We start from the raw sequence: 230,686 nt of genomic DNA, 5'->3' as shown, positions 1-230,686 counted from the left end.
CATCACAAACAAAGATAACTTCGTTTCCAAAAATCTTTGCTTCCTGAGCCCTTTGTTTTGTGATAAATTTTGCAATATAACCAATTTGTCCTTGCTTTAAATTGCTCGGCTTTGATAATTCAACTGGTACACAACTTTGTACGGAACCTTTGACGAATTCAAGCTGTTCATCTCTCAAAACAACGAAAACAGGTTGTTCAACCTCGACTGGGTTGGAAGATACTTTTACATCGATCGTTTCTTGCGTTAAATATTCTTCAAGGATTTTCGCAACATTTGAATCGCTCTGAAAGATTTTGAACCTAGATGGCTCGGGAACTATTTCAAGTATTTGGTAAACATCCTTTGGTAAAGCAATATCGCCAAAAAGTTCAACCGCAACGAATTGATCTGCGGATAACTTGATAAACTCCAAAAGAATAGACTTTTTCAACTCGCAAACTTTTTCATACTTCAGCGGGTAACGTGCATCCCTTGAATCGAACAATTTCAAATTCAAAAGGTAAGCTTTTACCACTCTTTACACCACCTACGAGAAAATTATATGACAAAGCTTATAGCCAAAAGAAGGCATTTTCAAATCGATCCGATCACTTGCCTCAAGATCTTGCCAATCCTTGCCATCCCATACCATTACTCGCTTTACCTTACCAGGCAGCTCTATCGTTTTATCCACCAAGATGGATACTTCTCTAGATTCATCACTCAAATTCGCCAAAACAACGATTCCTTCTTTTTTCTCCCAATACGACGCGTTGACGAACTTTCCATCCTGCCAACTCAGATAAACTGGTTTGTATTGACCAAAGACGATCAAATTCAAGAAATCCTTTCTAACCTTTGCAAGTTCGGATAGAAAGTTCATCAAATCGGTTTCTTTCCAATGAAGAACAAAGTGGTCAAAAAATGCCAATTTTCCGTTGAATTCATCCTCACACGGTAGCATGTACCTTCCGCAGAAATCGTTGTCAAGTCCAAGGTTCATCGGCTGTTTTTCTTCAATTTCTTGACCAGAGTTTACGGTGTAGATACCATTTGGAGCAAAGGCACACAAAAACGGCAAAAGGTATTTGAGTTTTTCACCGTTGTTCCTAGCCACAACCCTTGGTGTATCAGGCGTTTCACAGGCAGCTATGTAAGGCAAATCAACCTCCAAAGCTATCTTTTGGAAAAATTCGTAAGTTTTGTCTGGAACTCTAGGAAGCATCCACCAGCTGTTGCCAATTATTGCATCATACCCCGCCTCTTTTGCTTCACGTGCCCTGTGCATCTCCAATTCCTCGGCTATGAAAACAAACCCTGGATCGTAATCTCTGGCGTTTTTAATGATCATCTGTTCAAGTTCATCTGGCAAAGCATGTCCCATGTCAAGTCTCATTCCATCGATGCCAAATTTCTTTTGAAAGTACGGGATAATCGATGCGATGTAGTTCCAAAGCTCCACGTTGGGCTCTTTTCCAGGAAATCTACTCGCTTTGATCACGTCGAACAAAACATACGGTGGATGATCTTTTGAAACCTTCCCTGCAGCCGTTTGTGGATGATCTAGATAAAGTCTAAGGAAAGTCACATCGTCCCAAGTTGGCTGAGGATCGTTGAGCCAATCTGAAAAGCCAGGCGCCGTCACTATACCATATTCTTTTGCTATTTCAAAAATGAAATTGTCTTCGTTGATTACTTTTAAAAGTTTTTCCCATTTATTTGGATCAATCGTTTTTGGATCAAAGGTGAATTTTCTCAAATGTTCTTGAACTTGGGGTTTATCGTACAAGCTCTTCATGACCTCAAAAGATGGTTGACAAAACCCAAGCTCTGGCACGGCTGGGGGCTTGTAGTTTGAAAGCTCATCTAGCTTTATCCAATAGAACCATTCGGGGTGGCTCAATATCAAGTTGCAATCTCTTGCTGCTGTTCTTGGTATGAAATCCAACAGAACCCTTATTCCAAGTATGTGACAAGCTTCAACGAAAGCCGCAAATTCGTCCTCGACCTTCCAACCTTCAAGCAGTGGATCGTGGTAAAGATCGTCCAGCTTTAAGAAGTCTTTCACGGAGTAAGGAGAACCGATCTCACCTTTTTTGAACAAATTGCTGCTTTTCGTGATGGGCAAAAGGTATATGGCGTTCACTCCGAGTCTTACAAGGTGTGGTAGCAAAGCTATCATCTTCAAAAAAGTTCCAGATTCTCTGTATCCGAGAATATCGTCCTGTTCAAATCTTCCAAAACCTTTGTGATTGAAGGCGGCAGTGGTTCTTGCAAGACAGCTGTAAATAACGGATTTTCTTATCCAACTTCTGTCGTTTTCGCCATTCAAAAGTGCTATCGATTTGTTGTAATCGACGTTTTCCTTCTTAAAGGAAAGTATCCAATCGCAAACGCTTTGAAAATAACTCGCAGGTTCAACGTAAACCTTCTCACCTTCAAATCGTGCAGACCCTTTGTAACCTTCAAAAAACCATGCCTTTGGGATACAATAATTTGGACTTTTGGATTGTCTGATCGATTTTTTTATTTCTTCAACCATATCTTCACCCCTTCAAAAGCTTTCAAGATAGCTTTTTTGTTCAAAAGTCAGATGATCTATTTTCACACCAAGGGTATCAAGCTTTGTTCTTGCAACCCACTCGTCTATTTCCTTCGGAACAGGATGAACACCAACTTCAAGCTTGTTATTCGCAAGGTAAATCAAAGACAAGGCTTGAATTGCAAAGGAAAGGTCCATTATCTCAACTGGGTGACCATCGGCGGCAGCCAAATTCACCAATCTTCCTTCGGCAAGCAAAAACAAGGTGTTGCCGTTTTCAAGTACGTATCCTGTGACGTTTGGACGAGCCTCGTACTTTTCAACTGCAAGCTCTTCCAAAGCTTTAATATCTATCTCGACGTTGAAGTGACCTGCGTTTGCGAGTATGGCGTTGTTTTTCATCACCAAAAATTCTTCAACTGATATCACATTCTTGTTACCCGTTGCAGTTATGAATATATCGCCAACCTTTGCAGCTTCTTTGATAGGCATAACCTGAAAACCTTCCATAACCGCTTCAAGTGCTTTGATAGGATCAACTTCTGTTACAATCACCCTCGCACCAAGCCCTTTTGCGCGTTGCGCAATACCCTTTCCACACCAACCGTATCCGCAAACTACCACCGTTTTCCCACATATCGAAAGATTGGTGTTTCTCATGATGCTTTCAAGCGTGGATTGCCCAGTACCATAGCGATTGTCAAAAAGATATTTCGTGTAAGCATCGTTGACGGCTATAACTGGAACTTTTAGCATACCACTCTTATGAAGCGCTCTAAGTCTTCTAAGACCCGTGGTGGTTTCCTCGGTGACGCCTTTTAAACCTTCCAAAACCTCTGGCATTTGAGTGTGAGCTGTAACAGTTAAATCTGCACCATCATCCAAAATCAAATTTGGCCTTGTCTCCAAAACTTTACGAATGTTTGCCATGTAGACGCTCTCGTCGCTGGTTCTTTTTGCGTACACCGTCAAACCATATTCCTTCAAAGCTTCTGCAACGTCATCTTGAGTGCTGAGCGGATTGCTTCCGGTTACAACAACGTCTGCACCGAGTTTTTTCAAAATGATCGCAAGATATGCCGTTTTGGCTTCAAGGTGAATCGACATGCCTATCCTAAAACCCTTCAAAGGTTGCTTTGGGGAATACTCCTCTTCAATTCGATTCAACAACGACATAAAGCGTGAAACCCAATCGATCTTTTTCCTTCCCAAATTCATAACTTATCACTCCTAAATAAAAATTCTCCTTACAAGCTCAATGGCTCCCCTTGGACAAACCTCGTGACACACATAACAACGTATACACTTTTTGTAATCAATATCGCTTCTCGAAAGATCTATGGCTTTGGCTGGGCACTTCTCCTCACATATTTTACAACGAATACACTCTTTCTTTGATATCTTTGGAACTCTCACTATCATTCGCGCAATTTGTCGAAGGGGTCCTTTCACAGGTAAACTTGGCACAGTCACAGGCAATTCAATTGAACTGCTCCAATCGCCGTCGATTGAATAATCTTTTACCAAACCTCGAGCGATGGATTCTCTCACCGTGTAAACCAAAAACGGATCAACGTTCAGCCTCAAACAAATCGCGTGATCTAAAGCAAAAGGATTCGATGATACAACTATTACTCCAAACTTTTTCTTTTTCCCATTTGCAGGGCCATTCCCCTCCATTCCCTCCACACCGTCAACTATCGAAAGAACCGGATTTACGATTAAACAGATATCCACAAGCAACGCGGCAAAATTTTCATTTGTTTCACACCTTATGTGCCAGCCTGATTTTTCAATGCCAGGAACGCATCCAAACAAGTTTTTTACCGCCAGTGTGAGAACCATTTGAGAATGAGTCTTTAACTTTGCAACGTTCACAACTTTATCAAAATCGAAAACCTTTGAGCTTATCCTTATCTTCTTGTATCTTTGACCATCGACTTCAACAGGTTCATTCAGCTCAACCGCTGGAACGGATAACTTTTGACAAACCTCCCAGATTCCTGAAACTTGCAAAACTTTCTGCAAACTTCCATAAGCTGGGCTGTCACCGACGTACGGAAAGATCCCAAGATCTTTCAAAAACCTCAGAACAACTTCGACGACTTTTGGATGTGTTGCAACAGCTTCTTCGGGTTTTCTTGCGGAAAGAAGGTTTGGCTTGACCAAAACTTTTTCACCAGGTGAAAATAAGGATGAATAACCTTCAAGAACAGGTAGAAGCTTTTTCTCAACGGCTTGGTAATCCTCACACTTTATGAAATGAACGATCATAAAATTCCTCCTTTTACAGAAGATTCTACAACGCAATAATACTTACTTCAAGAAGAAAACTGTTAGCAAATAGAATTATCGAATTAAAAATTCTTGTATATGATCAAAGTTGAGGTGATACAGTTGACGGGAGCTGTCGCAAACCAAATTCTTGTTATTTTTATACTCATAGGTTTTGGCTTTTTTCTCAAGAAAATAAAGATGATGGAAGAAGGTTTCACGAAAACAGCTTCTGATTTAATCGTTCACGTGACATTGCCATTGCTGGTTGTTGCTTCGATGGATAGGGAGTTCTCCTTAGAATATGCGAAAAATGCCATTCTCCTTTTCTTGATCGGTGGTATAATGTACCTTACCCACTTTCTAGTCGGCAAATTCCTCGCAATTTTTGTTGAAGAACACAGCAAAAACATCTACACGTACATGGTTGTTTTCGGCAACGTTGGATTTTTAGGGTATCCTGTCGCGAGAATAGCTTTTGGAGAAATTGGCGTTTTCTACGCAGCTTTTTTCAACCTTTGGTTTCAGCTCTTGAATTGGACGCTAGGTATCAAGCTCATGTCGAAAGAAAAGGTGAGTTTGAAAAGACTTTTGACCACACCGGGTTTGCTCGCCATTTTGTTTGGTTTGCTTTTATTCTTCACGCCATTAAAACTTCCTTTGGTTTTAAAAACCGCTTTTTCCATGGTGGGAGAAGTTTCCACACCTCTTTCGATGTTTCTCATAGGAGCGTTCATCGCTGAGGCAAAGTTTTCCGATTTTGTAGGAAATCTAAACCTATACTTGACAGCCCTTTTAAAACTAGCCGTTTGTCCTTTCATCATGTTTTTGATACTCTTACCGTTTGATCTTGAACACATAACAAAAGTCTTGCCGATAATGATGAGCGGAATGCCATCGGGGATAAACGCCGCAATTTTTGCCAAAAAATTTGGGAGCAACTACAAACTGGCTTCTCAAGGTGTGATAATATCCACTGCCTTTTCGCTTGTAACCTTACCAATTCTTATGTCCATACTTTTGAAGTGAGGTGAGAGTGTGAAAACTTACCGAAAAGAACTTTGGTTTCACACGAAAAAGCGAAGAGAGTTTATCAATATCACTCACTTACTTGAACAGTGCGTGAAAGAAAGCGGAATCAAGGAAGGACTGCTTTTGTGTAATGCCATGCATATAACGGCGAGTGTTTTCATAAACGACGATGAACCAGGGCTTCACCACGATTTCGAAGTTTGGCTTGAAAAGCTGGCACCTGAAAAGCCATATGAACAGTACAGACACAACGATTCTTTTGAAAACAACGCAGATGCCCATCTGAAAAGAACCATAATGGGTCGGGAAGTTGTTATCGCCATAACCGACGGTAAACTAGATCTTGGACCTTGGGAGCAAGTCTTCTACGGTGAATTCGATGGAATGAGACCGAAAAGGGTGTTGGTTAAAATAATCGGTGAGTGATCAACAGATTACCTGGAGGGATATATAAATGTTGGGGGTCAGCGTAATTTTTTTGATAATTCTCGTATGGTTCGTCTCAGTTTTGCTACATATAACGAATTTGAGATATTCCTTTAAAGCCGTTCTTCCCGATGTGCTGAAAGATGTCATCGACGAAGAAACCTTTAAAAAATCGAAGTTCTACTTGAAGGACAGAACTATTCTATCGATTCTAAATCTAACAGTTATCGCAATCTGTCAGGTTGTCATTTTGATGTGGCTTTTGCCTTTGATAGACGAAGCTTTCAGTTATTCAAATCTCAACGTGCTCTTCAAAGCCTTCCTTTGTTGGATGGTTGTACAGCTTGTCTTCATCTTGGTGCAGCTACCAATCAGGATTTACAAAACCATGTATTTGGACAAGAAATACGATTTGAGCAACGTCAAATGGGGTAAATTCTGGGGTGATTTTTTCAAAAGTCTCTTCCTTCGAAGTGTACTGACTCTATTTGCAAGTGTTCTTTATGTAGCCGTTTTCAAGATATCCAATTTGACATCAAACTGGTGGATTTTACTTGCAGTTGTTCTGTCTGCAGTTATGGTTTTCATCGAATGGATTTATCCGATTTTGATTTCACCACTTTTCAACAAGTTCACTCCCGTTCAAGGCGAGATAAGGGAGAAAATAGCAAACCTTGCAGAAAAAGCCGGTTTTAAGGTCAAAAGTGTCTACATCATGGATGCATCAACAAGAACCAAGGCAGCGAATGCTTATTTGACGGGTGTTGGAAGCTCAAGAAGAGTCGTTCTCTACGACACGATAATGAATTACCCAGAAGAAGAAATCCTTGCAGTCCTTGCGCATGAGCTTGGGCATCATAAACACAAACATATATTCAAAATGCTTGCGATATCCCTTGCTGGGATGTGGATTTTGTCGTATCTTTGCCACGTTGTTCTTGAAACTGGATTTATCCAAAAATTGTTTTCCCTAAAAAGCACTTTCAGTTCACTTGCTGCTTTTGTGATAGTCCTTAACCTTGTTGGATTCTTTGTCATGCCAGTTTTCAACTGGATGTCCAGAAAATTCGAATATCAATCTGACGAATACTCTGCAAAGCTTATGGGAAGTTCAAAACCTTTGATAAACTCTTTGAAAAGACTGATAAAACAAAATCTTTCCAATCCTCTGCCTTCGCTGGTTTATGCGACGTGGTACTACACGCATCCGGCGCCGGTGGATAGAATAATGCATCTTGAGCTTTATCAAAAAAGGGCGCAGCCCAGTTGATGAGCTGCGCAGAAAAATAAGCAGCTTGGTTATCGGGTCAGAAGCTAATCCTTAGACCCGCAAAGAAGACAATTTTACCTTCAAAGATATATCTGACACCTGCAAGAACTGAAAAATTCTCTGAGACTTTGAACGCACCATCTGCCCAAAGTCCCAGTTTTCCCTCGTCGAATGTTCCAAGGCTCATGGAAAATTTCTCATAGTCTATCGACAATCCCGCCCTCCAAGATGGCGAAACGAACTTCAGCTCTGAGATATCTATCCTGAAAGGATAAAGTTCCGCAAAAGCGGTCAAAATCTCACTTAACCTTGCATGGTCGGATACTCCAAAGCCTATCACCATTCCATTGTCATAGTAAAACTTCGCACCAACTCTTAGTCCAAGCTTATCAACCAAACCTTCCACACCACCGACGAAGGTTAATGGGTTGAAGGTTACTTTGGCTTGGATAACCGCATCGTTGACCCATATCAAAATGTTTGCTTCACCATCGTACGAAGAAAAATCGGTAACGACTACTGCATATACCGAGTTTTCCTTCTTCACAAACTCATCTTTCATGAAAACTTTCGCAAGTTCATCTAAACTTCCTACGCTGTAAACGTTTGTTTCTGGAAGTTTTTCAGCAACCGTAGCCTTTGCGTAGATTGCAAAGTAATCAAATCCGTTCTCACTTTTAGAGGAAATCAACGCAATAGGTTTAAAGTCCTTCAAATCCACGTACTGTTCGTTGTCATATGTTGTCGGTCCGTATGGGTCTGCCAAAGTCAATTTGGTCAATACACCTTCCTTTGCTATCGAAATCGGTGTGATTTCCAATCTGATTCCCTGACCTTTTCTAACACCTGTCTGCAAGACGATTTCTTCTCTTCCAACAAAAACAGTCGCCTTTTGTCCAAGCACAGTTGAAACCCATGGTCTTGATGAGAGTTTTGTCTTTTCTTCTTTTTCACCGAGACCAAATTTTACTGTGACGAGTGGAAACTGCGCCAATAACTGCATGGCAGAAGCACTGTAGAAGATTCCCATCGATGCGTTAGGAGAACTTGGCACTTCAATCTTCAATTCGTCCAAGCCAGCTTTTGCAACAACCTGTTGAGACAGTTGAACAACTTCGAATTGGTAGATTACAACACTTTGTGCGCCCACTAAGATTGCAGAAAGTACGAAAAATATTACAAGATATCTCATTTTAAACACCCCAATCACAGAACTTCAGCGCTTACAAAGATCAACATTTCCCTCTTGCCCTCAGCCTCCGATTTGACACCAAAAAGGTATCTCAGCAAAGGTATACTCTTGAACAAAGGCAATCCAACATAACTATCACTGCTACTTTCAACTGTCATGCCACTTATCACCAAGGTTTGTCCACTTTGCATCCTCAAGGTTGTTGAAAGTTCGCTTCTCTTTGTGGACAAAGCGGTTGTCGTTCTTGCCTGTGCAAAGTGGCTTACACTCGGTGCAACGGTTAGCTCTATCTCGTCTTCGTTGACAACCCGTGCGCTGATGTCTATCCCAACTCCAACATCAACCGTCTGTGTTGTTACTGCAGCAGCTGCAGTTTCAATGAGTATTATCTCCCTTTGACCTATGAAAAGCTTTGCGGGTCTGTTTTCCTGAACGATTATCCATGGATCTGCCTTGATCTTTGCTTTTTGCTCTTCTTCAAAAGCCTTTATCGTTGCAACAATGGTTCCAAACATGTCAGTTCTGAAAGAAAGGGTTCCCGAAACAAGGCCAAGGGATGCTGTCCAGTCTTCGTTGAACTGCTGATTTGCGCCAAATTGATAGCCAATCTGATCAAATCCAAGGTCTTTGACAACTGATTCGGACACTTCGGTCACAAGGACGCTAATTTTTATCTGTTTCGGCGGCAAATCAATTCTCTCAAGATCTTCCTTGAATCTCTCGACGATCTCCCTTGGTGCTGAGATTGTAATCAAGTTGTTCACTGCGTCAAATTTTACAAATGGTTCATAGAAGGCAGGTAGCAAATTTTTAACAGAATCCACCTTCACGTACTTTGGCTTGAACGAAACAGTGTCCGCAAGGTATCTGAAAGCTGGGTTCTTTGGATCTGGTGAACCGACGAAGTAAAAACCGTCGACTTTTATAAAAACATATCCCCCTGGCATCAAAAGCATCTTCAGAGCCTTCTCCAAAGGCACATTGTCAAACTCCGCTGTTATAAAGCCGCTGACAGTTTGATCAACGATTATTGGAACCCCGGTTTGTGCCGAGATGTCAGCCAGCGCATCGAGTATGTAGGTGTCGAAGAATATGTTCGTGACAAGCGGTTCTTCTTGTGCGAACATCAAAATTCCAAGCATACAAACAAGAACTATCGTCAACCTTTTCATTGTTCTTCACCTCCAGCCAGTTTGAATCTCTTTCGGACCTCAAGAGATTTCTCAGTTCCATAGGTAATCCTTGCAACAACCTCGTATTCACCTGGTGAAGCAGGAAATGGAATCTGAACACCGAAAATTCTCTCTTCACCTGGAAGAATCGGAACTTCACCTGAATAAGTTGCGGTGGCGATTGTCTGTGTTGTTGATGGTATGATCATGCCGTTTTCTTCACGTTCTGGAATGATTCTCAGGATTCCGAGAGTTACAGATGGAATTGCATGGTAATTGCCTGTGTTCTTCAAGTACACGTCCACGTCCAAGCTGCTTTCGGTAATCTCTGTAACCGCAAGATCGCCAACAAGTTCTTGATTTATCTTATCCTCTGAGCCAACGTAAACAAGCAGGTTCAAACCATACTCTGATTTTACGGCCTCGGTTTTTGCTGTAAAAATAACATCGTAGTAATATCCACCTTCTCGAATGTCCTTCGGCGGACTTACCATTACTCGTATTCTTCTTGACTGGCCAGGTTTCAATTGAAAAGAACCTGGTGAAACGCTGATCCAATCTGGGGCCTTTGATCTTTCTTCCAGTGGTAGCAAATCGCCCAAAATGTCGTATTTAAGTGTGTAAATATCCGCAGTTACATCCAAAGACACTTTGCTGTTGTTTACAACCTCGACTGTTGCGCTTCTTGTTGAACCACCTATTGATTTTATTTCAACGTTCCCTGGTTCTACGTAGAGCAAAACAACCTCGGCTGGAGATATTTCCTTTACTTGTAGTTCTTCACCTGAGACGGTCATAGTTGTTTCAAGAATAGTTGGTCTGTGACCTCCATAGCTTAAGATAATTCTCACGTTGTAATTGCCAGGTTGAAGTTGCCTACCAGTTATAGTCGGAAGTTTGACGGTCGTACCAGGTAAAACTGTACCCGTTGCAATAGGATATTTTGCAACGACTCTGCCGGTTTGAGATTTTATGTTTATCTCGCCCGACACGTTGACATAGATGTTGCCATTGTTTAAGACACTTACCATGTAAAGGGTTGCATTTGTACCAACAACTTCTTTATATGCATGAAATTCTGGAATATCCGCGATTTTTGCCACCTCAAAGTTGATAACGTGTGCTTCTAGTTTCTTTCTAATTCCCTCGATCGTCAGTTCTAAAAAACTTGGTATCTGATATTTGAACTGATACGCAAACCTGGTAGCATCTTCCTGTGAAGTCGTGCCTTCTTGATAAGGTGGTAAAAGTGTTAGAACTATGGAAGCATATCTTCCACCTTGCACACCTCGGGGTATAGAAACTTCGACTGTGATTTTTCTTGTAGAAGATGGTGGTATCCTCAACTTATTTGGTTCAACTTTTATCCACTTTGCGGCTGAATAACTTGTTGAACCTGCTGGAGCTATTTGGTATGATCCATAAGTGCTTTGTATCACATCTTGTACTGAAACTTCAACATCTATTGGGTTCAACGGATCAGCATTTTCGATGAACAGATCGTAACTGATTTTATCCCCAGCAAAAGCAGTTTTTCTTACAATAATTGGATCAAACCTCACATTGAAAGTTCCCTGACCCAAATAAACCAAAGCTGCCAAAATAAAAATGATTAAAAACAACTTTTTCATCTGACTCGCTCCTTTCTCTAACAACAGCGGGGGATATAGCCCCCCGCTGTTATTCATACTTTTAGTTCACCAAAGCGCTAAGGTGTCAAAAAGTTTCTTAGTCTTATTGACCAAGGTAGGAATAATCAGACTTGAAGTTTCCAGTCTCTGGATCGATCCATGGCTTAATTGTCTGCAGCGTAAGAGTAATTGTTCCAGTTGCACTATACTCGCACGCGGAGTTACATTCTACAACATTGATTTTGTTCCACAGTTTTATTGCATATCCCGCATGTAAAGTATTGCTATCTGGCACTGTGAATTCATAGTCAATTGGCGCAGGCAACCAATATGCTACATTGCCTGGGCTTTGAGCAGCAAAATCTGCTCCGTACCAAGATTCAATTGTACTGTTTGTGTTAGGATTTCCACCTGTGATATTTCCCATCACTACTTTTACCTTAACAGGTCCGTTGCTCTTAAGGTTTGCTGTGATGCAGTCGGCAACATACATGCCAGGTTTTCTCACATACCATTTCCACTTAGAAGCGGTTAGTGACCACTCAATCCACTGGGCAACGCTGACATCCACACCGACGTTGATATTCCAAGTTTGTTTGTTGCACTCACCACTTTGCATACCTGTGCTAAATGCCCAAGCATCTGCGTCAGTTCCAAATCCCAAGAAGTCCCACTCGTTGTTTTCTCCATCCCACTTCCAAACTTCTAGTTGGTTCGGCAATCCTTGAGCTACAGCAAGTGCTGCAACTGCTAATGTTACCGCGATGACGATAAGCAATTTCCTCATAAAAAGACCCTCCTTTTTCACCCCATCTAGGGGCGAGATTGTGGTTCAAATTACTTGATAATTTGTGATTTCACCATAACAACTGCGAAAGATATTGTTCCAACGCTGAAATAAATGCATGCCGGTTGACCTTGAAGAATCACCCTGTGGTACATGCTGAACGTTGAAGTTCCTGGTTCAAGAGTTTTCGTAATGCTGTTTAAATCTGACGGTGTAATCCAGTTCCCAAGACCGTCGAATGCAAAGTACGTCCGCAAAGAAACTCCTGCTGCGTTGATAGGGTTATCAAAATCTTTGAAGGTAATCACAACTGGATAGTTGCTGATAACATTTACGTCGAACGCTTTTGTTGCGTAATCTCCTGGTTTTCTCAAAAACCAAGCAAGATTCGTTGCAGAGATGCTTACAGAGAAACAGCCTGTGATTTCCGATCCAGCCCATGCAGTTTCGTTTTGGTTACCCTTCTTAACGCTCAGATGAAGAAGAATGTAGATTGGCTCTCCTTGCTGAGGTGAAAAACTGCATTTGCTTTGAACCTCTGCAAGCGGAATTTGATAAGTGTACGTGGTGACGTTTGGTGAATGGTTTGTCTTGAACGGAAACTGTCCCGGGACTGGATTGTACGAGTCATCTGGCTCGTTTTGAAGAAAATTCAGATGTGATTGATTTGCAAGCCAGCCGTTGGTAAGCTCAAACTTAATGTAGATCCTTGCTGTGTCATTCCAGACCATAACTGTACCAATGTTGATGTTCTGACCCGCAAGAATTTGGTAACTACGTTCCTGTGAACTGTCAGTCACGGTGTAGGTCATGTAGTAGTACCAACGTGCCTTTGTCGTCAAAGAAATCGATTTGGTTTCCAAGACTGAAGACGGTTCGATGGCAACGGTTCCCTGAAGTGGAATTACCGTTGATGCAGCCGAAGACGAACCTTGTAATGGTTGCGTCACCAGATTAAGCGACGCATCTTCCCCATCCACCATTTTCCAAAGACCCGTTGTTGAATCGTATCTGTAAACAGTTTGAGCATTTGATACATTGAAAACGGTTATGAGGACGAAAGTAACGAGAAGCTTTATTAACAACCTTTTACATGTTTTTCTATCTGACAACATCCCCACAACCTCCTGGTTAATACAATACGAATGACAATGAAAATTCGTTGAAAAAGCATCAGAGAATTTGCTGATAATCCGCTGAAAATCTGCTGAAATTCCGTGGTGGTTACGGGAGAATGCACAAAAAAAGTTTGTCTCGGTGAACTCATATAGCCGGTGTGAACTATACCCATCCCCATAACCTCCTGGCTTTAGGATATCTATGCAAATGAAAATTCCCTGGAAAATCACTATGGAATTTGCTCAAAACTCTCTGAAAATTCTTTGGGGTTTCCAGACGAAGGGATTTATAAAGATGGGAAAAGTGACCGGGCAAAATGCCCGATCACACGTATGCAGAAAGATCAAACAATCCGTGACCACTAAGGTTGAAGACTATGACTTTTTCAACTTTTTCTTCCTTTGCTTTCTTTGCTTCCCTTATTGCACCTGCTATCGCATAGGAACTTTCAGGGGCTGGAACTATTCCCTCAAATTTTGCGAAAGTCTTTGCGGCTTCAAAAGCCTCATCTTGATCAAACGCGATCGCTTCGATCAAGCCTTCGTGTAAAAGCTTTGAAACAATTGGTGCTGCTCCGTGGTACCTTAGTCCACCTGCGTGGATCTTCGGTGGGATAAAGTCTTTTCCAAGGGTGTACATCTTAAGCAAAGGAGTCATACCTGCAGTATCACCATAGTCGTAATCGTATCTTCCCTTGGTCAAAGATGGACAAGCGGTCGGTTCACAAGCAACGATTTTTATTGGTTTTCCCGAAAGTTTGTCTGGTATGAAAGGAAGAACCGTTCCACCGAAGTTCGATCCTCCACCGTGACAACCAAGGATTACGTCCGGTTCTTCACCAAGGATTTTCAACTGTTTTTTGATCTCAAGACCAATAACCGTTTGATGCAAAAGCACATGGTTCAAAACACTTCCAAGAGAATACTTTGCTTTTGGATCAGACAATACAGTTTCGATTGCTTCGCTTATGGCTATTCCCAGGCTTCCTGGCATTTCTCCATTTTTTTCCAAAAGAGATCTTCCAAAGCTAGTTCTGTCGCTGGGACTTGGAACAACATCCCCACCGTAAAGCTTCATCAAATACTTTCTCATAGGCTTTTGCTCGTAGCTTATCCTGACCATGAAAACATCGACTTTCAAACCAAATTTTGCGCCCGCATAACACAAAGCACTTCCCCACTGACCAGCACCTGTTTCAGTAACAAGTCTTTCAGTACCGCAGATTTTGTTGTAGTAAGCTTGAGCTAAGGCAGTGTTGGTTTTGTGACTCCCAGTTGGACTTACTCCTTCGTACTTGTAATAGATTCTTGCAGGAGTTTGAAGGTACTCTTCTAAGTAGGTTGCACGATAAAGTGGAGTTGGCCTGTAAACTGCATATTCCTTCAGCACTGGTTCTGGAATAGGTATTTCCCTTTTGTCAGAGATTTCCTGTTCTACCAGCGCAGGCGGGAAGATAGCTGTCAAAGCCTCTGGAGGCATAGGTTTCCTTGTCTTTGGATCGAGCGGTGGATCGAGTTTGAACGGAAGATCTGCAAGAACATTGTACCAGCACCTTGGAATCTCCTCACACTTCAAATCAACCCTAATTCTCACAAATACCCCTCCTTTTTGTAATAAAAAAAGGGGCTCTCTTTTTCAAGAGAGCCCCAATTCGGCGTAAAATCAACAGTAAGTGGTCACTACCCCGCCGAATTGGGGCAGCACCACCACCATTGAATTTTCGTGAATAACAAAGCATCGAGTGACATTACCGTCAGGTTGAGCAAGCCAAAACACCTCTTTGAGATAACCATACTCCTGTTAACATTTTTTGTCAAGTACCACTGGGAGTCTGTTCGAAAAATCAGGAATACACTTATTGTCCTGGCATTCAAAGTGCTTCAAGCTTCTCTCGACAAAAATATACCCTCCTAATAAACAACAACAAAAATATTACCTTTACCCAGTTGTACAGTATCATCTTCACCCATATCCTCTTCTTCGCCATCTGCATGCTCTTTGTACCTTCACATCTGCCATACGCATTCTTTATCTTCCCTATCACTTGCTCAACTACATACCTCTCCTTGTACTTCTCCCTGTTGGTTTCGTACATCTCTTTCACCTTACCCCTCAAAGGATTCCTAACCTTCGTGTGCAATGTATCCCTCACCGGAACCAGCACAAGTTCCGCCCGCTCAAGTAATCTCCCCAGTAGCTCCACACTCATCCTGTAAAGTGCATCCCCTATCACACATCCAGCCTTTACCCACGTCCTCTCCATCAATCCCAACAAAAGTTTCCTCTCGTCACTGTATGCTGGTCCCATCCTTACCCCTACAAGTATTGCTTCCCCTTTTTCTTCCTTCCCCTCATCCAACTCAGCCTTTGCTTGTCATCGTATCCAAAGCCTGTTCCATCTACTACTATCTGCTCAAGCTTTTCACCTATCAATAATGAAGCGTTGAAATCGCAGGCATCTTAATAAGTTGCAGTAAACTCTTAATCATCTTCACGGATAATCTTTTCAGTGAATATTTTCTCCTCATACAGAGTCTTCCTTCCTTCGGTGAAGTGTTTTTAAGGATTATATCTCATCTTCGGAATATTCAAGCCCTTTTTTCGAACACACTCAATCAGGGAAAGCGAATTAAAATAATGCGACTTCTTCAAATTTTGAACTTAGAAATCAGTTTGTTCATACTTTCAACACATCTCTGAAGTTCAAGGCTTGATTTCGCCAAAGTTTCTGCGGATTTCTCAATGCCATTAAGCTCATCCTTTATCCTTTCAATTTTTTCAACTTGGTTTACAAGTGTTTTGGATGAAGAATCGACAGCTGAGGCTATCTCCTCCGTAGCTGCACTTTGCTCTTCTGCTGCCGCCGTAGTTGTCTCTATCATCTGGGCCACTTTTTGAATAAGGCCTGTTATGTTTTTCAAATATTCACTTATTCTTGTCGCAGCTTCCCCACTTTCTTTTATCGAAACAACAGTTTTCTCCGTACTTGTGCTAACTTCTCTTGTTTGGTCTTGAATTTGCTTCAAGATATTCGCTATTCTTCCGGTTGCCTGCTTGCTTTCTTCAGCGAGTTTTCTTATTTCATCGGCGACAACTGCAAATCCTCTTCCAGCCTCTCCTGCTCTTGCAGCTTCTATAGCCGCATTGAGAGCTAAAAGATTTGTCTGCTCTGCTATGCTATTTATGGCTTCAACTATCTCCCCAATGTTTTGGGCGTTCTCAGCAAGCTTCTTGACTGTTTCAAAAGCTTTCTGAACCTCTTGATATGTTCTTTCGAAGCTCTTTGAGACTTCTTCAATCATACTTACACTCGTCTCAGCAGAGTTTTTCATATTCCCTGCCGCTGCCGAAAGTTCTTGAGTTGCCTTCGAAACATTCTGAGCCGAGGCGGCAATTTCTTCCACACTTGAATTGACTTGCTCCAAAGAAGCTGATATGTTTTGAATATCACCTGCGGTTAGTTCAAACTGTTTATTTACGGTTCCAATTGCAGCCTTCACTTTCTCAGAAAAAGCCGAAAGCTCAGATGAGTTCTTGCTGACAGTCATATTCACTGCGGAAATTTCAGACAACGTATTCCTCAGTTTTTCAACCATAGAGTTCAAAGCTGAAGATATCCTCCCAAATTCATCTTTCCTCTTTACATTAACTCTAACACTTAAATCGCCTTCAGCTATCTTCTCGGTTGCAAGCATAACTTTGCTTGCTACTTTTCCTATGCCTCGAGAAATTAGAAATGTGAGAGCCATCATGACTAAAAGAACAATTAAAAATGATATTATAACTGGTATCATCGCTTTGAGGACAGCTTGGTTTACATCGGGCAGATAAACCCCTGTACCAACCATTAGATTTAGGGGCGCAAACCATTTTGCATACGAGTATTTCGGCTCAACCTTTCCATTCTTTGCTGGATTAGGCCACATGTAGGTGTAGAAAATTTCACCCTTAGCCTTTGAACCGTCAACCAGATCCCTTATGACATATTTACCGTTTGGATCCTGTAAATCCCTCAAATCTTTTCCTATATTCGCAGAATTTGGGGTGTAAATCTGTACATAGTTCTCGTACAAGAAAATATAATTTCCACCGTCATATCGCATCTTGTCCAAAGATTTCTGAAGTTGCGCAAAAAGTTCCTTTCTCTCTATCTCTCCGTTTTGCAGTTTCGAATACAGAAACTCAATGTATCCGTAAGCTTGTTCAACTAAACTCTTGACTCCCCAGAGTCTGTTTTCCAAAATGCTATTTTTTGTGTTAAAGTAAGTAACTATCATGAAGGCTGAAGTCATGGCTAGCACGAGGATTAACGCAATCATGAAAATAAGTCTTGAAAGGCTTTTAAAACCCATAAACCAAACCTCCTTTTGATGATAAATGTGAATTTGTGTGAAACTATTAACATTGTGTAACTAATTATACTTTGTCGCTTTCTCTTTGTCAATATTTTGTGAGTCTGTTCGAAAAATCAGGAATACACTTATTGTCCTGGCATTCAAAGTGCTTCAAGCTTCTCTCGACAAAAATATACCCTCCTAATAAACAACAACAAAAATATTACCTTTACCCAGTTGTACAGTATCATCTTCACCCATATCCTCTTCTTCGCCATCTGCATGCTCTTTGTACCTTCACATCTGCCATACGCATTCTTTATCTTCCCTATCACTTGCTCAACTACATACCTCTCCTTGTACTTCTCCCTGTTGGTTTCGTACATCTCTTTCACCTTACCCCTCAAAGGATTCCTAACCTTCGTGTGCAATGTATCCCTCACCGGAACCAGCACAAGTTCCGCCCGCTCAAGTAATCTCCCCAGTAGCTCCACACTCATCCTGTAAAGTGCATCCCCTATCACACATCCAGCCTTTACCCACGTCCTCTCCATCAATCCCAACAAAAGTTTCCTCTCGTCACTGTATGCTGGTCCCATCCTTACCCCTACAAGTATTGCTTCCCCTTTTTCTTCCTTCCCCTCATCCAACTCAGCCTTTGCTTGTCATCGTATCCAAAGCCTGTTCCATCTACTACTATCTGCTCAAGCTTTTCACCTATCAATAATGAAGCGTTGAAATCGCAGGCATCTTAATAAGTTGCAGTAAACTCTTAATCATCTTCACGGATAATCTTTTCAGTGAATATTTTCTCCTCATACAGAGTCTTCCTTCCTTCGGTGAAGTGTTTTTAAGGATTATATCTCATCTTCGGAATATTCAAGCCCTTTTTTCGAACACACTCAGTTAATTTTGCCAAATGGTGAATTTTGCACTTTACATCTTCACATACGTGTGATATCATTTGTTTCAAACAACCTTCTCGAATGGGGTGGGGAAGATGGAAAAAGTCTACATTTTCGACACAACTTTGCGGGATGGTGAACAAACGCCTGGTGTAAGTTTGAACGTCGAAGAAAAATTGGAAATAGCAAAACAATTGGCAAAGTTAAACGTGGACGTCATTGAAGCGGGTTTTCCCATTTCTTCACCCGGAGAATTTCAAGCTGTAAAGACTATAGCAGAAAACGTGAAAGGTCCAGTCATTGCGGCGCTTGCCAGGGCTGTTTTCAAAGATATCGACGCGGCTTGGGAAGCTTTAAAAAATGCAGAATCTCCACGAATTCACACTTTTATTGCCACTTCAAACATCCATATGGAAAAAAAGCTTAAAAAAAGCAAAGAAGAAGTGATTGAACAAGCCGTTCAAGCCGTAAAATACGCGAAAAGATACTGTTCTGATGTTGAATTCTCCGCCGAAGATGCGACAAGAAGTGATTTTGAATTTCTGTGCAAAGTTTTTTCGGCTGTCATTGAAGCGGGCGCCACAGTTATAAACGTTCCTGACACCGTTGGATATGCTCTCCCATGGGAATTCGGTGAGCTAATTCGAAAGTTGAAAGAGAATGTGAAAGGTATGGATAAGGTGATTCTAAGCGTTCACTGCCACAACGATCTTGGTCTTGCTGTTGCAAATTCACTTTTTGCTGTGATGAACGGGGCAGATCAAGTTGAATGCACGATAAACGGACTTGGCGAAAGGGCAGGAAACGCTGCGTTGGAAGAAATCGTAATGGCTTTAAAAGTGAGAAAAATCGGCAAAGACACTAATGTAAACACCAAAGAAATATACAAAACAAGTAAGTTGGTAAGTTCTTTAACCGGTGTGCCCGTTCAACCAAACAAAGCTATTGTTGGAGCAAATGCATTTGCCCATGAATCTGGGATTCACCAGCATGGTGTTATCGAAGATCCATCCACCTATGAAATAATGTCCCCAGAATGGATAGGATTGACTGGAAGCAGAATAGTTTTAGGAAAGCACTCAGGTAGACACGCTTTTGAAAAAAGGCTTAGAGAGCTTGGATACGAACTTTCAAAGGAAGAACTTGAGAAGGCGTTCGCCAAATTCAAGGAACTTGCTGACAAGAAAAAGGAAATTACCGACAAAGACCTTGAAGCCATTTTGACCAACGCTTTCACTCAAAGGGAAGAATATTTGAAGTTAAAGCACATGCAAGTTTTCAGCGGAGCAGGCTTGATTCCTGTGGCCACCGTGATTGTTCAAATAAAAGGTGAAGAAGTGATGAGCACATCAACGGGAAATGGGCCAGTTGATGCCGTTTACAAGGCGATAGCAAGAGCAGTTAAGGTACCACACACACTTTTGGATTTTTCATTGCATTCGGTTGGGTCTGGAACTGATGCACTTGGAGAATCCATCGTCAAAATCGCAGATAATCAAGGAAATGTTGTGATAGGAAGAGCGATAAGTACCGATGTGGTTGAAGCCAGTGCTTTGGCTTACATAAGAGGTTTGAACAATTTGCTCAGCCACCAGCAGGGAGGTTGAAAATCAAAATGGGTTACACAATAACCGAAAAGATTTTGCTAAAGCATTCTGACAAAAAAGAAATATTCCCAGGCGATTTGATCTTCGTAAAAGTTGACCTTGTTCTTGCAAACGATATAACTGCTCCGCTTGCCATAAAAGAGTTCAAAAAAATTGGTGTTGAAAAAGTTTTTGATCCAGAGAAAATAGCTTTGGTTCCAGATCACTCGACGCCAAACAAAGATATCAAATCGGCAGAACAGGCAAAGATTACAAGACTTTTTGCAAAAGAGCAAAACATAAGGTATTACTACGAGGTTGGCAGAGCTGGGATAGCGCATGTTCTTTTGCCAGACGAAGGTTTGATAGCTCCTGGTGATTGTGTTGTTGGGGCAGATTCGCACACCTGCACTTATGGTGCCTTAGGAGCCTTTTCAACTGGGATTGGAAGCACGGATGCCGCGTATGCCATGGCTTTTGGTGAAGTGTGGTTGAAAGTACCAGAAACTGTAAAGTTCATCTACTATGGAAAGTTACCAAAGTGGGTAGGGGGAAAAGATTTAATCCTTTACACAATAGGAAAAATCGGTGTAGATGGTGCACGATACATGGCAATGGAATTTGCTGGTGAAGCCATCAAAAACCTTGGTATGGCAGATAGATTCACAATGTGCAACATGGCTGTGGAAGCTGGTGCAAAAAACGGGATAATCGAACCTGATGAAATAACACTGGAGTACCTCAAGAAAAGGGTTAAAAGGAAATACGAACTGATTTTTAGCGACAAAGATGCAAATTACAAAGAAGTTTACGAGTGGGACGTCTCGAAACTCGAACCGATGGTTGCATTTCCACATTTACCCAGCAACGTTTATCCAGTTTCGGAAGCTGCAAGCAAAAACATAACGCTAGATCAAGTTTACATAGGCTCTTGCACCAACGGAAGACTTGAGGATTTGAGAATCGCGGCAAAAATTTTAAAGGGTCACAAGGTCAATCCCAACTTGAGGCTCATAATAACCCCAGCCACACCCGAGATCTACCTTCAAGCTTTGAAAGAGGGTTTGATAGAAATCTTTCTGGAAGCCGGTGCCACAATCACACCACCCAGCTGTGGACCATGTCTTGGAGGACACCTTGGAGTGCTTGCCGAAGGAGAAAAAGCTTTAAGCACAACCAACAGAAACTTCGTCGGAAGAATGGGGCATCCCAAAAGCGAAGTATACCTTGCAAACCCTGCTGTTGCAGCAGCCTCAGCAATCCTTGGAAGAATCGCTGCGCCGTGGGAAGTGGAGGTGAAAGAATGACGATCTACGAAGGAAAAACTTTGAAGTATGGCGACAACATAGACACCGACGTGATAATTCCCGCCAGGTATTTAAACACAACTGATCCAACTGAGCTTGCCCGCCATTGTATGGAGGATCTTGATCCAGATTTCAAAGTCAAAGTTAAAGAAAAAACAATACTCGTGGTTGGTGAAAATTTCGGGTGCGGTTCATCAAGGGAACATGCTCCAATAGCCATCAAAGCTTCCGGCGTAAAGTGCATAATAGCAAAATCCTTTGCAAGGATATTCTACAGAAATGCCATAAACATAGGGCTTGCGATAGTTGAACTTCCTGAAGCAGTTGAAAAAATAAACGAAGGAGATTGGGTGAAAGTTGATCTATCAAATGGACTAGTGGAAAATGCAACAACCGGTGAGGTCTTTAAGATTAAACCTTTCCCTCTTTTGATCCAGGAAATCATAAAAAGGGGAGGACTTTTGAACTTCGCCATGGCAAAGGCTAGAGGTGAGATAAAATGAGTGGTTTCAAAATAGCGGTTTTGCCTGGGGATGGAATAGGACCGGAAGTTGTGAAACAAGGTGTGAAGGTGTTAGAGACAATTGGAAAGCTTTTCCATCACGGTTTTGAAATACAATTTGGTTTGATCGGAGGAGCAGCTTTGGATGAAAAGGGGGTACCGCTACCGGACGAAACTTGGGAATTGTGCCAAAAGGCAGATGCAATTTTGCTTGGGGCAGTTGGAGGACCAAAGTGGGATGATTTACCCTCTCATATGAGACCTGAAAAAGCTCTTTTGAAACTTCGAGAAGGTTTGAAGCTGTTTGCAAACATTCGACCGGTGAAGTTTTATCCGAACTTGGCTTTCAGTTCACCATTGAAAGAAAATTTACTAAAAGGAGTTGATTTGGTCATCGTTCGCGAATTGACAGGGGGACTTTACTTTGGAAAACCAAAAGGAAGGTTTGAAGAAAACGGCAAAGTCTACGCCGTCGACACGATGTATTACACGTACGAAGAAATAGAAAGAATAGCAAAGGTTGCCTTTGAACTTGCAAGAAACAGAAAGAAAAAGGTCACATCCGTTGACAAAGCAAATGTTTTGGAAACTTCTAGGCTTTGGCGAGAAGTTGTTCAAAAAGTTGCAAGCCGTTATCCAGATATAACTTTGGAACACATGTACGTGGATAACTGTGCGATGCAGCTTGTGAAAAATCCTGCTCAGTTTGACGTGATACTCACCGAAAACACCTTTGGAGACATTCTGAGCGACGAAGCAGCGGTTATAACAGGCTCAATTGGGATGTTACCTTCCGCAAGCCTTGGTGAAGGCTTAAAAGGTTTGTACGAACCAATACACGGTTCTGCGCCGGATATAGCGGGGATGAACATTGCAAATCCGCTTGGTACTATTCTTTCTGTGGCATTGCTTTTGAGATATTCTTTAAGACTTGAAAAAGAAGCGAATGCTATAGAAGATGCCGTCGAAAAAGTCATAGCAGATGGATTCATGACAAAGGATCTTTATCTGAACAACCCATCCGCCAAGAAATTGGTTTCAACCGAGGAAATGGGAGATATCGTTGTAGAGTATGTGAAACGTGAATATCACCGTGAAGAGTGAGAGAAAAGATCAACGGCTTGCATGCATTATTTCAAGTTTGAGACCGCAGTCTTTTTATTTATTTAAGGATATAGTATTCCTGCAAAACGGCACGGCAAAACCGACCAAAGGATCCTTTGGTCTATCTTCCATTGACTGCAGTCCGTCAATACAGTATACAGAGTGGAAAAATTTAACATCTGAGGATTGACAGGATGAATTGCCGAGTTCGAGTTGATCGAATAAAGCCAACTCAAGGCAAATGCCAAGATTTGAACGTTGCCGTAGGTCTTTACGCTTTGTTAAGAAGAAAGCAACATAGGATGTACTCGCCTTGCTGAATTGGCAATTGCAGAGCGTTGGTTGATCTGAAGAAAGATCAGGCCTAACCGTTTATGGTAAAATTAATTTGGGCGATGGAGTCCGCCTTTAATAGCCATGAGGCTGATGACTCCTACAGGTTGCGCTCAGCGCACACTTGTAGGAGTTTTTTCTTTTATAAAGCATTTTCACCAAGGTGGTGAAACGATGTTTTACAGCATACTTTTTCAAAATAAAGAACAGGAGATGCTTGTAAATAAGACAGAACCAGAGTGTTTTAAAGATTTGAACTTGGACAAGATCTTCGAACCGATCATAAGAAGAAAAAGGGAGTTTGATTTGCAACGGTTTTTCTACACGAATTTGCAAGATCCAAGTTTGATTGTTTACAGACAGGAGATCATGCGGGAACTTGAAGACAATCAGCTGCGTAAGGTTTTGGGAAGCTTTTCCGAAGAAATGTACAGATTGGATAAGCGGATGGCAGAGATCAGAAAAGCTCTTAGTTCAGAAGAAAGCTACGAAAACAATTATTTGACCCCGTGGATATATGCTTGATTGCGCTGAAACTTACTGCAAGGAAGTGTTGAACCTAACCGATTACCTGACAAAAAGAAGCTTGAAATCACAGGGACTTAAAGCTTTTGCGGAATATTTGTTTTGCTACACCAACTCTGAGCTTTTCAATGGACTCTTAGAATATGTCCAGAAGCTTCGAAAGGATTTTTCAAAGGTAGAATACTGTATGTTCATAAAAAACGGAACGATTCGGGTTAGAAAGTATGAAGGCGAATCAGACTTATCGAATCAGATTCTAGCGCTTTTTGAGAGGTTCAGACAAGGGGATGTGAAGGATTACCGGCAAAAGCTGACTGAGAATCCGGCTGCTGCACACGTTGAAGCTGCGGTGTTAGAGATGCTGTCAAAGCTCTACAAAGAAGTCTTTTCAAGCCTATACGATTTCTGTGAAAAGTATCTAAACTTTCCAGATCCTGCTATCACAAGATTTGCAAGGGAAATTCAGTTCTACCTTTCCTGGCTTGATCTCATTCAGCCTTTAAAAGACGCTGGCTTGCCGTTTTGTTATCCAAAGGTTTCTGAATCAACAGAACATCTGTACGGTTATGACGTTTTTGATCTTGCACTCGCATTTTCAAAGGTTGATAGCACTGTTCCTAACGATTTTGTCTTGAATTATCCTGAAAGAATAATAGTGATCACTGGACCAAACCAGGGAGGCAAAACAACCTTTGCCAGAGCCTTTGGGCAAATACACTGGCTTATGTCAATCGGCGTTTGTGTGCCCGGAACGGATGCGAAGTTGTATCTTTTTGACAACCTATTCACACATTTTCCAAGGGAAGAGGATGTTTCAAATCTCACCGGAAGGTTGCAAGATGAACTTTTGAGATTGCGTGAAATTCTTGAAAAAGCTACAAGCAAAAGCATCGTGGTGATCAATGAAATATTCACTTCGACAACACTTTCGGATGCATTAGCCTTGGGTGAATTGATGATGGATCATATTCTATATATAGGATCAATCGCCGTTGTTGTTACCTTTCTCGACGAACTTGCAACACGTTCTTCTGAAGTCGTCAGCATGGTTGCAACCGTCAGAGATGATGATCCTTCTCAAAGAACCTACAAAATTCTCAGAAAACCACCGGATGGTCTTGCCTATGCCATCCACATAGCGGAAAAATACGGACTGACTTATGAGAAGCTCTCCAGGAGGTTGAAGAGACATGAAAGTTCACCTCATGTTTCCTGACAAAGATTTCGATGCAGAATCTAAGCCTTGTTATGGTAAAGAAATTCTCATCTCAGATCTTGGGTTGGAACAAATCCTTTCAACCATGGCTCAAGGAGATGAAATAATCTACAAAGTCTGTTCCACAGCTTTTTTCAATCCGTTGTCCTGTAAGGAAGAAATACTCTACAGACAGGAAAACCTCAAAGATGCTTTGAAAAACTCTGATTCGGTCAGGGAACTATACAGGATAACCGTAGAAACGGAGCAACGGCGAAGAGAGTCGTGGTACTGGCTTGGATCGGTTTATCTGTCTGCAGTTTATTCGAATGCAGTTGGACTTTTGAAAATATACATCGACATGCTGATGAGATTGAGAAAAATCGCCGACAGCACAATACAAACTTTTCAATCTGATGGATTTCGAAATCTGTTGACAATGATTCAGAAAGAGTTGGATGACGATTACTTTCACAAAGTTCGTTCACTCTTGGATGAACTCAGTGAAGAAGGTATTTTGGTAAGTGCAAAACTTGGCAACTATCTACAAGGTGTCCAATATGTGATGCGAAGGAAAAAGAAAGACAGAGGTTATCTTTTGAAATGGATGTTTGCACCATCTTATACAATAGCACCACGGGACGATGCCGGTGCTATGGATTTGGAAAAACGACGTGCAAGGGCTATAAACCAGCCTGCCAATGCACTGGCTCAAGCTGCGGAACACTTGCAGGCTTTTTTCAACGTGCTTAGGCACGAACTGGCGTTCTACGTTGGCTGTTTAAACATAGCTGATAAACTGAAAGCATTGAACATGCCGATTTGTTTTCCTGAAATACTTCCGATGGATAGCTGGGATCGCTCGTGGAAAGGTCTTTACGATGTCGGTCTTGCGTTGGTTAAAAACAGCAAAGTTGTCGGAAACGATTTTGAAGCAAGAAATAAGAAACTCTATATAATTTCTGGTGCAAACCAAGGCGGTAAAACGACCTTTCTAAGAAGCATTGGACAAGCACAATTGATGGCTCAGTGCGGCATGTTTGTTGGAGCTGAGTCTTTTGCGGTTCCAATTCGAAAGGGTATATACACTCATTTCAAGAAAGAGGAAGATAGAACGATGAAGAGCGGAAGACTCGATGAGGAACTATCCAGGATGAACGAAATCGCAAACCGTATAGAACCTTTCTCGGTTGTTTTGTTCAATGAATCCTTCTTGGCAACGAACGAACGGGAAGGTTCAGAGATTTGCCGACAAATCACAAAGGCTTTGATCGACAACGATGTCGAAGCTTTCTCTGTCACACTTCTTTATCCATTTGTCAAAGCGTTCATTGATGATGAGAGTGCTCAATTTCTGATGGCAGAACGCCTTGATTCCGGCGAAAGAACCTTTAGAATGATTTCTGGAAAACCTGCCGAAACTGCCCATGGTATGAATTTATATCGAAAGATATTTTCCAGCAAGGTGCTAATTAATTCAAGGTGACTCAGAAAAGCAAAGCCAAAGATGAAGCAACTATCGTCACCAAAACGACTGGCAAGGTGTTTTTCACGAAGGTCTTGTTGTCCATTTTTATCCCATAATAGGCTAAGATTCTGGACCACATAAGACCAGCCAAAGCTCCCATCAAAGTTATGTTCCCACCGAGGTTTGAACCTATCACCAAAGCGTATGCGTATTTCAAATTCTCTATGCCCGCAACCTTCATGGCGTTTGCGAAAAGAATCGTCATCGGTTGGTTGATCATCAAATTTGCGGCAAAAGAAGTTATCAAAGCCATTAAAACTGTACCAAGCGCTTGATTTTTGAAATTGATCAAATTTCCAACGTACCTCGTAAGTCCGTACAAATTGAAGATGTACACAAAGACGAAGAATACCAAAACCAATGGGAGTATTTTCCAAGGAACACGTTTGAAAGTTTCAAAGAAGAAAGAAAAGTTTGCAGTGAACTTATCTTTCGAATCACTTGCAAAGCTGCTGGAAAAGATCAAGTTCAACACGGCGTATATCCCGCAGAACACCAGAATCGTTTTCCAAAGTTCAAGGTTGAAAAGATCTCCAAAGGCTAAGAAGCCGAAGAAGATCGCAAAAACAACTACGTTTAGGATCGAGTAATATTTGTTCACAATGTCTTCTTTTGGATCTTCTAACTGTGCGAGGGAAACTGCTTGAGGTATTTGCTTTCTGTAAATCAGAAAGAACATCAAGGTTGAAACGATTCCAGCAACAAGAGTTGGGAGAAGCATGTATTTTGCGTATTCAAAGAATCTCAACGAATAGGCTTGGGCTACTATCACATTTGTTGGATTGCCGATGTAAAAGATCATACTCCACGTGTTCGATGCGAAGAATATGGATATCAAAAAAGGTATTGGGTTTATACCGGAATACCTTGCTATGTAGGCAACGATCGGAGTCAAAGTGAGAGTAACTATGTCATTCGATGTGAATATCGTCATGATCGCTGTGAGAAAGACAAGGTTGAAATAAAGCCTTACGCCGTTCTCTTTACTTGCTAAGACAAGTTTGTAGGCAAAGTACTTTAGAACACCGGACATATCAAGAGAAGTACAAACATAGGCTGAGCCGAAGAAGATGATGAGTATTTGCCATGGCACTATGTTAAACTGAGGCATCAACGCATTTTTCACGGTTGAAATGGAGGCTATGCCAGATATAATGAGCAAAATTAGCACGAGGATTGAAACTCTGGCATAGTCAAGGACGATTTCTTTATTGCGAAACCTTAGCTTCGTTTCCCTCGTCACGAGAAAGATCGTTGCAAAAAACAGATTCAGCGCTATGATCAGTGACACAGCTGTTCCTCCTAGGATGGACGTGTTTACAGTATATGTATATCAGCAATGCGAAACAAGCTCATAAAGAATGGTTTTCATCATGATCATTTGAAAATGAAAAAAGTGTTTCAAAGTGCCACATTCATTTTTCGATTTGAACAAAACCACTGTGTTCTCCAAAAAAAGCATTCGCTTGAAGACACAATTTCAAACTGAGTGTGTTCGAAAAAAGTGCTTGCTTGTTCCAAAAATAAGATATAATCCTTAAAAACACTTCACCGAAGAAGACTCTGTATGAGGAGAAGATATTCACTCAAAAGATTATCCGTGAAGATGATTAAGAATTTGCTGCGACTTATTGAGGATATGGGTGAAGTAATATTTTTGTTGGCGTTTATTAGAAGAGCGTTTCTTTGTCGAGGCTTGTTTGAAACACTTTGATTGATGGGACAATAAGTGTATTCCTGATTTTTCGAACACACTCCTTACAAACTTGACAAATCAAATATTATTTGGTATTTTTTATAAAAATCAACCATCGAAAGGTTGATGATGTTGAAAAGTATAATAGGTTTAATCGTTAATCAAACGAAGAAATTCTTCTACGCCTATTGGTTTAGGGGAATGCCCTCTTCCGGGGTTCCCCTAAAACCTGTTGCCAAATAGGCGTAGGGGAATCCAAGTAAAAGGAAGAGGGCATCCAAAAAAGGATGCCCTCTTTTTTTTAAGCAATTAAACAAACTGGCAAAGGAGGGGTTCGATTGGTCATAGTGATGCGAAAGGACGCAAGTGAAGAGAGTATCAAAAAAGTTTGCAAAACGGTTGAAGAAGCGGGGCTAAAAGTTCATCTTTCAGAAGGAGAGGAGGTGATCATCATAGGTGTAATAGGTGATCGGCGCAAGCTGAACGGTAAAGCTATCGAAGTGATGGAAGGGGTAGAAAAGGTAGTTTATGTGACTGACCCTTACAAGCTTTCAAGCAGACTTTTCAACCCAAAGCCTACAGTGGTCAAAGTTGGAGATGTTGAAATAGGTAAAGAAGAATTCGTTGTGATGGCAGGACCATGTGCCGTGGAAAGCAGAGAACAAACTTTCAAAACAGCGGAATTTGTAAAAAGCTGTGGCATAAAAATCTTCAGAGGCGGTGCGTTCAAACCAAGAACGTCACCGTATTCCTTCCAAGGGTTAGGTTTAGAAGGGCTCAAAATCTTGGCTGAGGTACGTGAGAAATACGGTTTGCTCATCGTCACAGAAGTGATGAGCCCAGAACACGTGAACTTGGTTTCCGAATATGCCGATATCCTTCAAATCGGAGCCAGAAACATGCAGAACTTTGAACTGCTTAAAGCTGTAGGTAGATCGGGGAAACCTGTACTTTTAAAAAGAGGTGTCGCTGCAACGATCGATGAATGGCTTGCTGCTGCTGATTACATAATGAACGAGGGAAACTTTCAAGTTATCCTCTGCGAAAGAGGCATAAGAACTTTTGAGCAAAAAACCAGAAATACCTTGGATCTGAGCGCAGTTGCCCTTGTCAAACAAATAAGTCATCTTCCGGTTATAGTTGATCCAAGCCATGGGACAGGGAGTTCGAAACTTGTGCCGCCGATGAGCAAAGCTGCCCTTGCCGCTGGTGCCGATGGGATTTTGATCGAGGTTCACCCTGAGCCTGAAAAAGCTTTGTCCGACGGCCCGCAGTCCTTGAATTTTGAACAGTTCGCAAAGCTCTGTGAAGATCTCAAAAAAATTGCACCTGCAGTTGGTAGGAAATTCTAGGGAGGGTTCGAAGGTGGATATCTTCGTAGAGGGAAAAGTAAGAGTTGATGGTCAAATAATTCCGCCACCGGATAAGTCTATATCGCACCGAAGTATCATGATCGGTTCTATAGCGGAAGGTACAACTGTTGTAAGGAAGTTTCTTTTTGCGGATGATTGCTTGAGAACGGTGGATTGCTTTAGGAAAATGGGAGTGGAAATCGAGTTCAAAGATCAAGATACAGTTATCGTGAAAGGAAAAGGTTTGAGAGGTTTGAAAAAACCCGAAACAGAGCTTTACGCAGGAAATTCTGGCACCACGATGAGATTACTTTTAGGTATCCTTGCGGGACAAAATTTTGAAGCGGTGTTGACTGGGGACGAATCTCTTTCAAAAAGACCAATGAAAAGGGTTGTTCAACCGCTGAGAATGATGGGAGCGAAAATCGAAGGAAAAGACGACGGAAATTACGCACCACTGATTGTTCGAGGTGGTCAGCTCAAAGGGATTTCTTATAGCTTACCCGTTGCCAGTGCTCAGGTGAAATCGGCTTTGCTCTTTGCCGGTTTGTATGCAGATGGAGAGACTGTAATTTATGAAAAACCAAAAACACGTGATCACACCGAAATCATGCTCAAACATTTTGGAGCAAACGTAGTTATGGGTGATGGTTTTGTAAAAATCACACCGGCTGAAAAACTTTCGGCTTCACAAATAACAGTTCCTGGAGATATCTCATCAGCTGCCTTCTTTATGGTTGCTGCAGCGATAAACGAAGGGTCACAACTGCTTATACGCGACGTTGGGATAAATCCAACAAGAACTGGAATCATAGACATACTAAAGCAAATGGGATGTGACATAAAGATAATGGATGAAAGAATCTGGGGTGGAGAAAAAGTTGCAGACATATTGATTAAAGGTGGAAGACTTAGGGGAATAACCATCGAAAGAGAGATTGTTCCAAGACTTATAGATGAAATCCCCATAATTGCCGTGGCTTGTACGTTTGCCGAAGGCCAAAGTGTGGTAAAAGATGCGAAAGAACTTCGTGTAAAAGAAAGCGACAGGATAAAGGCTATAGTTTACAATTTGAGAAATCTTGGAGCAGAAGTTGAAGAACTTGAAGATGGTTTTGTGATAACAGGTGGCAAACCGCTGAAACCGGCGGAATTGGACAGTTTTAACGATCACAGAATAGCCATGGCGATGGCGGTAGCCGCGATCTCAATCGATGGTAGGTCAAAGATCAAAAATGCAGACTGTGTGGCCATCTCTTTCCCAAACTTCTTTCAAATGCTCAAAAGTGTTTGCAAGCAAATTTGAAGGTGATCTAACATGAAAAGCAAAAAATTACCAGAATTAGCCGTAATAGGTTGGCCTTTGGAAAAAACTTTTTCTCCGATAATTCAAAACGCAGCTTTGAAAACCATTGGATTTGATTGGAAATACGAAGCCATCCCTGTTCCCCCAGAGTGTTTGAGCGAATTTTTCAAAGAAGCAGCTGGACAAATGGTGGGATTCAATGTCACCATTCCCCACAAAAACAAAGTTTTTGAGCTTTGCGATGTGAAAAGTCCTTTTGCTAAAATTTGTCAAGCTGTCAACACTGTTGTGTTCAAAAAAATGGTTTCAATCAAAGCTTTTGGTTACAACACCGATGGGCCAGCTTTGATAAAAGCGCTTAGGATTCGTAAAAGAAATTCAATTAATTCTGCTCTGATTCTTGGAGCCGGTGGTGCGGCTTCAGCTGCGGTTGCATCGATTTTACTCCTTGGGGCAAAACACATCTTTGTGGCAAACAGAACCTTACAAAGAGCACAGGAACTTGTTGATCACTTCGCCAAACTTTTTCCAAAATCGAATTTTGAGATCTTGAATCTTGATGAGAAACAAATAATCGATATTTTAAAGCAAGTCGAAATTGTGATCAACTGTTTGCCCGAAGGAGCGGCGGCTTTGCTTGAAGGTTGCTTTTCAGAAAATGGCAGAGGGAAAGTTTTTTGTGATTATTCCTACAGTGAAAAACCAACACTATTGTATTCAAGAGCAAAAGGGCTTGGTTATACAACGATAAGCGGGATTGAGATACTTGTGTGGCAAGGTGCTTACGCTTTTGAGATTTTCACAAACCGCAAATGTCCTGTTGAGGAAATGATAGATTCTTTGAAAGAAAGAATAGGAAGTTGGTGGTTGGAATGTTGAGGTTTTTGACCGCGGGTGAATCACATGGCCAAGGATTGGTCGTCATCCTGGAAGGTATGCCAGCTGGTATTGAAGTAAACGAAGAAGAACTTTCAAAGGAACTTTCTCGAAGAAGAAAAGGATACGGAAGAGGAGCGAGGGCAAACATAGAGAAAGATGATTTTTCAATTGTTTCAGGTGTTCTGAACGGTAAAACCACGGGCGCCCCGATATGCGTTTTAATCCCAAACAAGGATTACGAAAACTGGAAGGGTAAATACGTCCCCATATACGCACCAAGACCGGGACATGCCGATTTTCCTGGCATGATCAAATATGGTTTTGAAGATTGCCGCCCGATTGCAGAAAGAGCAAGCGCTAGAGAAACTGCAGCGAGAGTCGCATGCGGATACTTTGCCAAAAAACTTCTTCAAAAAGAAGGGATAAAAATTTTCAGCTGGGTTGTGAGTATAGGAGAAATAGAGGCAAACCTTCCACCAATTGAAGAACGCATGAGCAAAGTAGACGTTGTTGAAAAACTTTTTCAACTTGCAGAACTTTCGGAGGTTCGATGCCCAAATTTGGAAGATTCAGAAAGGATGAAAAAACTGATTGATCAAGCAAAAGAAAAGGGAGATACCTTGGGAGGAATTTTTGAAGTTGCAGTTGTTGGAGTACCTGTAGGATTGGGGAGCCATGTTCACTGGGACAGAAGGTTGGATGCACGTCTGGCCGCATCCATAATGAGTATACCCGGGGTGAAGGGAGTCGAAATTGGGCTTGGATTTCAACTTGCAAAACTTTTTGGAAGTGAAGCACACGACCCAATTCAAAAGCCAAAACGACCAACCAACAAGGCTGGAGGAATTGAGGGGGGAATCAGCAATGGAGAAATCATTTTCATCAGAGCAGCTATGAAACCCATACCGACGTTGGCAAATCCTTTACCGTCGATAGACGTTAGAAACGATCAACCATGCCCTGCACATGTTGAACGATCCGACGTTTGCGCAGTTGGATCGGCAGCGGTTGTAGCAGAAGCTATGGTTGCTCTTGTTCTTGCCGATGCACTTTTGGAAGTTAAAGGAGGAGATAGGTGGTGAAAAAAAGCGTAGTTTTGTGCGGTTTATCCGGTAGCGGAAAGACAACTGTTGGAAAAATTCTTGCGGAAAAACTGGGATGGTTTTTCATCGATACAGATCAACTAGTTGAAGATACAACCTCTATGGATATTCCAAAGATATTCCAAATTTACGGTGAGGAAGGTTTTAGGCAATTTGAGAAACAGATGGTGGAAAAAGTTTGCAAGCTTCAAAATGTCGTGATATCCATTGGGGCAGGTGCCGTCACGAAGAATGAAAACGTTGATCTTTTGAAAAAGAATTGTGTAGTGGTTTTCCTCAATGCTCCGATAGACATTCTTGTGGCACGACTTGAGAATGATTCATCAAGACCTCTTCTCAATTCTGCAAATACATCTGAAAAGAGGAACAAACTTGAAGTTCTTCAAAAACAACGAGAACCGATTTACAGACAAATAGCCGATATCACTGTGGATGCGAGCTTGCAACCCGAGAAAATAGCACGGGAAATTGCTAGAAAACTGGAAAGCTACGGATTGGAGGAAAGAAATTTAGACATTGAAGGGGAAATCATAACTGTAAAAACTCAAACCACAAGTTATAACGTTAGAATAGGATACAACATAACAAAAGATTCCGTGATCGACTTTTTGAAAAAAAGAATGCCTTCAAAAGTTGCGGTTGTAACCAACCCTCTTTTGAACCAAATCATTGCAAAGAAAATGGTAGAAGAATTGAACAAAGAAGGGATCGAGTCATACGTGATATTGATAGAGGACAGTGAAGAGAGAAAATCACCGGAAACTTTGTTTAAGATAATAGATGAATTTGCAAAATTTGGCTTGGATCGAGAGTCGTTTGTTGTCGCCGTTGGCGGTGGAGTAATAGGGGATGTGACAGGCTTTGCGGCTGCCATATACATGAGAGGGATAAAATGGATTTATGTCCCCACGACAATGCTTGCCCAAGTTGATTCGAGCATAGGAGGAAAGGTTGCAGTTAACTATGGAGAGAAAAAGAATTTTCTTGGGTCCTTCCATCAACCGAGTTTTGTGGTGACAGACACAAAGTTTTTGGAAATATTACCCAATGAAATTTTCACCGAAGGGTTGGCGGAAGTCGTTAAATCAGCCGTAATCGATGGAAAAAAGTTTTTCAACTATTTGGCTCAAAACGTTTCAAAAATCCTTGAAAGAGATCCAAAAGTGGTTTTTGACGTGGTTTCTTTCTGCGTAAAATTGAAAGGGAAAATCGTAGAACAGGATGAAAAGGACTTAGGACTTAGAATGGTGTTGAACTTAGGACATACCTTTGGTCATGCAATAGAAGCTTGTTTGAATTACCAAATAAGCCACGCAAAGGCAGTCTCAGTTGGCCTTGTTTTAGAAACAATGCTTTCACACTTGATGGGGTATGCCGATCTTTCAACAAAAGATCGTATAGAGAATGTTTTGAACTCCCTTGGGCTTCCGACCTCTCCAAGACAAATAGAGCTATCGAGCGTAAGAGATCTTTTGAAATACATGAAATTCGACAAAAAAGCTGCTCGTGGGAAATTGAGATTTACCATACCTTTTAAAATAGGGGATGTCAGGGTAATTGAATGTGACCCTTCTGAAGTAAAGAATTTGATCGAGCAAATGGAGGGAGTTTTATCATGAACATATTGGTGATCCATGGACCGAATTTGAACTTGTTGGGCATCAGGGAACCTCATGTTTATGGAAGAACAACTCTTGAAGAGATCAACCAAATGATACAAGAAAGGGCAAGACAAAGAAATGTAACTGTGAAGATTGTTCAATATTCTTCAGAAGGCGATATCATCGACGAAATTCATCGCGCGAGGGAATGGGCTGACGGTATAGTCATAAATCCAGGCGCTTATACCCATTACAGCATAGCGATAAGGGATGCTTTGAGTGCCGTTAACCTTCCCACGGTTGAAGTCCACATTTCAAACATATTCAAAAGAGAAAAATTTCGACACAAGTCGGTGATAAGCCCGGTTGTGGATGGAGTTATAAGTGGCCTTGGATATCTTGGATACCTTTATGCCATCGATTATCTTGTGGATCGGAAAAAGCTTGGCTAAATCAAAAGCCTCCAGGAGGTTTGTTGCATGAAAATCTTGATCTACGGTGTTGGAAAAATGGGATCTTTTTTCAAAGATTTTTTTATCCAACGTCAGTACTTTGTGAAAGGTTTTGACGTTGATCCTTCAAAAAACGAAGTTGAAGATATCTCAGATTTCGATGTGATTTTTGTTTGTACACCGATGGGACAAATAAAAAAAGCGCTTGAACACATCAAAAAGGATACGAGAAAGAACCCGCTCTTGGTGGATGTTGCCTCGGTGAAAGGCTTTTCCGTGCCTTTGTTCAAAGAAAGCGGTTTTGATTTTCTCAGTGTTCATCCTTTGTTTGGTGATGAGGCCAATGTATCTCTATCGCACTTGATAATCGTAGAAGAATCGCAGAGAGAGGAAGCATGGCAAATAATTGAAGAGTTTAAAAAAGAAGGAGCTTTGATAACCAAGCTTTCCTGCGAGGAACATGACAAGCAGATGGCGAAGATACAGGGAATAAGTCATTTCCTTTTGCTTTGTTTTGCCAGCGTTTACGAGGATATGGGTTTTTCGACCAGAATTTACAAAGCTTTGGCAAAACTGGCTGCAAGAGTTTTGAAAGAAAATTGGGAAATGTACCATCTGATTCAGAAAAACGCGGAAGAACACAGAAAGCAGTTTGTGGAAAAAATACTTGAATTCAACAAAGCCTTTGAGGACAAGACAATGTTTGAAAAGATATTTCTCGATTTAAGAAACAAATTGAATGATTCCGCTTTTAGCGGTTTAATGCTTGAACTTTCAAAACTGAACGAGGATTATTCAAATTTGCAGGAGATGAGGTATGCGATAAGCGTTATAGACGAAGTTATTCTAAGGTTGATTGAGAAAAGAGTTGAAATTGCAAAAAAGATAGCTATTAAGAAAATGGAACTACAGGAAACAATAGAAAATACAGAGGTAGAAGAAGAAAAACTTGCAAAAATTGCTCGCAAAACCAAGTTGAACTCTTGGGAAGTTGAGAAAATATTTCGTCAGATAATGGATGTCACAAAGGCTGAGGAATATTCTCTGTTTGGTATAAAAAAGACAATTGCTTTGATTGGACCGAAAGGTAGCTTTAGCGATGAAGTTGCGGTGAAACTTGTTGGATCAAGACTGCCGCTCAAATACTACACAAACGTTGAAGAAGTGATGAAAGCCGTTGAAAATAAAGAAGCAGATTATGGAATTGTACCGATAGAAAACACGATTGGTGGAACGGTTATTCCAACCCTCGATGCGCTGATGCTTCACGATGTTGAAGTATTTGGTGAAACAAAACTTGAGGTGAATCACTGTCTTGTAGCAAAGAAACCAATTGATTTTAAAAACATAAAGTACATATATTCACATCCACAGGCGGTGAGTCAGTGCATGAATTTCATAACCAACTACCTTCCTCACGCTGAGATAAGGTATACTTCTTCCACAAGCGATGCGGCAAAAGTGCTTGACGATTTTTCGGCAGCCATCATGTCGGAGAATGCAGCCAAACTCAACAAATTGCAAGTGTTGAGAAAGGGCATTCAAGACCTTCAGGAAAGAAACATCACCCGATTTTATTTGATAAGAAAAAGAACAGGAAACACTGTAGGAAAGATAACTTCACTCTTTTTCGCAGTTGAAAACAAGCCAGGTGCTTTGAAGAAAGTTCTCGATATCTTTTACGCTAAAGGATTTAACTTGAGAAAACTTGAATCACGGCCCTCAAAGATACTTCCAGGTGATTACGTGTTCTTCACCGAGGTAGAAGCCAACTTGAGCGACGAAGATATTAAAGAGTTGAGGCAGCTAACTACTTTCTATAGAATCGTTGGAAGATTTGATGAGATTTCCAAACTTGATGCTTTCTCGCTTGAAGGATGAAGAAGGGGGGACTTTAACTCCCCCTGTCAATTTTTCAAAACATACCTAATTTCCTTTAAGAAATTCTCAAGCTGTTCTTTACCCTCATCCATTTTCGCAATTATTGCGCTTCCGATGACAACTCCGTCAACAAGGTCTTTGATCTTCAAAACATCGTTTGTATTTTTAATACCAAAACCAACCACCAACGGAGTGGTTGTAACTTTCCTGAGCTCCTTAAGAAAAATGTGAAGTTTGTCATCCATCTCTCCTTTAAAGCCTGTTACACCTTTTCTCGATACGCAGTAAAGAAAACCTTGACTTTTGATTGCTATCGTTTTTGCCCTTTCAAGAGAAGATACAGAAACAAGATCTATGTAAACTACATGATGCTTGTCAGCAGCTTGCCTGAATTGAAAACTCTCCTCATAAGGTACATCCGGAATTATTATTCCATCAACTCCGTTCAACTCACAAAGTTTGTAAAAGTTATCCTCGCCCATTCTGTGAACAAGGTTGGCATACAACATCAACACGATCGGTTTATCTTTCTTGATGTGACCTAAGCTTCTGAAAAGGTCGTTCAACTTGACACCTTCTGAAAGAGCTTTAACCGATGCTTTTTGAATTATCTCGCCATCTGCTATTGGATCTGAGAATGGAAAACCTATTTCCAAAATGTCAACGTAAGAATAAACAATGTTTATGAAATCCAACGTTTCAACGAACGATGGATAGCCAAACGTGACATAACCGATGAACGCTTTTTCGCCTTTTTCTTTAAGTTGGTCAAATTTTTCCTCTATCAAGTTCATACTTCATCACCTTTCCACTTAAGTACAGTGTTAATATCTTTATCCCCTCTTCCAGACAAATTGACAATCACAACATCTGAAGGTTTAAAAAATCCCGCCTTAGCTCTTTTTATGACTTCCGCTAAAGCATGACTACTTTCAAGTGCAGGAATTATTCCCTCCAACCTTGTTAAAAGCAGGAAGGCTTCTACCGCTTCTTCATCACGAATCCCAACGTATTCAACTCTCCCAATCTCTTTTAAATAAGCGTGCTCAGGTCCAACTCCAGGATAGTCAAGACCAGCTGAAATGGAATGGGTAATCTGAATTTGTCCTTCTTCATCCTGTAGAACGTACGTTTTTGCTCCATGTAAAATCCCAACAGAACCACTGCAAAGAGTGGCGGCAGTTCTCTTTGTTTCAACTCCTTCACCCGCCCCCTCAACTCCGACGAGTTTCACCTGCGGATCATCTATGAACGCGGAAAAAATTCCTATCGCATTCGATCCTCCTCCAACACAGGCAAATACATAGTCGGGAAGCCTTCCTTCCAATTCAAGTATTTGTTGTTTTGCCTCTCTTCCAACTACACTTTGAAAGTATTTCACTATCGTTGGAAACGGATGTGGCCCAGCCGCCGTACCAAAGACGTAGAAAGTGTACTCAAAAGTTTCGCTCCAATCGCGCATCGCTTCGTTTATGGCATCCTTCAAAGTTTTACTTCCCTTGCTGACGATTCGCACCTTGCTTCCAAGCATCTTCATCCTTTGAACGTTGTGAAATTGTCTTTTTGCATCTTCCTCACCCATGAATATCTCACACTCCATACCGAACAGTGCAGCGACTGTAGCGGTTGCAACACCATGTTGTCCTGCACCGGTTTCAGCAATCAATCTAGTTTTTTTCATGTACTTTGCAAGTAAAGCTTGTCCAATGCAATTGTTGATTTTGTGAGCTCCAGTGTGGTTCAAATCTTCCCTTTTTAGGTAGATCTTTACGTTGAGATAGTTGCTTAAGTTTTTCGCGTAATAAAGCGGAGAAGGTCTACCAACATAGTATTTGAGATAATAATTGTACTCGTTTAGAAAATCCTCTCTGTTTATAAGTTCGCAGAACTGTTTTTCGATTTCCAAAAGTGCTGGCATCAACGTTTCAGGTGCGTACATACCACCAAATCTTCCAAAGTACCTGTTCATCCTAATCCCCCATTTCTCAAAGGTTTTACGCGCTCAATTATGCCTTTCATTTTCTTATAATCTTTTAGGCCGTTGGTTTCTATACCGGAACTGATGTCTATTCCCACAGGGCTCAAAGCCAAAAATTTGTCCAAATTTTCCAAAGTTATTCCGCCGGCGATAATGTAAGGAAACTTCGCAAGTTTGGCTATTTGTGTTATGTCCAAATCGCTACCTTTTGGTCTGTCAAGAAGTACAAAGTTTACCAAATTCACGTATTTTTCGGCCTTTCTCAAATCTTCCTCAGAACTTATCTCCACAGCTTTGATGACGCTTACACCTTCTTGCCTTAAAAATTTCACGTATTCAAGGTCCTCTTCACCATGTAGTTGCACAAAATCCAAACCCAAACGTTTGGCGATTTTTAGAACATCAAACACACTTTGGTTTTTAAATACCCCAACGGCTTTTATAAAATTACCTTTAACTTTAAGAATTTTTTCTGCAAGTTCTACATCCACTTTTCTTGGACTTTCTGCAAAGATTAAGCCGATCATATCCGGAAAAAGTTTGTTACACATTTGGATATCTTCAATGCGCTTTAGCCCACAGAATTTCACCAACATATCATTCACCCACTATGTCAAGTGGGTTACACGATCTCATGAAAGCCGTGCCTATCAAACACCCATCGACACCAAGTGATCTTATGTAACGAAAATCTTGTTTCGTTTTGATACCACTTTCGCTTATCACAACTATTTCCTTTGGGATATACTTCAACAACCTCTCAGTTTTTCTCACATCGACAGTCAAGTCGTTCAAATTTCTGTTGTTTATGCCTATTACCTTTGCTCCTGCCTTCAAAGCTTTTTCGATCTCACTTTCATTTTCAACCTCAACCAGCGGCACAATGTTGAGAAATTCAAAGGTTCTTATGTACCTCGACAGCTCATCATCGGAAAGTGCCTTTGTAATGAGTAATGCCGCATCAGCATTCAAAAGTTTGGTTTGGTAAACCTGCCATAGATCGATTATGAACTCCTTTCGAAGAACCGGTATAGAAACAGTCTGCTTGATTTGAATCAAATCTTCCTCCGAACCGTTGAAAAACTTGTGGTCAGTTAACACTGAAACGGCGAAAAATCCCAAAGTCTCGTAGGTCTTTGCCAAGTTTTTTACATCCACCTTATCGTTGATAACACCCTCCGAAGGAGACGATCTTTTTATCTCACCAATCACGTAGAACTTCTCTCTTTTGTAAATTTCCTTGAATTTGTTTTGCCCAAAATCGTTACTTGCTTTTTCAAATGCAATTTTCTCGATCTCGATAATTGGTAGAAGTTGTTTGAACTTTTCCACTTCCTGCCTTTTGTGTTTCAAGATTTTCGCCAGAACACTCATCGTTCTTCACCCTCTTGGTTTGTAGAATGTCAAAAGGTCTTTGAGCTTTGATTTAGCTTTTCCAGTTTCGATCATTTTTGAGGCAAGGCTTATTCCCTCTTGAACATCTCTTGCCAGTTCGCAAATGTACAAAGCCAGTCCACAGTTCAACACGACCGCCCAAAAGTACGGTGACTTTTCTTTTTCAAAGATTTTCAAAAGAATCTTTGCATTTTCCTCTGGCGTAGAACCTTTGATAGCTTCGATCTCAAAGTTGATCCCAAAATCCTTTGGATCAAGGTTATACTCTTTTATCTCATCGTTTACCACCTCCAATACCCTTGTTTTTTGGCAAACGGAAACTTCGTCTAAACCATCGAAGCTATGCACAACAGCAGCCCTTTTTCTTCTTCCTCTCAATATTGCCGCCACCTTGTCTTGAACCTCAAAACTGAATGTTCCAACAATTTGATAGTTCAACGAAACGGGATTCAGAAGTGGACCAAGGATGTTGAAAACTGTTCTTATCCCAAGTGCTTTCCTAAGGTTAGCCACCTTTTTCATCGCCGGATGATAAAGTGGTGCGAACAAGAAGGCAAAGTTGTGTTTCTCAAGGCCTTCCAAAATTCTTTCTTCATCGGCAAATATGTCGATGCCAAGTTTTTCCAGAACATCGGCAGAACCGGATTGGCTTGTAACACTTCTGTTTCCATGTTTTGCAACTTTAACATCAAAACAGCTTAAAACAATCGCCGAAGCGGTTGAAATGTTGAAAGTACCCTTTCCATCCCCACCGGTTCCACAGGTATCAACAGTTAAAGGATGATGATAGTTAAGTTTTCGGGCTTTTTCGTAAAAGGCATCTATGAAGGCAAGAATTTCATCCACGGTTTCACCTTTTGTTTTTAAAGCCGCAAGAAAAGCACCAAATTTTATCTCATCTAGTTCTTGGTCCAGGATAGTATCTATAATTCGTCTCACAGATTCGTAATCAAGATTCTTCCTGTTTGTCACCGCTTCAAGCGCTTCGGTGAGCATGCATCTTTACCCCCTCGTAACAAATTTCGAGAAAATTATCAATGATCGTTTCGCCAACTGTGGTGAGTATTGACTCTGGGTGAAACTGTATTCCGTAGATTTTGAGTTTGTCGTTCACAAGAGCCATTATTTCCTCATCTTCACTGACTGCGGCAATCTTGAGTTTCTTCAAAGAAGCAGATTTCTCAACAACAAGTGAGTGGTATCGACCTGCAGAAAATGTTTCAGGAACCGATTTGAACAAACGACTTTTCTTGCCAGCTTCTAACAACCTGATTTGCGACTTCATGCCATGGTAAATCTCTTTTGCGTGAACAATTTTGCCGTCGAAGCACTCTCCAATGACTTGATGACCAAGGCATACACCAAGAATTGGAATGATTCCAGCAAAATTCTGAACAACCTCCTTGCTTATTCCCGCGTCTTTTGGACTACCTGGACCAGGTGAGATCACTATACCAGATGGTTTAAGTTTTCTTATTGTGTCAATTGAAATTTTGTCGTTTCTGAACACAACCACCTTCGTTTTGACGGCAATCATTTGATAAAGATTGAAAGTAAACGAATCGTAGTTGTCAATGAGCAATATCATCCTCGTTCACCCCCATCACGGTGAAGAATGCCCTTAGCTTTGTCAGGCATTCTTGATATTCGTTTTCCGGTATTGATAAGTTCACAATTCCTGCACCACTTTGAAGCCGAAAAACGTTGTTTTCCTTGTTTTTAATAGCCATCCTTATCGCTATCGCTAAGTCAAACTCGTCTTTGAAGATGTAACCAATCGCCCCACCATAAAGGCCTCTTCTTTGCTTTTCGTATTTTTCAATCAATTGCATTGCTCTAACCTTTGGTGCACCGGTGAGCGTACCTGCTGGAAAGGTAGAAAGTATAACCTTTGTAATACTTTTTTCCTCAAGCTCTCCACAGACAACCGAATACACGTGTATGAGGTTGTAAAGTTGCTTTATCTTCAGATATTCTTCAACTTTTACGCTTCCAGGTTTGGATATTCTTCCAAGATCATTTCTTGCCAAATCTACGAGCATGACGTGTTCACTCATCTCCTTCTTGTCAGTCAAAATTTCCAGCTTTTTTTGCTCGACATCATCCTGAGGTTTTATTCGGTAAGTTCCGGCTATGGGAAAGGTTTTTACGATGTTGCCCTTCTTCGTCAAAAGTGTCTCAGGAGAGAAGCATATAACTTGTCTGTTGTTCTCGTTTATCACAATGCTGTATTCTGAGGGATTTATCTTTCTCATCTGGTAAAACAATTGGCTGGTGGATATATCACTTTCGACCAAAACTATTTGAGAAAGAACAATTTGAAAGATTTCGCCGTTTCTGATATCTTCTTTTGCTTGTTTGACGATATCTATGTAGTAATCCTTTGGCGTAGCATAAATCACCTTACTTTTGCACTTTGAAACACTTTCAGAATACTTTTCTAATTTCAAAAAATCAGTTTCTTTCACCCTTTCAAGCGTTATAAACTCACACAAACCAGAGGTTTTGTCAAACAAAAGGTTTTTCCCATAAAGATCAACGATTATGCATGGTTCATCAGTTGAATAAATGTCCTCAAGCAAATTCACTGCGTCGTAGTTGAACTGACATACAACAAAGGCATTTTTTTCTATCAAAAAATCCAAAATCTGGTCAAAAATTGATAGTGGATCATCGTGAATGACTTTTTTCTTCTCTTGACTACTAATTTCTATCCTGTCTTGAAAAACCAGGACACGAAGTAATTTGTCCATACACAAAGCCTTTAACTTGGATGATTCGAAGAAGAAAAATTCAGTATTCAAACGATCAAAATCGATATTTGCAACATCACAATTTTCAATGTAACAGGATTTAAATGATGGTAAGTTGATTTCTAAACCGCTCAGTTTCAACATAACACCAACACCTCGACTTACAAGTTTTCACAGATCATCCACGCCTTACAAAAAAAGGAGGGCATCCCTTTTCTGGGATGCCCTCCTTTTTTACGAAGTCCCCTAAAGCTTTTTACAAGATCAACGTGGCTTTAGGGGAACCCTTCAAGGAGGGCATCCCCCAAAGCCACCACCAGTTTACACAAACAACATCAAAGAAACTATTTGATCTGTCAAAACTATCAAGACTATTCAAGGCATCGAAACCCCCGAATTTTGTTTGACATATTTTACAACGAGAAAAATAAGCTGTCAAGCCTATGAAAAATTTGAATATCGAAAAGCTTAGTTAGATTCCTTTCTAGGATCAGTTATGAAAACCGTCAAAAACACCAATGAAACTAAGCCAAAAACCGATGCCAAGATAAAGGCAAAGGAGTAATCGAATTGGTCTATCAAAAGACCGATTATTAAAGGAGCCGTGAAGGAAACAAGTGAAAGAATGAAGTTTTGAATCCCAATGTAAAGCTCCTTTTTTCTTTTCCTTGAAAGCAAATCCATAGTTAAGGCCAAACCGTTAACGTCCGCCGAACTGTATTCCACCCCAAAAAGCAGAAAAACAAAATAAGCTTTTGACAAACTATCACAGATTAACAAGATAAAAAGGGCAAAAAGTTGAGCAATTTTACCCACGATCAAACTGAATTTGTGTCCAAGTTTATCTCCCAAAAAGCCAAGCAAAAAGGCCGAAATAGCCTGTGAAATCAGCAACAAAGCCGTGAATTCCGCAACCCTATAATCATCCAGTGAAAGTTTTTTGCCAAGATAAATCACCGCAAAACTGTTGACGCTGATACCAAAAAACGTTATAGTTCTCTCTATCAAGTAATTTCTATAATTTTTATTCCTAAGTCTGGTCTTTATCGATGCAAAATAATTTCGTATCTGAAAGTTTTCCCCGTTAACTGTTCTATCCGGTATTTCTCTGTTAAGGGATAAAAAAATGTGGGAAATCGAAAAAAAGATCCAAGCGCACAAGAAGCTGTATCCAAAACCGTTTGGAAAACCGTGATTTTGCAACAAATGTCTAACAAAAGCAGCACCTGCTGCTCCTGCCACTGCCCCCACCCCTGTCCCAATCGCCAAAACTGCCCCACGCTTGTTTCGATCTATGACCTTCTCTATCATTCTCACCCAAGAAGGCGTCGAAAACCCCATCGAAAACATTGAAACTGCAAGCAAGCTAATTACCAAATACAAAGAAAGTCTTGGATTTGTGTTCGCAAGGAAAAAGCTGATCAAAGCTATGAAAAGGTATGGAAGCCTTTCAAAGAATGCGACGCGAACTATTAAATCACGCTTTACTGCGTATTCTTCTGCAATCTTGGCTCCCAGCAAAGCCGGTAAACCCCATCCCAGACTTGCTATAGCTGGTATCAAACCAACCTCGAAATTGCTGGCACCCAAGTTTTTAATGTAAACAGGCAGCACGGTGGAGATTGATGCCATAGCCATACCGAGGTTGAAAAAGATCATATCCATGGAATTGACAAAAAAATTCCAACTGTAATCTTTTTTAGTGATTCGCATAATTAAAACCTTCCTTTAGAGTGCCTTCCCAGGGGTTGGGAAGTCAAAAAATCTGAGCAAATTAAGAAAGGGGGCAAAAAAGACCAATAGTAATATTAACAAAAAACTTGTAATTAGTCAAGCTGATGTCCATGATAACGAAAAGGATAAAACTGCAAAAAAAGTATTTCACAAAGAATCTACAACTTCAAGGGAAAAGTCAACGTACCTGATCTCGCTGGTTAATCTTCCAATCGATATAACATCCAGGTCAGGGCAAAGGTATTCTTCCACAGTTTCTTCATTTATACCACCGGATGCTTCAACCAAAATCTTAGGATTTCTGGATTTTATCCTTCTGGCAAGCTCTTTGACCTTTTCAGGAGGAAAGTTGTCAAGCATGATTATATCAACCTCAGATTCTATGGCTTCTTCCAGTTCTTCCTCAGCTTCAACTTCTACTTCAATCTTTTTGGTGAATGAAACAAGTTTTCTTATCTCTTCCACGGCTTTGGAAATTGAACCATAAAGTTTTTTATGGTTGTCTTTTATCATGATCGTTTCAAAAAGATTCCATCTGTGGCTGTCACCACCACCATGGATAACAGCCAACTTTTGCAACTCTCCAACAAAAGGCAGAACTTTTCTAGTCGCAGCTATTTTCGTGTTGTAACCAAGTTTTCTAATCTTTTGAACAAGTTGGTAAGTTCTGGTCGCTGTCGCCGACATAATAGAAAGGATATTCAAAAAAGTGCGCTCACAAACAAGCAAATCATATGCACAACCTTTGATGTTACCTACAACACCACTACTTGTAAGTTGACCATCCCTCACTTTGAAAAGTGTCTCTAAGCAAAATTTCTTGGAAAGCAGTTCTATTATCTCTATCCCAGAAACGACGACATTGTCTTCTTTGAGCAATATCTCTGCTTTAGCGACCTTATTTTTCAATGGATAGGAAGCTGGATCGAAAAAATTTTCATCTTTTGCTATCCATTTACAAAGTTCATCGATCAATTCACCGTACATACTTTCACCGGCTCATTTCGAGCATTTTTTGAACCAAATAAGAAAGTTTTTCGGCCTGCGTTTTTTCAACGTTTATTTCAAACTGATCGTTTTGCAAAGCTTTATAAACGTTCTTGAGATTGTTCTTTTTCATGTTGTAGCAAAGCATTGAATTTACGCCATAGAATTTCTTGTTGGGATACAGAGCTTTTAACCTGTCCACCATGCCTTTTTCGGTGACAATTATGAATTCCTTGGATTCATCCAAGGCAACAAACTTTTCCATCTGAGACGTACTTCCAACGTAATCTGCAATAGTCCTCACATCTTTGGGGACTTCAGGATGAACGACCACCTTTGCCTTTGGGTAAAGATTTTTCAACCTCAAAACTTGCTGCAGAGTAACGTAATTGTGCACATAACAATAACCTGTTTCTCCAGGGACTGGGATAACCTTTTTGCCAGTTTTTTCAGCAACGTAATTTGCCAAATTCTTATCTGGGCCAAACAGTATGACGTCTGAATCTATCTTGGAAACCACTTCAACGGCATTTGCAGATGTACATAAATAATCGGCATATTGTTTTGCTTCAAGTGTGCTGTTTACATAGATGACAAAAGGTGCACCATATTTTTTCTTAGCTTCCAATATCATTTCTGGCTCCAAAGAGTTAGCCATAGGACAAGTGGCGGTTCTAACCGGGACAATAACCTTCTTATCGATGTTTAAAGCTTTTACCATTTCCGCCATAAAGTCAACGCCTAAAAAAAGTATTTTATCCATCTCAATTTTCCTTGCCATTTGTGCGAGCTGAAGCGAATCTCCTACAAAATCTGCTATTTGTTGAAGATCATATAACTGATAATTGTGAGCCAAAACAACGTAACCCTTCTCTTTGGCCAATTTCTTGATATCCTCAATTGATATGTTTATCATTGCTCAAAGTTATCCTCCCACAATAAATTTTTGATACCTTTTTCTAAGACTTGCCACAAGCGATAATGGGGCCAAATAACTGGTTTTTGGGTTGGGAGATGGAAGATTTTCATGGATAATGTGATACTTTCCAACTGACGAATCAACGAATATCTCATGTTTGTTCATCTTCAAACTTGGGTCAGCTATTATCTTCACTTTTAATTTCTCCAAATTACCAATGGCAAGCAAGAGCGTCACAGCGACGTTCACATTTTGTGGAAATCTTTTTATCGCTTCGCAAGCATTTCCTTCGAAAATCAAAGTCTCAAAGTTTACCTCTATCCCAAAAGCCTTTGGTGGTTTCCGCAGAACAAGTGTGACTTCAAAGATTTTATCCTTGACAGCATTAACAATGTCAAGCCCACCTATGGCTCCTGAAGGAATAAAAACTCTGCAGCGACTGTCCTGAAGCTTTCTCAAAAATTCTTTCAAAAAGTCTTCGTCTGCGAATGCCCCTGAGCTCATTATGTAGAAGTCCTTTTCAGATTTCAAAACATCAAACGCGTATTTTTTTACGGCATCTACGCTGGCACATTCGACAACAATATCCGCGTCATCCGGTACGCAAAAAGGTTCTATTTTAACGGCGTTTAACCCCGTTTCCTTCACGTCAAAATAGTATGCCTTTTCAATAAGATCTTTTAACTCCCCCAAAACTATGTGTGCTATATTGCCTCCGCCGATGAAAAAAACCTTACAACCTTTCATCTGCTCACCCCAAGGAAAATAATAATCTGAAAACTTTTTGCTATCAAGTACTACCGATTTAAGTACTTTATACCGCAGATTGAAAAGCTTTCATGAGATTTTTCACGACATTCCTTCCCCAAACAAAAGTTATGGCTGAACCAATCGCGTTACCACAGACTATTCCAAACCAAACCCCAACAAGTCCAAGATCAAGAGCGAATGCAAAAAGCCAGCAAAAGATGACTTGCATCACAACTGTTCTGAGGATTGTTACAACCAAACTTTTTCCAGCTTGACCCACCCCTTGAAACACAGAAGATGTGAACATCCCAAATGGAATGCCAGGCAAAAACAAGCTCAAAACTCTCATTGACAAGACTAGGTCGTTGAAGATCAGAGAACCTTCCTTGGTGTAAGTAAACAACAATGCAAGCTGCGGTGCAAACAGAACGATCAAAACCAAGACCCCCACGCCAATTAGTTCCCCAAATTTTATCGAAAATAAGTGTGCCTCGTTCAATTTCTGCCCGTCCTTTGCGCCATAAGCGGCCCCAACGACTGATGTAACTGCCGATGCAATTCCTATAAGTGGAATCCTTGCAAAATCTATCAGTCGCCAAGCAGCGGTGAAAACAGCCATTCCAAAATCTCCCGCAACCTTTACCACAAAAACGTTCAGCACAAAGTTGACAATCGACATCGTAAGTTGTGCAAGTGATGAAGGTATACCTATCCTCAAAATTTCACCAACAATCTTACCGTTGTATTTGAAATTTCTGAAAGATATTGTTACGAATGTTCTTTTCTTCAAGAACATCCAGTAGATTATCAAAAGGCTTGAAGAAAATATGGATAAAACGGTTGCCAAAGCGGCTCCGGCTACACCAAGTTTTAAAATGTATATGAAGATTGGATCAAGCCCGATATTTAAAACTGAACCAAACGTTATCGCATACATGACTCTTTTTGTGTCACCTTCGCCACGAAGAATTCCATTCGCGACATTGTTGAACATAAGCAAAATAGTTCCAGAAAGCACAATCCTTGCGTAAGCTACCGAAAGTTTGTAAACTTCTGTGCTCAAGTTGAGAATCTTGAGAATGTTTCCTATCAGCAAAAGAAAAACAACAGTCATTGTAACACCAAGAATCAACGCAAACAAAAGTGAATGTGTGGCAGCTTCATCGGCTTTTGGTTTATCCCTCCTTCCAATCTGCTGAGATATAACTGCACTTGCACCTACCGATATACCTGTGGCAATGGAAACTATGACCATAAAAATCGGGAAAAATACGCCTATTGAAGCAAGCGCCGAAGGTCCAAGCCCCGCCACCCAGATGCTGTCAACCAAGTTGTAAAGGGCTTGGACAAACATTGCCGTCATCATTGGTAAAGAAAGCTTTATCAAGGCCTTCTTTGGATCTCCAAGAAGCAGCTGGACTCCTTTTGTAACTTGTTCCATTCGCAATGCTAACCTCCCAAAAAGATTCTACCAACTTCGTACAAATTTTAGTTTTAACTTTTTTCTAATAACTTGGGTTTTATAATGAATCATCTTGCTTATAAGAGGTGATGAGCAAGAAAAAGTTAATATTCGTTGCAGTTCTTGCACTGAGCGGCCTTCTGCTTGCACAAGTTCAACCGCTTAAGCCAGCTGTCAACATACCGTTCACTCCACAGCTTTTGACGACAATCAAGGAACAAGATGTCATCGGTCAATACGGTTCTGTGTGGAAAATCTACTGGGACGGTTGGGAAGGCACGTTGGTTTTGTTCAGAGGAGGAAAAGGCTACATCGAAGATTCTGACCGCAACAGGTACGATTTGACCTACGTGATACTTAAAAATCCTCAGGATAACATCATGGGGATGACAGGACCTGGGTATACTGGTAAAAACAGCAATCTTGGTCATCGAATAGTATTTCTTGTTGATTTTGCAAGAACACCAAACGATACTAAAGACGATCAAAGGTTCGACGGCTATGTATTGGAGGTGTCAACTTAAGCCGGGAAATACGATAAAATAAACGGGAACCAACTCTTCTCACCGAAAGGAGGTTCCCGTAAAGATGAAAGTTACAACAACAAATATCACCGAGTACCTATACCAAATTATACCAAACCTTTTTCAAAGACAAAGAGTTCCACATGAGGCGAAAGTATCTGCATTGGTTTTGTACTTTTATGGACTTGCATTAAGGAAGGCAGCAGCCATAATTGGAGTCAGTCATGAAGCCTTGAGGAAATGGTGGGCAAGAATGAAAGAAGAGATATTTGCTGAGAAGATAGAAGGCAATGCAGTAGTAGCTGTAGACGAGATGAAGGTGAACATAAACGGTTACTGCTGGTATGTATGGATAGCGTTTGAGGTTAAGAGGAAGAAAGTGATCTATGCGTTGGTCAGCAAAACGCGAGAGAAGGACAAAGCGAGCTTGGTGATGAAGATGGTGAAGAAGAGAGTGACAGGTAAGTTGAGGATAATAACGGACAAAGGGCCATGGTACTGGGAAGCGAGCGAAGAGAATATGGGATATTGGGAACACGAGCATGAGAGGTTTGGGGAGAGGAGTCTTGTTGAGAGCGTGATAGGGATAACGAGGTACAGGCTGAGGCGTTTCAACAGGAACAAGTTATGGTACAAGAGGAGGGATGAGGACATAGTGAAGTGGCTATTTCCATTTCTTCTATTAGTGCAGTTTTCCTTCTTAAGTTGACAGGTCCATGTATTTACTCAACCTATTGTGCAAAAACAATATAACAAAAGAGCTATAGCGGGCATCACTTGGTGGGATGAAATACCGTTTGGTTTCTATGCCACTTACTGGTACGACGTTCCAGGTTAAACTACGAAGGACGGTTAAAAAGCGGCAGGTAAATCCTGCCGCTTTTTGTTTGGATAATAGGTGTCTATTCTTCGACTACAACTGTTTTTGACTTTTTCAAAACGTTTGCCTTGAAGAATGTGGAGTGGAGAGGAAAGAAGGGTTATCAAAGTTTAAATGTCATTTGATCCTTTGTATTTTTCCGCCACATATGTTGAACTAATTCAAGAAAAATTGTATTCAATTTCTTGCGGTAAAACTTTCAAGGCGATACAATATAGTCAAGCACATCTTTCAAGGGGGGTGTTCTAATGAAAAAGTTGATGCTCGTTTCGTTACTCGTCCTTGCAGCTATCTCGTTTAGTGCATACTTGAATGTTGCAGTTCTCGGGGACGTTCGTACGATGAATCCATTCTTGGTTAAGTCTTCAACTGAAAGGATCGTAGTTGGATATCTCTACGAGACTCTTCTGACCCAACGTGAAGGTAACTTAACTGGACGACTTGCAGAAAGCTGGGAAGTGGATATGGACGACAACAGCATAACGTTGAAACTCGCACAGCGAAAATTCCACGATGGTACACCTGTTACCGCCGATGACGTTGTTTTCTCGTTCAACTACATCCTTCAGAAAAGACTTCCTCTTGGTCCGATTCTTGCTTTCTTCACGGGGGCAGAAAAGGTTGATGAAAGGACCGTAAAGCTGAGGTTCAGAACAATGAACATTTCCATGTTCTCCTTTGCCCCGGTGGCAATACCGATAATACCGAAGGCAATATGGGAACAGATAGAAAAACCACTGGAATTTCCGAATACCACCAACCCTATTGGCTCGGGTATCCTAAAGTTTTCAAGTATGACTCTTCAGAGTGTAACTTTGGATTCAAATCGTGATCATCCTGAAGCTCCAAAACATATAGAAGGAATAATTTTCCACAATGTGCAGGACGAGACCATGGGATTTTTGGGGCTTGCCAAAGGCGATTACGATTATCTTTACTGGGATTTAGATCCGATGATCGTAAGGCAAATTCTCGGTGATTCGAAGAAGTATCCTGATGTCAAGATAGCAAGAACTCAGGGAAACAGCGTATACGTTCTTTTGTTCAATCACAGAAAAGAACCTATGAACGATGTTAACTTCAGAAAGGCAATTCAAGCGGCAATTGACTATAACTCAATAATCAACCGCGTGTTTATGGGTTTTGCTGAACCGGCTTCACTTGGAGTAATACCGCCAAAGGCAAGAGCGGTTTTTGACAGTGAAGTTGGCACTGTGTCTCAAAATCTGTCAAAAGCTACCGAGTTAATTTCAAAAGTAAAATACGACAAGAAAACGTTAAGACTACTTGTTAGCACAGATAAGCAGGCAAACGAAATTGGCGAATACATTAAACAGTCCCTGAAGAACATAGGTATCAACGTTGAGCTTGACGTTCAAGGACCTGAAGGGTTAACGACAAAGCTTAAGAAAGCCGACTTCGATATGGCTTTGACTGCATATGCACTGGGAACCAATCCAGAGATGATTTACTATCATCTTCATTCTTCAAGAGGACTCATTCAAAATGGACAGGTCGTCGGTTTCAACTATGGCGGTGTCAACATAGCTGAGCTGGATCAATTGTTGGATTCAATCTGGATGGCTTTCACAGATCAAGAGAGAGTTGAAGCCTTTAAGAAACTGCAGAGCTTTCTCAAAGAAGTTGTTCCAGTTGTTCCAATATGCATTCCATCGAATCTTGAGGCTTATTCCACCAAGAATTTCGATGGATGGGTTGTTTCCGAATTTGAAGGAGTTATGAACAGCCAAACGTTGATAAACCTCAAGCCAAAGAGGTGAGAGATTAGTTGAGCCTGTCCTACTTTGTGTGTAGAATGATATTGACCTTTATAACCATTTTTCTTGCGATAACTGTTAGCTTTATTCTCATCAGAGCTCTGCCGGGAAATCCGGCAGAGCGTTTCTACGGAGATCCAAGGATACCGGAAGAAGTAAAGCAAGAAATCAAAGCTGCCTTTGGATTGGACAAACCTGTGATCATTCAGTACTTGATGTTTCTGAAAGAGGCGATCAAAGGAAACTTAGGCATATCGTACACCTACAACCGTCCGGTTGTCTCGGTTGTTCTCGAAAGGCTTCCGTGGACTTTGACTCTGACCGCGGTTCCAACGATTTTGAGCATGCTTGCGTCGCTCTGGATAGGTGTTTACATAGGTTGCAACAGAGGAAAGTTTGCCGACAGACTGACAAGGTATTTCGCATTCGCTCTTCATTCGGTACCTACGTTCTGGTTTGCCTTGTTGCTAGTGATGCTGCTATCTTATTATCTGGGCATCTTTCCTCTTCAGGGCATGTTTGATCCAAGAACTACTGGACTGCAAAAGTTTTTAAGTCTTCTTCACCATGCAGCGTTACCTTGGTTAACTCTGTTCACAATTAGCGTTCCTGGTTTTGCAATCTATGTGAGAAACATGGTCGTGACAGTTCTGAAGGAAGATTTCATACAAACAGCTAAGGCTAAAGGGTTGAAAGAATCGCAGATAAGAAGAAGACATATCTTGAGAGTGGTGATTGGCCCCTTGTTCTCAATGCTTACGCTTCGCATAGCCGGTATGATTGGCGGAGCTGTTCTCATCGAAACTGTGTTCTCCTGGAAAGGCATGGGACTTTTGGTTCTTGAAGCATCGAGAAATTCAGATTATCCACTTCTTCAGGCAACTGTCATCATCACGATAATTACAACGATTCTTGCAAACTTTTTTGCAGATTTGCTTCAAGCCACTTTTGATCCAAGGGTGAGATTTGAATGAAGAAGAAGAAAAAGAGATTTTTCCATCAAATCTTTCGTTCTTTTGAGGCAAAGGTTGGTATAGGCATTCTGAGTGTGTTTACAATTTTCGCGATTTTTGCTCCATTCATCGCTCCATACAATCCTTACGATATTACACAGAGAGGCTTTCCCTTGACAGCTCCTTGCAAAGAACATCTTCTCGGCACAGATGGTTTTGGAGTAGATATTCTAAGTCAGATTATCTACGGTGCACGCGTGTCGCTCAGCATCGGTGCGATGACGGCAGTCGGTGTAACAATCTTAGGTGCTTTGGTTGGTGCCCTCGCGGCTGGTTTTGGCAGAAGCATCGATATGATCTTGATGAGAATTGTCGATTTTGTGATGGTTCTTCCTGGCTTACCCATAATGATAATGATCCTGACTTACGTTGGAAGCAGCTTCTTTGTTCTTGCTTTTATCATGGTGATCTTCGGTTGGGCTGGTATCTCAAGGGTTGTGAGAGCTGTGATGCTCGCCGAGAAAAGACGAGGTTACGTTGAATCGGCAAAGGTAAGTGGAGCTTCAAGATGGTACATAATATTCAAGCATTTGCTTCCGTCAGCTTATCCTGTTTTGTTTGTCAACGCTTCTTTCACCGCTGCTGGTTCTATCCTTGCAGAGGCTGGTCTCGCATTCCTTGGTTTTGGAGATCCAAAACTGGTTTCCTGGGGCAAGATGCTCAATTTTGCAAGAACTTACAATGCGATACTACTTGGCGCTTGGTGGTGGATCGTCTTTCCAGGTCTTGCCGTGTTTCTAACGGCTTTCTCGATAATGTCGATAGGAATAGCTGCTGAGAAAATTTTCAACCCAAGGTTGATGGAAAGGGAGGAATGAAGATGATCAAGTTTGAGAATGGAAAGCTTATTTTCGAGGTTGACGGACAAGTTCTCCAGTACGAGCCAAAACAGCTTGACAACACGTTCTTCAACTGGCAGCTGAACACCAGGTTGAAGAGCCTTAAAATATTCGTCGGAGAAGAAAAAGGCGTGCCGAACTTTTCTCCTCACACCGTAGTTATGTCAACTAAGAATGTTGCAGGAGATTTTGAGATCAACTCTTGTATCAAAGGACTTGGATTGGTTCCGAAATCACATCTTCTTGAACCACTTGCAGAAAGGGCAATTGAATTGATAGAAAAAGCAAGACAAGTAGGCGTTAACGAAACTTTCAGAGAAAGAGTGCAATTTCTGATAGATCTTTACAGCAATCCAGATAATTTCGATAGAAGATTTCTTTCAAGTATAGAGATGTACTACAAAAAAACCTATGAAAACATTCTAAAAGATCCAAGGGCAACTCTTTTGTTTTACGATCAAATGAGTGGTTACAGCGTTATGTTCAATGTGGTTGCAGAGCTTGTTGAAAACAATGATCCTTTCTACAAGTACGTCGTGGCGGTACACGATCTTTTCCACGTACCGAAAAGTCCCTCCGTCAAGCTCGAAAGGTACAAGTACGCCTACAGGTTCTGGCTGATAGAATGCTACGATAAAACACCAGGACCGAATGCAAGTTCAAAGATTTTTTAGAGCCGTTAAAAACCAAGAGCCGCAATCGTGATTTTGCGGCTCTTTCATCTCACTTGTTCTGAGACACTATACTCAAAATCTCTTCCCAAGTTTTGTCTGGATCCTCTGGAGCAATATGGCTCATGTGCTTGCAAGCATACACTCCCCAGAAAAGAACGTGTTGTATGCCAAAAGACTTGATGATTTGAAAACCTTCCTTCAGTTCCTCTTCCCTACCTTTCGGGACTCTAAAACCTTGTATCCAGATATGGCGGGCTTTGTTGTATTTTTCGGAAAGTTCTTTGATTCTTTTTGATGTCTCGCTGACAAAAGGTTCCATAGGCAGGTTGAAAGCCATCCAGTATGGATCGGTACCTATATCGTCAATTGTCTCAAGCTTTGCCAAACTTTCGAAGTCTTTTATTCCAAACAAATCCGTCTCCTTTGGCAAGAAACAGATGACGTTCTTCAAGCCTTTCTCTTTTGCATATGAACTCATTTCGGCGAAAAACTGAAAGGCTGTTTCATGGCGAAAATCTGACACATCTTGGTTATAAACTTCGGGCATCTCATAATTGTATTTGCTTTTGAAAGCTTCTTTACACTTTTCGCATCTGCAAGTCCATTCAGTTGGAAAATTGCTGTATGGGTAAGGTATATAAAAGTGAGGTTCATCCCAAAATATTGCATCAAATCCTGCTTCCTTAACTGCGTCTATCCACCGTTTCATGTAGTCTTTGAACTTTTCTGAACGGAAGCAGACAGAACCTTTCCTTTTCCCATCGTTTCCAACTTGAGCTTCGTCCATGTTCCTTTGAAGAAACCCGCTGAAAGCTTCTCCTCCGAAGATCCCACCCCAACCCCAGGGATCTGCCCAGATTTCGAAACCAAGATCTTTGCTGATTTGAGCTATCTGTTTCATCGTTTCTCTGTAAAACTGAAAATCGTTTTCACTGTAGGTATGAACAATCGTTTGAAAACCAGCGGCTTTTAGATTGAGCAAATCTTCCTTTACATACCACGGCATCCTGTTTCCGAAATAACTTATACCGAATTTCATGATATACCTCCTTTTGCCAAAAAATCCATCACTTCTTGATGTGTTGGTATGGAACTTTGAGCGCCCATCCTTGTGACGCTGATTGCAGCTGCAGCCGAAGCGTAAATAAGTGCTCTTTTCACATCTTTACTGCGCTCAAATTCTGCAGCGAAAGCCCCATTGAAAACATCTCCTGCTGCCGTTGTGTCCACAGCCTGAACTTTAAAGGCTGGTATTTCAAACCGTCCAAGTTCACCGACCAACAAACAACCTTTTTCACCAAGTTTTAAAAGAACATTTTTACAGCCAAGTTCAAGAAGCTTTTCCACAATCTTCTCTTTTTCTTTTTCACCGGTTAAAATTTGTCCTTCCACCTCGTTCGGTGTGACTATATCGACGTATCGAAAAATACCTTTGTCCACACCATGAGCAGGAGCTGGATCAAAAATCACGGTTTTACCATTTTCCTTGAAAAGTTTAGCAGCGTGATAGGTTGTTTCAAAAGGAATTTCATTTTGCAAAAGCAAAATACCACATCTCAAAAGCTCTTCGGTATGTTGAAAAAGAACGTCCGGTGTAAGCAGACCGTAAGATCCAGGATAGATTATTATCCTGTTTCTTCCATCAACTGTGAGTTCTATCAAAGCAAAACCATTGGTTGCATCGACAATTTGAATCCCTTCTTTCAAACCAACTTCTAAAAGTTTCTCTCTGACGAACTGGCCATTTGAATCGTTACCAGTACAGGTTAGAAAGTAGACATCAGCACCCATTTTTTTGCAAGTCACTGCTTGGTTGGCACCTTTTCCTCCGCTGAACCGTTCAAAAGAAAGGCAAACTTGGGTTTCTCCAGGCTTCGTAAAATCTTTTACTTTGACAACAAGATCCACATTTGCGCTTCCAACGATTGCTATCAATTTACCACCTCCTTGTTGAATTTTAACATTGATTTTTGCTAGAATGAAAATAGTTTTTGCTCTAAAAATACTTCCAAACGCCGTGGGGGTGTGTAGCTTGAAGAAGCTAGCCATTTTGGTGGCTTTAAGTGTGCTACTGCTCAACGGTTGTTTTTTGATCCTTGATACTTCCACCACAAGTACTCTTGTGATAAGATTTGTTTTTCCACACATCAAAGCAATTCCATCTGAGGAACCAGTCAGCGGTATCTTGACCTTGACAAAACTCTCTAGGAAAGTCGAAAGGTATTTTGAACTTGATAAAGGTGAAATCGTAGTACAAGGTGTTGAAGAAGGATTGTGGAATATTTCGATAAAGTTGATGGATAAGAATGGTTTTGTAATCTATCAGGGAACTGATCAAGCAACCATCAAGAAAAACCAAGTTTCTGAAGTTACCATAGTTTTATCTCTTACACCTGGAGATCTTTCTTTAGAAGTTCAAACCACTTCCAATTTGATGAATGAAGTTGAGATTCTTTTAGAGTGCGGTGAATCTTCCTTCTCAAACAAAAAAGTTTTGACAAATGGTTCGGCGACTTTTGAATTTTCAAATTTGAAGAGCGCCGTTTGGAATTTGTCGTTGAATTTGCTATCGGAAGGTGAAACAGCCTTAACAAAAGGTCCTTATGGTTTGGAGATACAACCTGGTAGGGTCAACCGGTTCAAAGTTTTGATAGATGATTTTGGAGGTGTAACAATCGAAGCAATAGTTGAAAAGCTTCCAACAGTATCGGACGTCGAGGCTTTTAACTTGGATGAGGGGATAAAGATAAGCTGGAAAACCGTCACTGGTGCTGCCTGCTATGATGTTTACAGAAAAGAAGGGGATCTTTGGCTGAAGTTGAACAAAGATCCTATCACCGAATGCGAACATATAGATGTAAACGTTGTTGAAGGTGAAAGTTACACATACGTCGTTAATGCCAAAACTTCGACAGGCCTTCACAGCGGTTTTTCCGAGCCTGTGACGATAGTTAGAGACACGAAAAGAGTTTTTGTACTTACAAAGGAAAGAAAGATCTACAGATTGAAATACGACAAAAACGGAATGTTGGATACAGATGGCTCAACGTCCATCTCCACTGATCCATTGTCGGTGAGAAAAATCGGTAGCCTTGGTAATTATTTGTTTGTTGTTCTATCTGGACAACCAAAAATAATGATTGAAAAATACGACTCAACAACTTTGAGTAAATTTTCTGAATATTATTCGATAAATGAAGATTCAATCTGCAACAACGCCTTTTTTGTCGATCAATTTGTGTTCGTTCAATCTTCCTCAAGAATTTACAAATTAAACTTGAACTCTGGCAGTTATATTCGCAAAGATTTAACAGGCATCAAAAGCATTAGTGCTGCGGAAAATATCTACGTGTTGACCAATAACAACGAACTGTTGGTTTTATCCGTCGACGATTTAGATCAAATTTGTGAACCAACCAATTTGGACGGTCCTTCCTACATCTTTGCTTCGCTTTCATATGTTTTTGTGTGCAAAAGCCGCCAGTGGATAAAAATCTACAACTGGAATGGTTCTGCGCTGGACTATGTTGGAGAAGTTGCATATTCATCAACTGATGTTGCCTCAATAATCACCGATGGACGTTATGCGTACATAGCAGGCTACGATAAAAAATTAAGCGTGCTCGATCTTGAGAATTTCAAATGGATAAGCAATTTGGACATGAGTGGAAAAATTTACGCTATGACAATTTTTGATGAAAAACTTCTTGTTGCCACGGGTGACAAACTTATAATCTACGATATTTCAAATGGAAACCTGACCTTCAAGCAGGAATTGACTTTCAACGCCGATTGTCTTTTGGTATGCTTTGATTGAGTGGTGAAAGTTGATATACGAAACAACTTGTAAACAGGCTTTTAGCAAAACCAAGATTCCAATAGCCCAGTACGTTGTAAATCCGTACGTTGGTTGTTCTCATGCCTGTAGATATTGTTATGCTCAATTCATCGGTCCTTTCAAGCAAACTGGTGGAAGATGGGGAAAAGATGTGTGGGTTAAGATTAATCTTCCACAAATTTTGGAAAAAGATCTTCCAAAAGCTTTTGGAAGATTCTTTTTATCGAGTATTTGCGATCCCTATCAACATGCTGAAAAAAAGTATGGAATAACAAGAAAGGTTCTTGAAATACTGAAATTACACTGGCGCAATGTTAGAATAATGACTAAATCCACGTTGATTTTGAGAGATCTAGATCTTTTGAAAGATGCAGAGGTTGTCATCACGATCACGACGGATTCAGATCAAGTTAGAAGAATCCTTGAACCTGGCGCAAGTTCGATCGAAGAAAGGATAAAAGCGGTTGAGATTTTAAAACAACACGACATAAAAGTTGGAGTTTTCGTTGGGCCAGTCTTGCCCATGAACGCCAAAAGATTGGCAGAAAAACTCGCAAAACTTGTTGATACTGTAACACTTGATAAACTCAACTATCCATGGCTTGTGAAAGATGTGTATAAAAAGATGGGATGGGAAGAGTGGTTGAAAGAAGAAAAGTTTTTTGAGGTTTTAGATGAATTTCAAAAAGTTTTTGGTGAAAACGCAATATTTTGATTTTGCTGGTTTAACACACCGAGGTGATTTTTATGAAGAAAACCATTAAAGAGCGTGTTTATGAAATAGTTGAAGCTGTTTCGATTGACAATCAGGACATGATCTTTCTTGATGCATTTGACAAATTCATGATAACCTTGATAAGCTTAAACACCTTGGCTGTGATACTTGAAACTGTGGAAAGCCTGCGAAACAGGCATTTTTTCCTTTTCCGCTGGTTTGAAGTCTTCTCCATGATCGTGTTCACGGCTGAATATGTTCTAAGACTTTGGAGCTGTACAGTTGATGAAAAATACAACAGGTCTGTGGTTTGAAGAATTTTTAGAATTTTGAAGCTGGGAAGATATTCAGAAGCACTTCAAACTATAGGTAAATCGATGTATTGCATCGAAAATGCAGCTCAGCCTGATACTTTCTCAAGCATACCGGCAGCCATGTGGTGGGCTATAGTCACACTCACAACCGTTGGTTACGGGGATGTGTATCCTGTCACGCTTTTTGGCCGTTTTCTTGCAGCGGTAATTGCCCTGCTTGGAATAGGTTTGTTCTCTTTGCCGGCTGGAATACTTGCGGCAGGATTTGTTGAAGAGCTTAGAAGGAAAAAGAAATCCAGGGAAGGTATTATTTGCCCACACTGTGGAAAGAAAATCGATTATCCGCCGAACAAAGATTAAAACTTTGCGAAAATCAAACGTTCAAACCAATATCAGTTCTGTAGTGCATTTTTTCAAAGTGAATTTTCTTGATCTCTCTATAAACAATTTCACGAGCATGAGCAACGGTTTCGCCAACGGCACAAACGTTCAAAACCCTACCACCGTTGGTAACGCATTTTCCATTAACCTTTTTTGTTCCGGCGTGAAATACTATCGCTTTACACTCTTCTAAACCTTTTATTTCGTACCCTATTTCGTAGTTTTCAGGATAACCCCCGCTGGCCAAGACAACACAAATGCCCGCTTTACCGAACCAATCTACTTTCATCCTTGAAAGCTGTCTTTCAACGGTGGCTTGAAGGATTTCAAGAAGGTTTGACTTCAAAAGCAACATCAAAACTTGAGTTTCTGGATCACCGAATCGACAGTTGTACTCCAAAACAAAAGGACCCTGCTTTGTTATCATCAAACCTGCGTAAATGACTCCGCGATAGTCTATACCCTCTTTTTGCAGACCTTCCAACGTTCTTTCAAAGACAAGTTTATAGGTCATATGCTGCATCTGCTTGTCATAATGTGAGACAGGAGAAACACAACCCATTCCACCAGTGTTTGGTCCTTGATCGTTGTCGTAAGCACGTTTGTAATCCATACAACCTGGCATAGGTACAACAGTTTGACCATCACAAAAAGCCAAAGCTGAAACTTCTTTGCCTTCGAGAAATTTTTCCACCACAATCTTCGCGCCAGCTTCTTTAAAGATTTTCTTTCTCATCAACAAATCTATGGCGTTTAAAGCTTCTTGTTTTGTTTTTGCAACAAAAGTTCCCTTCCCAGCGGCAAGTCCATCGGCTTTGATTACCAAAGGTTCATCTTTCTTTTCCACAAATCTTGTTGCTTCGTTTGGGTCATCGAAAACCGCAAAATCCGCCGTTGGAATACCGTATTTCAACATAAATTGTTTGGCAAATACCTTGCTGGATTCAAGCTGAGCTGCTTTCTTGTTAGGTCCAAAAATCTTTAGGCCTCTCTTTGAAAATTCATCGACAATACCTTGGGCAAGAAAAGCTTCAGGTCCAACCACCGTGAAATCTATCTTAGACTGCTGTGCGAAATCAGCTATTTCTTCGATGGTCTTTAGCTCAACACATTTTGCTATTTCACTTATACCAGCGTTAGTTCCTATACAGTAAAGCTCAAAGTTTGGATTGTCATTCAATATCTTCCAAGCGATTGCATGTTCCCTTCCACCGCTGCCAACGACCAAAATTTTCATCGATCATCACCAACCTCAGTGTTTAAAATGCCTTGTTCCGGTGAAAATCATGGCGATGTTGTATTCATTTGCCACTTTGATAACTTCTTCATCTCGAATCGATCCACCCGGTTGGATTATCGCGGTAACTCCTGCTTTCGCCGCAACTTCGACGGCATCTGGAAATGGAAAGAAGGCGTCGGAAGCCAAAACCGCGCCGTTTGCCTTTGGACCTGCTATTCTCACACAGTGTTCAGTTGGCCAGAGTCTGTTGACCTGCCCAGCTCCTATTCCAACTGTGGCAAGATTCTTTGCCAAGACGATGGCGTTTGATTTCACGTGTTTGACGACCTTCCATGCGAAGAGAAGATCTTCCAATTCTTGTGGCGTTGGTTCTCTTTTCGTCACACACCTCAGTTCGTTGTAATCTGTTGAATCTGGTGTTTGAACAAGTAGTCCACCCGAGACTTTTCTTAAATCAAGCTCATTTTGGTTCAATCTATCGATTTTCACTTTAAGTATTCTCAAATTTTTCTTTTTCATCAAAATTTCCAAAGCTTTCGGATCGTAATCCGGTGCTATTACAACCTCAAGAAAGATCTGAGACATCTTTTCGGCCGTTTTTTCGTCAACTGTTCTGTTTAAAGCCACTATACCACCAAAGATGGATATTGGATCAGCTTCGTACATCTTTTCAAAAGCCTCCAACAAAGTTTCCCCGCATGCCACACCACACGGATTGGTATGCTTTACACCCACCGCGCAGGGCTGGGTGAATTCTTTAACGATACTCAAAGCCGCATCTGCATCGGCTATGTTGTTGAAAGAAAGTTCTTTACCCCAAAGCTGTGTGGTATCCATTATCGTTCCTTCATACCTGAGATCGACGTAAGCAGCCGCCATTTGATGTGGATTTTCACCATACCTTAAGGTTTGGTGAAGTTTGAAGCCCAGCGTTAAAAACTCTGGGAAAATTTCTTTTGTTTTATCTCGGAAGTACCTAGCCACGATTGAATCGTAATAAGAAGTCAATTCGAAAGCTTTTTGGGCAAGTTTTAACCTCGTTTCAAGTCTCACTTCACCGTATTGCTTGATTTCATCAACAACGATTGGATAGTCCTTTGGATCACAAACGATAGCTACGTTTTTGTAATTTTTCGCCGCAGCTCTAATTAAAGTTGGACCACCTATGTCTATGTTCTCAATCATTTCTTCGTCTGAAGCATTTGCGATGTACATTTTTTCGAAAGGATAAAGGTTGACAACAACCATGTCTATCGTTTCTATACCTAATTGTTCAAGCTGTTGAAGATGAAGCGGCTTTGATCTGTCAGCCAAAATGGCCCCATGGATTTTGGGATGAAGTGTTTTAACCCTTCCTTCCAAAATTTCCGGAAAGCCGGTTATCTCTTCAACGGTTTTCACAGGTATACCATTTTCCTTCAAGAACCTCGCCGTTCCACCGGAGCTGATTATCTCAACGTTTTGCTCGAAAAGGAATTTGGCAAAATCCAAAAGGCTTGTTTTATCGTAAACTGAGATCAAAGCTCTCTTTACCACCTTAAAATCACTCCCCCTCTTTTATGATCACTCTTCTTCCAACTATCTCTACTTTGTTTTCACTCAAAAGCTTTATCGCTTTCACCAAAAGCTTATGTTCAACTTCGTGAACTTTTTGCGCCAAAGTCTCAGGCGTATCGTTTTGATCGACAAAAACTGGTTCTTGAAGGATTATGGGGCCAGCGTCAACGTTTTCATCCACAAAGTGCACGGTTGCCCCGGTGACCTTTACGCCGTACTCTATAACTGCTTCGTGAACTTTCATTCCGTAAAAACCTTTGCCACAGAAAGCTGGTATTAGCGAAGGGTGAATGTTTATTATCCTGTTTCTGAAACACTCGATGAAGTACGACGATAAGATCTTCATAAAACCAGCGAGCACAACAAGCTCGACCTCATGCGCTTTGAGTATTTCAACCATCGCTTTTTCATATTCAAGCTGGCTTGGATAATCTTTTCTCAAAATCACATAGTTTGGTATACCGTGCTTTTTTGCCCTTTGGAGGGCGTAGGCGTTCGGTTTGTTGCTTATGACTACTCCAACGTAGGCATTGATCTCCTTCCTTTCACATGCGTCGATGATGGCTTGAAGGTTTGTACCTTGACCTGAGACAAGTACTCCAAGGCAAAGCGGTTTACTCAATCACAACACCTCTTTCGCCCTTTTGAACTTCCCCTATGATAAAGGCACGATGTCCAAGCGCGTTTATTCTTCTGACAAAGTCATCGGCGTCTTCTGGTCTAACCACGATCGTAAAACCAATCCCCATGTTGAAGGTCCTAAACATTTCACATTCTTCAATTTGCCCAGTTTTTTGAATCAATTTGAAAATAGGTGGACATTCCCAAGAATCTTTCCTTATGATTATTTGCAAACCTTTTGACAAAATTCTTGGAAGGTTTTCCAAAAGTCCTCCGCCAGTTATGTGAGCCATGCCGTTTATTTTATTTAGATCAAGCTGTTTGATGACTTTCACGTAAATCTTTGTTGGGGTCAGCAACTCTTCACCCAGTGTTTTCCCAAGTTCTTCAAAATATTCATCGATTTTGTACTTACCAAGCAAAACCTTTCTTGCGAGGGAAAATCCGTTGCTGTGAAGACCACTTGAGGCTATGCCAATGACTACATCTTTTTCTTTTATTTTTGAGCCGTCTATCAACATTTCCTCTTCCACCACACCTACTGCAAAACCTGCTAAATCGTACTCGTCTTCCTTATAAAAATCCGGCATTTGTGCCGTCTCACCGCCGATTAGAACACACTCGGCTTCCATGCATCCATCGACTATGCCTTTCACAATTTGTGCTATTTTTTCAGGAACCAACTTTCCTGTGGCTATGTAGTCTAAGAAAAACAGCGGGAATGCACCGTGAACAAGCACATCGTTGACGCACATCGCCACACAGTCTATGCCAACCGTATCGTGTTTGTCCAACATGAAGGCTATTTTGAGCTTGGTTCCAACTCCATCTGCACCGGAAACAAGTACTGGATTTTTGTAACCTCGAAGTTTATAAAATCCCGCAAAACTTCCTATTTCACCTATTACGTTTTTGTCAAAGGTTTTCTTTGCAAGCTCTTTTATCATCTCCACAGCCCTATCAGCCGCATCGATATCAACACCGGCTTCTTTGTAGGTTCTCAATTACAATCACCCCTTCAACGCTTTTCAAAAAGATACTTTCTACCCTCTTTTGGCACGTCCAACGGATAATTGCCGTTGAAACAAGCAAGGCAAAGTTGTCCTTCATTCAATCCAACTGCCTTCACCAAACCTTCGATGGAAAGATAACCCAAAGACTCTGCTTCAATCAGTTTTCTTATTTCCTCTACACTCATCTGAGAAGCCACTAATTCTTTTCTGGTTGGTGTATCGATTCCAAAATAACAACTGTACCTAACCGGTGGGGAACTTATTCGAACGTGAACTTCTCTTGCGCCAGCATCTTTCAACATTTTGACAATCTGATGCATGGTCGTGCCTCGAACTATCGAATCGTCGACCAAAACAATTCTGCGATCTTTTACAATTTCTCTAAGCGGACTTAGCTTGAGTTTTACGCCGAGACTTCTCATTTTTTGGGATGGTTGAATGAAGGTTCTTGCAATGTATCTGTTTTTGATCAAACCTAATCCGTTTGGTATTTTCGAATAATCCGAATAACCAATTGCAGCAACTGTCCCGGAATCTGGTACGCCAACAACAAGATCTGCTTCAACGGGGTACTCTTTTGCCAACTCAACTCCCATTCTGTAGCGAGCCATGTAAACACTTATTCCTTCTATCACGCTGTCTGGTCTTGCAAAATACACGTATTCGAAAACACACAAAGATTTTCTCGAGGTAGTTGGAAGTTTTTCGGATCTCAAACCAGCACTGTCTATAACCAAGATTTCCCCAGGTTCGATGTCCCTTAAAAACTGAGCCCCGATTGAATCGAGTGCTATGCTTTCTGAAGCAACAACGTATGAATTGTTGTATTTACCCAAGCAAAGCGGCCTAAAACCATTTGGATCTCTGACGGCTATCAGTTTGTCGTTTGTCATTATCACCAAAGAATACGCGCCTTTCAGCAGGGTAAAACTATCTTTGATTCTTTGCTCTAAAGATTTTGAATAACCTTGTGACAATATCGCCGCAATCACTTCGCTGTCAGTTGTCGTTTGGAAAAAGACTCCCTTTTCCTCTAGCTCATACCTTATTTCATCTGCGTTGACTATGTTTCCGTTGTGGGCAATTGCAAGTTCCCCAGCTATACATTGAACGACTATAGGCTGGGCGTTGGCGAAGGTGTTGGAACCAGTTGTTGAATATCTAACGTGACCTATGGCAATCTTTCCTGATAGTTTTACCAAATCTTCCTCCTTAAAAACTTCAAAAGCTAATCCAAGACCTTTATGACACTTAATGCTTTTCCCATTGCTCACCGCTATGCCCGCACTTTCTTGTCCACGGTGCTGCAGCGCAAACAGAGCGTAGTAAACCGTACGGGCAATGTCCCGATCAAAGTCAAAAGAATATATTCCAAATACACCGCAGGCTTCCTTAAGCTTCATAATTTAACTTCCTCTCAAGGGAATTCATGTAAAGATCTATGATTTCGTCTAAAGGAACGTCTATGACCTTATTTCCGTTGATTTTTATGACAAACCTTTCACCTTTGATCTTTCCTAAAATTGTGCAAGGTACCTTGAAAGTCTCACAAAGTTTTTTCAACCTTTCAAAGTTCTTCTCTGGTAAACTTACAACAATCCTAGATTGAGTCTCACTGAATAAAACTACGTCTTTTCTTACGTTGGTGAACAAATCGCACTCCACCCCAAAGCCGCCAAGGATACTACTTTCTGCAAGTGCTATCGCTAAACCACCTTCAGAAACGTCGTGCGCAGAACTTAGCAATCCCTCTTTAATAGCCAGCAAACAAACTTTCTGAAGCCTTTTTTCAAACTCTAGATCCAAGGTTGGACTAGGTGCAATTTCAACGTTGTGAATAAGCCTTAAATATTCCGAAGCAGTGAATCGATCGCTGTGAAAACCTAAAAGCACCACTAAATCGTTCTCGCTTTTAAAATCAGCTGAACATCTTTTGCTTATATCCTCAATCAACCCAACGATTCCAACGGTAGGGGTTGGATATATTCGATTTTTCAAACTTTCGTTGTAAAGGCTCACATTTCCACTGACTATAGGTATTTCAAGCACCTTTGCTGCTTCGGCCATTCCCTCTATGCATCTTTTCAATTCCCAATAAACTTCCGGATCGTCGGGGTTAGCAAAGTTAAGACAATCGGTTATTCCTAGAGGTTTTGCGCCAGTCACAACGACGTTCCTTGCAGCTTCTGCAACGGCTATTTTTCCACCTTCGTATGGATCTACATAACAATACAAAGAATTACAATCAACGCTGACGGCTATACCTTTGTTCGTACCCTTTATTCTCAAAACAGCAGCATCTCCACCTGGAAGAACAACGGTGTTTATTCCCACCCTATGGTCATACTGTTCGAAGACAAAACGCTTGCTTGCAATGTTTTCACTTGAAAGAAGCTTTATGAAAATGTCTTGAACGTTCAAAGGCTCAGGAGGATTTGGTTCTTCAACGTTCAACCTTCGTTCCTTTGGCCCGATGTAAACTATCGGAACACCTTCCGTCAAAGATTTAACTGGCACTCTTGCAACCAACTCTGAACCCTCGTAAACGGTGAAAAATCCATCGTCTGTCAGATAACCAATTTCGGAAAACACAAGATCCCATTTTTCAAAGATTTCCTTTACCTTTTGCAAAGCTTTTTCTTCAACGATTAAAAGCATCCTTTCTTGAGATTCGGAAAGAACCACTTCGTAAGTGCTCATATTGGCTTCCCTTCTTGGAACCTTGCTTAAATCTATTACTATTCCCTTGTTGGACTTTGCGGCAACTTCGGAGCACGCTGAAGTCAAACCTGCTGCTCCAAGATCTTGAACAGCAAGTACTCCATCGACTTTGCATGCTTCAAGACATGCTTCTATGAGAAGTTTTTCCATAAAGGGATCTCCAACTTGAACCGATGGCCTTTTGCTATGAGACTCTTCGTCGAGTTCTTGAGAAGCAAAACTTGCGCCGTGAATTCCATCCCTTCCAGTCAAAGCTCCGACCAAAAGAACCCTTGCACCAGTTTTACCAGTCCTTGAGAACTTCAGTTCTTCTCTTCGCGCTATTCCGACGCACATGACGTTGACCAAAGGATTGTCATCGTAACAACTGTTGAAGTATATCTCCCCAGCGACGGTTGGAACTCCTATACAGTTTCCATAGAAGGATATTCCACCAACCACACCGTTGAAAAGGTATTTGACATTTGGCTTTCTTATATCACCAAACCTCAAAGAATCAAGCAAAGCAATTGGCCTAGCTCCCATCGCCAAGACATCTCTTACTATTCCTCCAACTCCTGTTGCAGCTCCTTGGAAAGGCTCGACAGCCGATGGATGGTTGTGACTTTCCATTTTGAAAACGACAACCAGCCCATCTCCTATGTCCACAGCTCCCGCATTTTCTCCAGGCCCTTGGACCACATGTTTACCTGAGGTTGGAAAAAGTTTCAACAGAGGTTTTGAATGTTTATAACTGCAGTGTTCGGACCACGTGACAGAATACATGCCAAGTTCCACGTCGTTCGGTTCTCTTCCAAGATCTTGACAGATTTTTTTGTATTCCTCATCATTTAAACCAAGTTCACGATACTTCAACACCTTACCTTCCTCCGTTCAAGGTAGTATGCCAAAGATTCAAAAAGTTTCCTACCATCGGTTGATCCTAGAATTTCCTCAGCGCATCTTTCAGGATGCGGCATCAATCCCAACACATTCATGGAATCGTTGATCACACCAGCTATGTTCAAAACCGAGCCGTTTGGATTGGCTTCTTGCGTTATCCTTCCATACTTATCGCAGTATCTAAAAACCACCTTGTCCAAGATGGAAGAAAGATCATCCACATAGTAATTTCCTTCGCCGTGTGCAATACTCATTCTGACAACTTCACCTTGTTTGTACAAACACGTGAAAGGTGTGTCGTTTCTTTCAACTCTTAAATAAACGTCGTGACAATGGAAACGAAGATCTTTATTTCTCAGCAGAACACCTTTTAGAAGACCTGCTTCGGTTAAGATTTGAAATCCGTTGCAAATGCCGAGCACAAAACAACCGTTTTTTGCCGCTTGCACAACGCTGTTCATAACGGGTGAAAACCTGGCTATTGCACCTGGGCGCAAGTAATCTCCGTAGGAAAATCCACCTGGAAGGATGATCAAATCAAAATCGTCAGGGTGGAAAGATTCCTTGTGAAAAACGTATTGCGTGTCAAAACCAAGTACATATTTTGCAACATGAAAAGCATCGGCGTCGCAGTTGGAACCAGGAAAAACCACCACCGCGCACCTCATTTGATCTCCTCCAAGCTCACGATCTCATAACTTTCCGTGACAGGGTTTGCCAAAAGCTTGTCACACATCGATTTAAGCTCTTCTTTTGCTTGATCAACATTGTCGCAATCAAGCTCGATTTCCACCAATTTCCCGATCCTCACCGAGTTGACATTCACAAAACCTAAATTTTTCAACGCGTTTTTCACCGCATTTCCCTGTGGATCAAGCACACCTTCTTTGAATTTGATATGCAACTTTGCCTTGTACACGTTATACCCCCTTAGTCAATCGGTTGTAGATTTCCCAATAAGCTTCTTCAACGTTCCCAAGATCTCTTCTGAATCTGTCTTTGTCAAGCTTTTCCTTTGTCAAAGCGTCCCAGAACCTGCAAGTATCAGGTGAAATCTCATCTGCAAGAAGTATTTCCCCGTTGTGTTTACCGAACTCGAGTTTGAAATCCACAAGAATTATGTTCTTTTCTGCAAAAAGCTTCTTGAGAAGCTCGTTGACCTTCAATGCAATCTGTTCGATTTCGTTCAGTTCCTGCCAAGTTGCCAGTTCCATCGCCACAGCGTGATAGTGGTTTATCATCGGATCACCTAACTCGTCGTTTTTGTAGCAAAACTCCAAGACTGTGTGTTTGAGTTCCATTCCCTCGGGTAATCCCAACCTTTTTGAAAGACTACCTGCAGCTATGTTTCTCACGATAACCTCAATGGGTATTATTTTTACTCTTTTGACAAGCTGTTCTCTGTCTGAAAGCAGCTTTACAAAATGAGTTTTAACGCCATTTGCTTGCAAATATTCGAATAATATGGCGGATATTTTGTTGTTCAGAATACCCTTGTTTGGTATTATTCCACGTTTTTTCCCGTCAAAAGCAGTTGCTTCGTCTTTGTACTCAATGATCAAAAGATTTTCGTCGTCGGTAGAATAAACTCTTTTGGCTTTCCCCTCATAGATGAGCATCTTTTTCACCTAAATCACTCCTTTTCAAACAACTCCTTGTTCTTTTCAAGGACACTCTTTTTCATCTCGTCTCGGTATTGTAGAAGTTTTGCTCTCAGATGTTGATCTTTCAAAGCCAAAATTTCTACCGCAAGTAAGGCGGCGTTCTTGACATTGTTTATCGCCACGGTTGCAACGGGAATTTCGGGAGGCATTTGAGATGCCGAGAAAAGCACGTTCAGACCACTTAAGGAAAAGGATGCAATTGGTACACCTATGACTGGTAAAGAGGTGTTTGCAGCCACAAGCGCGGGCAAGTAAGCCAACGTGCCGGCAGCAACTATGACCACCTCATAGCCGTTTGCTTCAACATTTTTTGCAAGTTCAAAGATTTCTTGCGTAGCCTTGTGTGCAGGGAGAACAAAAACGTCGTAGGCGACAGAAAAGTCTTTTAAAATATCAAAAGCCTCCTGTAAAGCCTTCAAATCATCTTCGCTGCCAACCACAACGGCTATTTTCATCACTTTCCCTCACTTTTTAACAATAAAGAAAAATCGGTAGCCCTGTCTCTACCGATTTTTTCATGTAAAAAAATTACGCCCTTGTAGCCAGGACAGTTTACGGCTGTCCGGTAGAGACTTCCGAGCCATATTCTCGGAATTATACAAGAGCATTCTCCCAACGTGGGAGGGATATTCATTTTTACACTTTAATCTTACACGAAAATCCGGGTATGTGATGTAAAATTTTATGACATAATTATTACAGGGGGTGAAAATGTGGAATTTGAAATTGTTCAAGTGAACATTCCAGAGGGTGCGAACGTTATAATCGGTCATTCCCACTTTATCAAAACCATTGAGGACCTTTACGAAGTTTTGGTCACCACGAATCCAAACTTGAAATTTGGGATAGCTTTCAACGAAGCGAGTGGACCGTGTTTGGTGAGGTACGAAGGTAACGACGAGGAGTTAACAAAAGTGGCAATTGAAAACGCACAAAAGATAGGTGCAGGGCATCTTTTTGTGATAGTTATCAAGAACGGTTATCCCATCAACGTTTTAAATCAAATTAAAAATGTCCAAGAAGTTTGCAGAATCTTTGCTGCTACTGCAAACCCACTTCAAGTCATCGTCGTCAAAACTGAGCAAGGAAGGGGAGTTGTTGGGGTAGTCGATGGTTTTGCCGTCAAAGGTGTTGAAGAAGAAAAAGACAAAGAATGGCGAAGAAACTTTCTCAGAAATGTCACAAAGTACAAAAAATGAAGACTGGCAACCCAGCCAGTCTTCATTTGTGAGATACCAACCAAAAAAAAACATTCCTTGTCGATTTCCTTTGACAAACTTATGACAAGAAAAACAACGTTCTCATCACTAGTGAAAGCAAGGCAAGCAACTTGACCTCAATCAGCCCCGCCGAACGTTTTCGTTCAAACAGTTTTTCTATTTTGTTGATAGTTAAAACATCTTGCAAGTTCTTCATATCCGTTTGTTCGTCTTTTCTCCTGTGGCTCCCACCTTCAAAATATTTCCACAGTATATCAAAAATCCTCATATATACCCTCAACTTATTTGAAATATAAGGTGTAAGGCCACGATTATAAAAAAAGTTACTTGACAAATATCAAACCATATTTTAATATTTTCTCAGAAAGACCTAAAAATTTTTAAAGTAAAGAGAAATACCTATCGAAAGCAAAACCAAGAGAAAGGGGGATACGCATGGATAACCACGGAATAATTGAAATGATGGCAATCAAGTTCCTCTACAAAGGAAAACTTGAAAAAGCAGAAAAAGAAAGGCAGCTACAAGCTGCCAAAAATCAAACGAAAGTAATTTATGGTTCAAACACTTCCCAAGCCAAAGAAACAACCAAAAAAGCAGAGAAAAAATCAAGAGTTTAGCCTTTCAACAAATTTTTCGATCTCATTTAAGCGCAGCCCTACTTCAGGCTGCGCTTTTTTCACAATTTGCTTTATGATAAATCTAACTATTGGATTCATTCTTTCGTAGTTTAACTCGCTGCCAAAGCACCCTTTTACAATGGCACGCCGCAGAAGTTTATCGTCAAAATTGCTTCTAAGATACTTTTCAAGGTTTTTAGAATCGTCAAGCATGCAGAGAAAAATACCCACCTTTTTGTCAAGAAGATTTTCTAGATTCTTCTTACAAAATTTTGAAATTTTACCACTGACCTTCCCAGCGTAAACGTAACTACTTATCAAAACGACATTGTAATTTTCAAGATCAACCTCATCATTTTTTCGAATTTTCACAAGCTGAATTTCTTCGCCTTTAATTTTTTGACTTAGTATTTGTGCGCACTTTTCAGTTGTTCCAGCATAAGTGTCATAAACTATTAGGATTTTCATAACCTAATCCTACAATTTTGATTGTACACTAATCGTTAGCCGAAGAAAAAAGTGGTGGTCATCTTGGCGTTGATTGCTTTGATTGAAGCCGTTGCTTTTGCGGCTGTTGCTTGTTCAGCTTTGTTGAGCCAATACTTTACAATCGTTGGATTTTCCCCATTTCAAGTAGGTATTTTAATGGCTCTAACGCCAATCACTTCCGTGTATGGAAATTTTATATATTTTCGGCTTGCAGCAAAAATTACTCCAGCAAAATTGGTAAAAGTTTTCTCTTTGATGGCAGCTTCAATGTATTGGATTCTTTTCCTTGTTAATGGATTCGCGTGGAAGTTTACAGCGATGGCATGCTTTTCCTTTTTCTTCGGGGCCATAATACCGATGACAAAAAAGCAATGCCCCGCAAGCCCTTCTCCTTTAGGGGAATGGGTAAGGGGCTTGTCGTTTGCTTGAAGAGAAAACTATCAGGAGGTATATTGAAGAATGTCAAGATATGTAGTCAGAACATACAAAGTTCCTGTTCCAAAAGAACTTTATCATTTGTGTGCTGAACTTAACAAAACTGCAGCACGAATATATAACAAAACTATGTCGTTGGTTAAAAAGATAAAACGCAAAAAAGGTTTCTGGCTCTCTCCTAATAATGCACAAAAATACATTCTGCGCTGGGCTTGCAGTATCAATGTTCATACCCATTCAAAACAGGCTATAATCCAGCAGTACTTTCAGGCTCTTGATAGTTACTTCAATGCCGTTATAAAACTTTTACAAGATGGGACTTTAAGACTCTCAATGGGCAGCAATCAAGAACCAATTTTAATACAGACCACCCTACCAACTGATACAAAAATTAGACAAGCCAAGCTGGTTTATGAAGAAGGCAGGTATTATCTTCACCTTGCGATAGAGGTGAAGAACGTGGCACGAAAACCACGAAACGGAAAGGTTATGGCTGTTGACTTAGGCATACTCCATCCCATAACTTGCTTCGACGGCACTGAAGTTATTTCTTATCACGGTGGGATACTGAACAGCCTAATCAGGTACCGCAACAAGAAACTTGCAGAATTTCAACAGATGTTAAGCCGATGCAAGAAAGGGTCTAAAAGATACAGAAAACTCGTGAAGGCAAAAAAGAGATGTTAAGACGGACAAGACAAAGAATAAAGGACATTCTACATAAGATAACCAGCAACTTTCTAAGGATGTGTTTGCAGAAAGGGATTGGAACCATTGCAGTAGGAGATATTACAAATATTCGGGAACGAGTTCAAGGAAACGACAGCGCAAATCAGAAACTCCATCAATGGTGTTTTAGAAAGATGATAGACATGCTAACTTATAAAGCTCAATTGATGGGAATAGATGTGGTATTGGTTTCTGAAGAGTATACCAGCCAGAGCTGTCCTGCATGTGGTAGTAGAAATCATTCAAAGGGACGCAACTATAAGTGCCAAAATTGTGGGTTTGAGTATCACAGGGACGGAGTAGGAGCGATGAACATATACGGAAGGTATCTTGGGATAGGAACATCCCAAGTAGTAGCGGAGTTGGCACCCGTCAGGGGTGTGAGGTACAACCCACACCTCTGTGGCCATGGAGCATCGAATGTTCCATGGAAGGCAGCCTAAAGAGCTGCTAAGAATCCCATCCCCTTTAGGGGATTGGGAGTGTCAAGGAATATTCAGTTGTCGAAATTGCTCAAAAAAAGTTATTTCCTTACAGCTTGGTTAGAATTTGGGGTACAATTGGCTATTCTCTAACAGCTTTGCTGGCTTCCTGGCTTGTCAAAATCGGCTTTTTCTGGATATTTGCTCTGATGACTTTCCTTTTGATCTTGTTGTATCCGCTTTCTGGTCAACTTGAAGTGAAAATTCACACGCCTAAGAAAACTATTTCTTCAAAACTTCCAAAATCTTTCTTTCTTTTTTGCCTGATCGTTGGTCTTACCGTTGGATTCAATTATTTCAACTTTGTGTTCCTTCCTGCGTTGTCGAGCAAAAAGGGATACGATATATCCACAGTTAGTCTTTCACTTTCCTTGATGGCAATCAGTGAGATCCCGTTTTTGCTGTATGCTGAAAAAATTCGAAAAGCCTTAACCAGTAAATTGCTTTTTGCCTCGGGTGTTTTGGTTGTAAGCTTGAGGTTGATTCTAGTTTCACTGAGCTGGTCAACTACAAGTTTGTTGATTTTCCAAATGCTTCATGGCTGGACTTATATTGTGATTTATTATTCTTCGATATACATTATGCGTGAGAACTTATCAGCTGAGCAACTTCCTATTGCACAAAGCTTTTTCTGGATGACTTTGATGGGATTTGGCCCACTTTTTGGATCTTTATTTGGTGGTTTAACCGTTCAACTGGTTGGAGTACAAGCGGCGTACTTAATATTTTGGAATCATATGCGGTTGTTTGTTTGTCGTGATGAAAGTTAAACGATTATTTTAACGATGTTCCTTGAGAATCGCTCTTGACAATTCTATTTGTTGAATCGCTTTTTTGTATCCATCAAGGCATTCGTAGTAGGGAAGAGGTTTTTCCAAAATCCTGTCGTACGCAAAGCTGTTTTGCAGGAAACCATCTGGTGAAACCATGAAATACCTTCTTTCATCGATGAAAGAACCATCTGGAACTTGGTATCTGAGGGCGACAAAACTTTCCGAACAGTTCAACAAATCTTTTCCTACCATCTTTGATTGATCAGCATCAATTCCAAGCAGGTTCAACATTGTAGGTAAAAAATCAACTTGACCACCGATGGTTTGTACTCGAAGGTTGAGCGATAGTTTAGGAATGTGTATAACCAATGGGACACGAAATGCCTCGGCGTAATCGTACTCTTTTCCGAGAACCTCTTTCATAATCTCAGCATTTTCCTTAACAAACGGTTGTATCCCTGCATGATCGCCGTACAAAACTATGATCGAATTTTCGTAAATTCCCTCTTTTTTCAGCTCTTCTATGAACCACCCTAAAGCGTAATCGGCGTAATGTACAGATTGAAGATAATTGCCGAAGATTGTTCCTTCGTGCTTGTGATCAAGTGTTAACATTTTATATTGTTCGGGTATCAAAAATGGTGTATGACTTGAAAGAGTAACGATAAAGGCAAAGAAAGGCTTATTAGAGCGCTTTATTATCTCTATCGCCTGCTTGTAAAGCGATAAATCGCTTAATCCAAGCCCAAAGATTTCATCGTTGTTCAATTCTTCGAGCGAGTAAAACTTATCAAAACCCAAGTTGGGATATATCTTTTTCCTATTCCAAAACCAACCCGTATTTCCATGGAAGGCAATTGTTTCATATCCATGGTTTCTTAAAATGGCAGGCAAAGCTTCTAAAGTTTTGTCAGCGTAAACTTCGTATGCCACTTCGTTACCAGGTACATGTAGGGAGGTTAAACTTACAAATTCAGCATCCGCAGTGTTTCCACAACCTGCTTGTTGGTAATAATTCTCAAAATATATCGATTGACTCACAATTCTGTTCAAATTCGGGGTAACTTCTTGATCATTGTAATGAAAACCAATCAAAAAACTTTGAAAAGATTCCAACTGAATCACAATCAAATTCTTTCCTTTCGCTACACCACGATAGCGTTTTCCTTGCTCAAATCTTTCAAAAATAACTAGTTCAAGAGATTTTTGATCTCTACCAAAAATCGACCATACAACATCGTAAGAGTGGTATGCGATCAATCCATACCTTGCAAATACTTGATTGGGCTTTGGTTTTTCAACGATCAACGGTAACCATGCAAAACCAAGGCACATAAAGATCAACAATAAAAGGTCTTTTCGGATGATGTGCGGGGAATTTTTCACAAATTTTTTGTATCTTCTTCGATCGAGGAACCACAAAGGTGCTAAATCCGCCAAAAAGAAAAGGCAAGCAAAATCTACAGAGTGTTTTACACTACTGCGCACCTTTCCAAGTTGTGGAAGTAAACTCAGGTGCCTTAAAGACGGCATATTGCCAAAGTTTTTGAAATAAAGAAAGTCAACGACGATGGCGACGGAAATTATGCAATAAAGTACGTATTCCTTTCCTTTCAACAAGTGCGAAAAGATCAAATAAAAAAGCACGCACCAAAATACCGTGCTTACAAACATTGTGATATTAAAAAACCTCGGCAAAAACGCGTAAAACACAAATGTCTTTGCCAAACTGATGGTCAAAAACAAAGTCGTGTATCCAAAAGACATCTTTCAATCCTCCGACGATATTATATTTTCTCTCCCGTGGCATAATTTATTGTGAAAAACACATTAGAGAGGTGTGAAATGATGAAAATCCAAGGTCAAAACATTTTTGAGGAATTTCTGAAAGTGCCAAAACTCGACGAAATGAAAAACATTCTTTGTGTTCAACCCCATCCCGATGACGTCGATCTTTCGATTGGAGGAATCGTGGCAAAGTTAACGCAAATGGGAGCGAAAATAACGTACGTAACAGTTACCGATGGTAGCGCAGGTACCCTGGATGAATCTATAATGGGTTCCAAGTTATCAAGCATAAGAAAACGCGAGCAAGAGGAAGCTGCCAAAATTCTTGGTGTATCGGAGCTGATATGGCTGGATTTCGAGGATCTTGGAAGTTACACGGTGGAAGAAGTGAGAGTAAAGATCGTGGAAATTATAAGGGAAAAGAAACCAGATGCAGTACTGACGGTGGATCCTTTCCTACCTTACGAAGCTCATCCAGATCACACAAAATGTGGTCTAGCGACTGCTCAAGCAGTTCTTTTCTACAGGCTACCGAAAATCCTTGGTGGTTCTTGTGAAAAGACCGTTAAAATAATTGGCTTTTTCAACTCATCAAAACCCAACACGATTTTTGAATTAACCGAAGAAGATTTTCAAAGGAAAATGAAGGCTCTATCTTGCCATCGAAGTCAGTTCGACGAAGGTACCTTGCAAATGATAGCTTCGTATTTTACCATTCGCTCCCAAATTTACAAAACTAACCACGCCGTGGAAACGTTGAAGATTCTTCCACCAATTGCCTTGCACGTTTTCCCTGAAGTTGAACAACTTTAAGGGGGGAAGACTTTGTACTTTCTTGGTGTAGATGTCGGTGGCACGAAGACTGATTTTCTACTTGTAAATGCTTATGGAGATGTACTTTGTTTTCTAAAGACAAAAGGTGCCAATTATCAAGGAGTAGGCGTACAAAAATCCATAGAGATACTCAAAGACGGTTTAAACAAAGTCTTGGAAAAAAGCAACTTGAGTAAAGACGACATTACCTACACTTTCTTTGGATTTGCTGGAGCTGACAACGAATACGAGATAAGAATAGTGAAGGATATTTTGAAGGAATTGAGATTGAAGAACTACGATTTCGACAACGATGGCAGAGTTGCCTTGCGATCCGGCACTTTAGATGACATTGGGATATTGATAAGCTGCGGAACAGGTGGAATAAACTACGCTTCGGACGGAAAGAAGATAGCTAGAATAGGAGGCTACTCTGGATTTTTTGGGGAAAGACTGGGATCTTACCTGATAGCGGGTAAGGTTGCTTCGGCCATAGTCAGAGCAAAGGATGGTAGAGACGAAAGAACAATTATGGTGGACATCTTTGAGAAGAAAATAAAAGAACCAATTGAGAATATAATGCACCACGAATATGAAGAAAGCGGCGCACAAAAACTTCAAGAATATGTTGTTGAACTGATTAAAACCCTTTTCGAAGCCGCAAAGCAGTTCGATTACGTGGCTCTCAAAATACTTGGAGAGATAGTTCAAGAAATTGTGAAAATTGTGAACGCCTTCAAATCAAATTTGAATTTTCCAAAACCTGTGAAATTGGTTTTGGAAGGAAGCTTTTTCAAAAACTCAGATCCAATACTGTTGAAAATGGTTCAATCAGTCCTTGGTGATGAGTACCAGCTGATAATCCCAAAACATCCTCCTGTTTTTGGATCGGTTCTTTTAGCCTTTGAAAAAGCTGGGATCAAGCCAAATCAAATGGTTCTGGAAAAAATCGTTAAACAGTTGGAGGCGATAAGATGAAAATAGCTGTCGTTGGAGGTGGAAGCACTTATACCCCAGAGTTGGTGAAAGGATTGATGGAAATCAACGATTGTGTGAAAATTGAAAATGTCACCTTTTTAGACGTGAAGGAAGCCGAAGAAAAGTTCAACGTGGTTTTTGAATTCGTCAAAAGGATGGTAAAAGATAAGTTCAAAATCGAGAAAACCTTTGATCCCAAGGTGGCTTTTGATGGAGCAGATTATATCGTATTTCAGTTTAGACCAGGAATGCTTTCTGCAAGAATAAACGACGAAGAAATACCTTTGAAGTATGGGTTGATAGGTCAAGAGACAACAGGGATTGGAGGATTTTCCGCCGCGTTGAGAGCTTTTCCATTGATAGAGAAATACATTGAACTTGTTGAAAAATACAGCAAGGCTTTTGTCATAAACTTCACCAATCCAAGTGGTCACATCACGGAATTTGTTTTGAACTATCTAAAGTTCGACAGGTTCGTTGGACTTTGCAATATCCCAATAAATCTTTTGAAGAACCTAAGTGAACTTATCGGCTGTAAAATCGAGGATTTATTTGTGAAATACTATGGTTTAAACCATCTGACCTTTTTGGAAAAAATCTTTGCAAAAAATGAAGATGTGACGCAAAAGATTTTCCAACTTTTGAAGATGCATTTGGCGAACGTTCCAGGAGATTTTCCAGCTGATCTCATAGAAATCTTAGAGCTTTATCCAAGTCCATACTTGAGATACTATTTGTTTGAAAAAGAAATGGTAGAAAAACTGAAAAAAGAAGGAACGCGCGCCAAAAAGGTAGAGAAGATAGAAAAAGATCTACTCAAACTCTACGAATCTTCGGATTCTATCCCGCAGCAACTCATGCTCCGAGGAGGCAGCATGTATTCAACAGCTGCAGCAAATTTGATAAAGGACCTGGCAACGAACGCTGGAACTATTCACATAGTCAACACCAAAAACAACGGTGCGGTAACAAATATACCAAACGATTATGTTTTAGAGATACCTTGCTATGTCAAGGCAAACAGAGTTTTTCCTGTAAGCTTGGGAGAAGCAGACGAATTCGCGGTTGGTTTGATCCACATTGTGAAAATGTACGAACGCTTAACAATCGAAGCTTACCTGTATAGATCAAGGAAAAAAGCCTTAAAAGCTTTGCTCTTGCATCCGCTTGGACCGGGATGGCAAGAAGCTCCAAAGATTTTGGACGATATTTTGAAAGCAAACGAAAAATTTATAGATCTTAGCTGAAGGCTGGTGAAGTCTATTCTCAGGATAACTGGAGGTTTCCTAAAAGGAAGATTGGTTAAACCTGTGCCAGATCCAAGGACTAGGTACACTGGATCAATGGTTAGACAGGCAATTTTCAACATGATCGACGTCAAAGACAAAACATTTTTGGAGCTTTTTTGCGGTAGTGCAGTAGTCTCAATTGAGGCGATCAGCAGAGGGGCCAAGAGTGCCACCGTTGTCGACATTTCACCGTTGGCTTTAAAAACTGCTTTACAAAATGCCGAAAATTGTGGGATAAAATTGGAAGCTGTAAGAGCAGATTTTAAGGTGTTTTTGAAAAATTGTTCTAAAGATTTCGACATAGTCTTTGCCGATCCACCGTACAACGCCGGTTACGTAGATGAGCTTTTAAAAATCCTTGCAGAAAAACCAAACGTCGGTTCATTGATAGTCATAGAAAAAGCCTTTCGTGAAACTTACGACAAGCCAACTGAGTTTGAAATTCTAAAGTCAAAACGTTACGGAGATTCCGAAGTAGTTATCCTAGAAAGAAGAAAGTGATAAGGCAACAGGGAGGTGCATGTACTTTGAAGATCAACCCTAAGCGGAGGAAAATAGCGTATTTTTCTATGGAAATCGGTCTAAACGAAAAAATGCATACTTACAGTGGGGGACTTGGAATACTGGCTGGTGATACCTTAAAATCGGCCGCAGACTTAGAAATACCAATGGTTGCGGTAACTTTGCTCAACAGGTATGGATATTTCAAACAAGAACTCACACACGATGGCCAACAGATTGAACATCCTGATCCTTGGCCAGTGGAGGAATTTTTAACCAAAGAGGACGTCAAAGTCAGCGTGAGAATAGAGGGCAGATCGGTGCGTGTTACCGCATGGAGATACGACGTGGTTGGAGTAACAGGTTACGTTGTTCCTGTGTATTTCTTGGACACTTATTTGGAAGAAAATTCCGAGTACGATAGAAAGCTAACAGATTATTTGTACGGTGGAGATCAAAAATACAGGCTTTGCCAAGAAGTTGTTTTGGGAATAGGTGGTGTGAGAATTCTAAGAGCACTCGGATACGATGAAATTGAAACATTTCACATGAACGAGGGACATTCTGCACTGCTCACGTTTGAACTGATCGATGAAGAACTTAGAAAAACTTCAAGTTCTATGATCTTGGAATCACACCTTAAAGCGGTTCGAGAAAAATGTGTTTTTACAACTCATACCCCTGTTCCAGCCGGGCATGATAAATTTCCGCTTGAACTTGTCAGAAAAGTCATAGGTCCAAGGGATGAACTTTTTTCACTTCCTCAGGTTGTTTACGACAACACTTTGAATATGACTTACCTGGCTTTGAACATGAGTAGGTATATAAACGGGGTGGCCAAAAAGCACGGAGAAGTCTCAAAATTGATGTTCGCAGGATACGACATAAGTTCAATCACAAACGGTGTTCACGCACAAACTTGGGTTTCTGAACCATTTCAAGAATTGTTCGACAAATACATACCAATGTGGAGAACAGACAATTTCAGCTTGAGGTACGCTTTGTCAATACCAAATGAAGAAATTTGGAATGCACATATGAAATGCAAAAAAACTTTGCTTGAGTATGTGAAAACTCAAACCGGTGTGGAAATGAACGAAGAAGTTTTGACGATAGGTTTTGCTAGACGTGCAACGGCTTACAAAAGAGCCGATTTGCTTCTGTACAATTTGGAAAGACTAAAGGAAATTTCTTCAAAAGATGGAAAAATTCAGGTCATCTATGCCGGCAAAGCGCATCCGAAGGATGAGGGAGGAAAACAGCTTATCAAAAAGATTTTCACTGCAATTCAAGAATTGAAATCACATGTCCCAATGGTTTATCTTCCAAACTATGACATGAAAGTGGCAAAAATGATGGTGAGCGGGGTCGACATATGGCTTAACACACCACAACCTCCACTTGAAGCTTCCGGAACGAGTGGAATGAAAGCATCTTTGAACGGGGTCCCAAACTTCAGCGTACTCGATGGTTGGTGGATAGAAGGATGCATCGAGGGAATAACAGGTTGGGCGATAGGGGACTTTTCGGAGAATGCTTCCAGTGAACAACATGCAAAGTCACTTTATGAAAAACTTGAAAAGACGATTATTCCACTTTATTATCAACACCGTGATCAATTCATTCAGATGATGAAATACGCGATAGCCATCAATGGATCGTTCTTCAACACTCATAGAATGGTTCAAGAGTACGTTATAAATGCGTACTTTCATAAAGAATCTTGAGGCGGCGAGGTATTATGAGAAAGATATACCTTCACCGTTTGGATCTTCCAGAGGCTTTGGACAAGTACATAAAAAAGCTCGATGAAACAGGATTTTTCAAAGTTGAAAGTGAAGTAATCCCAACGAGGTTGGCTTTAAACAGGGTTCTTGCCGGCTCTGTTTATGCGAGAAAAAGTGTCCCAATGTTTATCAGCGCTGCCATGGATGGCATAGCCGTTCAAAGCCAACACACCGTTGGCGCAACTAAAGCAAATCCAAAAAGGCTTAAAAAAGACCAATTTGTTTTCATCAACACAGGTAACCCAATGCCTGAGGGTTTTGATGCAGTTATCATGATAGAAGATGTGAATATCGTAGACGAAGAGACCGTTGAAATTTACGAATCAGTTCCACCGTATCACAACGTCAGAATGATTGGAGAAGACGTTTGTGAAGGAGACATGATTTTCACAAGGTATCACTTGTTAAAACCACAAGATTTGGCATTGCTCTTGGCTGTGGGAGTTTTTGAGGTTGAAGTCGTGAAGAAAATGAAGGCTTGTATGATACCGACTGGTACAGAAATCGTCGAGCCGGAAAAGATAACAAATGATCTTCACATTCCAGAGACAAACTCTGTTATCGTGAAAAACTTCCTGTCCATGCTTGGAGTAGACGTAGAAGTTCTGCCACCAGTTCCGGATGATCCAACAATCATAAAAGAAATCGTGCAAAATATAGCCCACGATTTTGACATGATTCTCTTGGGAGCAGGATCGTCGGCTGGAACAGTTGATTACTCATATCAAGTTGCAGAAGATCTAGCCGAAGTTATCGTTCATGGAATAAACATTCGTCCCGGCAAACCAACAATACTTGCCGTTTTGAAAACTAATCCTGGAAAGCCTTTGATCGGCTTGCCCGGTTATCCTGGATCGTGTTACGTAATTTTGGAAGAAATAGTAAAACCAATAGTATTGAGAAAATACAAGCTCATTTTGCCTAAATCAGAACGAATATACGCTGTAAGTACTAGACGAATCTCTTCATCAATTTCAGACGACGAAATCATTCGCGTCAGCGTTGGAAAGGTCCTTGACAAGTACTTTTTCATCCCCTTAAAGCGTGGAGCAGCTGTGATGGAACCTTTGACAAAGATGGATGGAAAAGTGGTTATTCCACGCGGTGTTGAAATTGTAGAAGAAGGTGAATTGTGTCAGGTGGAAACCTCAAAGTCGCTTGAAGAGATCGACAAAAACATACTGTTCGTTGGAAGCAACGATCCAATTATTTCGATTTTGGCGGATTTTGTCAAAAAATACGATTACACCATTGGAATGTCCATAAGCAACGTTGGAAGTATGGGAGGATTGGCAGCAATCGCAAAAAAGCAAGCACATATTGCCGGTATACACCTTTTAGACGCTGAAAGTGGGGAGTACAACATACCTTATCTGAAGAAATACTTGGAAAACTTCGTTTTGATGAAATTCGTAAAGCGCAGTCAAGGTCTCATCGTCCAAAAAGGAAACCCAAAAAACATCAAATCTTTGTTGGATTTGACGAAAAAAGGTGTAAGGTTTGTAAACAGGCAAAAAGCCTCTGGAACAAGAATACTTCTTGATTACCATCTTCAAAAACTTGGGATTGATCCTTCACATATCGAAGGTTACCAAGATGAAGAGTTCACCCATCTTGGCGTTGCTTTAAAGGTAAAGAATGGTTTTGCAGACGTTGGACTTGGAATAGCCTTGGCAGCCGAGATTTTCAACTTGGATTTTATACCCCTTTTTTGGGAAGAATATGACTTACTCTTTTTACCAGAGTTTCTACACGATGAAAGGTTTCAACTGCTTTTAGATGTTATTTCTTCCAAAGATTTTCTTGATTTTGCCTCGAAATTGAAGGGTTATGATCTTGGACAAATTAGTAAAATTATTAAAAGTGGTGATCTAACATGATAAGAGCAGCTGTTTTGACTTTGAGCGATAAAGCATCAAAAGGGGAAAGAATTGATCAAAGCGGTGGCAAAGTCGAAGAACTCCTTAAAACGATTGGTGCAAGTGTTTCTTACTATAAAATTTTGCCAGATGAGGAAGAACTCATAGTTAAGGAACTCATCATTTTGTGTGAGGAAGGATACGATTTGATTGTTACAACCGGTGGTACAGGTATCAGCCCAAGAGACGTTACACCCGACGCCACCTTGAAGGTTATTGAAAAACGATTGTATGGATTTGAAATTGCGATGATGCTGGAAGCACTCAAAGCAACACCGTATGCGATGCTATCAAGAGCAGTGGTTGGAACCAGGGGAAAAACTTTGATCATAAACCTTCCAGGTAGTCCAAATGCTGTTGAGGAAAATCTTAAAGTTGTGCTTCACGTTATACCCCACGCGGTTGAAAAACTTAAAGGTTCAACAGAAGACTGCGATAAATTGGTGAAAAAAACATGAGAATAGAAAAACTTAAATTTGCCACGGTTGAAGAAATATACCAAAATTACCTTCCTTTGGTTAAACCCATAACAGACACATTGGAGATTTTTGTTGAACAATCCGTCAACTTTGTTTTGGCACAAGATTTGATATCAGAAGAAGATCTTCCTGGTTTTAAGAAATCCATCGTTGATGGTTACGCTGTAAACTCACATGATACAAAAGGTGCCTCGATGAACAATCCTGCGTTACTTGAGTTTGCTTTTGAAGTGAAAATAGGGGAAGAAGTTGTGCAAAAACTTAAGCCTGCTCAAGCAGCTTGGGTTCCAACGGGTGGAATGGTACCCGAAGGAGCGGACGCAGTAGTCATGGTTGAACACACACAAAGGTTTGGCAATCTGGTTGAAATCATGAAATCGGTTGCACCGGGGGAAAATCTGTTAAAAGCCAATGAAGACGTCAAAAAAGGTCAAGTGGTTTTGAGAAAAGGAACACGGATTCAACCGAAGTATTTGAATATTTTGTATTCGCTCGGGATAGAAAAACTGTTGGTTTATCGAAAACCAAAAGTGGCCATTGTGTCGACTGGTGATGAAATCGTTGAACCATTTGTCAAAGTGAAAAAGGTTACACAAGTTAGAGACAGCAACTCCTACGCGTTGGTGTGCTGGTTAAAAAATCAGTTTGGATTTGAGGCAAAAAGGGTAGCTCACGTTAGGGACGATGAAGCCGAACTAACGAAAGTTTTAAATCAATGCTTGAACGAATACGACGCAGTTGTCATCTCTGGGGGAAGTTCAATCGGTGTTAGGGACATCACGGCAAAGGTAATTGAAAAACTTGGAAAACCTGGTGTAGTTTACCATGGCGCCATGATTCAACCTGGAAAGCCAACCATATTTGGTTTTGTGGATGAAAAACCAATCCTTGGACTTCCCGGTAACCCCGTCTCGTTCACGGTAAGTGCTTATGTGTTTTTGATCCCTGTCTTGAGAAAAATGGAAGGAGAAGAGGAATACTTACCAAAACCGTGTGGAAAAGTTAAGGTTAAGAAGAACATTCCATCAGTTCAAGGCAGAGAACAATTTATCAGGGTGAAATTGACTTTTGAAGAAGGAGAATTGATGGCTGAACCGCTTTTCAGTGAAAGCGCAAGTATTACGAATCTTGTTCAAGCTGACGGTTTTGTGAGGATTCCAAGAGGTGTCGAAGGGGTTTACGCAGGAGAATACGTGGAATTTTACAAACTGTGAGGTGATGCAATATGATCGTTTCAATTGTTGTTCTTACAGCCTTTGTGATCACTTATTATTTTATGCTGAATGAAAAGTACAAAACGTCGGTGATGGCAATGCTGGTTGCTTTGAGCTTGGCTGCAACAGGTATGGTAAGCGAGATATCAATCGAAAATTTGCCGAAGATCATTGATTTCAACACGTTGGGTTTGCTTGTTGGCATGATGATCATGGTTGGATTGCTCAAACGTACTGGCTTTTTCCATTTTGTAAGCGTGTATGCTATAAGAGCAGGAAAAGGCGATTTAAAAAAAACACTGATCTTGATAGTGCTTTCCGTTGCTTTACTTTCCGCCTTTCTCGACAACGTTACAACTTTGCTTGTTTTTGCTCCAATTCTATTTTCTATCTCGGATGTTGCCGGACTCGATCCAACTCAACTCATCACGATGGGAATACTCTCATCGAACATCGGTGGAGTCTCAACCTTGATAGGTGATCCACCGAACATTCTCATAGGATCTGCGAGTAAGCTGAGTTTTTTATCCTTCATGTCTCATCTGGCACCAATAGCAGTTGTCGTTTTGATTTTGATGCTGGTAAGAACTGTCAGAAACACACAAGAATCTGAAGAAATAAAGCAAAACTTGAGAAAATTTGCTTCAGTCGATCCAAAAAGTGTTATCACAGATCCCAAAAAGATGAAGTACATCGTAACAGTGTTTGCGCTTGTTATATTTTGTTTTTCAATACATACGATTGTTAAAGTTGAATTATCACTGGTGGCGATGCTTGGAGCCGTTATAACCCTAGCTATAACCGGTGAAGATTTCGAAGAAGCGGCTAAAGAAATCGAATGGAACACGATATTCTTTCTCATAGGTTTGTTTATACTCACGTATTCGCTCAAACAAGTTGGTTTAACCGATGCCGTGGCTAAGGCTTTGATAAGATTAACCTATCCTCCAATCATTCTTTCTATGCTGATTTGGCTTGCTGGATTTGGCGCGATGTTTTTGGGAGCCGTACCAGCCACTACCATAATGATACCTATCGTCAAATCGATGATAAATTCAGGGCTTCCAACGACAACATGGTGGGCGTTGGCTCTTGGAGTTGGATTGGGAGCCAACGGTTCGCCCATTGGAGCAGCCGCCAACATGGTTGGGCTTGGTTTATTGAAAAAATTCAGTGGTAAAACAATCAGCTTTCCTACATTTTTCAAGAAAAATATCTCTTTTACTTTGATCAGCCTGACAATTGCAACGTGCTATATCCTTTTAATGCTTTTAGTTGGCTGGTGAAAAAATGCAATGGTGGGAGTCGATCTTTTGGTCGATTATGGAGATTACCTTCTATACGTTAGAAGACTTTCGGAAAACACTTTCAAAGCTTACACCAATGATGTCAAAAACTTCTTAAGTTATATTACAAGCAGAGGTTTAAGCTTACAGAAATTTTCCCAAATCGATGCTGATGAATACGTCAAATACTTGAGTAAGAAAGAAAACCTATCGGTAACTTCCATAGCAAGAAAAATTTCCGCTTTGAGAAACTTTTTCAGTTTTCTTCAGCTTAAAGGTTTGTGCGACCGAAACCCATGGGAAAGGTTTAAAAATCCAAAACTCCACAGAAAGTTGCCAGAATTTTTGTCACACTCGGAAATTCAGGCAATGCTATCCTTGGCGTTAGAAAAAAGTGAGAGAGATTATTTGGTGCTATCCTTACTTTACTACTGTGGTTTAAGAGTGAGCGAGCTGTGCAAACTTGAGGTTGCAGACGTTTCCTTCTCACCTGCTTTTGTCAGAATAAGAATGGGAAAAGGGAGAAAAGATCGAATAGTACCCTTGAACCAATTGGTAAAGGAAAGGCTGCAGAATTATATAGAAAAAAGAAAACTGAGACAAGATGAATATTTGTTTGAAGGAATTCACCCAAGCACCGTTTTTAGGATAGTCAAAAGATACGCGGCAAAGTGCGGAATAAATAGGCCCGTTCACCCTCACACTTTGAGACATTCTTTCGCAACGCATTTGCTTCAAAGGGGTGTTAACATCAAAGTTGTGCAAGATCTGCTTGGACATGCAAACCTTTCAACAACAAGTGTGTATCTACATGTGTTCGAACGCGAAAAATTCGAGGCTGTGAATAAACTTGTGGAGGAGGGTTAATGTGGCTGGAAAATTAACCATGATCGTGGGGCCAATGTACTCTGGAAAAACAACGGAATTACTTTCTTTTGTGGAGATTTACAAACTCGGGCGTAAAAAATTCAAAGTGTTCAAACCTGCAATTGATGATCGATATGGAAAAAGCTTAGTTAAAACCCATACTGGTTTGGAAGTTGAGGCCATTGCGGTTGAAGGTTCAAAGGACATCGTGAATCTTTTGGAAGAAAAAATCGATGCAGTTTTCATAGACGAAGTTCAGTTTTTCGACAAAGATCTTGTTAGAATTGTAAAACAACTCATCGATTCAAACGTGGATGTGTTCTGCGCAGGTTTGGATATGACCTTTAAGCAAAATCCGTTTGAAACCACTGCTGCATTGATGGCGATAGCTGATGAGGTAATAAAGAAAAAAGCGGTTTGCGAGGTATGTGGGGAATACAAAGCAAACCTAACTTACAAAGTAACCGAGGAAGAAAAGGAAATAGACATAGGAGGAAAAGAAAAGTACATAGCGGTTTGTAGAGATTGTTATAATAACCTTTCCAAGGAGAGGATTAAATGAACGAGAAAGTCTTGGTTGTTCCAGCTTCAAAGGTTGATGAGATTACGAAAGGTTTAGAAGGAGTAATCGAGGTTGAATACTCTCTTGTAAAAAACTTGATAACCAGATTTGGAACTTTCATCGATAGAGATTTGGTCGAAAACGACGAAAGTTTTAGGCAGGTTATACCGTATGTGATAATGAAGCAAGATGGTAAATTTCTTGTTCTTCGACGTACAAACAAACAAGGTGAAAAAAGGTTGCACAACAAAATATCGCTTGGGGTCGGCGGACACATAAACCACAACGATGGTAAAGATCCTTGGCTGGCTTTTTTGAATGGTATGCAAAGGGAAATCGAAGAAGAAGTGAAAGCAAAGATATTGGATTTGAAATACTTTGGTGTTATCAACGATCTTTCAAGTTCTGTCAGCAGGGTCCACGTTGGAATAGCTTTCATAGCTGATGTGCTTTTTGAAAAGTTAAACGAGCCAGAGATGTTCGAATACAGTTGGTGCGCTTTGGAAGATCTTGAAAAGCTTTTGCAGGAAATGGAGGGATGGTCATACATAGTTTTCCAGTGGTTGAGAAAGCATACGCAAAGGTGAACTTGTATTTGGACGTCCTTCGAAAGAGAGAAGATGGATACCACGATATTGTTGGATTGTTTCAAACGATAGACTTACACGATGTGCTCATCATTCATTATCTGGACAAACCAGGGATATCTGTTGAATCCGATGTGCAAATCGTTGGAAAAAACTTGGTCGAAAAAGCTTACGAAGTCTTTTCAAAATATTACAAAGTAGACTTTGGACTTCATGTAATCTTGAAGAAAAGAATTCCAATCGGAGGAGGGCTTGGTGGAGGTAGCACAGATGCCGCTGCTTTGCTTAGATTTTTTTCTAGAATATACCACGTACCAAAAGACGATTTGATTCAAATAGCCTCAGAAGTTGGTTCGGATGTCCCGTTTCTGCTTTTCGGCGGTACTGCAATCGTTGAGGGAAAAGGTGAGAAGATAACTTGGCTTGAACCAATAAGTGGTTATGCTGTAAATCTACATTGCCCAGGTGTAACAGTGTCAACCAAGGAAGCTTACTCCATGTTGTCAATTGAGCTTTTTGCAAAAGGTCCAAAACCTGTTGAACACCTTTACGAAGCGTACCTGAAAAGAGATTTTGAAAAGATCAAAAATATGTCTTACAATATTTTTGAGAACGTTGTTGCATTGCATTATCCACAAATCAAACAAGAAATTGAAAATGCTTGGAATGAAAAACCAATAGTGGCAATGTTAACCGGCTCTGGCTCTTGTGTCTTTGCAGTTCACGATGAAAGTATCGGCATGTATAAATTTTGTGTTATCTAAAACCCTTTAATTGGAGGCGATGAAATGATATTAGACAAATTCTCCCTTGCCGGAAAAGTCGCGATTGTAACAGGGGCAAGTCGTGGGATAGGTCAAAAGATTGCCATCGCTTTGGCAGAAGCAGGAGCGGATATAGCAGGTGTGGCAAGAAGTCAACAAGAAGAAACGAAACAAGCCATTGAAGCAGTTGGAAGAAAGTTTTTAGCGATACAAGTTGATTTAACCGAGAAAAAGGCAGCTGAAGAAGTCCTCAAGCAAACTGTCTCTTACTTTGGAAAAGCAGATATATTGGTCAACGCAGCTGGAATTATACTTAGAAAAAATTTCATAGACTTCACCGAGGAAGAATTCGATATGGTTTTGAAAGTAAACCTCAAAGCCGTGTTTTTGATGTCACAAGTTTTCGCCCGATATCTGATCGAAAACCAAAGAAAGGGAAAGATAATAAACATAGGTTCACTGTTGTCCTTCCAAGGTGGAATATTAATTACACCTTACACGGTGTCTAAACACGGTGTCCTTGGTCTAACACGGGCAATGGCGAACGAACTTGCAAAGTACGGTATAAACGTCAACGCGATTATTCCAGGTTATTTTGAAACGGAGATGACGGCTGCTTTGAGAGCCGATCCTGAAAGAAATCAAAAGATTCTGGATAGAATCCCAATGGGAAGATGGGGAAAACCTGAAGAATTAACTGGAGCAGCAGTGTTTCTGGCAAGCGAAGCTTCCGATTATATGACTGGTAGCTACATAATCGTTGACGGCGGATGGATGTCAAGATGAAGTTTTTGCTGGTTATTTTAACGGTTTTTTCAATAAGTGTATTTTCTTTTGTCTTTAAATTCGATGGATGGATTGAATACGATTTTGATCAACCTACCGATCAAACAAAGTATGGCGTAGTTGTCCCATTCATGGGGACAACTTTCATCGCAAGCGGTGGATTTAGAAGAGACAACATAGTTATTCCACCTTATTCTGATTCTCTTTGGAACAACTACTGGTATTTTGACGAAGGTTTTTTCTCATATTCAAACGAGTTTTTAGAACTTGAAGTAGGTGTCAAACAACACCCTGTTGGACCAGGTGAGATATACAAGTTGTTTGTTGAAGAAAAGGGATATTCTTATCCATCAATTAAGAGTGTTGGAAAAATTGGAAGGTTTAGGGTTGAAACACTCTGGGGTGGTATACGGTTAGACGATGGTGCTAAGCCAGCTAAGGCTTTCAATTACAGAGCTTTGGTTTTTTCTCCCATTGATGGTTTGGAAATTGCATATGAGGATAGCGTTCTTTACCTTGGCAGATACTTTGATCCGTATTATTACTTCGTACCAATTCCCATACCGGGTATACAAGAGTTTTTCCATTTGAATGCTCCTTGGTATTCTTATCTGAATGACAACTCCATGATAGGCGGTTGGATAAAGTACTCGACGGAAAACTGGAAGACTTACTTTGAATTGCTGATCGACGACATAAACATGAACAGGTTTTTAGCTCCTGAGAGTTATCAGAATCCCGATAAGATAGCCTTTTTGGTTGGTTTTTCTGGAAAAAGTGGACCTTTCAGGTTAACCTACGAAGTTGCTGGAGCTACAGCTTACACTTTTCAAAGGACAGTTTCAAATAGACCTTATGAATATGTCTTCTTCGAAGGTTCAAACTATCCACTTGAGAAAAACATGATAGGTTACAGGCACGGTGAAAACAACATAGTTTGTGCCATAAGGTTTGAGTACGATGAAAAACCGTGGTCTTTCAAAGTAGAACTTGAGAACGTAATACACGGTACGAGAACGCCTGATAAACCTTGGCACGGAGGATCGATGCCAAGTGGCACAAAATGGTTGATCGGGGAAATAGATTCAAAATTTTCGTTGAAGGCAAGAATAGCATACACCCTTGAGCAATTGTCGAATAGGCTGGAAAAACTCGTGGTGGGAATAAGGTTTGGGTATATCAACGGAAAACCTTTAGTTGGAGCTGATTTATCATTTATTTTGGATTTTTCAGATCTATAAGGAGGGGGATTTGAATGTCTGCGATCGATAAGCTCTATGGACCTGTGACGATTGTAACCGTGAACGTTGAAGGGAAAATGAATGGAATAACAGTGGCATGGGCAACGAGGGTTTCTTGGCATCCAAAGATCGTAGCAGTTTCAATTGGAAAAACGAGGTATTCCAGAGAACTTTTGGACAAGGCTGACAAATTTGCAGTTTGCATCATGGGAAAGGGCGGCAGAGAAGTTGCGGAATACTTTGGTACCGTTTCAGGAAGAAATGTGAACAAATTCGAGAAAATATCTTATGAACTATCAAAAAGCGGTCTTCCAATACCTTCTGGTACCATTGCATACCTTGAATGCAAAAAGACAAACCAAGTTGAAGCCGGTGATCATATCGTTTACTTTGGTCTTGTGGAGGAAGAGAAGGTTTTAAAGAATGAACCACCGCTTGTTTTCGGAGAAGGCCAAATACTTTAAAGGGGGGATAGGATTGAAAGGGCTGATTCTCTGTGCAGGCAAAGGGACGCGTTTAAGACCCCTAACATACACAACCGCAAAGCATTTGATACCGGTAGCCAACAAACCCGTCATTTTGTACAATTTAGAATTTATGTCTCAAGCAAAGGTTAAGGAAATCGGTATAGTCGTTAGTCCAGAAAACGAAAAGCTTTTTCGTGAAACACTTGGTGATGGTGCCAAGTTTGGTTTATCTTTGACTTACATCCTTCAGCACGAGCCAAAGGGAATTGCCCACGCTGTTTATCAAGCCAAGGATTTTTTGAAAGATGAACCATTTTTGATGATTCTTGGAGACAATTTGATTTTCGAAAACATAGAGGAAATCGTTGAAAATTTTCCATCCAGTAGCTACGATGCTGCGATATTAGTCTCACAAGTTCCTGATCCGAGGGCTTACGGCGTAGCAGTTTTGGAAAATGGAAAGGTCAAGTATTTGGTTGAAAAACCAAAGGAACCTCCAAGTAACTTGGCAATAGTTGGTGTTTATTTGTTCAAACCTATAATTTTCAAAGCGATTGAAAAAATCAAGCCCTCTTGGAGGGGCGAGCTTGAAATCACCGATGCGATACAAAATCTAGTTGAAAACGGATACAACGTAGCTGCTCACGTGATAAGTGGCTGGTGGAAAGACACGGGAAAACCCGAGGATTTGCTTGAAGCAAACAGAAAAATACTGGATTCGATGAGAGAACTCCATATCCTTGGAACTGTGGATGAAAATTCTATCATTCAAGGAAGGGTGTGCATCGGAAAAGGTTCCTTCATTTCAAATTCCGTGATACGTGGTCCAGTGATCATAGGTGAAAACGCGAGGATAACGGATAGTTACATCGGTCCATACACAGCCATAGGTAATCAAGTTGTTTTGGAAAACTGCGAAGTTGAAAATTCCATATTGATGGATCGATGTACTGTTATCGGTATCAAAGAAAGACTTGAGTCATCAATTCTTGGCAAAGAGGCAAAGGTTTTCAAAGGTGACAAGATTCCAAAGGCTGTAAGAGTGATCCTCGGAGATTTAAGTTCAGTAGAATTGTGAAAAAAAGCCCCCTTTCCGGGGGCTTAGTGTTATCTTTGTTTTACCCAGTTAGCAACTAGCGGAGCAGCTACAAAAATTGAGGAATAAGTACCAACAACTACTCCAACGGTCATGCCGAAAGCAAAAGGTTTGATCGCATTGCCTGCGAACAAGAGCAAGACGAACACAACTATAAAAGTGGTCAAAGATGTGTTTATAGTCCTTCTTAAAACTTGCATCGTGCTTTGATTGATGATCTCAGAAATCGCTTTTCCCTTAAATTTTCTCATGTTTTCTCTGATCCTATCGTAAATTATTATGGTGTTGTTCAAAGAATATCCAATGAGCGTGAGTAGAGCAGCAACTGCTGGAACGTTGAGTTCATAGCTTGCAATTGAAAAGAATCCAAGGGTGATTAACACATCATGAGCCAATGCCGCCACTGCGCCGATTCCGAAAACAAAGCTAAACCTAAGAGAAATGTAAGCCAAAATGGCAACTAGAGTTATCAATATCGCACGCCAAGTTAGACCTCTGATTTCTTGTGCGGCAAATCCACTGGTTTCGTTGAAAGAAACAATTGTTCCCTTTATGTTTCTAGCCAACAATTTTTCCTCAATTTGCTTTTGAAGATCTGCCTTTTCCTCGGCTTCAAAAATAAACGGTAAAGTTATCGAAAATTTTTCGACGTTTTCAGCTTCTCCGACTGCTCTAATTTTTGTCACCCTAGCAGCTGAAAGTTTTGGAGAAATTTCTGTTAGCGATGATCTAACATCCGATTCTGAGAAATTTTTCTGCTCAACCCTTAAGATTATTTCCGAACCACCCAAAAATTCAACCCCAAGTCTAAAACCCTTCGTGAAAATGGACAACAAGGAAACAACTATCAAAACAACGGATATTCCTATGAAGATTTTTCTCTTTCCAACAAAATCAAAGTACTTCACGACTTTGCTCCCTCCCCTTCAACGGCTGGTTTGCGTATGAAAGAACTGAGAGCATCGGTTAAAACCCTCGATAGAACTATGTTTACAAAAAAGCTTCCTATTACTCCTATTATCAGCGTGATTGCAAATCCTTTAACCGTTCCTGTACCAAAGTAGTACAGAACCAAACCAGCTATTATGGTGGTTAAGTTGGCGTCGAACAAAGTTATGAAGGATCTCTCAAAAGCAGTTGCAATGGCCGCTTTGATTGATTTTCCTAACCTCAACTCTTCTTTTATCCTCTCTATGATTATTATGTTCCCATCAACGGTTGTTCCAATTGTAAAGAGTATTCCAGCTATACCTGGCAAGGTTAGGATGGAACCTGTTGCAGCCAAAATGCCAAGCAACAATATCGTGTTGTAGATCAAGGCTATGTCGGCTATGATACCTTGTACACCATAGAATGCGACCATATAGATCAGCACAAGGATTAAACCAACTATTCCAGCGATAAAAGAAGCTCTTATTATGTCTGAACCTAAAAGTGGAGCAACCCATCCGGCAGAAACCTTTTCCAACCTCGCAGGTAAAGCACCGCTTCTCAATATCGCCGCCAATCTTCTTGCCTCTTCAAGAGAAAAGTTCCCAGTAATCTCTGCTTTTCCATCTGGTATCACTGAAACAACGTAACCTGCGAATTGAACGACATCGTCAAGTACTATTGCCAATCTTTTTTCTGCGGCTGCCGGAGTTCCAATGGCGGCTTCAGAAACAACAAGTTGCTGAGTTATTCTTTTGAAAATTTCCGCATCCTCTTTCGACAACTCAAATGTGACCTTGTAACCAAATCTTCCAACGCGTGTTTCTGGAACAGGGCTTGCAGACACAATTCTTGGAGAAACAAGTTTTAAATCCCTGATAAGCATAATTTCTTCTCGCACAAGGTACCATTTGTTACCTTCTCTAGCTGGTAGCCAAGTTGCCCTCTTTATCCTCGCTAGATCTTTCAACCTTGGATCAGTTTCTGGGTTTACATTCGTTTCGTCAAGAACCTGTGCAAAGTACAAAACACCGGTTGAACCAATTAACTTTTCAGCTGCAGTGGTATCGTTAACCCCTGGTATCTCGACAACTATAAAAGCGTTGTTTTCCCTGAAAACTTTTCTAAGAGTCGCTTCGGTGTAACCAGCGGAATCCAACCTGTTTCTCAAAACCATCAGCACGTTGTCCACCACATCGGCAGGATTTTCGACGTTTTCCTTTATGTCAACTCGATATTCAAGTCGAGCACCACCTCTTATATCAAGCCCCAGTTTGATCCTCTGAAAAACAGCCGCGAATCCTTTATAAGTTCTTTCTTTCGTCGGCCAAAGCAATGAAAGTAAGGCAAGAAAAATTACCGCTATCACCACAACCAATCTTATTCGATCAGACTTTGACATTTGCTTCCCTCCTTAGCCGAGCTTTATTTTTTATCTTCTTTTGAGCTGTCTCCTTCCTCAAATTCCTTGGTTTCCTCTTCTTTCTCTTTCAAAACCGTTGCAATGGCTCTTTTGGTTATCTCAAGCTCTGTCGTCATGGCTGTCTTGATCTTCACAGTATCTTTTCTGATATCAACAACTTTTCCGACGATTCCACCGACTGTTATGACAACATCTCCACGTTTTAAGTTGCTGATCATCTCTCTAAACTGCTTTTCCCTTCTTCTCTGTGGAAGAATGATTAAAAAATAAAACATGGCAAAAAGAAGAATAAGCAGTACAAAGAAGCTGAAAGTACTTCCTGTGCCAGTTGCCGTTGAAGTGCCCGACGTACCTGTTGCTCCTGGAGCAGCACTGTAGACTATGTTCATACCTCTCTACCTCCTTTTGGTTTCTTGAACGATTTTACCAGAATTTTCCAAAAAACAGGTACTACTGTTAGTAACAACATCAAGTTGAGAAAATCAAGTAAAAAGTTTGAGAAAGAAAAAACCCCTTTCCAAAGCGTTAAAATTAGTTCTACAACCTTGATGATCACAAAGCAACAAATCAAAGAAATCAGCAAACGATTTGTCTTTTTAAAAGTAAAGCCAACAAAGAGTCCAAAAATGGCAAGTTTAACGGCAAGCAAAAAACTGCCCAAACCAATCAACCATTCTTTTGCCACATCGGAAATTATCACAGTCAAAAAACCAACAACAGACGACAAAAACGGGCCGTGCAAGGCTGCACAAAGTGAAGTGAAAATGAAAGCCGGTTTAACAACCTCTTGAAGGATTAAAAGCCTAGATATACCGACCAAGTACTCAAACCCAACACCGAGCGATACCCAAATGACTGCGTAGAATAAGTCCAACATAATTCCACCTAAACGACATTTCTTTCTCTGACAACAGTTTTTTCAAATCTATCCAAGTTTAACTCAGACAAATCAACATGCAAAGTTTTTCCGTAAGCTATCAATTCCGCTATCGCTTCACCAACGGCTGGTGCGAGCATAAAACCATGTCCACTGAAACCAACCGCATAATAAAAGTTCTTCACCGTTGTAGATTCACCGATTATTGGTTGAGCATCCGGTGACATGTTGTAATGACCAGACCAGTGTCTAACTATTCTAACATTTCTCAAAAATGGGAAAATTCTGGTCATTTTTTTGCACATTTCCTCTACAAATTCAAAAGTGACATTGTAATTCAACCCCGGCTTTTCGTTTGGATCTCCCTGTCCCATTATGAATTGTCCATGTTTGGTTTGACGCATGTAAAAGTTCCCTGAAAAACTTATTGCCATCGGGTCGAAAAAGTTTTTGACCGGTTCTGTAACCATAATTTGATGTCTATAACTTTCAGTGGGAAGATCTACTCCAACCATCGAAGCAATTTCCCTCGAATGTGGACCAGCAGCGTTGACGACTATTTGAGCCGTTACTTTTCCTTTAGTTGTGTGAAGCACAAATTCGTAATCTTTGACTTCTATTCCCCACACCTCGGTGTGGGTGAAAATCTCCACCCCAAGTTTTCTAGCAGATTTTGCATAAGCAAAATTCACCAAGTGCGGATTTGCATGCCCGTCTGTTTGACAAAATGTGGCAAGTACTACTCCAGATAAATCGATGTAAGGATATCTTTCCTTGACTTTTTTCACAGACAATATTTCCACATCAAGTCCTAGTTCACGTTGCATCTCTACGTTCTTTTCAAATTGCTCTGCTTCTTCCTCGCTGTAAGAAAGGATCAAATATCCTCCCTGCTTGTATTCAACATCCATGCCAGTCTCCGATTCGAGTTTTTCAAAAAGTTTTACGCTCCTCATCGCAAGTAAAACGTTGTGGGGAGAACTCCACTGCTGACGTATTCCCCCAGCACATCGACCGGTTGAACCAGAGCTTATGTAGCTTTTATCAAAAACTACAACATCGTTAATTCCAAGTTTTGCCAAGTGGTACGCAACAGAACAACCGACAACCCCAGCACCTATTACGGCTACTTTGTAGCTATTCTTCATTCTTCCCCACCTCGCGCTATGGATTCCATCTTAACTGGCATCACAGGTGGCCTAAAGGAAGGTTGAAAGTTTTCCAGAACAGGTTTCTTCGCTTTCCTTGCCAAAATGCTTAGCACAATCGATCTACACGTCCTACCACCACACGGTCCCATACCCAACCTAAGGTATCTTCTAAGTTCTTCATAATCGGTATAGCCTTCTTCTATGGCTTTTTCTATTTGCTCTTCCGTAATTTCCTCGCAGCGGCAAACAATTTTTTCCTCCACCTTCTTGAGTTTGAAACTTCTCACCTTTTGCCCATAATCTGCCGGAACAGATATGTAAACTATGTTTGTCTTTACCTTCGTTTTCACAACTCCAACAACTGTTGCATCGCATATTTCTTTTCCTTCTTCATCCAGTGCAACAACTTGCCAGCCTTTTTCCGGCACTGGTAAAAATTCGTAAGGAATACCCACAAGATCGTATCCTGGTTCATAATTTTCCTGAACCATGAATATCGCCAAGCCTGGGCATTTCACAACGCATATACCACATCCATTGCATTTGGAGTAGTCTATCAACGGTAGGCTGTTTATATTATCTGGCACTTTAATGGCACCCTTGGGACAAGATGTTGCACAAGGGTTACATGGGATGTTTTCAAAGCATTCGATTATTGGTCTTAACTTTCCAACTGGACCAAGATCAGTTTGCTTTTCCTTGGAATAAGGCAAAACTTGCTGTTGATAAAATCTTTGAAGACCTTTCCTCACCTTATCTGAGAACGGACCAGATCTAAATTCAACAAGTTCTCTCTGCAAGTTTTTCAGTTCTTCATCAACGTCTACGCCACGAACTTCCTTTGCAACAACAAGACCAACGATTCTTCCTTCAATCATCGCAGTAGTTGCCTCTTCTATTCCAGCAAGATCACCTGCGACAAAAATATTCGGAACGTTGGTCCTCATATATTCATCTCTGTATGGCACAAAACCTCCAAGTTCTGGAACGTACTCTATTTTCACACCAGCCATTGCGGCCAACTCAACACTCGGTTGTAAACCAACAGCTATGCATATTGTGTCGACGGCAAACTCTTTTTCGGTACCAGGTATAGGTTCAAAATTTTCGTTTACTGCGACTACTATTGCTCCTTCCACTCTCTCTGTACCTATGGCCTTTTTTATGGTGTGCCTTAACAGTATTGGAACACCAAGCCTTTTTACCTTTCTTGCATGAACATCGTATCCACCGACTTTATCTGCGATCTCAACGATCGCGACAACTTCCGCCCCCGCTTGCAAAAGCTGGTAAGAAACGATTAGTCCTATGTTTCCAGATCCAACCATCAACACCCTTTTCCCGGGAAGGACTTTGAATTGGTTCATCAAAGTTTGAACAGCACCTGCTCCGTACACACCTGGCAAATGGTTGTTCTCAAAAGCGATAAATCTTTCGCTGGCGCCAGTGGCAAGCAAAATGTATCTTGGTTTAATTTTAAAAACCACATCTTCCTGCCGATCGTAGGCTGCCACAACATCTTCATATATTCCTATCACCGTAGTCATTTTCTTTACGGTTACATTCTCGTTCAACTGGGATATGAGTTTTTCAGCTATTTCATAACCTCGAACAGACGCGTAAAAACCCTCATGCCCAAAAAATTTGTGAGTTTGCTTGACAAGCTGTCCACCGAGCTGAACGCCTTCATCAACAATGAGAACCTTGACTTCTCTTTTGGCGGCCTCAACTGCTGCGCTTAATCCGGCTGGTCCTCCGCCAACCACAAGCAAATCCGTCGTTATCACAAAACCTCACCCCTGCCGTATTGCCTTTGGATTTTCATACCATCTTTCACGGGTGTGATACACGTTCTGACGTTTGGAACACCGTCGACTATCATCAAGCAAGAGGAACATTTGCCTATGGCACAGTAAAAACCTCGCGGACGCCCATTTTCAGTGTATCCAAAGACATCTATTCCGTTCGCAACGAGCGCAGAGGCTATGGTTTCACCTTCAAAAGCTTCTAGTTCTTTACCTTCGAAGTAAATTTTCACCTTTCTTTTTTCTTCGATTTCCAATATCGGATGGGATGACATACGCCTGACCAATTTTCCCACCTCGCTGGTTTTCAAAGATGGATTGGCTTTTCAACGATTCCTTCCAACGCTCCAAGTATGGATTCTGCCAAAGTTGGATGCGGGTGGATGGACTGCTCAAGTTGATGAGCGTTCAACTTGTTTTTCACTGCTACAACTCCTTCCATTATCATTTCCGTCGCGTTTGGACCAACTATGGTCATCCCAAGTATTGTTAAAGAATCTTTATCCGCAATCACTTTTACAAATCCTTCGCGTTCAAGCATTGTTCTTGCCCTACCATTTGCGCTGAATGGGAACGAGAAGACCTTAACCTTTTCTGGATCAACATCCTTTTCCTTCAAACCAACACTTGCTATCTCTGGGTTGGAAAAGATCACACTTGGAACCGCGGAATAATCCATCCTTACTTCTTCCCCGCAAATATTCTTTGCGGCAACAACTGCTTCGTACATGGCAACATGCGCAAGCATGATTTGTCCTTTGACGTCTCCTATAGCATAAACATTTGGTATGCTGGTTTTCATTCTATCGTCAGTTTTTATACCTTTTTCAATCGTTAATCCGAGGGCTTTTACACTTTCAGGAATGAACGGTTTTCTTCCAACTGCTACAATCACCTTTTCCGCAGCCTTTTCAACTTGACCATTTTTTGTTTCTATTTTGCACAGATAACCGTCTTTTGTGATCTCAACCGCCGTAACTTTTGATTGTTCGTATATTTCAACTCCTCTTCTTTTAAGAACTTTTGCGACAACTTCTGCCGCTTCCTTTTCTTCCGTGGGAAGTATGTGCGGCATCAACTCAACGATGGCCACCGGAACTCTTAAAGCTGAAAAGAAGGTTGCAAGCTCTATCCCTATAACTCCGCCTCCAACTATCAAAACGCTCTTTGGAAGTTCGTTCATTTTGAAAACATCATCACTTGTCCAAATACCAGGAACCTCGTTAAAAGGTGGTACAATTGTTGGAGTAGATCCAGTGGCTATGACAAGATTCCTTGCCTCAAAAATCTTATCCGCAGCCTTGACTTGATTTGGCGAAAGAACGACCGCTTCTTTGAAAACCACTTCAACACCGTTTTTCTTCAACAGATACTCGATTCCCTTTTGTGACATCTGAACAACTTTTCTCATGTGGGACATAATCGTTGGAAAGTCAAACGAAACCTTTTCAACGTTGATGCCAAGCTGCGTTGATTTTTCCATTATTTCCGAATACAAATGCGCGCTGGTAAGCAAAGCCTTTGTTGGAATGCAACCTACGTTTGTGCAAGTTCCACCTAAAAAGTTTTTTTCAAACAAGACTACTTTTTTACCATGCTGGGCAAGCTTTATCGCCGCCACATAACCTCCTGGACCTGCTCCAATCACGGCAACATCGTACGTCGACATTGACCTAACCACCTCCAGCAATATTTTGTCAATCAAAAAGACCCAATAAATATCCTAGCATTTTTCAGCAAAATTTGGTATTTTTGCAACTTTATTTACCCGTTTCCATCTTTACTATTGTAGATATTTTGAGTTTAGTCTCATTTATGCATTAAGCGGACCTGTCAACTTAAGAAGGAAAACTGCACTAATAAGAAATGGAAATAGCCACTTAACTATGTCCTCATCCCTCCTCTTGTACCATAACCTGCTTATGTTAAAACGCCTCAGCCTATACCTTGTTATCCCTATCACACTCTCAACAAGACTTCTTTCCCCAAACCTCTCATGCTCGTGTTCCCAATATCCCATATTCTTTTTTCTCGCTTCCCAGTACCATGGCCGGGAGTTCGGATAATTTTGTGTCCGATTCTTGCTGGCAATATGAAACTATGATCAAAAATACCTCGCAACAACCGTCTTGTTATTCACTCTCAGTTCCTTAACAGTGACACAGGTTTCCTTGATTAAACTGAAAGAATATCTTTCTCAAAATCATTTCCATTGACAAAAATAAGTCTGAAGACATCAAAAAGCCGCAATAGAAAAGGGAAAACTATACCTTTTCAACCCATTCCCAGACACAAAATTCACCCTAAGTCTCACCATGGCCATTGCTTTGCCTTTCTCTCGTGTCTTACTGACCAACGCATAGATCACTTTCTTCCTCTTAACCTCATTTATGTTCACCTTCATCTCGTCTATAGCTACTACTGCATTGCCTTCTATCTTCTCAGCATTCATCCTTGCCCACCATTTCCTCAAGGCTTCATGACTGACTCCAATTATGGCTGCTGCCTTCCTTAATGCAAGTTCATACTTCCGCCTCATGTGGAACTCTTTGTCTTTGAAAAAGGTTTGGTATAATTTGGTATAGGTACTCGGTGATATTTGTTGTTGTAACTTTCATCTTTACGGGAACCTCCTTTCGGTGAGAAGAGTTGGTTTTTGTTTATTTTATCGTATTCCCCAGCTTAAGTTGACACCTCCTTGATATTAGCTGCTTTGAATGAAAAAAGTCGTTTATTCTTCAAGCAAAAAGCTTCTAACCGAATTTGCAAACTGCTCCGGTTTGTCTATGAACGGTAAATGTCCTGCCTCGTTTATTACGAGTAACTTTGAATTTTTGATTTTTTCCAAAAACCACAGAGCGTTTTCAAGTGGAACTAAAAAATCTCGATCTCCCCATATGATTAAAGTTGGTGTTGTGATTTGCTCTATTTTTTGAATCAAAAGCTGTGTATCTGAATTTTTTGCCAGATTTTCTATTACCTTGTGAGGAGTTCGATACATCAAAGAATAATTTTTAAGAAAATACTCTTCATCGAAGTTTTCTTTAACAACCAGCATATCAAGCCAGGTTTTCTTGAGAAACCAATAGTTGAAGAAAACAAGCCTGGCAAAAATTTGAAAGAAAGGGATACCAAGCAAATTTGGGTAAGAAGTTGACTCTTCGACTTTTCCGGTACTGTTGACCAATATCAACTTTTTCACGGTACTCGGCTTATCCAAAGCAACCCACATCGCCACTTCTCCACCCATTGAATGTCCTAGGACTGAACAACTGGAAAATCCGAGTTTATCGACTAAGCTGGAAACAACGCTGGCAAGATATCTTTTAGAAAGGGGTTTTAAAGGATCTTTCTCTGACAGCCCAAAACCAGGTAGATCAATTGCCACAACAGTGAAATCTTTGGAAAGCTTTTCAAAGATAACCTCAAAATTGCTTGAATTGCCCATAAAGCCGTGAATCAAAACAAGCAGTTCACCTTGTCCTATCCTTCGATAGGCAATTTTTATTCCATCCACAATTTCGAAAGAGTAAACACTTCGATCGAGCTTTTTGTTACCATATTTTGCAATTAAAACATCACAGTCAAAAAGCTTTGTTTCAACTAAAGCGATTATTAAAAGTAACAAGAATTTTTTCACTTTTTCTCACCTTCCTTTTTAAAAATTTGGTTTGATATTCTTATGGGAGGTGTTGTTGAATGGGAAAAACTGTTAAAATGTCTTCCAAAAAAAGGATAGCATTAATCGCTCACGACAGAATGAAGAAAGATTTGGCTGAGTGGGTGCTTTTCAACAAAGGAACATTGTCGAAGCATGAGCTTTTTGCCACTGGAACAACCGGAGCAATGATAGAGGAAATAACCGGTTTGAAAGTGACAAAGTTTAAAAGTGGTCCACTTGGTGGAGATCAGCAGATAGGCGCAAAGATTGCTGAAGGCGAGATAGATATTTTGATCTTCTTTTGGGATCCACTGGAGCCTCTCGCTCACGATGTTGACATCAAGGCTTTGATAAGACTTGCAACAGTTTACAACATACCTGTGGCGATAAACAGATCAACAGCGGATTTTTTGATATCCTCTCCTTTGATGCACGGAGAGTACGAGAAAATACAACCCGATTACGAAACACAACTTTCAAGAAGGATTCAACAAGTTATCAGCGAGAGCGAGTGACAACGTAACCGTTTTCAGCGAACCAATCAACAGCATCTTTTAAAGATTCAAAGACTGGCATCGGCGAAAAGTCAAGTTTTTGACGTGCCTTCTGGTTTGAATAAATGTATCCTCTGCTTAAAGCAAAAACGCTGTAAAAGGTTAGCAACGGTTTTTGGTTTTTAAGTTTGTAATAGGGAATCGCTGCCATTGCAACCAGGTAAGCCGTCCAGTTTGGCAAGAATATTACTCTTGGTTTCTTACCAACTATTCTTTCAAGCATCTCTATGAGTGCCCTTATGGTTACATATTCGCCGCTTAAGATAAATTTCTCGCCACGATCGGCTTTTTCTAAAGCCAAGATCATGGCTTTAGCTACATCACGAACATCCACAAAGTCAAATCCTCCACCAACTGCTAATTTCAACATTCCACCACAAAAGTAAACGATCAAAGAACCCATTTCGGATAAACGCCAATCGTATGGTCCTATTATGCCTGTTGGAAAGATTAAAACGGCATCAAATCCTTCTTTTACGGCTTTCAAAACTTCCTGCGTTGCCATCGCTTTGGATTTTGCATAATGGCCGGTTACAAGCTTGGGATCGATTGGAACGTTCTCATCGATAAGTGAACCTTTTGCCAATTCGGCAAAGGCATGCACTGAACTTACATACAACATTCTCGAAACCCGATTTTTCATGCAAGCACGCAAAACATTTTTAGTTCCTTCAACATTAACTTCGTACACAAGTTTGCTTTTTCCAAAAATTGAAATCACGGCTGCCAAGTGATAAACTACTTCTACATTTTTACACGCTTTGTTGACGGCTTCAAAATCCCTCACATCGCCCCTTACAATTTCCACGTTTAAATCTTCCAAAGGTTTCAAATCTTCATTTGGAAGAACCAGAACCCGGACCTTTTTGTTCGAAACAACCAGCAACCTCACAAGCACGTTCCCCAGATGCCCTGTTGCACCCGTAACCAAAATCATCAGAAAATCACCTCTCAAGATTGTTTTTTCATAATAAGTACTTTTTGCAAAATCATAGGTTGAGAGAAAATCGTGAACAAACAGCCAAAAGCTATACCAAGGCAAAGCAAAACAGAAACATTTCTAAAAAGCGCAAGTTTTGAGAAAAACAACACAGTAAAACCTGCTATCAAACCAAGTGCGTTTGTAAAAATAGGTAGCGCAATATTTCTAATCGTTTGATCGATATCCTCAGTCATGCGAAGATCGTGTGCTAGATGAATGGAATAATCAACCACCAATCCAATCAAAATGCTCGCCACCATAGATGTAGAAATTTCTAGTCGAACCTTTAACAAAGACATGAATGCAAAATTCATCAAAGCCGTTGCAAAAATTGGAACAAGAATTGTCCAAGATAAAACAAATTTTCTGAAAGCTGCCAAAACCGCGACAAATATGAAGATCAAACTCACGAACAAAGTTTCAAGCTGGTTTTTAACAATTTGTGAATTTATTTCCTCAACAACAAACGCAACACTCGCTAAAGTGTAAGAATACTCGTAATCTTTCAAAATCTTTTCAATTTCGCTTTTAAGTTGCAACGATTTTGTGTAACCCTCAGGTGTCATGTTCACAACCAACCTAATGGTTCGATTGTCTGCAACGAAGAAAGAAACAGCTGGTTGAAACCTTCTGGCAATTATCAAAGATGGTAGTGAGAAAGAAGTTGGAAATTGAACCGAAGAAACTCCGTTCAATTTGTTCAGTTTATCGATTATTTCTAAAACTGTTTCTCCATCTTTTAAATTGAAAGGAGAAGATTTTTCCAACATCACATAAATCGGCTCTCTGTAAGAAAAATAGTTTCTTAGAATTTCCGTTGCCCTTCGAATTTCACTTTTTTTGTCGAAGTACATGACCTGGTCCATACCAACGAGAATGTTCTTCAAAAGCAAAGGACTTGAGATCGCTGCAAGCAAAACCAAGACAAAAATTGCCATACCAATCTTTCTTGAACTTATCTTCAAAAATATTGGGGGTTTTACAATTTCTTGAGCTGTCTTACTCAAAAGTTCATAACCACTGGTAAAAAGAAGGATAAAATCCACGGCTAACCCCGAGGAAACAAGCATTCCAAGTTCTCTAAAAGCTTGTATTTTTACAAAAAGAAAAGACAGAAAACCTATTGCGGTTGTAACCATTGAATAGAAAATAGGTCTGAACATGTGCTTTCTGACGTCTTTTTTAAATCTCAGCACACCGTTGTAGAAATGTAAACCATAGGCCGAGCCGATGATTATTAAAAACGAAACAGACATGACAGTCATAACATTCAAAACCATTCCAAAACTCAAAGCAACCGCTAAAACTACAACTATCGAGATAACAGGATAACACAGCGCTATCAAAGAGGCAACAAAAGAACGAGTTTGGAAATAGAAAATGATGAATATGACGAAGAACATGATCGTCGGATAAATGGAAGATTGCCTTAAAATTTCTTGGAACAGGTGATAATTGATCACGGATTCACCAAAAAGCAAAGGTGAAAATTCACCGTAGTCCGACAAAACTTTTTTAATCTCCCTTATAACTTGTGGATTGAATTTTAGATCCTTATTTGCTTTGAGTACACAGCTTAAAACAACGTATTTTCCATCGGAAGATATGAAATTTTTCGATTCTTCATCAAACAATATTTCTTTGCTCAAACTTTGCCCATCGAAGTATGGCTTTTTAAATGGGTAATTCAAAACACTCAAAATGCTTTTTACGCCTTCCAAGCTCAACAATTTATTTTGAAGCTCAGACAGCTTCAATATTTTCTTCTCATCGAAAAAAGTGTCTTTGGAATACAAGACAACAAGAAGCTGAGCTCCGTCTGAAAATTTTTCAGAAACCTCGACCAACGCCTTGACATACTCACTTTTGACTTTTTCAAAGCTTTGACCGTACTTGTATCCAGGCAAAAAAACCAGATAGCTTGAATCTATCTTTATCTTGCTTACAACAACGAACGCGCAAATTGCAAATAAAGCTAAAGTTATCAACGTGTACTTGTACCGCATCACACCAGCTCACCACCTAAATCGCTTTGCGAAAAGTTTTTGAAAAAATTTACCAAACGAGTAAAACCATCAGATATCACTTTCAAATCATCCGGTGGTAGGGATGATATCACACGTTGGATTAATTTTGAAAGCTGCTCGACAATCTGATGACAAATCTGCTCACCTTTTGAGGTTAACTTAACTAAAAGAACTCTTCTATCATCATCCGATCTTTCTCTTTCGACAAAGCCCTTCTTTTCAAGAGAATCTATCACAAGGGTAATATTTGACTTAGTCATAGCAAATTCGCTTGCAATGTCGCTCATCTTTTTTGGCTTTTTGAAGAAAAGGTAGAGTAAAACGTAAAGCTCCATGCTGCCAATACTTGCTGCTTCTGCGTTGAAAACCATGCGTTTCGAAAAAGCCAAAACTAAATCAAAGATGCTCGTCAAAATTTCTCTTGAATTTACATCCATTACTCATCACCCCAAGGATTATATAGTTAAGTTTTTTAACTGTCAAGTTTCTTAACTATTTTGGGTTTTAAAAATGGTGCCACGAACCCACCGTCGACAAACCTAAACCGGGGCATATTCGTGCCTCCAGCTCCAGCCAGGCACTCCTGCGGCACACGGTGCAACCGCTTATGGCTGCTTCCTTCCGGACCTGACCAGGTTCACGGCGCACCGTTGCACAGGACCCAGCCTTCATCGCCTTCGGCACGAACTGTTTCCCGACATAGGCCGCCTCGGGTGGGAGTTCGGCCCCGCGTATGGCGGATTTCGGGTACAGGGGACCGCCAGCCCCCCGCCTATCGTGGCACCGATAGTTATTATACACCAACTTGATTTTTTATGGTAAACTATCATGCATAGAGGGATGACAACATGGCTAACATACTGGTTGTCGACGATGAAAGGAATGTTCGAGTTCTTATAAAAAGAATATTGGAAGAGCAAGGACATCACGTGTTGACTGTTGCCACAGGTGAGGAAGCTTTGGTAGAACTTAAAAAGAACAGCTACGACCTTTTAATATTGGACCTAAAACTTCCTGGCATATCCGGTGTAGAACTTTTGAAGAGGATGACCAACGAAGGACTTTCATTACCGACGTTGATAGTTTCTGCCATAACGAATGCTGCACCAATCGTGGAAGCGATGAAATATGGTGCCTGCGATTACCTTTCTAAACCTTTTCCCTCACAAGACCTTATCAAAAAGGTTGATGAACTTCTTCGCAAAGATGAAATAACATATGAGAAACTTGTTCGCAGGATAGAGGAAAAACTGTCTCACGGAAGATACGATGTTGCGGAAAAAATGGCAAGAAATCTTTTTGCAATACATCCATCTGCTGAGTCTCATTACATTTATGCCATGGTTTTAAAAAAGATGGGAAACGATGAGCTTGCATACAAACATTTAAAAGCAGCTTTAGCGTTGGATCCAAATCACAAAAAAGCCCTTGAGGAGATATCAAGTTATGAGCAGGAAAACTGAGAGTTTGTACATCATATTGGTTGGATGTGGAAAGATAGGTTCTATCGTAGCCTCACGTTTGTCGGCCATGGGTCACAACGTTGTGGTGATTGACCGCAACGAAAAAGCTTTTGAAAGACTCTCAGAAGAGTTCACTGGATTTAAAATCTTTGGAGATGGTACGGAAGTTTCAAACTTAAGAGAGACAAGGATTGAACACGCAGATGTCGTGATTGCTGCAACTGATGATGACAACACGAATTTCATGATTGCAGCGATAGCAAAGCAATACTTTGGTGTACCCTTGGTGATATCCCTTGTCAACGATCCTTATAACGAGGAAATTTTCAGGCAATTCGAAATTCAAATAATTTCTCCAACCTCTTTATCTGCGGAAGGAATATTGAATAAAATTACATCGGAGGGAAGGCATTGAAAACCGTAATAATCGGTGGTCATAGAATAGCTTATTATCTTGCAAGAATGATGATATCCAAAGGATCGCATGTGTACTTGATAAACAAAGATCCAGACGTTTGTAGAGAACTTGCAAGAAGGTTATCGGCAATAGTCATACAAGGGGATGGTAGTAAAAAAGAAATCCTTGATCAAATAGAATTGTCTCCAGAAGATATCGTTGTGGTTCTGACAAACACCGATAAGGATAACTTGATCATCTCGCAAATGGTAAGGAAATATTACGGTGTTGAAAAAATCGTTACAATGGTCAACGATCCTGACAACGTGGAAATCTTTCGAAAATTAGGTGTAAAAGCAGCCATCAGTCCAACAAATTTGCTTATTACGACGATACAATCTTTGCTTTTTTCTGAGGAAATTGAAAACTTGCTTTTGATGGAAGAGGGAAAGGTGGTCCTTCTGCGTTTAGAAATACCAGAAACTTCCCCTTCGGCCTACAAAAGTTTGAAGGAAATTCCACTTCCAAGCGAGAGCATTCTTGGTGGAATTGTAAGAAAAGATGATTTTATCATCCCAAGGGGGGATACGCAACTTTTGCCAGGTGATAGGATTTTCGTTATATGCGAACCAAGTGTTCAAACAAGAGTGATAAAAATCCTAGTTGGTGAATGAACATATGACGATTGTACAGTCTTACACCATCGTTCTGCATCTTTTGTCAAAACTTTTGAAACTTTTCTGTTTTGTTTTGCTTTTACCGGCGGTTTTTTCAGTTTTTGCAAAAGAATTTTTCTTTTGTGGTTGGGCTTTCGTTGTTTCAACTTTTATAAGTTATATGTTTTCTGTGATTTTATCTCGCATCGTAAAACGACCAGAAGATGCCCCAGAAGTGATCACAATCAGAGAAGGAGCCATAATGGTGTTCCTCTCGTGGGTTTGTGTCATCTTCCTTTCCGCTTTACCATACACTTTTGCACGCGTTTTAACTTTTGACAGGGCTCTTTTTGAATCCGTAAGCGGCTGGACGACAACTGGTTTAACTGTCATGCCAGATATAGACTCTGCGTGTAAAACCATTCTTCTTTGGAGAAGTATAACACAGTTTCTTGGCGGAGCAGGATTCGCAATCATCGTTATGGGTGCAATCATAGGTCCAACTGGTTTTGGACTATATCATGCAGAAGGCCGAGTCGACAACATAGTTCCAAACGTTCGACGTTCAGCCAGAATCATAATGATAATTTACCTCAGCTACGCGCTGGCTGGAGCCATAGCACTTTGGCTTTCGGGATTAAATCTTTTTGACGCAGTAAACCACTCACTCACAGCACTTGCAACAGGGGGATTTTCCACCAGAAACGACAGTATCGCTGCTTTCAACAACTTGGCTGCAGAAGTTGTTCTGATTATTCTGATGTTCCTTGGCGCGACGAGTTTTGGCATTCATTACGCTTTTTGGCAACGTAACTGGACTGCCTTGAAAAAGAACAGCGAACCAAAACAGATGATATTTCTCATCCTTGTTTCATCCACTCTCATTCTCATCTCAGCTTCTAACGATCAAAACTTTGCCAACCTTGGTTTGCGTACAATCTTATTTCAAGTTGTCTCGGCTTTGACTGGAACAGGATTTTCAACCACAGATTTGAAAAGCTGGACGACCTTCCACGTCGGACATTTTGTTTTGGTGATATTAATGCTTCTAGGAGGATGTATGGACTCCACTTCGGGAGGAATTAAACAATACAGGCTCACAGTGCTTGGAAAAACCCTGCATGCATCTTTCAAAAAGTTCTTTTTACCCCGCGGCAGCGTTTTTGATGTTGAAATATGGAAAGGTACAACTAAAAAGTATTTGGATGCCGATCTGATTAGAGAAGCGTTTTTAGTCAGTAGTTTGTACATCTTAACTTATGTTGTTGGTTCAACGGCTTTGATGTTACAAGGATACTCTCTCGAAGAATCCATGTTTGAATTTGCCTCTGCGCTGGCTGGTGTGGGACTTTCCTGTGGTGTGACAAATTACCACATGCCAAAATCTACCCTCTGGACCTTGATGGTTGGGATGTTTCTTGGAAGGCTTGAGTTTCTAGTTGTGATCTACGCATTGTCGAAAATGGCCAAAGATATCTTACATTCAATCTTTGGTGAATAAACCACTGTTGAAGGCATCTTTTAAATACGTGGACCAACCTTTCTGTGGAACATCGTTTATTTTGTAAACGATCAAAGACTTTTTTGAAGGTATGATTAAATAACCTTTTTCGGATAAAACAGGATAGCTGCTTGCTGTGCTTGGAAGTTGTTTTTTATAAACAACCTGTCCGTTGGTTTGATTCAAGCAAACGATTTCGTCCAAAGTGGCAACGATCAAAAGTCCAGAGTGCGTGATCAAAAAACCAACACTTGGATTAAGTTGCGCGCTCCAAATTTGTTTTCCAGAAAAGTCAAAACAAAAAACATCCCCAGATTCACCAAGTGCAAAAAGATGGGTTTCAGTTGCGACCAACTGTTTGAAAGTCACATTGTTTTGACTTGTCCAAACTATCTTTCCTGAAGCCAATTCTACGCAGTAAAGATGCTCATCGATGGAAACAAAAGCAAATCTGCTTGAAAGAGCAACACTAGCTTGTTTTGCACTTTTTAAGACCACAGACCACATCTCTTTTCCGTCAAATCCGATCAGTCTGAGTATTCCCAGCCAATCCAAAGTTATTACACCAAAACTTTCGTGGGCAACCGGCGGACAAACCAACCATCCACTTAAAATCACTTGATAAAGCTTTTGCCCAGAAGAATCGAAGAAATAAAATAGTCCATCATCCGCTGCAATACCAAATCCATACGGTGTTACAACCCCAGCTATGCTGATCGTTGAATCTACCTTAACAGATGTGGTTCTTCCTTTTTCAGAAAAAATGTAAACAGTTTTGTCCCAGGAACCAAACACGATCTGACCAGATGGCAACATTACAGGATCACATGTCAAAATGAAACCAACTTTTTTACTCTCAACCTTTTCATCTTCAACGTTGGCAATCATAACCTCTCCAGTCAAGGTTAATGCGTAAACTTTATCGTCTTTGATGACACAAGATGAGTTGATTTCATACGGTAAATTCAAAATCTTGTAGAACTGAAGGTAATCTTCTTGAGATTTTTCAGATAACTTAGAACTTTCAGGAATTTTCGAAACTTCTTGACTTGCTTGTGAGGACTGAACTGTACGATCAATTTGAGCAATACTGACAAATTTTGCATCAAATCCAAAAGTGAGAAGCGATTTTAAGGTTGTAAAAAGGACGTTTATAACTTGAATCGTTCCACGAGAAGTGACTGCATAGATGTAATCACCGTAACTTGCAAAAGATCTGGCATTAATGTCAATTTTATCAAGAACTTTCAAATTGTTTTGGCTAACAAGCCAAAGTGTCCCTTTTGAATCAAGCAGTACAAGGTTGTTTCTAAACCTTTCAACATGTCTCACATCCATCGTAAGACGAGAATTCGACTCGAGGACTGGCACATTTTCGTTGAACTTCATTGTGTAAAACTGCGATTTGGACCATAGGTATAAAAAATCTCCCAAAACACGGATACCAACAAAAGGTTCTGGACCTGATATCTCCCAAATTCTGGAAAAATTTTTGTCAAGGCTAAAAACTTTGCCACTTGTATCCAAAAAAATTGGAAAATTTTTGTAGGAATCAGCCAACAATATAGAAGAACGCAACGTAGTTGTATTTCTAAGCGACAAATTTGAATCGTATAAATAAATTCGAGTTTTGCTCACCACAACAATTGATCCGTCGTCCAAAACCGCGAAATCGACCGCACTGTCAGACAATTCAACTTTAACCACATCTTGACTTACAGTATAAACTAACAAAGCTCTCTCAGAAAGCACAAATATCTTTGAATCTTGCGGGATAACTTTAATCGCTTTTTCTAAAACAGTTTCAAAGGTTTTTGTTGGAAGCAAAGGTATGGACACATCGTACAGCTCCAAAGTTTTTTCTTTTACAACCACGAGGGTGTTGCAAAAGTTTAAAACAACCAACAACAAAATACCTAAAACGATTGAGCGTTTCAACTTGGCCATTCCTCCTAAAAATTGTTGTCACAAGTTCAATTATACTAAAGCAAGACGATTTTTTCACGAGGAAATGTTGAGGAACAAGCGAGAGAGAAAAACAAGGAAGGTAATTAAAATGGTGGCCAGGGGCGGAATCGAACCGCCGACACCTGGATTTTCAGTCCAGTGCTCTACCAACTGAGCTACCTGGCCACTTTCGTGGTGGGTGCGGCAGGACTCGAACCTACGACCTTCTGCTTGTAAGGCAGACGCTCTCCCTCTGAGCTACGCACCCACCATTTGTTTTTCTGGCGCCCCCAAGGGGATTCGAACCCCTGCTTCTGGCTTGAAAGGCCAGTGTCCTAGGCCGCTAGACGATGGGGGCTATTTTAACTTTTCAAGACCCTTTATATATTACACTACATTCATTCCACGGTCAAGATGTCATTTAAAAAGATTGGGAGGCTTATGCCTCCCGCTGGTCGGGGCGACTGGACTTGAACCAGCGACCTCTTGCGCCCCATGCAAGCGCGCTAGCCAACCTGCGCCACGCCCCGACTCTGCTTTTATTTTACCACATCTTCATGGTCTTTCAACTCGAAAATTGTCTGACCATTCGAATCGATGGCAACAATCAATGGAAAATCTTTAACTTTTAAAAGGTATATTGCTTCAGGTCCAAGATCTTCAAATGCTATTGGCAAAATGGAGTCAACGTGCTGTGAGAGCGCTGCTGCTGCACCACTCGGTGCGACAAAGTAAACTCGCCTGAACTTTGCGCAAAGTTCACAAGCTAACTTACTTCTTTTGCCTTTGCCAACAGTTGCCACAACGCCTAACTCAAAGAGCATTTGCAAATACTGATCCATCCTTGCACTTGTTGTTGGTCCTATTGAAAATTTCCCATCCTTTGATTTTGCAGGTCCAGCGTAGAAAACTATTTTACCCGAAAGATCTATGGGTAAATCCCTTCCTTCTTTCAACATTTGGCGAATTCTTTTTTGAGCCGCGTCCCTCATTACAAGAAATTCACCAGAATATCTAATGTAATCACCCGCATTCAAACTCAAAAAGTTCAACATCCAAGATCCCCTTCCTGCAAAGATAACAATCAACTGAAATTGCCACAGGTAAAGTTGCAATATGAGTGGGAGCATACTCTATGTTCACCGAATAGCAGCTGATCCCTTTTCCAAGTCCTTGGTATCCTATGCAAAGGTCGTTAACCTTTTCAAAGATTTCCCTTTCAAGTTGGGCATACTGTTCATCCTGACTTGAACCATCCCTTGTCAAAGCTATTTTTGACAGTAAAACAGCTTCTTCCGCACTTCCGCCAATCCCAATTCCTATCTTCAGCGGTGGGCATGCATTCCAGCCGTTTTCTGCAATATGTTGAACGATTTTTTCTACAAGTTCATTCTTATCCGCACTTGGAGAAAGCATGAAAAGCCTTGACAGGTTTTCACTACCTCCTCCTTTGATCAAAAATCTCACTTGCATGCTTTGTTTTTCCCATTGAATCAAGTGAACGATGCAAGGAGTGTTGTCACCCGTATTTTGTCTCTTGAACAAAGGATCTCTGACAACCCCATAACGGAAGGGGTTTTCAAGGTAAACCTCGCGAACGACTTGGTTCAACAATGCAACAATGTCTTGTAGGAAAACGTTTGGACCAAAGAAAACAAAGAACTCAACCATCCCAGTGTCTTGACAAAGAGGCAAACCAGTTTCCCTCGCCACAAAGACATTCTTCTTAAGAACATCGGCAAACGGCCCATCATAAGATTCAAGATGTTGCAATACAATGTTATCAACATTGGTATTTGCCCTCACAAGTTCAAAATACAGTTTTTTCTTCAAAATTTCGGGGTCAAAAGTGTAAATTTTCACAACATCCACCTTCCTTTTCTTTTCAAAAAAATGATACAATAAAAACTGGAAGAAGCAATCATTTAAGCAGGAGGTCTTAAAAATGCTCGAAAGTATAAGGAGTTTTCTTGAACAAACGGCTTTCAGCCAAGTTACATTCGGAAACCTAGTCATGTATTTCGTTGCCGCTTTACTTTTGTACGTAGCGATAAAAAAAGACGCAGAACCGTTGCTTTTGGTTCCCATATCCTTTGGAATCATACTTGCCAATATACCACCAAATTTAACGGGTATTTTGGATGAAGGAGGCTTGATTTGGCATTTAAAAAAAGGAGTAAGCACAGGTATCTTCCCTCCACTTATTTTTTTGGGAATAGGTGCTTTAACTGATTTTTCTTTTATGCTTTCTTACCCAATAACCATCTTTCTCGGAGGAGCTGCTCAGATAGGTATTTTCACAAGCTTTCTACTTGCAAACGCAATTGGATTTGATTTGAAACAAGCAGCTTCAATTGGAATAATTGGAAGTGCGGATGGACCAACTGCTATCTACCTGACATCAAAATTTGCTCCAGAACTTCTTTCAGCCATAGCGATATCCGCTTATTCTTACATTGCGCTTATCCCGATACTGCAACCCCCTGTTTCGAAGCTTTTAACAACTAAGAAGGAAAGAATGATAAGAATGCCTCCACCAAGACCTGTCAGCCGTTTGGAAAGAATAGCCTTCCCGGTTGTTGTAACAATTGTTTCAGCGTTCATAGTTCCCCAAGCTTTGCCTTTGATTGGTATGCTCATGCTGGGGAACCTTTTCAGAGAAGCTGGAAACGTCAAGAGATTGGTTGAAGGTGCAAGCAGGTTTATCCTTGATTCAGTAACGATAATTTTAATGCTCTGTGTGGGTGCTTCCGCACGTGCAGAAGTATTTCTTCGACCACAGAGTTTGATGATATTCGCCTTGGGAGCTTTTGCCTTTGTATGTTCCATTGCCGGAGGCATTCTCTTTGCAAAATTCATGAACCTCTTTCTCAAGCAAAAGATAAATCCTTTGATAGGTGCCGCTGGAGTTTCTGCCGTGCCCATGTCTGCAAGGGTTGCCCAAAAACTCGCAACTGAAGAGGATCCAACGAACTTTATTCTCATGCATGCAATGAGTCCAAACGTTGCTGGAGTTATTGGATCTGCAATGGCAGCTGGTGTTTTCCTAGCACTCATAAAGTGAGGTGAAAAAGGTGAAAAAACAGTTTTTGGTGCAGATAAATTATTCATGGTGTAAAAGGTGTGGAATATGCTATAGATTTTGCCCAACCGGCACAATCAAAAAAGGCAAACTTTTAGAACCTGTTGTGGAAGATCATTCAACTTGCATAGGCTGCTTAATGTGCGAAAATCTTTGCCCAGATTTCGCCATAGTGATAGTGGAAAGAAAGACCATCGAGGAGAGTGTTGAAAAGTGAGCAAGCGCGTTTTAATGCAAGGTAACGAAGCCTGCGCAATTGGCGCAATAAAAGCTGGCTGTAGATTTTACGCAGGATATCCGATAACACCCTCTTCCGAGATAGCAGAAGTCATGGCTAGAGAGCTTCCAAAGGTCGGAGGGGTTTTCATACAAATGGAAGACGAAATAGCAAGTGCAGCGGCTATAATAGGTGCCTCACTTGCGGGAGTCAAATCAATGACAGCCACAAGCGGGCCAGGTTTCAGCTTGATGCAGGAAGCTATCGGCTATGCGATAATGACCGAAACACCTTGTGTTTTTGTCAACGTGATGAGGGGAGGACCTTCCACGGGATTACCAACTCGTCCAGCTCAAGGAGACATAATGCAGGCAAGATGGGGAACCCATGGAGACCACGAAATAATAGCGCTGTATCCTTGGAGTGTTGGCGAAACTTACAGACTTATAATAGAAGCTTTCAACCTTGCTGAAAAGTACAGAACCCCGGTGATCTTTTTGATGGATGAAGTCCTTGGCCACATGCGCGAAACTTTTGATATGCCTGAAGACAAAGAGCTGAAAATAATACCAAGGCTAACTGAAGAACAACTTGAAGAGGAAGAGATATATGTACCGTTCTTGGAAAGAGACTTCGCCGAACCAACTCCACAGCCTTTGGTACAAATGGGTAAAGCACGCTTCCACGTTTCAGGTTTGGTACACGATGAATCCGGTTTTCCACAGGCCAGTTTTGAAATCAGCGATAAACTAGTCAGAAGGTTATCAAATAAGATCAAGATCCACGCTGATGAGATAGCCATGTACGAGGAATACATGGTTGAAGACGCCGAAATACTTGTAGTCGCTTACGGTTCGACGGCAAGAAGCGCCATTAAGGCAGTTAAAGTCGCAAGACAAGACAAAATGAAGGTTGGATTTTTCAGACCGATAACGATTTGGCCTATGCCTTCAACAAGACTCAAGAAACTTCTAAGTCAAGTTGATGGTGTTGTGATAGCCGAAATGAACTTAGGACAGTACGCAAAGGAAGTGCTTGCACTCACAAAGAAAAATCTGAAGGTAAAGTTGGTAACAAAAGTTGGAGGAGAGCTCATAACACCAAAGGAAATACTAGAAGCAATCACATCGCTTCAGTTAGAACTTTCCGAATTCTGAAAGGAGGAAAAGTTATGATGAGTTTGAGCGATCTTTTGTCTATAGCACTGCAAATTGAATCAACAGGATATGGATTTTACACAAATCTTGCATCAATGCAAACCAACGAAAAGTTGAAAAATTTCTTTGCAAAACTTGCGGATCAGGAAAGAGAGCATCAGAAAATATTCAAGGAATTGATTGGAAAAGTTGAGCAAAAAATTGGTGGATTGTCGAGTTGGATTGAAGAAGAAACAGTTGGATATCTCAAAAGCTTGGCAGAAGTTTCCATATTCCCAAGTCTTGAGAAGATGAAACAAAATCTGTCGATGCAAGAAGCACTTGATTTGGCAATAAATGTTGAAAAGGACAGCATCATTTTCTATTCGGAGCTAATACCTTATGCTGCCGATGAAGTTGAAACTATAAAGAAAATCATCAACGAAGAGAAGCGTCATCTGCTAGATCTTTTGTCGACGAATCTTTAACCAAACCGATTATCTTTGGTCTGAAATTTTTTCTAAACTTTTTATCGTAATGCTTTACAAAGAAATAATAACAACCAACTGCAGCTATAGCTAAGAACAAGCCATAAACCTCTGTAAGAAATTTGCTGGCGATTATGAGCGTGCCGATGAAAACAATTGTTGGAAACGTATAAAGCAAAAGAGCCGTTTTTACACCACTCACGTTTGGTATTTCAACTATAACGTGATCGCCGGGTTGAACGTCAAAACCATTTTTATCGGCTTCTATACTTGCAAATTGCTTATCGCCTGTGCAAAGCATGTGCGCTGGACAGCTGCCACAAGCTGATGTTCTTTCTCTTTGTACAAGAACTTTTGAACCTTTGATTTGAACTACCACCATCTCTTCACGCGCCATTTTTTCTCACCTCCAACATTTTCCTTTGATTTTTCTTCTACAACTTTTCTAAATCGCCGCATCAGCAAGCTTTCCGAAGACTTGAAAATATTGGTTCGGAAAATGTACGATAAACCATCCGTTAGAAGATCTTTAACGGGTACATACCTATAAGTTTTCACCGCAAGGAGCAACTTTATTATGCTCAACCTAAGAAATCCACTGGCAAGGAACATGAACTGAAGACCAACTATAGGTATTCCAAAAAATGCAAAACTAAGCGGAGAAAGAAGTTTGGCAATTGCTCCACCAAGAAAGGCACCAATCAAGCCTCCTATTCCCCCAGTTGTAGCATAGACCGCAAAATAAGCTGATGAAGAGCTGTGTGCAACTTCCATTGGTAAAGTTAAAAAAGTCAAATTTATGGCAGACCAAGCAATACCACTCATCACTGCATCAACAACCATTAGATATCTGTAAGTAAACTGGTTCATCAAAACCCAAACCATAGGAGTAAAAGCAACGATTTGAATCCCAAGAACAGCAACCGTCTTGTGTCCATATTTATCAGCCAGCTTCCCCCACAGAATGTAAAAAAGTATGGCAACCAAGTTGTTCACAATGTTCATGATACCAATGTAGGAAAACGGAACTTTGACGTTTTTCAAAAGGTGATAAGGAAAAAACGGTGAAGTAAAAGCTATGACAAGGTTCCAGAAAAAGTAAAATCGACAAAGCTTTACAAAGTTCGAATCACCAAGGACACGTTTGATTTCCGCTTTTGATTCAGATACTTTAATCGGAACGTCCGGCACATCCTTCATAGCCCAAAGCGATACAATCATTCCAACCATACCGATTCCTATGACAAGTTCATAACCCAAAGGGTCGTTGAATTTTTCTATAAGCAAAGTGTAAAGGTAAAAGGCTATCAAACTCGTAATTGTGGTGTACACGTTTCTGCGCCCAAAGAAAGACCCACGTTCATTTTCGGGTATCAAATCTCTGACCAACGACGTCCAAACATTTCCAGCAAGGGTACCAAAGATTTGCGAAATTGCAAAAATAAAAACGAATACAAAAGATTTCCTGTTTGGAAACAGCAAAAAAATCATCAAAACAATCCAAGGAGATCTCGAAAGCAAGTTAAACAAATTCACCAGGAAAACTCGTCTTGGGGTTTTGTACATTATCCTTGGCATGATGATCTGAAAGACTTGCGCCACCATAGGAAAGGAAGCAACTACCCCAAGCAAAAATTCATCCAAGCCAAAAGCCAAAGCCAAACCAGTGAAAACAGCCCCTTGCGTCAGCAGAATGTGAAGCGTTGACGCAACGCCTTCCAAATTCAACAAAGCTTTGGTGCTTAACGTTTTTCTCACCCCTTCACCACACCCAGAGGAACGAGTTTTGCCACTTTCTTCGAAATACCTATACTATCAACTATTTCAACAACTCTATCCACATCTTTGTAAGTTTCTGGTGCTTCCTCAACCAAGGTCTTCTTTTCTTTGCTCACAACTTCGATACCTTTTTCAGCAAGCGATTGTAAAACATCTTTGTAACTCATCGACCTAAGAGCGGCTCTTCTTCCAAGAACACGTCCTGCACCATGTGCGGTACTTCCATAGGAAATTTGTTCAGCTTTCTTCGTACCAACCAAAACATAGGAAGCACTGCCCATGCTACCTGGTATTAAAACCGGTTGACCTATGGCTCTGTAAACCTCGTTTAAAATGGGGTTACCTGGTCCCAAGGCTCTGGTTGCACCTTTGCGATGAATTATCAACTTTCTTCCATTGTAAACTTCCAGTTTTGCAATGTTGTGCGCTACGTCGTAAAGCAAGGTAACCTCTGCTTTTGGAAAAACTTTTCTCGCCGCTTTTGTCAGCATGAAACCTATCATTTGCCTGTTGGCAAAAGCGTAGTTTGCCGCGCAATTCATTGCGCTGAAATACTTTTGACCAATAGGATGGTTGAACGGTGCATTTATCAATTGCTTATCTGGCAAGTTTTTGTTGTGATCGGCAAGTTTATCACGCATTATCTGAATGTAATCAGTCGCAATCTGATGACCAAAACCTCTGCTTCCACAGTGTACTGAAAACACAACTTGATTTTGGAACAAACCAAATTCTTTGGCAACATTTTCGTCGTAAATTTCCTCAACTTTTTGAATCTCTATGAAATGATTACCAGCACCTAATGTGCTAAGCTCGTCGAATCCCCTTTCATAGGCTTTATCAGAAACGTCATCTGGGTTAGCTGGTCCAACTGTCCCACCGTCTTCAATTCTCTGAAGGTCTTCTTTACTTCCATATCCATTTTCAACAGCCCATCTTGCACCAAGCTCGCAAATTTCCTTCAAAGTTTTCTTGTCAATTTCTACAGCTCCCCTCGCTCCAACCCCAACCGGAACAGAGTCAAAAATTTCTTCAAGAAGCTTTCTAAGTACTGGTTTAACTTGTTCATAAGTTAAATTCGTTTTCATCAACCTAACTCCACAGTTGATGTCAAAACCTATTCCACCAGGTGAAATAACTCCTTTTTCAGCATCGAAAACACCAACACCACCGATTGGAAATCCATAACCCCAGTGAATGTCAGGCATGGCTATGGCAGCAACGATACCCGGCATGTGCGTGACGTTGACAATTTGCTGAAGAGCTTCGCGAAAGTCAGGGTTACTGATAGTTTCTTGGTCAGTGAACACTATGGCATCAACGTTTTTCCCCTTTATCTGAAAAATAAACTTATCGATTTTCTTAATATCCATATTCAGCACCTCCAAATAAAATTATCCACTTTTTGAACTTTAAGTCAACCCAAACAAAAACCCGGCCTTCATAGCCGGGTATGAAATTGTTTGCATTTACTACTTTAGGAAATATTCAACAATTCTGAGTAAGCCATCATCAACGGTCCCACGCCTTTGGGATCATCACTGACAACCTTTTCAGAAAGGTAATATTTGTATGAACCGTCTCTATAGCGATTCTCATACCAACCAAGTCCAGCCACACTGCATATGCCATGTAAGGACAGCTTTCCATCCTTTTCCACCAAATATTTTTTAACGGTACCATCAAAAGCTTTCAAACCTCTGTCTTTAAATTCAGATCCTAACAAACCCAATCTGAAACCTTTGAGAAAACTGTAGGCAAACATTAAAGTAGCGGAAGTTTCAAGATAATTGTCAGGCCTAACTTGATCAATCACCTGGTACCACATGCCAGTTTCTTCATCTTGGTAATTGATCAAACCATACGCCGCTTCTACGAAGATATCAGCAAGCGAATTAAAATATTGTGATTTATCAATATCAGTAATTGCATCTAATACATCAACTAGAGCCATCATAAACCAACCTTGAGCCCTAGCCCAAAACGATTTCGATAAACCAGTTATTTTATCAGCCCATTCTTGTACTCTAGATTCATCATAACCATGGTAGTACAATTTCTTCTTCTCATCCCACATATATTTGCGCACGTTCAAAAACTGATTAACAATGTCTTTCAAGGCTTCCTCGAAGTTGAGAAATTTCTTGGCATATTTGGTATAGAAAGGCATAACCATGTAAAGGCCATCCAACCAAATTTGATTAGGGTATATCTTTTTGTGCCAAAAATTTCCTATTTTGGTTCTTGGATGGGAGATTATTTGTTTGTAAAAGAGATCCAAAGCTTTGCGGTATTTTTCCTTTTTCTCAATTTCATAAAAATCAATTAACACGCTTGCTGGGCATATATCATCCAATGCGTAGTTTTCCAAATTATAACCTTTTACATTTCCCTGTTCATCGATGAAATTTTCAAAATAACTTGAAACAAAATCTAGGTATCTTTGGTTGCCGGTTACGCGATAAAGATCCCAGCTCCCTTTCAAAACACAGCCATCTTCATAGCACCATCGACCTTTATACGGTTTATAACTTGAGAGATATTCGTTGATAAATCGTTCGACTTTCTCGTACTTCATCTTCACCACCTGTTTTACCTTAGGACTTCCATCGGCACTGCATCCATGTCGTCAAATTTTTGGTTCTCGCCCGCCATGCACCATATGAAAGCATAATTTCGGGTTCCAACTCCTGAGTGAATGGACCAACTTGGTGAAATAACCGCTTGCTCATTTGCTACAACAATGTGTTTTGTTTCAGATGGCAACCCAATGAAATGAAATACACGATCGTTTGGGCCAAGATCAAAGTAAAAGTAAACTTCGGATCTTCTTTCGTGAGTGTGAGGTGGCATTGTATTCCACACAGATCCAGGCTCAAGAACAGTCAATCCCATCGTAAGCTGGCAACTTTTGCAAACTGCTGGATGCACATATTGATATATCGTCCTCCTGTTGGCTGTTGCCACATCGCCAAGTTTAACAGGATTGGCTTTGATTATCTCAATCTTCACAGTTGGGTATGAGGTATGTGCAGGTGTGGAACAAATGAAAAACTTTGCAGGTTTATTCGAATCTTTCGATGAAAATTCTATAACCCTAGCTCCCATGCCAATGTATAATCCATCTTTGTTGGCCAGTTCATAGCTTATTCCATCAACTGAAACCACACCATTCCCACCAATGTTTATAATTCCAAGTTCTCTTCTTTCGAGAAAATATTCCGCTCTGATTTGGTTTCCAACGTTTAAGCTCAAGACCTTATTGACAGGCATGATCCCACCAAAAATTATTCTGTCAGCATGCGAATAAACCAAACATATGTCGTCTTCAGCAAAAATTTTTTCAACAAGAAACTTTTCACGCACTTGGTTCGTATCATACCTGCGAAAATCATCCGGATGAACCTGGTATCTTATTTCCATTTCTCATCCCTCCTCAACGAGTTTGTCAACATTTATCGTCATAATTTTTTCTCCTACTTGATTTTCAACTACCACATTTTTAAGAACAAGCTTATCAACGTTTTTGAACAGTAAACCTTGTCTACAAACTGGTTGGACTCCATCAAACATTTCTGGATTGAAAACTTCACATTCTTTGGAAATTTCAATCCTTACATTCTCCATGTATATCTTTTCAATCTTTTTCTCCGGTAAACCATAGACAAACGCAGCCATTGATTTTACATCTTCGCATAAAACATTTTTCATAACAATGGATCCTATAGTTGGTGTTCTTTCGTTCACGTCAGCAACAACTTTATCCGACGAGTACAAAGGATCGTAATCTGCCCCACAATTGTAGAAGCAATTAATAGCCAAAGGAACGAAAACACCATTCATTTGCACATTTTTTAACTCTATTTCATCCACGTACCCTCCCCTTTCTCTTCTGGTTTTTATTCTAAGTCCTCTATCGGTATTTACAAAAAGGCAGTTGCTAACCTTTACATTCCTCACACCACAAGACATTTCGCTGCCTATTACAACTGCACCATGTCCATGTTCCATCAAACAATTTCTAATTTCTATGTTTTCAGAAGGCACATCGAACTTTTGTTTTACCTCGTATTTTCCAGCTTTCACAGCAACACAATCATCTCCAACAGATATTCGGCAACCTGCTATTAGAACATTTGAACAAGATTCCGGATTAATACCATCAGTATTTGGAGAATTCTTTGGATTAACAATGTTGAGCGTCAAAAGCTTCAAATCTTTGCAAAACAGAGGATGCACTGTCCAAGAAGGAGAATTCCTAATGGTTATACCTTCAATCAAAATATTTTTGCAACGATTCAAAAAAATACTTCTAGGTCGCCAGGCAATTCTTTTAACCTTTGGATTAAACCACCAATCATCAAAATTAGCATTTGCATCAATAACGCCTTGACCGATTATTCGGACGTTTTCCACACCAATTCCTGTCACTAAACTTGCAAAACTTTCGGCAGGTTCACCTTCCCAGGAAGAAAGATAAATTTCCCCAAGCTTCGAACTCAACAAACCTGGAAGAATAGGATACAATGTTCTCTCCGACACCCCAAGTAAAACAGCATCCTTTTGTATTTCTATGGTCAGATTGCTTTTAAGAAAAACAGGTGTCAACAGATATGTTCCTGGTGGAAAAACAACTGTTCCTCCTTCAGGACAGGACATAATGGCTGCTTGAACGGCAAATGTATCCAAAGTTTTTCCATCACCTTTCGCTCCAAAATCTCGAACATCAACAACAAAGCTTTCTGGTTCAGTTCTAAAAGTTAGATCTGCCAATTTTTCTTCATCTTTTTTCAGAAGTAAGATGTATTCTTGATCTGGCTCAAGGTTGTGTATCGTAAAAACATTTCTGTTAATCTTTCCATAGCTTTTCCCATTTGCAAATATTTCGCACTCAAAAGGTAGGAAATAACAATAATCGCTGACCAGCTCGATCGTAGCTGTTCGACTGGTAACAGAAAGTATTCTTGCATCCATTTTTCTCCCCTCTCATCATCCCTTTAAACCTGTTGTGGCAACGCCACGAACGAAGTACTTTTGAGCAGCAAAGAAAATGATTATCGATGGCATTAACGCTATCAATGACATAGCTATGATGACATTCCACTCAACACCAGCAGTTGCATCTATAGCCATTCTTAGAGCAATTTGAATTGGATATTTCTCAACACTTGAAATGTAAATTAATGGTCCAAGAAAATCGTTCATTGACCACATAAATTGGAATAGCCCAACAGATATAACCGCGGGCTTAATATTTGGAAGAAGAATCTTGATCAAAACCTGAAAGGAGTTGCATCCATCTATAACTGCAGCTTCATCCAATTCCTTTGGAAGTGTTCTGAAAAATTGAATAAGCATAAAGACAAAGAAAGCTTCGTTTGCAAAAATAGTGTGTGCATACAGCGGGACAAACGTATCAAGAAGTCCAAGATTTCTCCAGAACAAATACATTGGTATGATCCTTACGACCCACGGTAAAAACATAGTTGATATCATAAGTCCAAACAAGAACTTCTTCAACGGAAAATTGAAGCGCGCAAAACCGTACGCGACTATAACTGAAGATATTACTGTGAAAATAACCCTCGGCAAGACAAATCGAAAAGTGTTCAGAAAGTAATGTCCAAGTGTATATTGGGTACCTGTTTTCCACGCTTGTGCGTAAACAGAAAAATCAAACCTTGGAGGAACAAACCATATGGATGTGAAAATCTCGGCATTTGTTTTGAAAGAAGCACCAAAAAGCCACAGCATGGGATAGATCATGATGAAAGCCCCAAGTGTAAGGATCGTATACCTCAAGGTTAAATCCAATATCTTTCTTCGTTTCAACCTTTTTTGAATTTGAAGGTTCAAAACTTCTACATCTACAGTACCAGCAGAATAAATGTCAGCAAACTTCAATTTTCTGCCAAACATACACATCACCTCTTACGATGTGTAATAAACCCAGTATTTTGAGGATCTGAAAATAATTGCCGCAAAAGCAGCTATTATGACGAACAAGAACCACGACAGAGCAGATGCATACCCCATGTTATACAATTTGAAAGCATTATCGTAGATCATCATGGAGAACAAATACGTTCTGTACATTGGCCCTCCGCCAGTTATCATGAAAGGAGCATTAAATTCTTGGAAAGCATGGATCATACCCATCACCAAATTGAAAAAGATCACAGGCGACAGCAAAGGCATGGTTATCTTCCAAAAGATCTGCCTTTTGTTAGCCCCATCTATTGCGGCTGCTTCATAATACTCCTGTGGAATATCCCTTAGACCAGCAAGAAAGATTACCATAGCTGATCCAAATTGCCAAACCCTTAAAGTACTGATAGTGATAAGTGCGCCCCATTCGGTAGAAAACCATAAAACGGGTGGCAAACCAAATATACCTAACATTTGATTAATTAAACCATATCTTTGAAATAGAAATCTCCAAAGAACTGCTATAGCAATGTTCCCACCAAGTATGGATGGAATATAGTAGATTGTACGGTACAAATTTATACCCTTTAAGCTTGCGTTGAGCACAATTGCAATCAACAAAGCAAACGCAAGTCTTGCAGGAACAGATAAAAGCACAAATTTAAATGTTGCAAAAAGAGATATCCAAAATAACTTATCATTGAACATTCTTATATAGTTTGCCAAACCAACAAATTTTGGTGCACCTGTCAACCTGTAATCCATAAACCCAAGTATGAAGGATGCCATAAAAGGATAAACTGTGAATATCGCTGTTCCAATAAGCCAAGGAGAGATATAAAGTAATCCAATGTACTTTTTTAATTTTGATCCTTTCATTTTTCAACCATCACCTCCTGGACAAACTAACAAAATGGGGGCTACGAACACAGCCCCCCTTTAGTTTTAAATTCATCTTATACTTTACTTTTTCACAATCTCACCAAGAATTTGCTGAACTCGTTTGTGCATCTCCACTGCTGCTTGATCAACACTCATTGTGCCATACGATATGGCATCGATTATTTCCCTATACAACGTCTGCAATCTAGAATCTTCAAAGTACGGACTCAATGGATGCTTAGATGGCACTGACAACAGATATTCAAGTCCTTCTACTTCAAGCCCTGCCAATTTACCTGCTTTTTGAAGAGCTTCATATGCAGATTTACTTATTGGAACTCCTCTTGTCAAACCGAGTGCTAGCGCAGCATCGGGATCGTTCAACAAGAAATTCAAGAATATAGCAGCCTCTCTAGGATATTTTGTATTCTTGCTAATTGCAAACAACATTGAAGGTTTAAAGAGTATACCAGAATCCTTGGAATCTGGCCCTGTCGGAATTCCGCCCATCACAAGCTGCATACCTTTTTGAGCCACGGGTTCTGCTGTTTTTCCTATAGCGCTTGTCCATTCATACAAACCAGCGTAATTACCCATGATGAAGCTTGGAAGTTGAGCTATTGGAACATCTCCTGTCCCGCCTTCAGCTGCTATTTCAGGAATTTTTGGTGTCACGCGATTGTCTATCAGTTTCTTATAGAATCCAAGAGCAACTTTGAAATCATCTACCGTCCAAAGTAGTGTACCATCGACCGCAAGCATCGGTTTGTCAAGTACTTGTGTCGCGTACAAGTGAGATATGAGCCATCCATCATAAGAACCAGCGATTATTGGATAAATAGTTTTTGGGAACTTCTTCGCTGCTGCAAACAAATCATCCCAAGTTTTTGGAATCGGTACACCATACTTGTCATAAACTGTCTTGTTGTACCAGAAGACACGACCAGTCATTGAAACTGGAATACCGTTGAGCTTCCCGTTGACTGTTCCAAGCTGAAGAACCTCAGGTGGGAAATTTGAAAGATCAATTATGTCAGATAGCTTGTAAAGATCGTAGAATCCTGTTCCATCTGGTGAAAAAATAGGAAGCCAAGGCCAATTGATCTGCATTACATCAGCTTCTGTACCACCAGCCATCTGAACCGCCTGTTTTTCGAAATAACCACTCCATCCTGCATATTCAGCTTTGATTTTGATGTTTGGATACTTCTTTTCGAAGATTTCAATAGCCTTTAATGTTGCGTTATGTCTATCGGTGCCGCCCCACCAAGAGAATCTGATAGTGACAACCTCCTGGGCAAAAATTGTTAGGGCCAAGAGCCATACAAAAGCTAATCCCAATAAAACTTTCTTACTCATACCAACCCCTCCCACAGCAAAATATCATTCGCGGCCGATTAGTTATTAACTATTGGAAAAAAGCATTTCTAAGTTCCTTTTTAATTATATACCTTTACTATTAATTGTCAACAATTTGAAATCAAAAGCAAAAAATGTAACATGATGAAAAAATAAAAAAAGAAAAAGACGCAAGACCAAATTTGACTTTAAATTCTGGAGGCGACGGTGGGATTCGAACCCACGCATAGGGATTTTGCAGACCCCCGCCTTAACCGCTTGGCTACGTCGCCTCGCACCTTAATTATACCATGTATTTGAAAATATGCAACCAGTGTAAGCATATTCAAACCTAGCTTTACCCTATCCATCTAGACTTTTTGACAAGCTATGATATAATATATATCGGCGCTGGGGCGTCGCCAAGCTGGTAAGGCATCGGACTTTGGATCCGACATTCGGAGGTTCGAATCCTCCCGCCCCAGCCAATTTTTTTGTTTTTAAACACACCCACTTTTTCTGTGAGTCCGTTCGAAAAATCAGAAATACACTTATTGTCTCATCAATCAAAGTGTTTCAAACAAGCCTCGACAAAGAAACGCTCTTCTAATAAACGCCAACAAAAATATTACTTCACCCATATCCTCAATAAGTCGCAGCAAATTCTTAATCATCTTCACGGATAATCTTTTGAGTGAATATCTTCTCCTCATACAGAGTCTTCTTCGGTGAAGTGTTTTTAAGGATTATATCTCATCTTCGGAATAATCAAGTCCTTTTTTCGAACACACTCCCTTTTCTGTTGACAAACTTTCCTCCTGGGTGTATAGTTAATTAAAAACAAGGATGTGAAGCAATATGTGTGAAGTATTTGTGGTTGCTCAATTGAATTCTGGTACAACAACTACAAGCAACTGCCCGCCTGCTGAACGGCGGTTGCTTGTAGTTGTGTAAAAAAGCAATCTCCGTTCAGCAGAAGCGGGCTAGTTAAAAAACTAGCCCGCTTTTTTTATGAATAAACACAAACACAGAAGGGAGGAGGAGAGATGATAAAAGTTGGAATACTTGGCCTTGGTACTGTTGGTTCTGGTGTTGTGGAACTTCTTGAAAAGGACCGTTCTATCATAACTAAAAAACTTGGCAAAGAAATTGTGGTGGAAAAAATACTAGTTCGGAATCCTTCCAAACAAAGGCCAGATTATGCAAAAGGAAAAATAGTTTTTAACGCTGACGAGATTTTGAACGATCCAGAAATCAAAGTTGTTGTGGAACTAATTGGTGGAGAAGAACCAGCTAAAACTTATATTGAAAAGGCCTTAAAGAAAGGAAAGCATGTTATCACAGCAAACAAAGAAGTTGTTTCAAAATATGGAAAAGAACTTCTTGAGATTGCCAAACAGCAGAACGTGGCTTTTCTTTTTGAAGCAAGCGTTGCAGGTGGAATACCGATAATACGTCCAATGAAGCGTTGTCTTGCCGCCAATAGAATCATCAAAATTCAAGGCATACTCAATGGAACCACCAATTACATTTTAACCCAAATGCAAGAAAACAAAAAAACTTTTCAAGAGGCTCTCTTTGAAGCACAAAAACTCGGGTATGCTGAGAGTAATCCCTCTGCCGATGTGAAGGGTTTTGATGCTGCAAGGAAAATATCCATACTCTCTTCGATAGCTTTCAACACATGGATAACGCCAGATAAGGTTTACACAGAAGGTATTGAAAAAATTGGAATTGAAGATATAAAGTATGCCGCAGAGCTTGGATATGTGATAAAACTAATTGCTTCAGCTCGAAAGGTTTCAGATAATGATATCGAAATCATGGTTTGCCCAACCATGATCAATCAAAACCATCCTTTAAGTTCTGTTCGAGGAGTCTACAACGCGGTACTTGTAGAAGGAGATGCCGTAGGCGAGGTGATGTTTTTTGGTCAAGGAGCTGGAAAAATGGCAACGGCGAGTGCCGTGGTGGCCGACATTATGGAAGCAGCCAGTGGAAAAAATTGCGAATACAACTTTGTCAATTGTGATATAAACGTCGTCGACGTTTGGACATGTAAAAGTGATTTCTACATCCGCCTTAAAGCGATTGACAAGTCAGGAGTTCTTGCAAAAATCAGTGCTGTTTTTGGAAAGAACGACATAAGTATTCATACCGTTGTTCAAAAGGATGTCAAAAATGAGATGGCAGAAATAGTTATATTAACTCATAAAACAACTTTTGGGAACCTTAAGAACGCTGTTTTGGAAATTGAAAAACTCGATGTGGTTAAAAGTGTTGATTCTGTAATAAAAGTTGAAGGGGGCAGTTAAAATGGCGTACTTGGGTGTTATTGACAGATACTTTGATTTTTTACCAGTTAAGAAAAGAGAAAGTATAGTGACGCTAAAAGAAGGAAATACTCCTCTTATCAGGGCTTCTAACTTGGAAAAACATCTTGGTTTGAGCTTTGAACTGTATCTGAAATACGAAGGAATGAATCCAACAGGTTCGTTCAAAGACAGGGGGATGACAGTGGCAATATCAGTCGCGGTGGAAAACGGTGCAACAGCTGTGATTTGCGCTTCAACTGGTAACACAGCTGCTTCTGCAGCTGCTTATGCTGCACGTGCTGGGCTGAAATGCGCAGTTTTGATACCAAAAGATGCCGTTGCAATCGGTAAGCTTGCACAAGCGATTGCTTACGGAGCAAAAGTAATTGCCGTGGAAGGAAATTTCGACGACGCTTTGAAACTGGTTAGAGAATTTTCAGAGAAATTTCCAGTAACTGTCGTTAACTCGATAAACCCTAACAGAATAGAGGGACAAAAAACTGCTGCGTTTGAAATATGCGATGAATTTTTAGACGCCCCTGATTACCTTGCCATACCCGTTGGTAATGCAGGAAACATAACCGCTTATTGGAAAGGGTTCAAAGAGTATTTTTCCATTGGAAAAATTTCAAAACTTCCAAAAATGCTTGGTTTTCAAGCTGCTGGTGCTGCGCCTATAGTGGAAGGAAGGATAATTGAAAACCCAAAAACAATAGCGACAGCCATAAGAATAGGTAATCCTGCTAGCTGGAAATCCGCTGTCAACGCAGTTCAAGAATCCTGTGGGCTTGTTGACAAGGTGACGGATGAAGAAATCCTTCAAGCTTATCAACTTTTAGCGAAGAAAGAAGGCATCTTTGTCGAACCAGCTTCAGCCGCATCAGTTGCAGGTGTTATAAAGTACTTCAACAAGGGATACTTTCAAAAAAATTCCAAGGTCGTTTGTGTTTTAACAGGTCATGGTTTGAAAGATCCCGATACTGCCATGAAAATTGGAATATCACCAGTTGTGATACCTCCAGAAATCAAAGCCTTGGAAAAAGCCATATACGATGGGGAGTGATAGGATTTGGTCAGGGTGAAAATTCCAGCAACCATAGCCAATCTTGGCCCTGGGTTTGATTGTATTGGGATGGCCGTGACACTTTACAATTTCATCGAAATGGATTTTTCTGACACTTTAAGCATAGAAGTTTCTGGTGAAGGTTCTAAATCGATTTCACGAAAAGAAGACAACCTTGTTTTCAAAGCCGCAAAAATAATTTTTGAAAAAGCGGGCTATAAAGGTGGGGTAAGCATAAAAATGACGAACAACATACCGCTTGCAAGGGGATTAGGAAGCAGTGCCGCAGCAATTGTAGGAGGAATGGTTGCAGCGAACATGTTGCTTGGCAAGCCTTTGAAGGAAGAAGAGATATTAAAGTTGGCGGTGGAAATGGAAGGACATCCTGACAACGTTGTGGCTGCTTTGGTCGGTGGAATCACGATTTCCGCAGTCTACGATGATAAGATCTTCTTCAAAAAGCTGCTCCCACCAGACGAACTGAAAGTTGTTGTAACAATACCTGAGTTTGAATTACAGACGGAAAAAGCTCGAGAAATTATCCCAAAAATGATACATTTGAAAGACGCTACATCAAATATCAGTAGAGTGGCATTGCTTGTGGCAAGTTTGGTATCTAAAGATTTTTCCATGCTTCAAATTGCAACTCAAGATTTCATACATCAACCGTACAGAAAAAAACTTGTGTCGGGAATGGAAGAAATAATAGAAAATGCTCAGTCTGCAGGCATGTTATGTTGCTTTTTAAGCGGGGCAGGACCGAGCGTAGCCGGATTTGTCAAAAGTGAGGAAGGCGCAAAAAAAGCAGCAGAATTCATGGTAAAAGTTTTCGAAAGCAAAGGTATCAAAGCAAATTATAAAATTTTGGGCATATGCTGTGAAGGAATAACCGCATTATGAAAAAAGCGGGCATCATTGCCCGCTTTCCAATTCTTGCAATGCCGAATCAAAATCAATGTAGTTTGGATCTAACTTTCTAAGTTCGTTAAGATAAAACTTGGCACTGGTTTTATCGCCTATGGATTTTGTCAAGTCATAAAGGTTGTAAAACGCCGTTGTTCTGTATTCTTTTGGAGCATCTTCATTTCTGGCGATACTTTCAAGACCAACTTCTAGTTCCAATATCGTTTGCAAAATGTATGGAACGTAATCTGGCAAAAGATATGGTTTAATTTGAGAATAAAGAAGAGAGAAGTAATTGTACTTTGCATCAACGTTGTCTGGGTTTACTCTGTACATTGCCTGCGCAACACGAAGTAAAGAAGGATAGAAATTGTACAGATACTCTACCACTTTTTTCTCTTGATCTTTGATTGGGCCCAAAGAGTTGATCTCATCATCGTTTGCAAAAGTTCTAACTTTGTCCAACAAAGCTAAAAAGGCACTTTTCATGGTATCTGGAACATCCGGTAGAAGTGAACCGTCTTCAGCGAACAATTTTTTGACAAGCGATTGATATATCTCCACAAGATCCTCAAACCGCGACACTTTGTTAATCTTAGACCAAACGTTGTAAACCTCATCTTTAATGACTAATTTTATTTCATTTTCGCTTACGTAGCTATCATACCAGTTTTGAAATCTTTCAGATTGCAAGGAATTCATTTCAGAAAGATATCCATCGGAATTTTTGAAAGAATCAAAATTATTTATAACGAAACTTTTGTTGATTTTGAAAACATAAAATGTGCTTGCAAACGGTATCGGACCAACGATTTCCCCTTCTTTTGCGGAAAAAATTTGATTTTCATATTCTTCTTCGAATAATCCTCTAGTGAGTCCGGAGAAAATTTGAGGTTGCAAGTTCAAATTCGTAGCGGCTTGGTCAAAACCAACATTTTGCGCTTCAGCCAAAAACTTTTCTGCGGCAGTTTTATCTTCGAAATTAACATATGATGCATCGACTTTATCATATTTTCTCTTTATCTGATTCATATTTTCCTCGAAGTACTTTTTCATATCCTCTTCGCTTACTTTTGCCACCTTGTCTCTGACTTTCTCAACCGCCATGGTCCTTAAAACGTCTGGTTTAATAACTTTGTCTAGATAGTTGTCAACAGAACCGTAGTAGGTCTTAACATACTTGAGCAAAGACTCGTTGCTTTCTATTTGTTTTTTGTATTCAGCTAGTTTTGAAGATATTTCTTTGTTGGATGGAAAAAGCTTTTCTTGCTTTGCATAATAAATGACCACATTTTCCTTAAGAATATTTTCAAGAAGAAGGGCTTTCTGAGCCGGCTCATCGAACAAAGGATCAAAATTCTGCCAGCCGTAGAACATCAACAAATTTTGATATTCTTGTTCAAGTTGCCGATAAGTAACCTGCAAATCTTTGTCTTTGACCTGCTGTCCTTTTACTTCAAGGTACCCAACAACTTCTTCAGACAGATTTTCTTGGTTAGCTTTGGCTCTACCAGCAATGTATGTTCCAACCGACCAAAACGCTATACCAGCAATAAAGGCTATAGCAAGCCCCCAAACTATCACTTTTTGCCACTTTTTTATCCACCGCCTCATTCGCTAGCACTCCTTTCAAAATTCGTCTTCATATTTATCCTTAAAGCTGACAAGAGGAAATGCAATTACATCGCGTATTGAAGGTGAATCAGTTAAAATCATCATCAATCTGTCGATACCAATCCCAAGACCACCTGTTGGGGGCATTCCGTATTCCAGGGCTCTTATGAAATCCAAATCCATTCTGTGCGCTTCTTCGTCTCCTGCTTCCCTTAACTTTGCTTGCTCTAAAAATCTTTGAAATTGATCGTCAGGATCGTTTAACTCACTAAAGGCATTCCCAAGCTCCATACCGCAAACTATTGGTTCAAACCTTTCGGTTAGTCTGGGATCTTCCCTGTGACGTTTTGCCAAAGGCGAAATTTCAACAGGATAATCCATGACGAAAGTAGGCTGAACAACTTCGCTTTCAACAAGATCCCAAAGCTTTTCGATCATTTTTGCCCTTGAAAGACCTGAAGTATCCACACCGTGGTTTTGTAATACTTTCCTCATTGTCTCATCGGAATCTTCAAGTATGTCAACGTTGAGCTTGGATTTTATGAAATCTCTCATCCTTATCCTTCTCCAAGGTGGTCTGAAGTCCAGCTCTATTCCCTGATAAGTCACTGTGTACTTACCAAACAGGTGGTAAACAAGCTCTGAAATCATGGATTCAGTTAATTCCATCATATCATGGTAATCCGCATAAGCTTGGTATATCTCTATCGAAGTAAATTCTGGACTATGTTTGTAGGAAATGCCTTCGTTTCTGAAGTTTTTCCCAAGTTCAAAAACCTTTTCAAATCCACCAACTATGTAGCGCTTCAAATAAAGCTCTGGAGCTATGCGAAGGTACAACTCACAATCCAAAGCTTCAGAACGAGTGATAAAAGGCTTTGCACTTGCACCACTTGGAATGTAATTCAAAATGGGTGTTTCAACTTCCACAAAACCACGTTTTGTCAAAAATTCCCTAATGAATCTGATGGCTTCGTACCTTATTTTGAACCTAGCGAGCGTCTCATCGTTGGCTATCATATCGACGTACCTTTGCCTGTAAGCTATTTCCTTATCTTTCAATCCGTGCCATTTTTCAGGCAGAGGTCTTCGACTTTTGCAAAGTATCTTAAACTCCTTCACAAGAACAGTTATTTCACTTGTTTTACTCCGAAAAACCGGACCCTTTACTCCTAAGATGTCTCCGATCTTTACGTACTCTTCAAAAATTTTGTACATATCTACTCCAACATCGTTGCTCCTTATGTAAGCCTGAATTCTACCAGTGAAATCTCTGAGCGTGAAAAAAGACGATTTTCCGTGGTTTCTGATGGACATTATCCTACCGGCTATCGAAACCTCAGATCCCTCTGCCAGCTCTCCAGGTTTTACATGATCAAACTGCTTTTTTACATCCTGCGCTGAGTGGGTTTTTTCAAACTTGTAAGGATAAGGTTCTATTCCAAGCTCTCGAAGACTTTTTACTTCGTCAGATCTTTGTTTTCGAACTTCGTCTAGCACGGAATCACCTCTTTGTGATTTAGTCTATTTCTATTCCCAAGATTTCGTATTTTACCAAACCAGCGTTGGTTTTCACGCGAACAACGTCTCCAACCTTTTTGTCGAGCAAAGCCCTTCCAACAGGAGAATCAACGCTTATTTTGAAGTTGAAAATATCTGCTTCCTGCGGGCTTACCAATTTGATTCTCTTCTCCTCTCCTGTAGTCACATTTCTTATAATCACCGTGGAACCAACAGATATAACGCTGTTATCACGATTTTCAATGATTTCAGCGTTGTTTAGTATTTCCTCAAGCTCAGCAATCCTGCTTCCGATTCTTCCTTGCTCGTTCTTCGCTTCGTCGTACTCGGTGTTCTCTGAAAGGTCTCCAAGTTCTCTCGCTTCCTTTATTCTTTGGGATATTTCGTACATCAACTTCTCCTTAAGTTCGTTAAGTTCGGCTTTGAGTTTTTCATAACCCTCCTTGGTTAGGTAAACCGTGCTTTTTTTCGCCACCTTCTCGCACCTCCTGATCTTTTTTCAATTCCTTTACTATCTCCAAAAATTGGTCTATTTCGCGAAAATCTTTGTAAACTGACGCAAATCTGACATAAGCTACTTGATCAAGTTGTTTTAACTTTTCCATTACAAGCTCACCGATGTATTTAGATTGTACTTCAGCATTGCCTTGCCTTTGAATTGCAAGCTCTACCTCCTCCACGATTTTTTCCAGAGCCTCGTATGGAACAGGTCTTTTTTCACAAGCTTTTAACAAACCATTGAGTATTTTCTTTCGATCAAAGGCCTCTCTTCGACCATCCTTTTTTACAACCACTATTGGTAAAGATTCGTATCTCTCATAAGTGGTAAAACGTCCACCACATTCAATGCATTCTCTCCTTCTGCGTATCGCCGTTCCATCCAAAGTCGGTCTTGAATCAAGAACCCTTGTTTCCAAAGCACCACAAAAAGGGCATTTCAACTTTCCTTACCCCTCTCAATTTCCTCAGCTATACGCATGATTTTCTTCATTCTGTTGAAAACCATCGATTTAGTCATTCTCGGTTGCATCAATTCTCCTAGTTCACGAAGACTCAATTCGGTGTTTTTCATCCTCAATCTTGCCAATTTTGAAAGTTCCTCGTCAATTGATTCTAAACCAATCGTTTCCTCAATGATTTTTATAGCATTCAGTTGTTTTATGGTACTCTTACTTATTCTATCAGCGTTCGCAGACAAAAAGTTCATACTTCTGTTAACATCAGATGCTATCAGCCTTTTTTGAAAGATTTGTTCAAGCTTTGCAGCAGCCTCAACTGCCCCTATTAAATTCAAGAACTCTATCAAATCAACTGCACGTCTTATCAAAAGTTTGTAATAATTGTTTGCCTGAACAACTTTGGATTTTATGGCAAAAACCTTTTCTAAAACTTCACTAACTTGTTTCAAAATGGTGTTAGTCTGACAAACTAGTTCCAAATGGTAACCAAACCGCGGGTCAACCACCGAACCTGCAGATAAATAGCATCCGCGCAGAAATGAACCAAACAAAAATGGATCTTCGCAAAATTTTTCTGGCAAAGTTTCACTGAAAATATCAACAGGGCTATTTTGAGTAAACCATTCCAGCGGAAGATGAACCTCAACGTATCTTTGTTTCCGCAATCTTTTAGGTTGTACAACAACTGTTTCATGCTCAAAGCTCGGGAGTAATTTGCTGAGTTTAAAGAACCTTCGGGAGACCTTTATGGATGGAAAAAATATTGCCACAAACTTTGCCTCGTTTTTTATCAAAAGAAAACCTTTAGACTTGACGTAACCAATGATTTCTGACCAGGCTTGATCCTGCGTTTGAATTTCTAAAGAACAAAGTTCCTCACGAACATTTTCAGAAAACCTACTGTTTACCACACGAACACCTCTTTGCGATTTCAACAATTATATTAGCTAAAGCCTCGCTGTTGTGTCTTATCTTTGGTCTAGGATCGTTCGGCTCATGGATTACTTGAACTAGGTCAGCGAAAATATAGTTTTCGCGTTTGCTCAAAACTTTAACTGGCTCAGCACCTTCTTTCAAGTAAGATTCAAGCACTTCAGCGGGTGGCTGGCCGTTGTTTACTATTACGAAATCCAAAGGTTTTTCAAGATATCTTTCAACCTCTGCCACATGATCCTCAACAGTGTATCCATGAGTTTCTCCAGGTTGTGTCATTATGTTTGCAACATATATTTTAACTGCTCTTTTGTTCAATGCGATTGTCTCTTTTACACCTTCCACCAACAGGTTGGTTATTACGCTTGTGTACAAACTTCCTGGTCCAAGGACAATGAGATCGGCATTCGATAATTCTATCAATGCTTCCTCGCTTGCTTTAGCAGGTTTGTCCAACTGAATTGAAATTATCCTACCTTTTTTCCTCGTGATGTTGGTCTCGCCTACTACTTGTGATCCATCGTCGTACTTTGCCACAAGTCTTATCAAATCATCACAAATCGGTATAACCTTGCCTTTTATGGCAAGTATTCTACAAGTCAACTTCACAGCCTCGTTGAAACTTCCTTTCATCTTCGTCAGAGCAGCTATTATAATGTTACCCACGGTATGTTGATGCAAAGAACCGTTGTCAACAAATCTGTAAGCAAAAATTTGACTCATCAAATCCTCATCGTTGGCAAGCGCAATTATGTTATTTCTCACATCGCCAGGGGGTGGGATTTCCAGTTCAAATCTCAAACGGCCAGAGCTTCCACCCTCGTCTGTCACAGCAACGAGTGCGGAAATATCCAAATCGTATTTCTTTAAACCTCTTAGTAACACCGATAAACCTGTCCCGCCACCTATCGCCACGACTTTCATCTATCCACATCCCGGTGTTCAACTATCACCTGAAAATCTTTTTTTAGACTTTCTGCCAGTTTTTCAGCAACGTAGACCGATCTGTGGCGTCCACCGGTGCAACCAACGGAGATGGTCATGCTTGGTCTTCCCTCTTTTTTGTACAAAGTAGCGGCAAGCAACAAAGGAGGTACAATTTGTTGAATGAATTGTTTAACTTCGGGATAATTTTCAAAGTAATTGTGAATCTTTTCATCCCTACCATCCAAATGTGCGAGTTCCCGAACATAAAAAGGATTTGGCAAAAATCTTGTATCTATGATGAAATCTGTATCAGTTGGCACACCGTATTTGAAACCAAAGCTTCTTATCCGCACAAAAAAGGTTTTTGTGTCAGAAAGAATGCTGATGATAACCTTTCTCAAACCGTTGGTGTCCAAATTTGTGGTATCTATAACCGTCGCCAGTTGTCTTATATCGCTTAAAAGCTCTTGCTCTTTCAAAATAGCTTCTCGAAGACTTAACTGACCTTCCAACGGGTGACGTCTTCTTGTGAACGAAAACCTTTTGATCAGTTCTTCCAAAGAGGCTTCAAGGAAAAGTAGTTTGATGGAATCTTTGTATATTTCTAATGCTTTCTGCAGTTGCGTCAAATTTTCACCAAACTTGGCGCTCCTTACATCAATTGTTATAGCGACTTTTGAAACTGTGGAATTTGAAACAAGAGTTATGAAATCTTTCAAAAGCACCGGTGGAAGATTATCTATGCAGAAATATCCCATGTCTTCCAAAACTTTTAGCGCAGTTGTTTTTCCTGCACCAGAAAGACCTGATACGATAACCACTTCAACCATGATGGACTCCCACTTGAGTTGCTGTTTTCTCAACTATTGTATAAGGAATTTGGAGCAAATGCTCGTACCTCTTCAGTTTAATTTCAAATTCTTTTTCATCACCTGTGATGTAAAAGGTGATTTTCTTAGGATGACTAAATCCGCAAACAGCTTTGGCTATTCTTTCAGCCAAAATTTCTGCAGGATCAACGAAGTTGATCTTTGGATATCTTTTTCTTAGCTTATCGACTATCAAAGAAAAATGCGTGCATCCCAACACCACATTCTCTACGCCAGCCTTAACAACTTCATCCACAGCTTTGTCAACGCAATCTTTGGCAAATTGGCTGTCTTCAAGCCCTTCTTCCACGATTTTTACCAGTTCTTGCAGAGGCATTTCAAGGATGACCTTTGTTCCCTTTGTTTCAAAAATCTTTTTATGAAAATGGCTTTCGATTGCAGCCTTTGTACCCCAAATCGCCACACTTTCTAAATTGGGAAACTCAACGTCGGTTACACCAAGGTAGGGAACGTCAAAGTCAATGTGGGAAATCTTTAAACTTATATCGGCTGTATTACAAGCTGCCAAAATTGTTTCGACTTCCAACGACTTTAGAAAATCGACTATCTCAACACAAATATCTACTATTGTATTTTGATCCTTTGTTCCATAAGGTGCATGAGCAGTATCCGCTACATAAACATATTCTTCTGCAACGCCTTTGGCTATAAGGTGTTTTAAAACAGATAATCCCCCAACTCCCGAGTCAAACAAGCCTATTACTCTCATTTTCCATTCTTCCCTTGCCAAACTTAGCTACAACACTTTGAACTTTATCCACAAGTTGTGATGCCTTTTTTTCCATTCTCGAGTTGCTCAGCATGGCGTTTGCCAAAAGAACAAGCAATATTTCGTCACAAGAAGCCTCAGGGTTTTTAACCCTCATTTGCACGTAAGAACTTTGTATGCTGTTTAAAACTCCTATCAGTTCCTCTTCGTTTTCATCGGTTACAAGTTCGTACAGTTTGTCATCAAGTTTTATCCTGACGGTCCGCTTCAACGGCATAATCAACCGCACCTAACATGTTTTGAAGTTTTTCAACCAACGAATTCAAAGAACTTCGATACATTTCCACAAGCGATTCCAATTCTCGTTTTTCTTTGTCAAGCTTTTCGATCTTGCTCAAAGCTTCGTTCATCCTAGCCCAAAGCTTTTCATTTTCTTCCTTTGTCTTCACATAGTCGTCTATCAACCTGTTTAAGAGAGATTCAAGTTCTTGCAATTTTTCCACACCCATCTCCCCTGTTTAAAAGTTTATCACAAACTCAGTATACTATAGATGCAAATTGCAATCAAACAAGGGGTGGTGAGTTTGGTTTACGTTGGACATAGGTTGAAAATTCAAGAAGTGATCAAAGTGGCTAGAAATTTTGAAAAAGTTGAAATACCAGAGGATGTGTTGAAAAGGATGGAAAAAAGTAGGAAAAAAGTTGAATCTGTTCTTTCACAAGAAAAAGTTGTCTACGGTGTGAACACAGGTTTTGGCGCTTTGGCAACTGTTAAAATCTCAAAAGAAGAATTGTTGAAACTTCAAGAAAACATCATCCTGTCCCATGCCTGTGGTATAGGAGATCCTTTGTCTGAAGACATAGTGAGAGCTGCCATGTTGCTCAGGGCACATTCACTGGCATTAGGTTTTTCCGGGGTCAGGCCAATTGTAGTTGAAAAATTGTGCGAACTGTTGAACAAAAGAATCACACCGTTTGTACCCTCAAAAGGCTCTGTTGGAGCAAGCGGCGATTTGGCACCACTTTCTCACATAGCGCTTGTACTTTTAAACAAAGGGTATGTCTATGTCGACGGCAAAGCCATTCCAACCCAAGAGGTAACTGCTAAACTTGGATTTGAACCATTACAACTTGCTGAGAAAGAAGGTTTGAGCTTGGTCAATGGAACGCAAGCTATGACTGCCATACTGGCTTTGTGCATCAACGATTGCTTAAACATGGTTGAACTTGCAACTAGAATTGCAGCATTGTCTTCAGATATCTTGTTTGCCTCGCCGGACGCTTACTCAAAAGTTGTAGGGATCGCAAGACCTCACAGAGGACAAAAAATTGTTGCCAAAATGCTTGAAAAACTTTTTCAAGGAAGCAAAATAAGGGAATCTCACAAAAATTGTCTTAGAGTTCAAGATGCTTACAGTCTTCGCTGTATACCTCAGGTGTACGGGGTAGTTCTCGATACAATTTTTTATGCCCTAAATATCGCTGAAATTGAAATGAATTCGGCTACCGATAATCCTTTGGTTTACGAAGATGAGATAATTTCGCAGGGTAATTTCCACGGAGAACCAATAGCTTTGGTTGCAGATTTTTTGACTATAGCGTTGACAAGCTTTGGAAACATGATTGAAAGAAGGATCGATAGGCTTGTAAACCCAAAAACAAACGAAGGTTTACCAGCTTTCCTCACTCCTCACAGTGGTACAAACTCTGGATACATGATATGGCAATACACTGCCGCTGCGCTTTGCAACGAAAACAAAATCCTTTCCCATCCGGCTTCATGTGATACAATTCCAACGAGCGCTTATCAAGAAGACCATGTCAGCATGGGGATGAACGCATGTTTGAAATTACTTAAAGTTATAGACAACGTAACTTCGCTGTTGGCAATAGAAGCTATGTGTGCCATCAGAGCTTTGAGGTTTCGAAGACCGCTCACAACCTCTCCAGAAAACGAAAAGCTAGTTTCGCAAATAGAGCCATTGCTGATTGACAAGTTGGAAGATGAATTTATGTACGATCAATTTGTGAGTGTCAAGGATTTTCTTCAAAAGAAGATTAAAAACGTGTACAACGAGTGGTGGTTGGACTATGAGGGCGACGATAACCTTTAACGACATTGAAGAATACATCAGCTGTCCAAGAAAATACTTTCTTCAACCACCTGAAGAGGAATTATTCAAAAGTTTTGAGCAAAACACAAGAAACTTGCTAAACTTAAATTTCTCCGTTGAAAATCCGGTAATCAGCATCAACTTTCATGAGAAAACTTTGATCTCCGATCCTGATTTGATAATCCCCGATAAAAACGGATGGAAAATCGTTCTGAAGAAGACTGCAAAAAATTTCAAGGAAAAGTATCTTTTGGAAGCCGCTTTTCACGGTTACGTTTTCTCAAACGCAGGTTTTCCTGTGACAGAGGTGATTGTAACTTCAGAATTTTTCACACAAAAAATCGATTGGAAAAATTCTCTACCATTGCTTTTTTCAACGTTAGAACAGATGGCAAAGATCCAACCAACAGAACCCCCACAACCAAAGCCATGCGAGCTTTGCAAAAATTGCCAATATGTTTTTGATTGCACAAAGGATTTGATACAAAAACAAGACTTACTTGCAATCCATGGAATAAGCGATAAAACCAAGGAAAAGCTAGCCAAATGTGGAATCTTCTCGCTTTCCGATCTTTTGAACTTTAAAGAGAAATGTTCAAAGCACTTCGATGAAAAACTCGTGAAAAAAGCTTTATCTCTTCTTCAAGAAAAACCGATAATTCTTACGCCTTACAAAAAACTTGAGCCAGGAGTGTTTGTGGATATAGAGTTCAACAGTTTAAAACACTTCGATTTCCTTTTCGGAATATTGCAAGATGATAAATACACACCGTATCTTTGCAAAGATGAAAATGAAGAAAAAGAGGTTTTCAAAGAGCTTCTTGATCTCTTTTTGAAGCTAAATTGCCCAATATACCATTATGGGCCTTATGAACCAAAAAGGTTCCAACAACTCGCATACAAGTATAAGGAATTTCTTCCTATGTATGAAAGAGTGAAGAAAAACTTCTTCGATTTATACCAATTCCTCTGCAAACACGTGGCACTACCGCTTTTCACCTATTCGCTAAAAAGCGTTGCACGCTACTTTGGCTTTACCGCAACAACTCAACTTGACAGTTCAAAAGCCAATAGGTATTTCCAACGCTGGCTTTTGACCAAGGACGATCATTACCTTTCAGTCCTCTTAAAGTACAACGAAGAGGATCTAAGATCCACCAAACTTGTTTTCGAAAGATTGAATTTTCTTGTCGACCAAGATGTTACCTCACAGCAACCTTGAATTAACCTTCATTGTCGATAATTTGACTGACCGGTCAGTAAAGGAGGGAAAAGGATGGCCGTTGTAGGAGGCATAAAAGGAGTAATTTACAGACAAGCTGGAAAGATTGTCTCAGCAGTTTTGAGAAACACCGACGAAGAAGGTTTGTACAGATTGTTCTCAACGCTGAGCGCACTCACCAAAGAACCATCGAAAAGTGGTCTGAAAAAACTCGCAATCATGGCAAAGGAAAAACATCCAATGATCACAAGCTGGGTGAAAGTTTTCAGAAGATCTAGCCCAAAATGCGTCGAAAAGATCATCAACAACCTTATCATCAACGAGTTTGCCATCGGTGAACCAATCAGGCAACAAAAGATGCACGAATACAAAGTAGTACTTCCAAAACTCGGTGTGATTAGCCCAACGTATGCTTGCAACTTGAACTGCGTTGGATGTTACGCTGGTTTGTACGGCAGAAAATACGAGCTGACAAAAGAAGAAGTTAGAAAAGTTTTCAAAGAAGCAAACGAACTTGGCATTTACTTCTGGGTCATCACCGGTGGAGAGCCGTTCTACTGGCCTCACCTGATGGAAATCCTTGAAGAATTCAAGGACAACTATTTCCTCATTTACACCAACGGAACTTTGATAACCGAAGAAGTTGCCAAAAAACTTGCGGAGCTTGGTAACGCTACGCCTGCCATATCGGTTGAAGGTTTCGAATTGGACACAGACTGGAGAAGAGGGAGAGGAGTCTTCAAGAGTATACTCGATGCATGGGATAGATTGAGAAGACACGGTGTTCCATTTGGAGCTTCCATAACTGCCACAAGGATGAACCACGATACTTTGATGAAAGATGAATTCTGGCAATTCTTGGAAGAACAGCAAGTTACATATGTTTGGATATTCCAGTACATGCCTGTGGCGATGAACGCTTCAATAGACTTGGTGCCAACTCCACAACAAAGGTTTGAAAGATTCTTCAAAACCGATCAAATGAGACTTAGTGGAAAATTCGCGTTTGTCGCTGACTTTTGGAACCATGGCTTCTTGACCCATGGATGTCTCTCGTCTGGTGCAAAGTATTTCCACGTGAATGCGAAAGGTTACGTTGAGCCGTGCGTGTTCCAACAGTTTGCAGTTGACAACATCCGCGAAAAATCTTTGATCGAAATACTCAAATCGCCGTTCTTTGAGGCCAACAAACGCATGATTCCATATTCGAACAACCTGTTCAGACCATGTCCAATAATAGACAATCCAAAAGTTTACAGAGCCATGGTCAAACACTTCAACGCCATACCGCAGCACGAAGGTTCTGAAAAAATCGTGACAGATCTAGCACCAGAGATAGACAAACTTGCAGAGGAATGGAAAAAGTACGCCGATAAACTTTGGTACGAATACGGTTACGTTGACAGATATCCAGTCAACAGAGGTATCTACAATTACGAAACTCGCATGAGGCGCTACGCCAACAGAGAGGAAGCCCTTGCCGTTGATAAAACTTTAAAGTGAGGGGGAAATCCCCTCACTTTCTTGCTTCCAGCAAGGAGTGGGAGGATGAAAAACACCAGAGAAAAGATTTTGGAAGCAGCAAGAATTGCGTTCTCGGAAAAAGGTTTTGACGGCGTAAGCATGGAAGAAATAGCGCAAAGGGCTGGTGTACGCAAAGCCTTGATATACTATTATTTTCCAAGCAAGGAAGTGCTCTTTGAAGAAGTTTGGAACAGCGCTTTGGAGGAGCTTGAAAACCACATTTTCAAAGAGATTGAAGGGGAAAATTACTATATCCGAAAAATAAAAAGGTTTTTAAGAGCTTACATAGACTTTGTGACCAGCAAGAAAGTAATATCCAAAGTCATCCAGAAAGAAAAAGCTTCCATATTGGATGCCGATCAAAGCGACAGTTTGAAATCAAGACTTAAGGAACGCTACAACAGTTTTGTTGAAAAGGTTGTAAAACTAATAGAAGAAGGCAAGCAAAACCAAGTCATTCATCCCGACGTAGATCCAAAAGCAGCCGCACAGATAATTGCCGAGGTTGTTAACAATTTCAACGCAACCCCGGAAACTGTAAGTAGTTTGCAAACGATAATTCTGCGTGGTCTTACCAAAGAAGCTTGATTAGTTAATGTTGCCTTACTTCCCTTCGTAGGTTATAATAATTATTGCTTCACGGGGCCGTAGCTCAGTTGGGAGAGCGCTACCTTCGCAAGGTAGAGGCCGTGGGTTCGAATCCCATCGGCTCCACCAAAATCAGGACGGAGTGAAAACTCCGTCCTTTTTGTCCATTAAAACGTCCGGAGTGATCCTTATGAATTTGAACATGCCTCATAATTTGGAAGCCGAGGAAGCTGTTATAGGAAGTATCTTAATAGATCCAAGTGTTGTCAACGATGTCATGGAAATACTTAGAAGCGATGATTTCAGCTCTCAAAAACATCGGGCGATTTTCACCGCCATGGAGAGGCTTTACGAAAGAGGAGAACCTATAGATGTTCTAACCGTTTGCGAAGAGTTGAAAAAAACTGGACGCATGAAACTGGTTGGCTCGGAAATCGACGTTGCTCGAATTGCGGAAGCTGTTCCAACTTCTGCAAACGTTTTGTATTACGCTCAAATCGTTCGCGACAAAGCCATTCTTAGAAGTTTGATAGAAGCCGGCCGAAGGATAGAAGAAATGGCTCGAGAGGAGCGCGAAGTAGATGAAATACTCGACCAAGCAGAAAGAATAGTTTTTGACATAGCCGAATCCCGTGCCACAAGAACATACGAACACATAGGTGCGATAATGCACCAGGTTTTCGAAAACCTGGAGGAATTGAGAACCAGAGCAAGCACCGTTGAACCAGGCGCGGTTGTAAGCGGACTACCAACGGGTTTAAAGAGTCTCGACAGGCAAACGACTGGTTTTCACAAATCAGATCTTGTTGTTGTAGCTGCAAGACCTTCGGTAGGTAAAACCGCCTTTGCTTTGACAATAGCCAAGAACATGGCTGTTAAGTTCAACATTCCAGTTGGCATATTCAGCTTAGAAATGTCAAAAGAACAACTTGCGCAAAGACTTTTGTGCAGCGAAGCACATGTTGATTTACACAAACTTAGGACAGGCTATCTGACCAACGAAGAATGGAACAGACTTACGATAGCCGCCTCCAACCTTTACAAGGCAAACATCATCGTTGATGACGAGCCTTCCTTGGATCCAAGGACTTTAAGGGCAAAGGCTAGGCGCATGAAAAGAGAATACAACGTTGAGGCAATTTTTGTGGATTACCTTCAGTTGATGCACATACGCGGTAAAAATGCCGAAAGTAGGCAACAAGAAATCTCGGAAATATCCCGTTCCTTAAAACTTTTGGCAAGAGAACTGGATATAGTCGTGGTGGCTTTATCGCAACTTTCAAGAGCCGTCGAAACAAGGGAAGATAAAAGACCAAGGTTGAGCGATTTGAGAGAATCTGGTGCAATTGAGCAAGATGCTGACACCGTCATCTTCATCTACCGAGAGGAATATTACAAGAAGACTGAAAAAATACACGAACCACATGAGGCGGAGATAATCATAGGTAAACAAAGAAATGGTCCTATTGGAACGGTCATTTTAATGTTTGAACCACAGACGGCTTCTTTCTACGAAATTGAGCATGGAGTTGAGTAAAGTTGGAACTGAGAATTGGATTCGGTGTGGATAGACACCCTTTTAAAGAGGGAAGAAAGTTGATCTTGGCTGGTGTAGAAGTTGAGTCATCCTTTGGTTTGGATGGTCATTCGGATGCGGATGTGGTATGTCATGCTTTGATAGACGCCTTGCTCGGAGCAACCTGTCTTGGAGATATAGGGCAACATTTTCCAGAAGAAACCACGCCAGTTGGTTCATCGAGTATAAAGATGCTTGAGAAAATATCTCGGCTAATCGAAAAACTCGGTTGGAAGATAGTAAACGTTGACACAACGGTGATCTGCGGGAAGATAAAGCTTTCCAACTTAAGAGAAAAAATGGTTCAATCTTTGGCAGCAGCGTTGAATGTAAACGAAGACCAAGTGAGCGTTAAATTCAAAAGCGGGAACAACCTTGGTTTTGAAGCAAAAGATGGTATTTCTTGCTATGCAATTTGTCTTCTTTCAAGGTAACCGGCCAGTTGGTGATCTAACTCCCTGTAAAACTTGTTTTGCGAGCTCCAACAACCAATCTTCATCTGAAAAAATCAAAACCCCAGATTTTTCAAAAGGTTTGTTTATATGAATCTTTTCACTTGATCTTCCAAGTAGAACAACGGCTCCTGACAACGCTTTTCTGCGAACATTTTCAACTTCGGAAAGGTCAACTTCAAGCAAAGTTTCAATTACTGGTAACCTGCCTTTTATCGATCCATCCGGAAAAACAAAAGTTGCTTTATATCCGAGTCTTTCAAGTTCATACGCTAAACTGGGTTCTTCCACAAAAACAGGATAAATTGCTTTTCTTGAAATGAGTGTTTTAACCAAATCTTGGCTGATTTTCCCAGATGCCCTAAGTATCGGTAAAACCCCGCTGTTGACCAATCCATCCGCAAGGTTGATGATAACTTGCGAGCTGATATAAGGTGATCTTGAAATTTTTCCAAGTGGATCTGGATCTAGTGGATCCAAAACGTCCATCGTTCCAAAGACAACATATCTATAACCGTAAGATCTTGCGATCATCCCAACCACGTAACCAACTTCTCTGGCAATCTCCAGGTTTTGGTTGCAACCAAGCGCAAGAAGCGAGACATCTTTCAAAATTTCATGCAATGGAAGATCAAGTATGCAGCCTTCGGTACATCTTTCAAGATTTTTGGATATCACAATCCCATTTGCCATTGTCCAACATGTCAAGGATAAAACTACCAGGACCACCGTCTTTGTTACTTTTGACAACAACGTCGGCAACCTCCTTCAATCCATCGGTGGCATTTTCAACGGCAACAGAGTAACCAACTGCTTCAAAAAGCGGAATATCGTTGTCGTTGTCCCCAAAAGCCACTGCTTGACTTAAATCCCATTTTTTAACTTGAGCAATCAATTTCAACGCATATCCTTTATCGTACCCGGCTGGTACAAAGTCAAGATAAGTATCGAAAGATTTGAAAATCTTTAGATTTGGAAATTTTTCACGAAGTTCTGGAATAATCGAATCTAAAACATGCGGTTCTGCTATCGCAAGAAGCTTACTTGTCCCGTGCTTTTTTACCTCATCCACAAGATCGTCCACAACCACAAGCTCAACTTGAGAATGTTCGCTGTAAGCTCTAGCATACTCGTTGTCTTCCTCAACAACCAACTTGTCGTTTATGTAAGCTTGCCTGTGAATTTTGAGCTCTCTTAAATAATTTATGACCTCGATTGCATCCTTTGTGTCGACCTTCACATCCAATATTTTTCCAACGCCGGGCAACCAAACAACAGTTCCGTTGTACGCAATGATTGGAAACTCTTTCTCAAAGTACTTTGAAAGAAGCTTTTGAATGGACGGTAACATCCTTCCACTGGCAAAAACAATTTCTTTTCCACACTTTATCAACTCTTTTATGGCTCTATAACTTTCGGGATGAATCTGATGAGAATCTTGCAATATCGTCCCATCTAAGTCAAAAACGAAGATCTTCAACGCTTTCTCCTCCTTGCCATACGTTTTCAAAATACTTCAGATATTTTTCCACAATCTTTTTATCTTTTATCACAGCAAGCATTTCAGCATTTGCGTTGTAACTACTGACGGTCGCGTTGGCTGAGCCAGTTATAACTGTTTCTTCGTCAATTATAAACAGTTTGCTGTGAACGGTAAAGTCGTTGTAGACTTTTAAGTTGAAGCAAGAAAAAGGCATCTTGGAAAGAGAGGAATTTTTGAAAAACCATCTGTCGACCAGAATATCCACCCTTACACCTTTTGAAGCAAGAACTTTCAAAGTCGACCAAACCTTTGGATGGCTAAGGGCAAACATCATCACCTTGATAGATTTTTTGGCTTTTGAAAGTTCAAAAAGAACGGTTTTTTCAAGCTGATGATTTGTTATGTAAATTTTTCCAAGATGAACTTCGAAAGGTTGAACGTTTCCATGCCAAAGTTCATCGAAAAAATCCTCGAATTTTGTGGCTAAAAATTCGTCTTGAAAGATCAAAATGTCATTGTAAGACGTATGAAGGCTGTTTGTCGTAAAATTCGCCGATCCCAAAGCAAGAATTGAACTATCCACAACCATGAACTTCATGTGCATCAAGGAACTTTCCACATCCAACATTATCGGAAAACTAACGTTTAAAAGCAAAGTTTCACAAATTACCTTGACGTTTACCCCACGGTTCCATGCACTTTGCAAACTTTCAACGATGAGTGGATGATCAATCGAGTAAGTCACGATGAAGACGTTGTTCTCAGCGGAGTTGATCAAATCAACTATTTTGGAGACATCCTCCAATGGGGTGAACAAAATGTTAACGGAAAATCCGACAAGTGATATCATTATCAATGGCAAAACAACTTTCATAGGAACATTATAGCAAAAGGAGAAAAAATCGATGAAACCAATAAAAATAAAGGATAACTTGTTTTTGGTTCAAACCGGTCCGATCGGCACAAATACTTACTTTTTCAACACAAATCCCGTTGTGGTGATAGATCCAGGGTATGGAATAAGTAATTTTGTCGAAGAAGAATGCGTAGTATTGCTGACACACACCCATTTTGACCACATATATGGTTTGAAGGAGCTAAAGGTGCAAAAAGTTTTCGTTTCGAAAGAAGACTCGCAAGCTTTGAAAGATCCGGAAAAAAACCTTTCAGTTTTATTCTCAACAAGATTCACTTACAATGGTGCTTTTGAAATATTACAAGAAAAATTAGAAATCGCTGAAATCTCTTTTCAGGTTATCAAAACTCCAGGTCACACTCCAGGATCTGTTGTCTACAAAGTCAACGACCTATGGTTTACCGGAGACACAATATTTTTCGACAGCATAGGAAGAACTGATTTACCTGGCTCAGATGGAAAAACTATGTTGGAAACGTTGAAACGTTTGGTCAAAATTTTTCGTTCAGCAAGAGAAGAAGAATTGATACTACCTGGTCACATGGAATGGGGAACGATAAAAGAAGTTTTATCAAACAATCCTTTTCTCAAGGAGGTGTTGTGAATGAAAAAGTTGATCATAATTGTCGCGGTTTTTGCTTCTTTACTTTCTGGATGCATGATAAGACCTGTTCATGTGCCACCGGATGCTTTTTCCGCATCATCGGCACTTAGGATAGTTCAAAACCACTATCGCTTGGTTCTAATAGAAGAAATCGACGGGTATGAAGATGTGCAGATGAAAGGAATGGTGGCTCTGTACATCAAGGACAACAAACAATTTTTACTTTACGCCTTCAAGTTCCAAGGAGAATCTCCCAGAAAGTATTGGAGTAAAATTGTCAAAAACTTTGGTATTTGGAGTTCTAGAACCTATCTTGATTTTCCAACCAGTGGTTTGTACAGCACAAGAAAATCGGGGAAGGAAATCGTGGTGTGGTGGAAAAACCGTTGGCTGTTCATAGCTGAGGGAAGGGAAGATACCGAGACCTTTGCCTCACAAGTTATGGATGTTTACTCGAGAATAGGAGGTAGGTTTGGATGGTGATAATTGGCCATAGGGGATATTCGAAAAAATTCAAGGAAAACACACTTACCGCTTTCAAAAAAGCTTTTGAATTCAGTGCCGATGGAATAGAACTGGATTTGAGAACAACCAAAGATGGGGTTGTGGTAGTGATCCACGACGATAACCTTGAAAATTTCTGCGGTGTTTCAAAGAAAATCAAAGAACTAACTTTTCAAGAGTTAAGCAGATACACTTTCGAAGGAGAAAGAGTACCAACATTTGAGGAAGTTTTGGAGATATTTCCAAAAGGGAAAATACTGAACGCAGAGCTGAAGGAAAAAGAAGCCGCTGATCAAGCAATAGCTTTGATAAAAAAGTATGGTTTAGAGGAAGAAACGGTGATATCTTCTTTTGACCACAGCTTGATTTTTGATTTGATTGAAAGGTACAAAAATCTGAAGTTTGGTTTTCTGGTGGGCGAAGAGCTGAGAAACGATCCTTTAGGTTTGATCGCAAAACTTCTTACAGGAAAACCTTATTCGATGCATTTGCCGCATCAACTAGCAGATTATCCTGAAATATTTGCCCACATTTGCAAAATGATAAAAGAACAAAAAGTCAAAATCTTCATCTGGACACTCAACGATCTTGAAAAATTCGACAGAATAAAGGATTTCATAGATGCAGTTATCACCGATGATGTTGAAAGTTTTGTAAATCACACAAGAAAGGTGTAGTTTTTTATGAAATTGTGCAAATTCACCTTCAACGAACCGTTGAGTTTGCACACAAGCATGAAAGTGGGGGGACCTGCAAAAATATTTGCAAGACCACAAAGCATAGATTCGTTGATTTGCTGTTATAAACAACTTCCACATTCCAAAATCCTCGGAAAAGGTACAAACGTCATCGCACCGGATGAAGGAGTTGAAGCTGTTATAACGACTTTGGATTTGAAAAGAATCTATCTGCTTGAGGATGGAAAAGTTGTGTGCGAAGCAGGGACTCTTTTAAACAGTCTTTGCAAATTCGCCTGTCAATACGGGCTTTCTGGCTTGGAATTTGCCTACGGCATACCTGGAACTGTAGGTGGAGCTGTTTACATGAACGCTGGGGCTTTTGGGGGAGAAATAGGGCAATTGGTTGATTTTGTTGAAGTTTTCGATGGTGAAAAAGTATTAACTTTGCAAAGAGATGAGCTTGAATTTTCTTACAGAAAAAGTATCTTTCAGAAAACAAACTGGCTAATTTTAAAGGTGGGATTTCGCTTAAAATTCGATGATCCAAAGCAAATAGCCAAACGAATGGGTGAAATCTACAAAAAGCGTTTGCAAACACAACCTTTGGATTTACCAAGCGCAGGAAGCGTTTTCAAAAGACCAAAGCCAGACTTTTACGTCGGAAAAGCCGTGGAAAGTCTTGGTTTGAAAGGACTAAGGATAGGTGGGGCTGAGATTTCAAAAAAACACGCTGGGTTCATCGTCAACGTTGGAAATGCTTCCGCGAACGATGTAAAAGCTTTGATAAACTTCATACGCCAAAAAGTTAAAGAAGCTTACAACGTGGATTTGGAGCCAGAGGTGGAAATATGGTGAACAACGGTCAAACCTTTGTCCTATCCATCTTAGAACCCGTCGAGGGTAAATTCACCGAAAAGAAATCAACCTTCTATTCTTATCTTTTAAGGTGTGATTCCCAGAAGCAAGCCATTGAAAAGGTAAGAGAAATTCGAAAACAATATCCGGATGCAACACACGTTTGCTGGGCTTTTCGAATTGTTGAAGACGATTTACAAGAAAGCTGGTCAGACGCAGGGGAACCTAAAGGCAGCGCAGGTTTGCAAATTTTGAACGTTTTGAAATCGCGCAATCTTGCAAATGTTTTGTGCGTGGTTGTAAGATACTTCGGTGGTGTGAAATTGGGTATACCTGGCTTGATACAAGCTTACAAAACCGCTACGGTGATCGTCATAGAAAAAGCCAAAATTGTGAAGCTACAAAGAATGCTTCACTACCAAATTGAGTGCTATTATGAGGAACTTTCTGGGTATCTGGAAAAGCTGAGAAAATTTTCGTGTATTGTCAAAAACATAGAGTACACAGAAAAGGCCAAGATAGATTTTCTAGCTTCATCACCTCTAAACGATGTGCTGCAAAAAGTAACTTTGAAAGCAAAAGAATGGGTGGTCGTGTGAAAAACAGAGAAAGGTTTTTTCTGGTATTGTTAACGATTTTTGCTTCGATGTTTTTGATATCCTTTTACATCTGCAAAGAACAGTATGCTCAAATTAATAGGATGAAGAGGATCATAAAAGCGTATGAACTTTTTGCCATGGGAAAGTACCCCGAATTTTCAAATTACGTCGAGCAAAACCGATTGAACGAACTTTTGTACTTGAAAAAAGATCTTCAAAAAAGGTTATTTCTCGATTATTACGCAAACGCCGTTTATCATTTCAACTTAGGAAACTACGCTGAAGCTGCCGATTTGTTCAAAAAAGCTTTGGAGCAAATTGAGAGCAACGATCCAAAATCTTCAGAAATTCTTTATTTGCTGTGCGTTTCCTTGACCAACGCCAATCGCTTGGGCGAAGCACGTCTTGTGTTAGAACAATCAATAGAAAATATGCCAAATACACCTTTCAAGAAAAAGGTTATGGAATTGCTTGCAGAAATTTACAAAAAACAGGGAGATCACGACAAAGCTGATAAAATCTTGAAAGGGGGAGCAAAATGAGCCGACTTTTTGGTACGGATGGAATAAGGGGAATATTTAACCAAGATTTAACCGAAGAATTAGCCTACAAAGTTGGTAAAGTGCTTGGACAAAAATATTCTGGACAAAAGTTTTTGATCGTCAGGGACACCAGAGAATCGGGTGAGCCGCTCCAAAAAGCTTTGGTTTCTGGATTGATGGAAAGTGATTTGACAATTCTGCTTGCAGGAGTTCTTCCAACTCCTGCAGCTGCCTTGCTCACGAAAAAGCTGGAATGTTTAGCAGTGGTTATATCAGCTTCACACAATCCTTATCAATACAATGGCATAAAGATACTAAAGCTTGGTTACAAACTTCCAGATGAGGAAGAAGACGAAATACAAAAAATAATTGAAAACTTGGACTTGCGGGCTAGCCGACATTTGAAGGGAAAGATTTTGGAATTTCCAGAAGCTGAGGAAATTTACGTTCAAGCAATTAAAAAAATGTACGAAAATATCGATTTTCGCGGTTTAAAAATAGCCGTCGATGCGGCAAATGGTTCGGCTTACAAAACCACCCCTAGGGTTCTTCGCGAACTTGGTTTAAAAGTTGATGTGTATGCGAACAATCCAGATGGTCGAAACATAAACGATGGTTGTGGATCTTTGCACCCATCCTTTTTGGCTAGGTACGTTTACGATTATGACCTTGGCATTCTTCACGATGGCGATGCCGACAGGTGCATACTGTTAACACCAGGGGGTAAAGAAATAAACGGCGATAAAATAATGGGAATAACCGCAGTGAGGATGAAACAAGAAGGACGTCTATCCAACGATACAGTTGTTGGAACGATAATGAGCAACGTTGGACTTGAAAGTTTTTTGACAGAACGCGGAATAAAATTTTTAAGAACAAAGGTTGGTGACAAGTACGTGCTTGAGAAAATGCTTGAAGTTGGAGCAAACCTCGGTGGAGAAAGATCCGGTCATATAATCTTTCTAGACCGTTCAACTACCGGCGATGGCTTGATAACTGCCCTTGAATTTCTTTCGACAATGGTCAAACTTGGAAAAAATGCAAACGAGTTGGAACAACTTGTCCTAGATTTCCCTCAGGTTATGATAAACGTTGAAGTTGAGGATAAATCAGTTGCAGAGAGCGAAGAACTTTCCAAAGAAGTTGCTCTGCTGAGAAAACCTGGTTACAGAATTGTGATACGACCATCTGGCACGGAGAAAGTGATAAGAATTATGGTAGAGGGACCCGATGAAAAATGGATTTCAGCTACTGCAAACCATTTGGCCGAGCTTGTCAAAAGCTTGGACTCAAGGAGGGGATAGCCGAACGATGAAAATAGGGCTGTGCGTCGGATCAAGTAGCATATCCGCTTATTCGGATTCTGGACCAAAAATCTGGATTCCCCACAACGGTGATCCCATAAAAGTTGTAAGACAAATATTGGAAAATTTGCCCGAAGACTTGTTCATCGCTGTGACTGGAAGAAAATTGAGAAAATTTTTCAACGCCCCGAGGATATCCGAAACAGAAGCTTGCTTGAGGGCTTACAACTATTTGAAATCAAAGTACGGAGAGCATGAGGCAATAGTGACCGCAGGTGGAGAGAATTTCATACTGTACAAACTCGACAAACGCGGAAACATCGTTGGAGTTTACACTGGCAGCAAATGCGCCTCTGGCACGGGAGATTTTTTTGTCCAACAACTCAAGAGAATGGGTATAGATCTTTCAGAACTTGATAACTTTAACCACTCCGACGCTACTTACAGACTGTCAACTCGTTGCACAGTTTTTTGCAAAAGCGATTGCACGCATGCTTTGAACAGGGGAATACCAAAGGAAGCCGTTTTGAACGGTCTTGGTAAAGTAATGGCTGACAAGATTTTACAACTTGCACACGTTGCTAAAGTGAAGAAAATTTTGATGGTTGGTGGTGCCTCCAAAAACAAGTTGATGTTAAAACATCTCAACGGCTCACTTGAAATCACCATTCCAAACGAATCAACTTACTTTGAAGCATTGGGAGCTTACCTGTGGGCTAAGGAAAACGTCAAAACACCTGTGAAAAAATCCACCTTGATTCCAACAAAATTGCCTTCCACTTTTAGCAGACTAGAACCCTTGACGGATTTTGAATCTTTCGTTCACTTCAAGCAAATGGAACGCGGGGTGCTTGAAAAGGACGACGAATGCATACTCGGTGTGGACGTTGGTTCTACAACGACAAAAGCTGTTCTTATAAAGGTTAAGGACAAAAAGATCGTCGCCAGCAGCTACCTTAGAACCCTTGGTGATCCAATTGGAGCGGCGAAAAGGTGCTATGAAGAAATAAGAAAGCAAATCAACGTTCCCATAAAAATCGTCGGCGTTGGTATTACAGGATCTGGTAGAAAAATTGTTGGCTTGCATGCACAAACGAAAGCCATATACAACGAGATAATGGCACACGCAAAGGCAGCGGCCTTCTTTGACAAAGACGTCGATACGATATTTGAAATAGGCGGTCAAGATGCAAAATACACCTATTTAAGCGATGGCATTCCATATGATTACGCCATGAACGAGGCTTGTTCAGCTGGAACTGGCTCGTTTTTGGAAGAAGCAGCAAAAGAATCGCTCAACATACACTACACCGAAATAGCCGATTATGCGTTGAAAGCCACAAATCCACCCAATTTTAGCGATCAATGTGCAGCGTTCATAGGCAGTGACATAAAAACAGCCATTCAAGAAGGCATAAGCCGTGAAGACATATGCGCCGGATTGGTTTACTCGGTGTGCATGAATTACATCAACAGGGTCAAGGGCAACAGACCTGTTGGTAAAAAACTGTTCGTTCAAGGTGGAACGTGTTACAACAAAGCGGTACCGTACGCCATGGCAGCTTTAACCGGAAAAGAGGTGATAGTTCCACCAGAACCTGGGCTCATGGGTGCTTATGGGGTGGCACTAATAACTTTGGAAAATATCGAAAAAGGTGTTTTGCAAAAGCAGCTTTTCAACCTTGACGAACTTATAGCTAGAGATGTGAAGTATCTTAAACCATTTGTTTGCAGTGGGGGAAGCACAAAGTGCGATAGAAAGTGCACAATAACAGTGCTTGAAATAGACGGAAAAAAGATACCATTCGGTGGGGCATGCAACAAGTACGAAACTATAAGAATACACGACCGCGATCAGGCAGTTGATTACACAGAACTTAGAGAGGAAACGCTGTTTCAAACCGAAAAACCAAAACAAAGAAAAGCTTCCGTTGGCATTAGTCGCTCGTTCGTCATGAACAGTTATTTCCCATTCTTCTCCACTTTGTTCACGGAACTTGGCTTCGAAGTGATTTTACCGGATAAACCAGAGGAAAACGCAGCAGACTACATGGGGTCAGAATTTTGTTTTCCCGTTGAATTGTCACATGGCTTTATGCTTTCTTTGATGAAGAAAAATCCCGATTACATATTTGTACCAAGGATCCGTGCTTTGAAAGTGAAAAATTCTCCAACGAAAGGTTCTGTATGTCCGTTTGTGCAAAGTGAACTTGACTGGCTTTTAGCCGATTTACCAAACCTTGAGAAATTCAAAATTTTAACCTGCAGAATTGACTTCACCGATCCAGATGAAAAAATCCTACAAGAATTGGTTGAGATGTTCAAACCACTTGGAATAGACAGATCACAGGTTAAACAGGCGTTTTTAAAAGCCGTTCAAAAACAACGCGAGTATGAGGAAAAGTTAAAAGAACTTGGGAGAAGATTTTTAAAAGAAACGGAAGACAAAGTTGGGATAGTAATCTTTGGAAGGTCTTACAACGCTTTTTCAAGGTTTGCAAATTTGAACGTTACAAAGAAGATTGCAAGCTACGGTTATCCAGTGATAAGCTTTGACGCTTTGCCTTTCGAGGAAGAAGAAGGTTTTGAAAACATGTACTGGGCATGGGGCGAGATGATACTAAAAGCCGCAAGGTTTGTCAAAAAACATCCAAACCTGTATCCGGTTTACATAACCAACTTCAGCTGCGGTCCGGATTCTTTCGTGCTCACTTACTTCAAATACATCATGAAAGGAAAACCGGCTTTGATACTCGAACTTGACAGTCACAGTTCAGACACAGGTATTGAAACCAGGCTCGAAGCGTTTTTCGACATCATCAACCTGCGCAGGGAAAAAGGCATCAAAAATGATGTTGAATCCAAGAAATTCATGGATGTGCGGATTGACAAATCCGGCGTTTTCATCAAGAAAAACGGTCAAACGATACCGTGGACTGACGAAAGGGTCAGGTTGGTCTTTCCAACAATGGGAGCCTTTGGAGCGTCATGTTTGGCTTCAGTTTTCGAAAAATTCGGCATAAAGACGTATGTTTGTCCACCGATGGGTGAGATTGAATACAAAATAGGAAGGGGGAATTCACTTGCAAAAGAATGTCTGCCGCTACAACTCACTCTGGGAAGTTTGATAAGGTATCTTTCAGAACGTCCAGATTCTGAGTTAACACTGTACTTCATGCCAACGACAAGTGGCCCATGCAGATTTGGCCAATACAGTATCTTTATGAAAACTTGGCTTAAAGAGAACAACGCACAAGATGTTGCTTTGCTCTCTTTAAATTCTGAAAACGCCTACGGCGGTTTGGGGATAAAGTTCACCTTGAGAGCCTGGATAGCCATACTGATAGCCGACGTTTATTCGAACATAAAGAACGCTCTGCTAACACTTTGCAAAGACGAAGAAAAAAGAGCAGCTTTGATAGCCAAGCACGAGAAAATGATACTGAACGCCTTGAAAAGCGAAAGTATTCCTAAGATATTCAAAACCTTGAAGTTGATCGCAAAAGATCTCAAGAGTTTGAATCTGTCAAAAGACTACCAAGAAGCACCAAAGGTTTTGCTCACCGGTGAAATCTATGTAAGGTGGGACGAGTTCAGCCGGAAAAACCTTGAAAAGATTTTCGCCGAGGAAGGCGTGATTCTCCAAATTTCTCCAGTGCATGAGTGGATTTATTACACCGATTACATATTCTTGAAAAAACTCACAAGCAAAAACTCTACCTGGCTTCAAAGGCTCAAAAAACTTGTCGAAGTCTGGGTGAAAAAGTTCTTCGAATGGCGCGTCAAGTCAATCTTTGCATCCGCAGGTATATCCGATACCAGGATGGTGGATGTAAAACACCTGGTTGAGGCTGCATCCAAATACCTCAATCCAAGCTTGACTGGAGAAGCAATCTTAACAATCGGTGCAACCATCACCGAAGTAGGAGAATATTACGATGGAGTCATATTGATAGGACCATTTGCGTGTATGCCAAGCAGAATCGCCGAAGCCATAATAAAGAAAGCTTTGGAAGAAAAAGGTAAGTTGGAAAATAAACCACTACCGTTCATCGCCATAGAAGTCGATGGCAATCCATTTTCACCTTCTGTTGAGGCTAGAATAGATTCACTCGTTTCACAGGTTAAAAGTATAAAAAAGGAATGGTGAAAAGCCGTGAAGATCACCGTTGGCCAAATCAATGCCGTTTTGGGGGATTTGGAAGCAAACTTTCAAAAAATAACAAAAATCATAGCTGAAGCAAAGGAAGAAATTGTGGTTTTTCCACTTTACAGCACCACTGGTTTTCCACCAAAGGATTTGCTTAAATACGACAGTTTATGGAAACAGCTTCAGAAAAATTTACAAGCGGTGGTTCAACAAACTTCTGACAGTGATTGTTTGGTAATCCTTGGTACACCCTTTGTCGTTGAAGAAAAACGTCAAGTCGGATGCTTAGCGATAAAAAGAGGAAAAATCTTGGGATTCTGCGGTAAAGCAAATCTTGAAAAATATCCTTTTTTCGACGAAAACATTTATTTCACTAAAGGAACGCCTTTCCTTACAATAGACTATGAAAATGAAAAGCTTTTTGTTTGCGTCGATACAGATAAGTTAGAAGAAGGTCCAACCAAAAGTTTGATGATAAATCCCTGCGTGCGGATTTACCACGCTGATTGTGGTTTTGAGGCACTCTCTTTCCTTAAAAAAGTTGCAGCTAAGTGCAACTCAACGGTTGTTCAAGTCAACCTTGCCGGAGCACAGGACGGTTTAGTATTTGACGGACAAAGCTTTGCTGTCAAGTTTGATCAAACTTATGAAAAAGCACCACAATTTGAAGAAACCATTTTTGTTGTCGATACCGATGAAAAATTTTCCAACAACTCTTTCTCATCTTTTGAAGAACAAATTTTCAACGCGTTAAAGGTTGGTGTAAGAGACTACGCTAGAAAGAACGGCTTTTTGCAAGCAGCAGTTGGACTGAGCGGAGGGATCGACTCTTCGCTTGTTGCAGTAATAGCCGTTGAAGCTTTGGGAAAGGAAAACGTCTTTGGAATCTTGATGCCATCACAATTCACATCCAAAGAAAGCATAGAAGATGCTTTAACTTTGGCTGAAAACCTTGGTATAAAAATTTTCACAGTTCCAATAAAACCTATTTTTGAAACCTTCGTTGAAAGCTTGAGAGAAATAGTGAAGGATGACAGATTAACCGTTGCCGAAGAAAATTTGCAATCGAGGATCAGGGGAACCATACTCATGACGCTGTCAAACAGGTTTGGTTGGATGATACTTGCAACCGGTAACAAAAGCGAAGCTTCTGTTGGTTATTGTACACTTTACGGTGATACCGTTGGCGCGTTGGAAGTCATCGGAGATCTTTACAAAACCGATGTGTACAAAGTCGCAAGGTGGTACAACGAAAATGTAAAAAAGGTCATACCAGAAAGAGTTTTTATAAAACCACCGACAGCCGAGTTAAGGCCTGGACAGTACGATCAGGAAAAACTTCCTCCTTACGATGTACTAGACTCAATACTTCGACTATACATAGAAGAAGGAAAAAGTAAGGACCAAATAGTTGAACTGGGGTTCGATGAAAAAACAGTCGAAGAAGTCTACAATATGCTGAGAACAAGCGAATACAAAAGAAAGCAACTTCCACCGGTGATAAAATTGAGTAAGGTCACCTTGGGCTATGAGTTAAACCTTCCAATGAGTAACTTTTTCAGAAAACTTTAGAAGGTGAACATAAATGGCGCTTATTTGCCTAGCTGGAGATGCTCAAGTCTTGAAGGATGAGTACGTGAAAAATCTTTGTGAAAAAGAAAAACTGCAGAGGATACCTGTGGATTCCTCGCAGGCCGAAAAAGCCTTTGCAATGCTTCAACAAGCGAATTTCTTAATTCCAAATTGTCTGATAGACGTCGTCGATTTCGACGATTGGAAAAAATCGGAAAAAGATTCTTTCATCAAGGAAGCCGTTAAAAATCCAAGTGTGAAAGTTGTGATTCGAACGCTTCAGCCTATAAAGGACGTTGAAACGGTTCTCCTTGAGCTTCCAAAACCTTGGCAAGATGAAGAGTGGTTAGAGTACACCAAAAAAAGGTTTGCAAAACACGGCTTGAAATTTGACGAAAAAGCCGTTAGAAAGTTTTTGAAGCTAACAGGCTTCAACGATCTTGTGATAGAAAGGGAAATAGAAAAACTCAGCAACGTTGGCCAATTTGTCGATGAAGAGCTAGTGGAAAAAATCACCTTTGATTATTCGAAGGCGCAGATAGACGAATTGTGCTTTGCCATATCGAGTTTGAACAAAGTGGAAGCTTTCAAGCTTGCCAAAGGATGTTTTGAAGAGTACGAACCAATTCTGATCTGTGCGGCTTTGGCAAAACACTTCTTGGATCTTTTCAAGGTAATCATCTCAGTTCAGCGAAAAAGCAAATACACTTGGCCGGATTTGAAAAATTATTCAACCATCCTTTCTATGCCGATACCACGACTTGCAAAATTTCTTGGATTCGAGTTCAAAGCACAATCACACACTGCCGTGAACCACGTTGAGATTTACACCCCAGAAAAACTTGAGGAAGTCTTCCTAAGGTTGTATTTGGTTGACCTTGAGGTAAAAACCTCCACCAGACCCCTTTTGATTTTCGAAATGTTCTTAAGTTGGTTTTTCACCTACATGGGGGTTTAAACGGTTGAACCTCATCTTTCGCCTGACAAAGACAAACCGCTACAGCGTAATACCATTGATTGCCGCGATATACAACAAGGTGGATGTGAAAATCCACCTTGCAAAAAGTTTGAAGGAAATTCTCTCATATCCAACCGATTCTATCGTTGCCTATTCTTTTATGTCCTTCGACGTCGATTGGGTGAAAAAAGAGGTTGAAACTTTAAAAGCCAAAGGGTACAAAGTGATAGCCGGTGGGCCACACGTAACCGCGGCGGCTAGAGATTGCATAAAACTTGGTTTCGACGCAGTTTTTCTTGGTGATGGAGAGAAAAACTTGCTTGATTTTCTTCTTGGAAAAGACAACAAGATTTTCGATGGAATAACTGACAGAGTAAACCTCGACGACTATCCACCCTTCTGTGCGGATATGAATCTTTTCATGCCGATCGAAATCACAAGAGGATGCCCATTTTCATGCGCCTACTGTGCAACACCGTTGATATCCGGTAGAAAACCTAGGCACAGAAGCGTTGAAAGCATAGTTTACTACAGCAAACTTGGGGTTGAAAAAGGAAAGTACATCGTTAGGTTCATATCACCAAATGCCTTTGGATACGGTTCAAAAGACGGGATAACACCAAACCCCCCTTTGGTTGATGAACTTTTGTTCAGCCTGAAAAAAGTCGGCATTCGAGAAATATACTTTGGAACTTTCCCTTCGGACGTCAGACCCGAGTCTGTCACCGACGAAATGATGAAAGTGATAAAAAAATACGTGAACAACAAATCTATAAAGATAGGTGCGCAAAGCGGAAGCGATGAGATTCTTAAGAAAATAAAACGTGGTCACGATTCTAAAAAGGTGTTTGAAGCGGTCGAAATAATACTGCAAAATGGATTTCAGCCATCGGTTGACTTCATCTTTGGGTTTCCTTTTGAAACCGACGAAGATAGAAAACAAACGCTTGAGATGATCAAAAAACTCATCAAAGTGGGCTGCAAAATCCATGCCCACACCTTCATGCCGCTACCGGGAACGGCTTTGGCAAAAAGCGGTCCAGCCGTTGTACCAGAATGGCTCAAAAAAGAACTTGGAAGACTTTCCTTTAAAGGATTGCTAGACGGTTTTTGGCAAAAGCAGGAAGATCTATCGGTTAAACTTTGGAACATCGAACAAAGCCAAATGTGAGACGAAAACTTGTGAAAATTCATTAACTAAAAAGTTGCAAAAACATACTAAAATGAAATTTGGAAAATTTTCAAATGGAGGGGTCAAAAGTTGCCGGAAAAGTTTTGTTCCTTTTGTGGAAGACCTGCAAGCACAGTTGGTAAGTTAATAGCTGGACCATCTGCTTACATATGCAGCGAATGTGTTGAACTTTTCCACGACCTTTTGAAAACCGACAAAAGAATAAAAAGAGGAGGACCACGTCAGCTTCCAACACCAGCTCAAATAAAGGCAGAGCTTGACAAATACGTCATAGGTCAAGAATATGCGAAAAAAGTCGTTTCCGTCGCGGTTTACAACCATTACAAAAGGGTATTTCACCTTGCAGAATGTGACGATGTTGAGATAGAAAAATCCAACATCATGTTGATCGGTCCAACTGGTAGCGGTAAAACCCTTATCGCAAGAGTTTTGGCAAAGATCTTGGATGTGCCGTTTGCAATTGCAGATGCCACACCGTTGACTGAGGCTGGCTACGTGGGAGAAGACGTAGAAAATGTTGTTTTAAGGCTTCTTGAAGCTGCAAACTTTGATATAGAGCGCGCTCAATACGGAATAATTTACATAGACGAAATAGACAAGATCGCCAGAAAATCGCCAAATCCATCTATCACAAGAGACGTTTCTGGAGAAGGTGTTCAACAGGCTTTGTTGAAAATCGTCGAAGGTACCATAGCCAACGTACCACCGCAAGGCGGTAGAAAGCATCCATACCAAGAATTCATCAAGGTGGACACGACGAACATTCTCTTCATAGTCGGTGGGGCTTTCGATGGGCTTGAGGAAATAATCAAGCGAAGGATCATGAGCTCTTCGATGGGATTTGGTGCGGAGATAAAAAGTAAGAAACAAATGAGACTAGGAGAAATTCTAGCGCACGTTACGCCAGATGATCTGGTTCAGTACGGTATGATCCCCGAGTTCGTTGGAAGATTTCCAGTTATAGCTCCGTTGAGCGATTTGACCGAGGAAGATTTGGTTAGAATCCTGGAAGAACCCAAGAACGCCATTGTCAAGCAGTACAGAAAACTTCTTGAGATAGACAACATACAGCTTGAAATAACAAAGGATGCCCTTTATGCCATAGCTCGAAAGGCTTTGGCAAGAGGTACGGGTGCAAGGGCGTTGAAAAGCGTGATAGAAGAAATCATGATCGATGTAATGTTCGAAGTACCTTCAAACAGAAATGTCGAAAAGGTCATAATAACGAAAGAAGTCGTCGAAGGAAAAGAAAAACCAAGACTGGTGATGAGGGAGATAGCATAGGTGCCAACAGTACTTGCCGTTGAAACTTCCTGTGATGAAACATCGGTTGCCATAGTCAAAGACAACGAAATTCTGTCCAACGTTGTTCTTTCTCAGATATCCATCCACGCCCCCTTTGGAGGAGTGGTGCCAGAGCTTGCGGCAAGACATCACTTGAAAAACCTGCCTGTGATATTTGATCAAGCTGTCAAGCAGGCAAAGATTGATTTGCTTGCCTTGGATGCAGTTGCAGTCACCGTAGGACCAGGTTTGATAGGAGCGCTTTTGGTTGGTCTTTCCTTTGCAAAAGGGCTTTCTTTAGCTTTGAAAAAACCGCTTATCGGTGTGAACCACCTTCTTGGTCATGTCTACGCTGCAAAGCTTGCTTATCCTACCTTAAGTACTCCATTCATCGCTTTGATAGTTTCAGGTGGGCATACGGAGTTGATGTATTTTTCGGAAGATTTTCTAAAACCAAAGGTACTTGGTAGAACAGTTGACGATGCCGCTGGTGAAGCTTTCGACAAAGTCGCAAGGCTTTTGGATGCAGGGTATCCCGGTGGACCCGCCATAGAAAAACTGGCAAAAACCGGTGATCCAAACAAATTCGACTTTCCAAAGGCTTTGATGGAAAAAGGAAACTTGAACTTCAGCTTTGCCGGTTTAAAAACGGCTGTTTTGTACACGCTTTCCAAAAATCCGAACGTTTCAAAAAAAGACGTCGCCGCCTCTTTTCAAAAAGCCGTGGTGGAAGTACTAGTTGAAAAAACCGTAAGTGCTGCAAAACAAGAACGCTGTAGAAGAATCGTTGTAAGTGGAGGAGTTGCAGCAAACGAACTACTTCGCTTAGAGTTCGAAAAGAAAGCCCAAGAACTAGGTCTTGAGATCTACATTCCCCCAAAAAGCTTGTGTACAGACAACGCTGCGATGATAGCCAGAGCAGGAGTAGAACTTTTCGAAAGAGAAATGTTCTGCAATTTGGATGTCAACGCCGACCCGAATCTTTCTTTTTAAAGAGTTTTTGCCTCACCTTTTGAGGTTTTTCACCAAGGATCAAAATGTGTCCACTGTCGATGATCAACGCAGATCTTGCTTGGGCACCGTAAGTCAAGTTGATCATCTTGTTCGAATAACTTGCAACGTCTTTGATGTTCTTCGCAGTGATTTCGTCTATTGGTATTATCGCCTTGACTCGATCCCTGTTGACAAAAACTCCTTTGACAACCTGCACCAACATTTTTAACTCCCCTTCAGATTCCAAAGTCATAAAATTGTTGTGACGAAAATTCAAGCTTTGAAACCATTTAGTTGCTTTACGTTATTATATCACATGGAGGGAAGAATGTGAAAGTAATAGCAGTGAAAGAGCTTAAAAAATATTACGGACAAGTTAAAGCCGTGGATGGGATAAGTTTTGAAGTGGAAGAAGGAACCGTTGTCGCCATGCTTGGACCAAACGGAGCAGGAAAGACAACAACGATTGAAATACTCGAAGGACTTAGAAAGAAAGATTCTGGGGAAATATATTACTTTGGCAAAAAGGTTGAAGAAATCGACGAGACTATCAAGCAAATGATCGGCGTTCAGCTTCAAAAAACGGCATTTTTTGAGTACTTAACGGTTTATGAAACCCTAGAACTTTTTGCGGCACTTTACAACAAGAAAGTTGACAAGCAAAGGATAAAATCACTCATAGAGCTCGTCGCACTCGAAGAGAAAGCAAAAGCCAAAATCAAAGAATTGTCTGGTGGACAGCTTCAAAGACTCAGTCTTGCCGTTGCGTTAGTCAACGATCCGAAGATCGTTTTTCTTGACGAACCGACGACCGGTTTGGATCCACAGGCAAGAAGACACGTTTGGCAAATAGTTGAAGATCTCAGAAAATCTGGCAAAACCATCTTTCTCACAACCCACTACATGGAAGAAGCCGAAAAACTGGCAGATCATGTCTTGATAATGGACCATGGAAAGATCATCGCCGAAGGGACTGTGGATCAACTGATAAATTCACTTGACATGGAAAGCTACGTAGAATTTTGGACTGATCAACCTGAAAAGCTTTTGGAAAAACTGGAAGGTACGGTGCTGTTGAACCACGACAAGCTTCAAATTCCTGCGAAAAATGTGGAAGAAGTCTTGCACAAACTTTTCGATCTATCCAAAACGTTGCAGTTGAAAATCGACAACATCGTGATAAGACGATCAAATCTAGAGGATGTTTTTCTGAAGTTAACGGGTCGCCTTCTCAGAGATTGAGGTGATCGCATGAAAATTTTCAAATTCGCCAAAGCCATATTTTTGAACGAAACACGCGAATTCAACGGCATTTTCTGGTCCTTCATTTTTCCATTGATACTGTTTTTCATCCTCGTATCCGTTTTTTCTGGTATGTATTCGGAAAACCCAAGTTCGATAAACTTTAGACTTGGACTTGTTTGGAATGAAAGTCCGGCCGGTTTTGGCAAGATCTTGGATGAAGTTCTTGCACAGTTGAATCCCGAACCTTTCTCGATAAACCGTTTTCAATCGATTGAAGAAGCAATTGATGCCTTAAAGAAGGGAAAAATCGATTGTATATTGAACGTTCCCTCTGGTTTCAACGCCGCCATGTTCAGAGCTTTGTTTGCACAATCGCCTGCTAAGGTTGAACTTTACAAAATCTCAAACACATTTGAATCCTCCTTAGCTACGCAGATTCTTGAGAATGTTCTTCAGCAGATTGACCTTGAAATGGGAAGACAAAGCTTTGCCAGACTGAACAGACCTTACGAAGAATTCGTCATCCAGTCAATCCCAGTTCAAAGGCAAGCGTCGAAGTTCAACTACAACAACTACATTTTTCCAGGAATAATCCTGATGGCGATACTTTCCATAGGTATCTTCAACCTCTCGCTCAACTTGATCTACAACAGAACCGAAGGTGTCAACAAGAGAATATACACAACCCCGACGAATGGTTTACAGTACTTCTTTTCCATGATTTTGAGTTTCACCTTCATGATGATCATTTCAGCGGTGTTGGTTTACTCAGTTGGTTTGACGATATTCAAGGTTGATAAATCGGTGTTATCACTCGACTTCATCGTCAGATTGATCTTTTCGATGCTTGTTTCACTATCTTTTGGGATGATGATAGCTTCCTTTTTCAAAAAATTCTCAACCGCCATGGTTTTTTGTCAGATAAGCTATCAGCTTCTTATGTTCCTTGGTGGCCTTTATTTTCCTGTGCTGAACTTCGGCATGCCAAAGATTATGAACTACATAGCCTTGTCACTGCCGACGACTTATCTTGTTGAAAATCTCAGAACAGTCATAGGTCAGAGTCCTTACAACTTCAGTTCAATACAGCTTTGGGGTGTTCCTGCAATTTGGCTGATCGCTGGTTTGGTTGTTTTCCTTCTCAACTTTAGAAAGGTGATGAGCTATGAGTGAGAGTTTTTTTGCCTTCGGCAAAGCTTACATAAAAGAAAGTCTTAGGAACAAAGTGGAGCTTTTCTTCACGGTGTTTTTCCCAGTGATCTTTTTGATTCTGTTTGGCTATATCTTCTCGAATGAAGGTGGCTCAAAAAGAACTGTGGCGATCTTCACAACAGATCAAGCCGTCGTTGACAGTCTGAAAAAGGTGGAAAACTGGAATCTTGTTGTATTGGATTCAAAACAGCAAATAGTAGAAGGTATAAAAGATGGGAAATTCTCTTTTGCATTGTATGTAGAGGACAACCGAATCGAGATCTATTACAGAGAAGATCCTTCACTGATCGGCGAACTTAAAACAATTGAAAGCACAACCAAGGCGCTCTTGGAAAAAGAAAGGAATCAACTGAAATCATTTCTTGTATTTGATATTTTTGAAATACCAAAAGGGAAAGAGCAATTGAGTGAATTTGATTACATGCTGACAGGTGTTTTATCTTTGTCGATGCTTTCAAACGGTATGTTTTCGATGATAACAGTATTTGGAAGATATCGAAAAACAGGTGTTTTACGCAGAGTATTTCTAACAGGTGTGAAGAAATCTTTCTTGGTACTTGAGGTTGCAACCGTTAGGATGATTCTCAGTTTCATCTCTTTGATTTTTACCCTAATTATCGCAAGAGTACTCTTTAAAAGCTCTTTGAATTTCAACTGGTTTTTGTTGATACCAAGCGTTGTTTTCATCACACTTGGTATGATGGCAGTTGGGCTTTTGCTCGTTGCCCTTTTGAAAAATCCAAACGCCGCTTCAAATGCTGCTTCGCTTTTGAATACAGTCATGGTGTTCTTCGCGGGAGTTTATTTTCCGATAACTTTCCTTCCACGTCCTTTAAGATACGTTTCGTACTTTCTCCCCGTCAAATATGCCGCAGAGGTTGTGAGGTTCACAGCAGGTGCACAAGAGATGAGTTTTGCATACTTTGCTTTCATAAATCTGATCTTTGCTCTCACCGGCTTGATAATGCTTTGGATATCGAGTAAGCTATTCTTGAGACCAGAATGAGGAGGGAGATTGGATGAACTGTGTAAACAAGGAAAAAAACCTAAAGAGGTGTAACTGTTCTTACCCTGGTTGTCCAAGAAAAGGCATTTGCTGTGAATGCTTGGCTTACCACAGATCGCACGGAGAACTTCCTGCTTGCTATTTTCCAAACGATGCCGAAAAAACGTGGGATAGATCGATAGAGCATTTCGTGAGAATCAGTAGAAAATAAGGGAGTCAGTCAAGATGTCAAACAGATCCTTTGATTGGCTCAAACAGGCTTTACGAGATCTTGATCATGCTATCATGTCGAGAAAGAACGGCGATCACGAATGGGTTTGTTTTGCAGCTCATCAAGCTGCTGAAAAGGCAGTTAAAGCACTTCATTTGTACTTAGGTCAAGAAGTCTGGGGATATGTTGTATCAAGACTTCTTAAAGAATTGCCACAACAGATTCAAATTGAAGAAGATCTTTTGGAAAAAGCGAAAGTACTCGACAATTTTTATGTTCCAACACGATATCCAAACGGACATCCTGAAGGAGCACCTTTTGAACACTATGGACCTCTTCAAAGTGAAGAGGCGATAAAATATGCCAGCGAGATCGTTGAGTTCGTCCGTTCTAAGATGGCCCAACAAGGATGAGGTGGTTTCATCCTTGCTGGAATGGGCGAAAACAATTGTTGAAAAGCGAAATGATATAGTGAAAATAGGATATTTTGGTTCTTATGCCCGAGGAGATTGGGGTGTTGGAAGCGATCTTGATGTGGTGATAATCGTAAAAGATTCAAAACTTCCATTTGAAAAACGAGCTGTTGAATTTGATACGACTCAAATGGTTGTTCCCGTAGATCTGGTTGTGTACACACAACTTGAATTTGAAAAAATGAAGGCTTCAGGATCAAGTTTTATCAAAATGATTGAAAAAGAAGTTCAGTGGGTTTATCGTTAAGCTTTTGCATGGATAACGTGATTTTCACGTTACATTATCTGACTTGTCAATAGCTTCCGTAGCTGCTTTCGCTTAAGAAGATGCGTTTTGACAAATTCAACTAGTCACAACCAAAGTAAGTCTAATCTAATGAAAAAGATCTTTCTTCTACTTGCACCCTTCACTAAAAAGCCCTCTTCAGATCTATGGCTTAAGTTCAATGATCATACATCCAATTGAACGTTGCTAATCCTTTTGTAACCTTTTGTTTTTTTTTTTTGCAAAAGAACTTTAATTAAAATATGAACACTAAATGTCTAAATATAAATGTGAATCGTTTCTGGGAGGTGTTATGATGGCATTCTTCAAACGAAAAACACAAACACAAAACAATTTTAGTGCTGACTTAATTTTATCACCGCAAGAAAGTTTAGAAAGTGCAGCGGATAATGCAGCAAAGTCTAAACTTGTTGCAGAAGGCGATTTGTATTTTTCCATTTCAGTTGGAACTTTTGTGATGGCACACACAGAGCTTTTGGCAACTTGGAGTAAGATCAAAGCTGATGAAACCGCCAGCGAAGCTGAGACACAAGCATCTGCAACTGAAGAACTAACTGCTTCCGTTGAGAATGTGAACGCATCGGTGGAAGAGACAAATTCATTCCATCACCAACTGACGGCTCTTGCCGAGCAAAACATGGAAATGATGCAAGAGATGAAAAAGCTTTTTTCGGAAGTCTCAGAAGGAATAGAGAACGTTACAGGTGAGTTGAATGAAATAGGGCAAAGATTCATGAAGATTTCGGAGATAGGCAAAGAGGTGGAAGACATAGCAGAACAGACAAATCTTTTGGCGTTGAACGCTGCAATAGAGGCAGCAAGGGCAGGAGAACATGGAAGGGGCTTTGCGGTTGTGGCGGAAGAAGTCAGGAAACTTGCTGCAAACACCAAGAATGCGGTGAAGATGGTTGAAACTTTGACAAACGAGCTGAAGCAGCTTATAGAATCTGCCAACCGCGTCAACGAAATGGTTGTCAATTCTTTTAGTAAGTATTCCAGCAAGGTTGACACGATTTTCAAAAACATAGAAGAAAGCAAGGAAAAAATAGTTGAGGCATCCAAGAGTGTCAGTGAAATTTCCCAGAATATCAACGAGATAACGACAACTGCGGAAGATTTGGCTAATCTGGCGCAAAAATTAGCTGCTATGGCAAACTTCGGAGCAAGTTGTACGGGAAACGCCAGTCTCGTGGCATCGATTGCAAATCCAGTTCTCGAAGAGCCTTTAAAAACTTTGGAAGAAAAGACGCCGATTCACACACTTGCAGGAAGGCTTTATGATCATGCAAAGTTTATAAGAAACCTCTTACCAAAGGTTGGATCTGGTGAAAAAATTACCAAGCACACGGATTGTGCGTTTGGAAGATGGTATTATGGTGAAGGTGGCAAGAAGTTTGGACATCTTTCTGCTTGGAAAGCAATAGAGGAATATCACAGGCGCTTTCACGAGTATGGTCAAGAGCTTGTTGACAAGGCTACACCCGAGGCTGCCGAAACGATGGCAAAAGCGTCTTTGGAGTTGTTGGAGTACTTTCTGCAACTCAAGAAACAGATGAAAGAAGAATTTGAAAAGTCTTGATATTCAAAGTTTTGCTTATGCTAAAGCACTTCGACCCGTAGCTTTTCATTTTTGATAAATCAAAACAAGTTTTTTCAAAATTCATCATTACTCGGTCAAAATCTTAAAAGAAATCGTCAAAAAAGCCGAATTAAAGCGAAAGATTAACGAATGTTATATTTTTTCAGAGCGTATACTATATAGTGGACTGCAGTCTGAAAGAACCAACCAACTTGGTTGGTCGCGTTCGTTGTGGTGATTGAAAACAAACACCTTTGCCATTACTTATATAATACTGTTGCAACAAAAAAGCGGCGCAGCCGCGCCGCCCTGATCATAGGTTGGTTTTCATATTTTAAACTTCTTCACTTGCTCCACCAAAGATTCTGCTATAGCACTCAGCTCTTCACTTGATCCACTCACCTGCTGACTTGCCTCAGCTTGCTGCTTCACCGCACTCAACATCTCGTCTATCTGATGTGCTATGTCCGTTATCGACCTTGTAGCCGTGTCCATCGCACTGCTCATCTCTTCCGCCGCCGCACTCATCTGCTGCGAACTTGCAGCTAAGCTTTCTATCATACCGCTTATCTCTCTAACTTCACTCAGTATGCTCGAAAGTTCTTTCTCTATCACAACGGATTGCTCTGCTGTCTTCTCCACCTGCTTCACTGCTTCTACTGTCTCTCCACTTGCCTTCTGTGCACTTTGTTGTATCTGACTCAATATCTCACTTATCCTCTGCGTCGCATTCTTGCTCTCTTCTGCCAATTTCCTTATCTCATCTGCTACAACCGCAAAGCCTCGCCCCGCTTCACCTGCCCTAGCCGCCTCTATCGCAGCATTCAAAGCCAATAAATTCGTCTGCTCCGCTATGCTGTTTATCGTCTCCACTATCTGCCCTATGTTCTTGGCATTCTCCGCAAGCTCTAAAACCACTTTCTCTGTTCTCTGAGCACTTTCTTTTGTGTCTGTTATCATCTTTGCTATGGTTTTCACAGCTTCGTTTCCTCTGTCTGCAGCTGTCTTGACTGAACTTGCTTTCTCCGTTAAACTTTGCGCCGCCTTGGAAACATTCTGCGCGCTTGCTGCTACTTCTTGAACTCCGGATGTTACTTCTTGAATCGAAGCAGATGCATTCTGTGCGTTCTTGTTCACATTGTCCATCTGGGCTGCTAGCTCTTCACTGGTCGCACTGACTTCTTCGGCTGTACTTGCAAGACTTTGTGCAGAACTGTTCACCTGCATCGATGACTCACTAATTTGTCTGAAGGATTCTCTCAAAGTATCTGCCATTTGTTGAAGTGCATGAGCCATCTTTGCTATCTCGTCTTTACCTTTTGCTTCAAACTTAACTGTTAAATCTCCTTTACCAAACTGTTCTGCAGCTGTCGCAAGGCTTTTCAAAGGCTTTGAAATGCTGTTGCTCGTGAGGAATATCAAAATTATTGCAACAACTATTATGACTGCAAAGATTATCAAAATCGTTGTAACAGTCTGCATCACCGGCGCAAGAATTTGTTTTTCTGGAACTACAACTGCAAAAGACCAACCTTGAGCACTTTCAATGGGGCTGTAGAAAAGATATTCCACAGTTCCATCTTTTGTCGTTATTTTTTGATAACCTGTTTCACCTGCAAGCATTTTCTTGCCAACTTCTTCAAGTCCTTTGAATCCTTCCTTTGAAGATTGAAGTACGTTAAGGTTCATCACAAGATCTTTGTTTGGATGTGCTATCACCAAACCAGTTGAATCGACGATCATGCCATATCCAGCTTGACCTACTTTGATGTTTTCAGCCATCTTCGTGATAGTGTCAAGAAGAACAGTCGCACCAAACAAACCAAGAAGTTTTCCTTCTGTAGACTTGACAGGCGCTGCAACGACAAAAATTTTTGCGCCGGTAGCTCTTGAAATCAAAGCGTTGCTTACCGCAAAAGGTTTGTTGTTTTTCATTATGTCTATGAAGTACTGTCTGTCTGCCACATTTACAACTGAACCAGCTGTCGTTGGGGCAGTTCCATCTGGATAGGCTATGAAAAACACTTCAAAGTGAGATCTTGTCTTAAGACGTGGAGGTAAATATGATTCCATGAGATTGCTCCAATCACCGCTTTCCAATGCTTTTCTTGCTGCATCTGTTTCAGCAAGGAACTTAACTTCTCTGAGAATTCCCTCAATCCAGCGATCAACCGTTTCAGCTGCGTTTTGAGCAACTTCGTTGCTGAGATCTTGCACAGTTTTTGTGAAATTCGCATTCACCTGTTGATACGTCAGCAACGCCGCAACAGCAAGCAAAACAACTACCGGTAGAAGCACCAACACAAGCATTTTTCCACGAACTGATCTCATCTTAACGCCTCCCTGCGATATCGAAGAGAATTTGTTATTAGCTCCGCCTTAGCTTGACCGAGGTTGATAATAACCGCCGAGAAACACAAGTCTATGTCGCTTTTGTTTTATTATTCTACCATATTTCTTGCAGAATTATTATCGACAAACTCTAGTAGATTTTAGTTAAAAAATTTGACAATCAAAAAACTTAACCATTTCCACAAAATGATGGCAAGTCGACTTTAACATCTTAAAGCAAATTTGAAAAGCGTATGTCTTACGGCTGAATAACTTCTAAGGGGGCAGTTTTGAGACTTAATCAAACACCTTGCCTGGATTTAACACGTTGTTGGGGTCAAAAATGCGTTTGAGTTTTTTCATCAAATCTAACTCATTTTTCGACATGAAAATGCTAAGGTACTTTTTCCTTTTGATGCCTATACCATGTTCACCTGTGATCGTTCCTCCAAGTTTAGCTGTGGTTTGGTACAAATCAACCAAAGCTTTTTCAAGATTTTCTTTCCAAAGTTGTTCGCTCATTTGCTCTGGTTTTAAGAATGTGACATGGACATTTCCATCTCCAACGTGTCCAAAGTTGAGAACTTCTAATTTGTTTTCCTCTGCGATTTCGTAGGTTTTCATTATCAGTTTTGGTATCTCTTTGATCGGCACGCTGACATCTTCCATACAATGCCTTGGTCTGAAGGCAATTATTCCTTCTGCTATCGCTTTTCTGAATTTCCAGATTTTCAGCCTTTGGTACCTGTTGTCTGCAATGTAAACTTCCAAAGCTCCCATCTGCTGCAGTTTTTCACCAAGGTTTATGTAGGTTCTTGCAAGTCCATCCTTGTCTGTTCCGTCAACTTCTATTATCAAATGGCATTCGGCGTCTTGATGAGGAATGTTTTCAGACAAAAATGTAGAAGCCATCAAAGCAGATTGTTTGTCCATCAGCTCTATGGAAGTTGGCAAAATTCCCGATTCAGAGAGAATTTTCGGCACCGAAAGAACTGCCCTCTCAACGTTGTCAAACGGCACAAGCAGTGTTGCAAAATACTTTGGTTTTGGTATCAACCTGACGATGATCTTGGTGACTATTCCAAGAGTTCCTTCGCTTCCGACAAACAACCTCACCATGTCATAACCCATGACGTTTTTCAAAACTTTCCCGCCGAAGTTGACTATCTCTCCAGTTGGTAGGACAACTTCCAATCCCAAAATGTGGTGACTGGTTGGACCGTATTTCATCACCTTGACTCCACCCGCATTTTCGGCAACGTTCCCGCCGATGGATGAACTTTCGCTGCTTGCAGGATCACCAGCGTAGAACAAACCATACTCTTCGGCGAGTTTTTGAATCTCATCGGTTATGACGCCAGGTTCAACAACCGCAACCATGTTTTCCCTGTCGATTTCTACTATTCTGTTCATTTTTTCCAACGAAAGAACTATTCCACCTTTTATTGGTACAGCTCCGCCCGATAAACCTGTTCCAGCGCCCCTTGGAGTGACTGGAACTTTGTAAAGGTTTGCAAGTTTCATTATTTGACTGACCTCTTCAGCCGTTGTTGGAAAGACCACACAAAGTGGTGTTTGATGCTCTATTTCACTTGTCTCATCCTTAGAATACCTTTCAAGTTCATCTGGATCAGTTTTGACATTTTCCACACCGACTATCTGCTGCAATTTTTCTATGAATTCACGCATTTTTCTCATCTCCCAACGCTTCCAAAATCTGCTGCAAAATTGAATACGCATCAGCGACAATTCCAATATCCGCAACTTTGAATATTGGGGCATACCTGTCTTTGTTTATGGCTATGATCGTTTGAGAAGTCTGCATTCCCGCAAGGTGTTGTACAGCTCCAGATATTCCCGCCGCAATGTAGATTTTCGGTTTGACAACCTTTCCACTTAATCCTATTTGGTGATCAAAAGAAAGCCATTTTGCTTCAACGACGGCCCTCGTTGCACCAACAGCTCCGTTGACAAATTTTGCAAGTTTGTAAACCACATCAAGATTTTCTTTCCTTCTTAAGCCTTTACCAACTGAAATTATCACATCCGCCTCTTCGATCTTAGCTTCCTCTTCTCGAACCTTGTATCCAATAAGTTCGCATCTGTCAGCTACAAAAATTGGTTGCTCAAAAATGAACTTTGTTTTTTGTTTTGTTGGGGGATTTATCTGAAAAACTTTTGGTCTGACTGTTGCCATCTGCGGTCTTGTCGAAGTTACAATGGTTGCCATGACGTTTCCACCAATTGCAGGACGTGTTTGAAGAAGATTTCCTTTTTCGTCGATATCAAGTTCGGTGCAGTCAGCAGTTAAACCTGTTTTTAGCTTGGCAGCCAAAGCCGGCATCAACGTTCGACCAAAGGTGGTGGCAGAGGAAAGGATTATCTCTGGACGGTATTTTCTTACAACCATTTCGGCATTTACCAAAAAAGGATCCAGCGAGAAAACTTCAAATTGCTTAGAGATCATTAAAATTACATTATCGGCATATCCTTTCAACTGCTCTAACTTTTCTTGAATTGCACTCATCAACAGTAATGACACTTCAAAGTTTTTTCTATTCGCAAGTTCACAGGCTTTGCTTAAAAGTTCTATCGTGTTTCTATCGACCTTGTTACTTATCACCATAAGCATTTTCATCACTTCCTTAAAAACGGTTTCAAAAGTTCTACAACTTTTCTTACGCCAACTGTAGTTTCTTTTCCAACGAAAAGTTTACAGTTCCTGGTGAGTTTGGTGTTGCAAACCCTGATAACTTTGGTTGGTGAACCATTCAGCCCAATCTCTTCAGGCTTAAAGCCAAGTGTCTGAGCGTTGTAGATTTCTATCTTTTGATTCATTGCCCTCTTCTTACCGTTTAGCGTTGGTAATCTTGGCTCTGCAACGCTTTTTAAAACGGATATCACCGCAGGGAGTTTGACCTTCCACTTTTCAAAGGCCTCCTCAGTTGTTCTTTCAACAACAATGAATTCTTTCGAAACCTCAAAAATCCGAGATACGTACGTCACAATTGGTAAATTCAAAAGAACACCAAACTCTATTCCAACCTGACCGGTCTCTCCATCGGTTGCCTTTTCACCGCAAAGGACAAGATCGTATTCAATCTTTAGCCTCTTGACGGCTTCGGAAAGAACATAGCTTGTAGCCCATGTATCAGAACCAGCAAATGCTGCGTCGGTAAGAAGAATCGCTCGATCTACGCCAAATGCCAGTGAATCTTTGAGCATTTCTTCTGTCTTTGCTGGTCCCATGCTCAGAACGGTTATGTGAGCACCTGTAGTCTCTTTGATTCTCAAAGCGACTTCAAGGGCATGCATGTCCAGCGGGTTCATAACCGCATCAAGACCTTCACGGATCATCGTGCCAGTGTTTGGGTCTATTTTGACCTTGTCAGTGTCAGGTACCTGTTTTGCAAGAACCAAGATTTTCATCGATCACACCCCTTGCTGTACATATCTTATACCATCAAAGATCCAATTGTAAAGACATATTGACTCGAAAATGTGATATGATATATTTCGAAAAAAACAAAGGAGGTTGGGAATATGACGCTTTCGGAGGTTGTTGGACAACTTTTCATGGTTGGTTTCGAAGGAAAAGAATTCAACGACAAGACAGTCAAACACCTGCAAGAAATAAAACCGGGTTTTGTGATACTTTTCGCCAGAAACATCGAATCACCGAAGCAATTGTATCAACTTGTAAAGGATGTAAGAAAAGTTCTTGGAAACGATGTTGTTTTTGCAATAGATCAAGAAGGTGGAATTGTAACAAGGCTTAGAGATGGCTTTGCCGTAAGTCCCGGAGCAATGGCTTTGGCTGCCACAAAAGATGATAACAACGCATTTGTCGCCGGACAAATCCTTGCCGAAGAAATGAGAACTTTCGGAATCACCTGGAACCTTGCACCCGTTGTTGATATCAACGACAATCCGAACAACCCTGAAATCGGTGTCAGAAGCTTCGGCGACAGTCCAGAAAAAGTAGTCAGATTCGCTCAAGCTTTTTACAAGGGGCTTGCTTCAAGAAAGGTCGCTGCTTGTGCGAAACACTTCCCAGGTAAAGGCAGCGTCAACGTTGATGCGCATCTTGATATGCCCGTTTTGGAGAAAAGCCTTGATGAGCTGCTTTCTTGGGAACTTGTTCCATTCATCGAATTGATCAAAACTGGTATACCATCGATAATGCCTTCACACATTTATCTTCCAAAGCTACAAAACGAGAAAATTCCAGCGACTATTTCCCACGAGATAGTGACAGATCTACTTCGTAAAAGGTTGAACTTTCAAGGTGTTATCATTGCAGACGATCTTTTGATGGGAGGAATTACCAAGAACCTTTCCGTCGAAGAAGCTGTTGTCAAAGCCTTGCAAGCTGGTGTGGATGTTTTGACGGTTTGTCACGAACCTGACTTGCAACTTGCCGCGAAGAAGTATCTCATGAAAATGATCGAAAAAGAACCTTTGCTGATGAACCGAGTTACCGAAAGTTTTGAGAGAATCAAGAGATTCAAAAACGAGTTCGGCGTGAAAGAACTTCCCGCGGAACTTAACTTTGACCCGACGCAGCATCAGAAGATAATGGAACAAATATCACAAAAGTCGATCACCTTGGTTAAGGATCCAGATCAAATGGTTCCTGTGCAACTTGAAAAAGATGATTTCGTGGTAACTGTGAAAACCAGCAGGCTTGTTCAAGTCGAGGAAACTGAACCTGGTGTGCCATGGGTGGCAAAAGAGCTTTCCAAGGTTTTCAAAGCTAAACTTGTAGTTCACCAGCAAAATCAACCATTGCCTGAGATCTCTGGTAAAAGGTGCGTTGTCTTCACAGAGAATGCACATCTGCAACAGTGGCAAAAAAGCCTTGTTGAACATTTGAGAAAGAGGTTTGAGAAACTCTTGATCGTTGCCATGAGAAATCCATACGATTGTTTCATCGTCGAAGCTTCAGGTCTTTGTTCTTACGGTTATGAATTAGTTTCTCAAAAAGCTCTGTTCAAAGTTCTTCTTGGTCAGGAAAAACCAATGGGAAAACTGCCGGTGGAGGTGTTAAGGTGAACATATCAAACTTGCCAACGGAAATACCAAATCCAAAAACGAAAGATCTTGACAATAAAGAAACGATTGAGATACTAAAGCTCATAAACGAAGAAGACGCGCTTGTAGCCTTGGCTGTTCGAGATGCTTTGAAGGAAATTGATAAAGCTGTAAATCTCATTTTGGAGTGTTTGAAAGCAAACGGAAGGGTTTTTTACGTTGGAGCTGGAACTAGTGGCCGAGTTGCTTTCATAGATGCAGTTGAACTTGTTCCAACTTATAGTCTTCCAGAAGGTATCGTAATACCAGTTATAGCAGGAGGATATGAGGCTCTTTCAAGATCCATCGAAGGAGTCGAAGACAATGAAGAACTTGGAGCTGAGGATTTAAAGAGGCACTCGTTGAATTCAAAAGACATTGTAGTTGGGTTAACAGCAAGCGGAAGAACTTTATACGTTGGTGGAGCACTTAGATATGCAAAGCAACTTGGTTGTAAAACAATTTTGATTTGCAACGTTGGTAAACCTACTCTTTCCAATCTTGCCGATGTCGTGATAAGTGTTGAAACAGGACCGGAAGTTGTTGCTGGAAGTACCAGGATGAAAGCCGGGACAGCTCAAAAGATGGTTCTCAATATGATTAGCACAACAGTGATGGTAAAGATGGGTAAAGTTTACGACAATTTGATGGTGGATGTTATGGTCTTGAACGAAAAACTCAAAGAAAGAGCTAAAAATATCGTATCTCGTGTTACCGGGGTTGACAGCGATGTTGCAGAGAAAAACTTAGAGCGTGCAGGTTACAACGTAAAACTTGCAATTTTGACAATCCTTACAGGTAAAGATATTGAAGAATGTCAGAAGATAATACAAAAAGAGCCGAACCTGAGGAAAGCTATAGAATTGATGAAAGCTCAAAAATAAATGGTATCATCATTTTAGGGGTGATTGTTAGTGGATAAGGATTATCCTGTTCCTTTGTATTACAAGGTATACAGGGATCTTAAACAGAAAATTTTGGATGGAATCTACAAGCCTGGGGATAAAATTCCTCCCGAATCTGAATTGGTTGCTATTTACAATGTCAGCCGTTTGACGATAAGAAGAGCTTTGGAAGAGCTTCGCTCTGAAGGTTTTATAACTCGTGCAAAAGGAAGGGGCACCTTTATCACTGGAAGGAAAGAGGAAGAGCAAATGAACGTATTGAAAGGTTTTACCGATAAAGCAAAAGAAGAAGGCTTCAGCGTTAGATCCTTGGTTTTGGAGAACAAACTTGTGGAAATTCCAAGTGAACTTGTGGAGGTTTTTGGTTTAGAACCGGGAACGATGATAATACTTTTAAAGCGAGTTAGATATATGAACGACGAACCTGTGGCAATTGAAAGCGCTTATTTGAACACTTCTGTGGACGTTAGAATATTAAACATTTTGAAGAAAGATATGTCGAAGGAATCCCTATATGAATTTCTCAGAAACGAACTCAAAATTCCGCTTTTGAGAGCGTTGGAGGAGTTTGAGGTTACTCAAATTTCCCCGAGCGATGCCAAATTGCTTTCTGTAAATCCCGGAGCATGTGCACTGCTTCGAAAACGTTATACCTATACTACCAACAACAGGTGCATTGAGTACGTTCGTTCAATATACCGTGGAGACAAGTATCGATTCAAAATTGAATTGCGAACAAGTGGGGCTTTTGAGAAGTGAGCAAAATTTAATCATCTAGCACAGTCAAAAAGAACACAAATGTTCCGATGTATATCAGAATATCCCCAGGGCTGATCAAAAATTTTCTGCCCCATGGTAGAATTACTGGAATCCAGTCTCCTAAGACCAACTTGACGTTGAACTCTGGAAAAAAAGTGTGTCTGAAGGAAGGTCTTAACTCAAGCCAGCGTGCAAGTGGTTCGTAAACCGGCATTTTACCTTGGTTGAGAGTTATCACAAAAGCATTCATCAAAGAACCTATAGCGATGTATTTAAAACCTTTGATAGAACGGTTGACAATGAAAATCAAAAACAAAATTGAATAGGAAATTATCATAAGTAAACGTTGATCGAACCAGGGCAGGATTTGCAAGATAAAAGGAATGGGAAAAAGATAAAGCAATTTGAGTTTTAGCTTGTCAAAATAGAAAATTCTTCTTTTTAGCAGCAAAGATAACAAGAGTGCAATTATAAAGACATCCAGAATCAAACTTCTTATTCTCCCAAAATAGTGTTATCAATCAAGCGAGCTTTACCCACCCACGCAGCCACAGCAACGATGACTTTTTTATCAATCTTATCAACAGGTACAAGAGTCTGTTCGTCTACTATTTCAACGTAGTCTATCTTCACTTTATCAAAGCTAGAAAGGTATTCAAGCATTTTCTCTTTAATCCTGTGTACATTTCTTTCACCCATTTTGTAAAGGTTTTCAGCTATTTTCAGGGATCTATACAAAGATAAAGCCTGGGTCCTCTCTTCAGGTGTAAGATAAACGTTTCTGGAACTCATTGCAAGCCCATCCTGGTCTCGAACTATTGGGCATTCTATGACTTCAACATCCATATTGAGATCTTTGACCATCTTCCTTATTATGCGAAACTGCTGTGCATCCTTTTGACCAAAGTATGCTCTATGAGGTTTAACGATGTTAAAAAGCTTCATGACAACAGTGCACACGCCTCTGAAATGCCCTGGTCTTGACTTTCCGCACAAGTACCTTGAGAGGCTCTCTTCAACAACGTAAGTTGAATAACCCTCAGGATACATTTCTTCAACTGTTGGAACAAAAACGTAATCCACACCTTCTCTTTCCAACATTGCAAGATCCCTTTTTAAATCCCTTGGATAACTAGCATAATCCTCATTTGGCCCAAATTGTGTTGGATTTACAAAAATGCTCACAACAGTTATATCGTTTTCTTCCAAAGATTTTCTAACTAAAGACAAATGGCCTTCATGAAGATAGCCCATCGTTGGAACAAACCCAATGGTTTTCTCTCTTCTTAACGATTCAGAGATTTCTTTCATCCATTCAATTCTATCTATGACCTTCATGCAACTCACCCCGCAAAGTTGGCGGAGGCGGTGGGACTCGAACCCACAAGGGCCTCAACGGCCCACCGGTTTTCGAGACCGGCTCCTTAGCCAGTTCGGACACGCCTCCGGTCGAAAAGATTATACCATTGCGTCTTTTCAAAATAAAGATATGTCATCGGTTCTAACCATGTACTCATTCTCAACACCAAAAACTTTCTTGACGTAGTTTGCCACGATCAACTTTGCAAGTTGATCCCTTGTCATACTTTTTACTCTATCAAACTCGACAAAACAAGTTACACTGTCTGGACCAATTATGATCATCTTCGTCTCGTCGTCCACTTCGTCCAAAGAAAGCAAAGATGTTTTGACGTTTTTAAAAGATTCAACCAATTCAAGCTCTTTCAAAGGTTTTGTTTCGCCAAAACTTGCTCCGTTTTCCAAAAGCCTATCAAAAGCTTCTTCACCGTGAAATACAAGCCAAGCGATTAAAGTTGGATACTCATCTTTTTCGAGTACATACACATTCACATGAAGCCTTCCAAAATAAGGGTTGTTGGAAATTTGAACAGCTTTTCCAACCTCTGTTTCAAACTGTTTTATCAGATCCAAAAATCTTTGCGAATCTTCGCCAATTGCCATATAATCCACCGTAAAATCATCTAGCTGCTTCATCTTTTCACTCCATTCTCAAAAATTATTTTAAAGGGGGCTTGCGCCCCCCAGTTTTTTATAGACCTTCTTTTTCAAGCTCTCTCTTTATCTCTTGCTCAGCCCACGCCAAACCTTCTTCTATTGTTTTCTTTCCAAACAGAACATCGCTTACCATAGTGTTGACTATGGTCCTGATCTCGGCCCAGACACCAATCTGCGGATCGAACACACCGTATTCCAGTTGTTTCAAAGGAACTTCTGCCCTTGGATCTTCTGCCACAAATTTTTGCCAGATTGCCGTTTGGGTGGCACTCTTTCTAACCGGCAAATATCCTGTCTTGACAGCCCAGTATGCGGTGATTTCCGGTGAAACCAAGAACTTCATGAATTCCCAAGCAGCTCTCTTTTCTTCTTCTTTTGCCGTGCTGAACATAATTACATCGGTTCCGGCGAATTGAACGTTCCTTGTTTTCCAAACAGGAACTGGTGCCCAAGTCCAATCGTGTTTACCCTTTGAAGCACTTTCAACGTATGGTTTGCTTGCAACCGTTTCTATGAACATGGCTATTTTGCCTTCGCCAAAAGGTCCATCCAAATACCCACCTTGAACAAGCGCGTATTTGTCCTTGAGCTCCAGCATGAACTGAAGAACTTCCCTTGCTTCCTGACTGTTGATGGTTACCTTCCATTTCCCATCTGGACCTTTTTGAAGTATGCTACCACCGTTGAGAGCCAAGAACACCTGGAAGTGGTCGACGGTTGATCTAAATCCAAAACCATATTGATCTATGACTCCATCACCGTTGAAATCCTCCGTCAAAAGTATCGCGGCCTTTTTCAATTCTCCAATCGTTTCAGGTATGCTTAACCCCGCAAGCGTTAGGGCATCGGTGTTGACGTAAAGAACGTATATGCTCTTGTTGAAAGGCAAAGCGTAGAGAGTATCGTCCCACATGCAATTGAGCCTCATCGGTTCCCAAATATCTTCCCACTCTGCCTTAGTCATGCCTATAACTGGGTCGTTCAAGAAGCGGTTTAAAGGTTCAACGATTCCCGAGTAAATCAGTTTTGCAGTCCAGTTGGAATAAGCTTGTGAGATCGTAGGAAGTCCGCCAGCCTGTGCAGCAGCAAGAAGCTTTTGCTGAAGAGCAGAGTAATTTCCTATGTAGATAGCCTCAACTTCGATGTCTGGATGTTGTTGGTTGAAGAAATTCACAATCTCTTGAAGGGCCTGACCATGTCCTCCTCCCATGGCATGCCAGAAAGTAACCTTGACTTTTGCAAAGGCAAAAGTGACAGCCAAAATCAGCGCAACCACCAAAATGAACTTTTTCATCAAAAAACACCTCCTTGTTTGGAAAATATTCTTGGCAACAAAATTTGTTGGTAAATCTTTTCAACTTTTTCCCTTAGGGAATTCAAATCCCCTTCGTTATCGACGACGATTCCTTCCAAGGGGATATCGTTTTGAAAACTCAGTCTTCGCCTTATTTCCCCTTCGCTTAAACCTTTTGCACGCAAACGTTCAAAAATTCTATCCAAAGGTGCTGTGACAACTATTATCAAGTCACACAGCTTGTCCAAGCCAATCCTGTGAAGAATTGCGGCATCAAGAACTACCAAACCCCTTAACTTTTCCACTCTTCTTGCTATTTCTTCTCTCAAAACAGGATGAACGATCGATTCAAGCAATCTTAGCTTCAAACTATCTGAAAAAACCACACCAGCAAGTTTCTTTCGGTTCACTTTTCCGTCGGTTAGTATCTCTTTTCCAAAGGCTTCGACTATCTGTCTTTTCACATTTTCCGTTTCAAGTATCTCGTGTGCGACCTTATCAACGTCGATGACAGTTGCCCCAAGTTTAGCCAAAAATTTTGAAACAGTGGATTTTCCACTCCCAATTTTTCCTGTGACGCCTACAACAAATCTCAAAGGATCTTTTCACCCTTTTGCTTCAAAGCTTTGTCAAAATTCTCCCATTCTTCCTTTGTAAGTATGACAAGCGGTATCTCGTCGCCTACCAAGTTGTAAAAATCCACGACCTTTTTACCGATGGACTTTGCATCCTCGACGACGATGACGTAAATATTTTCACCGAAGACACCGTCTTGAAAAAAGTAAACTTCAAGCGGATTGAAAATCCTTTTAATATACTGCGTCAATCTATCACAACCCTTTTCACAGGCTCAGGAAATTGAATGTGCTCGTAATTTTTCCTACCCATCAAAGAATAAGTGATCTGTTTTCCAAGTTCAACGCCAGGTTGATCGTAAGGATTTATGTTCAACAACTGTCCCATCAAAGCCGTTGCAAATTCGTAGTACATGAAGAATTGACCAATGTCGTAAGCGTTTATGGTTGGGAAAATGACGCGCATGCTTGGCCTGCCGTTGGCAGCCAAAGACCTTTCTGTTCCAATCAACTCACTCTTCAAAAGATCTGCCAACTTTTTCCCACCAAGGTAGCTTATCTCTTCCTCTGTATGAATTGAAGGAATAAGCACATCCCTGTCGAATTTTTCAACTTCTATGAAAGTGATCGTTTTGTCATCCGGTCCTTCCATGTAAAGTTGAAGTTGAGAATGCTGATCCACCACTCCCAACGCTTTCACCGGTGTTAAACCTTCGTTTACAACCTCTCCAGACAACGAATATTTCTTACCAAGACTTTCGGCCCAAAGTTGTCTGAACCAATCGGCAAGAGAGTATAACCTATTTGAATAAGGCATCATGACGGTTATCGTTCTACCCTTCTTTTTGTGAAGATAGTGGCACAAGGCAATCATGGCAGCTGGGTTGGCTTCTACTTTAAGATCAGAGCATTTAACGTAAGCGTCGCGTGCACCGTCGATCAAGGCCTTAACATCCACCCCTATCGCGCTTGCTGGAAGAAGTCCCACGGGAGAAAGTACACTGAATCTTCCACCCAGATCAGGCGGTATCTCCAGTGCGAGTATCTTTTCTTCACTTGCTATCTTTCTCAAAAAGCCTTTCTTAGGGTCTGTTATGAAAACAATGTGGTTTGAAGGTTTCAAACCTCTTATTTGAAGTAACCCTCTTACAATTTGATAATGTGCTAAACATTCGGCTGTGGATCCAGACTTTGAAATCACAGCGAATAGGGTTTCACGTGGGTCGATTTCATCCAAAACCGCTGCGGTTTGATCGGGATCAACGTTTTCCAAAAAGAATATTCTCAAGTAACCTTTTCTTTCTTGTTTTGAAAGGTAATTCCAATCAGGTGGTGTTAAAGCGTTCACCAAAGCGACCGCACCAAGACTTGATCCACCGATTCCTATCACGACCAAGTTGTTAAAAGAAAGAACCCATTGGTTGATATCCTCAATCGCGTCCATATGGCTTCTGTCAAGTATCACCTTCACAAACCCTGGGCGACTTTTCACCACAGCGTCAACTGCTTTTGCCACCAAAGGCTTACACTCTTCAAATTCTTCCTCTGTTATTCCACCCTTCACATTCGGTTCAAACATAAAGCTGAAATCAAAGCGAAGCATCTCAATTCACCTCTCAATATTTAAGAACAGTTCGAACATCGTAACCTTTCAACCTTTCCCTAGGGTTGAGGTAAGTCAACTCTATGAGAAAACACATAGCTGCCACTTGCCCGCCTAGCTTTTGCACGAGTTTACCAATAGCTTCAGCGGTTCCACCGGTAGCAAGAACGTCGTCCACTATTAGAACTTTTTGACCAGGCTCGATGGCATCCGCGTGTATCTGAAGCTGTGCCGTACCATACTCGAGTTGATACTCAAGCGATACAGTTTCGTAAGGCAGCTTGCCAGGTTTACGAACTGGTACAAAACCTTTTCCCAACTTGTAAGCCAAGGCAGCTCCAAAGATGAACCCACGCGCTTCGGGCGAAACTATGCAATCGAAAGAAACATCTGACAGAATCCTAGCCATCTCGTCCACCGCAAATTTGAAAGCCTGTGGCGATTTTAAAAGGGGTGTTACATCCCTGAAGATGATACCTTTGACGGGAAAATCGGGAATATCCCTTACAAATTTTTTCAAATCCATCCTTCCACCGTCCTTTTTGAGTATCGCACATGAAAATTTTAGCAAACACTTTGAAGCATTTTCAACACAAGAAATTTTGGATGTGAGAGTTTAGGAAAATAAAAAAGCGGTAATAAAATAAAAATCGCGCGGGATTTTCCGCGCGATCATGCTGCTGTTACCCTCTGAACTTTGCCTGCTTTCAGGCATTTGGCACAAACTTTCATCGTCTTGATTGTGCCATCTTCCATTCTCACTCGAACCTTTTGGATGTTCGGTCTAAACATTCTTGGGTTGTGCTTATTCGAATGGCTGATGGTCTTACCTGCCACAGGTCCTTTCCCGCAGATCTCGCATCTTTTTGCCATCTTCGATCCCCTCTCCTGTTTTTTTCCAACCAATATTACCAGAAGATCAAGGAATTTTCAAGTTCCTGGTCTTCAGAGATTAATATATCCAATCTTCTACTGCTCGCGCTGTACGGTCAATGCTTTTTCTTGCTTTATCTGAAAGAATCAAACATGTTTGTTCAAATAGAACCTCCAAAACATGTAACTGTGCTATTTTCGACCTTATGGCCCCGCTTTGAAATGGATTTTCCCTAATCGCAGTCAACAAAATAAAATCTGCATAAGAGGTTAAAGGAGATTTGTTGTAACCAGTAATGGCTATTACACAAGCTCCATTCTGTTTTGCAAGTTTTGCCATGTCCACAACAACGGCGGTAGATCCACTCTGTGAAAAAGCCAGAACACAATCTTTTTCACAACAACTTGATAAATCCATAATCTGAAGATGTGGGTCCATCATGTGTCTTGCATCTATACCAATTCGCATGAATTTATAGTAAGCATCGAGAGCCGTGACACCAGAGGCTCCCACTCCCAACAAATAAAGTCTTCTACAGTTCGCTATTTTTTCGGCGCATTGGTACACTATCTTTTCATTTAATTTAAGCAAATTGGACGTTTCTTCTATGGCTTTAATGTGATTTTCTTTCACAATATTCAAAATATCGTTTGATCTTGCCAATTCTTCCTGTTTTCCCAAACTTTTTGCTAGGGCTATTTTGAAAGCGTGAAAACCGGTGAAACCGAGTTTTTGACAGAACCGGACCACGGTTCCCTCGCCAATACCAAGTGTATCTGCTACTTCCGTTACACTCATATCAATAACATCTTCTGGATGAGTGATAACAAATTCCGCAAGCTTTTTTTCTTTCTTAGTAAAAAGCCTCTGGTTAACTTTTATAATGGTCTGAACATCTTCCATGAAATTGGTCAACCTCCCGAGATTCGACTTTCAGCGTACATAGCTGCACCAATTATACCAGCATCATTTCCAAGAGTTGACAGATCAACTTGTGATGGACTGTAAAGGGACTTTGAAGCGTAGGGTTCTAGGTGTTTCCTGATGATTTCTAACACATTTGATCCTAATTCACAAAAACCTCCACCGATTACTACAAACTCAGGATCAATTGTTAAAAATAATTTGTCTGTCAAAATGACCAGGTCCTTAACCAATCTTTCTACCGCTGAAACAATTTGCAGATCATTCTGATGAAACCTTTCTATGAGTCTGTGCCTGTCCCTTTCTTTCGCATACCTGTGCAGAACCTTCATCGATATGTACTGCTCGGCACAACCTTTTTTTCCGCAGTTGCATTGCCTGCCGTTTGGATGAAGTATAGTGTGCCCAATTTCCCCAGCTTCCCATTTGAAACCCTGAAGAATTTCCCCGTTGACAATTATTCCCCCACCCAACCCCGTGCCAATTGTCAGCAGGACCAGGTTCGACACGTTTCGGATTTTAGCTTCTGCCAAAGCAGCAGCCTTAGCATCATTAATAACGTAGCATGGTATATCATATCTTTTCCTCAGGATTTTTGATAGTTGCAAGCTTGACCAATTAGGAATATTCGGTGACGCATAAAGAACAACACCATCGTCCGAGTCGACTCTACCAGCTGTAGCTATACCAATACATTTGATTTGCTCATACCCAGCTCTAAGGAGTTTCTTTATTACTGAATCCAAACTCTCCATAGGTTGCTTCTTAGCCAGTGGTTGGATAATCCTCGTTTTTATAATCTTTTCTTCGACAATCCCACCTTTGATCATAGTGCCACCAATGTCGATGCCTATAACCTTGTTCATTCCTTTACTCCCCCCGAAAAGGCTTCTACCAAGTACTTCTGAACGTAAAAAGCAAACAGAAATGGTGGAATAACAGCAAGTGTGGTAACTGCAGCGATCCTTCCCCATTGAACTCCCCAAGCGGTAATGAACAAACTTGCTCCAACAGTTAATGTTGTAGAACGTCTGATACTCAGTATTAGGGCAAATAAGAACTCGTTCCATGAGTACACAAAACTAAGTATGAACACTGCTGCAATTGATGAAGAAAGCATTGGAAAAACTATCTTTAAAAGAATTAGCAATTTATTGGCTCCATCTAAATAAGCCGCTTCTTCAATTTCCTTAGGGATATCCTGCATGAAACTTGCCAGCAAAAGCAAAGCCATTGGTGAGTTAACCAGTATGTGTATCAGTATTATGCCCAGTTTTGAATCTACAAGATTCATTTGTTTAAACAAAACATACACAGATGGGGCAAAAACCACCAGTGGAACTGATCTAAGGTTTGCCACAAAACTTATTAACCAACCTGGACCAAGCCCAAGTCTGACGGATGCGTAAGCAGCAGGAAGACAGCACAAAAGTGTTATAGCTGAGGAAAACAAAGCTATCAGCAAACTGTTATTGAGAAACCTCCAGAAGGAAAAAGTGGAACTAGTGAAAATATCTCTATAATGAGCTATAGTGGGATTAAACACCAAAGGTGGTGGTGACTGCGAAATAGTTTTGTTGTCCTTGAGAGAGGTCATCACAACGTTTATCAAAGGTAAGTTGAAAATAAAGATAACGCAAAGGATAATGAGCCAATCAAGAAAACTTCTTTTAGGTTTCATTAAGATCACCACTCTTTTCTCATTACTTTTGACGCAAGGAACAAAGGAAATAGCATCACCAAGAATAATAGAATTCCTGCAGCACTTGATAACCCTTGATTTCCCATTGTAAATGATGTTCTATAGATAAAAATGCTTATTGTTGTAGTGAGGCTGCCAGGTCCACCGCCTGTCAAAACATAGATGGAATCGAAACTTCTGAATGATTCAATGAATCTAAGAAAACCACCAGAAATAAGCGCTGGTTTGATGTATGGAAGAACAATATTTACAACTTTTTGAAATCTTCCTGCGCCATCTATACTTGCTGCTTCTATTAGCTGAATTGGTATTCCCAGTAAGGCAGCGTATATAATCAGAAACAAAAATGGAGTCCACTGCAATAAATCTATTCCAACAAGTGTCCAAAATATGTTGTTAGGATGAAAAAAATCAACACTTATTCCAAATAAAGATCTTACATAACCAGGAATGAGGCCGATAAAATTGTTGAAAAGAATTCTGTTCATAAGGCCAAAAAGAGAAGGAGCAATAAACATAGGACTGATTAGAAAAGTGAATAAAAACTTTGAGCCACGGAATTTCGAATAAAAATAGTAAGCTAACAAGAATCCAAGAGCTAATTCTAAAAATGCTGTAGTTATACCAAAAATGAAACTAAACCTCATGGAATACCAAAAATCTCTTGAAAAAAACAGTTCAATGTAGTTGCTAAAACCAACAAATTTCGCGGCTGCCATGCCTCCGAACAAGACATTTTTAAAACTAATAAAAATTGAAGACGCCAGCAGGTATGCAAAAAAGCCCACTACTAAAGCTATTAATGGTAGATAGAAAAGAAAACCTATTACTTTTCTGCTAAATCTTGGATTCACGAATCTCACCTCTATGTTATGACAAACCCCGCACAATAGTTGTGCGGGGTTTTGCCTTGAAATTTTTGCTCTATTTTTTCAGAAGAGTATCAACTTCTGCTTGAATTTGGTCAAGAGTGCGATCCAAGTCAATTTGTCCAGCCCAGTAAGCAGTCAATTTGTTTGAAATTATTTCGAGTATAGACATTGTCTCCGGAATAGTTGCCTCAACGTAACCATACTTTCTAACGTGCTCTGCTATTACAGGAAATTCTGGACGTTTATGTCCGAGGGATTTGAGCACGGTCTCAACCGGTGGAATACCCCCGTTTTCAGCATACATTTTCATTGCTTGTTCACTTGCTAAGAAAGACAAGAATTTCAAGGCCGCATCTTTTTTCTTGCTGTACTTGCTCAATGCTACACCAAGCGAATGAACATGTGTAGATGGTCTTGGACCGGGAATTGGGGCAAGTGCAACCTTGTCATACACTAAAGGTGACTGAGTTTTATCAGTTAGTATGTTATAAGCAGCAGACCATTGTATCATCATAAATACACTCCCACTCTTAAATGCTTCATTAGCTTCTCCAAACTCATACGTGGTTACACCAGGGGGCACTGTTCCAAGATCATAAAGCGTCTTAAACAACTCAGCTGCTTTCCTTGCTGCTTCAGTTTTTATATTAAATTTACCAGTTGAATCAAACCAAGATCCACCCATTGACCATAACACATCATTCCATATCATTACATTGTAGACAAGATTCTTCATTTGCAACACATTTCCATAAGTGGTTGGTGAATCTGGATTATATTTTTTGGTGAAGAAAATGGCTGTAGCTTTGTAATCATCCCATTCCCATTCGTTTGGTCTCTTTGGTGACAGCTTTTTACCTAAGTATTTTTGAGACAGTTCCTCATATCTCGTCCTCCAAGCTGGTTCGTTCAAAAGCTTTTCCATCAAGTCTTTTCGATAGTATAAAAAGTGATTACTCACATCAAGAGGTAAACCGTAGAGAAATCCCTCGTAAGACATGCTGTCAAGAGCCGATGCAATGAACACATTGGGATCAAGCTGGAAACCCTCCAGAGGAACCAGATGAGGAGCAAGCCTACCGATTATGTAGGTAGCAACAAAAACTATATCTACTTCTGAAGATCTCGCATTAAGTAGAATTTCTTGCTTCTCCCAGAAACCTTCTCTCGAAAAGTTGAGGATTTCAACTTCAATACCAAGTTTCTTTCCTTCGGTGGCATTCCAGTAACTTACCACCTTTTCCATAGCTTCACTTTCTGGCCCTGGCCAGTACACCATAACTATTTTCGTTGCGGAGAACATAAGGATCGCAAATGCAAGGACAAATGCAACTAGAACTTTCCTCATATTTTCATACCCCCCTTACAAGAATGGTTGTGCCCTACGCACAAACCTTTGAATTGTCAGCCACGGTCTTGTTATAGCAGTGCCAATTACGACTGCGTAAGCACCATATTCAAAGGCTTTCTCAACCTCTTCTACCGTTGAGTATCCTCCCTCGGCAATTATTGGTATAAACAGTTTCTTTGAAAGCTTCTTAACTAAATCAAGGTTTGGTATCCTCCATCCCTGGGTGTAAGAGGTGTATCCACAAAGCGTTGTCGCGATGAAATCCGGTTTTAGACTTTGAACCCTTTCTGCATCCAACTCATCGGCGATGTCTGCCACAATTCCAACATTGGGAAATTCTAACCTTATTTGTTCAAACAGTTTATCCAACTCAACGGGTCTTTCATTTCTTGTACAATCTATTGCTACAAGATCTGCCCCTGCTTCAATAACTTGTTTTGCATGCTCAAAAGTTGGTGTTATGAAAGCTTTATAATTTCTATCTTTCACAAGCCCAATAACTGGAATATCCAAGGATTCTTTAATAGCGCGTACATGTTTTGCTTCGTTTGTCCTTATAGCCACAGCACCAGCATATTTCGCAGCCTTTGCCATACTTACAACGAAACACACATCTTCAATTGGATCGCCTGGTTCAAGTTGACAGCTGATTATTATTCCCCTTGGTATTTGTCTCACGTTTCGAACCACCTTTGGAAGTTTTTTCCAATTTTGATTTTATAACTGGAAATTATTTCTGTCAAGTAGTTGAAAATAAGGTGAAAAAATACATATCAAGGCAAAAACTGCTTCTTTTAAAAACAAAACCTACGTTGGGAAGGAAATTTTCGGTTTATTCGAGAATCAACAAATCAGATTTGCAATCAAAACTCGACTCAATTCTGTATCCTTAAGCGTTGTGAACACCTTTGTTTCTCCATCTTTCCTGGAAACATAAAGCAACGAACCGAGCGCATATCCCCAGCCATACACCTTCGTTATCACAGACTGTTCAGAACTAAAGTGATTTGACTCTTCTGCTAAAAGCAGATACTCGCTTGTTATTGTATTTAGTCCCCATATTAACGCAGCTATGTTCAAACTTCTTTTGACGTTGAAAACAGTCGCCGCACCTATCCAGTCCCCTTTCAAATCCAATACACCACCAACTTTTGTGTTTTCTCTCACCGCTCTTAACCCATCTTCAACAAAAAAATCGCTGTCGACAAACTCCAACAAAAATGTCCCTGCTTTCCTCTCAAGAACTTGCATCGGATAAAAATTCCTGCTGATAAGTTTACCATCGCTGAATATCTCCACATAAATGTTGTGAATTGTCTTATCTGGTTTGAATGAAAGCGAAGAAATTTCCTTAATCTCCCAAGGTTGCACTTCGATAGTCTTATCCAAAATCACATCTTTTTCTGTTCTAACCAAGACTCTCGCCTTCAGAACTTTTGAATCACTGTTGATCACACAAAGCGGCGCAGTATAAAAATCCCCTTCGATCAAAAGTGAATTATGATCCGGAATAATCCCTATAACTTTGCTGTTCAAAAACTTCAAATAAGGATAAAAATGCTTTGGCATCCTGTTGTAGTCAAGCAAACCGTTTGCTTCCCAAGCTATGTCTGAAAATTCCGTGATCACATAACCTGATATCTCTGGCTGCATTCTGATCGTTTCAATTTGATACTTCAACCCAAGAAACTGTGTGAGTTGAGCTTGATAGATCAAATCGTCAAGATCGTGGAAGTTTGCTATTCCTTGTAGTGCATAGGCAGGCTGAGTTTGATCAAACGTCAATCCCATAACGGTTACTGGAAACTCAGACCATTTTCCCAGCCAAGTTTTTGGATCAGAAATTCCCCAAATACCAAATTCTGAAACAAGTTTTGGCAATTTCTTATCGATAGGTTCGTAGAAACTCTCAAATTTTCCGCTTGCAAAATCTTTTATCTGTTCTTTCCATTCCTTGTTGTGGTAAGGATACGCCTTATAGAAGTGATAATCATCCACGTCTGAAATAACGTGTTTATTACCTATACACGCACTGTTGTCAACGTAAACTCTTGTAGGATCAAACTTCTTCGCTTTAAAGTAAAATTTCCTAAGCCATTGTCTTTCTTCGGCAATCGACAAATCGATTCCCCAACTCTCGTTGATCAAGGACAGCATCACAAAACTTGGATGATTGGCATGCCTTACCAAAAGGTTTTCCATCAGTTTTTCGAGGTAGTTTTTCGAAGAATCGTTCAGAATCCTTGCATAAGGAAGATCTATCCAAATCAAAAGTCCTATTTCATCGGCTATTTCCAAGTACAGATCATCCGGTATCTTCATGTGAAATCTCAAAAGGTTTAGCCCCATTTCTTTGGCTTTGAGTAATTCCGACACCAAAGAATTTCTGTCAGGCAAACAGTAATGAGTTATAGGATAAAAGTTTTGATCCAAAGCTCCGAAAATGTAAACAGGTTCTCCGTTCAACAAAAGTTTGTCATCTTTGGTTTGAAAGATTCTTATTCCAAACGATGTTTCAAACCGGTCGATGTATCCATCCGTTTCCAATGTTACAACGGCTTTGTACAGATGTGGATCATCAATAGACCACAGATGTGGGTTGACAATCGTAAATTCGAAACAACTGCTCTTCTCTTTGCTTTGGTAAACCTTGTTATGCTTGGAGTCATAGATTTCAAGTTGGAATTCATGGTCCTTCCCGTCGGAAAATTCGACTATGCCTTTTACTCTACCAAAAAGATCCAGTGGATAGAATCTCGCTGAACTTATGTACACTGGCGGCACAACCAACAGCTCTACTTCTTGTACAATTCCGGTTGCGTTGCCATACCAATCTTGCTTGCCCATCACAATGTGTGGTTCGGCTCTCACATCCACATCAGAAACAACAAGTCTGAGCAAATCGTTACCGTCGAATTTTACGTAATTCGAAAGATCAACTTCAAACAAGTCATATCCACCCTCGTGATCCAAAAGCTTTTGACCATTCACAAACACAGATGCTTGAAGATCCACACCGTGAAATCTCAGAATCGCTTTACGCTCATCCATTCCTTTCAGTTCCACAAGCTTTCTCTCATAAACCAACTGCTGGCAACTTGCGTTTGGATAAGATTCCTGAGAGATATCGGATTGATGAGGAACAGACGATATTTCTACAACCTTTTCACCACAGATTAAAGTCCAACCGTCGACAAGTTTGTTTCTCACGTTCACTCCTCCTTCATGCGAATATGCTGAACTTTACCAAATTATAACTAAATGTTGTTAAGGCCGGAATTCCCTCAGTCATTCAGAACCTTTTATGCTATGCACTCTTCAATTTTTTTGGTATCGTATTGGTTGAGGTGATAAGGTTGAGAGATCTTAAAGACATTGAACTTTTCCTTTTGGATATGGATGGAACGTTTTACCTTGGAAACAAGTTGCTTCCAGGTTCCATTGAATTTGTAGATACCCTAAGAAAACAAGGCAAAAATTTTATGTTTTTAACAAACAATTCTTCAAATGATTCTGAAAGTTACGCCGAAAAGCTTAGAAAAATGGGATTGGATGGTAAGATAGAGGTTTTCACATCCGGGGATGCTACTGGGATATTCTTGAAAGAACGTTATGGCACACTCAGGATATTTTTGGTTGGTACAAAAAAGCTTGCAAAAACCTTTGAAAAATACGGTCATAAAATCGTTCAGGAAGATCCAGAAATAGTTGTTTTGGGATACGATACGGAGATAAACTACGAAAAGCTTGCAAAAGCCTGCATTTATTTGAGGAAAAATCTCTTGTATGTTGCAACTCACCCGGATATAAACTGTCCATCTTTGGAAGGTCCACTGCCGGATGCCGGTTCTTACATAGCTTTGATTGAAAAATCCACAGGAAGGCTTCCAGATTACATAGTGGGAAAGCCAAACCCCTTGATGCTCGAAATGGTGATGAAGAAAACAGGTGTTTCAAGGGAAAAAATCGCAATGGTTGGTGACAGGCTGTACACAGATATAGAATTTGCAAGAAGGTCTGGCATTCTGTCCATCCTTGTTCTCACAGGTGAAACAACTTTGGAAGATCTTCGAAATTCAAGCATTAAACCAGACATAGTGGTTGAAAATATAGGTGAACTTGCAAAACTTTTGCAAAAAGAAAGTGGTGAATGAGCTTTGTCGATAAAACATCGGCTTAGGTCCAAAAAAACGGAAGAGTTAGTTGAACTTGTACAAAGTGGTTTCAACGAAGCTTTAGAGCTCATCGTGGAAAGATATTACCCAATGGTTGTGAAAATATCTTCAAAGTACTACGCGCCTTGGGCTCAGTTTGAAGATCTCGTTCAAAATGGATTGGTCGGGTTGATAAAAGCCGCGTATTACTATCAGCCCGACAAGAGCGGATTTTCATCCTTTGCATGGCGAAGCATAGAATCGGAGTTGAAATCCTTTTTAACTTACCTGAATCGCAAGAAGAACAAAATGCTGACTGACGCAGTCAGCGTTGATCAGCTAAACGTTGAGGAATCAGAAGAACCTGGTTACATCTTCGAAGATTCGTCTGTTTCAACCCAAAAGTCTGCCGTTGCAGAAATAATCCTAGAACAAGCAAAACAACACTTGAAGGATTTGGAAAAGGAAATAGTGGAACTATGGGCAAGCGGAGAAAGCTACGAAGAAATAGGAAGAAAACTGAATGTGGAATTCAAAAAGATAGACAACACAATTCAAAAATTCAAAAGGATCGTCAGAGAGAAAATCAGTCCAATTTTGTTCAACCTTTTCTTCGAAGATTAAATCATGCTCCATTGTTTGTCGAGCTCAAACAAATAGTTCAAAACACCGTACTCCTCAAGCTCGTTCAAGAATTCTTGGTTGTCTTTGTTTTCTCTAAAAAGTTTCAAAGCTTCGATTTGCTCGTTCAGCTGTAGGTGACAAACCACAAGCATCGCCAACGATTTAGCCACTTGAAAGTTCATGTTCACCAGCTTCAAAAGCACAAGTTTTGCCATATCGTACCTATCGATTGTCAAAAGCGTACAGGCAAGGTTTAAATAAGCAGGAGCGTAAGAAGAATCAAGTTCTATAGCCTTTTGATAGGCTTCTATCGATTTGGCAATTTGCCCTACCCTTCTGTAAATGTTTCCTAAATTGTTCCAAATTTCAGGATGTCCTGGCTCAATTTCAAGGCATTGTTTGTAAAGCTTTTCTGCCTCTTCAAATTGACCGTCTTGCGACAGTTGAACGGCTTTTTGAAAAATTTCCTCAATACTCATTGGATCATTCCTCTTGTGTAATAAACGGTGTCTGAATAAATTTCATTCCCGATCTTCACAGATACCGTAACAGGGGTTATGTCCGATGGTATAGGACGAGTTCTTCTAAAAGTTGCGGTGTAGTAAGGAAGGCAGATCGGTTTTCTTTGTCTCACTTCACCTGCTCCGCCCGTAAGCAAAATTAAATCATTCGCTTTTTCCATAAGAAAAATTCTCACATTCTTGCCTTTCAACGTGATTAAATCTGCTCTGGAAAGATCTGCAGGTGATTTTTCGAAAAGAACACCGTAAGCTTTTCCCCTTCTAAGATAGGGTAAAGCAGAACTTAAAAAGTCTTTTTGCGGGTTTAACCATTCAATCTGAGTGCAAGCAATTTTAAATTCGTAGTAAACCGCTCCACCGCCTTCTCGAACTTGAAGCAAACCAACCAAGAAAGGAATCGCATCACCAAAAATGTTTTCTACTCTGAAATTCAATCGAATTGTTTCCTCTAGAAAACTCAAACTGTCCACCCTAACGAAAATCGGTTCTTCTCCCTTCATTGGATAAACATCGACAACATGCCTGTGCCAATCAAAAGTGATCAAAAACGGATAGCGATAGTCAAACAAAACAACTCCGTCGCCCAATTTTGATACCGTTTGCAACTGATTCTTGCCAACCAAAACTAATTCGTTGTTTTTGGTTAGAACAATCGGATCACCAGATATGGCGACTTCAAAGCATCTACCACCCAATGCAGGCCTTTCTTCAAGCTTTTTTCCTGAAAAATCAAAAAGAATAAGTTTGTCAGATAAAAGATCCAAGATCCAAATTCCATTGTGGGAAATTTCAACGTCCTGAATAACGAAAAATCCCGGTAGGTTTAAGAACGTCACTTGATCGTCTTCGATGAAAAAAAGTCTGTTCACATCGCTTCCCCAAAGTCTTCCTACCCTGTCAAAACCAGCCAAAAGAGCGTTGGAAAAACCATCGTGGATAACTTTTTCATCCCTAGTTGTTAGATCGATTTTAACAACGGCTTTTCTTCCCGCTGCAAAAATTTCTCCATTTGGAGAAATCTCCAAAGAAACCGGTTCCACCGTTGTTTTTATCACCGTATAGGCACCGTATTTAAACAGAACAATGCGTTGATTTGCCTGGTCTGCGATTATGACAGTATCACCGTACAATACAGCCGCCGTTGGAGAGTAGAAGTACTCTATGCCGTGTGAAAATCCGGATGCTGAGAGTAACTTTTCCAAAACCACAGGCTTTGTAAAAGTGAATTCACGCTGAAGGATGTCGATTTCCTTCAACAGGGATAATACTTCATCTTTTCCTGGACTTATCACCAAGATAGTTTTTAAATCCTCTTGAGCTTTTTGAATTGCTCTCATATCTATGTCTATCTTTGCCATGAAGTACCAAAAATCTGGTATATCGGTGACGTAGATAAGTCCAGATGTGGCCGTTTCCATAAGTTCCTTTGCCCTTTTCACATCTCCCTCATACCAAGCCATAAGGGCTTTTGAAAAATATTCCCTTGCTTGTTCCTCAGTGATGATTCCAAAGGCTGTCACAAAAAGCAAAACCGTCAAAAATACAAAGAACTTCCTCAAGAAGGTCGCCTCTTCTTCAAAAACGCCAAAAGATCGGTTTTTCTCTCTGTACCGTGAAGAAGCCTTTCAACGTTATCCGAATGTCTAACGGTTGAAATGGTGGCGAGTATTAAAAACAGAACACCAAAGTTTGTGTTGAAGAAAAAGCCAACTAAAGAAGCTGTGTAAAGACCTATTATTGAACCTAGCGAAACAAATTTGGTTGTCAAAACAATCAAAAGCCAAACTGCAAGGAAAACAAACCCACATGGGTAACATATTGCGAACATCACACCAGTCGTACTTGCCACACCCTTACCACCTTTGAATTTCAAAAAAATTGGAAAATCGTGTCCCAGAACGGCCGCTATTGCTGCAATTCCAACTACTTTAGGATCCATCCCACTCAGCTTTGAAAAAACAAGCACAGGGATGAAGGCTTTTAGCGCATCCAGTATCATACAGGAAAAACCGATAACTGGCCCTGCCGCTCGCAAAGCGTTTGTTCCGCCAACATTTCCACTTCCCACAGTTCTCACGTCGATCTTTTTAAGCTTTGGCAAAAGATAACTGAATGGGATGGATCCACATAAATAGCAGATTAACCCGGCAAGTAAGTGAATCATAATTATCGCCTCTCCTTAAACGTTAAAATCAACGGAGAGCCTCTAAACTCGTCAACACGGTCTCTTATGAGATTTTCAATGGTTTTTGACACTTGTTGATTCACATGTTCTTTCTTGTTGACAACAACGGTAAACTTTGGAGGCTTTGTACCAACCTGTTCGATGGAGAAAATTTTAAGTTCTCCAAAAACAAGGTTAGGTGAAAGTATAGGTAATTGAGAAACAAGCTTGTTTAAAGCTGCTTTTGAAACCGTCCTGCAATAAGACGAATAAGCTTCGTCAATGGCTTTGAAAAGTTCTTTTATACCATAATATTTCACAGCGCTCGTGAAAACCACATCGTAGCTGTCCAAAAACGGTGCCTCCGCATAAACCCAATTTCTGTATTCTTCCTGAGATACCTTGACCAGATCGCACTTGTTTATTACTATCACAAGTGCTTTGCCCCTTCTTATAGCCAAACCGGCAATTCTTTTGTCTTGCCTGGTCACACCTTCGGTTGCGTCTATGACAAGCAATACTACGTCCGCTCCTTCTATAACGTCTATGGTCCTTGCAACACTGTAGTGCTCCAAACTTTTGTATTCTATTCTGCTTTTTCTTCTAAGACCTGCGGTGTCGATGAAAACATAGCTTTTCCCTTCGAAATTAACAAGTTCATCAACGGGATCTCTTGTGGTACCAGGTATCGATGTTACAGTGGCTCTATCGTCCTTCAGGATGGCGTTGAACAGCGAAGATTTTCCAACATTGGGTTTTCCAACGATAGCAATCTTCGGACATTCAAGATTTTGTTGAATTTTCTCTTCAAACGGTTGTTTTCCTATATATTGAACGATTTTATCCAAAAGGACATCTACGTTGATGCCGTGTTGAGCACTTATGATAACGTAATCTGTAAAGCCAAGTTTCAAAAATTCTCCTAGGTTTGCTTCAACGACTTTTGGATTTTCACTCTTGTTTATGACGAGTATCACCTTTTTACCAAGTTTTCTGAGTTTTTCAGCAACGTATTCGTCTTCGGCTGTTATACCAGCACGCCCATCCACAACGAACAGGATCAAATCGGCCTTTTCGTAGGTTTTGAACGCTCTGTTTCTCATTGAAGAAAGCATTTCGTCCTCGGCGTCTGAGAAAACCCCACAGGTATCGTACAATTCAAAAACGGTCCCGTCGTAATCGACGAGACCTTTCAAAGAATCACGAGTAACGCCCTCGGCGTCTTCAGTTATCGCCTTTCGTTTGCCGATTAATCTGTTAAAAAGGGTGGATTTACCTACGTTTGTCCTTCCTGCTATAACAACTACCGCCATACTCACTTCTTCAACTTGCTGGCAAGGGTGTTTTGAACACTAAGTTCTTGTTCTTTCTTCTTGTATTCCTCGTAAGCTCTTTTTTCCTCTAGTTTCTTCTGGCTAACCAAAATCTTTCGGCGCTCAGGTACCAACCTTAAAACCAACACTTCCAGCTTATCTCCTTCTTTTAAATCACCACTTGCATGTGATGCAGGCATGAACCCTTCCACATTGTAATCCAACAACTTAACAATATACCCTGAATTTACCTTGGATTGAACCACAACATTTACTTCTCTGTTTTCACCAAGTTTGGTCAAAACATCCTGCCATGGGTCTGGGAAAAGTTCTTTTATACTTAACCTCATTCTTCTTTGCTTGTCATCGATTGACAGTATTTTTACTTTGACCTTTTGACCTTCTTTGAAGTGCTGAGTTGGATCGCTGATCTTTTCCCACGAAAGTTCAGATCTTGGAACAAAACCGCTTATTCCATCCTCGAATTCCACTATCAAACCGGTTGGAAGAACCTTTAAAATTGTACCTTCGGCTGTTTCGCCTTCCTTATACCTTTCAAAAATGTTCTCCCATGGATCTCCCTTGGCTCTTTTGTAACTTAGGTCTATTCTCTTGTTCTGCGGATCAACTTCTATGACCTCAACCTGAATCATTTCACCAACTTTGAAGTACTTGCGAAGGTCTACCTTCTTGTTTCCCCAAAAGATTTCCGAAATTCTCACCAAACCATCTATTCCAGGTTCTAAGTTGACAAACAAACCAAATGGTACTATCTTCACTATCGTGCCTTGAACGATTTTTCCCACAGGATACCTTTCTGCTATGTTTTCCCATGGATCTGGTTCCATGGCCTTTAAACTGACGACAATCTTCGAAGAAGCCTCATCCAATTCAACTATTTTCACCTTGACTTTTTCGTTCTTTTTGAGAACATCCGTTGGATCTAATTTCTTGTCGTGTGAAACTTCTGAACGCGGCAAGATCGCGGAGATACAAGAATTGATGTTCAGCAAAGCGTGGCTGTCTGTTACCTTTTCAACGATTCCTTCAACAACGTCTCCAACCTTGTGGGTTGAGAAGAATTCCTTCTTTTGTTTTTCCAAAATGGCTTTTCTCGATACGACTAACCTTTGTCTTCTTTTACCAAATTCGCATTCAACAATCAAGAAATCTAGTTCCTCTTGAGGAATTGGCTCCTCTCTTTTGATCATAGAATGGGATCCTGGAAGAAAAGCTTCAATGCTGTTGTACAACAAAACTCTGTATCCTCCCTGTATTTGATCAACGATCTTTCCTTTAACTGTTTCTCCCTTTTCGTAAGCTTCCAAGATCCTAGATCTGATCATCCTAGCATAAGGCTTTTTTTCGGACAAAGTTATTGATTCTTCTTCGCCGCCAATTTTTAAAACCTGCAGTTTCAATTTTTGACCAACTTTGTAATTTTCCAACGGAAAAACAAGCTCATCAATTGGAACAAAGCCTTCCGATTTTGCCTTACAATCAACGTATATTCCCTCACCAGGACTTATCCTTGTGATGGTCCCCTCAACCGTTTGCCCTGGTCTAACCTCAATCCAATCCAGATACTTTTCAAAATCTTCCATACCCTTAATATCCATGACTTTCCCTCCCACTGAGTAATTTTTCGATAATCTTTTTCACATCTTCGTAGGGTGTTGAAGTACCAGAAACAACACCAATTGTTTTGTAATTTGAAAGATCATTTTGGTCAACTTCATCGGCTCCTTCCACGTGAATTACCTTAGCATATTTTTCGGCAATTGCGACAAGTTTTTTTGTGTTGGAACTGTGCTTACCTCCAACAACGATAACAACATCGCTTTGTTGTGCAATTTGGCGCGTTTCAGCTTCTCTTTCTGCCGAAACGCGACAAATTGTGTTGAACATTCTAAATTCATTCACGTTTGAAATCTCCATCACCTTGGATGCAAATTGCTTATATTCTTCAATCGACATCGTCGTCTGAGAGAGCAAACAAACTTTGCCAGAAAGTTCTATTGGATTTTGCTCGATGAAGGCATCTTTCACATAACCTTTAAGCGCTATCATCTCGGGGTGTTCTTTCTTTCCAAAAGTTAGTATCTTGTAACCTTCTTCACTCATCTTCTTGGCAAGCTGAAAAAGCCTTTGAACGATCGGACAAGTCGTGTCAACAACCTGTCCAAAATGCATTTTTGCAAATTGTAAATCCTCAGGCGGAACACCGTGGGCCCTGACAACTAAAACGGAATCTTTGGCATCATGTGGTACATCACTCAAAGAAATTGTCTCAGCACCTTTTTGTTTTAAATGATTCATCACGTTGTTGTTGTGAACCAAATCTCCCAATAAATAGACTTTTTTGTTTTCCTCAAGAAGTTTTAGAACCAAGTCCAAAGCTCTCTTTACACCAAAGCAAAATCCAACGTTTTTAGCAACCAGAATATTCACATTTGACTCTCCTACTGATTATCTCACAAATTTGATTTAAAACTTCCTCTACGGTTTTGCCAGTTGTATCTATTATGAAAGCGTCTTGGGCAGGCTTCAAAGGAGCAATTGATCTGCTTGAATCTTGCTCATCTCTTTGCATCATCTCCTGAGCAACTTGTTCGTACGTTGCCTGTATACCTTTTTCTTGAAGTTCTTTCAACCTCCTCTTCACCCTTTCTTCAAAAGAAGCTGTAAGAAAGATCTTGACATCGGCATGCGGAAGAACAACTGTCCCAATATCTCTACCATCGACGACAAACGATCCTTTTTCACAAATGGTCCTTTGAATCTTTGTAAGCCTTTCCCTAACAGTTTGAATTTTTGCAAAATCGGATGCAAGCTTTCCAACTTCCGGGCTTCTTATCTCCTCTCCCACTTTTATACCGTTTATGTACAAATCACCATCTTTGTAATCGATCTTCAACTTTTCAAGTTCCTCACTCAAATCTTCGCTGGGTGAATAACCTTTCATTTTCAAATAATAGGCTACAGCCCGGTACATCGCACCCGTGTCCAAGTAATTTATTCTCAATTTTTTTGCCAAAAGTTTCGCAATTGTTGATTTTCCAGAACCTGCAGGCCCATCTATGGCAATCAAAATTTGGTCGATCAAAATTCAGACCTCCTCGACTGTATCTGTTATTTTGAAAACTTTATCAAGCCTGGTCATTTCAAAAACACGTTTTACGTTCTGTCTCAAGGATGCCAATACAAGTTCCTTGTTGAGTGTCCTAGCTACCTTCAGAAGGGCGACCATAGTTCCAAGGCCCGCGCTGTCAACGTATGGAACCTGGGACATATCCAAAATCACGGTCATGGCAGATGTTTTCTCAAGTTCATCTTTGATGGCTTTTTTCACATCTGCGGAATGGTAAGCATCGATATCACCGTTGATCCTGCAAACAAGCTTTGAACCAATTTGTTCGAATTTTACACTTGTGCCAATCACTTCAATCGCCTCCTACAATTTTTATCTTCAATTCTTTCAGTTGCTTTTCGCTCACAACATCTGGAGCCCCAGTCAACAAACACGTTCCGCTTGAAGTCTTTGGAAAAGCTATTACATCCCTTATTGAACTTGCACCGCACATTATGGCAACTAGTCTATCCAATCCCAAAGCGATTCCACCGTGTGGTGGTGTTCCATACTGGAATGCCTCGAGCAAAAATCCAAACTTCAATTTTATTTCGTCTTCGCTAAGCCGCATCAATTGGAAAACTTTCTTTTGAAGTTCTGCATCATGGATTCGTATACTACCAGATCCAACTTCAAACCCGTTTATAACTATATCATAAGATTGAGCTCTGATCTTCGATAAATCTTTGTCGGCATATTTTTCCAAATCTTCCAAATTTGGCATCGTAAATGGATGATGTTGCGCCACAAATCTTTTTTCTTCTTCATTCCATTCAAACATTGGAAAGTCCAAAACCCAAAAGATGTCAAAGCCTTTCTTCAAATGTGAAAAATACAAATCGCCTATCGTTTTTCTCACTTCTCCCAAAGCTTCGTTCACCAAAGAAAGCTGTCCAGCACACATTATGCAAACATCTTGCTCTTTCATATTCAACTCTTTCACAACTAAGTTGTATTCATTCTCAAGATGCTTCAACAAACTTCCTCTGGCAACCTTGTTACCCTCAAAGGAAAACCAAAGTATTCCACCCAGCCCTTTAGTTTTTGCAATTTCTTCCAATTGATCTGCGAGCTTACGTGACATATTGTGGGCAAAACCATTTACAACAAAGCCTTTAACAACTCCATTTGAACTCAGTATGGTTTGCAGAAATTGAAGCTCGGATTTCAAGAAGATATTTGTTAAATCTACAAACTTCATGCCTATTCTTCTATCGGGTTTATCACTTCCATAAAAGTTCATGCATTCGTCGTAGGAAAGTCGGTCGAATTTTTCAGGAAGGTCAACTTTCAAAACCTCCTTGAAAACGTGTTTCAACATACCCTCAACGACTTCTAAGACGTCCTCTCTGGTTACAAAAGACATTTCGATATCTATTTGCGTAAATTCCGGTTGTCTATCCGCACGCAGATCTTCGTCTCTGAAGCATCTTACTATTTGAAAATACCTATCAAGTCCGCTCACCATAAGTATCTGTTTGAAAAGTTGAGGAGATTGGGGCAGAGCGTAGAAGGTGCCAGGCTTCAACCTACAAGGAACCAAAAAGTCCCTTGCTCCCTCAGGTGTGCTTTTGGTCAAAAACGGGGTTTCAACTTCGACAAACCCATGCTTTGAAAGGTAATTTCTTACCGAAAGCGTTACAGCGTGCCTTAACAAAAGTTTTTCCATCATTTCTTTTCTCCTAAGATCTATGTATCGATACTTTAATCGAACTTCTTCGGCGGGAAGAGGCTCTTCGTTCGGATAAAATGGAAGTTCCTTCGTTGGGGAAGAAAGTACTTCTATTTTTTCCGCGAACACTTCTATCTCGCCGGTTTCCAATTCTTTGTTTACGTTTTCCTTAGGTCTTTCTTTAACTATTCCTTCAACCTTTATCACAGCCTCTCTTCTAATTGGAATGGATAAACCCTGCGGAACCACAATTTGAGTTTGCCCATACCGGTCTCTGAGCATTATGAAAGTGACGCCACCCAAGTCGCGGATCCGATCAACCCAACCGGCTAAAATCACCCTTTTTCCAGCATCGGTTAACCTAAGTTCACCACATGTATGAGTTCTCAGCACAATCATTCCTCCCATCTTAGACGTTTAATTATAAATATACCACGCTGTTTAAATTTTAACAATTATCGCGAATTAGATGAAGCTGATTCGATAAGAGATTTGACGTACTCAAGTTCATTTGAATCGTCGATCAATCCATCGAGCTTTGCACAGTAGATTGATTCCAAAATCTCTCCCAATTTTTTGGACGGCTTCAAACCAAATTTATCGATCAAATCCTTACCGCTGATGGTCAACTTAACAGTTGAAACTCTTTCCAAAAATTGCTTGAGGTATTCTTGATCATCAGGTTCAAGGTAAGATGCGATGTAACAAAATCCCTCAGGTGAGATATCGTGTGTAACTTTGTATATGTCTGAAAAGTTCATCCTGAGTTTTATCATCTGCGAAAGTGGAATTATCATTTTTTTAAGCAGTTTAAGCTGTTGAAGAAATTTCAAAGATAAACCGTATCTTTCTTTGATCTCATTTAAAAGTTGCTCATTGTGATATTCAAGAAGAACAAACATTACCGAATAAAATCTATCAACCTGACCAAAGTGCTTCTCAGCCCAGGGTAGAAAATCGAACAATGCACGAAGTTTTTCTTCCATCGTGGCAGTGTAAAAAGTTCCGGGAAAAGTCCTTTTGATTGCGTCAAATTCAGCAAGCCTTTTTATCGCCTTCACCGCCTTAATTTCTTGAACTATTTTTTCAAATTCTTGTCTTATCCTTTGACCACTCACTTTTTCCAAATAACCTTGGTGAATTGCTTCACGCATCAATCTTTCTGTTTCCTCTTCTATTGTGAAATCGAATCTAACCTCAAACCTAACGGCTCTGAGTATCCTCGTTGGATCTTCTATGAAACTGAGTGTGTGCAAGCACCTGATTTTCTTGTTTTGAATGTCCTCCTGCCCACCAAAGAAATCAAGCAAAAGTCCAAAATCTTTGTGGTTTAGCTTTATAGCCATAGCGTTTATTGTAAAATCACGCCTGTAAAGGTCTTTTCTTATGGTGCTGATTTCCACCTGGGGCAGTTCCGTCGGCGCTTCGTAATATTCTATTCTCGCGGTGGCAACATCTACCCTTCTACCGTTGAAAAACAAGGAAGCTGTGAGAAATTTATCGTGCTTAACCAAAGTGGCTTTTAACTTTTCCGCCGCGTGTTCGGCAAACTTCAATCCATCTCTTTCAACTACAAGGTCTATGTCGAAGCTTGGATTGTCCATCAACAAATCCCTGACAAATCCTCCCACAACATAAACGTTCAATCCTACTTCATCACCAAATTGTCCGAAAGTTTTGAGAAGGTTGTATATTTCTCTTGGCAGACAAGAGATCATTTTGTCGTGTACATTGTGGAAAATCTTTTCTGATTGCTGTGTTATTGGCCTTTTTGGTTTGGCTTTAACAGCATCGGAAAAACTCATTCTCATGACGTCTGTCCTTGTTATTATGCCTACGAGAACACCATTCTCTATGACGGGAATCCTTCCTATGTCGTAATCTGCCATTATCTTTCTGACCTTGCTAAGTGGTGTGTCTGCATCGACAACCACAAGCTTCGTTGACATTATTGATTTAACCGGGTTTTTCAAAAGCCCGTGGTTTACAGCTTTGTCAACGGCTTTTTTGGTGACGATTCCCACCAGCTTGTTACCCTCTATAACTGGAAGCCCGTTGTGACCTGTTCTTTCCATAATTTTGTTTACTTCTTCGATCGTCATATCGCTGTACGCAACTCTCACAGGTGAAGACATAACATCACGTGCCAAAGGTCCTTTTTCAACATACTTTTGAATTACTTCAAGAACTAACCTCTTTGCTTCCAAAACATCCGAAAGGTTCACCGTGCAACTTCCAGCTTTTCTGTGACCCCCTCCGCCCAGTTCGGTGAAAAATCCTCCTATGTCAATGTCCTCAGATGAGGTTCTGCCAATTATGTGTATTTTCCTACCAGTTCTGATGATGCAAATTAAAGTCTCCACGCCTTGAAGTTCCCAAAGCTTGGTAACCACTGCACTTAACCCGCCAATGAATTTATCGGTTTCTGCAGTTGCAACGTGAACAACGTTGTGCTTGACATTATGTTGCTCTATGTTTGAAATCAGCTGATCGAGTATGAGCTTCTGTTCGTAGTTCAGATCATACCTTACAAATTCTGCAACTTCTGCCAGATTTGCGTTTTTTTCAAAGAGAAATTTCAAAGCTTCTAAATCCCTTACGGTGGTGCTTGTGTAAAGCAAATTGCCTGTATCTTCGTAAATCGCTATTGCAAACAGTGTTGCATCCATTGAATCAATCGAAATACCTTTATTTTTGATCTCCTCAACAAGAAGAGTAACCGTTGCCCCTATCGATTCAATGTGTTTTTCACCTGAAATCGTTACCTCTTTGATATCCGGATGATGGTCGTATATCACAATCTTTTCAGCTTTATCAACAAGTTGTTGTATTTTAGGTCCAAGCCTTTCTCTGGATGCAGTATCAACTATCACCAAAGATTCAACTTTTTCTTCGCCCAAATCGCTTTCGGTGATGTAAGGGTATCTATCTTCATAGATACGCAGATATTGGGAAACATTTTGTTGGGGCGAACCACTTATCACAACGGTGTGGTCTGGAAAAAGCTTTTTTGCAGCAACACAAGAAGCAAAGCAATCAAAATCTGGGTTTTTGTGACCCACGATGAGCTTCAATTTACTTCCTCCTTATGACGATCTGCTGACCTTGCTTTAAACCTAAAATATCCCTTGCAGACGCTTGATTTGCCGCTATTTCCAAAAATCCGGAGCTATCTATGTGAACCAGGATTGATCCTTTTGGAACATCGCCGTAAGCTTTCGCATAGGTGGCTTTGTACTTTCCATTTATCGTAAGTTCATCGTCTATTTCCCAGCCAAGCCTTTCCACAAATTCACCCGGTATGTTGGTTTCAACGTTTCCAAAACCATCGAAAAAGACAACCTCACCAACGATGGAATCTTCAGATATTTCCGCTGGTTTATAAGGTAAAACCACGAAATTTGGAAGGACACTTCCAACCTCCTCAAAGGGACAGCCTTTCGACAAGTGAGCGGCGACAGCGGCAAAGATATCCCTTCCGTGGAATGTGTAAGAAGAGCCGTAGTGAAGCTTTTTGTTATCCAGTTCTCGAACTTGTTTCACTTTGTAGTAATCTGCTACGAAGGTGAATATACCGTTGTCTGGTCCTATGTAAAAATGATCATTTTTGGTTCTCATGCAGATGGCTTTTCTAGATGTACCAACACCATAGTCAACGACGGCAACAAAAATCGTCCCTTCGGGAAAATCAAAAGAAGCTCTCAAAAGAACATGTGCAGCCATCCTGACATCGTAAGGGTTTATTTCATGAGTGATGTCTATTATTTCAACAGAAGGGTTTATTCTCTTCATAACGGCTTTGGCAACACCTACATAATAACTTTTGTAAGACCAATCGGTTAGAAAGGCTATCACTTTGATCCCCCTCCAAAACGAATTCGATTTCTCCTATATACTACTATAAAGAAAAGTTCGACTGCTAGTATGGAACAAATTAAGCTGAGAAGTATGATATACTTTTTCTGGCAAAAACGCAAAAGCGGGTTTCATTTTTTCATTATTTTCACTATTACTTGATTACTTGTAAGGAGGGATACTTGTTGTTTACGTACATAGTTAGGCGACTTCTTCTTCTGCCTTTGATATTGTTTGGAATTTCTCTGATAGTCTTTGGAATGATACAAAGCTTGGGACCAGATAGACTGCTGGCAGCTTATGTAAACCCTGGCGTGCTAGATAAGCTTACCCCACAACAACTTGAGAAAATTAAGGAGAAGTATGGCTTGAATGATCCTATGATAACTCGGTATTTGAAGTGGCTCAAAAACACTTTAACAGGTGATCTTGGTTGGTCGGTGGTTGGAAAAGAACCTGTTAAGGACGCTATACTAAAAAGACTTCCCTGGACTGTAGAATTGGCTCTGTACTCAATCGTTCCAGTTGTTTTTGTTGGCGTTTGGCTTGGAATAATTGCAGCAGTTAATCGCGACAAATTCATTGATCACTTTGTTAGAATCTTTGCCGTTATTGGTTGGAGTTTTCCGGATTTCGTCTTTGGACTTCTCATACTGATGATCTTTTATAGTTTTCTTGGATGGCTTCCACCAGGAAATCTGAGCTTGTGGGCTGATCAAGTAGTAAAGTCTCCTGAATTTAAGCGCATAACATCGTTGGTAACTATAGATGCTTTGCTGAATGGCCGATTTGATGTATTTTTGGATGCTCTTAGGCACATGATAGGGCCGATTTTGACTTTATCGTGGTTGTGGTGGGCATACCTTTTGAGAATCACTCGTTCCAGCATGCTAGAGGTTCTTACGAAAGAATATATCAGAACCGCCCGTGCGAAAGGTTTGCCAGAGCACGTGGTGATTCACAAACACGCACAAAGAAACGCGATGATTCCCGTCTTAACAGTTGGGGGAGCGATGGTTATACAACTTTTCGCTGGTACGGTAATAGTTGAGATGGTGTTCAACCGCACCGGTATGGGCAGCTTCACAGCTATAGCGGCTACACAACTTGACTATGCCTCTATCATGGCATGTACACTCTTTTATTCTTTGATTCTTGTTCTGGGGAATCTTGTCATAGATATTCTCTATGCAATGGTCGATCCAAGAATACGCCTTGGTTAAGGGGGATGAATTATGAAAACTGAGACAAAAAGAATCTTGAAGCGCTTGCTTAAAAATCCATCCGCGGTCCTCGGATTCTCACTTTTAATTTTCTTTACCATCATAGCAATTCTTGCACCAGTTATATGTCCCCCTCAATCGTACGATCCATATATGATCCCAATCGTTACATGGGATAAAACCCCTATCCCTCCTTCACCTGAACATCCTTTTGGAGTTATCGACGGTAGAGACATATTTTACGGTGTTGTCTGGGGAACTCGAACAGCTTTTAAAGTAGGATTAACTGTTACGTTGATCTCAACTCTTATAGGTTTGGTAATAGGTTCAATCGCAGGTTATTTTGGTGAATGGTTGGATGAGATATTGATGAGAATCACCGATATCTTTTTATCGATTCCATACATTCTTGCAGCCATCGTTGTGACTGCCTTTTTAGGAATGGGGCTTGATAAGGTTATGATTTCTTTGATCATGTTCGGTTGGATGGGCACCGCGAGGTCTGGAAGAAAGGATTCAAACTTGTGCTACTGTACAACACTGGAAACGAAGTCAGAAGAACTGTCGCTGAAATGATCAAAACATATGTTGAAATGATCAACCCGAAGTTCAAAATCGAAGTCCGCGGAGAACAGTGGCCAACATACCTGACTTCCTACAAAAACGGTTATTTACCAGCTTTCATAATAGGTTGGCACGCAGACTATCCTGACCCACACAACTTCATACAAACCTATTATCACTCGGCTGGAACATACGGTTACGCACAGGGTGAAAACTTTAAGAAATTCGTCTCCACACCTACACCTGAGCTTGGTGGAAAAAGCTGTGACGAGCTTATAGAAATAGCTGCAAACGAAGTTGATCCAGAAATCAGGCAAAAGATTTACGAAGATGTCCAAAGATTTGCTATCGACCATGTTCTTGGAATCGCGCTATATGAAGGAATGGGCTTTAGTGTAAGAAGATCCTGGGTTAAAGGTTGGTTCCACAACCCGATGAGGTCTGGAGAAGATTACTACTATCTGTGGAAAGAGGAGTAAAAAGTCATAAACGAAAAACCCGGGCGGCAAGCCCGGGTTTTTTTATTTTCTTCACCTACTTCGATGATTTGGTGAGTATGATTACTTAGATGTTTCAATTTAATAACAAAAGGTTTTTATACCAAATTGCTATATTTTGATGTGGTATACTTAACATTGGAGGTGATCAGAATGGGTATACCGCTTTTGGGGGAAAGATTTCCAGAGGTAGAAGTTGTTACGACGAAAGGAAAAATTAAACTTCCAGATCATTACAAAGGAAAATGGTTTGTTCTCTTCAGCCATCCAGCCGATTTTACACCGGTTTGTACAACTGAATTTGTGGCTTTCCAAAAACGCTACGACGAGTTTAGGAAACTCAACTGTGAATTGATCGGCTTAAGTATCGATCAAGTCTTTTCTCATATCAAATGGACTGAGTGGATCAAGGAGAAACTAGGGGTTCAGATTGAATATCCTGTCATAGCAGATAGCCTTGGAAAGCTCTCTGAAACTCTTGGTTTGATCCATCCTGCCAAAGGTGCAAACACCGTAAGAGCCGTCTTTATAGTTGATCCAAACGGTATCATCAGAGCCTTGTTGTATTATCCACAAGAAGTTGGAAGAAACATCGACGAGATTCTGCGCATCGTAAAAGCCTTCCAAGTTGCAGATGCCAACAAGGTGGCAATTCCAGCGAACTGGCCAAACAACGAATTGATCGGTGACAAAGTAATCATTCCGCCAGCCGCAACTGAAGAAGAAGCACAAAAAAGGTTAAAAGAGTACGAAGGATTCGATTGGTGGTTCGTTTACAAAAAAGTTTGATAGAATATCTTTAGAATTCGAACCTGGGGTTCTCCCCAGGTTCATAGTTTAAAAGGGGGGTTAATGAACATGATCAATCTAAAAGTTGAAAAAGCTTTCAATGAGCAAATTAAGAAAGAACTTGAATCTGCTTATTTGTATTTAGCGATGGCTGGATATTTTGATAGTATGAATCTTGATGGAATGGCTCATTGGATGAAGGTCCAGGCAAAAGAAGAATTTGAGCATGCCATGAAGTTTTACAATCACATAATTGAGCGCGGAGGGAAAGTTGAATTCTATCCGCTTCAACTTCTTTCAAGAAATTGGAACTCTCCGCTTGACGTTTTTGAACATGTGTACGAACATGAACAAAAAGTAACTGAAAGTATAAACAACCTGGTTGAACTTGCGAAAGCTGAAAACGATTATCCAGCACAAGTTTTGTTGCAATGGTTTGTGAATGAACAAGTTGAAGAAGAAGCGAACGCGCTTAAAATTGTGGAAACACTTAAAAAAGTTAAGGATTCACCAATTGGTATCATAATGTTGGATCGTGAACTTGCAAGAAGGGAGTGAAAAACGGTGTTCAACATAGACGAAATCTTCGAAATTGCAGAACAAATTGAAAGGAATGGTGTTCAATTTTACTCCAAAGCTGCTGAAAAATTCCATGATTATTCGAAAAAATCAATCCTTTTAAAACTTGCCGACATGGAAAAAGAACACGAAAAGAGATTTCACGAAATGCGGCTTGAACTTGCAAAAAGGGAGAGCCAAATTTCGCAGTTTCTCGATCCGCAAAACGAAGCCAGACTTTACTTGCATTCCATAGCAAACAGTAAAGTTTTTGATTTAAGAGCCGATCCTCTTGAAAAACTTAGGAAGGTTCAAACTGTTCAAGATCTTTTGAGGATTGCCATAGATCTTGAAAAGGATTCCATAATATTCTACCTTGGCATAAAGGAATTCGTTCCAAGTGAGCTTGGAAAAGATAAAATCGATCTCATCGTCAAAGAAGAAATGGGACATGTGAAGATTTTGACCGACCTTATGGAAAATCTTTGAAAAGAGGTGTTCAAGTTGGTAACCAAAGAACAAGTTTATGAGGCTTTGAAAGACGTTATAGATTTTGAGCTTGGTCTTGACATTGTAAGTCTTGGCCTCGTTTACGATGTGCAAGTTGATCAAGAAGGAAATGTTTCGATAACGATGACGATGACTTCACCGGCTTGTCCACTGGCAGGAATGATACTTGAGCAAGCAGAAGACCGCGTTCGACAAATAGAAGGCGTTAAAGATGTGAAAATAAACCTAACCTTCGATCCACCTTGGACACCTGATAGAATGAGCGAAGAGCTTAGAAAACGCTTTGATTTATGACTTATAGGGATCTTTACCTTAAAATTCGAGATATTTTGAAAAAGGCTTCTGAATCGCCAGGTTCAGAAGCCCTTTTGCTTTTATCCCACGTTATAAATCAATCGAAAGAAAAGCTGCTTGCGAAATTTGAAGAAAAAGTAGACGAAGAGATCGTTGAAAAAGCTTTAAACTTAACCACGATTCGACTCATGGGTATTCCTCTTCAATACATAACACGCAGATGTTATTTCTACGGTTTGGAGTTAGATATAATTCCAGGCGTCTTTATACCACGGATGGAAACGGAAGTTTTGGTAGAAGTGGCACTTGAGGTGATAAAGAAAAAGCAAATAAAGTCAGTTGTAGATATAGGAACAGGTTCTGGTGCAATAATAATCGCAATAAGCAAAAACAGCAACTGCGAATGTTTTGCCACCGATGTGAGCTCTTTAGCACTTCAGATCGCAAGTCAAAACGCTTTAAAGCATTCTTGTAAAATCAACTTTTTATTTGGTCCATTTCTAGAACCTTTGAAAAATCTTCTTGATAAAATCCAATTGATCGTCTCAAATCCTCCTTACGTTGAAACAAAGGCAAAGCTTCAAAGAGAAGTTCTTCAGGAACCTCCCGAAGCTTTGTTCGCTGGAGAAGATGGTATGGATTTTTACAAAGCGTTTTTTTCCCAACCAAAGTTGCTTAAAGGAAAAACGATCATCATGGAGTTCAGCCCCGAGCAAAAACTAAAACTTGAAAAACTTTTATCTCACCTTGGACGTCTTACATTTTTTCAAGATCAGTTCATGAAAGATAGATTTTTCATGCTCGAAATGTTGTAGTACAATAATTCGTGAGCCTAACTACTTTTAAGGGGTGAAGGAACATAAAACGCCTTTTGAAATACGCCAAACCATATTTTTGGATCTTTGTCATAGCCATAATCTTGGTTCTTGTTTCTGCTATTGTTGATTTGCTTCCGCCTCAACTCATTCGAAAGGCGATAGACTCTTTCATAAACAATCCAAATTTAACCCAACTTGAAAGACTGAGCGGATTAACAACTATTTCGATGATGCTTTTGGCTATTTTTGGTTTGCAATTTCTCCTTGGATACACAACAACTTACATCACGGCTTATCTTGGAAACAAAATCGTCTACGATCTAAGAAGTGACTTTTACAAAGTTGTTTTAAACCTTCCTATGTCCTTTTTCGATAAAAATCCATCCGGAAGGATAACTACAAGGATAGTGAACGACACCCAGAATGTTCAAGAATTCTTTTCGACGGTTATAACCGCAATGGTTAAGGATGTGTTCTTGTTGGCTGGCGCCGTTTTCTTCATGTACAGGCTCAGTCAAAGGTTGTTTACAAACGTCAGTTTTATTTTTCCAATGATAGTTGTATCGATGGTTCTGTTCAGATATTTTGATTTAAAAGCCTACAAAGAAGTGAGAACAAACCTTGCAAGGGTCAACGCTTACCTTGCCGAGCATATCGCAGGGATGAGTGTTATAAAACTCTTTCAAGCCGAAAGTTACAAATCCAAAGAATTCGATGGTGTAAATAAAGATTTGTACAAATCGATGATGAAGCAACTTTACGTCTTTGGTATTTTCAGACCACTGATCGATTTTATTCACTACCTTGCTATAAGCACCATCATATGGTTTGGGGCTAGGTACATAATACGGGGAACCATACAGTTTGGAGAACTTTACGCCTTCATAGCCTATGTTGATACCTTCATGAGACCTATAGGAGATTTGTCGGAAAAGTACGATATAATTCAAAACACCGCTGCATCATGCGAGAAGATCTTTACTATGATGGATGAACCTGTTGAAAACCTTGGTAATCCAAACGACACTGATACGATAAAAGCAGGATTTGTAGAATTTGAAAACGTTTGGTTCAGCTACGACAACGAAAGATGGGTTTTGAAGGATATAAGCATATCATTCAAACCAGGTGAATTGACTGCGATCGTCGGAGAAACAGGTGCTGGAAAGACTTCTTTGATGAATTTGATAAACGGTCTCTACGTTCCTCAGAAGGGAAGGATATTGATAGACGGAAAAAATCTCTTTGATTACGATCTGAGAAAGATCAGAAAGCAAATTTCAGCGGTTCCACAGGATGTCATACTGTTTTCAGGAACAATTCTTGACAATATCAGGCTTTTCGATGAAACTTATTCTGAAAAGCAGGTTATCGAAGCTTTGAAAAAAGTTCATGCACTTGAAATAATAAACAAGCTTCCAGACGGTCTTTACACGAAGATAATCGAAAGAGGTTCGACGCTTTCTTCAGGTGAACGGCAGTTGATAGCCCTCGCACGGGCGGTTTTATTCGACGCAAAAATACTCATTTTGGATGAAGCAACCAGCAACATTGACGTTCAAACAGAGTCTTTGATTGAACAAGCAGTTAAAGAGTTGGCAAAGGAGAAAACAGTTATAATGATCGCTCACAGGTTGTCAACAGTCCGAAATGCCGACAGGATAGTTGTAATACACGATGGAAAAATCGCAGAGATCGGTAGTCACAACCAACTTCTTGCCAAACGAGGGGTTTATTACAAACTCTATCAAATCCAGTTTGCTTCATGACTCTGTAACTTCCCCGTATAAACTTCTCAAAGCTAAGTTTGTAGGATCAACAAAGAGGTGATTGCTTTGACAGCGGTACTTCTTCTTTCCATCTACTGGATATTTTTCGTTTCAATCGCCGTTGCAAAACGAAGTCAGCTTAAAACCTACGAAGATTTCACCGTGGCTGGAAGAAGGCAAACCACAACAGCGGTTTGGTTTTCGATTCTTGCCACTTGTATTGGTTCATCGGTTGTTATAGGCTTGCCTTCTTCGGCAGCGAGTACAGGTTGGCCTGCCTTTTGGTGGCTCGCAGTCGGTTCAATAGGTTTGATGCTCCAAGGTTTGTTGTTAACAGAAAAAGTTAGACAAAGCAACGCCACAACGATAATCGAGCTTATTCAAAATTTGACTCATCCATCGATTGCACTTGCCGCCGCCTTTGTCATAGTTATTTCCTGGGTTGGAATAGTGGCTGCGCAGTTCAAAGCGATGGGGGTTATTTTCCAATCACTTGTTGGGATCACCGATCCAAGGCTGTTTACAATGGTTGGAGCAATCGCCACGATTTTTTACACGATGATAGGTGGACAGCTTTCCGTCTTTGCAACCGACAAATGGCAGTTTTTAATTCTCCTTGGAAGCATTTTTGTGCCATTTTTCGCTTGGTTTGGCGACAAATCTTTCCATCAAACAACTTTTGAATTTTTGAACGACAAGTTCACCGTTAGAAACCTTTTGGAATACGTTTTTCTCACAGGAGCAGCTTACTTTGTTGGACCTGATATGTTCTCAAGAGTTCTGTGCGCCAAGGATGCCAAAAAAGCAAAAAACGCAATCTTTTTGTCGGCAATAAGTCTTGTTCCAATTGCGATCGCCATAACCTGGCTTGGTGTAAAGACACCGGAGGTTGCTCCAGGAAGCGGTGCAGTACTTTTGAGAATGATCGAAAAAAAGCTTGGAAAAATAGGACTTTTGATTGGATCTTTCGGGCTTCTATCGGCAGTTATCTCTTCAGCTGACACCACTTTGCTAACTGCTTCAACGATAATTCAAAACGACATTTTGAAAAAGAAGGACTCAAAGGCAATACAGATTTGGATAGCTGTTGTCGGAACATTTTCTTTGCTCATAGCACTTGGAAGGTTAAACATAATTCCGCTTCTTTTGAACGTTTACTCTCTTTATGTACCAGCGATTGTTCCCATCACAACTGTTCTTCTTATGGAAAACAAGAAGGTCGAAAAACCCATTCTTTTGGTACCATTCCTTGTTGGTGTTAGTTTTGGGATTCTTTCTCTGCTTTTCAACAACAAGATGTATTCCATCATCGGCTTTGTCATCAACTTTTTGATAAGCTGGATAACTTTGAAAATGGTTAAGTGATTTTCCCGTTATTAAGACGCTTTGCCACCCAAAACGCAGGGTGGCTTTTAGTTTTTGTTGTTAAAAGAATGTTAAGAGAAAAAAATAAAAAAAGAAGAAAGCTCATCAATGTTTGATTTCTAACTTTTCCCTATCCGCACTCTTTTTTGGGTTGGCAAAATGTTTTATTTTTCAAATTTAATAAAAATTTTCTACCGAAAGATCTAAATCAAAGCTTATTCTTGTAAAGGGAAATTAATGCTAATTCAATTTTTATATGCAAGCTTATTAGTTAGAAAATTAAGAGGTTCATAGATGGATAAGCTTTATTTCAATTACCCTAACCAATGCAAAATTTTGCTTATCACAAAAGAAAAAACAGCTTCAACGGATTTAGATTTTGAAATGCTCAAAGACGCCCTGTCGAGATAGTCTCGAACGTAGAAACAGCATATGGTATTCTGCGGCGCGAGGCTCTTAATTACAGCGCAATTGTTTTAGATGCAAAAAACGGATTGTTGGTTGAAGACCTTAAAGAAGTTGTTGGGAAATTAAAAAATATCTTTCCTTCTTCCATTTATCCACTCATCGTTGTTGTTACAAACGATCAAAATAGAAAATTCTTTCTTAACTTAAGTGTGGATGAAGTCGTAAGCGGTTTTGATCACGTGAAAGAAATTCTCAAAGAACATCAAGAAATTTGCCAAATTCCACAGAATTTTTACTTGGATCTTTTGGTAAAGATAATCAAACACCGTGATATACAGCTTTTTAACCACATGAGAAACGTTAGAAAATATTCTCTGATCTTAGCTCAGCTGTGTGTTGAGGAAGGCTTACTACCAAGGGAAATGCTTGGAAAAATTGGTTTGGCAGCTTTTTTGCACGACATAGGCAAGCTTTTGATACCAGATGCTATTCTTCGAAAATCTGGTAAGTTAACTGAAGAAGAATTTGAAGAAATAAAAAAGCACACCACACTAGGCGCGGAAATTTTTCAAGATTTAGTTAGATCAAACTTTGCAGGAGAGTTAATTTTCACGACATATGAAGTGATCAAGTACCACCATGAAAGATGGGATGGAAAGGGTTATCCATCAAACATGGTGAAAGATCAAATACCAATAGCGGCAAGAATAGTTGCAATTGCAGATGTTTTCGATGCGTTAACTTGCGATAGATACTATCGACCAGCTTATAGCTTTGAGAAAGCCGTGAAAATAATGAAGGAAGATCAGGGACATTTCGATCCAAAGATCTTTTCAATTTTCTTGAAAAACATCGAGTTTTTCAAATAAAACGAAGCGGGCTCATGCCCGCTCCAAAATGCTTTTTAACTTGCTCAGATCTCGTTTGTGCAAATATCTGGCTATGAGAATAAGCAGTACTATTCCCACCGGAAGCAGAACAAACGGAGAAATTTTGAAAAATCCATACACCAAGTATAAAACCAATGCAACAAACGCCGTGGTCAAAGCATACGGAAATTGTGTGTTCACATGGTCCATGTGATCGCTTCCAGCAAAAATCGAAGCAAGAACGGTTGTATCAGAAATTGGGGAACAGTGATCACCAAAAATCGCACCGGCAAAAACCACACCAGCCATAACCGAAGCCGAAAGCATAGCATCGCCCGTAATTTTGTAAGCTATTGGAATTGCTATTGGCGTTAATATCGCCATTGTTCCCCAGCTTGTTCCGGTTGCAAAGGAAATAAACATGCCAACCAAGAAAATAATCGCTGGCACAACCGCAAAGGAAGCTTGCTCACCAACCGTTGAAACCACCGCATCGGCAAGTTTCATATCCTTTGTAACTGCCCCGATTGACCATGCAAGCACCAAGATCGCGCAGGCAAGAAGCATCAACTTGAAACCTTCTAAAATTGTTTTCATTGTCTCTGCCAAATCCATCAATTTGTAAACCAAAGCTATTGCCACGCCGGTTATCGTCATGGCAAAGGCACCCCAAAGTAGCGCCGTTGCTGCGTCGGAATTCCCTAGTATTTCTATAAGACTTTCTCCTCCAACTTTGGCACCGGTGTAATAAAAACCAACAACGGTGACAACAATCAGAGCAAGTATTGGAAGAACAAAAGTTTTTATCATTGGCTTTGTTTCCTTAGGCTTTCCAAGCTCGAAATCCACATTCAACATGGGTGAAGCCCCATCTCTTGAGGTTTTTCCAAACCTCTGTGATCTATATTCTGCTTTCAACATTGCTCCAAAATCCCATCGACCGATCGCTATTATACCTACAAAAGCAATTGTGAAGATACAGTAGAAATTGAATGGAATACTTTTCAAAAAAGCGACAAGCGGGGAAACATCGCTGATACCTGCTTGTTCAAGTCCACTTTGAATCATCGCAAGCTGGTAAGCTATCCAATCGGAGATGAAAAACGTTGCAACTGGCGCTGCCGTTGAATCCAAAATATAAGCAAGCTTTTCCTTGGATATCTTGTGTTCCTCGAATATATCTCTTGTGACATTCCCAACGATTGCGGCGTTTATGTAATCGTTGAAGAAAACAACTATTCCAAGCAACCAAGCCCAAACCTCTGCTGCTCGACGTGTTTTTATCTTATTTCTCGCCCAATCCGCCAAAGCTTTGCTTCCACCAAGTTTCCATATGAAAGCTATTCCGGCTCCCATCATGAGGTTGAAAAGCAAAAGTTTTACGCTCCATTCATCAGCGATGGACTGGACAATCTTTTCCAAAGAATAACCCACGGCGGTTATTGGATTGAAAGAGTTGAGTAAAAGTCCTCCAGTGAATATACCGACAAAAAGCGACAGCAAAACGTTTTTAGTTACAAAGCACAGTACAATCGCCACCAAAGGCGGAACAATCGCCCAAAGAGTACCTTCCACAAACTTCACCTCCTTCAATGGTTTTTAATTATTATCACAACACAAGCAGATCAAAACGGTGACAAAATTGTGAAGATAAAAGCTAAAAAATGATACAATAATTTTTTGGGAGGCGATAGGATGAAAAGGCTACTTTTACTCATCGTCATAACTTGTACAGTTTTAACGCTGTTCGCCTCGACTACCTTGGTTGTTCACTACCACAGGTTTGACGGGGATTACGAAGGATGGAACCTCTGGATATGGCCAGTCGAACCAATTGGGCAAGAAGGAAAAAGCTATCAGTTCACCGAACGTGATGATTTTGGTGTCAAAGCAACGGTTGTTCTGGATATGGATTTGACAAAGGTTGGAATAATCGTTAGACTAGGAGAATGGCTCATGAAAGATGTCGCAAAAGATCGCTTTATAGAAATAGAAAACGGATTTGCAGAAGTTTGGATTTTGCAGGGGGTGGAAGAAATCTACAGGCAAAGACCGGATACTTCTCCAAGGGTATTCTTTGCAAAGCTAAAGGACTTTGACCTTATTGAAGCCTATTCAACTCACAGTGTTGACACCACAAAAGCAGAAAAATTCGTCGTTTTGGTTGACGATCAACCTGTCCCAATAAAGCTTGTTCAAAAAGCAGATCCAACAGATATCCATCAAACAAGGTATTTCCAGATAAAATTAGCTGAACCTTTGAAAGAAGAAGACCTTTGCCGCGATATCTTTTTGAAAATCGAGGGTTTCAAAGAAGCAAGAGTTTACGCTGTTGAAGTTTTGGATAAACTTTACTACGATGGTCCGCTTGGTTGCATATACACTCCAAACTACACAGAGTTCTATGTTTGGTCACCGGTCAGTAAAAGTGTGGAACTACTTTTGTACAAACCTGATGAAAACAATCCATACAGATTACCGAATGAGAACCAACCTGAAAAAGTTGTTTCAATGAAAAGAATAGAAAACGGTGCTTGGTATGCAAAAGTTGATGGAAATTTGGATGGATACTTTTACCGTTACAGATATCACAGCTATGGAAAGGTTCGCGAAGGCGTCGATCCTTACTCAAAAGCTGTTTCGATTGCTGGAAGGTACAGTGTGATAATCGATTTTTCAAAAACCAATCCAGATGGTTGGGAAAAAGACAGTTTTGTAAAACTCGAATCTTACGTTGATGCCATAATATACGAAATTCACATAGCCGATATGACTGGCTCGCCAACTAGCAATGTGGTAAACAAAGCTTCATACCTCGGTTTGACGGAAGAAGAAACTCGCGGTCCAAACGGTGTAACAACAGGACTTGCACATTTGAAGGAACTTGGTGTGACACATGTTCACATACTTCCGATAAACGATTTTTACACTGGCGATGAGTTTAACAGAGATTTCGAAAAACATTACAACTGGGGATACGATCCTTACCTTTACATGACACCTGAGGGAATGTACAGCCTTAACCCAGCTGATCCATACGCAAGGATACGTGAGGTAAAGCAAATGATAAAAGTTCTACACGATAACAACATAGGAGTTATTCTCGATGTTGTTTTCCCACACACATACGGCGTTGGGGAACTTTCACCGCTTGATCAAGCTGTGCCTTATTATTACTATCGAATAGACAGAATGGGACAGCATATGAACGAAAGTGGATGCGGGAATACGACGGCAAGCGAAAGGTTGATGATGAGAAGACTCATATTGGATGCAGTAACTTGGTGGGTCAAAGAATACCACGTGGACGGATTCAGATTTGATCAGATGGGTTTGATCGACAGGGAAACGATGCTGCTAGTTGAGCAAAAACTTAGAGAAATCAACCCAAGTGTGATAATATACGGAGAACCTTGGGGAGGTCTTGGCGTAAGTCCAAGGTTTGGAAAACACAACCTTATGGACGCTAGGATAGCTGTTTTCAACGACGGAATAAGGGATGCCATAAGAGGTTCTGTGTTCGATGTTTCCGTAAAAGGCTTTGCAATGAGTGCTGTTGGCAGAGAAAACAGAATAAAACGAGGTGTTGTTGGAAGCATAAACTACGATGGAAAGTTGATAGTAGACTTTGCGTTTAGCCCAGAACAAACTATAAACTACGTTGAATGCCACGACAATCATACTTTCTGGGACAAAAATGTTCTGGCAGCTCAACTGGACAAAACTAGAAGTTGGACTGAAGAAGAACTGAAAAACGCTCAAAAACTCGCAGCTGCCATAATTTTGACCTCTCAAGGTGTTCCTTTCTTACACGCCGGACAAGATTTCTGCAGAACTAAGAACTTCAACGGAAATTCTTACAACGCACCTTTGTCGCTGAACGCTTTGGATTACGCCAGAAAATCTCAGTTCATCGATGTCTTTGAGTACCACAAAGGGCTTATAGAACTTCGAAAAACTCACCCTGCTTTCAGAATGAGAACGGCTGAGCAGATTAAAAAACACCTAGAATTTCTTGAAGCACCAAGAAAAGTCGTTGCTTTCTTGATAAAAGACCATGCAAACGGTGATGAATGGAAGGATATTTTGGTCATCTACAACGGAAACGTCACAGAAACAACCTTTGAACTCCCCGAAGGGGAATGGAATGTAGTCGTCGACGGTTACAAAGCCGGAGCAGAAGTACTTTATAAAGTTCAAGGAACAATCTTATTGACACCTCTCAGTGCATTTGTAATGTACAGAAATTGAAAGGAAGACGAAAGCTTGCTAGAAATACCCAAGATGACTTTTGTGGAATATTTCAAAGCTCCTTTGGAAAAAGTTTGGAAAACTTTTGTTAACCCAAATGGTTGGGATCCGTGGTTCACCGACGGAATGAAAGTGGAATTGAAAAACGGGGGACAGATTTACTTTAGGTGGAAGAGGTTGACCAACGGAGAAATCGTCGAAGATAAAGGTATAACAATTTTGATAATCGATAAAAAGCTTTGGGAGTTTTGGTGGTACGAATACGAAGATGGTTTTAGATCGCAGGTGAAAATGGTTTTTCAACCAGATGGCGAGAATGGGACTTGGCTAAGGGTGGAAGATAGACTTATAATCAAAAACCAAGATGAACTTCAAATCGCTTATGGATGTGCATACGGTTGGGGACAGATGTTACTCTTGGCTAAAATCTACATCGAAAAGGGTGAAATACTGCTGTAAGGAGGTGGACGAAATGTTCAGCGTTTATCTTCCAACAAGGATTATCTTTGGTGTAGGTTCACTGGAAAAGCTTCCAGAACTTGTTTCAAACCTTGGAAAGAAAGCAATGATAGTCACGGGCAGAAAAAGCACAAAGCAAACAGGACTGCTTGATAGAGTGATAAGCCTTTTGAAAAAGGCAGAAATCGAGGCTGTAGTTTACGATAAAATCCAACCCAATCCCATAAGTGATCACGTGGATGAAGCAGCAAAGATAGCAAGGAGTGAAAATGTTGACTTTGTGATCGGACTGGGCGGAGGCAGCCCCATCGATTCGGCAAAAGCCATAGCCATAACCGCAGCCATGGGCGGAAAGTTTTGGGACTACGTACCAGTTGGAGGCGGAAAGAAACCCGACAAAGCCTTGCCTGTAGTTGCAATTCCAACAACACACGGTACAGGCACCGAGGCTGATCCATTTGCCGTTATAACAAACCCTGAAACGAATGAAAAAGTTGGTATAGGATATGATGTGATCTTTCCAAAAATTTCAATAGTTGATCCGGAGGTTATGGTAACTTTGCCCTCCGATCAAACTGCCTATACTTCCATGGACGCATTTTACCATTCGCTTGAAGCTTTTTTGAACATCGATGCAAATCCGTATTCTGATCTTTTGGCCGTTGATTCCATGAGAAGAATAGTCACTTATCTTCCCGTTGCTTACAAAGACGGGAAAAACCTTGAGGCTAGAACAAACCTTGCTTGGGCTAGCACGGAGGCCGGGATAACTGAAACCTTAACGGGAGTCATCGCCAACCATGCCATAGAACACGGTTTAAGCGGCTTTCACCCAGAGCTTGCGCACGGCCTTGGACTTTGCATAACTGGTCCATACCTTTTGGAATACATGTTCGAAGAAACCTGTGAAAGACTTGCTTATCTTGCAAAAGCCGTTTTCAACGTCGATGTTGTGGACACGAAAAAGGCAGCAAAAACTTTCATAGAAAAACTTTACATGTTCCAAGATATGTTCAACTTGAATCCAAAGCTCTCAACGCTTGGATTTAAGGAAGAAGAACTTCCGCAGATAGCCAAGACTTCTTACAGGACGATGAAGGGTGTTGTTGTAAAAAGTCCTAAAAGGCTTTCTGAAGAGGATTTGTTGGAAATTATCAAACGAGCTTTTTGATTATCATTAACATTCCAGCAACCTAAAGTTGTTAATATATTTGTAGAAACACACTAAGGAACGCAGGAGGTGAGATGATGCCATTCTACAGGTATACTTGTGACAGCTGTGGATATCAAAAAAGCGTTTTTCATGGCATCTCTGAGGCTCCAACTGTTACCTGCGATTCTTGCGGTAAAACTATGAGAAGGACTATTTCAAGAGTTGGCGTGATATTCAAAGGAAGCGGATTTTACATAACAGACAGCAGAAACGAGTCCAAAAAGAACGAATCAAAGAAAGAAGAGGCTGCGTAAGGGGCTTTTTAAGCCCCGTTACAATTTTGAGAGGGGGAAAGCGATGTTTACAAAAAAGATTGATCACGTTGGAATAGCCGTCAAGGATGCCAGTTCAAAACTTTCGTTGTATAGAGATTTTCTTGGGTTAAAGGACATCAAGGTGGAAGAATTGCCGGAAAGAGGTATAAGGGTTTACATGATACATGTTGGTGAAAGCAAAGTAGAGCTTCTTGAACCGATGAATGATCAATCTGAAATAGCCAAATTTTTGCAGAACAAAGGCGAAGGAATTCACCACATAGCTTTCAACGTTGTTGGAATCGATGAAGCAGTTGAACTTGCAAAGCAATTTGGTTTTCAACCGCTTTCAGATTCTCCAAAGCCCGGTGCCGGTGGAACAAAAGTTTTGTTCCTTCATCCTAAAACCACCGGCGGAGTTTTGGTTGAACTTGTTGAAGGTCATCACTGAGGAAAGGGGTTTTAACCATGGAAGAACTGATAAAAAAGCTGAGAGAATTAGAAGCCAAAATCGAAGCTGGTGGGGGCTTGGACAAGATACAAAAACAACATGAACAAGGCAAACTAACTGCTCGAGAGAGAATCAACCTTCTTGTTGATCCTGGTTCTTTCGTTGAGATAGACAAATTTGTAAAACACCGTGGTACTATGTTTGGATTGGACAAAGAAGACCTTCCCGCCGATGGTGTTGTCACTGGAATTGGAAAAATAAATTCACGACCTGTTGCTATATTCTCACAAGATTTTACAGTCAAAGGCGGATCACTCGGTGAAATGCATGCAAAAAAGATAATGAAAATCATGGACTTAGCCATGGAACTTGGAATACCTTTGATAGGTATAAACGACTCAGGTGGAGCAAGGATTCAAGAAGGCGTTGATTCCCTGTTCGGTTACGGCGGTATTTTCTACAGAAACACTTTGGCTTCCGGTTTGATACCGCAAATAACTCTCATCGCAGGTCCTTGCGCTGGAGGAGCGGTTTATTCTCCCGCAATCACTGATTTCGTTGTCATGGTAGACAAAACTGCAAAAATGTTCATAACAGGTCCGGAGGTCATAAAGGCAGTCACAGGAGAGGAAATATCTCAAGAAGAACTTGGAGGAGCTTATGTACACAACGCAAAAAGTGGCAATGCTCATTTTTTAGCCAAGGATGAGTATGAAGCCGCCTTCATAATCAAAAAGCTTTTGTCTTACATACCTCAAAACAATTTAGAAGAACCCGAATACATTCCGGGGAATTATTCGTACGAGGTTCCAGAGACGATAAACAACATTGTCCCAGTCGAACCCACAAAGGCTTACAACGTCAAAGATGTTATAAATTTGATCGTTGACGAAGGAACCTTCTTCGAAGTTCATGAACATTTTGCAAGAAACATAGTTGTTGGATTTGCAAGGATCGCTGGAAGAAGCGTTGGTATAATTGCAAACCAACCTTGCGTTTTAGCCGGTTCGTTGGACATAGATTCTTCAGACAAAGCGGCTAGGTTCATAAGATTTCTTGACTGTTTCAACATTCCAATAATCACCTTCGTAGATACACCAGGTTATTTGCCGGGAGTACAACAAGAGCACGGTGGAATAATCAGACACGGTGCAAAACTGCTTTACGCATACAGCGAGGCAACGGTGCCTAAGATAACTGTTATACTCAGAAAAGCATACGGTGGAGCTTACATAGCGATGGGTAGCAAGCACCTCGGAGCAGATTTTGTTGCCGCGTGGCCAACAGCAGAAATAGCCGTCATGGGACCAGAAGGAGCTGCAAACATAATTTTCAGAAGAGAAATCGAATCTGCGCCAAATCCAGAAGAAAAAAGAAAAGAGCTGGTCGCAAAATATCGCGAAGCGTTTGCAAATCCATACGTTGCCGCTTCGAGAGGATACATCGATGCGGTGATTGAACCTGCAAAAACTAGAGAATGGTTGATAAAGACCTTGGACATTTGCTCGACAAAAGTTAGCTCGCTTCCAAAGAAAAAGCATGGTAACATACCGCTGTGAGGTGAATCTATGTCACCAATTTCATATATGGTAATTGGTGTGATAGTTGTCTTCTTTGGTTTTGCAATTTTGTTTGTCGTGTTCAAAATCATGGAACTTTTGGCAAAAGGAAAGCCAAAGAAAAAAATCCAAGCTGCGCAAAAGGTTGAAGAAAAAGTTGAGGAAAAAAAACAACAATCTGACGATGAAGCCGAAGTGGTTGCAATAGCTGCAGCTTTGAGCGAAGTACTTTCAAAACCAATCACTTTAACTTCACAATTAGAAGGAAAGACAAGAATTTATTCATTTGAAGAAAGATTTATTAGTTGGAGAAAAAGCGGTTGGAAAGGGGTAAGAAAATGGCGCGCAAGTTCAGGGTGGTAGTTAACGGTAAAGAATACATCGTCGAGGTGGAAGAACTTGGGCAAAGTACAGTTGCCCAAGTTGTACAAGAGGTTGTTCAACCCAAAGTTGTTTCACAAACAACAACTTCTCAAAATCAAGTTGTTGAAAAACAGCTGGAAAAACCGGTTGTTTCTCAGCAAGTTCAATCCAGCAAGCCGCAAACTTCCTCGGCTGTTTCAAAAACAGCACACGAAGTTAAATCTCCCATGGCTGGTATCATCCTAAAAGTTACCGTAAGTGAGGGGCAAAAGGTAAGCCGTGGACAAAAGTTAGCAGTACTTGAAGCTATGAAAATGGAAAATGACATAGTTTCAGAGTACGAAGGTGTTGTTGCAAAAATATTGGTCAAAGAGGGCGACACCGTTGAAACTCAGCAAACTTTGATGATAATCGAATAAAAATCGACCAGAGAGGTGATGCCGATGGAGTTGAAAGTAGTTAGCTTTCTGTTGGGGGAAGAAAAGTTTGCACTTGACATCATGGTTATAGACAGCATAGTGGAAGTTGGTAAGATAGTCAAGATACCGGAATCACGTGAATACGTGGAAGGAGTCATGAACCTTAGGGGAAACGTGATACCGGTGATAAATTTGAAAAAGAAATTCAAGATGAAGGACGTGGAAAGAAAACCCTCTGCAAAAATAATCGTCGTAAACCTCGATGACAGACGCGTAGGGCTTTTGGTCGATCAGGTTCATGAAGTTTTGACTTTGACAGACCAACAGATAGAACAACCACCTGCCGACATAAGCGGTACCAAAAGCAACCTTGTACTCGGCATTGCGAAGCTAGGGGAAGAACTTTTGATCATTCTGAATGCAAAGGAAATTCTAAGCACACAAGAACAAATTGAACTTGTTAATCTGACCTCGAAGGCTTAAACCTCACAAACCATATATCAGGTTCGTATCTCCCTTCGTAAACACTGAAAGCTATGTATTTTCCGTCTGGCGAAAAGACGGGATAAAAAGCGTCATGGGGTATGTTCTCCGTGACGCACCATTTTTCTTCCGTCACAAGATCTTTAACCCAAATCGTGTAGTAACCAGTTACATTCGAAGCATACGCAAGATACCTTCCATCTGGGGAAATGGCTGGATCATGCTCGTTAAACTGCGTGTTTTCCACTTCAACAATTTTTCCATCCTTCGTTAAAGCGTATATCCCAAAATTTGAGTTCCTAAGTCCAACAAAGTAAATGATCCCATCGTGAACTACGGGGGAAAAGACCATGTCAAAAGGTTCCGGCAAATTTATGCGAGTTCTTCTTCGACCCAGAGTTGCAGTGAACAAAGCGTTTCCTTGCTCGGTGTCTTGTACGTAGATCACCACATCGTTTGAAAACCAATTTGGGCAATAAGCAGGAGAATTTCCGGCAGAAAGAAGAACGATATTCCTTGAATAATCTTGTAAAGGCATAACATAGATGTTCCAAAACCCATGGAGTGATCCTTGAAAGGCTATCCTTTTGCCATCCGGTGAAAATCTTGGGAAATACTCACTACTTCCAGATATTGGTAAAATAGTCAAAGTTCCTTCTTGCAGGTCGAAAAGGGCAATATCCCGGTTTCCCGCACGTCTGTCGGTTATGAATGCAAAGTACTTACCATCAGGGCTAAAAGTTCCATACTCATCAATCGCTGGGTGATAAGTAAGCGTTAAGTATTCGTCAAATCTATCGTTTTTTAACAACCAAAAGGAAGCTCTTTCCAAAGGTAAATGAACGCACTCTCGAACAAATTCAAAGTAAGGCCTTTCCCCCCTCGGAGTGTAGACGCAACTGTAAAGCCTTTGGCCATTTTCGTCAAACCAGCTGACTTCATAAACATCTTTGGAGCCATCGTAAGTTGCCATTAGACTTTGCTGGTAAATTACTTCTGGCTGTTCATCCAGCCAATTTGAAAAAACAACCTCATCGTTGACTTTTATTTCGGCATAAACTTCTTTAGGTAACAAAGAAACGATGGAACGGCTGATATCTTCAACCAGCTTTTTTGTTTCAACAGAGCCAGAAAGGTTTATCTTCAACCCAACTGAACCAAAAACAACTATGCAGCAAACAATCAACATGCCAACAAGTACTCTAATCATCATACACAAATATACTACCACAAAATCGTGCTAAAGGAAAGTTCAGCGTTGACGATTAATAATAATGAGGAAGATTATTGAAGGTGGAGTGAAATGGTATGAGGATAGAACCAACCGGGGGTATAAACAAGATTGCTAATGTTTCAGAGCAAATCCAACAAAATAACATTACAAAAGCAAATGTTGTCAAAGTTCAACAACATCTGAACGAACAACGTTTAGAACAGGAAAAACAACCAGGAAATCTTGATGCTGAAAATTTGATAAAGGAAATAGAAAAAAAGTTGGAGAAAATCAAGATAATTTTCAGAGGAGAAGCGCAATTCATATACGACCAGGAGTTAAACATTATAATTGTGAAAATTAAGGACAAGGAAACTGGCGAAATCATAAGGCAAATACCAACAGAAGTTGCCATCAGAATAGCCAAAAACCTTCAAGAGTTGATCGGCATGCTGTTTGATGAAAGGGTGTGAAAAACTTGGATATTTCGAACATTGCGAACATCATAAATTACAGATACCAAAACCAAAGCAAAATTCAATTCTCCGGAGTTGTTTCTGGATTGGATACGGCAAGCATCGTTGAAAAGCTTATGGAAATAGAATCCCAACCTGTAATAAGGTTGACAGATAAATATAAAAAGTTGGAGTTGAAGCAAAAGGCTTACCAACAAGTTCGAGAAAAGCTGCAAGGTTTCATTGACTTTCTTTCCACCTTTAGACTCCAATCAACTCTTTTGGCAAAGAATGTTGAAACTAACTCAAAAATTTTGACGATTCGAGCCAGTTCCGTGGCTTTGAATGGAACTTATTATGTAAAGGTTTTATCAACTGCCACAAGAAGCAGCCTTATAAGTGGCAGAACTATTGGGCCTGATGAAATAGATCTTTCTACAACTTTTGGAACATTGAATTACAGATATACACCATTGGATTCTTCATTAACTGTTCAAAAAGGCTCGAGAAACTATACTGTCGAGGTAAAAACCTCTGATACCATAACGGACATCTTAAGCAAATTTGAGGAAATCTTTGGGAAGGGAAATGTTGTTTTTCAGGAAGGAAAGCTGAAAATCATAAGTGATGAAGCCTTTGCCATAAGACAGAACAGCGGAAATTTCTTGAAAGTTTTCAACCTCGAAAACGCCCCAGTCGTTCAAGTTGAAAACAACTACATCATGGAAAGTACCGTCCACGTTGGAGCAATCTCACTGCATCGAACAATTTCTCAAATAGCGTCTTACAGGAGCATATCGGTTGAAAGTGGAGAGCTTGTTATAAACGGTGTGAAAATTTCCTTTACAACCAACATGACTTTAAGTCAGCTGATAAGCACCATAAACAACAGCAATGCCGGTGTTTCAGTGACTTACGATGCAAGTAAAGATAAATTGGTGTTCGTTTCGACAAAAACAGGTGCAACAACGATTTCAATTGACGACAATGGAACGAATCTTTCCCAGCTTCTTGGACTTGACAACGCTGTTTTCAGCGTAGGAAATGTCGCACAAATTCAAATCAGTCGCGATGGTATAAATTGGCAAGATTTGTACTCAGATTCAAACGATTTTTCGTATGAAGGAATTACCATAAGTGTCGCGGAAACATCCAACGAGGTTCAAAAATTCACAGTCAGCACTGACATCAACGGAATGAGAGAAAAAATAAAGGAATTCGTTGAAAAGTGGAACGAAGTGATGAATTATCTTTACACAAAGTTGACGGAAAATGAGGTCAAAGGAAAAAGCGAAGAAGAGATGACCGAGGAAGAAAAGTTACAAGGACTTTTGAAAAACGATCCCCTGGTAAGACGCATCTTTGAAAACATCAGGGCTTTCATATATACAAAAGTGGAAGGCGACATCAAGCTTTTGGCCGAGCTAGGCATATCTACAGGAAGATTCGATTATCAGAATATAAAAATTGGCAAAATAGTTTTGGATGAAGACAAACTCATGGCTAAAGTAGCCGAAGATCCATACAAAGTTTGGCAATTTTTCGGGGAACCAAACAACGGTTTTGCACAAAAATTGCTTTCTTACATCAGAGAAGTTACAAGGACGGCTGGAATGATAGATCGCGTTGCAGGAACAAGTGGTAGCATAAACAGAGAAAAGCGTGCGTTGGCTAAGCAAATTGAAAACTGGATAGAAAGACTTCAAAAAAAGGAGCAAATGCTTTGGAATAGATTCTCAGCCATGGAATCTGTGCTTTCAAAGCTACAGGCACAGGGTGTATGGCTGGCGCAGGTTATCTCAGCTAGATCAAAAAACAGCTGATCAGCCTTTCTTAACAAGTGTTATCAAATACTCATTTGGATTTGAATGATCAAAGCTAAAAACGACTTTGTTTTTCAGTTCATTCGGAAGCTTTTGTTTGATGGTTTCATGATAACCTGAAAACCTTTGATGGAGTGATACCTTTATCTTTGAAAAATCTTCCTTCGATAGAGAAATTAACTCATCCAAAAGTCTTTTGATCACGATATTTGGGGAAGTTACTTTACCGCTACCTTTGCAGATTGGACACGTTGAGAAAAAAACTTGATCCAAAGGTATTTGTTTCCTTTTCCTAGTCATTTCAAAAAGTCCCAGCTTCGTAAAGCCTATCAATTCAACCCTTGCAGAATCTTTTTTCACAGCTTCT

The 230,686-nt window shown here is 40.5% G+C and carries 228 protein-coding genes, 8 tRNA genes, 1 other RNA gene, 1 pseudogene and 2 riboswitches (2 of these 240 running past the window's edge); of the genes and pseudogenes, 116 read left to right on the top strand and 122 right to left on the bottom strand.

Going from position 1 to position 230,686, the window contains the following annotated elements; genetic code table 11:
- The 4 genes in view from THETH_RS02605 to THETH_RS02590 are tightly spaced (at most 12 nt apart) and all read right to left on the bottom strand, a layout consistent with a single transcriptional unit that may run on beyond the window.
- Nucleotides 1–517, bottom strand: the 5' portion of a protein-coding gene (locus THETH_RS02605) for a hypothetical protein (RefSeq protein ID WP_013931829.1). It extends 104 nt beyond the left edge of the window; only the first 517 of its 621 coding nucleotides appear in the window; its start codon is at nucleotides 515–517; its stop codon lies beyond the left edge, outside the window.
- 12 nt (nucleotides 518–529) lie between these two features.
- Nucleotides 530–2,524: an alpha-amylase family glycosyl hydrolase gene (locus tag THETH_RS02600; RefSeq protein WP_013931828.1), complete on the bottom strand. Its 1,995-nt coding sequence runs from the start codon at nucleotides 2,522–2,524 to the stop codon at nucleotides 530–532.
- Nucleotides 2,525–2,536: 12 nt separating this feature from the next.
- Nucleotides 2,537–3,742: an adenosylhomocysteinase gene (locus THETH_RS02595; protein WP_013931827.1), complete on the bottom strand. Its 1,206-nt coding sequence runs from the start codon at nucleotides 3,740–3,742 to the stop codon at nucleotides 2,537–2,539.
- 12 nt (nucleotides 3,743–3,754) lie between these two features.
- The gene (locus tag THETH_RS02590) at nucleotides 3,755–4,798 is read right to left on the bottom strand and encodes a DUF362 domain-containing protein (RefSeq protein WP_013931826.1); all 1,044 of its coding nucleotides are present in this window, start codon (nucleotides 4,796–4,798) and stop codon (nucleotides 3,755–3,757) included.
- Between the two features lie 123 nt (nucleotides 4,799–4,921).
- On the opposite strand from THETH_RS02590, the gene THETH_RS02585 reads away from it, so the two are divergent.
- The 3 genes from THETH_RS02585 to THETH_RS02575 are packed head-to-tail and all read left to right on the top strand — an operon-like array spanning nucleotide 4,922 to nucleotide 7,526.
- On the top strand, nucleotides 4,922–5,827 hold the full coding sequence (locus THETH_RS02585; RefSeq protein ID WP_013931825.1) for an AEC family transporter: 906 nt from the start codon (nucleotides 4,922–4,924) through the stop codon (nucleotides 5,825–5,827).
- Between the two features lie 9 nt (nucleotides 5,828–5,836).
- Nucleotides 5,837–6,256 carry a secondary thiamine-phosphate synthase enzyme YjbQ gene (locus tag THETH_RS02580; protein WP_013931824.1) on the top strand — a complete coding sequence of 140 codons (420 nt, stop codon included), beginning with the start codon at nucleotides 5,837–5,839 and terminating at the stop codon, nucleotides 6,254–6,256.
- Between the two features lie 28 nt (nucleotides 6,257–6,284).
- Nucleotides 6,285–7,526 carry a M48 family metallopeptidase gene (locus THETH_RS02575; RefSeq protein WP_013931823.1) on the top strand — a complete coding sequence of 414 codons (1,242 nt, stop codon included), beginning with the start codon at nucleotides 6,285–6,287 and terminating at the stop codon, nucleotides 7,524–7,526.
- Nucleotides 7,527–7,563: 37 nt separating this feature from the next.
- Here the strand turns inward: THETH_RS02575 and THETH_RS02570 are convergent, their stop codons facing one another.
- The 9 genes from THETH_RS02570 to THETH_RS10655 all read right to left on the bottom strand — a co-directional run bounded on the left by THETH_RS02570 (nucleotide 7,564) and on the right by THETH_RS10655 (nucleotide 18,411).
- Nucleotides 7,564–8,718 (bottom strand): hypothetical protein, encoded by a 1,155-nt coding sequence (locus tag THETH_RS02570; protein WP_041446363.1) that lies wholly within the window; start codon nucleotides 8,716–8,718, stop codon nucleotides 7,564–7,566.
- Between the two features lie 14 nt (nucleotides 8,719–8,732).
- On the bottom strand, nucleotides 8,733–9,890 hold the full coding sequence (locus THETH_RS02565; RefSeq protein ID WP_013931821.1) for a type II secretion system protein GspD: 1,158 nt from the start codon (nucleotides 9,888–9,890) through the stop codon (nucleotides 8,733–8,735).
- The gene (locus THETH_RS02560; RefSeq protein WP_013931820.1) at nucleotides 9,887–11,521 is read right to left on the bottom strand and encodes a COG1470 family protein; all 1,635 of its coding nucleotides are present in this window, start codon (nucleotides 11,519–11,521) and stop codon (nucleotides 9,887–9,889) included. The genes THETH_RS02565 and THETH_RS02560 overlap by 4 nt, the downstream gene beginning before the upstream one ends.
- Nucleotides 11,522–11,624: 103 nt before the next feature.
- Nucleotides 11,625–12,308, bottom strand: coding sequence for a hypothetical protein (locus THETH_RS02555; RefSeq protein WP_013931819.1), 684 nt, complete (start codon nucleotides 12,306–12,308; stop codon nucleotides 11,625–11,627).
- A gap of 50 nt (nucleotides 12,309–12,358) precedes the next feature.
- Nucleotides 12,359–13,423 (bottom strand): hypothetical protein, encoded by a 1,065-nt coding sequence (locus THETH_RS02550; RefSeq protein ID WP_013931818.1) that lies wholly within the window; start codon nucleotides 13,421–13,423, stop codon nucleotides 12,359–12,361.
- Between the two features lie 328 nt (nucleotides 13,424–13,751).
- Entirely contained in the window at nucleotides 13,752–15,020 is a 1,269-nt protein-coding gene (locus tag THETH_RS02545) for a TrpB-like pyridoxal phosphate-dependent enzyme (RefSeq protein ID WP_013931816.1), read from the bottom strand.
- A gap of 277 nt (nucleotides 15,021–15,297) precedes the next feature.
- Nucleotides 15,298–15,786, bottom strand: a complete 489-nt coding sequence (locus THETH_RS10660; protein WP_157723296.1) for a transposase — start codon at nucleotides 15,784–15,786, stop codon at nucleotides 15,298–15,300.
- A 289-nt stretch (nucleotides 15,787–16,075) separates the two neighbouring features.
- Nucleotides 16,076–17,779: a methyl-accepting chemotaxis protein gene (locus THETH_RS02535; RefSeq protein WP_013931815.1), complete on the bottom strand. Its 1,704-nt coding sequence runs from the start codon at nucleotides 17,777–17,779 to the stop codon at nucleotides 16,076–16,078.
- Between the two features lie 143 nt (nucleotides 17,780–17,922).
- Nucleotides 17,923–18,411, bottom strand: a complete 489-nt coding sequence (locus tag THETH_RS10655; RefSeq protein ID WP_157723296.1) for a transposase — start codon at nucleotides 18,409–18,411, stop codon at nucleotides 17,923–17,925.
- Nucleotides 18,412–18,761: 350 nt separating this feature from the next.
- Between THETH_RS10655 and THETH_RS02525 the strand changes: the two genes are divergently transcribed.
- The 7 genes from THETH_RS02525 (at nucleotide 18,762) to THETH_RS02500 (ending at nucleotide 26,704) form a co-directional block, all read left to right on the top strand.
- Nucleotides 18,762–20,273 (top strand): 2-isopropylmalate synthase, encoded by a 1,512-nt coding sequence (locus THETH_RS02525; protein ID WP_013931814.1) that lies wholly within the window; start codon nucleotides 18,762–18,764, stop codon nucleotides 20,271–20,273.
- Nucleotides 20,274–20,281: 8 nt separating this feature from the next.
- Nucleotides 20,282–21,559 (top strand): 3-isopropylmalate dehydratase large subunit, encoded by a 1,278-nt coding sequence (gene leuC / locus THETH_RS02520; RefSeq protein WP_013931813.1) that lies wholly within the window; start codon nucleotides 20,282–20,284, stop codon nucleotides 21,557–21,559.
- A gap of 2 nt (nucleotides 21,560–21,561) precedes the next feature.
- Entirely contained in the window at nucleotides 21,562–22,062 is a 501-nt protein-coding gene (gene leuD / locus THETH_RS02515) for a 3-isopropylmalate dehydratase small subunit (RefSeq protein WP_211205287.1), read from the top strand.
- Entirely contained in the window at nucleotides 22,059–23,165 is a 1,107-nt protein-coding gene (leuB, locus tag THETH_RS02510) for a 3-isopropylmalate dehydrogenase (RefSeq protein ID WP_013931811.1), read from the top strand. Before leuD ends, leuB begins: the two co-directional genes overlap by 4 nt.
- A 382-nt stretch (nucleotides 23,166–23,547) precedes the next feature.
- Nucleotides 23,548–23,608, top strand: a riboswitch (Fluoride riboswitch).
- A 64-nt stretch (nucleotides 23,609–23,672) separates the two neighbouring features.
- Complete coding sequence (locus THETH_RS10270) at nucleotides 23,673–24,023, top strand: hypothetical protein (RefSeq protein WP_052295960.1); 351 nt, start codon at nucleotides 23,673–23,675, stop codon at nucleotides 24,021–24,023.
- Entirely contained in the window at nucleotides 24,016–25,239 is a 1,224-nt protein-coding gene (locus THETH_RS02505) for a MutS-related protein (protein ID WP_052295959.1), read from the top strand. Before THETH_RS10270 ends, THETH_RS02505 begins: the two co-directional genes overlap by 8 nt.
- Nucleotides 25,214–26,704, top strand: a complete 1,491-nt coding sequence (locus THETH_RS02500; protein WP_013931810.1) for a MutS-related protein — start codon at nucleotides 25,214–25,216, stop codon at nucleotides 26,702–26,704. Before THETH_RS02505 ends, THETH_RS02500 begins: the two co-directional genes overlap by 26 nt.
- 1 nt (nucleotide 26,705) lies before the next feature.
- Here the strand turns inward: THETH_RS02500 and THETH_RS02495 are convergent, their stop codons facing one another.
- A complete protein-coding gene (locus tag THETH_RS02495) occupies nucleotides 26,706–28,037 on the bottom strand; it encodes an ArsB/NhaD family transporter (protein WP_013931809.1) in 1,332 nt (443 codons plus the stop codon).
- A gap of 743 nt (nucleotides 28,038–28,780) precedes the next feature.
- On the opposite strand from THETH_RS02495, the gene aroF reads away from it, so the two are divergent.
- The 7 genes from aroF to pheA are packed head-to-tail and all read left to right on the top strand — an operon-like array spanning nucleotide 28,781 to nucleotide 37,016.
- Complete coding sequence (gene aroF, locus THETH_RS02490) at nucleotides 28,781–29,794, top strand: 3-deoxy-7-phosphoheptulonate synthase (RefSeq protein ID WP_013931808.1); 1,014 nt, start codon at nucleotides 28,781–28,783, stop codon at nucleotides 29,792–29,794.
- A 13-nt stretch (nucleotides 29,795–29,807) separates the two neighbouring features.
- The gene (gene aroA / locus THETH_RS02485) at nucleotides 29,808–31,100 is read left to right on the top strand and encodes a 3-phosphoshikimate 1-carboxyvinyltransferase (RefSeq protein ID WP_013931807.1); all 1,293 of its coding nucleotides are present in this window, start codon (nucleotides 29,808–29,810) and stop codon (nucleotides 31,098–31,100) included.
- 12 nt (nucleotides 31,101–31,112) lie between these two features.
- Nucleotides 31,113–31,979, top strand: a complete 867-nt coding sequence (locus tag THETH_RS02480; protein ID WP_013931806.1) for a shikimate dehydrogenase — start codon at nucleotides 31,113–31,115, stop codon at nucleotides 31,977–31,979.
- Nucleotides 31,973–33,061 carry a chorismate synthase gene (gene aroC / locus THETH_RS02475; RefSeq protein WP_013931805.1) on the top strand — a complete coding sequence of 363 codons (1,089 nt, stop codon included), beginning with the start codon at nucleotides 31,973–31,975 and terminating at the stop codon, nucleotides 33,059–33,061. Before THETH_RS02480 ends, aroC begins: the two co-directional genes overlap by 7 nt.
- Nucleotides 33,058–34,701 carry a 3-dehydroquinate synthase gene (aroB, locus tag THETH_RS02470; RefSeq protein ID WP_013931804.1) on the top strand — a complete coding sequence of 548 codons (1,644 nt, stop codon included), beginning with the start codon at nucleotides 33,058–33,060 and terminating at the stop codon, nucleotides 34,699–34,701. The genes aroC and aroB overlap by 4 nt, the downstream gene beginning before the upstream one ends.
- Nucleotides 34,698–35,135, top strand: coding sequence for a type II 3-dehydroquinate dehydratase (gene aroQ, locus THETH_RS02465; protein ID WP_013931803.1), 438 nt, complete (start codon nucleotides 34,698–34,700; stop codon nucleotides 35,133–35,135). The genes aroB and aroQ overlap by 4 nt, the downstream gene beginning before the upstream one ends.
- 27 nt (nucleotides 35,136–35,162) lie before the next feature.
- The gene (pheA, locus tag THETH_RS02460; RefSeq protein WP_013931802.1) at nucleotides 35,163–37,016 is read left to right on the top strand and encodes a prephenate dehydratase; all 1,854 of its coding nucleotides are present in this window, start codon (nucleotides 35,163–35,165) and stop codon (nucleotides 37,014–37,016) included.
- Between the two features lie 26 nt (nucleotides 37,017–37,042).
- Here the strand turns inward: pheA and trpA are convergent, their stop codons facing one another.
- From trpA to THETH_RS02395, 12 genes are all read right to left on the bottom strand, one after another.
- Entirely contained in the window at nucleotides 37,043–37,810 is a 768-nt protein-coding gene (trpA, locus tag THETH_RS02455; RefSeq protein ID WP_013931801.1) for a tryptophan synthase subunit alpha, read from the bottom strand.
- A complete protein-coding gene (trpB, locus tag THETH_RS02450) occupies nucleotides 37,807–38,985 on the bottom strand; it encodes a tryptophan synthase subunit beta (RefSeq protein ID WP_013931800.1) in 1,179 nt (392 codons plus the stop codon). The genes trpA and trpB overlap by 4 nt, the downstream gene beginning before the upstream one ends.
- Entirely contained in the window at nucleotides 38,982–39,590 is a 609-nt protein-coding gene (locus THETH_RS02445) for a phosphoribosylanthranilate isomerase (RefSeq protein WP_013931799.1), read from the bottom strand. Before THETH_RS02445 ends, trpB begins: the two co-directional genes overlap by 4 nt.
- A gap of 1 nt (nucleotide 39,591) precedes the next feature.
- Entirely contained in the window at nucleotides 39,592–40,368 is a 777-nt protein-coding gene (gene trpC / locus THETH_RS02440; protein WP_013931798.1) for an indole-3-glycerol phosphate synthase TrpC, read from the bottom strand.
- Between the two features lie 6 nt (nucleotides 40,369–40,374).
- Nucleotides 40,375–41,385: an anthranilate phosphoribosyltransferase gene (gene trpD, locus THETH_RS02435; protein WP_013931797.1), complete on the bottom strand. Its 1,011-nt coding sequence runs from the start codon at nucleotides 41,383–41,385 to the stop codon at nucleotides 40,375–40,377.
- On the bottom strand, nucleotides 41,366–41,977 hold the full coding sequence (locus THETH_RS02430) for an anthranilate synthase component II (protein WP_013931796.1): 612 nt from the start codon (nucleotides 41,975–41,977) through the stop codon (nucleotides 41,366–41,368). Before THETH_RS02430 ends, trpD begins: the two co-directional genes overlap by 20 nt.
- The gene (locus tag THETH_RS02425) at nucleotides 41,961–43,286 is read right to left on the bottom strand and encodes an anthranilate synthase component I family protein (RefSeq protein ID WP_013931795.1); all 1,326 of its coding nucleotides are present in this window, start codon (nucleotides 43,284–43,286) and stop codon (nucleotides 41,961–41,963) included. The genes THETH_RS02430 and THETH_RS02425 overlap by 17 nt, the downstream gene beginning before the upstream one ends.
- A 324-nt stretch (nucleotides 43,287–43,610) precedes the next feature.
- Nucleotides 43,611–44,855, bottom strand: coding sequence for an MFS transporter (locus THETH_RS02415; protein WP_013931794.1), 1,245 nt, complete (start codon nucleotides 44,853–44,855; stop codon nucleotides 43,611–43,613).
- A gap of 168 nt (nucleotides 44,856–45,023) precedes the next feature.
- On the bottom strand, nucleotides 45,024–45,863 hold the full coding sequence (nadC, locus tag THETH_RS02410) for a carboxylating nicotinate-nucleotide diphosphorylase (RefSeq protein WP_013931793.1): 840 nt from the start codon (nucleotides 45,861–45,863) through the stop codon (nucleotides 45,024–45,026).
- Nucleotides 45,864–45,867: 4 nt separating this feature from the next.
- A complete protein-coding gene (gene nadA / locus THETH_RS02405; RefSeq protein ID WP_013931792.1) occupies nucleotides 45,868–46,779 on the bottom strand; it encodes a quinolinate synthase NadA in 912 nt (303 codons plus the stop codon).
- A gap of 9 nt (nucleotides 46,780–46,788) precedes the next feature.
- Nucleotides 46,789–47,529: an aspartate dehydrogenase gene (nadX, locus tag THETH_RS02400; protein WP_013931791.1), complete on the bottom strand. Its 741-nt coding sequence runs from the start codon at nucleotides 47,527–47,529 to the stop codon at nucleotides 46,789–46,791.
- A gap of 67 nt (nucleotides 47,530–47,596) precedes the next feature.
- Nucleotides 47,597–48,973: an MATE family efflux transporter gene (locus THETH_RS02395; protein ID WP_013931790.1), complete on the bottom strand. Its 1,377-nt coding sequence runs from the start codon at nucleotides 48,971–48,973 to the stop codon at nucleotides 47,597–47,599.
- A 110-nt stretch (nucleotides 48,974–49,083) separates the two neighbouring features.
- Here THETH_RS02395 and THETH_RS02390 point away from each other — a divergent pair, with 110 nt between their 5' ends.
- The 6 genes from THETH_RS02390 (at nucleotide 49,084) to THETH_RS02365 (ending at nucleotide 54,702) form a co-directional block, all read left to right on the top strand.
- Entirely contained in the window at nucleotides 49,084–49,518 is a 435-nt protein-coding gene (locus THETH_RS02390) for a hypothetical protein (protein ID WP_013931789.1), read from the top strand.
- Nucleotides 49,519–49,582: 64 nt separating this feature from the next.
- Nucleotides 49,583–50,227 carry a DDE-type integrase/transposase/recombinase gene (locus THETH_RS02385; RefSeq protein WP_013931788.1) on the top strand — a complete coding sequence of 215 codons (645 nt, stop codon included), beginning with the start codon at nucleotides 49,583–49,585 and terminating at the stop codon, nucleotides 50,225–50,227.
- 419 nt (nucleotides 50,228–50,646) lie between these two features.
- On the top strand, nucleotides 50,647–52,179 hold the full coding sequence (locus tag THETH_RS02380) for an ABC transporter substrate-binding protein (RefSeq protein ID WP_013931787.1): 1,533 nt from the start codon (nucleotides 50,647–50,649) through the stop codon (nucleotides 52,177–52,179).
- Nucleotides 52,180–52,187: 8 nt separating this feature from the next.
- Nucleotides 52,188–53,150: an ABC transporter permease gene (locus THETH_RS02375; RefSeq protein WP_013931786.1), complete on the top strand. Its 963-nt coding sequence runs from the start codon at nucleotides 52,188–52,190 to the stop codon at nucleotides 53,148–53,150.
- Nucleotides 53,147–54,007, top strand: a complete 861-nt coding sequence (locus THETH_RS02370) for an ABC transporter permease (protein ID WP_013931785.1) — start codon at nucleotides 53,147–53,149, stop codon at nucleotides 54,005–54,007. Before THETH_RS02375 ends, THETH_RS02370 begins: the two co-directional genes overlap by 4 nt.
- 2 nt (nucleotides 54,008–54,009) lie before the next feature.
- Complete coding sequence (locus THETH_RS02365; protein ID WP_013931784.1) at nucleotides 54,010–54,702, top strand: pyridoxamine 5'-phosphate oxidase family protein; 693 nt, start codon at nucleotides 54,010–54,012, stop codon at nucleotides 54,700–54,702.
- A 49-nt stretch (nucleotides 54,703–54,751) separates the two neighbouring features.
- On the opposite strand, the gene THETH_RS02360 is transcribed toward THETH_RS02365, so the two are convergent.
- Nucleotides 54,752–55,741, bottom strand: coding sequence for a hypothetical protein (locus THETH_RS02360; protein WP_013931783.1), 990 nt, complete (start codon nucleotides 55,739–55,741; stop codon nucleotides 54,752–54,754).
- Nucleotides 55,738–56,637 carry a ribokinase gene (gene rbsK, locus THETH_RS02355; protein WP_013931782.1) on the bottom strand — a complete coding sequence of 300 codons (900 nt, stop codon included), beginning with the start codon at nucleotides 56,635–56,637 and terminating at the stop codon, nucleotides 55,738–55,740. The genes THETH_RS02360 and rbsK overlap by 4 nt, the downstream gene beginning before the upstream one ends.
- Before the next feature lie 97 nt (nucleotides 56,638–56,734).
- On the opposite strand from rbsK, the gene THETH_RS02350 reads away from it, so the two are divergent.
- Genes THETH_RS02350 through THETH_RS10820 form a run of 4 tightly spaced genes read left to right on the top strand, consistent with a single transcriptional unit; the run spans nucleotide 56,735 to nucleotide 59,929 of the window.
- Nucleotides 56,735–58,519 carry an LVIVD repeat-containing protein gene (locus THETH_RS02350; protein WP_041446359.1) on the top strand — a complete coding sequence of 595 codons (1,785 nt, stop codon included), beginning with the start codon at nucleotides 56,735–56,737 and terminating at the stop codon, nucleotides 58,517–58,519.
- Between the two features lie 10 nt (nucleotides 58,520–58,529).
- Entirely contained in the window at nucleotides 58,530–59,255 is a 726-nt protein-coding gene (locus THETH_RS02345; RefSeq protein ID WP_013931780.1) for an SPL family radical SAM protein, read from the top strand.
- Nucleotides 59,256–59,287: 32 nt separating this feature from the next.
- On the top strand, nucleotides 59,288–59,569 hold the full coding sequence (locus tag THETH_RS10825; RefSeq protein WP_052295958.1) for a hypothetical protein: 282 nt from the start codon (nucleotides 59,288–59,290) through the stop codon (nucleotides 59,567–59,569).
- A gap of 15 nt (nucleotides 59,570–59,584) precedes the next feature.
- A complete protein-coding gene (locus THETH_RS10820; protein ID WP_052295957.1) occupies nucleotides 59,585–59,929 on the top strand; it encodes a potassium channel family protein in 345 nt (114 codons plus the stop codon).
- A 13-nt stretch (nucleotides 59,930–59,942) separates the two neighbouring features.
- On the opposite strand, the gene purD is transcribed toward THETH_RS10820, so the two are convergent.
- The 10 genes from purD to purE are packed head-to-tail and all read right to left on the bottom strand — an operon-like array spanning nucleotide 59,943 to nucleotide 70,103.
- Nucleotides 59,943–61,187, bottom strand: a complete 1,245-nt coding sequence (gene purD / locus THETH_RS02335; protein ID WP_013931779.1) for a phosphoribosylamine--glycine ligase — start codon at nucleotides 61,185–61,187, stop codon at nucleotides 59,943–59,945.
- A gap of 15 nt (nucleotides 61,188–61,202) precedes the next feature.
- Nucleotides 61,203–62,726 carry a bifunctional phosphoribosylaminoimidazolecarboxamide formyltransferase/IMP cyclohydrolase gene (purH, locus tag THETH_RS02330; protein WP_013931778.1) on the bottom strand — a complete coding sequence of 508 codons (1,524 nt, stop codon included), beginning with the start codon at nucleotides 62,724–62,726 and terminating at the stop codon, nucleotides 61,203–61,205.
- 7 nt (nucleotides 62,727–62,733) lie between these two features.
- Complete coding sequence (gene purN / locus THETH_RS02325) at nucleotides 62,734–63,369, bottom strand: phosphoribosylglycinamide formyltransferase (protein WP_013931777.1); 636 nt, start codon at nucleotides 63,367–63,369, stop codon at nucleotides 62,734–62,736.
- Nucleotides 63,362–64,372: a phosphoribosylformylglycinamidine cyclo-ligase gene (purM, locus tag THETH_RS02320; RefSeq protein ID WP_013931776.1), complete on the bottom strand. Its 1,011-nt coding sequence runs from the start codon at nucleotides 64,370–64,372 to the stop codon at nucleotides 63,362–63,364. Before purM ends, purN begins: the two co-directional genes overlap by 8 nt.
- A 14-nt stretch (nucleotides 64,373–64,386) precedes the next feature.
- Complete coding sequence (gene purF / locus THETH_RS02315) at nucleotides 64,387–65,784, bottom strand: amidophosphoribosyltransferase (RefSeq protein WP_013931775.1); 1,398 nt, start codon at nucleotides 65,782–65,784, stop codon at nucleotides 64,387–64,389.
- Nucleotides 65,774–67,960 carry a phosphoribosylformylglycinamidine synthase subunit PurL gene (gene purL, locus THETH_RS02310; protein WP_013931774.1) on the bottom strand — a complete coding sequence of 729 codons (2,187 nt, stop codon included), beginning with the start codon at nucleotides 67,958–67,960 and terminating at the stop codon, nucleotides 65,774–65,776. Before purL ends, purF begins: the two co-directional genes overlap by 11 nt.
- Nucleotides 67,954–68,652 carry a phosphoribosylformylglycinamidine synthase subunit PurQ gene (gene purQ / locus THETH_RS02305; protein ID WP_013931773.1) on the bottom strand — a complete coding sequence of 233 codons (699 nt, stop codon included), beginning with the start codon at nucleotides 68,650–68,652 and terminating at the stop codon, nucleotides 67,954–67,956. Before purQ ends, purL begins: the two co-directional genes overlap by 7 nt.
- A complete protein-coding gene (purS, locus tag THETH_RS02300; protein ID WP_013931772.1) occupies nucleotides 68,649–68,903 on the bottom strand; it encodes a phosphoribosylformylglycinamidine synthase subunit PurS in 255 nt (84 codons plus the stop codon). The genes purQ and purS overlap by 4 nt, the downstream gene beginning before the upstream one ends.
- A 1-nt stretch (nucleotide 68,904) precedes the next feature.
- A complete protein-coding gene (gene purC, locus THETH_RS02295) occupies nucleotides 68,905–69,603 on the bottom strand; it encodes a phosphoribosylaminoimidazolesuccinocarboxamide synthase (RefSeq protein ID WP_041446528.1) in 699 nt (232 codons plus the stop codon).
- A gap of 14 nt (nucleotides 69,604–69,617) precedes the next feature.
- On the bottom strand, nucleotides 69,618–70,103 hold the full coding sequence (gene purE / locus THETH_RS02290) for a 5-(carboxyamino)imidazole ribonucleotide mutase (RefSeq protein WP_013931770.1): 486 nt from the start codon (nucleotides 70,101–70,103) through the stop codon (nucleotides 69,618–69,620).
- Nucleotides 70,104–70,167: 64 nt separating this feature from the next.
- Nucleotides 70,168–70,270: riboswitch (purine riboswitch) on the bottom strand.
- A 91-nt stretch (nucleotides 70,271–70,361) separates the two neighbouring features.
- On the opposite strand from purE, the gene THETH_RS02285 reads away from it, so the two are divergent.
- A complete protein-coding gene (locus THETH_RS02285; protein ID WP_013931769.1) occupies nucleotides 70,362–70,847 on the top strand; it encodes an adenosine-specific kinase in 486 nt (161 codons plus the stop codon).
- A gap of 79 nt (nucleotides 70,848–70,926) precedes the next feature.
- Here the strand turns inward: THETH_RS02285 and THETH_RS02280 are convergent, their stop codons facing one another.
- Nucleotides 70,927–71,136, bottom strand: coding sequence for a hypothetical protein (locus THETH_RS02280; RefSeq protein ID WP_013931768.1), 210 nt, complete (start codon nucleotides 71,134–71,136; stop codon nucleotides 70,927–70,929).
- Nucleotides 71,137–71,303: 167 nt separating this feature from the next.
- On the opposite strand from THETH_RS02280, the gene THETH_RS02275 reads away from it, so the two are divergent.
- The gene (locus tag THETH_RS02275) at nucleotides 71,304–71,486 is read left to right on the top strand and encodes a hypothetical protein (protein WP_013931767.1); all 183 of its coding nucleotides are present in this window, start codon (nucleotides 71,304–71,306) and stop codon (nucleotides 71,484–71,486) included.
- On the opposite strand, the gene THETH_RS02270 is transcribed toward THETH_RS02275, so the two are convergent.
- Nucleotides 71,475–71,954, bottom strand: a complete 480-nt coding sequence (locus THETH_RS02270; protein ID WP_013931766.1) for a flavodoxin domain-containing protein — start codon at nucleotides 71,952–71,954, stop codon at nucleotides 71,475–71,477. The two genes, THETH_RS02275 and THETH_RS02270, sit on opposite strands and share 12 nt — an antisense overlap.
- 63 nt (nucleotides 71,955–72,017) lie before the next feature.
- Between THETH_RS02270 and THETH_RS02265 the strand changes: the two genes are divergently transcribed.
- The 3 genes and pseudogenes from THETH_RS02265 to THETH_RS02255 all read left to right on the top strand — a co-directional run bounded on the left by THETH_RS02265 (nucleotide 72,018) and on the right by THETH_RS02255 (nucleotide 74,391).
- Nucleotides 72,018–72,404 carry an MFS transporter gene (locus THETH_RS02265; protein WP_041446357.1) on the top strand — a complete coding sequence of 129 codons (387 nt, stop codon included), beginning with the start codon at nucleotides 72,018–72,020 and terminating at the stop codon, nucleotides 72,402–72,404.
- A gap of 30 nt (nucleotides 72,405–72,434) precedes the next feature.
- Nucleotides 72,435–73,582 (top strand): annotated as a pseudogene (locus THETH_RS11040) (RNA-guided endonuclease InsQ/TnpB family protein).
- A 95-nt stretch (nucleotides 73,583–73,677) separates the two neighbouring features.
- Entirely contained in the window at nucleotides 73,678–74,391 is a 714-nt protein-coding gene (locus THETH_RS02255) for an MFS transporter (RefSeq protein ID WP_157723293.1), read from the top strand.
- Nucleotides 74,392–74,400: 9 nt separating this feature from the next.
- On the opposite strand, the gene THETH_RS02250 is transcribed toward THETH_RS02255, so the two are convergent.
- Complete coding sequence (locus THETH_RS02250; RefSeq protein WP_013931765.1) at nucleotides 74,401–76,161, bottom strand: LTA synthase family protein; 1,761 nt, start codon at nucleotides 76,159–76,161, stop codon at nucleotides 74,401–74,403.
- A gap of 81 nt (nucleotides 76,162–76,242) precedes the next feature.
- Between THETH_RS02250 and THETH_RS02245 the strand changes: the two genes are divergently transcribed.
- From THETH_RS02245 to THETH_RS02165, 17 genes are read left to right on the top strand one after another with little or no spacing between them, the layout of a single operon-like run.
- The gene (locus THETH_RS02245) at nucleotides 76,243–76,995 is read left to right on the top strand and encodes a PIG-L deacetylase family protein (protein ID WP_013931764.1); all 753 of its coding nucleotides are present in this window, start codon (nucleotides 76,243–76,245) and stop codon (nucleotides 76,993–76,995) included.
- 12 nt (nucleotides 76,996–77,007) lie between these two features.
- Complete coding sequence (locus THETH_RS02240) at nucleotides 77,008–77,973, top strand: N-acetylglucosamine kinase (RefSeq protein ID WP_013931763.1); 966 nt, start codon at nucleotides 77,008–77,010, stop codon at nucleotides 77,971–77,973.
- A complete protein-coding gene (locus tag THETH_RS02235; RefSeq protein WP_013931762.1) occupies nucleotides 77,970–79,220 on the top strand; it encodes a 6-phospho-beta-glucosidase in 1,251 nt (416 codons plus the stop codon). Before THETH_RS02240 ends, THETH_RS02235 begins: the two co-directional genes overlap by 4 nt.
- Nucleotides 79,221–79,226: 6 nt before the next feature.
- Complete coding sequence (locus tag THETH_RS02230) at nucleotides 79,227–79,763, top strand: RsmD family RNA methyltransferase (protein ID WP_013931761.1); 537 nt, start codon at nucleotides 79,227–79,229, stop codon at nucleotides 79,761–79,763.
- Between the two features lie 26 nt (nucleotides 79,764–79,789).
- Nucleotides 79,790–81,490, top strand: coding sequence for an alpha-glucan family phosphorylase (gene glgP / locus THETH_RS02225; protein ID WP_013931760.1), 1,701 nt, complete (start codon nucleotides 79,790–79,792; stop codon nucleotides 81,488–81,490).
- Nucleotides 81,491–81,504: 14 nt separating this feature from the next.
- Complete coding sequence (locus THETH_RS02220) at nucleotides 81,505–83,430, top strand: molybdopterin biosynthesis protein (protein WP_013931759.1); 1,926 nt, start codon at nucleotides 81,505–81,507, stop codon at nucleotides 83,428–83,430.
- Nucleotides 83,427–83,927 carry a MogA/MoaB family molybdenum cofactor biosynthesis protein gene (locus THETH_RS02215; RefSeq protein WP_013931758.1) on the top strand — a complete coding sequence of 167 codons (501 nt, stop codon included), beginning with the start codon at nucleotides 83,427–83,429 and terminating at the stop codon, nucleotides 83,925–83,927. Before THETH_RS02220 ends, THETH_RS02215 begins: the two co-directional genes overlap by 4 nt.
- Complete coding sequence (locus THETH_RS02210) at nucleotides 83,924–85,162, top strand: molybdopterin molybdotransferase MoeA (protein ID WP_013931757.1); 1,239 nt, start codon at nucleotides 83,924–83,926, stop codon at nucleotides 85,160–85,162. Before THETH_RS02215 ends, THETH_RS02210 begins: the two co-directional genes overlap by 4 nt.
- An 11-nt stretch (nucleotides 85,163–85,173) precedes the next feature.
- A complete protein-coding gene (locus tag THETH_RS02205; RefSeq protein WP_013931756.1) occupies nucleotides 85,174–86,448 on the top strand; it encodes an ArsB/NhaD family transporter in 1,275 nt (424 codons plus the stop codon).
- Nucleotides 86,449–86,457: 9 nt separating this feature from the next.
- Complete coding sequence (gene xerA, locus THETH_RS02200) at nucleotides 86,458–87,315, top strand: site-specific tyrosine recombinase/integron integrase (protein ID WP_041446356.1); 858 nt, start codon at nucleotides 86,458–86,460, stop codon at nucleotides 87,313–87,315.
- Between the two features lies 1 nt (nucleotide 87,316).
- Nucleotides 87,317–87,877 carry a thymidine kinase gene (locus THETH_RS02195; protein ID WP_013931754.1) on the top strand — a complete coding sequence of 187 codons (561 nt, stop codon included), beginning with the start codon at nucleotides 87,317–87,319 and terminating at the stop codon, nucleotides 87,875–87,877.
- A complete protein-coding gene (locus tag THETH_RS02190) occupies nucleotides 87,874–88,464 on the top strand; it encodes an NUDIX domain-containing protein (protein WP_013931753.1) in 591 nt (196 codons plus the stop codon). The genes THETH_RS02195 and THETH_RS02190 overlap by 4 nt, the downstream gene beginning before the upstream one ends.
- Nucleotides 88,416–89,228 carry a 4-(cytidine 5'-diphospho)-2-C-methyl-D-erythritol kinase gene (ispE, locus tag THETH_RS02185; protein WP_013931752.1) on the top strand — a complete coding sequence of 271 codons (813 nt, stop codon included), beginning with the start codon at nucleotides 88,416–88,418 and terminating at the stop codon, nucleotides 89,226–89,228. The genes THETH_RS02190 and ispE overlap by 49 nt, the downstream gene beginning before the upstream one ends.
- A 24-nt stretch (nucleotides 89,229–89,252) precedes the next feature.
- Nucleotides 89,253–90,014, top strand: coding sequence for a 2-dehydro-3-deoxy-D-gluconate 5-dehydrogenase KduD (gene kduD / locus THETH_RS02180; protein ID WP_013931751.1), 762 nt, complete (start codon nucleotides 89,253–89,255; stop codon nucleotides 90,012–90,014).
- Nucleotides 90,011–91,255, top strand: coding sequence for a hypothetical protein (locus THETH_RS02175; RefSeq protein ID WP_013931750.1), 1,245 nt, complete (start codon nucleotides 90,011–90,013; stop codon nucleotides 91,253–91,255). The genes kduD and THETH_RS02175 overlap by 4 nt, the downstream gene beginning before the upstream one ends.
- A 14-nt stretch (nucleotides 91,256–91,269) precedes the next feature.
- On the top strand, nucleotides 91,270–91,719 hold the full coding sequence (locus tag THETH_RS02170; protein WP_013931749.1) for a flavin reductase family protein: 450 nt from the start codon (nucleotides 91,270–91,272) through the stop codon (nucleotides 91,717–91,719).
- Complete coding sequence (locus tag THETH_RS02165; RefSeq protein WP_013931748.1) at nucleotides 91,679–92,800, top strand: glucose-1-phosphate thymidylyltransferase; 1,122 nt, start codon at nucleotides 91,679–91,681, stop codon at nucleotides 92,798–92,800. The genes THETH_RS02170 and THETH_RS02165 overlap by 41 nt, the downstream gene beginning before the upstream one ends.
- A gap of 29 nt (nucleotides 92,801–92,829) precedes the next feature.
- Here the strand turns inward: THETH_RS02165 and secF are convergent, their stop codons facing one another.
- From secF to THETH_RS10255, 11 genes are all read right to left on the bottom strand, one after another.
- Entirely contained in the window at nucleotides 92,830–93,726 is an 897-nt protein-coding gene (gene secF, locus THETH_RS02160; protein ID WP_013931747.1) for a protein translocase subunit SecF, read from the bottom strand.
- The gene (gene secD, locus THETH_RS02155) at nucleotides 93,723–95,150 is read right to left on the bottom strand and encodes a protein translocase subunit SecD (protein ID WP_013931746.1); all 1,428 of its coding nucleotides are present in this window, start codon (nucleotides 95,148–95,150) and stop codon (nucleotides 93,723–93,725) included. The genes secF and secD overlap by 4 nt, the downstream gene beginning before the upstream one ends.
- Before the next feature lie 23 nt (nucleotides 95,151–95,173).
- On the bottom strand, nucleotides 95,174–95,560 hold the full coding sequence (yajC, locus tag THETH_RS02150) for a preprotein translocase subunit YajC (RefSeq protein ID WP_013931745.1): 387 nt from the start codon (nucleotides 95,558–95,560) through the stop codon (nucleotides 95,174–95,176).
- Entirely contained in the window at nucleotides 95,557–96,045 is a 489-nt protein-coding gene (locus THETH_RS02145; protein ID WP_041446354.1) for a putative holin, read from the bottom strand. The genes yajC and THETH_RS02145 overlap by 4 nt, the downstream gene beginning before the upstream one ends.
- Nucleotides 96,046–96,056: 11 nt before the next feature.
- Entirely contained in the window at nucleotides 96,057–97,196 is a 1,140-nt protein-coding gene (locus tag THETH_RS02140; protein ID WP_013931743.1) for an NAD(P)/FAD-dependent oxidoreductase, read from the bottom strand.
- Nucleotides 97,193–98,986, bottom strand: coding sequence for an FAD-dependent oxidoreductase (locus tag THETH_RS02135; protein ID WP_013931742.1), 1,794 nt, complete (start codon nucleotides 98,984–98,986; stop codon nucleotides 97,193–97,195). Before THETH_RS02135 ends, THETH_RS02140 begins: the two co-directional genes overlap by 4 nt.
- The gene (locus THETH_RS02130; RefSeq protein ID WP_013931741.1) at nucleotides 98,983–99,300 is read right to left on the bottom strand and encodes a (2Fe-2S)-binding protein; all 318 of its coding nucleotides are present in this window, start codon (nucleotides 99,298–99,300) and stop codon (nucleotides 98,983–98,985) included. Before THETH_RS02130 ends, THETH_RS02135 begins: the two co-directional genes overlap by 4 nt.
- Nucleotides 99,301–99,311: 11 nt before the next feature.
- The gene (gene lpdA / locus THETH_RS02125) at nucleotides 99,312–100,673 is read right to left on the bottom strand and encodes a dihydrolipoyl dehydrogenase (RefSeq protein WP_013931740.1); all 1,362 of its coding nucleotides are present in this window, start codon (nucleotides 100,671–100,673) and stop codon (nucleotides 99,312–99,314) included.
- Nucleotides 100,674–100,817: 144 nt separating this feature from the next.
- A complete protein-coding gene (locus tag THETH_RS10450; RefSeq protein ID WP_013931739.1) occupies nucleotides 100,818–101,024 on the bottom strand; it encodes a hypothetical protein in 207 nt (68 codons plus the stop codon).
- A gap of 216 nt (nucleotides 101,025–101,240) precedes the next feature.
- A complete protein-coding gene (locus tag THETH_RS10445; RefSeq protein ID WP_013931738.1) occupies nucleotides 101,241–101,543 on the bottom strand; it encodes a hypothetical protein in 303 nt (100 codons plus the stop codon).
- A gap of 192 nt (nucleotides 101,544–101,735) precedes the next feature.
- Nucleotides 101,736–102,644, bottom strand: a complete 909-nt coding sequence (locus THETH_RS10255) for an alpha/beta fold hydrolase (RefSeq protein ID WP_013931736.1) — start codon at nucleotides 102,642–102,644, stop codon at nucleotides 101,736–101,738.
- Nucleotides 102,645–102,703: 59 nt separating this feature from the next.
- Between THETH_RS10255 and THETH_RS02110 the strand changes: the two genes are divergently transcribed.
- Nucleotides 102,704–103,180: a methylglyoxal synthase gene (locus THETH_RS02110; protein ID WP_013931735.1), complete on the top strand. Its 477-nt coding sequence runs from the start codon at nucleotides 102,704–102,706 to the stop codon at nucleotides 103,178–103,180.
- Here THETH_RS02110 and THETH_RS02105 read toward each other — a convergent pair.
- From THETH_RS02105 to ffs, 4 genes are all read right to left on the bottom strand, one after another.
- Nucleotides 103,164–104,156: an SDR family oxidoreductase gene (locus THETH_RS02105; protein ID WP_013931734.1), complete on the bottom strand. Its 993-nt coding sequence runs from the start codon at nucleotides 104,154–104,156 to the stop codon at nucleotides 103,164–103,166. The two genes, THETH_RS02110 and THETH_RS02105, sit on opposite strands and share 17 nt — an antisense overlap.
- Nucleotides 104,157–104,170: 14 nt before the next feature.
- Entirely contained in the window at nucleotides 104,171–106,207 is a 2,037-nt protein-coding gene (locus tag THETH_RS02100) for an efflux RND transporter permease subunit (protein ID WP_245530571.1), read from the bottom strand.
- Nucleotides 106,207–106,665 (bottom strand): MarR family winged helix-turn-helix transcriptional regulator, encoded by a 459-nt coding sequence (locus THETH_RS02095; protein ID WP_013931732.1) that lies wholly within the window; start codon nucleotides 106,663–106,665, stop codon nucleotides 106,207–106,209. Before THETH_RS02095 ends, THETH_RS02100 begins: the two co-directional genes overlap by 1 nt.
- 79 nt (nucleotides 106,666–106,744) lie before the next feature.
- An RNA gene (ffs, locus tag THETH_RS10440) (signal recognition particle sRNA large type) lies at nucleotides 106,745–107,009 on the bottom strand.
- 67 nt (nucleotides 107,010–107,076) lie between these two features.
- Between ffs and THETH_RS02090 the strand changes: the two genes are divergently transcribed.
- Genes THETH_RS02090 through THETH_RS02075 form a run of 4 tightly spaced genes read left to right on the top strand, consistent with a single transcriptional unit; the run spans nucleotide 107,077 to nucleotide 110,245 of the window.
- The gene (locus THETH_RS02090; protein ID WP_013931731.1) at nucleotides 107,077–107,691 is read left to right on the top strand and encodes a response regulator; all 615 of its coding nucleotides are present in this window, start codon (nucleotides 107,077–107,079) and stop codon (nucleotides 107,689–107,691) included.
- A complete protein-coding gene (locus THETH_RS02085; protein WP_013931730.1) occupies nucleotides 107,675–108,106 on the top strand; it encodes a potassium channel family protein in 432 nt (143 codons plus the stop codon). Before THETH_RS02090 ends, THETH_RS02085 begins: the two co-directional genes overlap by 17 nt.
- The gene (locus THETH_RS02080; RefSeq protein WP_013931729.1) at nucleotides 108,103–108,762 is read left to right on the top strand and encodes an NAD-binding protein; all 660 of its coding nucleotides are present in this window, start codon (nucleotides 108,103–108,105) and stop codon (nucleotides 108,760–108,762) included. Before THETH_RS02085 ends, THETH_RS02080 begins: the two co-directional genes overlap by 4 nt.
- A 4-nt stretch (nucleotides 108,763–108,766) precedes the next feature.
- Nucleotides 108,767–110,245, top strand: a complete 1,479-nt coding sequence (locus tag THETH_RS02075) for a TrkH family potassium uptake protein (RefSeq protein WP_013931728.1) — start codon at nucleotides 108,767–108,769, stop codon at nucleotides 110,243–110,245.
- On the opposite strand, the gene THETH_RS02070 is transcribed toward THETH_RS02075, so the two are convergent.
- The 7 genes from THETH_RS02070 to THETH_RS02040 form a co-directional block, all read right to left on the bottom strand.
- A complete protein-coding gene (locus THETH_RS02070) occupies nucleotides 110,228–112,192 on the bottom strand; it encodes an outer membrane protein assembly factor BamB family protein (RefSeq protein WP_041446352.1) in 1,965 nt (654 codons plus the stop codon). The genes THETH_RS02075 and THETH_RS02070 overlap by 18 nt on opposite strands.
- 110 nt (nucleotides 112,193–112,302) lie before the next feature.
- A tRNA-Phe gene (locus THETH_RS02065) sits at nucleotides 112,303–112,378 on the bottom strand.
- Between the two features lie 7 nt (nucleotides 112,379–112,385).
- Nucleotides 112,386–112,460 (bottom strand) — tRNA-Val (locus THETH_RS02060).
- A 14-nt stretch (nucleotides 112,461–112,474) separates the two neighbouring features.
- Nucleotides 112,475–112,550, bottom strand: a tRNA-Glu gene (locus tag THETH_RS02055).
- A 94-nt stretch (nucleotides 112,551–112,644) separates the two neighbouring features.
- Nucleotides 112,645–112,722 (bottom strand) — tRNA-Pro (locus THETH_RS02050).
- 9 nt (nucleotides 112,723–112,731) lie between these two features.
- Entirely contained in the window at nucleotides 112,732–113,247 is a 516-nt protein-coding gene (locus THETH_RS02045) for a FumA C-terminus/TtdB family hydratase beta subunit (protein WP_013931726.1), read from the bottom strand.
- Complete coding sequence (locus THETH_RS02040) at nucleotides 113,216–114,055, bottom strand: fumarate hydratase (protein WP_013931725.1); 840 nt, start codon at nucleotides 114,053–114,055, stop codon at nucleotides 113,216–113,218. The genes THETH_RS02045 and THETH_RS02040 overlap by 32 nt, the downstream gene beginning before the upstream one ends.
- Nucleotides 114,056–114,137: 82 nt before the next feature.
- Between THETH_RS02040 and THETH_RS02035 the strand changes: the two genes are divergently transcribed.
- The 4 genes from THETH_RS02035 to THETH_RS02020 are packed head-to-tail and all read left to right on the top strand — an operon-like array spanning nucleotide 114,138 to nucleotide 117,115.
- Nucleotides 114,138–115,256, top strand: a complete 1,119-nt coding sequence (locus tag THETH_RS02035) for a sodium ion-translocating decarboxylase subunit beta (RefSeq protein ID WP_013931724.1) — start codon at nucleotides 114,138–114,140, stop codon at nucleotides 115,254–115,256.
- A 10-nt stretch (nucleotides 115,257–115,266) separates the two neighbouring features.
- On the top strand, nucleotides 115,267–115,491 hold the full coding sequence (locus tag THETH_RS02030; protein WP_013931723.1) for a 4Fe-4S dicluster domain-containing protein: 225 nt from the start codon (nucleotides 115,267–115,269) through the stop codon (nucleotides 115,489–115,491).
- Nucleotides 115,488–116,648, top strand: a complete 1,161-nt coding sequence (locus THETH_RS02025; RefSeq protein WP_013931722.1) for a 2-oxoacid:acceptor oxidoreductase subunit alpha — start codon at nucleotides 115,488–115,490, stop codon at nucleotides 116,646–116,648. Before THETH_RS02030 ends, THETH_RS02025 begins: the two co-directional genes overlap by 4 nt.
- 14 nt (nucleotides 116,649–116,662) lie before the next feature.
- On the top strand, nucleotides 116,663–117,115 hold the full coding sequence (locus tag THETH_RS02020) for a ferritin family protein (RefSeq protein WP_013931721.1): 453 nt from the start codon (nucleotides 116,663–116,665) through the stop codon (nucleotides 117,113–117,115).
- On the opposite strand, the gene THETH_RS02015 is transcribed toward THETH_RS02020, so the two are convergent.
- The 10 genes from THETH_RS02015 to THETH_RS01970 form a co-directional block, all read right to left on the bottom strand.
- Nucleotides 117,066–117,512, bottom strand: coding sequence for a SoxR reducing system RseC family protein (locus THETH_RS02015; RefSeq protein WP_013931720.1), 447 nt, complete (start codon nucleotides 117,510–117,512; stop codon nucleotides 117,066–117,068). The two genes, THETH_RS02020 and THETH_RS02015, sit on opposite strands and share 50 nt — an antisense overlap.
- On the bottom strand, nucleotides 117,488–118,873 hold the full coding sequence (locus THETH_RS02010) for an MFS transporter (RefSeq protein ID WP_013931719.1): 1,386 nt from the start codon (nucleotides 118,871–118,873) through the stop codon (nucleotides 117,488–117,490). The genes THETH_RS02015 and THETH_RS02010 overlap by 25 nt, the downstream gene beginning before the upstream one ends.
- Nucleotides 118,870–120,267, bottom strand: a complete 1,398-nt coding sequence (locus THETH_RS02005; RefSeq protein ID WP_013931718.1) for an RtcB family protein — start codon at nucleotides 120,265–120,267, stop codon at nucleotides 118,870–118,872. Before THETH_RS02005 ends, THETH_RS02010 begins: the two co-directional genes overlap by 4 nt.
- A gap of 104 nt (nucleotides 120,268–120,371) precedes the next feature.
- Nucleotides 120,372–121,472 carry a glycoside hydrolase family 88/105 protein gene (locus tag THETH_RS02000; protein ID WP_013931717.1) on the bottom strand — a complete coding sequence of 367 codons (1,101 nt, stop codon included), beginning with the start codon at nucleotides 121,470–121,472 and terminating at the stop codon, nucleotides 120,372–120,374.
- Between the two features lie 14 nt (nucleotides 121,473–121,486).
- Nucleotides 121,487–122,317, bottom strand: a complete 831-nt coding sequence (gene kduI, locus THETH_RS01995; RefSeq protein ID WP_013931716.1) for a 5-dehydro-4-deoxy-D-glucuronate isomerase — start codon at nucleotides 122,315–122,317, stop codon at nucleotides 121,487–121,489.
- Between the two features lie 3 nt (nucleotides 122,318–122,320).
- Nucleotides 122,321–123,868: a glycoside hydrolase family 28 protein gene (locus THETH_RS01990; RefSeq protein WP_013931715.1), complete on the bottom strand. Its 1,548-nt coding sequence runs from the start codon at nucleotides 123,866–123,868 to the stop codon at nucleotides 122,321–122,323.
- Between the two features lie 15 nt (nucleotides 123,869–123,883).
- On the bottom strand, nucleotides 123,884–124,813 hold the full coding sequence (locus THETH_RS01985) for a carbohydrate ABC transporter permease (RefSeq protein ID WP_013931714.1): 930 nt from the start codon (nucleotides 124,811–124,813) through the stop codon (nucleotides 123,884–123,886).
- A 12-nt stretch (nucleotides 124,814–124,825) separates the two neighbouring features.
- Entirely contained in the window at nucleotides 124,826–125,701 is an 876-nt protein-coding gene (locus THETH_RS01980) for a carbohydrate ABC transporter permease (protein WP_013931713.1), read from the bottom strand.
- Nucleotides 125,702–125,785: 84 nt separating this feature from the next.
- Nucleotides 125,786–127,063: an ABC transporter substrate-binding protein gene (locus THETH_RS01975; protein WP_013931712.1), complete on the bottom strand. Its 1,278-nt coding sequence runs from the start codon at nucleotides 127,061–127,063 to the stop codon at nucleotides 125,786–125,788.
- A gap of 196 nt (nucleotides 127,064–127,259) precedes the next feature.
- Nucleotides 127,260–127,335: transfer RNA gene (locus tag THETH_RS01970), tRNA-Cys, on the bottom strand.
- A 119-nt stretch (nucleotides 127,336–127,454) separates the two neighbouring features.
- Between THETH_RS01970 and THETH_RS01965 the strand changes: the two genes are divergently transcribed.
- The 4 genes from THETH_RS01965 to thrB all read left to right on the top strand — a co-directional run bounded on the left by THETH_RS01965 (nucleotide 127,455) and on the right by thrB (nucleotide 131,320).
- A tRNA-Gln gene (locus tag THETH_RS01965) sits at nucleotides 127,455–127,530 on the top strand.
- 558 nt (nucleotides 127,531–128,088) lie between these two features.
- A complete protein-coding gene (locus THETH_RS01960) occupies nucleotides 128,089–129,357 on the top strand; it encodes a homoserine dehydrogenase (protein ID WP_013931711.1) in 1,269 nt (422 codons plus the stop codon).
- 1 nt (nucleotide 129,358) lies between these two features.
- Nucleotides 129,359–130,420, top strand: a complete 1,062-nt coding sequence (gene thrC / locus THETH_RS01955; protein ID WP_013931710.1) for a threonine synthase — start codon at nucleotides 129,359–129,361, stop codon at nucleotides 130,418–130,420.
- A gap of 15 nt (nucleotides 130,421–130,435) precedes the next feature.
- Nucleotides 130,436–131,320 carry a homoserine kinase gene (thrB, locus tag THETH_RS01950; RefSeq protein WP_245530617.1) on the top strand — a complete coding sequence of 295 codons (885 nt, stop codon included), beginning with the start codon at nucleotides 130,436–130,438 and terminating at the stop codon, nucleotides 131,318–131,320.
- A 12-nt stretch (nucleotides 131,321–131,332) separates the two neighbouring features.
- On the opposite strand, the gene THETH_RS01945 is transcribed toward thrB, so the two are convergent.
- From THETH_RS01945 to THETH_RS01900, 10 genes are read right to left on the bottom strand one after another with little or no spacing between them, the layout of a single operon-like run.
- Nucleotides 131,333–132,937 carry a peptidyl-prolyl cis-trans isomerase gene (locus THETH_RS01945; RefSeq protein WP_013931708.1) on the bottom strand — a complete coding sequence of 535 codons (1,605 nt, stop codon included), beginning with the start codon at nucleotides 132,935–132,937 and terminating at the stop codon, nucleotides 131,333–131,335.
- A gap of 15 nt (nucleotides 132,938–132,952) precedes the next feature.
- Nucleotides 132,953–134,437: a lysine--tRNA ligase gene (gene lysS, locus THETH_RS01940; protein WP_013931707.1), complete on the bottom strand. Its 1,485-nt coding sequence runs from the start codon at nucleotides 134,435–134,437 to the stop codon at nucleotides 132,953–132,955.
- A gap of 19 nt (nucleotides 134,438–134,456) precedes the next feature.
- Complete coding sequence (gene greA / locus THETH_RS01935) at nucleotides 134,457–134,933, bottom strand: transcription elongation factor GreA (protein WP_013931706.1); 477 nt, start codon at nucleotides 134,931–134,933, stop codon at nucleotides 134,457–134,459.
- Entirely contained in the window at nucleotides 134,890–135,399 is a 510-nt protein-coding gene (gene nrdR / locus THETH_RS01930) for a transcriptional regulator NrdR (protein WP_013931705.1), read from the bottom strand. Before nrdR ends, greA begins: the two co-directional genes overlap by 44 nt.
- Complete coding sequence (whiA, locus tag THETH_RS01925; RefSeq protein WP_013931704.1) at nucleotides 135,396–136,328, bottom strand: DNA-binding protein WhiA; 933 nt, start codon at nucleotides 136,326–136,328, stop codon at nucleotides 135,396–135,398. The genes nrdR and whiA overlap by 4 nt, the downstream gene beginning before the upstream one ends.
- Nucleotides 136,315–137,274 (bottom strand): gluconeogenesis factor YvcK family protein, encoded by a 960-nt coding sequence (locus THETH_RS01920; RefSeq protein WP_013931703.1) that lies wholly within the window; start codon nucleotides 137,272–137,274, stop codon nucleotides 136,315–136,317. The genes whiA and THETH_RS01920 overlap by 14 nt, the downstream gene beginning before the upstream one ends.
- A complete protein-coding gene (rapZ, locus tag THETH_RS01915; RefSeq protein WP_013931702.1) occupies nucleotides 137,271–138,107 on the bottom strand; it encodes an RNase adapter RapZ in 837 nt (278 codons plus the stop codon). The genes THETH_RS01920 and rapZ overlap by 4 nt, the downstream gene beginning before the upstream one ends.
- Nucleotides 138,100–138,876 carry a glutamate racemase gene (locus THETH_RS01910; RefSeq protein WP_013931701.1) on the bottom strand — a complete coding sequence of 259 codons (777 nt, stop codon included), beginning with the start codon at nucleotides 138,874–138,876 and terminating at the stop codon, nucleotides 138,100–138,102. The genes rapZ and THETH_RS01910 overlap by 8 nt, the downstream gene beginning before the upstream one ends.
- Nucleotides 138,854–139,153: a hypothetical protein gene (locus THETH_RS01905; protein ID WP_013931700.1), complete on the bottom strand. Its 300-nt coding sequence runs from the start codon at nucleotides 139,151–139,153 to the stop codon at nucleotides 138,854–138,856. The genes THETH_RS01910 and THETH_RS01905 overlap by 23 nt, the downstream gene beginning before the upstream one ends.
- Nucleotides 139,119–139,385, bottom strand: coding sequence for a hypothetical protein (locus THETH_RS01900; protein WP_052295955.1), 267 nt, complete (start codon nucleotides 139,383–139,385; stop codon nucleotides 139,119–139,121). The genes THETH_RS01905 and THETH_RS01900 overlap by 35 nt, the downstream gene beginning before the upstream one ends.
- 69 nt (nucleotides 139,386–139,454) lie before the next feature.
- On the opposite strand from THETH_RS01900, the gene hutH reads away from it, so the two are divergent.
- From hutH to ispF, 7 genes are all read left to right on the top strand, one after another.
- A complete protein-coding gene (hutH, locus tag THETH_RS01895; protein ID WP_245530527.1) occupies nucleotides 139,455–140,990 on the top strand; it encodes a histidine ammonia-lyase in 1,536 nt (511 codons plus the stop codon).
- Complete coding sequence (locus tag THETH_RS01890) at nucleotides 140,968–142,212, top strand: TM0106 family RecB-like putative nuclease (RefSeq protein WP_013931697.1); 1,245 nt, start codon at nucleotides 140,968–140,970, stop codon at nucleotides 142,210–142,212. The genes hutH and THETH_RS01890 overlap by 23 nt, the downstream gene beginning before the upstream one ends.
- A gap of 54 nt (nucleotides 142,213–142,266) precedes the next feature.
- On the top strand, nucleotides 142,267–143,715 hold the full coding sequence (locus THETH_RS01885; protein ID WP_013931696.1) for a radical SAM protein: 1,449 nt from the start codon (nucleotides 142,267–142,269) through the stop codon (nucleotides 143,713–143,715).
- Between the two features lie 45 nt (nucleotides 143,716–143,760).
- Nucleotides 143,761–144,324, top strand: coding sequence for a TetR/AcrR family transcriptional regulator (locus THETH_RS01880; protein ID WP_013931695.1), 564 nt, complete (start codon nucleotides 143,761–143,763; stop codon nucleotides 144,322–144,324).
- Between the two features lie 53 nt (nucleotides 144,325–144,377).
- Nucleotides 144,378–144,453: transfer RNA gene (locus THETH_RS01875), tRNA-Ala, on the top strand.
- A 61-nt stretch (nucleotides 144,454–144,514) separates the two neighbouring features.
- Nucleotides 144,515–145,861: a replicative DNA helicase gene (gene dnaB, locus THETH_RS01870; protein ID WP_013931694.1), complete on the top strand. Its 1,347-nt coding sequence runs from the start codon at nucleotides 144,515–144,517 to the stop codon at nucleotides 145,859–145,861.
- 2 nt (nucleotides 145,862–145,863) lie between these two features.
- Nucleotides 145,864–146,334, top strand: a complete 471-nt coding sequence (ispF, locus tag THETH_RS01865; RefSeq protein ID WP_013931693.1) for a 2-C-methyl-D-erythritol 2,4-cyclodiphosphate synthase — start codon at nucleotides 145,864–145,866, stop codon at nucleotides 146,332–146,334.
- Here ispF and THETH_RS01860 read toward each other — a convergent pair.
- The 3 genes from THETH_RS01860 to THETH_RS01850 are packed head-to-tail and all read right to left on the bottom strand — an operon-like array spanning nucleotide 146,326 to nucleotide 148,709.
- Nucleotides 146,326–147,060 carry a hypothetical protein gene (locus THETH_RS01860; protein ID WP_245530525.1) on the bottom strand — a complete coding sequence of 245 codons (735 nt, stop codon included), beginning with the start codon at nucleotides 147,058–147,060 and terminating at the stop codon, nucleotides 146,326–146,328. The genes ispF and THETH_RS01860 overlap by 9 nt on opposite strands.
- Nucleotides 147,011–147,832 carry a Cof-type HAD-IIB family hydrolase gene (locus THETH_RS01855; protein ID WP_013931691.1) on the bottom strand — a complete coding sequence of 274 codons (822 nt, stop codon included), beginning with the start codon at nucleotides 147,830–147,832 and terminating at the stop codon, nucleotides 147,011–147,013. Before THETH_RS01855 ends, THETH_RS01860 begins: the two co-directional genes overlap by 50 nt.
- Nucleotides 147,813–148,709, bottom strand: a complete 897-nt coding sequence (locus THETH_RS01850; protein WP_013931690.1) for a phospholipase D-like domain-containing protein — start codon at nucleotides 148,707–148,709, stop codon at nucleotides 147,813–147,815. Before THETH_RS01850 ends, THETH_RS01855 begins: the two co-directional genes overlap by 20 nt.
- A 31-nt stretch (nucleotides 148,710–148,740) precedes the next feature.
- Here THETH_RS01850 and THETH_RS01845 point away from each other — a divergent pair, with 31 nt between their 5' ends.
- The 13 genes from THETH_RS01845 (at nucleotide 148,741) to tsaD (ending at nucleotide 163,988) form a co-directional block, all read left to right on the top strand.
- On the top strand, nucleotides 148,741–149,355 hold the full coding sequence (locus tag THETH_RS01845) for an MBL fold metallo-hydrolase (protein ID WP_013931689.1): 615 nt from the start codon (nucleotides 148,741–148,743) through the stop codon (nucleotides 149,353–149,355).
- Nucleotides 149,356–149,838, top strand: coding sequence for a DUF3242 domain-containing protein (locus THETH_RS01840; RefSeq protein WP_013931688.1), 483 nt, complete (start codon nucleotides 149,356–149,358; stop codon nucleotides 149,836–149,838). It abuts the gene before it with no gap.
- Nucleotides 149,832–150,536, top strand: coding sequence for a glycerophosphodiester phosphodiesterase family protein (locus THETH_RS01835; protein WP_013931687.1), 705 nt, complete (start codon nucleotides 149,832–149,834; stop codon nucleotides 150,534–150,536). The genes THETH_RS01840 and THETH_RS01835 overlap by 7 nt, the downstream gene beginning before the upstream one ends.
- A gap of 6 nt (nucleotides 150,537–150,542) precedes the next feature.
- Nucleotides 150,543–151,394 (top strand): UDP-N-acetylmuramate dehydrogenase, encoded by an 852-nt coding sequence (gene murB, locus THETH_RS01830; RefSeq protein ID WP_013931686.1) that lies wholly within the window; start codon nucleotides 150,543–150,545, stop codon nucleotides 151,392–151,394.
- Complete coding sequence (locus tag THETH_RS01825) at nucleotides 151,388–151,993, top strand: IMPACT family protein (RefSeq protein ID WP_013931685.1); 606 nt, start codon at nucleotides 151,388–151,390, stop codon at nucleotides 151,991–151,993. Before murB ends, THETH_RS01825 begins: the two co-directional genes overlap by 7 nt.
- Nucleotides 151,990–152,535 (top strand): tetratricopeptide repeat protein, encoded by a 546-nt coding sequence (locus tag THETH_RS01820; protein ID WP_013931684.1) that lies wholly within the window; start codon nucleotides 151,990–151,992, stop codon nucleotides 152,533–152,535. Before THETH_RS01825 ends, THETH_RS01820 begins: the two co-directional genes overlap by 4 nt.
- On the top strand, nucleotides 152,532–153,839 hold the full coding sequence (locus tag THETH_RS01815) for a phosphoglucosamine mutase (protein ID WP_013931683.1): 1,308 nt from the start codon (nucleotides 152,532–152,534) through the stop codon (nucleotides 153,837–153,839). Before THETH_RS01820 ends, THETH_RS01815 begins: the two co-directional genes overlap by 4 nt.
- 7 nt (nucleotides 153,840–153,846) lie before the next feature.
- Nucleotides 153,847–157,989, top strand: a complete 4,143-nt coding sequence (locus THETH_RS01810; protein ID WP_013931682.1) for an acyl-CoA dehydratase activase — start codon at nucleotides 153,847–153,849, stop codon at nucleotides 157,987–157,989.
- A gap of 6 nt (nucleotides 157,990–157,995) precedes the next feature.
- Nucleotides 157,996–159,561, top strand: a complete 1,566-nt coding sequence (locus THETH_RS01805; protein WP_013931681.1) for an NAD+ synthase — start codon at nucleotides 157,996–157,998, stop codon at nucleotides 159,559–159,561.
- Nucleotides 159,562–159,574: 13 nt separating this feature from the next.
- Entirely contained in the window at nucleotides 159,575–160,519 is a 945-nt protein-coding gene (locus tag THETH_RS01800) for a DNA polymerase III subunit delta (protein ID WP_013931680.1), read from the top strand.
- A gap of 4 nt (nucleotides 160,520–160,523) precedes the next feature.
- Nucleotides 160,524–161,690, top strand: a complete 1,167-nt coding sequence (locus tag THETH_RS01795; RefSeq protein ID WP_013931679.1) for a TIGR04013 family B12-binding domain/radical SAM domain-containing protein — start codon at nucleotides 160,524–160,526, stop codon at nucleotides 161,688–161,690.
- 90 nt (nucleotides 161,691–161,780) lie between these two features.
- Complete coding sequence (gene clpX, locus THETH_RS01790; RefSeq protein ID WP_013931678.1) at nucleotides 161,781–162,995, top strand: ATP-dependent Clp protease ATP-binding subunit ClpX; 1,215 nt, start codon at nucleotides 161,781–161,783, stop codon at nucleotides 162,993–162,995.
- Entirely contained in the window at nucleotides 162,996–163,988 is a 993-nt protein-coding gene (gene tsaD, locus THETH_RS01785; RefSeq protein ID WP_013931677.1) for a tRNA (adenosine(37)-N6)-threonylcarbamoyltransferase complex transferase subunit TsaD, read from the top strand.
- Here tsaD and THETH_RS01780 read toward each other — a convergent pair.
- Nucleotides 163,960–164,211 (bottom strand): DUF370 domain-containing protein, encoded by a 252-nt coding sequence (locus tag THETH_RS01780; RefSeq protein ID WP_013931676.1) that lies wholly within the window; start codon nucleotides 164,209–164,211, stop codon nucleotides 163,960–163,962. The two genes, tsaD and THETH_RS01780, sit on opposite strands and share 29 nt — an antisense overlap.
- A gap of 107 nt (nucleotides 164,212–164,318) precedes the next feature.
- Here THETH_RS01780 and THETH_RS01775 point away from each other — a divergent pair, with 107 nt between their 5' ends.
- The 7 genes from THETH_RS01775 to THETH_RS01745 all read left to right on the top strand — a co-directional run bounded on the left by THETH_RS01775 (nucleotide 164,319) and on the right by THETH_RS01745 (nucleotide 170,000).
- A complete protein-coding gene (locus tag THETH_RS01775) occupies nucleotides 164,319–165,230 on the top strand; it encodes an ABC transporter ATP-binding protein (protein ID WP_013931675.1) in 912 nt (303 codons plus the stop codon).
- 9 nt (nucleotides 165,231–165,239) lie between these two features.
- Nucleotides 165,240–166,406, top strand: coding sequence for an ABC transporter permease (locus THETH_RS01770; protein WP_013931674.1), 1,167 nt, complete (start codon nucleotides 165,240–165,242; stop codon nucleotides 166,404–166,406).
- Nucleotides 166,399–167,451 (top strand): ABC transporter permease, encoded by a 1,053-nt coding sequence (locus tag THETH_RS01765; protein ID WP_013931673.1) that lies wholly within the window; start codon nucleotides 166,399–166,401, stop codon nucleotides 167,449–167,451. The genes THETH_RS01770 and THETH_RS01765 overlap by 8 nt, the downstream gene beginning before the upstream one ends.
- 13 nt (nucleotides 167,452–167,464) lie before the next feature.
- Nucleotides 167,465–167,662, top strand: a complete 198-nt coding sequence (locus THETH_RS01760; RefSeq protein ID WP_013931672.1) for a DUF6485 family protein — start codon at nucleotides 167,465–167,467, stop codon at nucleotides 167,660–167,662.
- A 14-nt stretch (nucleotides 167,663–167,676) separates the two neighbouring features.
- Nucleotides 167,677–168,075 carry a HEPN domain-containing protein gene (locus tag THETH_RS01755; protein ID WP_013931671.1) on the top strand — a complete coding sequence of 133 codons (399 nt, stop codon included), beginning with the start codon at nucleotides 167,677–167,679 and terminating at the stop codon, nucleotides 168,073–168,075.
- Nucleotides 168,076–168,088: 13 nt separating this feature from the next.
- A complete protein-coding gene (locus tag THETH_RS01750) occupies nucleotides 168,089–168,382 on the top strand; it encodes a nucleotidyltransferase domain-containing protein (protein WP_211205275.1) in 294 nt (97 codons plus the stop codon).
- A gap of 334 nt (nucleotides 168,383–168,716) precedes the next feature.
- The gene (locus THETH_RS01745) at nucleotides 168,717–170,000 is read left to right on the top strand and encodes a methyl-accepting chemotaxis protein (RefSeq protein ID WP_013931669.1); all 1,284 of its coding nucleotides are present in this window, start codon (nucleotides 168,717–168,719) and stop codon (nucleotides 169,998–170,000) included.
- A gap of 327 nt (nucleotides 170,001–170,327) precedes the next feature.
- On the opposite strand, the gene THETH_RS01740 is transcribed toward THETH_RS01745, so the two are convergent.
- From THETH_RS01740 to THETH_RS01725, 4 genes are all read right to left on the bottom strand, one after another.
- A complete protein-coding gene (locus tag THETH_RS01740) occupies nucleotides 170,328–172,331 on the bottom strand; it encodes a methyl-accepting chemotaxis protein (RefSeq protein WP_013931668.1) in 2,004 nt (667 codons plus the stop codon).
- Nucleotides 172,332–172,628: 297 nt separating this feature from the next.
- Nucleotides 172,629–174,020 carry an FAD-binding oxidoreductase gene (locus tag THETH_RS01735; RefSeq protein ID WP_013931667.1) on the bottom strand — a complete coding sequence of 464 codons (1,392 nt, stop codon included), beginning with the start codon at nucleotides 174,018–174,020 and terminating at the stop codon, nucleotides 172,629–172,631.
- Nucleotides 174,013–174,963, bottom strand: coding sequence for an electron transfer flavoprotein subunit alpha/FixB family protein (locus THETH_RS01730; protein ID WP_013931666.1), 951 nt, complete (start codon nucleotides 174,961–174,963; stop codon nucleotides 174,013–174,015). Before THETH_RS01730 ends, THETH_RS01735 begins: the two co-directional genes overlap by 8 nt.
- A 5-nt stretch (nucleotides 174,964–174,968) precedes the next feature.
- Nucleotides 174,969–175,760 carry an electron transfer flavoprotein subunit beta/FixA family protein gene (locus THETH_RS01725; protein ID WP_013931665.1) on the bottom strand — a complete coding sequence of 264 codons (792 nt, stop codon included), beginning with the start codon at nucleotides 175,758–175,760 and terminating at the stop codon, nucleotides 174,969–174,971.
- 114 nt (nucleotides 175,761–175,874) lie between these two features.
- On the opposite strand from THETH_RS01725, the gene nagZ reads away from it, so the two are divergent.
- Genes nagZ through THETH_RS01710 form a run of 3 tightly spaced genes read left to right on the top strand, consistent with a single transcriptional unit; the run spans nucleotide 175,875 to nucleotide 179,068 of the window.
- Nucleotides 175,875–177,386, top strand: coding sequence for a beta-N-acetylhexosaminidase (gene nagZ / locus THETH_RS01720; RefSeq protein WP_013931664.1), 1,512 nt, complete (start codon nucleotides 175,875–175,877; stop codon nucleotides 177,384–177,386).
- Complete coding sequence (gene murQ, locus THETH_RS01715) at nucleotides 177,383–178,288, top strand: N-acetylmuramic acid 6-phosphate etherase (protein WP_013931663.1); 906 nt, start codon at nucleotides 177,383–177,385, stop codon at nucleotides 178,286–178,288. Before nagZ ends, murQ begins: the two co-directional genes overlap by 4 nt.
- A 30-nt stretch (nucleotides 178,289–178,318) precedes the next feature.
- A complete protein-coding gene (locus tag THETH_RS01710; protein WP_013931662.1) occupies nucleotides 178,319–179,068 on the top strand; it encodes a GntR family transcriptional regulator in 750 nt (249 codons plus the stop codon).
- A 7-nt stretch (nucleotides 179,069–179,075) separates the two neighbouring features.
- Here THETH_RS01710 and THETH_RS01705 read toward each other — a convergent pair whose 3' ends face one another.
- The 17 genes from THETH_RS01705 to THETH_RS01625 form a co-directional block, all read right to left on the bottom strand.
- A complete protein-coding gene (locus THETH_RS01705; RefSeq protein ID WP_013931661.1) occupies nucleotides 179,076–179,558 on the bottom strand; it encodes a DUF5317 domain-containing protein in 483 nt (160 codons plus the stop codon).
- A gap of 5 nt (nucleotides 179,559–179,563) precedes the next feature.
- Complete coding sequence (gene panC / locus THETH_RS01700) at nucleotides 179,564–180,406, bottom strand: pantoate--beta-alanine ligase (protein WP_013931660.1); 843 nt, start codon at nucleotides 180,404–180,406, stop codon at nucleotides 179,564–179,566.
- Between the two features lie 19 nt (nucleotides 180,407–180,425).
- Nucleotides 180,426–180,515, bottom strand: a tRNA-Ser gene (locus THETH_RS01695).
- Between the two features lie 29 nt (nucleotides 180,516–180,544).
- Nucleotides 180,545–181,063: a hypothetical protein gene (locus THETH_RS01690; protein ID WP_013931659.1), complete on the bottom strand. Its 519-nt coding sequence runs from the start codon at nucleotides 181,061–181,063 to the stop codon at nucleotides 180,545–180,547.
- A gap of 55 nt (nucleotides 181,064–181,118) precedes the next feature.
- Nucleotides 181,119–182,378 carry an ABC transporter substrate-binding protein gene (locus THETH_RS01685; protein WP_013931658.1) on the bottom strand — a complete coding sequence of 420 codons (1,260 nt, stop codon included), beginning with the start codon at nucleotides 182,376–182,378 and terminating at the stop codon, nucleotides 181,119–181,121.
- Nucleotides 182,378–182,974 carry a dephospho-CoA kinase gene (gene coaE / locus THETH_RS01680; RefSeq protein ID WP_013931657.1) on the bottom strand — a complete coding sequence of 199 codons (597 nt, stop codon included), beginning with the start codon at nucleotides 182,972–182,974 and terminating at the stop codon, nucleotides 182,378–182,380. Before coaE ends, THETH_RS01685 begins: the two co-directional genes overlap by 1 nt.
- Complete coding sequence (locus THETH_RS01675; RefSeq protein ID WP_013931656.1) at nucleotides 182,971–183,204, bottom strand: hypothetical protein; 234 nt, start codon at nucleotides 183,202–183,204, stop codon at nucleotides 182,971–182,973. Before THETH_RS01675 ends, coaE begins: the two co-directional genes overlap by 4 nt.
- Complete coding sequence (locus THETH_RS01670) at nucleotides 183,201–184,556, bottom strand: glucose-6-phosphate isomerase (RefSeq protein WP_013931655.1); 1,356 nt, start codon at nucleotides 184,554–184,556, stop codon at nucleotides 183,201–183,203. Before THETH_RS01670 ends, THETH_RS01675 begins: the two co-directional genes overlap by 4 nt.
- A gap of 13 nt (nucleotides 184,557–184,569) precedes the next feature.
- Nucleotides 184,570–185,082 (bottom strand): adenine phosphoribosyltransferase, encoded by a 513-nt coding sequence (locus tag THETH_RS01665; RefSeq protein ID WP_013931654.1) that lies wholly within the window; start codon nucleotides 185,080–185,082, stop codon nucleotides 184,570–184,572.
- Nucleotides 185,083–185,228: 146 nt separating this feature from the next.
- Nucleotides 185,229–185,429, bottom strand: a complete 201-nt coding sequence (gene rpmB / locus THETH_RS01660) for a 50S ribosomal protein L28 (protein WP_013931653.1) — start codon at nucleotides 185,427–185,429, stop codon at nucleotides 185,229–185,231.
- 79 nt (nucleotides 185,430–185,508) lie between these two features.
- Nucleotides 185,509–186,333 (bottom strand): MurR/RpiR family transcriptional regulator, encoded by an 825-nt coding sequence (locus tag THETH_RS01655; protein WP_013931652.1) that lies wholly within the window; start codon nucleotides 186,331–186,333, stop codon nucleotides 185,509–185,511.
- A gap of 8 nt (nucleotides 186,334–186,341) precedes the next feature.
- Nucleotides 186,342–187,220, bottom strand: coding sequence for an ROK family protein (locus THETH_RS01650; RefSeq protein ID WP_013931651.1), 879 nt, complete (start codon nucleotides 187,218–187,220; stop codon nucleotides 186,342–186,344).
- Entirely contained in the window at nucleotides 187,217–187,819 is a 603-nt protein-coding gene (locus tag THETH_RS01645; RefSeq protein WP_157723290.1) for a carbohydrate ABC transporter permease, read from the bottom strand. The genes THETH_RS01650 and THETH_RS01645 overlap by 4 nt, the downstream gene beginning before the upstream one ends.
- Nucleotides 187,820–188,040: 221 nt before the next feature.
- A complete protein-coding gene (locus THETH_RS01640; protein WP_013931649.1) occupies nucleotides 188,041–188,910 on the bottom strand; it encodes a carbohydrate ABC transporter permease in 870 nt (289 codons plus the stop codon).
- 70 nt (nucleotides 188,911–188,980) lie between these two features.
- Nucleotides 188,981–190,276, bottom strand: coding sequence for an ABC transporter substrate-binding protein (locus THETH_RS01635; protein ID WP_013931648.1), 1,296 nt, complete (start codon nucleotides 190,274–190,276; stop codon nucleotides 188,981–188,983).
- Between the two features lie 15 nt (nucleotides 190,277–190,291).
- Nucleotides 190,292–190,957 carry an N-acetylmannosamine-6-phosphate 2-epimerase gene (locus THETH_RS01630; RefSeq protein WP_013931647.1) on the bottom strand — a complete coding sequence of 222 codons (666 nt, stop codon included), beginning with the start codon at nucleotides 190,955–190,957 and terminating at the stop codon, nucleotides 190,292–190,294.
- Between the two features lie 165 nt (nucleotides 190,958–191,122).
- Nucleotides 191,123–193,489, bottom strand: a complete 2,367-nt coding sequence (locus THETH_RS01625) for a glycoside hydrolase family 2 protein (protein ID WP_013931646.1) — start codon at nucleotides 193,487–193,489, stop codon at nucleotides 191,123–191,125.
- Between the two features lie 137 nt (nucleotides 193,490–193,626).
- Here THETH_RS01625 and THETH_RS01620 point away from each other — a divergent pair, with 137 nt between their 5' ends.
- Together THETH_RS01620 and THETH_RS01615 are read left to right on the top strand one after the other, a co-directional pair.
- Complete coding sequence (locus tag THETH_RS01620) at nucleotides 193,627–194,433, top strand: HAD-IIA family hydrolase (protein WP_245530523.1); 807 nt, start codon at nucleotides 193,627–193,629, stop codon at nucleotides 194,431–194,433.
- Between the two features lie 3 nt (nucleotides 194,434–194,436).
- Entirely contained in the window at nucleotides 194,437–195,057 is a 621-nt protein-coding gene (locus THETH_RS01615) for a sigma-70 family RNA polymerase sigma factor (RefSeq protein ID WP_013931644.1), read from the top strand.
- Here the strand turns inward: THETH_RS01615 and THETH_RS01610 are convergent.
- The 11 genes from THETH_RS01610 to THETH_RS01560 form a co-directional block, all read right to left on the bottom strand.
- Complete coding sequence (locus THETH_RS01610) at nucleotides 195,054–195,536, bottom strand: tetratricopeptide repeat protein (protein WP_013931643.1); 483 nt, start codon at nucleotides 195,534–195,536, stop codon at nucleotides 195,054–195,056. The genes THETH_RS01615 and THETH_RS01610 overlap by 4 nt on opposite strands.
- The gene (locus THETH_RS01605; protein WP_013931642.1) at nucleotides 195,533–197,137 is read right to left on the bottom strand and encodes an NHL repeat-containing protein; all 1,605 of its coding nucleotides are present in this window, start codon (nucleotides 197,135–197,137) and stop codon (nucleotides 195,533–195,535) included. Before THETH_RS01605 ends, THETH_RS01610 begins: the two co-directional genes overlap by 4 nt.
- On the bottom strand, nucleotides 197,134–197,742 hold the full coding sequence (gene plsY / locus THETH_RS01600; protein WP_013931641.1) for a glycerol-3-phosphate 1-O-acyltransferase PlsY: 609 nt from the start codon (nucleotides 197,740–197,742) through the stop codon (nucleotides 197,134–197,136). The genes THETH_RS01605 and plsY overlap by 4 nt, the downstream gene beginning before the upstream one ends.
- A 2-nt stretch (nucleotides 197,743–197,744) precedes the next feature.
- Nucleotides 197,745–199,055, bottom strand: a complete 1,311-nt coding sequence (gene der, locus THETH_RS01595; protein WP_041446348.1) for a ribosome biogenesis GTPase Der — start codon at nucleotides 199,053–199,055, stop codon at nucleotides 197,745–197,747.
- Between the two features lie 2 nt (nucleotides 199,056–199,057).
- Nucleotides 199,058–200,674 (bottom strand): 30S ribosomal protein S1, encoded by a 1,617-nt coding sequence (locus tag THETH_RS01590; RefSeq protein WP_013931639.1) that lies wholly within the window; start codon nucleotides 200,672–200,674, stop codon nucleotides 199,058–199,060.
- Complete coding sequence (gene ispH / locus THETH_RS01585) at nucleotides 200,664–201,506, bottom strand: 4-hydroxy-3-methylbut-2-enyl diphosphate reductase (RefSeq protein WP_013931638.1); 843 nt, start codon at nucleotides 201,504–201,506, stop codon at nucleotides 200,664–200,666. The genes THETH_RS01590 and ispH overlap by 11 nt, the downstream gene beginning before the upstream one ends.
- Nucleotides 201,487–202,161, bottom strand: a complete 675-nt coding sequence (gene cmk / locus THETH_RS01580; protein ID WP_013931637.1) for a (d)CMP kinase — start codon at nucleotides 202,159–202,161, stop codon at nucleotides 201,487–201,489. Before cmk ends, ispH begins: the two co-directional genes overlap by 20 nt.
- A 3-nt stretch (nucleotides 202,162–202,164) precedes the next feature.
- Entirely contained in the window at nucleotides 202,165–202,497 is a 333-nt protein-coding gene (locus tag THETH_RS01575; RefSeq protein ID WP_013931636.1) for an STAS domain-containing protein, read from the bottom strand.
- A 1-nt stretch (nucleotide 202,498) separates the two neighbouring features.
- On the bottom strand, nucleotides 202,499–204,250 hold the full coding sequence (aspS, locus tag THETH_RS01570) for an aspartate--tRNA ligase (protein ID WP_013931635.1): 1,752 nt from the start codon (nucleotides 204,248–204,250) through the stop codon (nucleotides 202,499–202,501).
- A 62-nt stretch (nucleotides 204,251–204,312) separates the two neighbouring features.
- On the bottom strand, nucleotides 204,313–206,931 hold the full coding sequence (locus tag THETH_RS01565) for a CBS domain-containing protein (RefSeq protein WP_013931634.1): 2,619 nt from the start codon (nucleotides 206,929–206,931) through the stop codon (nucleotides 204,313–204,315).
- A gap of 1 nt (nucleotide 206,932) precedes the next feature.
- Nucleotides 206,933–207,712 carry an SAM hydrolase/SAM-dependent halogenase family protein gene (locus tag THETH_RS01560; protein ID WP_013931633.1) on the bottom strand — a complete coding sequence of 260 codons (780 nt, stop codon included), beginning with the start codon at nucleotides 207,710–207,712 and terminating at the stop codon, nucleotides 206,933–206,935.
- A gap of 185 nt (nucleotides 207,713–207,897) precedes the next feature.
- Between THETH_RS01560 and THETH_RS01555 the strand changes: the two genes are divergently transcribed.
- The 11 genes from THETH_RS01555 to THETH_RS01505 all read left to right on the top strand — a co-directional run bounded on the left by THETH_RS01555 (nucleotide 207,898) and on the right by THETH_RS01505 (nucleotide 217,376).
- Nucleotides 207,898–208,935: an ABC transporter permease gene (locus THETH_RS01555; RefSeq protein ID WP_013931632.1), complete on the top strand. Its 1,038-nt coding sequence runs from the start codon at nucleotides 207,898–207,900 to the stop codon at nucleotides 208,933–208,935.
- A gap of 12 nt (nucleotides 208,936–208,947) precedes the next feature.
- A complete protein-coding gene (locus THETH_RS01550; protein ID WP_245530521.1) occupies nucleotides 208,948–209,511 on the top strand; it encodes an ABC transporter permease in 564 nt (187 codons plus the stop codon).
- Entirely contained in the window at nucleotides 209,460–209,978 is a 519-nt protein-coding gene (locus tag THETH_RS01545) for an ABC transporter substrate-binding protein (RefSeq protein ID WP_245530519.1), read from the top strand. The genes THETH_RS01550 and THETH_RS01545 overlap by 52 nt, the downstream gene beginning before the upstream one ends.
- 171 nt (nucleotides 209,979–210,149) lie before the next feature.
- A complete protein-coding gene (locus tag THETH_RS01540) occupies nucleotides 210,150–210,785 on the top strand; it encodes a peroxiredoxin (protein ID WP_013931631.1) in 636 nt (211 codons plus the stop codon).
- 69 nt (nucleotides 210,786–210,854) lie between these two features.
- On the top strand, nucleotides 210,855–211,343 hold the full coding sequence (locus THETH_RS01535; protein ID WP_013931630.1) for a ferritin: 489 nt from the start codon (nucleotides 210,855–210,857) through the stop codon (nucleotides 211,341–211,343).
- Between the two features lie 6 nt (nucleotides 211,344–211,349).
- The gene (locus THETH_RS01530) at nucleotides 211,350–211,832 is read left to right on the top strand and encodes a ferritin family protein (RefSeq protein WP_013931629.1); all 483 of its coding nucleotides are present in this window, start codon (nucleotides 211,350–211,352) and stop codon (nucleotides 211,830–211,832) included.
- A gap of 6 nt (nucleotides 211,833–211,838) precedes the next feature.
- The gene (locus THETH_RS01525) at nucleotides 211,839–212,147 is read left to right on the top strand and encodes a metal-sulfur cluster assembly factor (RefSeq protein ID WP_041446346.1); all 309 of its coding nucleotides are present in this window, start codon (nucleotides 211,839–211,841) and stop codon (nucleotides 212,145–212,147) included.
- Nucleotides 212,144–212,962 (top strand): peptide chain release factor N(5)-glutamine methyltransferase, encoded by an 819-nt coding sequence (gene prmC / locus THETH_RS01520; RefSeq protein ID WP_013931627.1) that lies wholly within the window; start codon nucleotides 212,144–212,146, stop codon nucleotides 212,960–212,962. Before THETH_RS01525 ends, prmC begins: the two co-directional genes overlap by 4 nt.
- A gap of 56 nt (nucleotides 212,963–213,018) precedes the next feature.
- Nucleotides 213,019–214,734 (top strand): ABC transporter ATP-binding protein, encoded by a 1,716-nt coding sequence (locus tag THETH_RS01515; RefSeq protein ID WP_245530517.1) that lies wholly within the window; start codon nucleotides 213,019–213,021, stop codon nucleotides 214,732–214,734.
- Between the two features lie 66 nt (nucleotides 214,735–214,800).
- On the top strand, nucleotides 214,801–216,099 hold the full coding sequence (locus THETH_RS01510) for a sodium:solute symporter family protein (RefSeq protein ID WP_013931626.1): 1,299 nt from the start codon (nucleotides 214,801–214,803) through the stop codon (nucleotides 216,097–216,099).
- A gap of 497 nt (nucleotides 216,100–216,596) precedes the next feature.
- Nucleotides 216,597–217,376 carry an HD-GYP domain-containing protein gene (locus tag THETH_RS01505; protein ID WP_157723288.1) on the top strand — a complete coding sequence of 260 codons (780 nt, stop codon included), beginning with the start codon at nucleotides 216,597–216,599 and terminating at the stop codon, nucleotides 217,374–217,376.
- A 12-nt stretch (nucleotides 217,377–217,388) separates the two neighbouring features.
- Here THETH_RS01505 and THETH_RS01500 read toward each other — a convergent pair whose 3' ends face one another.
- Nucleotides 217,389–218,951: a Na+/H+ antiporter NhaC family protein gene (locus THETH_RS01500; protein ID WP_013931625.1), complete on the bottom strand. Its 1,563-nt coding sequence runs from the start codon at nucleotides 218,949–218,951 to the stop codon at nucleotides 217,389–217,391.
- Between the two features lie 120 nt (nucleotides 218,952–219,071).
- Between THETH_RS01500 and pulA the strand changes: the two genes are divergently transcribed.
- The 9 genes from pulA to THETH_RS01455 all read left to right on the top strand — a co-directional run bounded on the left by pulA (nucleotide 219,072) and on the right by THETH_RS01455 (nucleotide 226,828).
- A complete protein-coding gene (gene pulA / locus THETH_RS01495) occupies nucleotides 219,072–221,627 on the top strand; it encodes a type I pullulanase (protein WP_013931624.1) in 2,556 nt (851 codons plus the stop codon).
- A 15-nt stretch (nucleotides 221,628–221,642) separates the two neighbouring features.
- Complete coding sequence (locus tag THETH_RS01490; protein ID WP_013931623.1) at nucleotides 221,643–222,086, top strand: SRPBCC family protein; 444 nt, start codon at nucleotides 221,643–221,645, stop codon at nucleotides 222,084–222,086.
- A gap of 13 nt (nucleotides 222,087–222,099) precedes the next feature.
- Complete coding sequence (locus THETH_RS01485; RefSeq protein ID WP_013931622.1) at nucleotides 222,100–223,257, top strand: iron-containing alcohol dehydrogenase; 1,158 nt, start codon at nucleotides 222,100–222,102, stop codon at nucleotides 223,255–223,257.
- Nucleotides 223,258–223,334: 77 nt separating this feature from the next.
- A complete protein-coding gene (locus tag THETH_RS01480; protein WP_013931621.1) occupies nucleotides 223,335–223,553 on the top strand; it encodes an FmdB family zinc ribbon protein in 219 nt (72 codons plus the stop codon).
- Nucleotides 223,554–223,596: 43 nt separating this feature from the next.
- A complete protein-coding gene (mce, locus tag THETH_RS01475) occupies nucleotides 223,597–224,004 on the top strand; it encodes a methylmalonyl-CoA epimerase (RefSeq protein ID WP_013931620.1) in 408 nt (135 codons plus the stop codon).
- A 17-nt stretch (nucleotides 224,005–224,021) separates the two neighbouring features.
- On the top strand, nucleotides 224,022–225,563 hold the full coding sequence (locus THETH_RS01470; protein ID WP_013931619.1) for an acyl-CoA carboxylase subunit beta: 1,542 nt from the start codon (nucleotides 224,022–224,024) through the stop codon (nucleotides 225,561–225,563).
- A 9-nt stretch (nucleotides 225,564–225,572) separates the two neighbouring features.
- Nucleotides 225,573–225,926 carry an OadG family protein gene (locus tag THETH_RS01465; protein ID WP_013931618.1) on the top strand — a complete coding sequence of 118 codons (354 nt, stop codon included), beginning with the start codon at nucleotides 225,573–225,575 and terminating at the stop codon, nucleotides 225,924–225,926.
- Nucleotides 225,902–226,345 carry a biotin/lipoyl-containing protein gene (locus THETH_RS01460; protein WP_013931617.1) on the top strand — a complete coding sequence of 148 codons (444 nt, stop codon included), beginning with the start codon at nucleotides 225,902–225,904 and terminating at the stop codon, nucleotides 226,343–226,345. The genes THETH_RS01465 and THETH_RS01460 overlap by 25 nt, the downstream gene beginning before the upstream one ends.
- Before the next feature lie 24 nt (nucleotides 226,346–226,369).
- Entirely contained in the window at nucleotides 226,370–226,828 is a 459-nt protein-coding gene (locus THETH_RS01455) for a chemotaxis protein CheW (RefSeq protein WP_013931616.1), read from the top strand.
- Here THETH_RS01455 and THETH_RS01450 read toward each other — a convergent pair.
- Nucleotides 226,806–228,041: a PD40 domain-containing protein gene (locus THETH_RS01450; protein WP_013931615.1), complete on the bottom strand. Its 1,236-nt coding sequence runs from the start codon at nucleotides 228,039–228,041 to the stop codon at nucleotides 226,806–226,808. The two genes, THETH_RS01455 and THETH_RS01450, sit on opposite strands and share 23 nt — an antisense overlap.
- 95 nt (nucleotides 228,042–228,136) lie before the next feature.
- Here THETH_RS01450 and THETH_RS01445 point away from each other — a divergent pair, with 95 nt between their 5' ends.
- On the top strand, nucleotides 228,137–228,514 hold the full coding sequence (locus THETH_RS01445; protein WP_013931614.1) for a flagellar protein FlaG: 378 nt from the start codon (nucleotides 228,137–228,139) through the stop codon (nucleotides 228,512–228,514).
- Nucleotides 228,511–230,319: a flagellar filament capping protein FliD gene (gene fliD, locus THETH_RS01440; RefSeq protein WP_013931613.1), complete on the top strand. Its 1,809-nt coding sequence runs from the start codon at nucleotides 228,511–228,513 to the stop codon at nucleotides 230,317–230,319. The genes THETH_RS01445 and fliD overlap by 4 nt, the downstream gene beginning before the upstream one ends.
- Here the strand turns inward: fliD and THETH_RS01435 are convergent, their stop codons facing one another.
- On the bottom strand, nucleotides 230,320–230,686 hold the 3' portion of the coding sequence (locus THETH_RS01435) for an Rne/Rng family ribonuclease (RefSeq protein WP_013931612.1). It continues 1,043 nt past the right edge of the window; the window shows 367 of its 1,410 coding nt (coding positions 1,044–1,410); the start codon falls outside the window, past its right edge; its stop codon occupies nucleotides 230,320–230,322.

The organism is Pseudothermotoga thermarum DSM 5069 (assembly GCF_000217815.1).
Classification (GTDB): domain Bacteria; phylum Thermotogota; class Thermotogae; order Thermotogales; family DSM-5069; genus Pseudothermotoga; species Pseudothermotoga thermarum.
Note: the sequence above shows the minus strand (reverse complement) of the source record. Positions and strands in the feature narration are given on the sequence as shown.

Excerpts from the sequence above, each read along its gene's own strand:
- THETH_RS02600 (WP_013931828.1), bottom strand. The coding sequence starts at position 2,524 with ATGGTTGAAGAAATAAAAAAATCGATCAGACAATCCAAAAGTCCAAAT.
- THETH_RS02595 (WP_013931827.1), bottom strand. The coding sequence starts at position 3,742 with ATGAATTTGGGAAGGAAAAAGATCGATTGGGTTTCACGCTTTATGTCG.
- THETH_RS02590 (WP_013931826.1), bottom strand. The coding sequence starts at position 4,798 with ATGATCGTTCATTTCATAAAGTGTGAGGATTACCAAGCCGTTGAGAAA.
- THETH_RS02575 (WP_013931823.1), top strand. The coding sequence starts at position 6,285 with ATGTTGGGGGTCAGCGTAATTTTTTTGATAATTCTCGTATGGTTCGTC.
- THETH_RS02570 (WP_041446363.1), bottom strand. The coding sequence starts at position 8,718 with ATGAGATATCTTGTAATATTTTTCGTACTTTCTGCAATCTTAGTGGGC.
- THETH_RS02565 (WP_013931821.1), bottom strand. The coding sequence starts at position 9,890 with ATGAAAAGGTTGACGATAGTTCTTGTTTGTATGCTTGGAATTTTGATG.
- THETH_RS02560 (WP_013931820.1), bottom strand. The coding sequence starts at position 11,521 with ATGAAAAAGTTGTTTTTAATCATTTTTATTTTGGCAGCTTTGGTTTAT.
- THETH_RS02555 (WP_013931819.1), bottom strand. The coding sequence starts at position 12,308 with ATGAGGAAATTGCTTATCGTCATCGCGGTAACATTAGCAGTTGCAGCA.
- THETH_RS02550 (WP_013931818.1), bottom strand. The coding sequence starts at position 13,423 with ATGTTGTCAGATAGAAAAACATGTAAAAGGTTGTTAATAAAGCTTCTC.
- THETH_RS02535 (WP_013931815.1), bottom strand. The coding sequence starts at position 17,779 with ATGGGTTTTAAAAGCCTTTCAAGACTTATTTTCATGATTGCGTTAATC.
- THETH_RS02525 (WP_013931814.1), top strand. The coding sequence starts at position 18,762 with ATGGAAAAAGTCTACATTTTCGACACAACTTTGCGGGATGGTGAACAA.
- leuC (WP_013931813.1), top strand. The coding sequence starts at position 20,282 with ATGGGTTACACAATAACCGAAAAGATTTTGCTAAAGCATTCTGACAAA.
- leuB (WP_013931811.1), top strand. The coding sequence starts at position 22,059 with ATGAGTGGTTTCAAAATAGCGGTTTTGCCTGGGGATGGAATAGGACCG.
- THETH_RS10270 (WP_052295960.1), top strand. The coding sequence starts at position 23,673 with ATGTTTTACAGCATACTTTTTCAAAATAAAGAACAGGAGATGCTTGTA.
- THETH_RS02505 (WP_052295959.1), top strand. The coding sequence starts at position 24,016 with ATGCTTGATTGCGCTGAAACTTACTGCAAGGAAGTGTTGAACCTAACC.
- THETH_RS02500 (WP_013931810.1), top strand. The coding sequence starts at position 25,214 with ATGAAAGTTCACCTCATGTTTCCTGACAAAGATTTCGATGCAGAATCT.
- THETH_RS02480 (WP_013931806.1), top strand. The coding sequence starts at position 31,113 with ATGAAAAGCAAAAAATTACCAGAATTAGCCGTAATAGGTTGGCCTTTG.
- aroC (WP_013931805.1), top strand. The coding sequence starts at position 31,973 with ATGTTGAGGTTTTTGACCGCGGGTGAATCACATGGCCAAGGATTGGTC.
- aroQ (WP_013931803.1), top strand. The coding sequence starts at position 34,698 with ATGAACATATTGGTGATCCATGGACCGAATTTGAACTTGTTGGGCATC.
- pheA (WP_013931802.1), top strand. The coding sequence starts at position 35,163 with ATGAAAATCTTGATCTACGGTGTTGGAAAAATGGGATCTTTTTTCAAA.
- trpA (WP_013931801.1), bottom strand. The coding sequence starts at position 37,810 with ATGAACTTGATAGAGGAAAAATTTGACCAACTTAAAGAAAAAGGCGAA.
- trpB (WP_013931800.1), bottom strand. The coding sequence starts at position 38,985 with ATGAACAGGTACTTTGGAAGATTTGGTGGTATGTACGCACCTGAAACG.
- THETH_RS02445 (WP_013931799.1), bottom strand. The coding sequence starts at position 39,590 with ATGTTGGTGAAATTCTGTGGGCTAAAGCGCATTGAAGATATCCAAATG.
- trpC (WP_013931798.1), bottom strand. The coding sequence starts at position 40,368 with ATGAGTGTTCTGGCGAAAATCTTGAAACACAAAAGGCAGGAAGTGGAA.
- trpD (WP_013931797.1), bottom strand. The coding sequence starts at position 41,385 with ATGCTCACCGAAGCGCTTGAAGCGGTGACAAACAGGAAGAATCTTGAT.
- THETH_RS02430 (WP_013931796.1), bottom strand. The coding sequence starts at position 41,977 with ATGATATTGCTCATTGACAACTACGATTCGTTTACTTTCAATCTTTAT.
- THETH_RS02425 (WP_013931795.1), bottom strand. The coding sequence starts at position 43,286 with ATGTTGAAACTGAGCGGTTTAGAAATCAACTTACCATCATTTAAATCC.
- THETH_RS02415 (WP_013931794.1), bottom strand. The coding sequence starts at position 44,855 with ATGCGAATCACTAAAAAAGATTACAGTTGGAATTTTTTTGTCAATTCC.
- nadC (WP_013931793.1), bottom strand. The coding sequence starts at position 45,863 with ATGTACGGTGAATTGATCGATGAACTTTGTAAATGGATAGCAAAAGAT.
- nadA (WP_013931792.1), bottom strand. The coding sequence starts at position 46,779 with ATGATAAACATATCAATTGAGGATATCAAGAAATTGGCCAAAGAGAAG.
- nadX (WP_013931791.1), bottom strand. The coding sequence starts at position 47,529 with ATGAAAGGTTGTAAGGTTTTTTTCATCGGCGGAGGCAATATAGCACAC.
- THETH_RS02395 (WP_013931790.1), bottom strand. The coding sequence starts at position 48,973 with ATGGAACAAGTTACAAAAGGAGTCCAGCTGCTTCTTGGAGATCCAAAG.
- THETH_RS02390 (WP_013931789.1), top strand. The coding sequence starts at position 49,084 with ATGAGCAAGAAAAAGTTAATATTCGTTGCAGTTCTTGCACTGAGCGGC.
- THETH_RS02385 (WP_013931788.1), top strand. The coding sequence starts at position 49,583 with ATGAAAGTTACAACAACAAATATCACCGAGTACCTATACCAAATTATA.
- THETH_RS02380 (WP_013931787.1), top strand. The coding sequence starts at position 50,647 with ATGAAAAAGTTGATGCTCGTTTCGTTACTCGTCCTTGCAGCTATCTCG.
- THETH_RS02370 (WP_013931785.1), top strand. The coding sequence starts at position 53,147 with ATGAAGAAGAAGAAAAAGAGATTTTTCCATCAAATCTTTCGTTCTTTT.
- THETH_RS02365 (WP_013931784.1), top strand. The coding sequence starts at position 54,010 with ATGATCAAGTTTGAGAATGGAAAGCTTATTTTCGAGGTTGACGGACAA.
- THETH_RS02360 (WP_013931783.1), bottom strand. The coding sequence starts at position 55,741 with ATGAAATTCGGTATAAGTTATTTCGGAAACAGGATGCCGTGGTATGTA.
- THETH_RS10825 (WP_052295958.1), top strand. The coding sequence starts at position 59,288 with ATGAAGAAAACCATTAAAGAGCGTGTTTATGAAATAGTTGAAGCTGTT.
- purD (WP_013931779.1), bottom strand. The coding sequence starts at position 61,187 with ATGAAAATTTTGGTCGTTGGCAGCGGTGGAAGGGAACATGCAATCGCT.
- purF (WP_013931775.1), bottom strand. The coding sequence starts at position 65,784 with ATGAAGCTTAAGGAAGCCTGCGGTGTATTTGGAATATATTCTTTTGAC.
- purQ (WP_013931773.1), bottom strand. The coding sequence starts at position 68,652 with ATGAGGTGCGCGGTGGTGGTTTTTCCTGGTTCCAACTGCGACGCCGAT.
- purC (WP_041446528.1), bottom strand. The coding sequence starts at position 69,603 with ATGCTCATCTATGAGGGGAAAGCCAAAAGAGTTTATTCTACCGACGAC.
- purE (WP_013931770.1), bottom strand. The coding sequence starts at position 70,103 with ATGAAAATAGCCGTTGTGGTTGGCAGCGAAGATGATTTGAAGGCTTTA.
- THETH_RS02280 (WP_013931768.1), bottom strand. The coding sequence starts at position 71,136 with ATGAGGATTTTTGATATACTGTGGAAATATTTTGAAGGTGGGAGCCAC.
- THETH_RS02275 (WP_013931767.1), top strand. The coding sequence starts at position 71,304 with ATGGATAACCACGGAATAATTGAAATGATGGCAATCAAGTTCCTCTAC.
- THETH_RS02270 (WP_013931766.1), bottom strand. The coding sequence starts at position 71,954 with ATGAAAATCCTAATAGTTTATGACACTTATGCTGGAACAACTGAAAAG.
- THETH_RS02250 (WP_013931765.1), bottom strand. The coding sequence starts at position 76,161 with ATGTCTTTTGGATACACGACTTTGTTTTTGACCATCAGTTTGGCAAAG.
- THETH_RS02245 (WP_013931764.1), top strand. The coding sequence starts at position 76,243 with ATGAAAATCCAAGGTCAAAACATTTTTGAGGAATTTCTGAAAGTGCCA.
- THETH_RS02235 (WP_013931762.1), top strand. The coding sequence starts at position 77,970 with ATGAAAATAGCTGTCGTTGGAGGTGGAAGCACTTATACCCCAGAGTTG.
- THETH_RS02220 (WP_013931759.1), top strand. The coding sequence starts at position 81,505 with ATGAGAAAGATATACCTTCACCGTTTGGATCTTCCAGAGGCTTTGGAC.
- THETH_RS02215 (WP_013931758.1), top strand. The coding sequence starts at position 83,427 with ATGATAAGAGCAGCTGTTTTGACTTTGAGCGATAAAGCATCAAAAGGG.
- THETH_RS02210 (WP_013931757.1), top strand. The coding sequence starts at position 83,924 with ATGAGAATAGAAAAACTTAAATTTGCCACGGTTGAAGAAATATACCAA.
- THETH_RS02205 (WP_013931756.1), top strand. The coding sequence starts at position 85,174 with ATGATCGTTTCAATTGTTGTTCTTACAGCCTTTGTGATCACTTATTAT.
- xerA (WP_041446356.1), top strand. The coding sequence starts at position 86,458 with ATGGTGGGAGTCGATCTTTTGGTCGATTATGGAGATTACCTTCTATAC.
- THETH_RS02190 (WP_013931753.1), top strand. The coding sequence starts at position 87,874 with ATGAACGAGAAAGTCTTGGTTGTTCCAGCTTCAAAGGTTGATGAGATT.
- ispE (WP_013931752.1), top strand. The coding sequence starts at position 88,416 with ATGGTCATACATAGTTTTCCAGTGGTTGAGAAAGCATACGCAAAGGTG.
- kduD (WP_013931751.1), top strand. The coding sequence starts at position 89,253 with ATGATATTAGACAAATTCTCCCTTGCCGGAAAAGTCGCGATTGTAACA.
- THETH_RS02175 (WP_013931750.1), top strand. The coding sequence starts at position 90,011 with ATGAAGTTTTTGCTGGTTATTTTAACGGTTTTTTCAATAAGTGTATTT.
- THETH_RS02170 (WP_013931749.1), top strand. The coding sequence starts at position 91,270 with ATGTCTGCGATCGATAAGCTCTATGGACCTGTGACGATTGTAACCGTG.
- THETH_RS02165 (WP_013931748.1), top strand. The coding sequence starts at position 91,679 with ATGAACCACCGCTTGTTTTCGGAGAAGGCCAAATACTTTAAAGGGGGG.
- secD (WP_013931746.1), bottom strand. The coding sequence starts at position 95,150 with ATGTCAAAGTCTGATCGAATAAGATTGGTTGTGGTGATAGCGGTAATT.
- yajC (WP_013931745.1), bottom strand. The coding sequence starts at position 95,560 with ATGAACATAGTCTACAGTGCTGCTCCAGGAGCAACAGGTACGTCGGGC.
- THETH_RS02140 (WP_013931743.1), bottom strand. The coding sequence starts at position 97,196 with ATGAAGAATAGCTACAAAGTAGCCGTAATAGGTGCTGGGGTTGTCGGT.
- lpdA (WP_013931740.1), bottom strand. The coding sequence starts at position 100,673 with ATGTCGACGTACGATGTTGCCGTGATTGGAGCAGGTCCAGGAGGTTAT.
- THETH_RS10450 (WP_013931739.1), bottom strand. The coding sequence starts at position 101,024 with ATGGGATATTGGGAACACGAGCATGAGAGGTTTGGGGAAAGAAGTCTT.
- THETH_RS10445 (WP_013931738.1), bottom strand. The coding sequence starts at position 101,543 with ATGAGGCGGAAGTATGAACTTGCATTAAGGAAGGCAGCAGCCATAATT.
- THETH_RS02110 (WP_013931735.1), top strand. The coding sequence starts at position 102,704 with ATGGGAAAAACTGTTAAAATGTCTTCCAAAAAAAGGATAGCATTAATC.
- THETH_RS02105 (WP_013931734.1), bottom strand. The coding sequence starts at position 104,156 with ATGATTTTGGTTACGGGTGCAACAGGGCATCTGGGGAACGTGCTTGTG.
- THETH_RS02100 (WP_245530571.1), bottom strand. The coding sequence starts at position 106,207 with ATGCGGTACAAGTACACGTTGATAACTTTAGCTTTATTTGCAATTTGC.
- THETH_RS02095 (WP_013931732.1), bottom strand. The coding sequence starts at position 106,665 with ATGGATGTAAATTCAAGAGAAATTTTGACGAGCATCTTTGATTTAGTT.
- THETH_RS02090 (WP_013931731.1), top strand. The coding sequence starts at position 107,077 with ATGGCTAACATACTGGTTGTCGACGATGAAAGGAATGTTCGAGTTCTT.
- THETH_RS02085 (WP_013931730.1), top strand. The coding sequence starts at position 107,675 with ATGAGCAGGAAAACTGAGAGTTTGTACATCATATTGGTTGGATGTGGA.
- THETH_RS02075 (WP_013931728.1), top strand. The coding sequence starts at position 108,767 with ATGACGATTGTACAGTCTTACACCATCGTTCTGCATCTTTTGTCAAAA.
- THETH_RS02070 (WP_041446352.1), bottom strand. The coding sequence starts at position 112,192 with ATGGCCAAGTTGAAACGCTCAATCGTTTTAGGTATTTTGTTGTTGGTT.
- THETH_RS02045 (WP_013931726.1), bottom strand. The coding sequence starts at position 113,247 with ATGTTGAACTTTTTGAGTTTGAATGCGGGTGATTACATTAGATATTCT.
- THETH_RS02035 (WP_013931724.1), top strand. The coding sequence starts at position 114,138 with ATGCTCGAAAGTATAAGGAGTTTTCTTGAACAAACGGCTTTCAGCCAA.
- THETH_RS02020 (WP_013931721.1), top strand. The coding sequence starts at position 116,663 with ATGATGAGTTTGAGCGATCTTTTGTCTATAGCACTGCAAATTGAATCA.
- THETH_RS02015 (WP_013931720.1), bottom strand. The coding sequence starts at position 117,512 with ATGGCGCGTGAAGAGATGGTGGTAGTTCAAATCAAAGGTTCAAAAGTT.
- THETH_RS02005 (WP_013931718.1), bottom strand. The coding sequence starts at position 120,267 with ATGGATATTAAGAAAATCGATAAGTTTATTTTTCAGATAAAGGGGAAA.
- THETH_RS02000 (WP_013931717.1), bottom strand. The coding sequence starts at position 121,472 with ATGAAGTACGAGAAAGTCGAACGATTTATCAACGAATATCTCTCAAGT.
- kduI (WP_013931716.1), bottom strand. The coding sequence starts at position 122,317 with ATGGAAATAAGATACCAGGTTCATCCGGATGATTTTCGCAGGTATGAT.
- THETH_RS01990 (WP_013931715.1), bottom strand. The coding sequence starts at position 123,868 with ATGGATGCAAGAATACTTTCTGTTACCAGTCGAACAGCTACGATCGAG.
- THETH_RS01985 (WP_013931714.1), bottom strand. The coding sequence starts at position 124,813 with ATGTTTGGCAGAAAATTGAAGTTTGCTGACATTTATTCTGCTGGTACT.
- THETH_RS01980 (WP_013931713.1), bottom strand. The coding sequence starts at position 125,701 with ATGAAAGGATCAAAATTAAAAAAGTACATTGGATTACTTTATATCTCT.
- THETH_RS01975 (WP_013931712.1), bottom strand. The coding sequence starts at position 127,063 with ATGAGTAAGAAAGTTTTATTGGGATTAGCTTTTGTATGGCTCTTGGCC.
- THETH_RS01960 (WP_013931711.1), top strand. The coding sequence starts at position 128,089 with ATGATAAAAGTTGGAATACTTGGCCTTGGTACTGTTGGTTCTGGTGTT.
- thrC (WP_013931710.1), top strand. The coding sequence starts at position 129,359 with ATGGCGTACTTGGGTGTTATTGACAGATACTTTGATTTTTTACCAGTT.
- THETH_RS01945 (WP_013931708.1), bottom strand. The coding sequence starts at position 132,937 with ATGAGGCGGTGGATAAAAAAGTGGCAAAAAGTGATAGTTTGGGGGCTT.
- THETH_RS01920 (WP_013931703.1), bottom strand. The coding sequence starts at position 137,274 with ATGAAAGTCGTGGCGATAGGTGGCGGGACAGGTTTATCGGTGTTACTA.
- rapZ (WP_013931702.1), bottom strand. The coding sequence starts at position 138,107 with ATGGTTGAAGTGGTTATCGTATCAGGTCTTTCTGGTGCAGGAAAAACA.
- THETH_RS01910 (WP_013931701.1), bottom strand. The coding sequence starts at position 138,876 with ATGAGAGTAATAGGCTTGTTTGACTCGGGAGTTGGGGGATTATCTGTT.
- THETH_RS01905 (WP_013931700.1), bottom strand. The coding sequence starts at position 139,153 with ATGCCGTTGAAGCGGACCGTCAGGATAAAACTTGATGACAAACTGTAC.
- THETH_RS01900 (WP_052295955.1), bottom strand. The coding sequence starts at position 139,385 with ATGGGTGTGGAAAAATTGCAAGAACTTGAATCTCTCTTAAACAGGTTG.
- THETH_RS01890 (WP_013931697.1), top strand. The coding sequence starts at position 140,968 with ATGAGGGCGACGATAACCTTTAACGACATTGAAGAATACATCAGCTGT.
- THETH_RS01885 (WP_013931696.1), top strand. The coding sequence starts at position 142,267 with ATGGCCGTTGTAGGAGGCATAAAAGGAGTAATTTACAGACAAGCTGGA.
- THETH_RS01880 (WP_013931695.1), top strand. The coding sequence starts at position 143,761 with ATGAAAAACACCAGAGAAAAGATTTTGGAAGCAGCAAGAATTGCGTTC.
- dnaB (WP_013931694.1), top strand. The coding sequence starts at position 144,515 with ATGAATTTGAACATGCCTCATAATTTGGAAGCCGAGGAAGCTGTTATA.
- THETH_RS01850 (WP_013931690.1), bottom strand. The coding sequence starts at position 148,709 with ATGAAAGTTGTTTTGCCATTGATAATGATATCACTTGTCGGATTTTCC.
- THETH_RS01845 (WP_013931689.1), top strand. The coding sequence starts at position 148,741 with ATGAAACCAATAAAAATAAAGGATAACTTGTTTTTGGTTCAAACCGGT.
- THETH_RS01840 (WP_013931688.1), top strand. The coding sequence starts at position 149,356 with ATGAAAAAGTTGATCATAATTGTCGCGGTTTTTGCTTCTTTACTTTCT.
- THETH_RS01835 (WP_013931687.1), top strand. The coding sequence starts at position 149,832 with ATGGTGATAATTGGCCATAGGGGATATTCGAAAAAATTCAAGGAAAAC.
- murB (WP_013931686.1), top strand. The coding sequence starts at position 150,543 with ATGAAATTGTGCAAATTCACCTTCAACGAACCGTTGAGTTTGCACACA.
- THETH_RS01825 (WP_013931685.1), top strand. The coding sequence starts at position 151,388 with ATGGTGAACAACGGTCAAACCTTTGTCCTATCCATCTTAGAACCCGTC.
- THETH_RS01815 (WP_013931683.1), top strand. The coding sequence starts at position 152,532 with ATGAGCCGACTTTTTGGTACGGATGGAATAAGGGGAATATTTAACCAA.
- THETH_RS01810 (WP_013931682.1), top strand. The coding sequence starts at position 153,847 with ATGAAAATAGGGCTGTGCGTCGGATCAAGTAGCATATCCGCTTATTCG.
- THETH_RS01800 (WP_013931680.1), top strand. The coding sequence starts at position 159,575 with ATGGCGCTTATTTGCCTAGCTGGAGATGCTCAAGTCTTGAAGGATGAG.
- THETH_RS01780 (WP_013931676.1), bottom strand. The coding sequence starts at position 164,211 with ATGTTGGTGCAGGTTGTCAAAGGAGTTTTTGTCAACAGGGATCGAGTC.
- THETH_RS01770 (WP_013931674.1), top strand. The coding sequence starts at position 165,240 with ATGAAAATTTTCAAATTCGCCAAAGCCATATTTTTGAACGAAACACGC.
- THETH_RS01765 (WP_013931673.1), top strand. The coding sequence starts at position 166,399 with ATGAGTGAGAGTTTTTTTGCCTTCGGCAAAGCTTACATAAAAGAAAGT.
- THETH_RS01760 (WP_013931672.1), top strand. The coding sequence starts at position 167,465 with ATGAACTGTGTAAACAAGGAAAAAAACCTAAAGAGGTGTAACTGTTCT.
- THETH_RS01755 (WP_013931671.1), top strand. The coding sequence starts at position 167,677 with ATGTCAAACAGATCCTTTGATTGGCTCAAACAGGCTTTACGAGATCTT.
- THETH_RS01745 (WP_013931669.1), top strand. The coding sequence starts at position 168,717 with ATGGCATTCTTCAAACGAAAAACACAAACACAAAACAATTTTAGTGCT.
- THETH_RS01740 (WP_013931668.1), bottom strand. The coding sequence starts at position 172,331 with ATGAGATCAGTTCGTGGAAAAATGCTTGTGTTGGTGCTTCTACCGGTA.
- THETH_RS01735 (WP_013931667.1), bottom strand. The coding sequence starts at position 174,020 with ATGCGTGAATTCATAGAAAAATTGCAGCAGATAGTCGGTGTGGAAAAT.
- THETH_RS01730 (WP_013931666.1), bottom strand. The coding sequence starts at position 174,963 with ATGCTTATGGTGATAAGTAACAAGGTCGATAGAAACACGATAGAACTT.
- THETH_RS01725 (WP_013931665.1), bottom strand. The coding sequence starts at position 175,760 with ATGAAAATCTTGGTTCTTGCAAAACAGGTACCTGACACTGACAAGGTC.
- nagZ (WP_013931664.1), top strand. The coding sequence starts at position 175,875 with ATGACGCTTTCGGAGGTTGTTGGACAACTTTTCATGGTTGGTTTCGAA.
- panC (WP_013931660.1), bottom strand. The coding sequence starts at position 180,406 with ATGAAGGTCATAGATAGAATTGAATGGATGAAAGAAATCTCTGAATCG.
- THETH_RS01690 (WP_013931659.1), bottom strand. The coding sequence starts at position 181,063 with ATGAAGCAGCTAGATGATTTTACGGTGGATTATATGGCAATTGGCGAA.
- THETH_RS01685 (WP_013931658.1), bottom strand. The coding sequence starts at position 182,378 with ATGAAAAAGTTCATTTTGGTGGTTGCGCTGATTTTGGCTGTCACTTTT.
- THETH_RS01670 (WP_013931655.1), bottom strand. The coding sequence starts at position 184,556 with ATGCTTCGCTTTGATTTCAGCTTTATGTTTGAACCGAATGTGAAGGGT.
- THETH_RS01665 (WP_013931654.1), bottom strand. The coding sequence starts at position 185,082 with ATGGATTTGAAAAAATTTGTAAGGGATATTCCCGATTTTCCCGTCAAA.
- rpmB (WP_013931653.1), bottom strand. The coding sequence starts at position 185,429 with ATGGCAAAAAGATGCGAGATCTGCGGGAAAGGACCTGTGGCAGGTAAG.
- THETH_RS01655 (WP_013931652.1), bottom strand. The coding sequence starts at position 186,333 with ATGGAAGATGTTCAGACCATTATAAAAGTTAACCAGAGGCTTTTTACT.
- THETH_RS01650 (WP_013931651.1), bottom strand. The coding sequence starts at position 187,220 with ATGAACAAGGTTATAGGCATCGACATTGGTGGCACTATGATCAAAGGT.
- THETH_RS01635 (WP_013931648.1), bottom strand. The coding sequence starts at position 190,276 with ATGAGGAAAGTTCTAGTTGCATTTGTCCTTGCATTTGCGATCCTTATG.
- THETH_RS01610 (WP_013931643.1), bottom strand. The coding sequence starts at position 195,536 with ATGAGTATTGAGGAAATTTTTCAAAAAGCCGTTCAACTGTCGCAAGAC.
- plsY (WP_013931641.1), bottom strand. The coding sequence starts at position 197,742 with ATGATTCACTTACTTGCCGGGTTAATCTGCTATTTATGTGGATCCATC.
- der (WP_041446348.1), bottom strand. The coding sequence starts at position 199,055 with ATGGCGGTAGTTGTTATAGCAGGAAGGACAAACGTAGGTAAATCCACC.
- THETH_RS01590 (WP_013931639.1), bottom strand. The coding sequence starts at position 200,674 with ATGGATATTAAGGGTATGGAAGATTTTGAAAAGTATCTGGATTGGATT.
- THETH_RS01550 (WP_245530521.1), top strand. The coding sequence starts at position 208,948 with ATGAAAACTGAGACAAAAAGAATCTTGAAGCGCTTGCTTAAAAATCCA.
- THETH_RS01540 (WP_013931631.1), top strand. The coding sequence starts at position 210,150 with ATGGGTATACCGCTTTTGGGGGAAAGATTTCCAGAGGTAGAAGTTGTT.
- THETH_RS01535 (WP_013931630.1), top strand. The coding sequence starts at position 210,855 with ATGATCAATCTAAAAGTTGAAAAAGCTTTCAATGAGCAAATTAAGAAA.
- prmC (WP_013931627.1), top strand. The coding sequence starts at position 212,144 with ATGACTTATAGGGATCTTTACCTTAAAATTCGAGATATTTTGAAAAAG.
- pulA (WP_013931624.1), top strand. The coding sequence starts at position 219,072 with ATGAAAAGGCTACTTTTACTCATCGTCATAACTTGTACAGTTTTAACG.
- THETH_RS01485 (WP_013931622.1), top strand. The coding sequence starts at position 222,100 with ATGTTCAGCGTTTATCTTCCAACAAGGATTATCTTTGGTGTAGGTTCA.
- THETH_RS01480 (WP_013931621.1), top strand. The coding sequence starts at position 223,335 with ATGCCATTCTACAGGTATACTTGTGACAGCTGTGGATATCAAAAAAGC.
- mce (WP_013931620.1), top strand. The coding sequence starts at position 223,597 with ATGTTTACAAAAAAGATTGATCACGTTGGAATAGCCGTCAAGGATGCC.
- THETH_RS01470 (WP_013931619.1), top strand. The coding sequence starts at position 224,022 with ATGGAAGAACTGATAAAAAAGCTGAGAGAATTAGAAGCCAAAATCGAA.
- THETH_RS01465 (WP_013931618.1), top strand. The coding sequence starts at position 225,573 with ATGTCACCAATTTCATATATGGTAATTGGTGTGATAGTTGTCTTCTTT.
- THETH_RS01460 (WP_013931617.1), top strand. The coding sequence starts at position 225,902 with ATGGCGCGCAAGTTCAGGGTGGTAGTTAACGGTAAAGAATACATCGTC.
- THETH_RS01455 (WP_013931616.1), top strand. The coding sequence starts at position 226,370 with ATGGAGTTGAAAGTAGTTAGCTTTCTGTTGGGGGAAGAAAAGTTTGCA.
- THETH_RS01450 (WP_013931615.1), bottom strand. The coding sequence starts at position 228,041 with ATGATGATTAGAGTACTTGTTGGCATGTTGATTGTTTGCTGCATAGTT.
- THETH_RS01445 (WP_013931614.1), top strand. The coding sequence starts at position 228,137 with ATGAGGATAGAACCAACCGGGGGTATAAACAAGATTGCTAATGTTTCA.